This is a genomic window from Ralstonia sp. 110700041-2, from assembly GCF_056280165.1.
On record NZ_JBSFAI010000001.1, the window covers coordinates 112,225 to 338,808 of the forward strand.

The window sequence follows — 226,584 nt, forward strand, 5'->3', positions numbered from 1 at the left end:
CTTGCCCGGTGACGCAAACAAAAACGCCCGCAATGTGCGGGCGTTTTTGGGGCAGGAACCAGGCTCAGGCGACGGCGCCTTCGGTGTACGGATCGAACTTGCTGCCAGCCTTGGCGCCTTCGGTATAGGTGTCGAACTTGCCGGCACGTGCCAGGGCGCCTTCCGTGTACGGGTCAAACTTGCCGCCAGCCTTGGCACCTTCGGTATAGGTATCGAACTTGCCGGCACGGGCAAGAGCGCCTTCGGTGTACGGATCAAACTTGCTGCCAGCCTTGGCGCCTTGCGTGTACGGATCGAACCTGTCGCCAGCCTTGGCGCCCTCCGAGTACACATCGAAGCGTTGGCTGACTTGCGCAGCACCTTGCGTGTACACGTCAAACTTGGCTGCGGCCAGGGCCGGCACACTTGCCAAGGCGATCAGGGCAGCAATCAGGGTACGTTGGGCTTTCATGATGTCTTCTCCAGATGGGCGCAGCGCGTCAGGCAGGTGATCCGGACATTTCCAGGATCTTCTTTTTCGCTGCGGCGCCGCATTCGATGGAGTCATCGTAGGCGAGCCTGTTCAGACAATAAATGTCGCAACAGACAATTTATTGTTGCGATATGTGAAATTACGGGAAAACCCGCATCACCAGTGGTTTTGCGGCCTGCAACAAAGGCTTGCGGGTTAATTTGCGCAAACGCAGAATGTGACTTTTTCACCCAAAGTCAGCGTTGTACGGCTTTCGAACGGGTTTTAGTGTTGGGTTCTGACGCATCGCATCATGGTTGTGACGCGCACAGATTGTCATTTCCCGATACACACGCGCACAGGTTGGCGAATGACTCTGTGTCACACTGCCCGGCATTCGCTTTCAATCGCTCCCACGATGAAACGCCTTCTCCTCGCTGTGTCCCTGCTCGTTGCTGCACTCCTTTCCGGGTGCGGCGTGGTGGCCGCGCCGTGCCGCGTGGCATCGGCGGGCCTGAAGATGGTGCCGCTGGTGGGGCATGTGGCGGCCGCGCCCACCGACGCCTGCGCCGACATCATCGATTGAGCGTAGTAATCAAAGCGCTGTGAATTGAGCTTAGAAGTTTGAGCCACTCAGGAAAGTGTCTACCGTTCTTCACTGAACCTTAACCAGTGCCGCTGCCTCACAGGGCCCGCTGCATCAGCAGACAATCCAGCCAGCGCCCAAACTTGTAGCCCACCGCCTCCAGCACGCCCACCTCGCGAAACCCACAACGGGCGTGCAGCTTGGCTGACCCCGGGTTCTCGCGACCGCCCCCTACTACCGCCACCATCTGCTTGAAATCGCGCGCCTGGCATTCGCGGATGAGCGCCTCCAGCAGCAACGTCCCAACGCCCCGCCCCTGCGCGGCGCCGTCAAGATAAATGGAGTCTTCCACCGCATGGCGATACGCAGGCCGCGCACGATGCGGGCCGGCATACGCATAACCGAGCAGCGCACCGCCTGCTTCGGCCACCACGTAGGGCATGCCGGCATCCTGCAATGCGTGAAAGCGGCGCGTCATCTCGGCCAGATCGGGGGCATCGATCTCAAAGCTGGCGGTGCCGGTACGCACATGATGTGCATAGATGCCGACGATGGTCGGCAGATCCGCCTCGGTCACCGCACGAATGGTAACGGCGCCGGTTTCATGCACGGGAGCGGAAGCGTCGATGGGCATTGCGGAAGACATGGCTGTGGGAATGGGAAGCGATGTGAAGCGTTCATTGTCACGCCAATTCAACACGAACCGCGTATCGCCGAGCGCATTCCGGTGACATGGCTATCGGGCGGCGCCGGAATGCGGTAATTTGGCAGACGCATTTGCCCCCGCCGCGCCCTTCCTGCCATGCATGACCTGTTTCCCCTGATCGCCGAATACGGCGCGTTTGCCGTGTTCCTCAATGTGCTGCTGACGCAAGCTGGTGCACCGCTGCCGGCCGTGCCGACGCTGCTGGTGGCCGGCGCGCTCACATTCCAGGGGCCGCTCTACTTCATGGAGCTTGCGCCCGCTGCGGTGTCCGGCGCGCTGCTGGGCGACGGCCTGTGGTACTTCGCAGGCAAGCGCTACGGCAGGCACGTCATGGCACTGCTGTGCCGCGTGTCGTTGTCGCCCGATTCCTGCGTGCGGCGCACGCGCACGCAGTTCGAGCGCTGGGGCGCGCCGATGCTGCTGATCGCGAAGTTCATTCCGGGCTTGTCGACCGTGTCGTCGGCGTTGCTGGGCACCATGCGCACGCCGTTCAGCACGTTTGCGCTGTACAACCTGGTGGGCTCGGCGGTGTGGGCCACGCTCTGGCTGCTGCTGGGCCGCGTGGCGCATGACAGCATCGACCAGGCGCTGCGCCGGCTCGACATGCTGGGCACGCGTGCCGTGCTGCTGGTCGCGTTGCTGGCGGCGGTGTATGTGGCGGCGCGCTGGCTGCAGCGCTGGCGCTTTCGCAAGATGCTGGAGATGGCGCGCATCTCGCCCGATGAGCTGCACGCGCTGATCGAATCGGGCGCGGCACCCGTCATCATCGATGTGCGCGCCGACAGCTCGCGCATGCTGCAGCCGCAACGCATTCCGGGAGCCATGCTGTATGACATGTCCAGCAGCAAACGCGCGATCGAGATCGACGGCCCCGACCGAGAGATCATCATCTACTGCGCCTGTCCCAACGAGGCGTCTGCCGTCATGCTGGCGCGCACGCTGATGGGACGCGGCTTCAAGCGCGTGCGTCCGTTGCATGGCGGTATCGATGCATGGGTGGAGCGCGGCTATGGCGTGGAGCACGTGATATCGGTCACGCCCGCCACACTCGCAACGGCGGAAGCGGGCGCCTGAGACTCCGCACGCAGGTGCGCCGCAACCACGAAGCTGGCGCACAAAAACAAAAAGCGCACCTCGCGGTGCGCTCTCCCGTAAGTACGGCAAACATGCGGTGCGCCAGCCCCCCGGCTCGGACACCCCGCATCGGTCCGTGTGCATCCGCCCAAGGACGGATGTGGCGAAATGATCCCCGTTTGATCCCTTCTTCGCCAGTCGGACTTGACCCCCTTGTTATTCATTTGCAACGCTGCCGCATCAAACGTATGCGCGGCGAGCTCGCGTTGTGATTTCCCGTCCTTCTTTTGTGGCCTTGCGGCTGGCCATTTTTGCGTGGTACTCCTGCGTACTAACGGCAGCGTCGCGTCGAACTTTAGGCGCCGCCCCAATCGTCAGGCAAATGTATCGATCGCACCTTCGTGGCTGGAAACACGGCGCGGTGCCGCCGTCACCGTATCGGGGCGGTCTTGCGAGCCGCTGCTGCCATAACGACTGCCACTCCCCCCGTTGCCCGAACCGCTACCTTGGTTTTGCGCCGACGAGCCCTGCGATGCGTTCTGCTGCTGGCTGAAGTCGCCCGTGCTGACTGACGTTTGCGCAAGCTGCATCCCGCCTTGCTGCATGGCGTCGCGCAGGCGCGGCATGGCGTCCTGCACGAGTTCGGCCACGGCCTGGTGCTGGCAGACAAAGCTCGCGTTGACGGCGCCGTTGTCCACTTCCAGCTTGACGTGCATGCCGCCCAGTTCGGCCGGATTCAACTGCAGTTCGGCCGACGATTGGCGATGTACTTGCATGAAGGCGAGCTGGCTGGCCATGCTCTGCGGCCACGCGGCATCGCCAAAGGTGGGCAGCGTGTGGACTTGTTGCGGCGTGATCGATGCCCCAGCCGCTGCGCCTGCGTTGGCACCGCCCACCGCAAAGGTAGGCGCGGCCATGCCCGCGTCGCCAGTGGCGCGCGACAGCACGCCCTGGAACTGCATGCCGTTGCCCTGCGCGTTGGATTGCGTGCCAGCGTTATCGGTGTTGCCGGTGTTGCCACCATTGCTGGCGTGGCTGGTGGCATCGGTTACGGCGGCGGCGGCCGGTTGCGCGGGGGCGTTGTGTGCGCTCAGATCGCGGCGCGGCAGGCCGCGATCGGCATTGGCACCCTGCCCGGACGACGCGCTGCCGAGCTGGCGCACGGCAGCCGGCGTGTTGTCAGCAACGGCGCGTGTGCGAGCCATGGCCTGCGCCAGCGTGCCGCTGTCGGGCAACGCAGTGGCGGGCGACGTCGGCGTGTTTGCGGCGTTTGCCTTCGTGTCCTTCGCAGCAGGCAGTCCGGCCAGGCCTGCGTGTGCCGTCGTGGCCGGGTCAGCGGCACCCTGCGCCCCGTTGGCAGCTGCACTTGCGGCGGCCAGTGCGGCGGGGTCATTGGCGGACGGTCTGCCCGCAGCCGACGACGTCGCATCGGTATCGGTGTTGGTATTCGATCGGGCGGCGTGCAAGGCAACCGGCAGTTGCGCGGCTGCGGCCTGCTGCGCGGCCTGGCGTGCAGCCTCGATCTGGGCGGCCAGTTGTGCAGCCGGATCGACCGCGGCCTGTTTCGCGGCGGTATCGAGATCCTTGGCGCTGGCAGGCTGGGCCGGCTTAGCGCTGGCCGTATCGGCGGTGCTGCCAGCAGGCGTTGTGACGGCCTGCTCCCGAGTGTTGCCGTCTGCCGGTTGGGCGTCTTGGTCGTTGCGCGCGGCGTCGGTGCGTGCGACGTCCTTGCGGGCGATATCGGCGCGGCGGCTGGCATCGTCGGCGGCGGATTGTGCATCGGCGCGACGGCGTGCAGCGTCCTGGGCCATGCGGTCCGACAACAGGTTGCCGAAGGTATCGGTACCTGACGACGGGGCCTGCGCCTTGTCGGCTGCGGCAGCATTGCCGGCCGACAGCATGGCGCCCAGATCGTTGGCAGCGGGGTTGGGGGTGGCACTCAAGCCCACGTTGACTCCATCTTGCGACTGCGTGTTCGCGTTGGTCTTCAATTGCCGCCCTGGGCCGCACGCATGCGGATCACCTTGGCGGCGTGTTCGTCGTTGTCGCGCTGGGCTCGGCGTTCTTCGTCCAGGCGCTGCTCTTCAATGTGGCGCTGGCGCAGGATGTCGAACGACTGCTCGCGACGCTGTTTTTCCAGCCAGTTGGCACGGCTCATCGCGAGCTGCTGCTCCAACGCGTTGATGGTGCCCTTCTGCTGGTGCACGGCATTGCCCAGTCGGTCGATAAAGGCCGCGTAGTTGCGCAGGCGCGTGACATCCATGCCGCCTTCGGCCGTGCTCAGCATTTGCTGGTGGTAGTTGTTGCGGTAGTCGGACAGCAGTGCGAGCTTTTGCGTGGCGGCCTCGCGCGTGTTCATCAGGCGGCCGACTTCCTGCGTGGCTTTTTCTGTGTCCTTCTGAGCCAGTTCCAGCACGGTTTCGAGGCGGAACGGCTTGTTCATGGTGGTCATCGGTAGACCCTCCAGCTTCCCGTTACATCAACCCATCGGACGCAAACCCGGCGGCTTTAGCCTCCGGCTTGCGCAACGCTTGCGGCTTCACAGTGTCAAGCGGGCACATCACGCCAGCACTCCGTGCATCTTCTCCAGCGTGTGTTCGCGGCTTTCGTTTTCGAACATGCCCTGCTGCAGGAACGCTTCCATGTCGGGGTAGCGCGCGATGGCCTGGTCGGTCACCGGGTCGCTGCCACGCGCGTAGGCGCCCACGGCAATCAGGTCGCGGTTGCGCTGGTATCGGGCGTAGAGCTGCTTGAAGCGGCGGGCGGTGTCGAGCTGCTCGCGCGGCACGATGGCCGACATCACGCGGCTGATCGACTGTTCGATATCGATGGCCGGGTAGTGGCCCTGCTCCGCCAGCTTGCGCGAGAGCACGAAGTGGCCGTCCAGAATGGCGCGGGCCGCATCGGCAATCGGGTCCTGCTGGTCGTCGCCTTCAGCCAGCACGGTGTAGAACGCGGTGATGGAGCCGCCGCGGCCGTTGGCATCGACCATGCCGTTGCCGGCACGCTCAACCAGCGCCGGCAGCTTGGCAAACGCCGAGGGCGGATAGCCCTTGGTGGCCGGCGGCTCGCCGATGGCCAGGGCGATCTCGCGCTGCGCCATCGCATAACGCGTGAGCGAATCGACGATCAGCAGCACGTTGCAACCGCGATCGCGGAAGTATTCGGCAATCGTGTGGGCGTAAGCAGCGCCCTGCAGGCGCATCAGCGGCGAGGTATCAGCCGGCGCGGCCACCACGGCCGAGCGCGCCAGGCCTTCGTCGCCAAGAATCTCGTCGATGAATTCCTTCACTTCGCGGCCGCGCTCGCCGATCAGGCCCACCACCACCACGTCGGCTTGCGTGTAGCGGGCCATCATGCCCAGCAACACGCTCTTGCCCACGCCGGAGCCGGCGAACAGGCCCAGACGCTGGCCCTGGCCAACGGTCAGCAGACCATTGATGGCGCGCACGCCCACGTCGAGCACATGCTCGATCGGCTTGCGCTTGAGCGGGTTCAGCGGTGCCGGGTTCAACGTGCCCCAGGCGAGGTCTTCGTGCGCGCCCAGCGGCCCCTTGCCGTCGAGCGGCTCGCCGTTGGCATCGACCACGCGGCCCAGCAGGCGCGGACCCACGGGCAAGAATTTGCTGTGCGAAATCGTCGGGTCGGCGCCGTCTTCGCTCGACACCGGCAGGCGTGGCGGCTCCAGCGGGAACACGCGCGCACCGGGCACCACGCCCACCAGATCCGTTTGCGGCATCAGGAAGGCGCGCTCTTCGGCAAAGCCGACCACTTCGGCCAGCACGTGGCGCCCATGCGGCAGTTCCACGCGGCAGGCGCTGCCCACCGGCAGCTTCAGACCAACGGCTTCCATGACCAGGCCGGCCACACGCGTGAGCTTGCCGCACGTCACCACCGGGCGCGCCAGACGCGCACGCTGCGCGGTCTGCTGCAGGTGGGTTTGCCACATGCGCACGTTGGGGTTGTTGGCGGCAGCGTTGTGGCCAACCCCCGCGGCGAGCCGCACGGTCTCAGGCGACATGGAGTGCGCCTCCTGCCACGCGTTCGGCTTCCACGCGCTCGCTGGCAAGCCATGCGGTATCGCGGCCCAACGCACGGGTCAGTTCGGCCCAGCGGGTTTGCAGCGTGGCATCGGTTTCGCCAAAGCGGGTCTGCACGCGGCAGCCGCCGCGCTCGATGGCGGCATCGACGATGAGCGTCCAACCGGCAGCGGCCAGCTCCGTGCCCAGCGTCTGGCGAATCAGCTCTGCGTCATCGGCATGGACGCGCAGCATGGCAGGTGCCGGTGCGGTGGGCGCGTCGCCCAGCACTTCGCGAATCAGCGGCAGGATACGCTCGGGCTGCGCATGCAGCGCACCGTGCAGAAACTGCTGCGTCAGTTGCAGCGCCAGATCAACCAGCTCTTCGGCAACGCTGCCGTTCAACTGGTCGATCGCCTCGCGCACGGACTGCATGAGCGTGGCGATGTGCTTGGAATCTTCCTCGCCCTGGCGGCGGCCTTGTTCAAAGCCATCCTGAAAACCTTGCGCAAAACCATCGCGGCGACCTTCGTCACGGGCGGTGGCAAGCTCGGCGTCCAGCGCGGCCTGCCATTCCTCTTCGGAAATCGGCGGCTCTTCGGGCTCAGCCGGCGGAGGCGGCGGAGGCGGCGGCGCGGCTGCAGCAGCAGCCTCTGCGGCCTGCCGCCGGAAGTCGGTCGGCTCCCACGCCTGGTATTCGAGCAGTGTGTCGCGCGGGATGATCGGCGGACGCGGCATCTCAGCGCCCCGTCAAAACAAGGCGGCCAGCACGGTCAGACATAGGCGTCCTCCGCCTTGCGGCCGATGGTGATCTCGCCCTCGTCAGCCAGGCGGCGCGCAACGACCAGGATTTCCTTCTGCTGCGCTTCGACTTCCGACACCTTGACCGGGCCGAGCACTTCCAGCTCTTCCTTGAGCATCGTGCCGGCACGCTGCGACATGTTGGCGAATACCTTGTCGCGGAACTCCTGCTTGGCGCCCTTGAGCGCCACCACCAGAACGTCCTGACTGATCTCTCGCAGCAGCGTCTGCAGCGCACGGCCGTCCAGATCGATCAGGTTGTCGAACACGAACATCTTCTCGACGATGGCGTCGGCCAGTTCCGGATCGCGCGAACGCACGCCTTCGATGACCGCGCTCTCCACGGCGCTCGGCACCAGGTTGAGAATTTCCGCTGCCGTGAGCACGCCGCCCATCGCGTTCTTCTTGCGGTGGTCGTTGCCTTGCAGCAGCTTGGTCAGCACGTCGTTCAGCTCGCGCAGGGCGCTGGGCTGAATGCCGTCGAGCGTGGCGATACGCAGGATGGTGTCGTTGCGCAGGCGCTCGGTGAAATAGGTCAGGATTTCCGAAGCCTGGTCGCGGTCAAGGTGCACCAGGATCGTGGCGATGATCTGCGGGTGCTCGTTGCGGATCAGTTCCGCCACCGACGATGCATCCATCCACTTCAGGCCTTCGATGCCGCTTGTGTCACCGCCCGATAGGATGCGGTCGATGATGTTGGCGGCGCGGTCGTCGCCCAATGCCTTGCGGAAGACGGTGCGGATGTACTCGTTCGAATCCACGTCCAGCGGCAGGTCTTCGGCTTCGACAAAGAAGGCGTCAAAGGCGTCGAGCACACGCTCGCGCGAGACGTTCTTCAGCGCGGCCATGGTCGCGCCCAGCTTCTGCACTTCGCGCGGGCCCAGGTGCTTGAGCACTTCAGCTGCTTCGCTTTCGCCCAGCGACATCATGAGGATGGCGCTGCGTTGGAGTCCTTCGGCGCTCATTCGTTACTCACCCATTGTTTGATGACGGCCGCGACGGCGCGCGGGTTGCTCTGCGCCACGCGGCGCATGGTCTCGAGCTTCTTCTCGAAGTCGTTGTTCTTGAGTTGCGGCAGCGCGTCCGGCAGCTCTTCGGAATCGGCGCCCGCCGCCGGACCTTCCAGCTCCGGCCCGGCCGAAGCCGCAGCACCGGTGATGATCGGGGCGTTCGGATCTTCGCCTTCACGGCCGACGAAGGTGGGCGTGGCCGGCGCGTCCTTCTTGCCCATCGAGCGGATCGCCGGACGGATCACCGCAAACACCAGGATCAGGAAGCCGATTGCCAGCGCCAGGTACTTGGCGGCCTGAATGGCGTACTGGATCATGTCCGGCTGCTTCCACAGCGGCAGGTCGTCCTTGGACATCGGCAGCGTGCCCGAGAACTGGCTGTTGACCACGTTCACGGAGTCGCCGCGCTTGGCGTCAAAGCCCACGGCGTCCTTGACCAGCGCGTTGAGCTTGACCATCTCGGCTTCCGACAGCGGCTTCCAGGTCTTGCCGTCGCCACGGTAGTTGACCACCACGGCCACCGACAGGCGGCGCACGGTACCCACTGCGGCGCGGGTACGGCGCACGGTCTTGTCGACTTCGTAGTTGGTGGTGGTGTCGCGGGTGCTCGACGAATTGCCGTTGGCCGCGGTGCCGCTCGTGTTGGCAGCCGCCGCCTGTTGCGGTTGGCCATTCGGGCCGGTCGCAGCCGGTTGCGACGCCGAGGCCGGAGCCGGTGCGGTCGGCAGCATGCGCGGCGCGGTCGGCGGCTGGTTGGACAGCGCGCCCGGCACGCCACCCTGGGCGTCGGCCTTGTTCTGCGTGGCTTCAGCGGTGTGCGTGCTGCGCACGGCGGCGTTGGCCGGGTCCTGGTTCGGACGGTAGCTCTCGGCCATCTGCTCGGTGTTGTCCAGATCGACGTCGGCCGTCACCTGCGCACGCACGTTGTCTTCGCCCACCACGGGGCCGAGGATGGCTTCGATGCGCTTGATATAGCCCTGCTCGACGTCGCGCACGTAGCTCAGTTGCGTCGGGTCGAGGCCCGAGGCGTTGTCCTGGAACGACGACGACAGCAGGCGGCCGGATTGGTCGACCACCGTCACATTGGCCAGCGGCAGGTTCGGCACGCTGCTCGACACCAGGTGGCCAATGGCCTGCACCTGCGAGCGGTCGAGCATGCGGCCCGGATACAGCTTGAGCAGCACCGACGCGCTGGGCTTGGCCTGCTCGCGCACGAACACCGACGGCTTGGTCATTGCCAGATGCACGCGGGCGGACTGCACCTCTTGCATGGCCTGGATGGTGCGGGCGAGCTCGCCTTCCAGGGCGCGCTGGTAATTGACTTGCTCGGCAAACTGGCTGGTGCCGAATTTCTGGTTCTCCATCAGCTCGAAGCCGGCCTGGCCGCCCTTGGGCAGCCCTTGCGAAGCGAGCTTCAGACGGGCTTCATGCACGCTCGTCTCGGGCACCATGATGGCGGTGCCGCCTTCGGCGAAGCGGTACGGCACGTTCATCTGCTGCAGCGCAGCGATGATCGCCCCGCCGTCGCTGTCGGACACATTGCTGTACAGGACACGGTAGTCCGGAGCCCGGCTCCACAGCATCGCGGCGGCAATGACGGCCACCAGCGCGGCACCGCCGATCATCATCAGCAGACGCGGCGACAGACGGCCGAGCGGGCCCAGGGCGCCCAGCGCACCTGCTCCTCCCGCTTTCTGGCGCGTCATCGCGCCCTGGCCCACCGTCGGCATATCCACCGTACCGAGCGTGTCGGCGACAGCAACCGAATCGGCTGTCGTTGGCATCCAAAATCTCCTGACTGACTACGTTGCTTGAGCGCTCACCCAATGTCCGGGCATGGCTCCGTGGTTGCCATTATCGGCAGTGGGTGCGCAAGCAAATCGGCAAGAAGAGGGCCTTTTCCCGTTCTTTTGGGCGCTTGGGAACGGCGGGCGGGCGGCTACCTTTGCATCACCGTGGCGCCATAGCGACCAACCGGCCGGGGCGGAAAGCGCCCTGGAAACCCGGCCCAGGCAGCCAAGCAGCGGCGCCGCAAGCAGGACAGAGCAAAAGAGGAGTTTCCTTCACATGGATATTACGAACGCCCATTCAGTGGTCTCGCTGATGAACAGCGTGCTGTCGCCGTCCAGCACGGTGGGTGGCATTGGCTCGGGCGGCTCGACCTCGGGCGACGGCGCCAAGGTCAGCGTCGACTTTGGCGCGGTGCTCAAGTCGTCGCTGGACAGGGTCGATGCGTCGCAGCAGAAGGCCGAATCCATCTCGCGCAGCTTCGAAATGGGCAACAACGACGTGGATCTGCACGACGTGATGCTCTCGCTCCAGAAAGCCAACATCGACATGCAGACCGCCGTGCAGGTGCGCAACAAGTTCGTCTCGGCATACCAGAGCATCATGAGTATGTCGATCTGAAATCACTTTTTTCTACGCCTCTTTTTCTTCGCCGCATGTCCAAGCACGCCAAACATCACGCCAAGCCGGCCAAGGGCAGTCTGGCGCTGGTCGTCATTGCCCGCGACGAAGCCGCCTGCATCGAGCGCTGCCTGATGAGCGCCAAGCCGCACGTCGATCGCATGATCGTGCTGGACACCGGCTCGACTGACGACACCGTGGCGATCGCCAAGGCGTGCGGCGCGCAGGTGCACCATTTCACGTGGGTGGATGATTTTTCCGCCGCCCGCAATGCCGCGCTGGCCGCCGCCAATGCAGACTGGAACCTCGTGCTGGACGCCGACGAATGGATCGAAGCCGGCACGGAAGAGCTGCGCAACGCCTGCACGTTCGGCCCGTTGCTGGGTGTGGTGTGCATCCGCAGTGAATACGACATTTCCGGCCACGTAGAGCATTCCAACAGCTGGATCGCCCGCCTGTTGCCTCGCGGCGTGCGCTACAAGGGCCGTATCCACGAGCAGCCGGTGGCAACCGCGGCCAACCTGCAGCGTGTGCGTCTGCCACTCGTGATTGGTCACGACGGCTACATGAACGCCAAGCTGGACCGCAAGCGTGGGCGCAACCACACGCTATTGCAACTCGAGCTGGCAGCGCATCCGGATGACCCGTATGTGCTTTACCAGCTCGGCAAAGACTTCGAGATCAACCAGAAAGACCCGGCCGAGGCCGCAGCGCACTATCAGCGCGCGCTCGCAATGGCACCCAAGGTGGCGCCATATCGGCATGACCTGTGCATCTGCCTGCTGGCGTGTCTTTCCAAATCGAAGCAACTCGACGCGGCCATCACGCTGGCGGGTGAATGGATGGAGGAGTGGTCCGGCTCGCCAGACTACTTCTACATGCTCGGACACCTGATGTTCGAAGCCGCCGCGCAAGACCCTGCACAAGCCGAAAAGCAATGGCTGCCGATGGCAGAAAACGCCTTCCTGAAGTGCCTGGAAATTGGCGAGCAGCCCAAACTGGACGCCGCCGTATTCGGGCGCGGCAGCTTTGCCGCCGCAAAGTACCTGGCGCTGACCTACCGGGCCCTGGCCGACACGCTGGCCATCAAGTCGAACCAATATTCCGACATTGCGCGGCAGATGCAGGAGCGCAGCGCCGCCGTCGCCGCATGAGTACGCAATCATGAAGACAGTCATCCTGGCCGGGGGCCTCGGCACGCGCATCAGTGAGGAATCGCACCTGCGGCCCAAGCCGATGATCGAAATTGGTGGCCGCCCCATCCTGTGGCACATCATGAAGATCTATGCCGCGCACGGCATCAACGATTTCATCATCTGCCTCGGTTACAAGGGCTACGTCATCAAGGAGTACTTCGCCAACTACTTCCTGCACATGTCGGACGTGACGTTCGATATGTCGAAGAACGAAGTGACGGTGCATGAGCGCCATGCCGAGCCATGGCGCATCACGCTGGTGGATACCGGCGAGCAGTCCATGACCGGCGGGCGCCTGAAGCGTGTTGCCGCGTATCTCGATCCGAACGAGCCCTTCTGCTTTACCTACGGCGACGGTGTGTCCGACGTCGATATCACCCGCAAGATCGCCTTCCACCGCGCCCACGGCAAGATGGCCACGGTGACGGCCGTGCAGCCGCCGGGCCGCTACGGCATGCTCCAGCGCGATGGCAACCGTGTGACCGGTTTCACGGAGAAACCACCCGGCGACGGCGGCACCTGGATCAACGGCGGCTTCTTTGTGCTGAACCCGGCCGTCATCGAATACATCGCGGGTGAAGACACCCACTGGGAAGGCGAGCCGATGAATCGCCTGGCCGAGATGGGCGAGTTGAACACGTTCGAGCACCAGGGCTTCTGGCAGCCGATGGACACGCTGCGCGACAAGAACAGTCTCGAAGCCATGTGGCAATCGGGGAGTGCACCGTGGAAAAAGTGGTGACGCTCCACCCCGCTGCCTGGGCCGGCAAGCGCGTCTTCTTGACCGGGCACACGGGCTTCAAGGGAAGCTGGCTGGCGCTGTGGCTGCGCCAGCTTGGCGCCGATGTGTACGGCTACAGCCTGGCGCCCCAAACGAACCCGAATCTCTTTACGCTGGCCGAGGTGGAATCCGCCATGGCTGGCCACACGCTGGGCGATATCCGTGACGCGGATGGCCTGCGTGCCGCGATGACGGCGGCGCGGCCTGACGTGGTGTTTCACCTCGCGGCGCAACCGCTGGTGCGTGCGTCGTACCAGGACCCGGTCGGCACTTACGCCACCAACGTGATGGGCACCGTGAACGTGCTGGAAGCCGCGCGCGCGTGCGCCGGCCTGTCGGCGATCGTGGTCGCCACCACCGACAAGTGCTACGACAACCGCGAATGGGCGTGGGGCTACCGCGAGACGGATGCGCTCGGCGGCCATGATCCGTACAGCGCATCCAAGGCCTGCGCCGAACTGGTGGCCGCAAGCTACCGGCGCGCCTTCTTCGCCAACGGCCCGCTGCTGGCTACCGGCCGCGCCGGCAACGTGATCGGCGGCGGAGACTGGTCCGAAGATCGGCTCATTCCCGATGCCGAGCGCGCGATGCGTGCCGGTACCCCGCTGGTCATCCGTTCACCGCACGCCACGCGGCCGTGGCAGCACGTTCTGGATTGCCTGCATGGGTATCTGGTGCTCGCGCAACGGCTGCTGGCCGGTGACGCCTCGTGCGCAACCGCCTGGAACTTCGGCCCGGACAGCGCTGCCACGCGCACGGTCGAACAGGTCTTGCAAGGCTTGCAGCAACATTGGCCCACGCTGATCTGGCAACTGGACGCCAATGCGGCCGCCGGCCGCCATGAAGCGGGCATGTTGCATCTCGACGCGAGCCGCGCGCGCCAGCATCTAGGTTGGCAGACAGCGTGGCCGTTTGAAACCGCGCTGGAACAGACCGCCACGTGGTATCGGCATCTGCATGAGAAAACAGCGAGCGCGCGCTCTCTCTGTGACCAGCAGATCGACCGTTTCACCGCCGCCGCGTCTGCTGCCGCTTTCAGGAGCGCCGCATGAACCGCTTCACCATCCAACCGACACCCCTAGCCGGCTTGGTCGAGATCAGCCGCAAGGTCATCGGTGACCATCGCGGCTACTTCACGCGCTTCTTCTGCGCAGACGAACTTGCCGCCGCCGGCTTTGACAGCCCCATCGCGCAAATCAATCACTCCTATTCCGCCAAGCGCGGCACCGTGCGCGGGCTGCACTTTCAGTACCCGCCGCATGCCGAGATCAAGCTGGTGAGTTGCGTGCGCGGCCGTGTGTTCGACGTGGCCGTTGACCTGCGTGCGGGCTCGCCGACGTTCCTGCAATGGCATGCGTTGGAGTTGTCCGCCGAACGCCACAACAGCCTGCTGGTGCCGCGCGGGTTTGCCCACGGCTTCCAGGCGCTGGAAGACGATTGCGAGCTGCTGTATCTCACCTCCAAGCCATACGCGCAAGCCGCTGAAGACGGCCTCAACCCGACCGACGGCCGCATCGGCATCGCTTGGCCGCTCGCCATTTCCGAATGCTCCGACCGGGACCGCAACCATCCGCCGCTGACCGACGCGTTTGCAGGCATCACGTTGCGAGCCCTGAATCCTGAACTGCAGGAACAGCCATGACCCAAAAGATTCTGTACTCCAAGCCGTCGATCACCGAGCTGGAAGTCGAATACGCCACTGACGCCGCACGCAACGGCTGGGGCGACCAGTGCTACGCCTACATCAACCGCTTCGAAAAGCAGTTTGCCGAATTTGTCGGCACGCAGTACGCCATTGCCACGTCGAGCTGCACCGGTGCCATGCACATGGGGCTGGCCGCGCTCGGCATCGGCGCCGGCGATGAGGTGATCCTGGCCGACACGAACTGGATCGCCACGGCGTCGCCCATCACCTACGTGGGCGCTACGCCCGTGTTTGTCGACATTCTGCCGGACACGTGGTGCCTGGACCCGGCGCTCGTGGAAGCGGCCATCACCCCGCGCACGAAGGCGATCATCGCAACGCACCTCTACGGCAACCTATGCGAGATGGACCGCCTGCTGGACATCGGCAAGCGCCACGGCATTCCCGTCATCGAAGACGCAGCCGAGGCTGTTGGCTCGCGCTGGCACGGCCACGCAACCGGGGCGCAAGGCATCTTCGGCACGTTCTCGTTCCATGGCACCAAGACCATGACGACGGGCGAAGGCGGCATGTTTGTCACCAACGACCGCGCGCTGTACGACCGCGTGATGACGCTCAACAACCATGGCCGCGTGCCGGGCGGCAAGCAGTTCTGGTCCGATTTCATCGGCTTCAAATACCGCATTTCCAACGTGCAGGCCGCCATCGGCTGCGCGCAGCTTGAGCGCATCGACGCGCTGGTTGCACGCAAGCGCGAGATCTTCGCGGCATACCAGAAGCATCTGGGTGACGTTGGTGCCCTTGCGCTCAACCCGGAGTCACCTGGCACGCTCAACAGCTACTGGATGCCCACCGTCGTGTTTGACGAGGCACTGGGCATCACGCGCGATGGATTGCTGGCCGCGTTCTCGCGCCGCGGCATCGATGCACGCGTGTTCTTCTATCCCCTGAGCCAGATGGGCCTCTTTGGTGACGCACCAGGCAACACGCCCAACAGCTACGCAATTGCCGAGCGCGCCATCAACCTGCCGTCATATCACGACATGTCGAGCGCAGACATCGACACCGTGTCGCAAGTGGTGCTCGATCTCGTGCAAGAACATCAGGAGAAGCAGACGTGCCTGGCATCCTGACCCCCGATCAGATCGAGACCTTCCAGCGCGACGGCCTGCTGATCCTGCGTGACTTTTATGCGCCGGACCAGGTGGTGCCGATCCAACGTGCGATCTACAACATTATCGGTCTGGTCATCGACAAGTACCGGCTCGACATCGAGCGTGCGCCGTTTGCACCGGAACGCTTCGACGACGGCTACCAGGCGCTGATCAAAGCCAATCGCAAATATGGCGCCGAGGTGTATGACGCAGTCAAGCAGATCCCGGCGTTTGTCCGGCTCCTGGGCGATCCGCGCCATGAGCAGGTGGTGTCCGAGCTGCGCCCCGGCGCGCTGCCCGGTATTGCCGGCGCCGGTTATGGCATCCGCATCGACAACCCGCGTGAAGAGAAATTTCGCGCCAACTGGCATCAGGAATATCCGGCGCAGTTGCGCAGCCTGGACGGCGTGGTGTTCTGGAGCCCGCTCGTGGAGATCACGCCCGAGATCGGGCCCGTGGAGTTCTGCCCCGGTTCGCATCGGGAAGGGCCGCTGCCGGTCGTGAGCGCAGACCCGGACAACGCCGGCAAGCAAGGCGCTTACGCGCTCATGCTCAAGGATGAAGCCACCTATCTCGCGCGCTATCCACACGTGCAGCCGCTGACCCAACCCGGTGATCTGGTGCTGGTTGATTTTCTGGTGCTGCACGCATCGGGCCAAAACACCAGCGGCCGCTCGCGTTGGTCGATGCAGTTCCGCTACTTCAATTTCTGCGAGCCGACCGGGCGCTCGCACGGCTGGAAAGGTTCATACGCCAACGGCGTCGACTTCCGAACCGTCCATCCCGAACTTTCTGTGGAAGCCTGACCATGACGACAGGTGCACTGCCGTGCAATGTTTGCCAGCAACCGCTGCCAGAGCCGATCTACCGTGCCCCGCAAAGCGCGCTGTCATCACTGCGCCGCGCCATGGATGGCACGCTCGAGGTGTTCTGCTGCGCCGCGTGCGGCCACATCCAGACCGTCGAGCTGTGTGACAACGGCAGCTTCTACGACACCGAATACGACATCCTCGTAAACAGCGAGGAAGAAGACCAGATCTACGCGGTCGAGAATGGCCAGAAGATCTTCCGTGCCGATCACCAGGTCGCGCTCTTCCAGAAAAAGCTGCAACTGCTGGGGGGGCTACACGAGGGCGCCCGCGTGGTCGACTTCGGCTGCGCAAAAAGCGCGACCATGCGACTGCTCAAACAGCAGCGCCCGGACGTGAAGGTCCACCTGTTCGACATCAGCGACCGCTACGTCGGCTTCTGGGAGAAATTCCTCAGCGCCGGGCAATGGGCCACGTACACCATCCCGCCGGCATGGCAACGTTCATTCGATGTCGTCAGTTCGTTCTTCTCGCTTGAGCACATTCCAGACCTGAGCACCACGCTGCGTGCCATCCACGGGTTGCTGCGCGAGGGCGGCCGGCTGTATGCCATCGTGCCCAACACGTTCACCAATACGGCTGATTTTCTGGTGGCGGATCACGTGAACCATTTCACGCGCACGTCCCTGCAGGTACTGCTCGCCAGCCACGGTTTCGAGCTGCTCGAACTTGACGAACGCAGCCATCGCGGCGCATTCGTCGTCACCGCTGTACGCACGGCGCCGGACCATGCTGCGCCTGCCCTTGATCCGCGGCAACTGGCGGACACCGTGGGCGCCGCCAACCGCCTTGCGCGCTTCTGGCAGCAAGCGGCCAACCACCTGGGCGATTTTGAAACGCGCCACCAGGGCGCGCCTGCGGTGATCTACGGCGCGGGCTTCTATGGCACCTACACCGCCAGCAATCTGCGGCACCCGCACGCGCTGCGGGCCTTTGTGGACCAGAACCCGTATCTGCAAGGCTCATCCCTAGCGGGCAAGCCGGTGATTGCGCTGACCGAGATTCCGGCGGAAGTCGAATTGGTGTATCTGGCGGTCAATCCGGTCATTGCCGATGAGGTCAAACACACCGTGGAAGCCGCGTTCCCCAACCGTTTCCGCTACTTCCAGTTCGAGCCATGATCGCTACCGGCAATGTATGCCTGCGCGCATGGCGCGAAGACGACATCCCGCATCTGCTGCCACTGCGTAACGATGTACACACGCAACTGCAGTTGATGACGCGCCCCAGGCCCAACTCCGCGGCGAGTGTGCGCGACTGGCTGGTCGGCAGGTCAACGCAAAGCGACGCGGTGCTCTTCATCATTGCCGAGCAGGCCGGCGACCGCGTTCTGGGCTACCTCCAGTTGACGAAGATCGACCTGGTCAACCGGCACGCTGCGCTGGGCATCTGCCTGGCACCGGCCGATCAGGGACAAGGACACGGGCGAGCCGCCTGCGAGGCGCTGTTCTCGTACGCTCGCCAGACGCTGAACCTGCGCAAGATCACGCTGGAAGTGCTGGCTGACAATGAACGCGCGATCCAGCTGTATCAGAAGCTCGGCTTCCGCCAGATCGGCCAGTTGGCCGAGCACTATCTGCAGGATCAGCGCTGGCATGACGTCGTGCTGATGGAACGCATGCTGAGCCCATGAACATCGTCATTTCACAACCCATGTTGTTCCCCTGGGTCGGCATGCTTGAGCAGATCGTGCTGGCGGACGTCTTCGTCAACTATGCGGACGTGCAGTTCTCCAAAGGCAGCTTCACAAACCGGGTGCAGATCAAGGACCGCACCGGATCACGCTGGCTGACCGTTCCGCTGGAGAAGTTCCACCTGGGTGAGCGCATCGATCAGGTCCGCCCCTGCGCCAGCACCGACTGGCGCGGCCAGCACTTGCGCAAACTAGAGCAGGCCTACGAAGAAGCGCCCTATGCGCAGGACATGCTGGCACTCGTGCGCACGGTGTACGAGGCCGACTACGCCAACATGGGCGCGCTGGCGTTGGCGTCGATGCAGGCGGTCTGCAGCTATCTGGACATCCCGCTCAGTGCGAAGCTGCGCGACTCCGTGGAACTGGCCGTGCCCGGGCGCAACAGCGAGCGCGTACTGGCCATCGTGCGGCAACTGCACGGCAGCAAATACATCACCGGGCATGGCGCCAAGAACTATCTGGCGCATGCTGAATTCGAGCAGCACGGCATCACCGTCGAATACATGAACTACGCCATGCTGCCTTACCGGCAACTGCACGGCGCGTTCACCCCCTTTGTCAGCAGCCTGGACCTCATTGCCAATCACGGCCCGGCGAGCAAGCAGTACCTGAACCCACAAACCCTCAACTGGCGCCAATTCACCCATGAATGACATCGAACAGTTCCAAGGCGAAGTCCAGCAGAACATCCAATCCCTGGCGCAGGACAAAGACCTGCAATCGCTGTCACGCATCTGGCTGCGCGAAGTGACCGCGCACAAGTACCACTACAACTTCACCTGGATGGGCTTGCCCATCATCCAGTGCCCGCAAGACGTGCTGGCCATGCAGCAACTGATCTGGGAGGTCAAGCCGGACCTGATTATCGAGACCGGCATTGCGCGCGGCGGCTCGCTGATCTTCTATGCCTCGATGCTCGAGCTGCTGGCCCAGAGCGGTCATGGTGAAGGCAAGGTCCTAGGCATCGACATCGACATCCGCCAGCACAACCGCGAAGCGATCGAGGCGCACCCGATGGCGCGGCGCGTCCAGATGCTGCAGGGCTCCAGCATCGACCCGGACATCATCGAGCAGGTCAAGCGCATCGCCGCGGGCAAGCAGCGCGTGCTGGTGGCGCTGGACTCCAACCACACCCACGACCACGTGCTTGCCGAACTGGAAGCCTACGCGCCGCTGACCAGCGTGGGCAGCTACTGCGTGGTGTTCGACACCGCTGTCGAAGACATGCCGCAAGCGATGTTCAACGATCGTCCGTGGGGCGTCGGGAATAACCCGAAGACCGCTGTGCACGCCTACCTGCGTGACCACCCGGAATTCGTGATCGACGCCGATATTCACCACAAACTCCTCATTACCGTCGCACCGGACGGCTACCTGAAGCGCGTTGCCTGAGCGCTTGAACCGACCGCTTGATCCGAAAAATTGGCCGCTGAAATGGAACCCGCGAAGACGACGCCCCAAACCGATGCAGTCACGCTGAGCATCTGCATCCCGACCTACAACCGGGCGCGCTACCTGGACAACCTGCTCGGGGAACTGGCCGCGCAGATTGATGGACTACGATTCAGCTACGAGATCCTGATCGGCGACAACTGCTCGAGCGACACGACCGAACAGGTCGTGGCCCGCCATCAAGGCCGGCTGAACATCCGGTATTTCCGGCGCCCGTCCAACCTGGGTTCGGCCGAAAACCTGAACCAGCTCTACCGCAGCGCGCAGGGCAAATACGTGCTCTACCACGCCGACGACGACCTGCCCATCCTCGACGAGATCAACAAGAACCTCGAGATCTTCGAGCGCAATGCGGGCGTGGGCGTCATCTTCGCGCCCTGGTTCATCCACGACTTGCCAACCCGGCAGGACATCACGCCCTTCTACCGCCAGGACGACAATTACCTGATCGAGCAGCACGATTACGCCAAGCTGCTGGCGCTGATCCTGTCACACCACATCTTTCCGGAAATCTACCTGGCGCGCCGCGAAGTGCTCGACCGGCTGTACTTCGCCGCGCCCGAACATGTGTTCTGGGCATTCGCGCATGCCGCAGAAATGCTCGGGTCGTACGCGCTCTACTTCAGCAAGACACCGTTTTATCGCTCGGTTACGCGCTACTTTGACGACGAGACCCGCGCCCAGGCAGGCAGCGAGGAAGTGAAATACGCATGGGACCGGTATCGCGGCGGCCTGGAATACGTGTTGAGCAAGTTCTCACACACGTTGGCCCCGAACGAGCGGCAGGAATGGCTGAATGCCATCAACCAGTTCGTGCTCGCGCGTATGAAGGTGGCGCTGCGCCTGCGCACGCATGAAGGCGGCAGCTGGAGCGACAACTACTACATCGCCAACCGCATCAAGGCGCTCGGCGAGGTAGGCGACCTGGCCGCGCCCTATGACCTGTACCGCGTCAACGCCGCGTTCGAATACGTGACCAAGCTCGACCCGTTCAAGCCCGAGCCGCCCAGGTACGCCACCCTGCGCCGCGCACCGCTTCAGGTCTTGCACCACGCGCACGGCTTTGCCGACACCGAGTTTCTGGTGCTCGACGACGATGCCGCCATTCCGCATCACACCATCGTCGTCACGCCGATTCCGATGGACATTGCGGTGCCGGCCGGCCGCGAAGTCCGCTTCGTGTCGGAACTCGAAACACTCGCCAAATTTCCCTGAGTCACTGGTCACGCCCACATGGATCTTTCCAACGCCCATTCCGTGGTCTCGCTGATGAACAGCGTGCTGGCACCGTCAAGCGCCGTTGGTGGCAGTACCGCCAGCGGCGACACCGGCAAACCGAGTGTCGACTTCGGCTCGGTGCTCAAGTCATCGCTGGACCGCGTCGACGCCTCGCAGCAGAAGGCCGAAGCCGTTTCGCGCAGCTTTGAAATGGGCAATAACGACGTCGACCTGCACGACGTCATGCTCTCGCTGCAGAAGGCCAACATCGACATGCAGACTGCCGTACAGGTGCGCAACAAGCTGGTCTCGGCGTACCAAAGCATCATGAGCATGTCGATCTGAGATCACCCTGCCCGGCCCTTTTCCACACTATGAAGAAGGGCTTGTGGTCGCTCTTGTCATTTATATTGCGCTCAATATAATTGTGTCATCGATTTTTGATCGATCTCCCGGCCGACATGTCGCCGACCGGGTTTCCCACGCAAGAGGACCCGACCATGAAGACGCTCTACCAGACCCAGGTCACTGCTGAAGGCGGCCGTGCCGGCCATGTTCGCAGCACCGATGGCACGCTGGATCTGCCCCTTTCGCTACCGCGCGAACTCGGCGGCGCAGGCGGTGCAGCTACGAACCCCGAGCAACTGTTTGCCGCCGGTTATGCCGCCTGCTTTGAAAACGCTGTGCTGCATGTAGCACGTGGCAAGCAGATCAAGCTGGCGTCGACGTCGGTCACGGCCACGGTGGGCATTGGCCCGCGCGAAGATGGCGGCTTTGCATTGACGGTGTCGCTCGCGGCCACCCTGGGCGGCGTCGATCAGGCGACCGCTGAAGCGCTTGTGGCTGCGGCACATGGCGTATGTCCCTATTCGCATGCCGTCCGTGGCAATATTGACGTCCAATTGAACACGGTCACGCGCTGAGCCTCTTGCTCAGCCCTGTTGGGCCGATGCGGCACTCGCCGCTCGAGCGCCAGGCCGTTCCCCCCGGGAGTTTTCCGTGAACGACGTGCTGGCGCTCGATCAGCAGCTTTGCTTTCCTTTGTATGCCGCCGGCCACTTGCTGACGCGCCTCTACCGCCCGCTGCTCGATGAACTGGGCCTGACCTATCCCCAGTACCTCGTGATGCTGGCGTGCTGGCAGCAGGCGCCATGCGCAGTTGGCGACCTCGGTCGCACGCTGTACCTCGATACGGGCACGCTTACGCCGCTGCTCAAGCGACTCGAAGAACAGGGCCTCGTCACTCGTACGCGCGATCCCGATGACCAGCGCCGCGTCGTCATCGAGTTGACCAATGCCGGCCGCGCACTGCGCGAGCGCGCTGCCAAGGTGCCCGAAGCCCTCGCCTGCAAGATTCCGCTGGAATTGGACGAAATTGGCGCCACGCGCGACGTGCTGCGCAAGCTGCTCGACGCACTGGCCACAGCGGACGACCGCGAATGAGCGCACCCTCCGCTTGCGCCGATCTGGCGCTAGTTATCATCGCCCGCAATGAAGCCGCCAGCATTGCGCGTTGCCTGCTCAGTGCCAAACCGTTTGTCGATCGCATGGTGGTGCTCGACACAGGCTCCATCGACGACACCGTGGCCATTGCCCAGTCGTGCGGCGCCCTTGTCAGCCACATGGCCTGGACGAACGACTTCTCGGCCGCGCGCAACACCGCGCTGCAGGCAGCCAATGCCGACTGGAACCTCATCCTCGACGCTGACGAATGGCTGGAAAGCGGCGGTGAGCATCTGCGCACGCTCAGCGGTGCAGCACCGTCCGTTGGCGTGGTGTGCGTCAAGAACGATACCGACGCGGCCGAATCCGCCAGCCAGCTGATTGCGTGGATTCCCCGCCTGCTGCCGCGTGGCGTGCACTACACGGGGCGCATTCACGAGCAGCCGGTGTCTTCATTGCCTGCGGCGCGCGTGCCGATCGTAGTCCGCCACGATGGCTACACCGCCGCCAAGATGCAGAAGAAAGGCGAGCGCAACACGCAACTGCTGCTCGATGAACTCGCCCATCGGCCAGACGACCCGTACGTGCTGTATCAGCTCGGCAAGGAAACCGAGCTGCATCACGAAGACTACGCAAAGGCCGTGACCTACTACGCACGCGCCTTCAGCCTGGCACCTCCTGATGCGCCGTACCGCCGCAACCTGGCGCTGCGATATGTGTATAGCCTGGGCAAGGCCGATCGCGTTGAAGAAGCGCTGGCGCAAGGCGATGTCGGCATCCAGACGTGGCCGGACTTTCCTGATCTGTGCTTTGCGCTGGGATTGGTGTTGCTGGATGCGGCTGCCAAGCAGCCTGATGAGGCAGGCGCCCGGTGGCTACCGCTGGCAGAACAGGTCTTCAACCGCTGCCTTGAGATCGGCGATCAGCCAGAGATGGACGGCAGCGTCATCGGCCGGGGCAGCTTCCTCGCTGCCCAGCAACTGGCGATCGTGTACCAGATGCAGAGCCACGCGCTCGCACGCAAGTCCGAGCACTACCTGACGCTGTCAAAACAACTGCAGGACGCGTCGTCTCAATAACGCGCCATGCTGCCGTAAGCGTTGCTGGCGTTGGTGGCACGGCGTGCCGTGTCGATGCGCTTCTGCAGGCGGTCCAGGCGCGGGTACACCATGGCGCGCACGCGTGCATCATCTTCCAGAATGCGCACGAGCAGCGTGCGCTTGCGCTCCACATCGGCACGCGAGAGCTGCGGATGCGGCTCGGAACGGCGCAGCGCATCCACATAGGCGGCGCTTTCGCGTTCCAGCGTACTGACGACTTCCCAGTTACCCACTTCGGCCGCGCTGACCATTTCAGCGGTCAGACTTGCGATGGCTTCGTAGCAGGCGAACAGACTTTCGCTGTCCTTGATCGGGATGTTGCGGTGCATATTGGCTCCAGTTGGGCCGAATTCAGTCAAAGGTCGCTTTACTACAAACAGCGGGCCATCAGCTCACAACGCTCAGGTGGCTGTTTGCCGCAGCGGCAGCCGGTTGGCCGGCCTGGCCGATGGCGAGCCACGCATCCTGCAGCGGGACCAGCAAAGCATCCACCTCGGCGAGGATCGTCAGATCGTTGTTGGCGTTCGCCAACAGCAGGCGGCGCAGCATGTAGTCGTACAGATTGTTCAGTTGCACGGCAATCTCGCCGCCGCGCTGGTGATCCAGGCTGGCCTGCAGCCCCTGGCCGATGATCGAGATGGCTTTGTCGATCGCCCGCACCTTGGCCAGCACGTCGCCGCGCTGCATGGCGGCACTGGCCAGGTTGATGGCGGCCCGCGCGCCTTCAAACAACATGGCGATCAGGCGATGCGGATTGGCGTCTACCACGGACGTCTCGATGCCGACTTGCGCATAGGCACCGATGGCACGGCGTGCTGCGTACATGGAAAAGGTCCTCGCTGGTGTCTGTTTTGTTATGGGTTGTGCTCTAAACCTGAGCCCGGCTTAGTTGCTGCTCGAAGTTTGCTTGGTAATGGCCGCGAGCTGCGTCGTCAGGTAGTTGCTGGTGTTCGTCATGCTTGCCACCGCGGCCGACAGCGCGTTGAACTGCGTGTAGTACAGCGCCTGCTTGTTATCCAGGCGCGTCTGCATGGCGGTGATCTGGCTGGCAAGCGAGGTCAGCGAACTGTTGATCGAGTCGGTCTCGTTCTGCACCATGCCGCTGGACGACAGCAGGTTGGTCATCACCGTGTTGAGCTGCGCGGCGTAACCGCGCTGCACCGTGACCGTGCCACGGGCGCCCAGCGGGCCGCCGGCCACTTGCACGGTCAAGCCGTCGGTGGCGGAACCGGCAATCCCATACAGGTTCTGGCCCGAGCCGGTCGCTGCCGCACCGTTGATGGTGCCCTGCACATCCACACCATTGGCGGCCGTCGGGCTCGCCCCAAAGAGCGACGAAGCCCCCGCGCCTGATACCGACACCACCGACACCGAACCAAACTGGCTATCGGTAATGCTCAGCACGCCGCTGGCATTGGCCGACACCGATGCGTTGACCTTGGCGTTCTGTAGCGTGGCCGATGCGTTGATCTGGCTTTGAATCTGCGCGGCCAGGGTCGTCGCGGTGTAGCTGCCGGCCGCCAACGTCACGTTGACTGACATGCCGCTGATGCTGAACGCGAGCGTGTCGTTCACGCCCGCCGTAATGGTTGTGTTTGCGGCGGCCGAACCCGTGAGCGTGCCCTGCGTGGCCAACTGCGTCACGTTGACGGCGTAGCTGCCGGCCTGTGTGGAATCCGAGAACGTCGGCACGCTGACCAGCGAATCGGTGGCCGTGCCGGTACCGGCAAACAAACCGGTAACCTGGCTGGGCGACTTTGCAATGGCCGCCGACAGCTTCGTGTTGTCGACCGACAGCGTGCCGTCGGAGTTCATCGTCACGCCCACGCTGCCGAGCGACTGGTAGTTGCCGTTGCCGACCGCCTGGCCCAGCACGTCGGTAATCTGGTTGATGAGCGTCTTGGTACTCACGTCGCCAGCCAGCGGGCCGTTGTTGGCCTTGTTGGCGGTGTCGATGTTGGTGAGCCCGTTCAGTTGCGTACGCAGCGCGTTGTAGCCGTTCACGAAGTTGGTGACGGCGGTGGTGGTGGCGGTCGGGTCGTTGGCCACCGTCACGTTGGTGCTGCCCGTCTTGGACAGCGTGAACGACGTGCCATCCACCACGTTTGACAACGTGTTGGTCGGGCTTTGCACGGCAATGCCGTTGATGGTGGCCAGGGCATTCTGGCCCGTGGTCACCTCGGTCATGTTCTGCGTGCCGGCCGGATCCTGCGAGAGCAGCGATTGCAGCGTCGAGTCGCCCGACACCGAGATCTTCATCTCCGAGCTTGAGCCGCCCGCAGTGGACGTCAGCACCAGACGGTACGGGCTGCCGCTGCCGTCGTTCACGATGCTGGCCGAGACACCCAGGTTGGCCGAGTTGATGGCATCGCGAATGCCCGCCAGCGTGTTGTTGGACGAGTTGATCGTGATCGAGCCCCCCGCCAGGTTGCCGTTTTGCGTGAACGTCGAACCGGTGTACTTGCCGCCGGAAAGCGAGCCACCCGACACCGTGCCGAACGAGAACGAAATCGTGGTCGATGCGCCGCTGCCGATGGCGGTGGTGGTGGAAGCTTGCCCCTGCGCCGCCAGCACCTGCGATTGCGCAAGCTGCGTGACATTGACCGCGTAGGAACCTGCAGGCGCCGAGCCCGTCACCGACGCGCTCAGCATCGAGGTGTCGTAGCCGCTGGCCTTCATGGCGCTGTAGTTCGACGCGCTGGTCAGGCTCGACAGCGCGGTCTGGAAGGTCGACAGCGCACTCTTGAGCGACCCCACAGCCGACAACTGCGTCTGGTACGAGCTTTGCTGTGTCTGCAACTGTGTCAGCGGCTGGCTCTCCACCTTCATGAGGCTGGTCACCAGCGAATTGACGTCGATGCTCGTCCCGATACCGGGAATGGAGATCGGCGGTACGTAGTTGCTGGTCGAGGAGGAGGTAGTGGTAGTCGCCATGATCGGGTCCGATAAGCATCTGCGCCAGCGGAAGTCTCTCTACACAACGGCACGGGCCGCAGCTTCTTTAGGGCAGGTTATGCAGGCGCCACCCACGCAGAAGAGGGGTATCCGACAAAAGGAAAAAGGCCGACGCCCCCGAGGAGCGCCGGCCCTTGGCCCAGCCGCAAGACGGCTGGGTGGCATCCAGCTTACTGATTAGCCCTTCAGCAGGCTCAGGATGCTGTTCGGTGCCGAGTTGGCTTGCGCCAGCATCGCCGTACCCGCTTGCTGCAGGATGTTCTGACGGGTCATGTTCGAGGTTTCCGACGCATAGTCCGTATCGATCAAGGACGACTTGGCAGCCGACAGCGCGGTGTTGTTCGACGTCAGCGTGTTGATCGTCGAGTTCAGACCACTTTGCTGAGCACCCAGGTTGGCGCGAGCCGCCTTCAGGTTGGTCAGATCGGTGTCGATGGCCGCCTGTGCGGCGGTCGCGTTGGCAGTCGAGGTCACGCTCGTGCCGCTCAGCGTACCGAAGGTCGACAGGTTGGCGTTGGAGACCGAGGTCACATCGGTCGCGGCATTCTGGCCGTACTGGAACGTCGTGGCCGTAACCGAACCGTCGAACAGCTTGTTGCCGTTGTAGTTCGCGTTGGTCTCGATGTTCTTGTTGGCGGTGGCCAGCTTTTGGTATTCCTTGTCCAGGTTGGCCTGGTCGGTGGTCGACAGACCGCCGTTGTTGGCTTCCACGGCCAGTTGGCGCATACGTTGCAGGTTGTTTTCAACCTGGCCCAGGTACGAGTCGGCCGTTTGCAGATACGACATCGCCTGGTTGGAGTTCTGGATACCTTGCGTCTGCGAGTTCAGCGTGGTGGTCAGGCTGGAGGCCACAGCGTAGGCGGCGGCGTCATCCTTCGCGCTGTTCACGCGCAGGCCGGTCGACAGACGTTCCAGCGAGGTCTGCAGCGCATCCTTCGATGCCGACAGTGCTTGCTGCGTTTGCAGGGACGAGATATTGGTATTAAGGCTGAGGGACATGACGGCTCCTAAGTTTCCCGATGGTTTGTTGCCCGTGTTTGCTGATTCCGGCTAGGCCGGGCAACGTGACCTGCAACTTGAAGGGGATCAGGTCTGCGTTGTACTCAGGTTATCGGTGGCCTCGGAGGAAAGTTTAGGGTCGCCTTGACAAATTTGTGCGTCGGCGGCGGTTTGGGCTTGCGGGCGCCTGACTTTCGGCACCCCTCCAAAAGAGGCGGTGCGCCTGCTTCTTGGCCTTCGGGCCCTCGGCTATACTCGTTCGACCAGTTCATAGGCGCCTGCATCTTTCTATATAGAGCGCCACATACAGCACAGATGGGGAGTTGCAAGCCCGCCAGACGGCCCAAGGCCTGCCGGCGGAAAGAAGAGCTCGATGCGAGCCCGCGTTTGACCCGCAACACCCACCATGCTCAATGTCCTGATCGTCGAACCGCACGATATTGCCCGTGTCGGCCTGCGCCAGATCCTCAAGGATTCGCGCCTGGCCCGGCAGATCGAGGCCGTGCCGGACCTGCGCGATGCCAATAACGACCTGCTCGCACAGCGCGAGTGGGACGTCATGCTGTTCTCGGTGGAATCGGCCACCGGAGACGAATTCCAGACCATCAAGACCGTGCGCCAGCAGCATGCGCGTTTGGCCGTGCTGGCGCTGGGCCGCCACCCGGAAGCGCTGCTTGCCGTACGGGCGCTCAAGGCGGGCGCCGCCGGCTACCTGCCGATGGACGCCAGCCAGCCGCAACTGCTGGCAGCCATCAACGCCATCTCGAAAGGCAAGAAATACCTGCCTTCGGACCTCGTGGAAGTCCTGGCCGACAACCTGAATGTCGACTGGGACAAGCCCCGCCACGACATCCTCTCCGACCGTGAATTCCAGACGCTGCGCATGCTCGGCTCCGGCCGCACGCTGGGCGAGATTGCCGAGGCGCTGCAGATCAGCGTCAAGACGGTCAGCGTGTATCGGGGGCGCGTGCTCTCGAAGATGAAGCTGCGCAACAATGCCGAGCTCACCATGTACGTGGTCAGCAACAGCTTGCAGATCTGAGCGCGCTATGAGAACCGCGGGACACGCTCGCCGTAACGGCGGGCGTTCTCGCGCACGAGATCCTGTACCGCAGCCGGTTCCAACGGCCGCGTGAGCAAATAGCCCTGAAACTCGTCGCAGCCGACTTCGCGCAGGAATTCAAGCTGGCCGATGGTTTCCACGCCTTCGGCCACGGTCTTCATGCCCATGGCTTGCGCCATCATGATGATGGCCCGCGTGATGGCCGCGCGCTCGACCACGTGCGGCAGGTCTTGCACGAACGAACGGTCGATCTTCAACGTATCGATCGGGAAGCGGTGCAGATACGACAGCGATGAGTATCCGGTACCGAAATCGTCCAGCGCCAGCGATACGCCCATGGCGCGCAGCTCGGTCAGCAGGGCATGCAATGACGGATCGTCGCGAATCAGAATGCCTTCGGTCATCTCCAGTTCCACCGCGTTGCCGGGCAAGCCACTGGTCGACAGCGCGCCACGCACCATCCCGCTCAACTGCCCGGAGCTGAATGCCTGGCCCGAGAGGTTGATCGACATGCGCAAGTCCGGCAGCCCGATGCGGCGCCAGCGTGCAAGCTGGTCGCAGGCGGCGCGCAGAATCCAGCGGTCGATCTCGACAATAAGACCGGTTTCTTCGGCGTCCTGAATGAACTGGCCGGGCATCATGTGGCCGAAATCGGCCGAGTTCCAGCGGATGAGCGCTTCCACCCCGACAATGCGGCCGCTCCTGACGTCCACGCGCGGCTGGTAGTCCGCATAGAACTCGTTGCGGTCGCTCGCGCGGCGCAGGCCCGATTCAATGCGGAAGCGGCGCGAGACGCGGTCGTCAAGGTCGCTGGTAAAGGTCTGGAAGTTGTTGCGCCCGCGCTCCTTGGCCAGGTACATGGCGGCATCGGCCTTGCGCAGGAGCGTGTTCGGGTCGTCGCCGTCGTGGGGTGCCACGGCAATGCCGATCGACACGCCCAGATACAGCTCCTGCCCCTCGATATGGAAGGGCGCGCTGATGGCCGAGAGGATGCGCTCGGCCACGCGCCGCGTGCCCAGGCCATCGAGCGCTTCGAGCATGACGACAAATTCATCGCCGCCCAGGCGCGCAACGGTGTCGGCTTCGCGCGCGCAGGCCTGCAGGCGGGCCGCCACTTCGCGTAGCAGCATGTCGCCAAACTGGTGGCCCAGCGTGTCGTTGACGTTCTTGAAACGGTCCAGGTCGAGAAACATGACCGAGACGCGCGACTGGTTGCGGCGCGCAAGCGCCAGCGCGTGCTCCAGCCGGTCTTCCAGCGCGGAGCGGTTCAGCAGCCCCGTCAGCGTGTCGTGCGTAGCGAGATGCCGGATGCGCTGCTGCGCTTCGCGGATTTGCGTGATGTCGACCAGCGACACCAGCACCGAATAGGGCGTGGCGCCGGCTTCCGAGGCGCGCGCCGAGGCCGTCATGGAATGGCCGCCATCGGCAAACAGTGGCGTCCAGTTGCTGGAAACCCACACCGTGCGGCCATCCACGCAGTGCATTCCGAAAATCTGGTTCAACTGCGGCTGGCCCTCGGCGATCACGTCCTGATCGGGCCAGTCCGCCTCGTGGATGGAGGCGTCGAATTCGTCCACGGCAGAGGTGACCACCGTGGGCAGCAGGCGCCCCACCAGCGCATCCACCGGCAAACCCAGCAGCCGTGCGGCGCTCGGGTTGGCATAGGTGACGCGGCGATCCGCCCCGCACACGAGGATGCCCTCCGTCAGCGCATTGACCATCGACAGCAGGTCCAGCTTCGGGCAGAAGCTCGGCAGTGCGCCGCGTGCAGGACAGTCGGCCGACAAGCCATCGGCATCGACTAGCGCAAGGTCAATACGGGTGGAAAAGGGCAAGGAATTCAAGGCGGCTTCCGGCAAGGCAACGCAGGTATGCAAGGCCGGAACATGCCGGCGCGTTCTTTCATTACAACGGCAAGCGCGGGCAATTCTTTCGGGCCAACGCCACTTTTGCAGCGGAACCCGCCCGCCAGGCGACTGGTAAGGCGCCTAATGCGGTGCATCGGGACTATGTAGGTGGATCAAAAATCACTTATCGTGCGCGTACCGCCCCACCCTGCGCATCGCAAACGCCCGAGATAAGCCGGATTGACCACGTTTCTTCCTGGAATGAGCTGGACAGAGGTGGGGAAGAATGCCATCCGAGAACCCGACTCTGTGCTTTGCGTTGTTTTACGTTGTCTTGCGCGACGCGAGCCGGGAAAGCCCACCCCCCCTTTAGTCCCCGAGTGATCCCCATGGCCGAAGCCGCTGCCGCCACTACCGCGCCCGCCCCAGCAAAGGGCGGTTCCACCAAGCTGCTGCTGATCATCCTGATCGTGCTTTTGCTCGTCGGCATGGGCGGCGGCGCCGCCTGGTTCTTCCTTGGAGGCGGCAATCACGCCGCATCCGGCCCCGCCGCACCGCCCAAGCCGAAAGAGCCGGTGTTCGTGGCCATGGAAACCCTGACCGTCAACCTGCAGCCCGAAGAGGGCAACGACCGTTACCTGCAGATCGGCATCACGTTCAAGAGCTTCGATAAGCATGCCGAAGAAGAGATCAAGACCTACACGCCCGAACTGCGCAGCAAGGTCCTGATGCTGCTGGCCAGCAAGACGCCCACCGAGTTGTATCCGGCGGACGGCAAGGTCAAGCTGGCCAAGGAAATCGTTGAACTGTGCGAACACGTCTTCAAGGCTGTCGGCAAGGAATCGCCGGTGGCAGATGTCTTGTTCACCAACTTTGTGATCCAGTGACATGCTCAAGGAAGAGTTTCTTTCCCAGGAGGAAATCGACGCGCTCCTCAAGGGCGTGTCCGATGACGCGGACGACGACCCCGTCGAAGCCGCCGACCCCTCGGGCATACGCTCGTACAACCTGGGCTCGCAGGAGCGCATCGTCCGTGGGCGCATGCCCACGCTGGAAATCATCAACGAGCGGTTTGCGCGCAACTGGCGCATCGGCCTGTTCAACTTCATGCGGCGCAACGCGGAGATCTCCGTTGGGCCGGTGAAGGTGCAGAAGTACAGCGAGTTCATCCGCAACCTGGTGGTGCCGACCTCGCTCAACCTCGTGCACGTCAAGCCGCTGCGCGGCACGGCGCTGTTCGTGTTCGACCCCAACCTCATCTTCCTGGTGGTCGACAACCTGTTCGGCGGCGACGGGCGCTTCCACATGCGGGTGGAAGGGCGCGACTTTACCGACGTGGAGCAGCGCATCATCCAGCGCATGCTGCATCTCGTGTTCGAGCATTACGCCAAGGCGTGGCAGCCGGTCTACCCGATCGATTTCGAATTCCTGCGCATGGAAATGCACACCGAGTTCGCCAACGTGGCTACGCCCAATGAAGTGGTGATCACCACCAGCTTCAGCATCGAACTGGGCAGCAACGGCGGCGACGTGCACATCTGCATGCCCTACACCATGATCGAGCCGATCCGCGACCGGCTCACTTCCGCCATCCAGGGCGAAGCGCTGGAAGTGGACAAACGCTGGCTGCGGCTGCTGTCGCAACAGGTGCAGACCGCCGAGGTGGAGCTGATTGCCGACCTTGCCACGGCCAAGGTGCAGGTATCCGACATCCTGAACATGAAGGTGGGCGACGTCATTCCGCTGGAGCTGGATGACAGCGTGACCGCCAAGGTAGATGGCGTGCCCGTCATGGAATGCAACTACGGCACGTTCAACGGCCAATACGCGCTGCGGGTCAACCGCATGCTGAATATGAGCGGCAGCGAGTCTGCCACGGAGTCTGACGATGACAACTGAACCGACCATGAACCCCGAAGCCAACGCCGACGACATCGATGTCGAAATGACGATGGAAGAGGCCATGGCCCTGGAAGCCGCGCAGCGTGCCGCGGCCAACCCGCCGGCTGCCGCCGAATCCAGCCCGGTGTTCAAGCCCCTGACGGCCGACGGCCTGGGCGGCGCCCAGCGCAACGACATCGACATGATCCTGGACATCCCCGTGCAGTTGACGGTGGAGCTGGGCCGCACCAAGGTGCCCATCAAGAACCTGCTGCAGCTTGCACAAGGTTCGGTGGTGGAACTCGACGCGCTGGCCGGGGAGCCGATGGATGTCCTTGTCAACGGCTACCTGATCGCCCAAGGTGAAGTGGTGGTGGTCAACGAGAAGTTCGGTATCCGCCTGACCGACATCATCACGCCGTCGGAACGTATCCGTAAGTTGAACCGTTAATCCACACCAGTAAGTGCGCCGTCGAGCGGCACCCTGACAGCAACCAGTGCTCCCCCCGGGCAAGGTGTTGACATGAACCATGCAGTCGATTGGGCCCGCACCCTAGGCGGGCTGTTTGTAGTGTTGGCGATGATCGTGGCGGCCGGCTGGCTGCTGCGCCGTCTGCAGCAACGCGCGGGCATGGGCCCCGCAGGTTTGGGCCGGCGCCGCAGCCAGGTGATTACCGTGGTCGCGCAGCAGATGCTGGGCGCGCGCGAGAAGGTCGTCGTCGTGGATGTGGAAGGCACATGGCTCGTGCTGGGCGTCACGCAGCAGCACGTGCAGACCCTCCACACGCTCCCACGCCCCGCAGAAGCCGCTTCCACGCCGGACGACCCATCCGGCGACGGCACTTCCGGCTCCGGCAAGCCGCCCCGCTTTGCCGACGCGCTGTCCATCCAGCTCAAGCGTCACCTGACGGGAAAGTCGGAATGAACCTGCGCAACCTTCTCCGCTGCCTGATGGCACTGGCGCTGCTAGGTGCCGCGCCCGCCGTGTTTGCACAGGCGCAACCCGGTCTGCCGCTGCTCACAGGCACCGCCGGTGGCCAAAGCTATTCGCTGCCCGTGCAGACGCTGGTCTTCCTGACGTCGCTTGGGTTTCTGCCGGCCATCATCCTGATGATGAGCAGCTTCACGCGCATCATCATCGTGCTGTCGCTGCTGCGCCATGCGCTGGGCACGCAAACCACGCCGCCCAACCAGGTGCTGATCGGGCTGGCGCTGTTCCTCACGTTCTTCGTCATGTCGCCGGTGCTCGACAAGGTGTACACCGACGCCTACGTGCCGTTGCGTGACAGCAAGATCACCGTCGAGCAGGCCATGGACACGGCCGCCACGCCGCTGCGCCAGTTCATGCTCAAGCAGACGCGCGAGCCCGACCTCGCCCTGTTCGTCAAGATGGGCAACATGCCGGCCATTGCCGCGCCCGAGCAAACGCCCATGCGCGCGCTCATACCGGCCTTCGTCACGAGCGAGCTGAAAAGCGCGTTCCAGATCGGGTTTGCCATCTTCATCCCGTTCCTGGTGATCGACATCGTGGTGGCCGCCGTGCTGATGTCGATGGGGATGATGATGGTCACGCCGTCGATCTTCTCGCTGCCGTTCAAGATCATGCTGTTCGTGCTGGTGGATGGCTGGCACCTGCTGCTGGGCTCGCTTGCCCAGAGCTTTGTGCAATGAGCGTCAATAGGAAACCGACATGACACCCGAGTACGTTCTCGATATGGCCCGTCAGGCCATGCAGGTTGCCATGATGGTGGGCGCGCCGATGTTGCTGGTGTCGCTCGTCGTCGGCCTGCTGGTGGCGGTGTTCCAGGCCGCCACGCAACTCAACGAGCAGACGCTGTCGTTCATCCCCAAGCTGCTGGCCGTGGCTGCCACGATGGTGCTGGCCGGCCCGTGGATCGTCGCCGTGATCGTCGACTACACGCGCGGCGTGCTGACCAACATCCCCAACTACGTGAATTGACGTCACCCAGCTGACGCAGCCACGCAATCCACGATGATCCAATTCACCGCCACGCAGCTCAACGGCTGGATCGCCATGTACTGGTGGCCGCTGGTGCGCATGCTGGCATTCATCGCCATTGCGCCGCCGTTTGCCAATACCGAGATCCCGACGTCGATCAAGGTGGCATTCGGCGTGGTCATCACGGTGGCGCTCGCGCCCATGCTGCCGGTGCCCGCAGGCGTGTCGGTGGGCTCCTACGAAGGGCTGTGGATCACGCTGGTGCAGGTCTTGATCGGGCTGGCGCTGGGCTTTTGCGTGCAGCTCGTGTTTTCGGCCGTCAGCGGTGCCGGCGAGGTGATGTCGGTGCAGATGGGCCTGGGCTTCGCCTCGTTGCTCGACCCGACGCAGACCGAGAGCAGCATGCTGCTCGGCCGCTTCCTCAGCCTCACGGCCGTCACCGCGTTCATTGCCGGCGACGGCCATCTCGTGCTGGTGCATGCCTTGTTCGACAGCTTTACCGCCCTGCCCGTCTCGGCGGCGCCGCTGGGCAACCCGGGCTGGCAGACGCTGGCTGGCGGCGGCACGATCGTCTTTGCGCTCGCCCTGCGCATCGCCCTGCCCATCATCGCAATCATGATGATCGTCAACCTCGGCTTTGCCGTGCTCTCGCGCACGGCGCAGGCGCTCAACCCGTTTGCCGTGGGCATCGCCGCCACGCTGGTGGTGGGGCTGATGCTCGTCATGGTCATGATGACGTCGCTGGCGCCGGTGGTGGAGCGGTCTGTGATGGATGCGCTGGACCTCGGTGGGCGGGCGTTCAGCCAGTTCAGCACCCTGCCTCGATAGGCAGCGCGCAGCCGCAGCACTGCCCGCCGCGCGTGCGATGATCGCGGTATTCCGCCGACCGATCTTCAAGGGAGACTCACCACATGAGCCGCCGCGTTCTTGTGACGGGTGCCAGCCGCGGCATTGGCCGCGCCATCGCCTACCAACTGGCCTCCGACGGGTTTGACGTGTCCGTGCATTGCCGCAGCGGCCGTGCCGAGGCCGATGCCATCGTCGCAGACATCCACGCAAACCATGGCAGCGCCCGCGTGCTGCAGTTCGACGTGCGCGACCGCGCCGCCTGTCGCACCCAACTCGACGCCGACGTTGAAGCCCACGGCGCCTACTACGGCATCGTCCTGTGTGCAGGCGTCACGCGCGACGCTGCCTTCCCTGCCCTGACCGACGAAGACTGGGACATCGTCCTCGAGACCGGCCTGGATGGCTTCTACAACGTCGTCCACCCCCTCACCATGCCGATGGTGCGCGCGCGCAAGGGTGGGCGCATCGTCACCATCGCGTCTGTCTCTGGGGTGATGGGCAATCGCGGGCAGGTGAACTACAGCGCCGCCAAGGCCGGGCTGATCGGCGCAACCAAGGCGCTGGCCGTCGAGCTTGCGTCGCGCAAGATCACCGTCAACTGTGTAGCGCCGGGCCTGATTGAAACCGACATGCTCGCCCACATGGAACACGTGGACCAGGCCCTGCGGGCCGTGCCGATGCAGCGCGTCGGACAGCCTGCGGAGGTGGCTGCGGTGGTCGGTTTCCTGATGTCGGATGCGGCGTCGTACGTCACTCGGCAGGTGATCGGCGTGAATGGCGGAATGGTCTGATGCGCAAGGCCGCCCCACTGGGCGCCGAGCCCACGCTCAAGCACCATTTCGCGCGCCGACTGGCGAGCCGCTTCGCGCTGCGCATGCACGTCGTTCTGATCGTACTGGGGTCGCTGCGTGGGGTGTGGCGTGCAACAAGCTGCTGCGCTGCGCCCGTTCTCTACCGCCGGCGCGCCAGCAGATCATCCACCACAGGCACCACCGCCAGCAGCATCAGAATCGACGCGAGCGGAATCGTGGCCGTATAGCCCAGGTGCCTGAAACCCAACGCACCGACCACGCCGCCCACAAAGAACATCCCAAGCAGGGACGCCAGCAGCCGCAGCTTGGGCCGGTTGGCGACCACGGCCGGCAGATTGTGATGTCCATGGTTCCAATACAGCGCCTTGCCGATTTCGATACCAATGTCGGTGGCCAGGCCTGTCACGTGCGTGGTGCGGATTTCCGCCTTCGAGATCTTGGTGATGATGGCGTTCTGCAGCCCCATCAGGAAGCACAGCAGTGCCACGGTGGCCGGCACGAACACGACCCGGTATTGCCCGAGCGTTGTGCCCATCAGACCGAAGAGCAGCAGCAGCGCGGCCTCCAGCATGAGCGGCAGCGCGAATTCACTCTGCGTGCTGCGGCGGCGCCCCCAGTTGACGAGCACTGCCGTACACGCCGCGCCGCACAGAAACGCCAGCAGCGAAGCAAAGCCCGCAAACACAAGGACAACGTCGCCCAGCACGAGGTCGTCGGCGATCGCCGAGACGATGCCGGACATGTGCGAGGTGTATTGCTTGACGGCGAGAAATCCGCCCGCGTTGGCGGCGCCCGCCACGAAGGCCAGCGATTGACCGAGGCGCCGGTTGGCGTCTTCTGAGCGTTCCGGGCTGGTCAGGCGGCGAAGATACTGGATGGGCATGACCAGTCCTGACGGTAGGTGAGCCGACATGATACGCCGCGCCCTCCGACCGCCCGACCGCGCCGCATCAAGGATTGATGTACTGGAACAGCGACATGCCCTGCATGGCCGTGAAGGTCTTCTGTGCGGCCTGCAGCGACACCTGCTGCTGCGAGAACTGCGAGATGGCGGAGGTGTAGTCCACCGATTGCAGCTTCGAGATCTGCTCCTTCAACTGCTCGCCGTAGTTCGAGCCGCTGCTGTTGAGCGTGGTGAGCTGCGCCTGCTGCGTGCCCACCGTCACCTGCGCTTGCAGGGCGACCTGATAGGCATTGTCGAGATTGCCCTGCGCCGTCTGCACGGCCTTTTGCAGGTTGGCGACGTCGGTGGCCTGAGTGGCAGCGTTGATCGGGGTCGACAGCGCCGTGATCAGCTTCTCGTACGTCTTGAAGATGCTCTGATTGGCGTTCGGGTTGGACGCATCCGAGTTGGGGATGCGCACGAACACCGAATCGCCCGACACCGAATTCGGCATCGAGATGTTCTGCGAAACCTGCACCACCGGTGGCTGGCCGCTACCGACGTATTGCACGGAACCGCCGGTGTTGGTGAACGGATCGGTCGTGCCGTTGGCGCCGCCAAACAGGGCCACGCCCGAGGCATCGCGCTGATTGGCCGTCGACAGCAGCTGCTGGTACTGCTGCTTGACCTGCGCCAGCACACCAACGCGCTGTGACTCCGTCATCAGCGAGGTGTTGGCGCCCACCAATGTCTGCTTGCCCTGCTGCAGCGTGGTCACCAGATTGGTCAGCGCCGAAGACACGCTGGTCAGGCGCGCGTCGGTGGTGTCACGGTTGGACTGGTATTGGTCGTTGGTGTCCTGCGTTTGCTGCAATTGCGCCATCTGACCAAACGCGCTGGGGTTGTCGCCCGCACTGGTGAGCGCGATGCCGCTTGCAATCTGCTGCTGCAGCGTGAGCAGGTTCGATTGCGTGTTCTGCATCGAAGCGGAAGACGCTGCAAAGAATTGGGCGCTACTGACTCGCATGATCGGTCCGGACGAAGGGCTTTAGGACGTTATCGGCAGGCGGGGCGGTTTCTTCAGCCGCGCCGATCAGCCGCCGGCAATCGACAGCAGGCTGGCGAACAGCGAATTGGCCGTCTGCATCACCTTGGCGGAGGCCTGGTAGGCCTGCTGGTACTTCATCAGGTTCATCGCCTCCTCATCGAGGTTCACCCCCGACACCGACTGCTGCTGTTGCGTGGAGCTGGCCAGCAGCGCCTTCTGCGAGGTCAGGTTGGTGCTGGCGCGGTTGGCCTGCACACCCACCTGGGTGACGAGGTTGTTCCACGCCGAGCCGATCGAGGTCGTGCCGCCGTCCAGCAGGTTGCTGTTGCGCAGCTTGGCCAGCGCGCTGGCGTTGCCGTTGTCGGTGCTGTTGGCGGTGTTGGCCGAAATGGCGAACGTGTCACCGTTGCCGGGCGAACCCGAGAGCTTCATCTGTACGCCGTTGAACGCGTACGTCGCGCCCTGCGTGTACGGTGCCGTGCCGCCCGCGTACGTGGTCGACGTGCCGCCCACCGTGACGGTGACGCTGCCCGGGAATCCCGACAGGGAGCCGCCAACGGCCGAGCTGTACGTCAGGTTGATCGGCGAGGTGAGCGGCGAGCCGGCATACGTGCTGTCCACGCCCAGTGAAGACACCGTGGCGCTGCCCGTGTTGTTGCTGCCCTGGTTGAGCACCACGGGCGAGGCTGCGGCCACGTTGTGATAATCAGTGGTGAGCGTCTGCATGGTGGCGGCCGCGTTGGCGGTCGGGCGCACCAGGAAGGAGTCACCGCTGTTCATCGTGCCCGACAGGTTGAGCGTTACACCGTCGATCGTGGTCGGCCAGCTCGACACGGTTACGGAGGCGGAGCCGTCCGGATAGTGCGAAACGGTGTAGGCGCCGCCCTGGTACTTGACCTGGTAGTCGTAGCCCTGCCCCGCATTGGCGTTGGTGATGCTGGCAGTCAGCGAGCCGCTGCCGGTGTTGTTGGTGCTGGGCGCGACGCTCGGGTTGGCCACGGAGAAGAGGTCCGTGCCCATCTTGCCGTTGGCGTCCATGCCGAGTTTGTTCTGCGCGTTCACGTCGGCCGACACGGCCGTGGCCAGGCGGCCCAGGCTGTTCTGTGCCGGAATGAGCGTGTTGTTGCGAAAGTCCATCAGGCCGCCCAGCGCACCACCGCCGAGCTGGCTGTCGTCGATGTTGACCGTGCCGCCCGGGCTCTTGTAGCCCACCGACAGTTGCGTCGGGTCGTACTGCGACGGCACCGGCGTCAGCTGGTAGCTCTTGTTGCCCTGCACGAGCGCCTGGCCGTTACCCACGTAGATGTTGAACTGGCCGTCGCCGGTCTGCACCACGCTCGCCTTGATTGACTGATTGAGCGTCTGGACTAGCTGGTCGCGCTGGTCACGCAGGTCATTGGCCGGCTGGCCGGTTGAGGCTTCCGCCTTGGAAATCTGGTCGTTCAACGAGGCGATCTGCTGCGCGGTGCCGTTGACCGAGCTGATCTGCGTCTGCACCTGCGTATTGACCTGGTTGTTGAGCGAACTCAGTTGCCCGGCAATCGAATTGAAGCGGCTTTGCAGGCCCGCCGCGGCGTTCAGGAAGACCTGGCGCGCGGTGGTGTCCGAGGGCTTGGAGGCCAGGCCATCGGCAGCGTTGAAGAAGCTGGTGAGCGACGAAGTCAGGCCGCTGTTGCTGTCCGACATGTATTTGCTCAGGCCCGACACCAGGCTGTTGAGCTGATCGGCTGCGCTGGTCGAGGCCTGGCCGCTTTGCACCTGGGCCGTGAGGAACTGGTCGTAGATGCGCTTGACAGTCGTGACGTTGGCGCCCTGGCCGAGATAGCCCACGCCGGCGTACAGCGGAATGTTTTCCGTCTGCACGGCTTCCTGGCGCGAATAGCCGGGCGTGCTGGCGTTGGCAATATTGTTGCCGGTCACCTGCAGGTTGATATCGGCAACCCGCAGGCCAGACGCGCCAATATTCAGAAGGGAGCTGCTCATAGTTGTCTCGGTGCGGGCAGCACGAAGCCGCCGAAATAAGCTCTAGAAACAACATCGGCCGACTCAGGACAAACTTGAGCCGGCCGCCGTCGCCAAAATATGCTTCTTAAATCACTCAGACGATCTGCTTGAGCACCGCCATGATCTTGTGGGCGTAGTTCGGATCGGTGGCGTAGCCCGCGCGCTGCAAGCCCTTGGCGAACGACGCCGCATCGTTGCCGTTGCCGGCTGCCACGACGTTGCTGTAGCGCGGGTTGTTGGCCAGCAGGTTGGCGTAATCCTTGAACGCCTCGGCGTACGAGCTGTAGGCGCGGAATTTCTCCTGAACCTTGTGGGCAACACCGCCGATGTATTCGGTGGTGGTCACCGTGGCAGTCTTGCCGGCCCATGAGCCGCCGGCCTTGATGCCGAACAGGTTGTGCGTGTTCGTGCCGTCCTTTGCCTTGATCTCGCGGCGGCCCCAGCCGGACTCCAGCGCGGCGTGGCCGATCATGAAGTTGGCCGGAATGCCGGTTTCCTGTGCGGCCTGCGACGCGTGGCCGATCAGCTTGTTGTAGAAGCTGGTCATGCGCTCGCCGCGCGGCTCCGATGCCACCGTCGACAGATCCACCTCGGGCGGCGCGCTCGGAGTCTGCGCCTGCGCATCCGCCTGCTTGCGCAGGGCGGCCAGTGCACGCTGCACGCGCTCTTCCAGGCCCGGGCGCGGCACGGTGCTGATGCCCGAGCCGTCGTCTTCCGTGCCGGGCGCGACGGCTGCGGCCATGCTGTTGAGCGACGAACGGGCGATGGCCTTGGCGGCATCGCTGGTGGCACCGGCGGCCCCCGGCAGCGCGGTATTGGTCGCCGTCGTATTGGACAGCGCAGTATTCACCTTGCCGCCCGCATCCGGGTTCACATGGTTGGCCTGACGCAGCATCTGCTTCAAGAGCTGATCTGCCACGCCCACGCCGCGCGACGCCATGGTCTGCGACAGCTGCTGGTCGAGCATCGACGTGTACATCTTGCTCGAAGACGAATCGAGCGGCCCGTTCTGCGGCGATGCATCGCGCATCTGCTTGAGCATCATGTTCACGAAGATCGCGTCGAATTGCTTGGCGACGGTCTTGGCCGCGCCGTTCGGATCGGTACGCGCCGTTTGCTTGAGCGACTCGAACCCTCGGGAATCGAGCGCCAGGCGGCTGGTGAGGTCGGTTGGGTTCATCGTGGCCTCCCCTGCGTCAGATGATTTCCAGGTCGGCGCGCAGCGCGTTGGCCGCCTTCATCGCCTGCAGGATCGAGATCAGGTCTTGCGGGTTGGCGCCAATCGCGTTGATGGCCTTCACCACATCCGCCAGGTTGGTGCCGCCCTTCACGTTGATAAGGCTGCCGCCCTGCTGCTTGACCTCAATGTTCGAGCGCGCGCCCGCCACCGTCTGCCCTTGCGAGAAGGGCGCGGGCTGGCTCACCACCGGGTCCGTGCTGATGGTGACCGACAGGCTGCCGTGCGCCACCGCGCAGGGCTCGAGCTTGACGAGCTGGTTCATCACCACCGAGCCCGTGCGGGCGTTGACCACCACACGCGCGGCGGCCAGCGCCGGCGTCACGTCAATGTTCTGCAGCTTGGCCACGAAGCCGACGCGGTCCGACGCCAGGGCCGGTGCGCGCACGTTGATCGTGCGGCCGTCCGCGGCTTGCGCCGTATCGGTGCCGAATTGCTTGTTGATGGCGGTGACGATGTTCTGTACGGTGCCGAAATCCGTCGTGCCGGTATCGAGCTGGATGCTGCCGGCCTCGCCCACCGTGGCCTGCACAGCGCGCTCCACCGTGGCGCCATTGGCGATGCGGCCCGCGCCGAGCTGGTTGATCTGCACCTTGCTGCCATTGGCCGATGCGCCCGCACCGCCAATCACCACGTTGCCCTGTGCCAATGCGTAGAGCTGGCCGTCCACGCCCTTGAGCGGCGTGAGCAGCAGCGTGCCGCCCCGCAGGCTCTTGGCGTTACCGATGGACGACACCGTCACGTCGATGGTCTGGCCTGGCCGCACAAAGGCAGGCAGCGTGGCCGTCACCACCACGGCGGCGGTGTTCTTGAGCTGGATGCTCGCGCCGGCCGGTACGTTGATGCCGAACTGCGTGAGCATGTTGTTGAAGCTCTGGACCGTGAACGGGGTCTGCGTGGTCTGGTCGCCGCTGCCGTCCAGGCCGACGACAAGGCCGTAGCCGATCAGCGCGTTGTCTCGCACGCCGGCAACGGTGGTCAGATCCTTGATGCGGTCAGCGTGTGCCGTGGTCGGAACAACCGCTGAAATCGCGCTCAGTGCCACCAGGGCCGCGCCAAGGGTTCGATACAACCTCGTTCTAAGCAAAGTCATGGCAGATTCCTCAGAACGGCGACACGGTCAGGAAGAACCGCGACAGCCAGCCCATCTGCTGCGACTCGGCCACATAGCCCGTGCCGCGATATTCCATGCGTGCGTCCGCCACCTGGGTGGACAGCACGGTGTTTTGATTGTTGACGGTCGTGGGGTTGACCACGCCCGAGAACTTGATCGACTCGGTGCCCTGGCCCACGGCCATCTGCTTCTCGCCGCTCACGACCAGGTTGCCGTTGCCCAGCACCTCCACCACCGTGACGGTAATCGTGGCTGTGAAGTTGTTCTGCGCACCGTTGGCGCCCTTGCTGTCGAACTTGTTGGCGTCGCTGGCCGACACGCCCAGCAAAGACAGCACGCCCGCGTTCATGCCGGCGAAGGTCGGCACCGAGGCGCTCATGCTGCCGGTGCGGTTGACGCTGCCCGAAGTCTGCTTGCTGGCCGCTGTGTTCTCGGTGATCACGATCGTGATCGTGTCGCCCACCATGTGCGCGCGGCGGTCTTCGAACATGCCGCGAAAACCACCGCTGCCCGATGCCACTTCCTGGTAAATCGCCCCGTTCTGGCGCGGCGCCATCACCGGCATCGGCGGGCGCGCGGTTGTCGGACCCTGCACGATCGGGGCCGGCGGCGGCAGCAAGCCGCACGCCGTAGCGAGCAAGGCGGCCGTGCCGAGCACGGCCAATCGAACGACTCGAACAGCCGGCACAGCGCGGCCGCTGTGCTTGCCATTCTGGAGCGAATAAACCGGGGGGGTATGCATCGCACTACATCCTCAAAAACTGCGCCGTCAGCTCAAAGCTGCGACAGCTTCTCCAGCATCTGGTCCGAGGTCTGGACCGACTTGCTGTTGATCTCGTACGCACGCTGCGTCTGGATCATGTTGACCATTTCTTCCACCACGTTCACGTTGGACGTTTCAACGTAGTTCTGGCTGAGCGCGCCCACGCCGTTCGAGCCCGGGTTGGCCAGATTGGCCGTGCCCGACGCTTCGGTTTCGGCATACAGGTTTTCGCCCATGCTGCGCAGACCGGCCGGGTTGATGAAGTTGGCCAGCTGGAACGTGCCCACCTGCGTGTTGTTGACCGCGCCGGGCGTGGTGACCGTCACAACGCCATCCTTGCCGATGGTCAGGCTGGTGGCGTTCTGCGGGATCGTCACGGCCGGCTGGACCGGGTAACCGCTGGAGGTCACCAGCTGACCCTGCGCGTTGACCTGGAAGCTGCCGTCACGCGTATAGGCCAGCGTGCCGTCAGGCATCTGCACCTGGAAGAAGCCGTTGCCGTTGATGGCCACGTCGGTCGAGTTACCGGTCTGCTGCAGGTTGCCCTGCGTGTGCAGGCGCTCGGTGGCGACGATGCGCGCACCGGTACCGATCTGCATGCCCGAAGGCAGCGTGGTCTGTTGCGACGACTGTGCGCCCGGCTCGCGCACGTTCTGATACAGCAAGTCCTCGAACACGGCGCGCGAGCGCTTGAAGCCCGTCGTGTTGACGTTCGCCAGGTTGTTCGAGATGACATCCAGCTGCGATTGCTGGGCGTCCATCCCGGTCTTGGAAATCCACAGGGAGCGAATCATGTTCGAGTCCTTGGTTGATTCAATTCAATGCGCCGGCCGTTCAGGCGTGGCGCAGCAGTTCATTGGCCGACTGGGCATTCGTGTCGCTCGTGTGCAGCGATTTCATCTGCATTTCGAGCTGGCGCGAGATCGCAATCATGTTGACCAGCGAGTCGGTCAGGTTGACGTTGCTGCCTTCCAGCGCCCCGCCGGTCACGCGGACTTTCTCGTCCACGCTGGCGTCCTGGCCGTCGCGCTGGCGGAACAGGCCGTCGGCGCCGCGATCGATGTTCGACGGGTCGATGCTCACCAGCTTCAGACGGCCCAGCGACACGGGCGGCGTACGGCTGTCGGCGCTGATCGCGTTGACCGTACCGTCCTTGGCAAACTGCACCGTGGTGTCGGGCGGCAACGTGATCGGGCCGCCGTCGCCCAGCACGGGCTGGCCCGAGAGCGTCTGGATCGTGCCGTCGGCACCGAGCTGGAACGTACCGGCGCGGGTGTAAGCCTCACCGCCATCCGGCGTCTGCACGGCAAAGAAGCCTTGTCCGTCGATGGCCACGTCCAGGCTGCGGCCAGTGGTCTCGATCGGGCCGGGCGCGAGGTCCGTACCGATGGCCGAGGCCATGACGTAGCTGCGCGTGGGCGAGCCCTCGCCTTGCACACCCACCGTATGGAACGCGTCGATCTGCGCCTTGAACCCGGTGGTGCTGGCGTTGGCGAGGTTGTTGGCGCTGGCAGCCTGCTGGTCGAACAGGTGCTTCACGCCGGTCATCGACACGTAAATCGAGCGGTCCATGCTGGGCTCCTGCTACCCGTTAGCGCATGCTGACCAGCGTCTGGAGGATGGTGTCCTCCGTCTTGATGGTCTGCGCATTGGCCTGATACGAACGCTGGGCAACGATCATGTTGACCAGCTCTTGACTCAGATCCACGTTGGACTGCTCCACCGCCGACGACTGCAGCAGGCCGAACGAACCCATGCCCGGCGTGCCCAGGTTCGGAGCGCCCGAGTTGGACGTTTCCACCCACTGATTGCCGCCGATGTTCTGCAGGCCTGCCGGAGCCTTGAAGTTGGCCATGGCGATCTGGCCCAGCGTCGACGTGCGGCCATTGGAGTAGCGCGCGGTGACGGTGCCATCGGTACCGACCGCGTAGCTGGCCAGGCGGCCGGTGGCGTAACCGTCTTGCGTCACGCCCGGGGCTGTGTCGTTGTAGCCGCCGCCATACTGCGTGGTGCCCGTGAAATCCATGGTGGCGATGCTCATGCCGCCAAAGGCCACGTTGATCTTGCTCGGCGATGAGGTGAGTTGGCCGCTGCTGTTGAACGTGAGCGCCGTCACCGGGTTGCCGCCGGTCGGATTGTTGCCGTCCACTTGCGAGTACACATCCCAGCCTGCGGCGGTACGCACGTAGTAGTTGGTCAGCATGTGTGCCGTGCCCGTCCCGTCGTACACCTGCTCCGAAACGGAGTGGTTGAACGTGGCCGAGTTGGTGGCCGAGAACGGCGTGGTGGTCGGCACCGTGGCGGCGGCATCCAGGTTCACGCCGAACGCGGTGTTGGTGGTGGCAAGCGGCGCCAGGTCGTTGACGGGAATCTTCAGGTTGGTCAGCACGGCAGTGTTGACCTTGCCGGTCGAATCCACGCCGTAGCCGGTCAGGTTCTGGCCGGTAGCCGAGATGATGAAGCCGTTCTTGTCGGTCTGGAACTGGCCGTTACGCGTGTACGACACCTGGCCGCTCGACGGGTCGACCATGCGGTAGAAGCCCGTGCCGTTGATCGCGATGTCCAGCGGGTTGCCGGTGATGGTCACGTTGCCCTGCGTGAACGACTGCGACACCTTGGTCACGCTCACGCCCTGGCCGATCTGGTTGTCGGATGCACCCACCAGCGAGCGCGCGTACACGTCGCCAAACTCGGCGGTCGATTTCTTGTAGCCGACAGTGTTGGCGTTTGCCACGTTGCTGCCGATCACGTCCAGGTTTGCAGAGGCGGCGTCGAGACCGCTCAGGCCTTGCTGGAATCCCATAGTGTTCTCCCGTAGAAGATAGAAGCGCGGGGTCTGCCCGCAGTTGACCTGTGATTACTGAATCGATGCAACGTCGGACAGCTTGGCGGTTCCGCCAGACGCCAACACCAGCTGCATCGTGCCGTTGTTGATCGTGACGCCGGCCACCTTGTCGGTGCCCAGCGCATTGGCCGTAACGACCTTTCCACCCTGCGTGGCCGACACCTTGATGGAGTAGGCGCCGTCGGCAAGCTGATTGCCCTTGTCGTCCTTGCCGTTCCAGGTGTAGTTGCCGCTGCCGCCCCCCATCTGGCCGAGATCGACGGTGCGCACGGCCACGCCCGCAGCGTTCGTGATCGTGACGACGACGTCGTCGGCGCCGTTGGGCACCGAGACGCCGAAGTTGGCAGCCCCCGAGGCCAGCGTCAGGTTGTTGGTCGGCACCTGCACCGAGCGGCCGATCATCGACGACGCCTGCGTGGTCGCGTTCTGCGTGAGCATGCTCGACATCGTGGTGTTCAACTGCTGGATGCCGTTCACAGTGTTGATCTGCGCAAGCTGCGAGGTCATCTGCGAGTTGTCCATCGGGTTGAGCGGATCCTGGTTCTTCAACTGCGCCACGAGCAGTTTCATGAACGTGTTCTGCAGGTCGCTGCCGTTGGTGATGGCAAGCTGGTTGCCGGAGGTCGTGCTCGAGGTGCTGGTCGTGCTGCCGGTTGAGCTGACGGTCATGTTCGTGTCTCGCTGGGAATGTGCCGTTTACTGGCCCAGGGTCAGAGCCTTGGAGGCCATCGTCTTGGTGGTGTTGGCGACTTCCACGTTGGCCTGGTACGAGCGCGACGCAGAAATCATGTTGACCATTTCGTCCACCACATCGACGTTCGGCATGGTCACGTAGCCGTCGGCATCGGCCAGCGGGTTGCCCGGCTGGTGCATGCGCTTCATGGGGGTGACGGTGTCTTCCACCACGCGGTCGACCGACACGCCGGTGGCGTAGTCGTCAGACTCCTGCGCGGGCGAGAACACCACCTGCTTGGCGCGGTACGCCTTGCCGTCCGGGCCCGTCACGCTTTCGGCGTTGGCCAGGTTGGAGGCGACCACGTTCATGCGCTTGGACTGCGCGGTGAGCGCGCTGCCAGCTACATCCATCACCTTGAATAGCGACATGTTGATTCCGATGTCTTCAAACACTGTTGCCGGCGCGGCTGCCGGACCGATCCGGTGTTCTGCATGGCGGCTTGCTCCGGACCGATCTTTCCGGGCCCGGAGCGCCACACAGTTCCCGCCCCTCTTTCGCCGCGCGTGATTGCTGCGCGGTCGTCTTAATGCCTGTCTGCTGCTCTTGCTGCTCTTGCTACGTCGCGCTAGCTGTTCTGAATCGCCGCCAGCATCGACTTGATCTTCTGCGTCACGATGCTCAGATCGGCCTCGTAGCGCACGGTGTTGTCGGCAAAGCGCATGCGCTCGCCGTCCATGTCCACCGTGTTGCCATCGATGGACGGCTGCTGCGACGTGCGGTACTGCACCTCGCCCTGCAGCGCCTTGGTCTGCTGCGACAGCGACGCCTGCATTAGCGACACATCGCCGGCCGGTGCGCCATCCACGCTCAGGTGACCTGCAGCCGTTGCCGTCATCGGCAGGCTGTTACCGCTTTGCTGGCCGACCGCCTTCTGCAGCGCCGACTGAAAATCGAAGTCGCGCGCCTTGTAGTTGGGCGTATCGGCGTTGGCGATGTTCGAGGCCAGGATCTGGTGACGCTGCGAGCGCAAGTGCAGCGCCTGCTCCTGAAAACCGAACAACTGATCCAGCTTGTCGACCATGTCTGTCATTCCTCGCGCGTGGCGTCCTGGTGATTGCTGCCACCCGCCGGGGTTTGCGTTCTGTCTTGCGTTTGCGTGTTGCGCGTTCCCTTCGGCCGGAGAACTCGGCATCAGCGGCCCCTTCAAAAACCGCCGATGCCGTCTCCAAAACCGCTGAACCGCTTGTCTTGCTGAGTTGCCGTCATGCAGCCTCAGTGGAAAAGACCTGTCTGCGAATCCAGAGGTTGGCCGGGAAACCTTCCACCGGGGCAGGCTGTACGGCCAGGAACCGCACAACGCCAGGGACTTCACCACGTTGCAAAGTCTAGGGGCCGGTGTGCAAGACCATTCGTCCGAATAAGGGGGGGATTGGCCGACATTTCCGCATTTGGCGCTCGCGCACGCGTAGCTACACTTCACCGGACTTTTGATGAAGGGGCTCTCCATGTCCACGCGGTTTGCACGCAGCGCGCACCACCCGATCCGACCTGCCACCACGGCCATGCCGCTGGCGGGGCGCCAGCGCAAGCTGCTGCTGATCCTGGCGCTGGGCCTGCTGGCCAGCGTCGTGCACCCGATCCTGGCGCATGCACAGGGCATGGTGCGGGTGGGCTATCCGCCTGCCCAAGCCGTGCAACAGCCCGCGCAGCCCACCACCATTCAGGGGCCGAACGCCATCCAGATGCAGATCCAGCAACAACTGCAATCCCAACTGGACATCCTGGGCGGCACGAACGAGACGGGGGCGCCACGTGCGTCGGTGGAGGTCGGTCCGGTGGATGCACGTGTGGCCAACCAGCCCTGCGACCAGATCGACCTGATGCTGCCAGCGGCCAACCGCCTGCGCGGCCGTATACAAGTGGGAGTGCGCTGCCGCTCGCCGCACGCCTGGGCGGCCTGGGTGCCGGCCACAATCCAGATTACCGGGACGTATTACGTCGCCTCGCACCAGTTGCCGCCGGGCAAGACGCTCGATATGGGCGACCTGGAAGCCCGCACGGGCGATCTGTCGACGCTGCCGGCCTCGGTCGTGCAGCAGCCAGCCGATGTGGTGGGGCGTGTACTGCTCACGAGCGTGGCCGCCAACCAGCCGCTGCGCGCCGAAAGCCTGCGCCTGCCGGTTGCCGTGCAGGCCGGCCAGACCGTCAAGCTCATCGCCGAGGGCGGTGGCTTCCAGGTCAGCAGCGACGGCCGGGCCTTGAACCAGGCAGCCGTGGGCCAGGTGGCGCAGGTGCGCACCGCCAACGGCAATGTCGTCTCCGGCATTGCACAGTCCGTCGGTGTCGTAGCGATCCAGTTTTAAGTCCAAATTGATAACGGCGGATCACTTTTCTACTGTGATGCGTAATCGATACCTGCCGCTAAAGTTTGGGCCGGGGTTGGCCGATATGGGTGTTAGGATGAACGCGCTCTTCGGAGACACCCGTGAAAATCAACCATATCGTGAACAACACGCCGGCCGTTGCGCCGACCAAGGACGCTGCGTCCGGGTCGACGCGCGCGACCGGCTCGTCCCCGGCCGCTACGACGGCTTCGGGCACCCCGCGCCACACCGGCGATTCGCCGTCGCTGTCGGTCCAACAAGTCTCGCGCCAGGTGGGCAGCGGCGACTTCGACGCCGCACGCGTCGAGCAGATCCGCAGTGCCATTCAGAACGGCACGCTCAAGATGGACGCCGGCAAGATCGCCGATGCGGCGCTTTCCGACGCGCAATCGCTGCTCTCCACGCGCTCCAAGAAGGTCTGACGGGGGTTTCCCGTCGTCCGTCCCCCGTATTTTCTGACGCCGCCGGTCCGAGGGTTTCCGACTCTCGACCGCACGCGGCGGGGCGGCGTGCCGGCCGGCGGCTGCCCAAGCTTCCAAGCCTGAGGTAGTCACCATGGACAACACACTGCTGATCCGCACCCTTGCCGACGAGCAGGAACTGCTGCGCGCCGCCACCCTCACCCTGGATGCCGAAGCGCAGGCGTTGCGCGATGGCGACATGGTTGAACTCGAGCGCATCACACAGACCAAGCAGAAGCAGCTCGCCGCGCTGGGCGAAGCCGACCGTGACCGCCGCCTGTGGTGGGCGCAGCACGGCGGCGCCGATCCGTACGGGCTGGTCAAATATCTGCGCACCGACGAAACGGCCAGCCGCCTGTTCGACGAGAACCTGGCCCTGGCCCGCCTGCTGCGCCAGCGCAACATCGACAACGGCACCCTGATCGACCTGCGCCTGCGCGCCACGCAGAACGCGCTGTCCGTCCTGCATGCCGCCAACAACGGCGGCGGCACACCCTACGGCCGCGACGGCAAACAACCGCTGTCGATGCCGCGCTTCTCGGTCGTCGCGCAATAAGCCACCAGAACACGTTTTTTCGGTACAAAAGCCTTGCTTTACGCTCACGTCAATGGGCGTGAAGTGGGGCTAGCTGCTGCTGCCTGATCCTGCTATGTATAGGGGGTCTAGCGCACCACCGATCGGGGTAGACAAAAAGGTTTACATCCCATTGATGGGTGCAACAAGCATGCTGGGGATTTATTCTGCGATTTTGGCGGGGTTAATCCTCCGCGCCTGGCGACATAAACAAGAAAAACCGGAAGGAAGTTGCGCCTGAATGGCGTGCAAGGTTTCGGCCCGGTGGCACCGCATTGCGGTGACTGCCGGTTGAACGGGGAAATATACCGAGACCGCGCGCCAGAAGCATTTCCACAAGCACGGCCCCATTGATTTTGGACCGTCTGGTCCAAATAGACGCGGCAACAAGCTGATTCCGGAAATGGGCAAACAAACCATAACCAGACAGGCGGCGCAGTGAAATCAATTGTAGTGGAGGCACACCCTTTGGTGCGTGCCGGCGCGACCCATGTGTTGCAATCCTTGCCGGCCATTACCGAGGTGGTCAGCGTCGAGCCGGACGAAACCCTCTTTGAAAGTCTCGCGGCGCATGCGGACGCCGAACTGGCTTTGATCGGACTGCCCTTACCCGGCATCGACGATCTGCCGGCCCTCTCCCGGCTATTGCAACAGCCGCATCCCCGACATATCGCCATACTGGGCGAAACCGATTCCGCTGCGCACGTGCGTACGCTGATGCAATTGAATGTCTCGGCATATCTGCTGAAAAGCTATTCCGGCAAATTGATTGCAGCGGCATTGGAATTGGTGCTCGCCGGCGGCCGTTATGTGCCGGCCTCGATCGTGCTGGCGCGGTCTGAAGCCATTGCGGCAGGTTCGGCCAATGGCCATGACGATGGCGCGTTGCTCGGCCTGACGCAGCGTCAATATGAGATTCTCGTACTGCTCTCGCGCGGGCATCCGGTCAAAACCATCAGCCGCATGCTGAGTATTTCCGAGGCGACAACCAAGGCGCATATCAACGCGCTGTATCGCCGGCTGGAAGTGCGCAGCCGTACCGAGGCCGTCTTCGTTGCCACGCAGCGCGGCGCCATGCTGCTGAATCAGCCACACATTGGAGCGCAGCCCTCGTCGCTGCCCTCGCCACCGCTGCGCCTGGCGCGCACGGGCTGACGCTCCGCTCTTACCCATCTTCCACACAACAAAAAACGGCGCCCGGAATCCGGACGCCGTTGCAAATGCCCGCCCACGCTGTCGAGACGCGGGCGGCGACAAGGAAAGCAGAACGCGAAAGGCTTAGAACTTTGCGCGGATGCCTACGCCGAAGGTGTCGGCCGTCGAGAGGTCCGACACCTTGTCGCGGAAATACGCCGCATACACATCGGTGCGCTTGGACAGCGAATAGTCGTAACCGATCGCCCAGGTGTTGCGCTTCACGTCGGCTGCACCCGAGGTCTTGGTGTAGGCATACGACGCCAGAACGCTGCCCGGGCCCACCGGAATCGACACACCCAGCTGGCCGCCGTTGCTCTTGGCGTCGCCGGTGCTGATCGTGTTCTTGATGTACTGGTATTGGCCGTACAGCTTGACCACGCCAAAGTCATACGTCGCGCCCAGTTGCCCTGCCGTCTGGCGCGCAAAGCCCGCCACCAGGCTGTTCAGATCGCCCGGCGCGCCGTCGTAGCGCACCTGCTGGAACGCCGCCGTGGCCGCAAAATTGCCGCGGAAGAACAGCAGGCTGCCGCCCCACTTGTTCTGACCGTTGTGACCAGCCTGCTCGCCAGCGCCGTAGATCAGGGTACCTGTCAGGCCGCCCATGTCCGGCGTGGAATACATGATCGAGTTGTCCCAGCCCGAATCGCCCACCAGGCCCGAGATGCCCGCGACGCCCGAACGGCCGTTGCCGAGGTAGGTGTGGAACACCATCGGCGAGAAGGTGTACGAATCGATGAACGGGTTAAACAGGATCGTCGAAACGAAGTACGGCGGCGTGTTGCGGCCGAGCTTGATCGAGCCCCAGGTGTTCGACTGCAGGCCGACAAACGAATTACGTGCGAAGAAGTGGTCGCCATCAAAGCGGCCGGACTTGCCCGTATCAGGGCGGAAGAACGCTTCCAGCGTGAAGATCGCCTTCAGGCCGTTGCCCAGATCTTCACTGCCCTTCAGGCCCCAGTACGACGTCGACATGCCGCCCGAGTTGACACCCCATGCGCGGTCCTGGCCCAGGTTCTTGGTGGCGCCCGCCCAGGCATCCACCTGGCCGTACAGCGTCACAGACGATTGGGCCTGCGCTGCGCCTGCGGTCAAACCGGCGGCGGCAGCCAGCACGGCCAGCGAAAAACGTCGCTTGAGTTGCATTGTTGAGTTCTCCCTCTTGTGGTTCCGGTGTGTTGAATCGACTGAATCAGCTTCGAGGCGGCAGGTGGCTCAACCCGCCGCCGCTGAGATGGCGCCGTGAATGCAACTGCCGTGCCAATACGTTGTTGGCAAAGCGTCGCTTCACAAATGAATGCGTTTTCCTGGGAAGGGGCGCAGACTAGCTTGAATACCCTAGGGGGACAAGTCCCCATTGCGGGGTGTGTGGCGCCGTTTCTGCACCGGTGTGGCGCAGTGCGCTTTCAGTCGTTTTGAAGCACGCGGATATCGACTTCACGCGTATAGCGTTCAGGAGAAAAATCGCAGTACGTGATGGAGATCGGCACGTCGGCGAGGCTGTAGCCGATGCGGCGCACACGCACCAGCGGCACGCCCGCTTGCACGCCGAGCTGCGCGGCTTGGTGGGCATCGGCCACACAGGCCAGCGGCGCCTCGCGCGAGCGCGCGATGGTCAGGTTGGCGCGCTGGAAGACCTGCACGAACAGACGATCTTCGAAGTCGCGCGCCTCAAGCATCGCCGCGAGTCGGGACGTCAGCCACGTGCGCAGCAGCATGATGGGCTGGCCATCCACCTGAGCGCGGCGCTCGACAAACGCGACCTGCCCGCCCACCGCCAGGTCAAGCGCGGCGGCCACGGTTTCGTCGGCCTGCTCCAGTCGAAATGCACTGACCGTATAGACGGCGCCCGGCACGTATTCCAACGCAGCATCGGACTGGCCCGGCGCGTACAGCACCGGCCGATGTGGCCCCACGCGGTCGAGCACCACGCTGCGCTGCCCCCGCGAGCGCCTGAGCAGCCCGCGCGCCGCCAGTTCGTTCAGTGTCCGGCGCGCCGTCAAACGAGATACGCCGTAGCGCTGGGCGACTTCGTTCTCGCTGGGCGCGACACTGCCGGCCGGCAGCGTTCCATGCAGGATGTCGAGCCGAATGCAGTCGGCCAGTTCGAGGTATTTGGGCAGGCGGGGCGTCATGCCTTCCTTATACAGGAACGCTCATCACGCGCAGCAACGCAAATGGCCCACCGGGCAGGTGGGCCATTTGCATTGCTGCACTTGCGCGTCAGGCAGGGCCTGACGAATCAGGCGATCAGGAATTTATCGCGGTTCTTGCCGATCCAGGCCGGAGCACGGCCGCGGCCGGACCACGTTGCGCCTGTCTTCGGGTCACGATACTTCGCCGGCACCGGCGCCTTCGCACCGGCACGGCGACCGCGACGCTGAGCCAAGCCCAGGTCTTCAGCCGTCAGGCCATATTCGGCAACCGTCTGGCGCACTTGCTGGATAACCGCTTCCAGTTCCTTGGCACGCGCAGTTTCGATCTGCTCTTCCAGTTTGGCCTTTTGTGCAACCAATTCCTTGTATGTCGCCATATGCGCTCCCAATAAATTCCGGTGTGAAGTCTGGTGTGGATCAGATATTAGATCAATTGTATTCATAACTGAAATCAAATTTCAACGTTTTTGATCGTGGCCCTTCAAACCGCTCCACTAAGCCAGGAATCAACTCGTGGCACACCAGATGCTCAGTTTCAACCGGAAAGTCGAATTGACGCATCGGATTAGCGTACGCGATCATGCAAGGCAGCAAACTGGTATCGCGCTTCATTTCAGTGCCACCACCATAGCAAGCGCTGCCGGGTCCCGCAATTCCGGCTTTCGGCGCAAGCGGCAATCTGCAGCATCGCAGCAGTACAGCAAACGCAATATCAATTGATGCGCAAGCCTCCGGCCAGGCATGCCATTGCACCGCGATGGCCCCGTCATGGCATGCCCATTTGAGGGGGCGGTAAAACGATTCAAAGCACCACCCTCTTGGTTGCAGTTGGATGAGACAACGATGAATTCGCCCTTGCCGCGTCGTTTTTACTATCTGCTTTTGGTCTTTGGCGTACTGGCAGGCACCCTGTTTGTCGCCGCGACCGTTTTCTTTCCAGAACGTTCAGTCGAACGGATCAGCGCTTATTTCATCCTGACAATGGGAACATGCATGTTGATGTGTGCAATCGGGTTGACACTGACGCATCACTGGATCGATCAGCATTTCGCCGCGCAGGAGAGTGGACATGGCCCGCATGCCCAAATGGAACCGTCGCTCGCACCAGACCCGCAGCCAATCGTTTTGAAACCCGCGCGACAAACGAACAACTGCGCGTCTGACAAAACGCATTCAGAATGTGTTGTATCGACCACAAACTAGACTTTGCGCCGCGCACGACTTTTGCGCATCATGAATAGCATTGCCCCCGACTTCCGGTAGCCGGCGTTCTCGCGGCCAGTGTCGGCCGAAGTCCATGCTGAGTGAGATGCCGGGCAATGCCTCAGTTGGAGCGTGGGATGCCAGACGAAATTTCCTACCCGTTGTCGGCGCAAAGCCTTCCGGTTCCGCTCTATGTGGTGCTTGAAGGCCGCATCGTCTTTGCCAATGCAGCCGGTGTTTGCATGGTGCGGGCGCTGTCCTCCGACCAACTGCTCGGCGAGCCCTTCTCGCGCTTCTTCCAGGACATTCCCGCATGGCTGGAGGCCCGTACCGGAGAAGACGCCGATGCGACGCAGCCCGATGCTCGGGCCATTCCGGCAGCACAGCTCGTCTCCGCCCTTTCTGCCGGCGATTCCAACGAGGTGGTCAGCGTCAGGCTGACGGTGACGCCAACCCGCTTTGATGGGCTGCCAGCGCAGCAGGTGGTCGTGCACGGGTTGCCGCTGCCGCTCGATGCGCAATTGCCGGGCAAGGCCGGCGAGCGCGTGCTGAGCGCCGAAGCCATCGGTGCAGCGCTGCCGCACGAGCATCTTGATCATCTGCTTTCCACGCTGCCGTCCGCCGCCTCGCTCGGCGAGCGGCTGCATGCTGCGCTGCGGGCGCTGGAGGCTGCCTTGCCGTCGGCGCTGTGCGTCGTGGTGCGTGTCGTCTCCGGGCGGGCAAGGCTCTATGGCACACAGCGCGCCCGGGCGAAGCTGGCATTGCGCGACGACCACGCGGCGCACCTGCCCACCGCGGCACAGGGTGAGTTCGATATCGAACTGGCCCGCATCGCGCCGCTGCTCAATGAGCTAGCGCCCATCGAACTGGTTCACGAAGCCAATGCGCCCACGGCTCTGCACGAAGCACTTGTCCGCGTGTTAGACACCGCGCATCCGACATGGCTGTGCCGCATCCCGGCTCAACATGGCGGCATGGCCGTCGCCGATGATCTGCTCTGCCTCTTCTTCCCAACTGCCAACCCGCCCGACGACACAACGCTGCGCGCAGACTGCGGCCGCTACATCGCCGCCTTGGTCAAGCTGCTGCGCCTGGAGAATGAATATCGCCAGTCCCGCGAGCTGCGTGATCAGTACCGGCTGGTCGTCAATCATCTGAGCGAAGGCGTGCTGACGCTGTCCACCGACGGCCGCGTGCTTTCGTACAACCGCAGCGCGGCGGACATCTTGCGCATGTCGGGCGCGTCATGGAAAGGCCGCCCGCGTGTGGCATTGAACGACATGATGTTGGGTGAAGACGGCGCCATCCTGCCCCGCGCCGCATGGCCCTCCACCCTGGCGGCTCGCACGGGGCGAGCGATCAGCAACGTCGTCGTGGGCGTGCCGGCCGGCAATGGGCAGATCGTGTGGCTGCGTGAATCGGTGCTGCCGATGTTCTCGCCGGACAGCGCATCCCCGCACGCGGTGCTGGTCATCTTTACCGACATCACGGCCGAGCGTTCCGCCTACGAGCAGCTGCGCCTGCTGGAGACCAAGGATTCGCTCACCGGCCTGCCCAATCGCGCGGCGTTCATCGAGCGGCTCGACGCGCGGCTGGCGCTGCCGTCCACCGGGGAATCCGCACTGCTGTATATCGGGCTGGACCACTTCAAGACCGTGAACGAGGCGATGGGGCACCACATGGGCAACCAGGTGCTGAACATGGCGGCGCAGCGCATCCGCGGCCAGGCGGGCCAGCGCGCGCTGCTGGCCCGCCTCGGTGGCGACCAGTTCTGCGTGGCCATCGATGACCCGAACGCTGCCGACACGCTTGCACAACAGGTGCTCGACGCGCTGGCCCGCCCCTTTACCGGTGGCGAACGTGAAGTGCATCTGTCGGCCAGCATCGGTGTGGCGGCCTACCCGGAAGACGGCGGCGATGCGGCCACGCTGGTCAGCCATGCCGAAGCCGCCATGTACCGCGCCAAGGAAAACGGGCGCAACCGCATCACGCGGTATTCGCGCGCGCTGGAAACACAGATGCTGCGCCGCTTCACACTCAACGAGCGCATGCGGCGTGCGCTGGCGCGCGGTCAGGTGCGGCTGGTGTATCAGCCGAAGTACGCACTCGACTCAGGCGAACTGGTGGCGGTTGAAGCGCTGATGCGGTGGCCCGACCCCGAACTGGGCGCAGTGTCGCCCTCCGAGTTCATCGACGTGGCAGAAGAGTCGGGCTACATCCTCGAACTCGGCCGCTGGGCACTCATGCAAGCCTGCGCGCAGGGCGAGGCATGGGCACGAAAGTTCGGCTTCACGGGGCGCATGGCGGTGAATGTGTCCGCGCGGCAATGCGATGCGGGCGTGATCGAGCGCGACGTCGATGAAGCGCTCAAGGCTTCGGGCATGGCGCCCGGCCGGCTGGAACTGGAACTGACGGAAAGCGTGCTGCTGGCCGACCGGCAATCGACACAGCGCCTGCTCATGAGCCTGGCCGCGCGGGGCGTGCGCATCTCGCTCGATGATTTCGGCATCGGATTCTCGTCGCTGTCGTATCTGCGCAGCTTGCCGATCCACAACATCAAGATCGATCGTTCGTTCATCAGCGGCGTGCCTGGGGTGCCCGACTGCGTGGCGCTCACCAAGACCATCATCGCGATGGCCCGCGCGCTGAACATGACGGTCACGGCCGAAGGTGTGGAAACCCCGGAGCAAACGGCTTTCCTGACCGCACATGCGTGCGACGAAGTGCAGGGCTTCCTGTTTGGGCGGCCGCTGGAAGTGTCGGCACTGGAAGAATTGCTGCGCACCCGAAGCCGCGCACAGGTATAAAAAAACGGACCCGAAGGTTTAACCCCGGGTCCGTTTCTTTTTGAGTCGACGCGCAGGTCGAACCGAAATCAACGCGTCGATACGTTGCCCACCAGGCCGCCCAGTGCGGCACCGCCCAGCGTGGCACCCGGGCCGCCAATCAAAGCAGCGCCGGCCAACCCGCCCACACCCGCACCAATGGCGGTATTGCGTTGACGTGCCGTCATGTCGGCACAGCCGGTTGCGGTCAGCAACGTCGCACCGGCCAGCAGAATCGTCAGTACCCGAACCATGTTTTTCTCCTTGAATGCGTCGGTCGCGATCAAGCCATCGCGTATCGGAAGTTTGGCCAACGGGTGCCGGACTTGCTGTTTCAAGTTGTAATCAATCGTTGCAATGTGCAGGGCGGGCGCGTCTGAGAGGCCGTGCCGCATTCGCAAGCAGCGCCGACCAAAAGCCGTCGCCACGCCGCTCGGATGGTGTTTCCCACAGACTTATCCACATGTTCTGTGCATAACCGGCGCCGCCTGCCGAGACCCAAACCACAAAAGGGCTTGACGGGTTTGGGCAAACATGCAGCGCACGTAAAACCTGTGCACCCGCACAAAGTTATCCACATTCGGCAGCCCTGTTACATCGTGCAACAAACCCTTTTCCGTCAACTGCTTGCGGGGGGTTTTGCAAGCGGTGTGCGCGCTGCTGTGGACAAGTGGGATTGGCCGAAAACGCGGCTTTTGTTAGCCAATCTTCGCAGGACCGCCTGCATCAGCCCCGAACACCCCATGCCCACGGGCAAACGTTCGATCAGCGGGCCAGATCGGCCGGCGTGTCGACGTCGCGCAGGATGCCGGCGTCATCGGTCTCGATTCGGATGAGCTTGGCAGGATCGATCAGCCGCCGCGCGCCCTCGTCGCCGTCGAGCGCTGTCAGGCCCGCGAAGAAGTCGGCCCCGAAGCCGATCGGGTGGCCCCGCTGCCCGGCATGAAAGGGCGCAACGCAACCGTGTGGATCCACTGCGTTGGCGACTTGGGTGATGGTCTCGGGGGCAATCCACGGCATGTCGGCCAGGGCGATGATCCACCCGCCGGCTTGCGGGCGTTCGGCTACGCCGGCAGCCAGGCTGGCGCCCATACCGCGTGCAGCATCGGGACAGCGCAAGACTTCGCAGCCGGCCTCGGCCAACAGCGTTGCCAGTTGATCGACCTGCGCGCCATGCGTGGCGGCGGCGGGCACCACTGCCACCACATCGCCCAAGGCCTGCATCAGGTGCCGCGCGGCCTGCACCGCCACGGGGGTTCCATCGGGCAGCGGAGCAAGCAGCTTGTTGGCCACGCCCGCCGCATCAAACCGGCTGCCACGGCCTGCGGCCAGCAACACACCAACAACAGGCCGCTGCGGCATCAGACCACCTCGGTCTTGAGGGTGACTTCCACGTTGTTGCGCGTGGCGTTCGAATACGGGCACACCTGATGCGCCTGGGCCACCAGCTTCTCGGCATCAGCTTGCGAGAGCCCGCCGATCCGCGCGGTGAGCCCCACCTTCAGGCCAAAACCGCCTTCATCGCGCGTGCCGATGCCCACATCGCAATGGATTTCGATATTGCTCGGGTTGAGCTTGAGCATGCTCTTGGCGACAAAGTCGCACGCCGAACCGAAGCACGCGGCATAGCCGGCGGCAAATAGGTCTTCGGGCGTGGTGGTGTTGGGCTTGCCGGGGCCGCCCATGGCCTTGGGCACCGACAGGTCGTGCGAGACCTGGCCGTCTTCGGTTTGCGTGTGGCCGTTGCGGCCGCCTGTGGCCTTGGCGTGGGCGGTGTACAGGATATTCAATGCCATGACATGCTCCTCCGGTGGGTGAACGACGCAATCGCGGACGCAAGAATCGGTCCGCAAAACTGGGGGGATACGAGGCTGCAAGAACAAGAAAGCCGGCACACAGGACTGCATGCCGGCTTCCATCACATCACGCGATGATGACAACTAGAAACTAAACCGTGTCAAACGGCAGCTTGCGCTGACGCTTGCCGGTCAGGGTGAACAGCGCATTGGCTACCGCCGGTGCAATCGGCGGCGTGCCGGGCTCGCCCAGACCGGTCGGGTTGTCTTCCGACGGCACGAAGAACACGTTCACCGGCGGCGCGTCGGGCATGCGCACGGGTGGGAAATCGGTGAAGTTGCTGTTCTTGGTGGCGCCGTTTTCGATGTCGATGGCAAAGCCGGGTTGAATCATCGCCAGACCGAACACGCACGCACCCTGGATCTGCGCTTCCGCGCCCATCGGGTTGACCACGCGGTTGGCATGCACGCCGGCCGTGACGCGATGCACGCGCGGCTTGCCCTGGTCGACCGACACCTCAACCACGTACGCCACCACCGATTCGAACGACGCATGCACCGCCACGCCCCAGGCCTGACCCTTGGGTAGCTTGCGCTTGCCGTAGCCGGACTTGTCGACGGCGAGCTGCAGCGCCGAACGATGGCGTTCATGTTCCTTGCCCGTAAAGCGCGCGAGGCGGAAAGCGACGGGGTCTTGCTTGGCCGCGTGCGCAACCTCGTCAACCATCGTCTCCATCACGTAGGCCGTATGCGTGTGGCCCACGGAACGCCACCACAGCACCGGCACGTTCACGTCCGGATGGTGCACCGTCAACTGCATCGGGAAGCCGTAGTCGTTTTCGATCACGCCCTCGACCATGGTCTCGTCCACACCGTTCTTGACCATGAAGGCTTCGAACGGCGTGCCCTTGAGGATTGACTGACCGACGATCACGTGGTCCCAGCCGACGACCTTGCCGCTGTTGTCCACGCCCACGTTGACGCGGTGCAGGTGCATCGGGCGGTAGTAGCCGCCGCGGATGTCGTCTTCGCGGCTCCAGATCACCTTGACGGGGCCGTTGTGCCCAGCTGCCGCATAGGCCTTTGCCACGTTGGCCGCTTCAACCACGTAGTCCGACGTGACGATCGCGCGCCGGCCAAAACCGCCGCCCGCCATCATCGTGTTCAGCTCGATCTTCTCGGGCGATACGCCGAGCACCTTGGCGATGGCACCCTGGTCAATGGTCTGGAACTGCGAGCCGACCCACACCTTCGCGCCCGTAGTCTTGCCACCGTCTTTCTGCAAATCGATCGTGCAGTTCAGAGGCTCCATTGGCGCATGCGCGAGGTAAGGAAACTCGTAGTCGGCCTGGATGCGCGTCGCGGCAGATTGGATTGCGCTCATGTCGGCGGCCTTGGCCACAGTGCCGGGCTGGCCGGCGAGCTTCTTGTACTCCGCCATCAGCGCCGGCGTTGACACCGTCGAGCCGGTGTCTTCCCACGTGACCTGCAGCGCGTCGCGGCCCTGCTTGGCCGGCCAGTACCCGTCGGCAATCACGGCCACACCCGTGCCGCCACGATCGGTCGGGATCTGCAGCACATCGACCACGCCCTTCACCGCCTTGGCCGCAGCCACGTCGTACTTGGCCACCTTGCCGCCAAAGCGCGGCGGGCGGGCCAGCACGGCCACCTTCATGTTGGGCAGGCGCGTGTCGAGGCCAAACTTGAGCGAGCTGTCGAGCTTCGCGCGCGCATCGAGGCGCGGCGTCGGCTTGCCGACAATGCGGAACTGCGACGGGGTTTTCAGCGTGACCTGCGCCGGCACCGGCAGCGCCATCGCGGCCTGAGCAAGCTCGCCGTACGTGGCGCGGTGGCTGCCCGCCGTGACCACACCATTGGCGGTGCGGCATGTCGACGGATCGACCTTCCAGCGCTCGGCCGCCGCCGAGATCAACATGGCACGCGCGCGGCCGCCCAGTTCGCGGTATTGCTGGAACGAGTGATTGAGCGCCGTCGAGCCGCCCGTCATCTGGATACCGAAGCCCGGGTCCTTGTATGGGTCGCCCGCGGGCGCCAACATGCCGCGCACATTGCGCCAATCGACATCGAGTTCTTCAGCCAGCGCCATCGGCAATGCCGTGTGCACGCCCTGACCGAACTCCAGCCGGTTCACCGCCACGGTGACGGTGTTGTCCGGCGCGATGATGATGAACGCCTGCGGCGGCGATGGCGGCTTGGCCTTTGCGTCCTGCGCGCCAGCCAGCACCGGTGCCACGCCCAGGGCCAGGCCGCCGCCGGCCAGCGTCGTGAGCTTTAGAAAGCTGCGGCGATCAAGCGTTGCCGACCCGGCCTCCGCAGAGGCGGGTTGATGTTGCGCGCCGCCACCGGCCAGCGCTTCAAGATTTCGAATACGCATCGTGAATTCTCCGGTGGGCTCAGGCGAGCGATTTCGCTGCGTCGTGAATGGCCGCGCGAATGCGTTGGTACGTCGCGCAGCGGCACAGGTTGCCAGCCATCGCGCTGTCGATGTCGGCGTCGGTCGGCTTCTTCTTGGTGCGCAGCAAACCCACCGCGCTCATCATCTGGCCGCTTTGGCAGTAGCCGCATTGCGCCACGTCGTGCTTGACCCAGGCATCGAGCACGGCCTTGCCGACCTTGTCGTCGGCGATGTGTTCAGACGTGGTGATCTGCTGGCCGGCCACCGCAGAGATCGGCAGCACGCAGCTGCGCGTGGGCTGGCCGTTCAGGTGCACCGTGCAGGCGCCGCACGAGGCGACACCGCAACCGAACTTCGTGCCTGTCAGACCGAGGTTGTCGCGCAACGCCCAGAGCAGCGGCGTCGATGGATCAGCATCAACTTCCACCGGTTTGCCGTTGATGTTCAACGTGACCATTGGGGGATTCTCCTTGTGGGGCGTGAGGGGTCTTGCCGCTATAAACCCGCTGATATAGCGGGCGGGCGGCATGGACGGGGTGTATTAAAGCAGGTTCGGATGGGTTCTGCTGGCGCCCACGTCACATGGTTTCTGGCTGGCGGGCGGCCTTTTTTGCCGGGCCAGGATGGGGTGTCTCCTCTCCCGCCAACAACCTCCCCAAAATTCGCCCAAGCAACTTGACAGCCCCCGGCCTTCCCCATCACTATCGCCAAATGCATTCTCAGCAGACCACCCTCCGTACCGCTCCTGCCCGCACCCTCTCGTGCGTGCGCGGTCTGCTATCCGCTTCCCTACTACGCGTGTAAGCGCGTAGACCTCTCTTTCCCCTCGTTCCGGTGTTTGACCGGTCCGTGCCGTAAGCGGCGACGGGCCTTGAGTGTGGCGCAGTTTGTGCGCCGAATCGTTGGAGCCTCTCATGCACGCCTCGATCCCGCTTTCGCTACGACTACCGACCGGTTGCCAGACCACGCGCCCGTGGCTGTCTGGCCGCCACATCCCGAACCCGATTCCGGCCACCCTGGACGCCGCCCGCGCGGCCGTCCCCGTTGTACGAAACCGATCTCGATCTCACAGGACGCACACACCATGTTGAAGAACCCCGCCACCAAGTACCGCCCCTTCCCCGCCATCGCCCTCGCCGATCGCACCTGGCCCAACAAGACCATCACCCGTGCCCCGATCTGGATGAGCACGGATCTGCGTGACGGCAACCAGGCCCTGTTCGAGCCCATGAACGCCGAGCGCAAGATGCGCATGTTCAAGATGCTCGTGCAGATCGGCTTCAAGGAAATCGAAGCCGCTTTCCCCGCCGCCTCCCAAACCGATTTTGATTTTGTGCGCGAGCTGATCGAAGGCGGACACATCCCCGACGGCGTGGCCATCGAAGTCCTCACGCAGGCGCGCGAAGACCTGATTCGCCGCACGATGGAATCGCTGCGCGGCGCCAAACGCGCCATCATCCACGTCTACAACGCAACGGCGCCGGTGTTCCGCCGCACGGTGTTCAACACCGACCGCGACGGCGTCAAGCGCATTGCCGTGCAAAGCGCCAAGCTGATCCGCGAGATTGCGGAAACGATGCCCGAGACGCAGTGGACGTACCAATACAGCCCGGAAGTCTTCAGCGGCACGGAACTGGATTTCGCGCTGGAGGTTTGCAACGCGGTGACCGAAGTCTGGGAGCCGACGCCCGAGCACAAGATCATCTTCAATCTGCCGGCCACGGTGGAAATGGCCACGCCAAACATCTACGCCGACCAGATCGAATGGATGCATCGCAACCTCGCGCGCCGTGATTCGATCATCCTCTCCGTGCATCCGCACAACGACCGCGGCACGGCCGTGGCAGCCGCTGAGCTGGCCGTGATGGCCGGCGCCGATCGCGTGGAAGGTTGCCTGTTCGGCAATGGCGAGCGCACCGGCAACGTGGACCTCGTCACGCTTGCGTTGAACCTGTACTCACAGGGCGTGGATCCGGAACTGGATTTCTCGCACATCAATGACGTGGCACGGACCTGCGAAGACTGCACGCAACTGCCGGTGCATCCGCGCCATCCGTACGTCGGCGATCTGGTGTTCACGGCATTCTCGGGCTCGCACCAGGATGCGATCAAGAAAGGCTTTGCGGTGCAGAAGCCCGATGCGCTGTGGGAAATGCCTTACCTGCCGATCGACCCCGCCGACGTGGGCCGCACGTATGACTCGATCATTCGCGTGAACAGCCAGTCGGGCAAGGGCGGCATCGCCTATCTGCTGGAATCCGGCTATGGCGTGGCCATGCCGCGCCGCCTGCAGGTGGAGTTCAGCAGCACCGTTCAGCAGCTGACCGATGAGAGCGGCCGCGAAGCCACGGGCGCCGACATCTGGGCGCTCTTCCAGCAGACGTATCTGCGCGGCGATGGCGTGATCGGCTACGTATCGCACCGCCTGACCGAGCGGGACGACGGCAGTCAGCACATCCGCCTGGTGGTGAACATTGCTGACCGCGAGCACATCTGCGAAGGCGCCGGCAACGGGCCGCTGGATGCGCTGGTGCACGCGCTGTCGCACGTGCTGACGGCCCCCGTGTCGATCCATCACTACGAAGAGCGCGCGCTGGGCCAGGGCGCCAATGCCGATGCCATCGCGTTTGCAGAAATGGCCGCGCAGGGCGTGGCGGGCAGCGTCTTCGGCGTGGGCGTCGATGCCAACCTGACAACGGCGTCGATTCGCGCCGTGGTGGGCGGCGTCAATCGACTCATCGCACGTGCCGGCAACGGCATGCTGCGCAGCGGCAAGAGCGAGGCACAAGCGGTGTAACGCGCAAGTCGGGCTCACGCAGTGGAGCGCGAGTTGCTAAATTGGAGAGACGACGCCCGGGCCGCGCCCGGGCTCATCCCTTCCCAAGCGCGCCAGCGTGCACATCCACTGCCACAGGAGAACCGACATGACCACTCGTCCGACCGCGAAAGAGAATGCCAAGCGTTTTGCCAGTGTGATCCAGGCGCTGCAGGCATGCGAGGCCGCTTGCACTCATTGCGCGACGGAATCCGGCAAGAATGGCCACGCTGAAGCCATGGCGCGCTGCATCAGCGCGTGCACGGATTGCGCCGAGTACTGCGCCCTCACGCGCAAATTCCTGGAGCGCAACAGCGAATTCGCAGAATTGCTTCTGGAAGACTGCGCCGAGATCTGTTCCCAATGCGCGGAAGAATGCGATCATCACGGCCAAGGCCATTGCAGCGGCTGTGCAACGGCCTGCCGCGCCTGCCTGGACGCCTGCTTGAAAGTCGCCGGCGTCGAAGCCATCACCGCCGAGCCGACTGTCTTCTGATTGTTTTTTCAACGCGTATGAAAATTGGCGAACTCGCCCAGCGCACGGGCATCAGCATCGAGACCATCCGCTTCTATGAAGCGCAGGGCCTGCTGCCCCCGGCTGCACGCGCCGCCAACAACTATCGCGTCTACACCCCGGAGCATGTCGAGCAGTTGGCCTTCATTGCGAAGTGCCGGTCGCTCGACATGGCGCACACCGAAATCCGCCGTCTGCTCGAACTGCAGGCCAACCCGCAGGCCTCGTGCGAAGAGATCAACAACCTGCTGGACGAGCACCTGCGCCACGTTGAAGCGCGTATCGCCGAGCTGACCGATCTGAAGGGCCAGATCGAGGCGATCGGGCAACGCTGCACGACGGCCGCGTCCGTGGCTGAGTGCGGCGTGCTGCAATCGCTGCACGAAGAGCCCGTCGCCGCCCATCCTCAAGGCCACAGTCACGAACATGGCGAGGGCGAACACGCGCACCGGCATATTCGCGGCGTGCATCGCTGAGCGATGTGCAGATTCTGGACGCTCGCCGGTACCTGCCTAGCGCAATAGAGAACGCCACCCCGGCGTCATCGCATGGGAGCAGACGATTCCGGCCGGCGAAAGCGCGCGCTGCTCGGCTGACGACCTCATCGCCTGTCTGGGCTGATCGAGTGACCTCGCGCGCCGGCACATCACGCGCGCACGCGCATCACCCGCAGGCCGTTGAACACCACCAGCAGGCTCGCGCCCACATCGGCGAAGATGGCCATCCACAACGTCGCGTCGCCCATCACGGCCAGCGCCAGAAACACGGCCTTGATGCCGAGTGCCAGCACGATGTTCTGACGCAGCAAGGCTACCGTACGGCGGCTGATGCGGATGAAGCTCGCGAGCTTGCGCGGGTCGTCGTCCATGATGGCCACGTCGGCAGCTTCCAGCGCGGTGGCGGTACCGGCGGCGCCCATGGCGAAACCGATGTCGGCGCGCGCCAGCGCCGGCGCGTCGTTGATGCCGTCGCCGACCATGCCGACCAAGCCGTGTTGGGTAGCAAGCTCGCCCACCACGCGCTGCTTATCGGCGGGGAGCTGCTCTGCGTGCACGTTGTCGATGCCGACCGTCTTGGCGATGGCCTGTGCGGCGCGGCGGTCGTCGCCGGTGAGCATGACGGGCGTCACGTCCAGCGCGCGCAATGCGGCGATGGCCTCGGCGCTTTCCGCGCGCTCGCGGTCGCGCACGCCAAAGAGCGCCACGGCGCCGTTCGCATCGCATAGCGTGACGGCAGACATGCCTTCGGCTTGCAACGACTCTGCAGCGGCCCGCCAGACGGAGGTATCGAAGCCTCGCTCTGCAACAAGCGCCGCGTTGCCCAGATGCCAACGCACGCCGCCCAGCGTGCCCGCCACACCGCGGCCCGGCAGCACCGACAAGTTTTCCACTGAATTCGCATCGACCGCGCCGTGCGCCGCAGCGGCCTGCACGATGGCTACGGCAATCGGGTGCGTGGTGTTGGCATCGAGCGCCGCGGCCACTGCCAGCGCATGCAACTGTGTCGCGTCGGTCGCGGCGTTCAGATCCGCGACGGCGCGGCGTGCGCCGTCGGGCAACATCACCGCGTCGAGCAGCGGCCGGCCTGCGGTGAGCGTGCCGGTCTTGTCCAGCGCCAGCGCGCGCAGGCGCCGGCCGCTTTCCAGATACACGCCGCCCTTGACGACGATGCCACGGCGTGCGGCGGCAGCCAGGCCGCTGACCACCGTGACCGGCGTGGAGATCACCAACGCGCACGGGCAGGCAATCACCAGCAGCACGAGTGCGCGATAGGTCCACGCCAGCCAACCGTCGGCCGTGACCAGCGGGCCGATGACGGCCACCGCCAACGCCAGCAACATCATCGCGGGCGTGTAGATGGAAGAGAACTTGTCGACAAAGCGCTGCGTCGGCGCACGCTGCGATTGCGCTTGCTGGATGGCCCCGGCGATACGCGCCAGCGTACTATCCGCAGCCAGCGCCGTGGCTTGCGCCTCGACCAAGCCGTCGGTGACGATCGTGCCGGCAAGGATGGTGTCTCCAATGGCTTTTTCCACCGGCAGGCTTTCGCCCGTGACCGGCGATTCGTCCAGCGCGGCGCGGCCGCTCACGATGCGCGCGTCGACTGGCACGCGGCTGCCGGTGCGCACACGCAGGCGCGCGCCAACGAAAACGCTGTCGACCGCCACATCGCGCCAGCCGCCCGCGCCATCGGCCAACTCTGCGGTGTCCGGCGCGATGGCGGTCAGGGCGCGTACGGCATCGCGGGCACGCACCAGCGCGCGCGCTTCGATGGCTTCGGCCACGGCAAACAGAAAGATCACCATGGCGGCTTCGGCCCACTTGCCGATCAGCAGCGCGCCGATGACGGCCACCGCCATCAGGAAGTTGATATTGAACGTGAGCGCGCGCACGGCAATCCAGCCCTTGCGCAGCGTGGGACCGCCGGCCAATGCGATGGAAGCCAGTGCCAACGCCAACACCGGCCAGGCGTGATCGCCCAGCGACCAGGCGATGGCTTCCGCACCGAAGGCAGTCACGCCGCCGATACCGAGCAGCCACGTGCGGCGCGAGATCCGGGTGGGCTCCGCAGATGCTGCGGACAGGCGCTCGCGCTCGCGCTGTTCAAGCACCTCGCCATCCATGCCGATGGCCCGCAGCGCCTCCAGGAAGGGCGCCACATCGTCAACGGTGTGGTGGATGGTGAGATGGCGCTCGAGCAAATTGAAATCCAGCGCGACGACGCCATCCGCGCTACCCAGCCTGGCGCGGATCATGCGCTCTTCGGTGGGGCAATCCATCTGCTCGACGCGCACGACGGTGCGGCCGGTGGCGGCTGCGCGTGCCGCCGCATTGGCGGGCGCCGCAACTTCGGGCGCGTGGCCGTGATCATGAACGTGATGGTCGTGATCGTGATGGTCGTGATCGTGATGGTCGTGATCGTGATGATCATGCGCAGGTTGGGTGGTGTCCCTGGCGACCGGTTGTGCGTGACCGCAGCAACCCCCACAGCCGGAGGCTTCCGGCTTGGCGTGGTCGTGGACAGGCAGGCTGGAGGCGAGATCAGGTTTCATGCCTCCATTCAAAACCCTGAAGAAGCTTCAGGGTCAAGCCCCACGTTCCGGCATCGCTAGATAAGGTCTTTCGTCCACTTTGTGACGATGGCGCGGGCTTCCGGCCATTCACCCAAACCCGATTCGGCGTTGATATGGCCGCGCGCACCCATATCGACGGGCTCCGCTCCCCACACTTCGGCTTGGCCGTGGCTCCAGCCAGCGTCGCTGAACGGATCGTTGGTACTGAACACGAGCACAGCGGGAAACGGCAAACGCTGCTGCGGAATGGGCCGAAAATCCGCCAACTCCGACGGCATGTCAGCGCGATCGAGCTGCGGCGGCGCAACCAGCAAAGCGCCGCGCACGCGCACTGCACGGGCCGAGGTGGCCGCCCAATGCGCCGTCAGCACGCAACCGAGGCTGTGCGCCACCAATACGACGTCGCCAGGGGCTGCGCTCACTTCGGCCTCCAGCGCAGCCATCCAATCCGCACGCTTCGGCGCACACCAGTCGCGCTGTTCGACACGGCGATCACCATGCCGGCGTTCCCAACACGATTGCCAATGCTCGGGGCCGGAGTTCTGCCAGCCGGGCAGGATCAGGACGGTCGGGGTAGCGCTCACGGTGTCTCCGGCAGTGAATGGCGGATTGGAATGCGAGACATTCTGCCGGGATTTGGCGGGCGGCGTCGGCGCCACTCATCGGCGAATCCGCACAATCAATCCAAATATTCTGTTTCACAGGCAGATCACCAACTTCTACAGTCGCTCCTAAATCCCGCCAACAGGGGTTCCGAATCCAAAAAACTCGGAGGAGACCATGCTCGCAATGCTCGGGCTGCTGACCATCGTCGCGCTGTTTGTCGTCATCCTGACCAAACGCATGTCGCCGCTGGTCGCGCTCATCGCCATTCCCGTCATCGCCGCGCTCGTAGGCGGGTTTGGGCTCAACACCAGCAAGTTCATCATCGGCGGCATCAAGGACGTCGCGCCCGTGGCGGGGATGTTCATCTTCGCCATCCTGTACTTCGGCATCGTGACCGACGCCGGCATGCTGGACCCGATCATCGACCGCATCCTGCGCACCGTGGGCAGCCGTCCGCCGCGCATCGTGGTGGGTTCTGCCCTGCTGGCGCTGCTGATTCACCTGGACGGCTCGGGCGCGGTGGCGTTCCTCATCACCATTCCGGCCATGCTGCCGCTTTATGACCGCCTCGGCATGGACCGCCGCATCCTGGCGTGCGTGACGTCGATGGCGTGCGGCGTGAACTTCCTGCCGTGGACGGGGCCGATGATCCGCGCGTCCGCATCCCTGCATATGCCCGTCACGGACATCTTCAACCCGCTGATCCCGGTGCAGATTGCCGGGCTCGTTTTCGTGTTCGCGTGCGCATGGCTGCTCGGCAAGCGTGAAGAGAAGCGCCTGGGCCTGGCCAACCACGCCGGCGGCACGCAGGTCGTCGCGCGCCCCCTGACGGATGCAGAGCAGGCGTTGCGCCGCCCGCGCAATTTCTGGATCAACCTCATCCTCACCGTCGTGGTGATGGGCGTGATGGTGAGCGGCAAGGTGGACCCGGTGGTGATGTTCATGCTGGGCGTGGTGGCCGCGCTGCTGATCAACTACCCGAACGTCGATCAGCAACGCCAGCGCGTGGACGCCCACGCCAAGGCCGCGCTGATGATGGCGAGCATCCTGCTGGCGGCAGGCGTGTTCACCGGCATCATGAGCAAATCCGGCATGCTCACCGCCATGGCGAAGACGGCGGTCGATTTCATTCCGCCCGGCATGGCGCACCACATCCCGGTGGTGCTGGGCGTGCTGTCGATGCCGCTGTCTCTGCTGTTCGATCCGGATTCGTTCTACTTCGGTGTGCTGCCCGTCGTGGCCGAAGCGTCGAAGATGCTGGGCGTTGCGCCGGTGCATGTGGCACAGGCCGCCGTGCTCGGCCAGATGACCACCGGCTTTCCGGTCAGCCCGCTCACACCGGCGACCTTTCTCGTGGTGGGCCTGTGCGGCATCGATCTGGCCGACCACCAGAAATTCTCGATCCCCTTCCTGTTCGGTGCCTCGCTGCTGATGACCGCAGTGGCCGTGGTGCTGGGCGTGCTTCCGTGGTGATGGCATGAAGACCGCGTTGAAAACACTCCGCATCGGCGGCGGCGCCGGTTACTCAGGCGACCGCATCGAACCGGCGCTGGAATTGGCCGAGCACGGCGACATCGACGTGCTGATGTTCGAATGCCTGGCCGAGCGCACCATTGCGCTCGCACAGCAGGTGCGACGCAAAGATCCGTCGCATGGCTACGACCCGCTGCTCGAAGCGCGCATGCGGGCAGTACTGCCGGCCTGCGCGGCACGCGGCATCCGCATCGTCACCAACATGGGCGCGGCCAACCCGCAGGCGGCGGCGGAGCGCACGCGCGACATCGCCCGCGAGCTGGGCCCCAAGCTGCGCGTGGCGGCCGTGACGGGCGACGACGTGTTCGACCTGCTGCAAGCCCGCGGCCAGGACTTCACGCTGATGGATGGCGGCGCGCCAGTCGCATCGCTGCACACGCGCATGGTGTCGGCCAATGCGTACCTCGGCGCGCAGGGCATTGTCGATGCGCTGGCGCAGGGCGCGGACGTCGTCATCACCGGGCGCGTGGCCGATCCGGCGCTGGCGCTTGGGCCGCTCATCCATGCGTTTGGATGGCGCATGGACGACTGGCACCGCCTGGGCTGCGGCACGCTGGCCGGCCATCTGCTTGAATGCGCCGGACAAATCACCGGCGGCTACTTTGCCGACCCCGGCATCAAGGACGTACCTAACCTCGCACGCCTGGGCTTCCCCATTGGCGAGGTGGGTGAAGACGGCTCGGTGCGCATCACCAAAGTCGCCACGGCAGGCGGCCTTGTCACCGAAGCCACGTGCAAGGAGCAGTTGCTGTACGAGATCCACGACCCGGCGCGCTACCTCACGCCTGACGTGGTAGCGGACTTCTCCAACGTGCGCATGCACGCCGACGGCAAAGACCGCGTCGTCATTGAAGGGGCCACCGGCACACCGCGCACGGGCCAGTTGAAGGTTTCGATCGGCTATCTCGACAGCTATATCGGTGAAGGCCAGATCAGCTATGCCGGCCCCAACGCGGTGGCCCGCGGCAAGCTGGCGCTCGACATCGTGCGCGAGCGGCTTGCGCTCACCGGCGTACAGATGACGGAAACGCGCTTCGAGCTGATTGGCGTGGATGCGCTGCATGGCGCAGCCCTTTCCCGCACCGATGCCGAACCGTACGAAGTGCGCGTGCGCGTGGCCGCGCGCACTGAGTCGATGGCCGAAGCCGTGCGCATCGGCAACGAAGTGGAAACCCTGCTGACCTGCGGGCCGTCCGGCGGCGGCGGCGCGACCAAGAGCGCGCGCGAGATCATCGCCGTGGCCTCGACGTTGATTCCCGCTGAACTCGCCCCGCACGCCGTGCACATTCTGGAGAGCTGACATGCCCCGCACCCTCCGCGATCTCGCCCACACCCGCGCCGGCGACAAGGGCGACATCTCGTGCATCTCCGTCATCGCCCTTCGTCCGGAATGCGCCGAAGAATTTGCCATGCTCGAACAACACGTGACGGCCGAGCGCGTGCGTGCGCATTTCGCTGAACTCGTCCACGGCGAAGTCGAGCGCTACGTGCTCCCGCAACTGGGCGCGCTGAACTTCGTGCTGCACGGCGCGCTGGCCGGCGGCGTGACGCGATCGCTGGCGCTGGATGCGCATGGCAAATCGCTGTCCAGCGCGCTGCTCACGCTGGAGATTCCAGGCTAAGCTGGCGCATCACGCCCGGCATCGCCATGAACCTCTCCGTCAAACAGCTCCGCGCCTTTGCCGCGCTGCGCGCGCACAAGAACTTCACGCAGGCGGCACAGACATGCCACTTGTCGCAATCGGCTTTCAGCGCGCTGATCCAGAACCTGGAGGCCGATGCCGGCGTGCGCCTGTTCGACCGCAATACGCGCCATGTTGAACTGACCCCAGAGGGCGAAGCCTTTGCGGAATCGGCGCTGCGCCTGCTGGCCGATTTCGAGGCGACGTTTTCCGAGCTGCGCGATCGCGCCTCGACACGCACCGGACGCGTGACGGTGGCCGCGCTGCCGTCGATTGCCGCGGGCATCCTGCCGGGTGTGCTGGCCGCGTTCTCCGCGCAGCATCCGGGCATTCAGCTGGCGCTGCACGATCAACTGTCCGACCCCTGCATCGACATGGTCCGGCGCGGGGCGGCGGACTTCGCCATCGCGGCCATGGGCGCCGACATGGCGGGCCTAGCCGCCCAGCAGTTCTGCACCGACGACTTCCACCTCGTCTGCCATCAGGAGCACCCGCTTTCGCGCAAGCCGGCGCTGGCCGTGGGGGATCTTATCGATACGCCGTTCATCCACCTTGCGCGCAACACGAGCATCCGGCAGTACCTCGATGCGGCGCTGCACCCAACCAAGCTCCGCAGCGGCATGGAAGTCGAACATCTGGCCACGGCGGCCGCGCTCGTGGCGGCCAACCTCGGCATCACCGTCATTCCGGCGCTGGCGTTGTTCCAGTTCCGCCTGCCCGAGCTGGTGGTGCGGCAGCTGCCACTGCCGGGGCTGGTGCGCACGCTGTATGTCATCCGGCGCGACGGGCGCAGCCTGTCGGTCGCGGCCCAGGGGTTGCTGGACTTGCTGCTGGCGCACCCCGTGCGCACGACGGCGCCCGTTTGACGCTGCACAACCCGGGCACATCCGGGGTGCAGCATCGCCCACCTGCGCTGCTACAGTGTGGCATTCCCATTCCGATTCTGCGGAGCGCCCCATGCATCAACGCATTCTTGCCGCTTTCGACGGCACACATGAATCCCACTTGGCGGTCGAAGAAGCGGCCGCCCTCGCCCGCGCGTTCAACGGCCGGGTCCGGATCGTCTGGGCGATCGGCTCGCCGGCCATGCCGGAATCGCGCGAAATCTACAGCGTCGACACGTTGCGCGAAGAGGCCCACCGGACGGCCAGCGCATCGCTGGTCGAACTGCAGCGCCAGTTCGACGCAGACGGCACCGCTGCTGAAACCGGCGTGCTGATACTCGACGCCACCGACGACGACATCGGCAACGCGCTGGAGCACGAAGCCGAACGCTGGCAGGCCGACACCATCGTCGTGGGCTCGCAAGGCAAGCACGGACTCGCGCGCATTCTGCTGGGCAGCGTGGCCGAGCGCACGGCGCGCCTGTCGCACCGCACCGTCATCGTGGTACGTGCACAGCACCCACAAAGCGCTGTCGGCTGACCTCGGCTGAAGTCGAATGGCTCCACTATGCAACTTGTTGCATAGAGAAAGTTGGCTGTGCTATGTTGCATGCCACGTTGATGCAATCCGTTGCACTTTCTGCCCAGGAGCCAGCATGCCGCAGCCGATTCCCCAGACACTGAACGCCCCCGCGCAGGCCACGCTCGAGGCTTGGCACACCATGCTCGAGAGCGGCAACATGGACGATCTCGACCGGCTGTTCGCCGATGAAGTGGTCTTCCGCTCACCCGTGGCGCACACGCCTTACCCGGGCCGCACGGCGACCACGCTGGTGCTTCGCACCGTCAACACCGTCTTTGAAGACTTCAAATACCACCGCAGCTTCGTCACCGGCGACGGCGCCAGCGTGGTGCTGGAATTCAGTGCCAACGTGAGCGGCAAGGCCCTCAAGGGCATTGACATGGTGCGCTTCAACGCTGAAGGCAAGATCGTCGAGTTTGAAGTCATGGTGCGCCCGGCCAGCGGCCTGCAGGCTCTCGGCGCGGCCATGGGCGCCAAGCTGGGCGACAAGCTCGCGCTGCTCAAGGCCGAAGCCTGACACCCGCTCGCGCCCTTCCCCTCATTCCATAACGATTCCAACGGAGACTGCCATATGTCGCTGCCGCCAATTCTGCAAAACCGCCTGTCCGTGCCCGTAGTGGGCTCGCCGCTGTTCATCATTTCCAACCCCGACCTCGTGATCGCGCAGTGCAAGGCGGGCGTGGTTGGCTCGTTCCCGGCGCTCAACGCACGCCCGGCCGAGCTGCTGGAAACGTGGCTGCAGCGCATCACCAGGGAGCTGGCCGAATACGACGCCCAGCACCCTGACAAGCCGTCGGCGCCATTTGCCGTCAACCAGATCGTGCACAAGTCGAACGACCGCCTGGAGCACGACCTGGAGCTGTGCGTGAAGTACAAGGTGCCCATCGTCATCACGTCGCTGGGCGCGCGTGAAGACGTGAACCAGGCGGTGCACAGCTACGGCGGCATCGTGCTGCACGACGTCATCAACAATAAATTCGCCAAGAAGGCGATCGAGAAAGGCGCGGATGGCCTGATCGCCGTGGCGGCGGGCGCAGGCGGCCATGCCGGCACAACCTCGCCGTTTGCGCTGATCCACGAAATTCGCGAATGGTTCGATGGCCCGCTGCTGCTGTCGGGCGCCATCGCCAACGGCAACGCCATCCTGGCAGCGCTGGCGGCCGGCGCGGATCTGGCCTATGTCGGTTCGGCGTTCATCGCCACCGAAGAAGCGAATGCGATCGAGGGCTACAAGCAAGCGATCGTGGAAAGCACCGCCAGCGATATCGTCTACACGAACCTGTTCACTGGCGTGCACGGCAACTACCTGCGCAAGAGCATCGAAGGCGCCGGCCTGGACCCGGACGCTCTGCCGGAATCGGACCCGAGCAAGATGAACTTCGGCTCGGGCGGCGGCGCAAAGGCCAAGGCGTGGAAAGACATCTGGGGCGCCGGCCAGGGCGTGGGCGCGGTCAAGCGCGTGGTGCCGGCGGCGGAACTCGTCAAGCGCTTTGCCGAGGAGTTCGAGGTGGCACGCCGGCGCCTGAACAACATCGAAGCGCTGCGCACCGCGGCCGATAGTAAGGCGACGGCTTAAGGCTTACGCGGTCACTGAGGCTGGCTCCAGCAACGGCAGCACATCGTCTGCCCACGCGAGCCAGCCTTCTTCGTAAACGATGCCGCGCTGCAGCACCGCGTGCTGCAACTGCTGCGCACGCGTGAGATCGGGCCGCGCAAAATCGCGCTGCTCGATTTCGCGGAAGGTGTTCAGCCGCGTGCGGTGCTGCTCGATCAGGCGCTGCATCTCGTCGGCAAAACCGAGCGGGCCGATCACGGCGTCGGCACGCAGCTTCACCAGCACTTCTTCGCGGTTGTCCGACGACACGGTCGGCTCCAGCACCCAGCGCGCGAGTTCGTCCCGGCCCGGCGGCAGGACGGTATACGTCTTCTTGCGGCTGTCTTCCTCTTCTTCCATGCTCACCCAGCCGGCTTCGGCCATGCGCCCGAGTTCGCGGTAGATCTGCTGATGCGTGGCGCTCCAGAAATATCCCATCGACTTGTCAAAGCGTCGAGCAAGCTCGTAGCCCGACGAGGGCTTTTCCAGCAGGGATGTCAGCAGTGCGTGTTGGATGGACATGGGCAGAGATAACGTCAGTTTTGTTTGGCGTCGACCGGGTTTTGAGCACCGCTGACCCGATCCAACCGATTCGATCTGCGAACTCTACAGAAGCCCGGTGGATGCGTCATGCCCTGCTTGGCCACCGTTGGTTTGGTGCCGAACTCGCGCGTGCCTGTGCTGTGCGAAAGCGTTGCGTCTCACTCGGCTGCCTGCGTTGGCATGAAGTCTTGTGCCGCCTTTACAAGCCATGTCCGCAGCGCCTGGAGCGGCGGATAGTCAGCGCGGCTGGTGGGCCAGGCGAGGTAGTAGCGCTCGGCACTTTCCATCTCGGGCACATGCGGCAGCGCCTGCACCAGATCGCCCTGCTGCAGCTCGTGGGTAATCAGAAAACGCGGCAGTAACGCCACGCCCAGCCCCGCGACGGCCGCTTGTGCGGCGGTGGCAAATTGGTCGAACAGCATGCCTTGGGGTTCTGCACCCGCCACGTGATGGCTTGCCAGCCAGCGCGGCCAGGCATCGGGACGCGAGGCCAGATGCAATAGCGGCGCATGCAGCAGATCGCGCGGCTGCGCAAAGTCGTAGCGGGCCAGCAGCGCCGGGCTGCAGGCGGGGACGACGGTTTCGCTCATCAGCAGGGCGAGTTCCGCCCCCGGCCAGTGCGGCGTACCGAAATGGATCGCCGCATCCACCGCTTCAAGTTGAAAGTCGAACTGCGACAACCGCGTCGTCAGATTGATGGTGATGCCGGGGTGCTGGTCAAAAAACGCCGGCAGGCGCGGCGCCAGCCAACGGGTGCCGAAGGTCGGGAGGATGGCCAGATTCAGACTGCCGCCCTGCGGATTGGCTCGGAACCCCACCGTGGCGCTCGAGATGCGCATCAACGCGCCGCGGATTTCCTCCGCATACGCCTGGCCCGCTGCGCTCAGGCGCACGGTCTGGCGTTCACGCACGAACAGTTCTGCGCCAAGACGCTCTTCCAGCGCGCGAATCTGGCGACTGACGGCACTTTGCGTCAGGTGCAGCTCGGCGGCGGCGGCCGTGAAGCTCTGGTGGCGCGCGGCGGCCTCGAACGCGCATAGCAAGGACATCGGCGGCAGGAAGCGGCGGGACAGGAACATGGGAGCGTGTGAGCTGTGCGGTGCGGAAGTCGCAACGTTCATTCTGTTTTGGAATGACCTACGCCCGGATTATCGTTTGACCGGCCTTCATTCGCCACCCTAGTATCGCTCCCACCCCTGCCAAACCGCAATCCAATCATGAGCGCAGCGCATCAACCTTCGGCCTCCAAGTTCGTCCACGCAAACGAAATCCGCTCGCGCTTTTCGCGCGCCATGTCGGCCATGTACCGCGAGGAGGTGCCGCAATACGGCACGCTGGTCGAGTTGGTGGCAGACATCAACGCCAGCACGCTGGACGCTCAGCCCGCGCTGCGCGCGCAGATGGCGCAGTCCGGCGAACTGGAGCGGCTGGATATCGAGCGCCACGGCGCCATCCGTGTCGGCACGGCGGCCGAGCTGGCCACGCTGCGCCGGCTGTTTGCCGTCATGGGCATGGAACCGGTGGGTTACTACGATCTGTCGGTGGCCGGCGTGCCCGTGCATTCGACGGCGTTTCGCCCTGTAACCGATGCCGCGTTGCTGGCCAACCCGTTTCGCGTGTTCACCTCGCTGCTGCGGCTTGAGTTGATTGCCGACGCCACCCTGCGCGAGAAGGCCGCTGCCATCCTGGCGCGCCGCCAGATCTTTACCCCGCGCGTGCTCGAATTGATCGCCCAATGCGAAGCCGACGGCGGCCTGGCCGACGCAGATGCCGACGCGTTCGTACGCGAAGCGCTGGAGACCTTCCGCTGGCACATCACCGCCACGGTTGACGCCGAGACGTATCGCGCGCTGCAAGCCGCTCACCGCCTGGTGGCGGACGTGGTGTGCTTCCGCGGCCCCCACATCAACCACCTGACACCGCGCACGCTCGACATCGACGCCGCACAGGCCGCCATGCCCACACGCGGCATGGACGCCAAGGATGTGGTGGAAGGTCCGCCGCGCCGCGACTGCCCCATCCTGCTGCGCCAGACCAGCTTCAAGGCGCTGCAGGAAGCGGTGCTCTTTACCGACGATGCAGGCGCCCACACGGCACGCTTTGGCGAAATCGAGCAGCGCGGCGTGGCCCTCACGCGCAAGGGCCGCGCGCTCTACGACCAACTGCTGGCGGAGGTGCGCAACATGGGCAATGCCGGCAGTGCCGCACCCAACTACGGAAGCCGGTTGGCCCAGGCGTTCAGCGCCTTTCCCGATAGCCATGACGCGCTGCGTGCGCAAGGGCTGGCGTTCTATCGTTACACGCTCACGCCGTCGGGCCATGCACAGGCCGACGCAGCCGCGGCAGCTGATGCGTCGTTGGATGAACTTCTGGTCAAGGGCTGGGTGCAAGCGGACCCCATCACGTATGAAGATTTCTTGCCAGTGAGCGCGGCGGGCATCTTCCAATCCAACCTGGGCGGTGAGGAGCAGAAGCAGTATCAGGCCCACGCCGCGCAGCAGGCCTTTGAGACCGCGCTGGGCGCACGCGTGCATGACGAAATCGCGCTGTACGAGGCAGCGCAGCAGCGCTCCATCGATCAGGTGCGCGCCGTGCTGCGCGGCACGCCCGTGGTGGATGCCGAATGACCGGCCCGCACACGCCAGCCGCCATGCCGGGCTTTGCCGCCCCGTTCGCGAACCCTGCCGGCTCGCCCATCCGTGAACTGTTTCCGTACCTCAGCCAGCCGGGGATGATCTCGCTGGCGGGCGGCTATCCGTCGCCGAGCCTGTTCGACGCTGAAGGCCTGGCGCACGCCGCCGGCCAAGCCATGACGGGCGATACGCAGGCCTTGCAGTACGGCGCGACTGAAGGACTGCCCGTCCTCCGCACGGCGCTCGCCGCATTGATGGACGCACGCGGCATCCAGGCCAGCACCGAACAGATGATGGTCACCACCGGCTCGCAGCAAGCCTTCGACCTGCTGGTGCGGGCGTTGATCGAACCGGGGGATACGGTGCTGGTGGAAGTGCCGGCCTACCCTGCCACGCTGCAAGCCTTGCGCCTGGCGCAGGCCCGCATCGTTCCGATACCGATGGACGAACACGGCCTGCAGACCGATGCACTGGCCGACCTGCTGCATCAACTGCCTGCCACGCAGCGCCCCAAGCTGCTCTACACCGTCCCGAATTTTTCCAACCCGCGCGGCACGCTGCTCGCCGCCCAGCGGCGCGAAGCCCTGGTGCAGCTGGCCTGCGCGCACGGCTTCTGGGCGGTGGAAGACGATCCCTACGGCGAGCTGCGCTTTGATACGGCAGAGGGCGACGCCGCTGCCATGCCACCCACGCTGCGCGCGGTGGGCGATCGGCAGGCCGTGGGCGGCATGAACCCGGTGGTATATCTCTCCAGCCTTTCCAAGACCGTCGCACCTGCGCTGCGGATCGGCTGGATGCTGGCCGATGCCAGCCTGCTGCGCCGCTGCGCCATCGCCAAACAGACGGTGGATCTGTGTACGTCTCCGCTGGCGCAGATGGTGGCGGCCCACTATCTGGAAAGCGGCCGCTATCCGGCTACGGTGCAGCGCGCCCGCATCGAGTATCAGCGGCGCATGCTGGCCCTGGTGCAAGGTATCACCACGCAGCTGGATGGCCGTGTGCAGTGCGCCACGCCGGCGGGCGGCATGTTTGTCTGGGCCACCTTCGCGCCGTCGATCGACCCGCAGGCACTTTTTGATGCCGCCGTGTCGCAGCAGGTGCTCTATGTGCCCGGCAAGGCGTTCTACCCGGACAACGCGCAACTCAACACCATGCGCCTGTCGTTTGCCGCGCCCGAGGTGCCGCAGATGGAACAGGCCGTGCAGAGGCTGGCCGCAGCCGTGGCGCTAGTCATGCGTTGACGCCTCCTCAGACAGAGACAACCTTCATCGCATTGCCATGACACCCGACAACCTGATTCCGGCCTTGCGCGACATCGTGGGGGCCGCCAATGTTCTGACCGGCGACGACTGCGCCGAATACGAATCTGATTGGCGCCAGCGCGTGCGCGGCAAGGCGCTGTGCGTGGTGCGGCCCGGCTGCACGGCCGAAGTGGCCGCGGTCGTGCGCGCGTGCGCACAAGCCGGTGTGTCCATCGTGCCGCAGGGTGGCAATACAGGGCTGGTGGAAGGCTCGGTGCCCGACGCCAGCGGCGAGCAAATCATCCTGAGCCTGCGCCGCATGCAGACCGTGCGCGCCATCGACGCCGCCAACATGACGATAACGGTGGACGCCGGTTGCGTACTCCAGTCGCTGCAGGACGTGGCGAGCGAGGCCGGCATGCTGTTCCCGCTGAGCCTGGGTGCGGAAGGCAGCTGCACCATCGGCGGCAACCTGGCGACCAACGCGGGCGGCACGCAGGTGCTGCGCTATGGCAACGCGCGCGAGCTGTGCCTGGGGCTGGAAGTCGTGCTGCCCGACGGCCAAGTCTGGGAGAGCCTGCAAGGCCTGCGCAAGGACAACACCGGCTATGACCTGCGCAATCTGTTCATCGGCAGCGAGGGCACGCTGGGCATCATCACGGCGGCCACGCTGCGGCTGTATCCGCAACCGGCCGCGCAATTGACGGCGTGGGCCGCGGTGCCTTCGCTGCAAGCCGCCACGGCATTGCTGGCGTTGTCGCACCGGCATCTGTCTGCGGCGCTCACGGGTTTTGAGGTGATGAGCCAGGAAGGGCTCAGGTTGGTCAACACGCACTATCCGCATCTGCGCGTGCCGATGTGGCGCGAAACGATGTGGTGCGTGCTGCTGGAAGCGTCCGACAGTGAATCCGAGGCGCATGCCCGCGCGCAGTTCGAACACCTGCTGGAAACCGCGATGGAAGACGGCATCGTGACCGACGCGATCATTGCCGAAAACATCCGGCAAGCGCACGACCTGTGGCACATCCGCGAAAGCATCACCCTGGCCCAGGCCGCCGAAGGGCCCAACATCAAACACGATGTCTCGGTGCCGATCTCGCGCATCCCCGAGTTCGTGGCGCAGACCGATGCGCAACTGCAGGCGCTCGCGCCGGGGCTGCGGCTCATCAACTTCGGGCACCTGGGCGACGGCAACCTGCATTACAACGTACAGCCGCCGGCCGGTGCGGACGCTGCGGCGTTCGTTGCTGCGCATGAGGCTGCGATTGGCGATGCGGTGTACCAGTCCGTCCACCGCTTTGGCGGTTCGATCTCGGCCGAGCACGGCATCGGCGCGCTCAAGCGCGATCACCTTCCGCACTACAAGGCGCCTGTGGCCCTGCAGTTGATGCGGACGATCAAGCAGGCACTCGACCCGCAATGCCTGCTGAACCCGGGGCGCGTGCTCGAACGGCCGCCGGGTCAGATGGCGCGATAGGTATCGCTCACAGCCATTGATTGCATCGGGCGGCGCAGCGTCGGATCGAACGGATTGATCTGCGTGGTCAGCCGATTGGCCTCGCGCAGCAGCATGTCGTAGACGATGGGCAGGCGATCGGCGCTCAGGCGGTTGGCGAGCGTACCGACGGAAAGCGCGGCGACGACGTTGCCGTTGCGATCGAACACGGGCACGGCAATACCGGCCATGCCTTCGAGCAGCCCGTCTGTTTTGGCGCTGTAGCCGCGCTCGCGTGCCTTCCTGACCTCGGAGCGCAGATAGACCTCGTCGTAGACGCTGTAGTGCCGGATGCGCGGCAGGTTGTAGCGCAGCACTTCCTCCTGCTCGGCGTCGGGCAGGTGCGCAAGGATCACCAGCGCGCCCTGGCCGACGCCGAGTTCGATCCGGCCGCCCACATCGCCGGTGAAGGTGCGAATGGGGTACTGCCCTTCCACGCGATCCAGGCACACCGCATCGAAGCCCGAGCGCACCAGCAGCAGCACCGTGTCGCCCAGGCTGGCATTCAGCCGCAACAAGGCCGGCCGGGCGACGGAGCGCAAGTCGTTCACCGCGCCCGCCTGGGCCGCCAGGCAGAAGAGGTCCAGGCTCAGCCGGTACAGCTTGTTCTGCTGGTCCTGCTCGACCATGCCTTCCTGCGTGAGCCCCTGCAGCAGGCGGTGGGTGGTGGCGGGGGTCATTCCCAGGGTCTTGGCCAGGTAGGTGACGCGCACACCTTGGTGCTGCTGCTCCGCCATGGTGCGCAGGATCTGGAAGGTGCGGTGCATGGCGCTGCGCTGATGCGCGTCGTCTTCGGAATCGACAGACATAAAGCTGGAATGGACTGAATTTGGTGGATCGATTGTATTCCGATGAACGGAATAAATACGATAAAAATTCCAATTACAGCGTATACACCTAGGCTAAATCGATGTTTTGGCACACCTGTTGCAATAGCATATCCATATTGTTCAATTGGAAGAGTCTGGCGACGCCCCCAGTCGCAAAGGATCACCGATGAGTTTTCTGCGCCTGAACCATGTCTCCAAGCAGTACGGCGACCTCCGGGTCGTTCAGGACTTCAACCTGAACGTGCACAAGGGCGAATTCGTCTCGCTGCTGGGCCCGTCCGGCTGCGGCAAGACGACGACGCTGCAGATGATTGCGGGCTTCGCAGAGGTGACCGAGGGCTCGATCGAGCTGGACGGCAAGGACATCACCCGTGCGAAAGCCAACGCGCGCGGCCTGGGGATCGTGTTCCAGACCTACGCGCTGTTTCCGCACATGACGGTGCGCGAGAACGTGGAGTTCGGGCTGGAGATGCGCAAGTGCCCCGCAGCAGAGCGCCGCGAGCGCGCCATGCAGACGCTGGCGCTCGTGCATCTGGACAAACATATCGACCGCTACCCGCGTGAGCTGTCGGGCGGCCAGCGCCAGCGCGTGGCCCTGGCACGCGCGCTGGTCATCAAACCGCCGGTGCTGCTGCTGGACGAGCCGCTGTCGAACCTGGACGCCAAGCTGCGCGAAGAGATGCAGTTCGAGCTGCGTGAAATCCAGCGCAAGGTCGGCACGACCACCATCATGGTCACCCACGACCAGGCCGAAGCCATGTCGATCAGCGACCGCGTGGTCGTCATGGAGGCAGGCCGCATCACGCAGGTGGATACGCCGCTGGCGGTGTATGAGCATCCGAGCAATGCATTCATCTCCACCTTTGTCGGCAAGGCCAACCTGCTGCATGCAGCGGTGGAGTCGGGCGCCAATGGCGAACTTCGCGCATCGGTCGGTTCCGTGCACCTGACTCTGCCGCCGGGCACACCCGTGAGCAGCAAGGTCGTGCTGGCGCTGCGCCCCGAAAAAATGACGTGCAACGCCGACGGCAACGGCCGCTGCGAAGGCCGCGTGACCGAACGCTTCTTCCTCGGCAACCAGTGGATGTACACCGTCGACACGCCGCTGGGCGCGATGCTGGTATCCGCCGTGAACGATGGCGACGCCCCGCGCGAAGTGGGCCAGACCGTGGGCGTGGATTGGCAAGACCGCTATGTGCGCGTGATCGGCACCGAGGGTAACGCAGCATGAGCCGCAGACCGATCTGGGTGCCGTGGAGCATGACCGGCCCGGCGCTGGCGCTCTTCGGCGTGATGTTGTTCGTGCCGCTGGCGCTGAGCGTGATGCTGTCGTTCAACGCGTTCGACGCCGACAAAGGCCCCATTGCGGGCACCTTCACGTTTGCGCACTACCTGCACGTGGTGCAAGACCCGTACTACTACGAGATCTTCTGGCGCACGCTGCGCGTGTCGGCCTTCGTGACGCTGATCTGCATACTGATCGGCGCGCCCGAGGCCTACATCCTGAGCCGGATGCGCAAGCCCTGGCGCTCGATCTTTCTCCTCATCATCCTGGCGCCGCTGCTGATCTCCGTCGTGGTGCGCGCATTCGGCTGGAGCATGCTGCTCGGGCCCGAAGGCCTGATCAACGCCGCGTTCAAGGCCGTTGGCATCGGCTCGGTCAAGCTGCTGTACAACGAGACGGCCGTGGTGATTGCGCTGGTGCACGTGATGCTGCCGTTCATGGTGATTCCGGTGTGGACATCACTGCAAAAGCTCGACCCGTGGGTGGAAAACGCCGCGCTGTCGTTGTCCGCCTCGCACTTCACGACGTTGCGCCGCGTGGTGCTGCCGCAGGTCATGCCGGGCATTCTGTCGGGCAGCCTCATCGTGTTCGGCCTGGCGGCCAGCTCATTCGCCATTCCGGGGCTACTGGGCGGGCGCCGCGTGAAGATGGTCGCCACGCTCATCTACGACGAATACCTGAACGAACTGAACTGGCCGCTGGGCGCTGCCATCGCGCTGATCCTGCTGGCGGCCAACCTCGTCATCATGCTGGGCTGGAACCGCATGATCGAAGGCCGCTACAAGAAGACGTTGGGCTGAAGGAGCGCACATGCAAAAGAACGGACCGCTCGCGCTCATCTTCAATGCGCTCGTCATCACCTTCATGCTGGCACCGCTGGTGATCGTGTGCATCGTCGCCTTCACGCCCGAAGAAACGCTCACGCTGCCAACCAGTCATTTCTCGCTGCGCTGGTTCGACCAGGTGCTGCATCACCCCGACTTCGTGCAGTCGTTCTGGAACAGCCTGTGGCTGGGCTTGGCAGCGGCCACGCTGTCGACCGCGCTGGCCGTGCCGGCCGCCATGGCCATCGTCCGCTTCCGCGCGCCGGGGCTGCAGTATTTGCAGGGCGTGTTCCTGTCGCCGCTGATCATTCCGCACCTTGTGCTGGGCGTGGCGCTGCTGCGCATGTTCTCGCTGGTGGGCGGGCAAGGCAGCTTCGGCTGGCTGATCTTCGCGCATGCGCTGATCGTTACGCCGTACACCATGCGGCTGGTGATGGCTGCGCTGGTGGGCTTTGACCACTCGGTCGAGCACGCGGCCTATTCGCTGGGCGCAAGCAGCTTGACGGTGTTCCGCCGCATGACGCTGCCGATGATCCTGCCGGGCATCACGGGCGGCTGGCTGCTGGCCTTCATCAACAGCTTTGATGAACTGACCATGTCGATCTTCGTGGTGTCGCCCGCCACCGTCACGCTGCCGGTGCGCATGTACATGTACGCCACGGAATCGCTCGACCCGATGATGGCCGCCGTCTCGGCGCTGATCGTCTTCCTCACGCTCGCGCTGATGCTGCTGCTGGACAAGGTCTACGGCCTGGACCGGATTCTGATCGGCAAGCATTGAGATACAGATCACGATGAACGCTCCTGCAAACCGCTCTGCCCGCGCGCAGCTCCAGCGCCTCAAAGAGCGCAATCGCCCCACAGTGGCCTTCGTGCTCGACGGCCAGCCCGCTGAAGCCCTTGCCGGGGACACTGTCCTGACGGCCGTGCTCACGCACACACGCCAGTTGCGCATCAACGAATTCAGCCAGCAGCCGCGCGCCGGCTTCTGCCTGATGGGCGCCTGCCAGGATTGCTGGGTGCGTCTGGCCGACGGCAAATCGCTGCGTGCCTGCCAGACCATGATCGAACCAGGCATGCACATCTGCACGCAACCGACCGGCAACGAGGGAGCCGCGTGATGACGCAACCCGCCCCCACGCTGCAGCGCCAGTCGCAGGAGGATCTGCCGCCCGTCATCATCGGTGCCGGGCCGGCAGGTGTGCGTGCAGCGCAGACGCTGCTGGCACACGGCCTCAAGCCCATCGTGCTGGACGAAGCCCCGCGCGCCGGCGGCCAGATCTATCGCCGGCAGCCGGATGGCTTCGCCCGGAGTGCCGCAGATTTGTATGGCACCGAAGCCGCGCGAGCGCAGGCCGTACATGCCGCCTTTGACCAGCTCCAGCCACAGATCGACTACCACCCGCAGACCCTGGTCTGGAATGCCCAGCCCGATCTGCTCGACCTGCTGCACGTTCCAACGCGCGCAGTCAGCAGCCTGCCCTGGCGCGATGTGATCGTCGCCACGGGCGCCACAGACCGTGTGCTGCCGATCCCGGGTTGGACGCTGCCGGGCGTCTATACGCTCGGCGGCGCGCAAGTCGCGCTCAAGTACCAAGGCTGCGCGATTGGCGATGCCGTGGTGTTTGCCGGCACGGGCCCGCTGCTGTATCTGGTGGCCTGCCAGTACGCGAAGGCCGGCGCGAATGTCGTGGCGGTGCTCGACACTGCTCCGGCTTCCGCGCGCTACAAGGCGGCGCCGGCCATGTTGGGCCAGCCTGCCGTCATGGCCAAGGGCATGGCGCTGGTGGGCTGGCTCAAGCTGCACGGCATCCCCATGCATCACGGCGTGCGTTTGTTGCGCGCAGAGGGCGACGCCGGGGTCGAGCGACTCGTCTGGCAAGACAGCGCCGGCCGCGAACAACGCACGGCTTGTTCCGCGGTGGGCATGGGCTACGCGCTGCGGCCCGAAACACAACTCGCCGATCTGCTGGGCTGCGTGTTCGAGTTTTCTGCGCTGCACCGCTGCCATGTGCCGGGCATCGACGCCATGCGGCGCAGCTCCGTCGCGGGCGTCTATCTGGCGGGCGATGGCGCGGGCATCATGGGCGCCGACGCAGCCGAGTACTCCGGCGAATTGGCCGCGCTCGCCCTGTTGCAGGATCGGCAAATCACCGTCGACGCCGATCGCTTGGCCGCGCTGCGCCAGCGCCTGCAGAAGATCGAGCGGTTCCGCCACGCGCTGGAAATCGCCTTCCCGTTTCCCGATGACTGGGCCGCGCACGCCAGCGACGATCTGGTGGTGTGTCGCTGCGAAAACGTCACCGCCGGCACCCTTCGCCAGACGGCCGCCGAATGCGGCGTGCATGAACTGAACCGGCTGAAGGCGCTGTGCCGAATCGGCATGGGCCGCTGCCAGGGCCGGATGTGCGGCGCCGCGGCGGCGGAAATCCTGGCGCATGCGCAGTCCGTTCCGCCGGCACAGGTGGGCCGATTGCGCGGGCAGGCCCCGATCAAGCCGCTGCCGCTGGATGTGACCGAGGTGATCGAACCGGAGGACCACCATGCGTGAGCAGCTTGCATGCGACGTGGCCATCATCGGCGGCGGCATCATGGGCAGCGCCACGGCACTGTTCCTGCGGCGGCGCGGGCTGGCCGTCACCTTGCTCGAACGCGACCTGTGCGGCTCGCGCTCCAGCGGCGTCAATTTTGGCGGTGTACGGCGCCAGGGGCGCTCCATCGAGCAGCTGCCGCTGGCCCAGCGTTCGCACCATATCTGGGGGCGCCTGACCGAGCTGATCGGTACCGAGGCCGAGTACGAGCGCAGCGGGCACTTCAAGATCGCGCGCAGCGTGGCCGACATGGAATCGCTGGCCAGCTATGCAGCGCGCAGCGAGGGGTTTGGCCTGGGGCTGCAGCTCATCGAAGGCCGGGCTGCGCTGCAGAAAGTTTTTCCGATGGGCGGCGAGCAGATCGTCGGCGGCTCGCTGTGCCCGGAAGATGGACAAGCCAATCCGCGCCTGCTGTCGCCCGCGTTCGCTCGCGCCGCGCAGGCTGCCGGCGCCGATGTGCGCGAGCACGCGCCGGTGCAATCGGTCGAGCACGATGGCACACGCTTCGTCATCCATGCTCGTCAACATGACCGCGATCTGGAGGTCAAAGCCTCCGCGCTGGTCAACTGCGCCGGAGCCTGGGCAGCCCAGTTTGCCGCGCAATGGGGCGAGCCCGTGCCCATGTTCACCATCCCGCCCACCATGGGCGTGACCGAGCCGCTGCCGTTCTTCCTGCCCTGGAGCCTGGGCGTGGAAGGCGGCGGCATCTACTGCCGCCAGGTGCGGCGCGGCAATGTGGTGTTCGGCGGCGGGCGCGGCTACGTGCTGGACGACCAGCGAGCACGCTCGTCGCACGTGGCGATCCTGCGTCAGCTGCCGCAGTTGGCTGCCCTGCTGCCGCAACTCACGGGCGCCCACATCATCCGCACCTGGAGCGGCACGGAAGGCAATCTGCCCGACGACCAGCCCGTGATTGGCCCCAGTGCCCGCCGCCCCGGCCTGTTCCACGCGTTCGGCTTTGCCGGTGCGGGCTTCCAGCTCGGCCCCGGCGTGGGCGATGTCATGGCCGAACTGATTGCCGAGGGTCGCACTTCCACGCCGATCGAGCCCTTTTCCATCCAACGCTTTCTACCACCTGCAGCTTGATGCACTTGATGCCCCAGGAGACCACCATGCTTGTGAAACACGCGAAAACCTCGTTCACGTCCATCATTGCTGCGGCTGCCGGAACCGCGCTGCTCGCCGCCGGCGCCGCCCATGCGGAAACCAAGACGCTGTACATCGGCATGAACGGCGGCAACATGGAACGCACCTACACGCAGTTCGTGTTCCCGCCGTTCGAGAAGGCCAACAACGTCAAGGTCGTCGTCGTGCCGGGCACCTCGACCGACATCCTCGCCAAGGCGCAGGCGACCAAAGGCAAGGCACAGATGCACGTGATGACGCTGGACGACGGTGTCATGTTCCGCGCGATCGGCATGGGGCTGTGCGAAAAACTCAAGCCCTCGGCCAACCTGTCGGCCGTGCCCGCCATTGCGCACCTCAAGGGGGACTACGCGGTGGGCCTGTCGATGGGGCTGACCGGCCTCGCCTACAGCACCAAGATCTTCGCCGACAAGGGCTGGACGTCGCCCACCTCGTGGGGCGATCTGGCTGACCCGAAATACAAGGGCAAGGTGGTCGTGCAATCCATGCCGGCTTCGTCGTTCGGGCTGGACGCTTTCCTGATGTTCAACCGGCTGAAGGGCGGCACCGAAAAGAACGTCGACCCGGCTTTCAAGGCATGGCCCACGACCATCGGCCCGAACGTGGTCGAGTACATCCCCAACTCGTCGAAGGTGGTGGAGATGATGCAGGCGGGTGATGCGGCGCTGTTCCCCTACACGCTCACGCAGGTGGAGCTGATGAAATCGAAGGGCATCCCCATGGAATTTGTCGCACCCAAGGAAGGCGCTGTCGTTCTGCTGACGGCGCAGTGCGTGCTGGCCAACAACCCGGATGCCGAGCTGGCGCAGAAGCTCGCGGACTACCTGATCAGCCCCGAGGCGCAGGCACTCGCCATGGAAAACGGCTCCTACAATCCAGTTAACCCCAAGGCCCCGCTCAAGGGCAAGGCGGCGGAAGAGCAGAACAAGATGAACACCATCCTGAAGACGGCCGTTGCGCTGGACTGGGACGTGATCAACGCCGAGCGCCCGGAATGGAGCAAGCGCTGGAACCGCATCGTCGAGCGTTGAGCGTCAGCACCGCCGCACCGCAACAGTTTTTCGATTGAACACGAGAGAACAGCAAGGATTCGCGCCATGTCAGATTCCCGAACACGATTGCAGACCGTACTGAAGGCCCTCGGCCTGAACCTGAAGGCCTATGAAGGCACGGACTGGACGAGCCGCGCCCCGCGCGATGGCACGGTATTGGCGACCGTGAAATCGCATACCGCCAGCCAGGCCGAGGCGGCCATCCAGAGTGCGCATCAGGCGTATCTGGCGTGGCGCGTCGTGCCGGCACCCGTGCGCGGCGAACTCGTGCGCCGCCTGGGCGAGGTACTGCGCACGCACAAGGCGGCGCTGGGTGAAATGGTGTCGCTGGAGGCGGGCAAGATCACCTCCGAGGGCCTGGGCGAAGTGCAGGAGATGATCGACATCTGCGACTTCGCCGTCGGTCTGTCGCGGCAACTGCATGGCCTGACCATCGCCAGCGAGCGCCCTGGGCACCGGATGATGGAAACGTGGCATCCGATGGGCGTGGTGGGCATCATCTCGGCGTTCAATTTTCCGGTGGCGGTGTGGTCGTGGAACGCCGCGCTCGCCCTGGTGTGCGGCAACGCCATCGTGTGGAAGCCGTCGGAGAAGACGCCGCTCACCGCCATTGCATGCCAGCACCTGATGCAACAGGTGGTCGACGCGTTCAATGCAGAGAAGCCGGGCGCCATTCCTGCCGGACTGAGCCAACTGCTGATCGGCGGGCGCGACGTGGGCGAAGCGCTGGTGGCCAGCCACCTGGTGCCGGTGGTCAGCGCCACGGGCTCGACGCGCATGGGCCGCCAGGTGGGCGTGAAGGTGGCAGAGCGCTTCGGCCGCTCCATCCTGGAGCTGGGCGGCAACAACGCAATGATCGTCACGCCTTCGGCGGATCTGGAATTGGCCGCGCGCGCCATCACCTTTGCCGCCGTCGGCACGGCGGGCCAACGCTGCACGTCGTTGCGTCGCCTGATCGTGCACCGCTCGGTGGCCGACACGCTGCTGGCTCGCCTGGAAAAGATCTACCAGAGCATCGCCATTGGCGACCCGCTGGCTGACGGCACGCTGGTCGGCCCGTTGATCGACCAGGCTGCCTTCGACGGCATGCAACAGGCACTCGCGCAGGCTCGCGCTGAAGGCGGCGAAGTGCTGGGCGGCGAGCGCGTGCGTGAAGACCTCGGCGCCGACGCCTGGTACGTGCGTCCTGCGCTGGTCAAGATGCCGAAGCCGACCAAGGTGATGGAAAGCGAGACCTTCGCGCCCATCCTCTATGTCGTGACGTACGACGGCGACACCGAGCAGGCCATCGCGGTCCAGAACGGCGTGCCGCAAGGCCTGTCGTCCGCCATCTTCACGGCAAACCTGAGCGATGCCGAGCGCTTCATGTCGTCGGCGGGCAGCGACTGCGGCATCGCCAACGTCAACATCGGCACGTCGGGCGCCGAGATCGGCGGCGCATTCGGCGGCGAGAAGGAAACCGGCGGCGGGCGGGAATCCGGCTCGGACGCGTGGAAGGGCTACATGCGCCGCGCCACCAACACCGTCAACTACAGCGGCGCGCTGCCGCTGGCGCAGGGCGTCCGGTTCGACGTTTGATCAGCGCCCGATCGACGTGATGTTCGGGCGGCGGCGCAGAACGCTCCACCGCCCCGATGCTCATCGCGCCGCACCACCCACATCGGTGATCGCGCTGTAGACCAGCGTGCGCAATTGCCGGCGCACAGGGTAGGCGGACGAAGGCAGCACCTGTGTCAGGAACAGGCCGATCAGATCCTCCTGCGGATCCACCCAGAAGAAGGTGCCGGCCGCGCCGCCCCAGAAGAAATCGCCCGTGCTGCCTGGAATCAACGTGGCGGCCTGCGAGATCGTGGTCGCGAAGCCCAGTCCGAACCCGACGCCGTCATACGCGGCCTCGCTGAACATCGAAGGCGACGACAGGCTAGACATGTCGCGCCCGCCCGGCAGATGGTTGGCAGTCATCAGCGCCAGCGTTTTCGGCGCCAGCAGGCGAACGCCATCCAGCTCGCCGCCCTGCAGCAGCATGCGCGAAAAACGCAGGTAGTCCGCCGCCGTGGAAACCAGACCACCGCCGCCTGAGATGAAGCTGGGCGGCTTCAGGTAGGGGCTGGTGCGCGGATCGTCCTGCAAGACCGGTCCACGTTCAGACACCGCCTTCGAGCCCAGCGCGCCCACGGCATAGCACGCGCAGAAGCGCGATGCTTTCTCCTCCGGCACATGGAAGGCGGTATCGACCATGCCCAGCGGATCGAAAATCCGTTCCTTCAGGAAGGTCTCGAACGGCATGCCGCTGATCTTGCCGACGAGGTAGCCGAGCACGTCGGTGGAAACGGAGTAGTTCCAAGCCTCACCGGGCGAAAACTCCAGCGGCACGCCGGCCAGCTTTTCGATCATCTCGTCGAGCGTGCCATCGGTCGCGATGTCGCCCAGCTTCAGCCGGCGGTACGCGGCGTCGACATTCGTGTTCTGGTGGAAGCCATAGGTCAGGCCCGAGGTGTGCCGCAGCAGGTCGACCATGCGCATGGCACGTTTGACCGGCCGCGACTGGAAGCCTTCCATGAAGCCGCCGGCGTGCACGCCCAGGTTCGCCCATGCGGGGATGAATTTGCTGACCGGATCGTCCAGCGCGACCTTGCATTCTTCCACCAGCATCATGAACGCCACCGACGTGATCGGCTTGGTCATCGAGTAGATGCGGAAGATCGAATCCTCAGCCAGCGGCACCTGGCGCTCGCGGTCGGCCAGGCCCAGCACGGAGTTCAAGGCCAGCTCGCCACGCCGCCACACCTGGACCAGCGCGCCGGGCAGCTTGCCGGTGGCAATGTAGGCGTCATCGATGAAGCGCTCGACCCGTTCGAGCCGATCGCGGGACATCCCCTGCGTTTGCGTGCCTTGCCTGTCCATGCTTTCTCCTTGCATTGATCCCGACTCCGATCCAGCCTGCGCCGATTCTGACGCGCGCAGCCCGACCAGCGACACTGTACAGCGCCGAATCATTGGCCGCGAGAGCGCCCTGCCAGCGCCTATGCTTCAATGCAGTTCGACCGCAACCCCGTCCCAACATGAAGCGCTTCGACGACCTGTACCTCTTCACGCGCGTGGTGGAAGCCGGTGGCTTTTCCGCTGCCGAGCGCGCCACGGGCATTCCCAAGTCACGCCTGAGCCGTCGCATTGCCGAATTGGAGGTGCAGCTCGGCACGCGGCTGCTGCAGCGCTCAAGCCATCGCGTATCGGTCACGCCGGTGGGCGAGGCGATATATCGGCATGCGCGCGACATGGCCGATGCGTCGGCAGCCATTGAAGCGCTGGCCGGCGCGGCACGCAGTGAACCGGCTGGCGTCCTGCGCGTCGGCACGTCGACGCTACTGGCAGAAACGCTGGTGGCCGGCTGGCTGGCCGAATTTGCCGATGCACATCCGAAGCTGCGCATCGAACTGGACTTGTCGAACACGTACGTCGACCTGATCGAGCAGCGCATTGACGTGGCGATCCGCGCGGCCACGGGGCCACTGCCCTCGCGCGACGTGGTAGCGCGGCATCTCGCGGTCTCGCCGCGCGTGCTGGTGGCAAGTCCCGCGTTGCTTGCCCGCGTGGGTGAACCCGACACGCCGGCCGCGCTGGAAGACTTTTCCTGCCTGGGGCAAGGCTCGCTCACCCGCAGCCGCGATTGGGTACTGCACGATGCGCGCGGGCACCGGCGGTCGCTGCCGATTCGCCCGCGCTTTGCCAGCGACAACATCATCGCCCTGCGCGAAGCTGCCATCGCAGGGCTCGGGCTGGCCATCCTGCCGCAGCATTGCTGTCATGCCGCGCTCGGCAGCGGCAGCCTGCGTACGGTGCTGCGGGGTTGGACACCCGAGCCGGCCGACCTGCACGCACTCTATCCATCGCGTGCAGGCGTACCGCCGTCGGTGAAGGCGCTGGTGGCGTTCCTGCGCGAGCGCTTTGCCGCGGAAGCCACCATGCAACCGTTGACCTGAACCGCGCGTTACTTCACCACGCGGCCAAGAAAGTCGAGCATGCGCGCACCAATTTCCGCATGGTGCGTCTCCAGCGCAAAGTGGCCGCTATCGACAAAGTGGACCTCCGCATCGGGCAGGTCGCGCTTGAAGGCCTCCGCGCCGGGCGGAATGAAAATGGTGTCATTGCGACCCCATACCGCGAGCAGCGGCGGACGATGCGCGCGGAAGTACGCATGCAGCGCCGGATACAGCGCCACGTTGCTCGCGTAATCCAGGAACAGATCCATCTGGATGTCGAGCTGGCCCGGACGGCTCAGGAAATATTGATCGAGCAGATAGCCATCCGGCGCGACGCGCGTCGGGTCGGGCACACCATCCAGGTATTGCCACTGCGTCATCTCGTCTGAAACGATCGGATGCAGCTCACGGCGATGCGCTTCGTCCGGGTTGTCCCAATACGCCTTGACTGGCGCCCACGGACCTTCGCCCAGCCCTTCCTCATAGCCGTTGCCGTTTTGCGTGACGATGGCGCTGATGCGCTCCGGGTGCGCCATCGCCAGGCGCCAGCCGACCGGCGCGCCGTAGTCGAACACATAGATGGCGTAGCGCGACAGGCCGACCGCCTGCGTAAAGCCGTCCACCACATGCGCGAGGTTGTCGAACGTGTAGCGGAAATCGCTCGGCACCTGCGTCAGGCCAAAGCCGGGAAAGTCCGGCGCCACCACGTGATAGCGCCCGGCTAACTGCGGAATCAGGTTGCGGAACATATGCGATGCGCTCGGAAAGCCATGCAGCAACAGCACGGTCGGGGCATCGCTTGGGCCGGCCTCCCGATGGAACACGCGCACACCTTCGACATCCACCGTGCGATGACGCACAGCGGTGGGGGCATACGCATCGACAGCCAGATCAGCGGTTCGGGCAGGGGCGTTCATGGCAAGGCTCCGGATGGGTTTCGAGAAAGAGCAACGAAACCATCGTAACCATGTAAATACTATTTTTCAAGTTACATAAAATTTTCACATCGCTCGCATGACGATTTGAGATGCGAAACAAAACGGGCACGCCGTCTGGCGTGCCCGCGCGGGAAACAATGCAGCAGGAAAACTCAGGTGAGCCGCTCGAGCGCCTGGGCGGCAATGCGCCGCGTGATGGCTTCGGCCGAGTCTTCCGTGGCCAGCCGGCCCGCTTGGCCGGACCACAGGTTGATGAAATCGCCTGAGCCGGTCGGCTCCGTCTTGGCGCGCAGCGGCGCCAACGCGCCGCCGGCTGTCGGGAAGGCCGGCGCAAACGTGCTCATCGGGCCAATCTCACGCATCAGCCGGTTGACGATGCCGCGCGCCGGTCGGCCGGTAAACAGGTTGGTGAGCGCGGTGTCGGCGTCTGTAGCCTGCTTGAGCGCCGCGCGATGAATGGCCGATGTCTTGGCCTCCGGCGACAGCATGTAGGCCGTGCCGATCTGCACCGCCGATGCCCCCAGCGCCAACGCCGCCACCACACCGCGCGCATCGCCGATGCCGCCGGCCGCAATGACCGGCACCTTCACCGCATCGGCCACCTGCGGCACCAGCGCGAACGTGCCGACCTGCGATTCGATCGTCTTGGCGAGGAACATGCCGCGATGGCCGCCTGCCTCGTTGCCCATGGCGATGATGGCGTCTACGCCGCGCGCTTCCAGCCAGCGCGCCTCTTCCACCGTGGTGGCGGCGGAGATGATCTTCGCCCCCGTGGCCTTCACGCGGGCCTGCAACTCCGGCGCGGGCAACCCGAAGTGAAAGCTCACCACCTCCGGCCTCAGTTCCTCAACCAGCGCGCACGTTGTCTCGTCAAACGGCGCGCGGTTTGCGGCCGGCGCTTGCGCATTCAGGTCGATACCGAACTCGGCGTAGTACGGCGCCAGATGGGCTCGCCATCTGGCATCGCGCTCGGGATCCGGCTGCGGCGGCGTGTGGCAGAAGAAGTTCAGGTTGACGGGGCCACGCACGGCCGCCCGAAACTGCCCGACCTGCTGCCGGATCTGTTCGACGCTGAGCATCGCACACGGCAACGAACCAAGCCCGCCGCCACGCGCCACGGCAATCGCCAGCTCCACGCCCGCCACCCCCGCCATCGGCCCCAATACGATGGGCACTTCGATATTGAACAACGCCAGCACGCGTGCATCGGGCCATGCGCTCATGATCATCTCCGGCAAGTTACTTGGATCAGACATGGTAATGCGGCGGCTTTTCACCGGATTGATCCGTTGAAACACGCGTGCAACGCGTAACTGTCATAGCCTATTAAATTGGTTACAATTCAACCAACTGTCTTTTTGAAAATCGCCATGCCCGCACTCGCAGCTGCCACCGATGCTCCCCTGCTGATCGCCGACGATCCGGTGCTGGACATGCTCAATACCGTGGCCAACGTCAACGGCCAGCCCCACGATTTCTGGCAGAGCGACGTCGATGTCTCCGATTGGCTGGTGCGCGCCGGCTGGCTCGCGGAGCCTGTGGCAGGCCGTTATCCGCCTGGCGTGCTGCTGGCCGTGGCGCGGCACCTGCGCGAAGTGATTCGCACCTTGGTGGAGGCACGCAAGTCGGGCCGTGCGGCCAGCGCCGATGCGCTGAATGTGTTCCTGCGGCAGGCGCCAAGCCATCCCGTGCTGGTGTGGGAAAACGGCACCCCGCGCGTCGAACGCCTGCGCCCCAACGATTCGGTCGAGCAATGTCTGGCGCCGCTGGCCGAAGCCGCTGCGCATCTGCTCGCCGAGGGCGATTTCCAGCTCGTGCGCGTGTGCGAACACCCCGAATGCACGCTGTGGTTTTACGACCGCACCAAGTCGCACAAGCGCCGCTGGTGCAGCATGGCCGTCTGCGGCAACCGGCATAAGGTGGCCGAATACCGCAAACGCCAGCAGGGCTGATCGCGGCCCCGGTCGTTCCAATGCTGGAACGCCGCGTCGCGGCCGAACGGGCTGCGCACAAGCCCGCTCGTTCGTAACCTGTTCTCCGGAAACATCGCACCCATTCAGGAGAACAGCATGTCCGCAACTCAAACCACCCAGTCCACGCCCCAACGCCTGGCAGGCCGCACCGCCATCGTTACCGGAGGCTCGCGCGGCATCGGCGCCGCCGTGGCGCATCGACTGGTCGCCGACGGCGCCCGCGTGGCCGTGGTCTATCGCAGCAACGCCGCAGAAGCCGACGCCGTGGTCAACAGCATCCGCAGCACCGGCGGCCAAGCCATTGCCGTGCAGGCCGACGTGAGCGATGCCACTTCCGTCGACGCGATGGTGAGCACCGTGCGCGAGGCCTTCGGCGCCATCGACATCCTCGTCAACAATGCCGGCATTCTGGAAAACCAGCCGGTCGGCAGCATCGATCTCGCATCGTTCGACGCGCAGTTCCGCACCAATGCCTTCTCGACGATTCTCGTCACGCAAGCGGTGCTGCCGCATGTGCCGGCGCGCGGCGGGCATATCGTGAACGTGTCTTCCAGCCTGGTGTACCGGCCCCGCGCAGGGCTGGCGGTGTACGCGGCAAGCAAGGCCGCCGTCAGCGCCCTCACCCACGCGTTTGCCGTAGAACTGGGCCCGCGCAACATCACCGTCAACGCCGTGGCACCGGCGCTTACACGCACTGACACGACCGCCCCGATTCCCGATGAAGTCAAAGCGCGCATGCGCGAATCGACACCGATGGGACGCCTGGCCGAACCGGACGATATCGCCGACGCCATCGCCTTCCTGGCCTCGGACGACGGCCGCTGGATTACCGGCCGCACCTTGATGACCGACGGCGGCTTCATCTGAGAAGTACCCACCCAGAACACGCGCCGCGCCGCCAACTCCTGCACGCAGAGGGTGTGGCCGTACCCTGCCCTAGATGGCGCCTTGGATTTTTGTCACGGGGAGGCAAAAGAGGGGAGACTGTCTGAGCGCAGCGAGTTTGCCTCCCCTCCCTCCCGTGACACAAATCCAAGGGGAAGTCGCCATCTCGGGCGCGCCTTTCATTGCCTACCTTTCTTTGGCAAGACAAAGAAAGTAGGTCGTCCCCTGCAGGGGACGAAACCCAACACAAACCAGCACTAACAAGCCGCGCCCGAAGACAAACACGAGCGCAGCGCCCAACAATTTACTCGGCCGACCGCTTCACAAGCCGATAAAGAAACTCCCGCCCGTCATACAACCGTGCAATCTCGATACGCTCATCCAGACCATGCGTGCGCAGGTCAGCCGGCTCGGTAAACAACCCCGACACGCCATACATCGGAATGCCCGCATTGCGCATGAACCGGCTGTCGGTCGCGCCCGTGCTCATCGCCGGAATCACCGGCACATTCCACATCTGCTGCGTCAGCGCTTCCACCGTCTTCATCAAGTCGCCGTTGAGCGGCGACGCGGGACTCGCCAGCGGCTTGTTGACGTAACGCACGCTGATCTTCTCGTTGCTGATCACCTGCTTCAGCTGACGATCGATATCCGCCAGATCATCGTGCGGCAGGATGCGGCAATTGACGGTCGCCTTGGCCGATTGCGGCAGCGCGTTCTCGGCGTGGCCGGCGTTGACCATGGTCGCCACGCACGTCGTGCGCAACTGTGCGTTGTAGAACGGAATGGCCGAGAGCCGATCGATCGCGGCCTGGTCCGGCTTGCCGGTGCCCACCGAACGCATATCGTCCGCCAGTTGCCCCGTGGCCAGAGGCGCGCTGCGGGCAAAGTAAGTCTGCGTGACGTCGACCAGCTTGACGGGAAACTGATACGCCCCCAGCCGATCCAGCGCGGCTGACAACGCATAGATCGGGTTTGTCTTCGTGGGCACCGCGCTGTGGCCGCCCACGTCACGCACTTCCAGCTCGTACGTCGAGTACATCTTCTCGGCCACCTGAATGCGGTGGAGCACCGGCTTGCCGTTGCGCAACTCGCCACCGCCGCCTTCGTTGATGCCGAACTCGGCCTTCACCAGCTCGGGCTTGTTGCTGACGATCTTTAACTCCATTCCGAGGGTTTCCCCGAAGAACAAAGCCTCGTGCCACTCTTGGCTCACGCCTGCATGCGCACCATCAACGCGTTATCGAGCAAGACACCGCGCACCGTCACTGCCTGGCGTGCGATCACTTCAAACCCATTGCAGGCAAAGAAGGGCTCGGCGCTCAAGCTCACGTGCGCTTGCACACGCGGCATGTCGCGCTGCGCTGCCAACCCGAAGATGTGGCTCATGAGTTGTTGCCCGATGCCTTGTCGCGCATGGTCGCCGGATACGAAGAAGTGATCGATCTATCCATTCGCCTGCAAATCGGCATAAGCGACGGGCTGCGCGTCGAGTTCCGCCACGAACGGCTGGATGCGGCGGATGCGCTCATGCCACTGGGCGACGTCGTAGTCGGTAGGTGCCCAGGCTTCGCATTGCTCGGGGGCGTACCGGCGAGCGGCGATGCCGTGCACAGCGCAATGGAAGACGGCGTGCAAGAGCGGCTCGTCGCCAGGTCTGAAGGCGCGGATGACAACGGGCGAGTGCTGAAGCGGTGCGTTCATGATCATTGCCCCGCATGCGGCAGATCCATCGACGCCAGCACATCCTTGATGTGCTGCGCTGCCTGCTGGGCATTCTGTGCGGCGGGCACGGGCGGCTGTTGATCGGTCGACAAGTTGCGCACGTGGTCATCAATGCTGATACCGGTACCCAGCGGCGCCAGCATCGCCGCCGATTCGTGCATTGCCCATTGGAAGTCGTTGAGCGGTGCGTTGCGTGCCGCCTGCAAACCGGCCGGGTTCGCTGCCATGGTACGGGCGACGACGGGCTCGCGGTTGTCGTCGGGCACGCTCAGCTCCAACACGTGGCCAAGGTCGGGCGCGCTGGCATCGCGCGCGGTAAGCGGCGTCTGGATGTTGTAGCGCACGCGCAGCGTCTTGATGATGGCGGTGTGATCGTACGGCTGCGCCACGGTCGAGCGGAAGATCGTGCCCTTGGCAATCCACGGCGACACCACTACCGCCGGCACGCGCACGCCCAGCCGGTCGAACGCGAAGAGTTGCCCCGGTTGCGGCGGGCTGGGCGGCACCACGGCAGGCGGCGGCACGTGGTCGAAGCAGCCACCGTGCTCGTCAAAGGTGATGACGAGCAGGGTCTGATGCCACTGCGGCGAACTGCGCAGCGCGTTGTACACCTGCGCGACCAGCGCATCGCCGTAGCCGACATCGTGCGGCGGATGCATATCGTTGGGCCAGTCGAGATCCGCAAAGTAACGTGGCTCGATAAAGCTGTACGAGGGCAGCTTTCCGCTGGACGCATCGTCGAGAAAATCGTCGAACAGGTGAAAGTGATCCAGGTGCAGCCATAGCCGCGTCAGCGTGAGCGACTGCGCGAAGTCGTGGTAATAGACAGCCCAATCGTCGGGCACCACGCCGTCAAGCGCATTGAACAGCGTCGGCATCAAGTACGGAAAGTGCACCGGCGAGTTGTTCGGATAACCGTGCGCGGTGCCGGTGTGCACAAAGAACCGGTTGGGCCACGTCTGGCACGGCGCCGAGGCAAACCACGCATCGCACACGGCGTAGTTGCGCGCCAGCGTGCTCAGTGCTGGCACTTGGTCCGCCGTGAAGAAATGCATGATGTCGCGCGGGTCGCCACCGTTCTTGGCGTAGTTGGTGGTGAAACCCTGCATGGTGGGCGTCTGCCCCAGCGGCATCTGCTGGCCGAAGAGCTGCTGGTTGATGTCGGTGAAGAGTTCGCCCGGGTCGGGGTTGGGCAGCGTCATCACGTTGGGCGGTGCGGGCGTCGTCCACACGCGGATGGCCTGGCCGCCGCCATCCGGGTTGGTCTCTTCGCCCGACAGCCCGTCGAACTCCGCGCTCTTTGAATACAGCGTGCCGAACAGGTTGTCGAACGACCGGTTCTCCAACATCAGCACGACCACGTGCTCGATTGCATTCAAGCCTGCCATGGTGGCCCCCTCGTTTCGTTGCGTTGTTCTGCGGGGCACTATAGGAAGAAACGAGGGGATTGGCGTTGCGCGCGTCTACTGACGTACCGCCGGCAGCACTCGCCATGCAATCAGCGCGCTGCCGGCCGCCACCAGCCACACCACCGGCCACGACGACCACGCCAACACCTGCGGCAGGCACAGCGACGTCAGCCCGAGTGCCGCAAACGCGCCCGTGTTGCCGAGCCCCAGCGCCGTGCCGGCGCGCTGCGCACCGGCCAGCGTGGCCAATTCGGTATAGCCCACGCCATGCCACGCTGATACGCAGATGCCGCCCGCCACCACGGCCGCCACCAGCGCAACGCGCATGACCGACAGATCGATCGACAGCGCCGACGTCATCCACGCCACGCCGGCCAGCCCAACGAACAGCGCAACGCTCAACCGCGCACACGCGAGCAGATAGGCGCGGCGATTGCCGTGGCGGTCGGTCCAGCGCCCGCTCCATACGCGCATGACGGCCGCCCCGCCCTGCACCGCTGCCATGGTCAGGCTGAGTGTGAGCACATTGGCGTGTGCGAAGTCGCGCAGGAACACCGTGGCAAAAGCAACCACCGCGCCTTGCGGCACGCACAGCAGCCCAATGGCCAGGGCCATGCGCAACAGCGTTGGATCGCGCAGCGGGCCAGTGCCCCCGGGCGGGGCTGCTTGCGCAACCGCATTCACCGTGTCCGGCGCGTCATGCACCCACAGCCACGTCAGTACCGCAGTCAACGCACATGCCGCCGCCAGCACGCCATAGACGGCGGCAAACCCGGCGTGCGCGGCGATAGTCGGCAGCACGAGCGCGCCAATGCCGCCGCCCAGCGGTACGGCGGTCTGGCGGATGCTCATGGCCAGCCCGCGCTCGCCTTCGCGAAACCAGCCCATGACGGCGCGGCCGCTCGATCCGTTCACGCTGCCGCCCAGCAGGCCGACGCTGAGCATGCCGCCCACCAGCCACGCAAGCGGCGGCACGTTGCCATGCAGCGGCACCACGCAACATGCCATCACGAACAGTGCCATCGCGGTCAGCCCAAGCCCCGTCAGCAGCACCGTGCGATCGCCCCAGCGGTCGGTCAGCAAACCCCAGGGCAACTCGCTGATGGCGATGCCGAGCCCCAGCGCGCCCAACGCCACGCCCAGCTCCGCATTGCCTAGGTGATACGCCGAGCGGATGAACACGGCAGTCGTCGGGATGCCCGAAAACGCGGCCGAAAAACTTGCATTGGCCGCCACACCCACGCCCAGCACCTTCCAGCGGTGATGGCGCGACATGGGCGTCGACGTGGCCGGCAAGCCCATCGCGGTTGTCATGATCGTCTCTCCAGAAATGCGTTTGACAGCAGCAGTCTGGCGGAGCAACATCAGGCCTAAATGACTTTAATCCCTCATTTCAAGACATCATGCGCAGAATTGGCTTTTTGGTGTTTCCGGGCTGCAGCCTGCTCGATTTCACCGGCCCGCTGACAGCCTTTGACGTGGCGAACCGGCTCGCGGCCCAGCCGGAGTACCGGATCGACGTGCTGTCCGAAGGCGGCGCGCAGGTGCAGAGCGCGCCCGGCCTCGTCATGCAGACGCAGGGCCTGGACGATCCGGCCTTCGATACGTTGGTCATCTCGGGCGGCAACGGCCCGCGCGAAGATGCGTTCTCGCCGCGGCTGATCGCCTTCGTGCGGGAAGCGGCAGACCACTCGCGGCGCATGACGAGCGTGTGTTCCGGCGCGTTTGCGCTGGCGGCGGCAGGCCTGCTCGATGGCCGCCGCGCCACCACACATTGGCGCATGGCAGCGCTGCTGCAGCGGCGCTATCCGCGCGTGCAGGTGCAGAGCGACCACATCTTCACCCACGACGGGCCGGTGTGGACGTCGGCCGGCATCTCGTCGGGCATCGACCTGGCGCTGGCGCTCATCGAAGAAGACCTGGGCGTCGACTTGTCACGCGCCGTGGCCCGCGAGCTGGTGGTCTATCACCGGCGCCCCGGCGGGCAGTCGCAATTCTCCACCTTGCTGGAGCTGGACCCGGCATCGAGCCGCATCGCGCGCGCGCTGGGCTATGCGCGCGAGCACCTTCACGAAGCCCTGGACGTCGACCGGCTGGCCGAAGTTGCCCATCTGAGCCGCCGCCAGTTCGACCGCGCCTTTGTGGCCGAAACCGGCCAGACGCCCGCCAAGGCCATCGAAAAGCTCCGTGCCGAAATCGCGCGGCCGCGCGTGGAAGCGGGTGACGAATCGCTGGAACAAGTCGCGCGCGCCGTGGGCTTTGCCGACCCCGAACGCATGCGGCGGGCGTTCATCCGCGTGTTCGGCCAGCCGCCGCAATCGGTGCGGCGCTCGGGGCGGTCAGGACGACCGGGGCACACACGCCTGGTGGCCTAGCGCGCCGCGCCATGCATCCGCTACCCTGGCGCGCCTGAAATCCGTAGCCTCGCATTCGCACCGATGTCCGACAATCCAGTCTTGCCCCTGCTCTACAGCTATCGCCGATGCCCCTACGCCATGCGTGCGCGCCTGGCTATGCTGCAAGCCAATCGACGCTTCCAGACGTTCGAGATCGTCATGCGCGACAAGCCTGCCGAACTGCTGGCGCTGTCTCCCAAAGGCACCGTTCCCGTCTTGCGTTTGACCGATGGCAGCGTGCTGGAAGAAAGCCTCGACATCATGCGCTGGGCCTTCGAAGCACGCGACCCGGAAGGCTGGTGGAGCCGCGCGCAATCCGACGACAACCTCGCCCTGCTGCGCACCAACGACGGCGAATTCAAACGCCAGCTCGATCGCTACAAGTACCCCGATCGCTATCCGCAAGAGGCAACGCCGCGCGAGACGGCGCGTGCCCGGGCAACAGAAACGCTGCTGATGCCGCTGGAATCGCGCTTGCTAGATCAACGCTATCTTGGCGGCCCAACGCCGTGCGCGACGGATCTGGCGATCTTTCCGTTCGTGCGGCAGTTTGCGGCGGTGGAGCCGGACTGGTTTGCCCGCCAGCCGCTGCCCGCAGTACAGGCCTGGCTGGCCGGGTGGCTCACCAGCCACCTGTTCGAGGTCTGCATGACGAAGCAACCCGTGCAGGCCATTGCCGTGTTTCCCGAGTATCAGCATCTGGATTGATCCAGTGACCGACTGACCGACTGATCCACCGATGGAGGCGTGTAAGCAATGGACGAACCACAGACAGCATCCCCCGACAGCACCGCAGCACGCGTCGCGTTGTGGCGCGCCTTGCACATGCACAGCGATGCACCGCCGCACGTGCTGGAAGACGCAGTAGGCTTGAAGCTGCTCGCCCCGGAGCCCGGCTGGCAACGACGCGGCGACATGGACCCGCAGTTCACGCGTCCGTTTCGCGCGTCCATTGTGGCGCGCGCACGTTTTATCGAAGACCTCGTCATCGAACAAGCGGGCCGTGGCTTGAGCCAGTACGTGATTCTCGGGGCGGGGCTGGACAGCTTTGCGCAACGCCGACCCGATGTGGCATCGCGCATGACGGTGTTTGAAGTCGATCAGCCCGGCCCGCAGGCCTGGAAGCGCCAGCGTCTGCAAGCGCTGGGCTTCGGCATTCCGCGTTGGCTGCGCTTCGTGCCGGTGGATTTCGAGGCGCGCGAATCCTGGCAGGATGCGCTGGGCGCAGCCGGGTTTGATACGCGCAGGCCGGCCATCGTGGTCTCCACGGGTGTGAGCATGTATCTGTCGAAGGAAGCCAATGCGGCGACGCTGCGGCAGGTGGCGTCGATGGCGCCGGGATCGATGCTGGCGATGACATTCCTGCTGCCGCTGGAGATGGCGGACCCGGACGTCCGCCCCGGCCTTGAGATGGCGGAGAAAGGTGCACGCGCGAGCGGCACACCATTCATCAGCTTCTTCACGCCGCCAGAGATGCTCGCGCTGGCCCGCGAAAACGGCTTTCGCGATGCCCAGCACATTTCGGCTGACACATTGACGGAACGCTATTTCTCCGGCCGGACCGATGGCCTGCGCCCGCCGCGCAACGCAGAAGAATTGCTGCTGGCGACGGTTTAGCCGCGCACGCGCCTACCGCTCGCGCAGCGGCCCGGGCAGCGCTTTCAGGCCGATCCACAGCACCCCGATGACTACGTTGACTGGCACGCTCAACGCGCTGGGCACATAGAACAGCACCGACAGCCCCGGCGTGTTGAGCCCCAGCTCCAGTACGCCGCCCAGCGTGTAGCAGAGCAATCCGCACCACAGCCAGCGTCGCATATAGGCCAGCAGCCAGTGCGCGTGCGCCTGGTTGAAACGCCAAGCGGCCGACCGTTCGAACAGGTTGCCGCGGCTGGCATCCTTGAACAGCCAGCCGAAGAAGAAGTAGCGGTACAGCAGCGTGCGAAAGGCGAGCTCTTGCATGATGGCTCCCTCGGCCAAACGAGCTTCAGGCAAGCAAGTTTGGCTCCAAAATCGCGCGGGCGCCATGCCCTGCAGCGCCGGGTTGAGCATGGCGCACCCGGCTGCATTGCCTCGCCTCTCAGCTTGCCAGCTTCTTGAACGTCTCAAGCACCGCGTCGCCCTTGAACGGCTTGACGATCCAGCCCTTCACGCCGGCGGCCTTGCCACGGTCTTTCATGGCAGGGCTGCTTTCGGTGGTGAGCATGATGACGTTGACCGTCTTGTTGCCCAGCTCGCCGCGCACCTTCTCAACCATGGTCAAACCGTCCATGTTGGGCATGTTCACGTCACTGATGACGAGCTTGACGCCGGGGTTGGCCTTGATCTTGGCCAGGCCGTCCTTGCCGTCCACGGCGGTATCCACCGCCAGACCGTGCTTCTTCAGAAAGCCGGCCACCTCATCACGGACGGTGCTCGAATCGTCGACAACCAGAATCTTGCTCATGACGCTTTCCTCGTTCTCAAACTTCCAAATCAAAACAATTCCAGCTCGCCACCGGATTCCACTTCGTCGCTCACATCGGCCACGAAATCCAGGGGAGCATGGGCACACACGCACACGGTGGCGTCCACGCGCACCGTGTCGTTGATGGTGACCGCGTAGGTGGCCACGTAGCCTGGCTTGAGCACATCCAGATACGGCAGGCAGCGCGCGCTCACCACATAGGGCGTGGACATGCCAAGGTCGGGAAACACCTGCAGCAGTTCCTGGTTCAGTGCGCCGCAGCACAGGTTGCCGATTTCCAGACGCGCTTCTTCAAAAGAACGCCCGGCGCCTTCGCCCGTGAAGTACGTGCGCGTGGCGTCGGATTCATCAAATCGCAGCACCAACAGAAGACGGAAGGCGATGGACGAGATGGTGAGGATCAGCGCCTCTTCGCCGTTGATGGAGTCGCCTTCGGCTGCGGTGCCGATCTGGCACATGTCTTCGGCCTGCCGCACAAGCCGCGTACGCGCGGCCTTGCGGAAGATGCGATCGAAACTCTCTTGTGCGTTGCTGCGGATCACGTCAGACCTGCCTAGTGAAGCTGGTGTTGAAACTGGCTGGCCAGCGCCTCGACGCTCGACAGCGATGCAGTGATCATCTTGCCGCCGGCCTGGATGTCCTGAAACGTGGCGGTGGTGGTCAGATCATTCAGGTGCAAGCTGTTGCGATAGCTCTTTGACAATTCTTCCGAACGCGCAGCCAGCGAACGCACCTCACTGGCCACCACCGCAAAACCGCGGCCCGCCGTCCCCGCACGCGCCGCCTCGATGGACGCGTTGAGCGAGACGATCACCACATGCCGGACGATGGACTGCAGTTCCTCGTTCTTCGCGTGCATGTCGTGGTTCTGCTCCATGAGCGAGATCATCTGCTCGTGCCAGCGCTCAAACGTCAGCGCCAGGCCGCGCAGGCGCACCGCTTCTTCGGCAATCTGCCCCGCGCGGCTCGCCCAGTGCTCCTTGGCAGCCGTGGCCGACTGCAGCTCGGTACGCAGTTGCTCGATGACCTCCAGCTGATCGGCAGCGGCATCGCGCATCTGGCCGACCGTGGTTTCCAGTGCAGCAACTTCCTGCATGCCCGTTTCGACCAGCGCGGCGTGCTTCGAAAGATCCGCTGACAGATCAGCAATGCGGCGATCGGCATCGCCCAAGGTGCGCACGAGCGCATTCACCTTCCGCTGCCGGATCACCCACATCAGCACACCGGCAACCAAGCCGCCAGCGATGACGGCCATAACAATCGTCCCCATCACGATGCTTCCTTATCAAGATCCACGCGTACTGCCGGTGCCACGCCGAGCGTCGCGTTCACGCTGTCAACGGCAAAGCGTTCGGGCAGGCACACCACCGTCTGGAACTGGCGGAACGCTGCGCCCTTGTGCTCGTCGGTGAAGCGCAGCTCAATGCGGCCATGCTCGCGCTTGAGGAACTCCAGCACGGCATCCATGCCAACGCCGCGCCCTGACACTTCCGTCACCTTGTCGGCAGTCGAGAAACCCGGGCGGAAGATGCACTGCGCGATGTCTTCGTCGGTGGCGTGCTGGTCTGCGCCGAGCCAGCCGCGCTCCACGGCGATACTGCGGATGCGCTCGAGCGCCAGGCCGCGGCCGTCATCGCACAGGGTGATCTGCAGCATGCCCTGGTCAACACCAACTTCGATGTCGACCTTGCCTGCGGCCGGCTTGCCGTGGGCGATACGCTCTTCGGCCGGTTCGATGCCGTGGTCGATGGAGTTGCGAAGCAGGTGCATGAACACGTTCTGCAGGATGCCGCGCGCCTCGGCGCGTACACGGTAGCCGTTGTCGTCGATGCGCACAGCCACCGGCTCCTTGCCCAGCTCCTGCGCCAGCGACGGTAGCGATTGCAGCGCGCCGGACAACAGCGTGTCCACCGTCTCGCTGCCCAGCAGGCGCAGCAGTTGATGGACGGAATCGCGCATCGCCAGGAGTTCGTTCAGGCTACCCGGGTTGGCCGATTCCACCAGGCGCAGACTTTCCTGAATGCGTGCCATCACATCGGGCGCGGCATGCGTGGCATTGCCCTGCGCCGCGTCCCCCTTGCGGCCCAGCTTCACCTCGTTGATGCGGGCGTAGTTCTCGATGGCCTCGCGCACGCGCGACAGCTCTTGCATCAGCCAGTCCTGATCCCAAGCGTGCTCGCTGTCGGGTTCGCGCAGCGCGTGGTAGGTCTGCTCGGTCTCGTGCACCACGTTGGTCAGGTGCTGCAGGTTGTATGTGCGCGCGTTGCCCTTGATGGTGTGCATGTTGCGGAACAGTGCCGCAATGGCTGCGCTGTCCGCCTGCGAATACTGGCGGATGATCCGTTCGTTCTCGTGCACGAAGGTCGTAGAGCTGTCGATGAAGTGCTGGAACTTCTCCTGGCTCACCGCCAGTATCTCGCCAATCATCTCGAGGTTGCGGCGCTGCTCGCTGGCCTCGGCGGCCAGCTTGCGCAGTTCGGTCACATCGCGCACGCACAGCATCAGGCGCAGGATCGTGTCGCTCTCATCGGTGATCGCCGACCACGACAGGTCGAGCGTCTTCACGCGCCCATCCGGCATGCGCTTTTCCACCTCGCTCGCCAGCAGATGCTGGTTGAACGCGAAGTTGATGATGTCCTGCCCGAGGCAGGCATCGACCGCCGCTTCCACCTGCGACAGCGTATCGGCGCCCAGGCTGGTATCGGCAAAGATCAGCTCCATCAACTTGCGGCCCGCGATCTCCTGCGTCTCAAAGATCGATTCGAGGTAGACCGAGTATTCCTCGTGCACCACACCGCCATCCACCACGGTCAGGATGCCCTGCTGCATGTTCTGCAGCATCGCCTGGATGTCGGCCGTCTTCTGCTTGAGCAGCGCGGCGTTCTCCTGGATCTTCTCGATCATCTGGTTGAACGCGACGACCGAGTGGCCGATCTCGTCCATGCGTCCCACCGGCACACGGCGCGTGAAATCCTGGCTGCTGGCGATCTCGCTCATTTCGGCCTGCATGCGCGTGAGCGGTCGGGTGATCTGGCGATACAGCAGCATGCCGATGGCGGTGAGCAGCACAATGGCCACGCCGCTCACCACGCCAATGGTGGTGGCCGTGCTCGCAAGCTTGCCGTTCAGGCCGGCAATGGCTTCATCCTTCTCGCGGTTCTTCTCGATGCGCAGCGTCTCGACAATCTTTTCCAGCACGTCGCGGTAGCTGGCCACGTTGGCAAACAGGAAGGCCTGTGCCAACTCGTCCTTGCCCGCGAGCTTCATGTCGGTGGTCTGCTGGATGGCGTCGACGTAGCTGTCGACGGCCTCTTTGGCCTGGGCAACCAGACCTTCCTGCGCGTGGCTGTTGGCGCGTTTGGCCTGTACATCCAATGCCGCACGCAGGGCGGCTTCTTTCGCCTTCAGGTCGTCCTTGGCCTGCGCGACGATGTTGGCGTCCGGTGCATACACCAACACCATCGTCGCCAACTGCACGTCCTTGACGAGCGATACCAGGTCGGCCGACGCCAGCGCGCTCGGCACCACACCTTCGGTCACCTGGCGGACCTCTGCAGCGCTGCTGCGGGTCTGGTAGACCGCGTATCCGCCGATGGCCGCCAGCGCGACAAACATCAACACCACCAGCAATGTAATGCGATGACGAATGGTCATTTGAAATTCTCTCGATTCAACCGCTCCCCCTGAAAGAAGGGGGCGGTCCAATATGCTTTCCTAAACATCGGAGACGTAATTATTGAAGTCGGAAGATGACCACTCGATGACTGCCACATCAACCATCCGGGCATTTCGGCATTGCGTTTCCGATGATGATGGGGTTGCGGCGCGTATCCGCTCGCCACTTCGTTACCAGCGAAATCGTTTGGCACCCCTACTCAAGTGGGGAATTGTGCGAAAGCGCTAAAGTTATTTTCCCAGTCGCCGTTAATTAATTGCCTTTTTATTTTTCTTTTTTATTTCGCGAATGATTCTTTCGCGTTGATTCCAAAAATAGAAAAAAGGTATTTCTCAGTTTCCCGGCATGCAGCCTGATGGGGCGTCTCGCCCACTGTTGCGAATTGGCTACCGGCCCATGTTCCTGCCAGAATGTTCTGCTTGGCCCCTCCACCGAGGCAGACACATGAAGAAAAGCACGCAGGACACCGCCACACCCGCATCCGAGCTGATCGACGCACGCATTGCAGAGCTGGACGACTGGCGCGGCGAGATGCTCGCCCGCCTGCGCGCCGTCATCCGCGCGGCCGACCCCGACGTGGTGGAAGAATGGAAATGGAGCGTGCCCGTGTGGTCGCACGATGGCCTGATCTGCACCGGCGAGGCCTATAAGCAGACGGTCAAGATGACGTTCGCCAAGGGCGCCTCCGTGCCTGACCCGTCTGGCCTCTTCAATTCCAGCCTGGACGGCAACACGCGCCGCGCCATCGACTTACGCGAGGGCGACAAGGTGAACGAAAAAGCGTTGAAAGCGCTCATCCAGGCGGCCATTGCCGTGAACCAGGCCGGCGCCAAGCGTTGAAGAACGTGCAAGCTCGCGCGGGTCGGGCCGGAGCCGTTAACATACGGCCCGCCTGATCAACCAACGGAGCAACCGCAGTGATTCAACCGACCAGCGTATTCAAGGACAACCTCGCCCAACTGCCCGCCATTGACGGCATCGAGCGCATCGATCTGGTCGACGGCCAGGGCGCCGTGGTCGCCGACATCGAAAACAAGCCGGGCAAACAAGGTTCGGTGGCGGTGTACCACTACCTGCAGCAGGCGTTCGGCCAGCTTGATGCCAAGGCCGCCGAGCACGGCCTCGCCGTGTTTGCCGAGCACACCATCGACGCGCGCAACCGCCCCGGCGCCCACCCGAATGTGGACCGCCTGCTGTCCATCGCGGCCGGTGAACCCGCACTGCGCATCAACGTCGTGAAGGCCTGACGACGCATCGCTGATGCCCGCTACAAGTAGCGAGTGAACCACCCGTTTTCTCGCTGCACTGCACACAGCCGCATCAACAAAGTGGAGCGCCGCCGACGCTGATTGCCAGCCATGGGCACGCGGCGTAGCATGAGGCAGCCCTTCTTCGGGAGCCGCCTCATGTCTGCCCAGCACGAAGACAAGGTCCGCCAGCACATGGCGGATGCCGTGGCCCTGGCGCGCGAACGTGCGCCCGATATTGCCGACCTGTTCGAGCCGTTCCTGCGGCACTACTACGGTCTGGCAGACCCCGAAGACGTGATCTCGCGCAGCGTGGCCGACCTCTACGGCGCAGCGATGGCGCACTGGCAGCTGGGTCAGAAATTCGTGTCGGGGCAACCGCGCGTACGCGTCTACAACCCGAGCCTCGAACAGCACGGCTGGTACTGCAGCCACACGGTCGTTGAAATCGTCAACGACGACATGCCGTTCCTGTTCGACTCCGTGACAATGGAGATCAACCGGCAGGGGCTGGCGCTGCATTCCGCCTTCCACCCGGTCTACCGCGTACAGCGCGATGGCGCAGGCATGCGCGTGGCGGTCGAGGCCGGCGGCGGCGTACAGCGCCCGGCGGCACTCGCGGGCGACATGCCCGACACGCCCGCCGATGCGGACAAAGAAGCTCACGGCGTTGCTCGCTTCGAGTCGGCCATCCACATCGAGGTCGACCGGTTCTCCGAGGCGGACCGCCTGCAGGCTTTGCACGACGGCCTGATGCGTGTGCTGGGCGACGTGCGCGCCGCGGTGGAAGACTGGAATCCCATGCAGGCTGCCGCCCAGACCGCCATCGACGCGCTGGCCGCACGTGCCGCACAGCCCTCGACCGGCGACGTGGAACGCGCCGAGATTGCCGAAACACAGGCCTTCCTCAGTTGGATGCTCGAGCGGCACTTCACCTTCCTTGGCTACCGTGACTACGAACTGATTACGCAAGACGATGGCCATTACCTGCGCGGCATACCCGGCACAGGCCTGGGCGTGCTGCGTGAAGCGCTGCGCGACACCTCCACGCCGGACACGACGCGCCTGGCACCGGGGGCCGCAAAATTCATCGACGCGCCCGAGCCCATCTTCCTCACCAAGGCCAATTCGCGGGCGACCGTGCACCGGCCCGGGTATCTCGACTACATCGGCATCAAGCTGTTCGACGCGCAGGGGCGTGTCTGTGGGCAGCGGCGTTTCCTGGGCATGTACACGTCGAACGTCTACATGGTCCCGGCCGAGGACATTCCGCTGGTGCGCCGCAAGGTGGCCGACGTCATCCGACGCACGGGCTTCCTTCCCGACGGACATCTGGCCAAGACACTGGTCACGATCCTGGAGCAATACCCCCGCGACGAACTGTTTCAGATAGACGCCGAAGCGCTGCACGACATCGCACTGGGCATCCTGCGGTTGCAGGAGCGCCAGCGCACGCGCCTTTTCGTGCGGCGCGATCCGTTTGACCGCTTCGTGTCGTGCCTCGTGTTTGTGCCGCGCGAGAAGTTCAACACCGACCTGCGCGTGCGCATCCAGGGCCTGCTGCAGGCGGCGTATCGCGGCACCGCCGTGGAGTTCACGCCGCAGCTGTCGGAGTCGATGCTGGCGCGCATCCATATCACCGTGCGCACCCAGCCGGGCAACGTGCCCGAGGTGGACGTGGCCGAGTTGGAAGACCGCATCGTGCAGGCCGCCCGGCGCTGGCAGGACGACCTGGCCGACGCGCTGCTCGAACGCGGCGGTGAAGAGCGGGGCAACCGCCTGTTGCGCCGCTATGCCAGCGCGTTTCCCGCCGGTTTCCGCGAGGACTATGCCGCACGCCTGGCCGTGCGCGACATCGAACTGATGGAGCCGCTGCTCGCCGCCAATGCGGCGGATAACCTGCTGACCATGCAGCTCTACCGGCCGCTCGAAGCGCCGCCCGGTGCACTGCGTTTCAAGATCTACCGCGCCGGCCAGCCGACTTCGCTGTCGCACAGCCTGCCGATGCTTGAACACCTGGGCGTGCGCGTCAACGAAGAGCGGCCCTACTGCATCGAACCCGCCGACGCCGCCCCCATCTGGATGCACGACTTCGGCATGGAGACCATCGACGGCAGCGAAGTCGATCTGGACGAAGCCCGTGCACGCTTTGAAGACGCATTCGCGCGCATCTGGAGCGGCGAGCTGGAGAACGACGATCTCAACCGCCTCGTGCTGCAGGCTGGTCTGACCTGGCGCGAGGTGCGCATCCTGCGCGCGTATGCGCGCTACATCCGCCAGATCGGTTCGACCTTCAGCAACGCGTATATGGAAAGCGCGCTGAACGGCAATCCTTCGATTGCGCGGGCGCTGGTGCGGCTGTTCCTGGTGCGCTTCGACCCCACGCTTGCCGAGGCCGAGCGCTCGCGTGCGAGCGAAACGCTGCGCAAGCAGATCGACGAGGCGCTCGAAGACGTACCCAACCTGGATGAAGACCGCATCCTGCGGCAGTTCCTGGGCGTGCTGGAAGCCACGCTGCGCACGAACTACTTCCAGAGCCCGCCGGACACGGCACACGGCCAGGGACAGGGGCAGCCCAAGCCGTATCTCTCGTTCAAATTCGACCCGGCGCGCGTGCCCGGCCTGCCCGAGCCCAAGCCGATGTTCGAAATCTGGGTGTATTCACCGCGCGTGGAAGGCGTGCACCTGCGCGGCGGCAAGGTCGCGCGCGGCGGCTTGCGCTGGTCTGACCGGCGCGAGGATTTCCGCACCGAGGTGCTGGGCCTGGTCAAGGCCCAGATGGTCAAGAACACGGTGATTGTGCCGGTGGGTTCCAAGGGCGGCTTTGTCGTCAAGCAACCGCCGCCGGCCGCCGACCGCGATGCGTATCTGGCCGAGGGCGTGGCGTGCTACCAGACCTTCCTGCGCGGGCTGCTCGACCTGACCGACAACTACGTCGACGGCCGCGTCGTGCCGCCGCGCGATGTCGTGCGCTATGACGAAGACGACCCCTACCTGGTCGTTGCCGCCGACAAGGGCACGGCCACCTTCTCCGACTACGCCAACGCCATCTCGGCCGAATACGGCTTCTGGCTGGGCGATGCGTTCGCCTCCGGCGGCTCGGTGGGCTACGACCACAAGAAAATGGCCATCACCGCGCGTGGCGCATGGGAATCGGTCAAGCGCCACTTCAGCGAGATGGGCGTCGATACGCAGACGCAGGACTTCACCGTCGTGGGCGTGGGCGACATGTCGGGCGATGTGTTCGGCAACGGCATGCTGCTCTCGCGCCATATCCGCCTGCTCGCGGCGTTCGACCATCGCCACATCTTTCTCGACCCGTCGCCCGATGCCGCCACGAGCTTTGCAGAGCGCGAGCGCCTGTTCAACCTGCCGCGTTCAAGCTGGGCCGATTACGAGCGGGCGCTGATCAGCCCCGGCGGCGGCATCTTCCCGCGCACGGTCAAGTCGATTGCGCTCACCCCAGAAGTGCGCGCCATGCTGGACGTAACGGCGACCGAGATGGCACCGAACGACCTGCTGCACGCCATCCTCAAGGCGCCCGCCGATCTGCTCTACAACGGCGGCATCGGCACGTACATCAAGGCCAGCACCGAAACGCATGCCCAGGTGGGCGACCGCGCCAACGATGGCCTGCGTGTGAACGGCGCCGAGCTGCGCTGCAAGGTCGTGGCCGAGGGCGGCAACCTGGGCTGCACGCAACTCGGCCGCATCGAGTACGCGCAGCATGGCGGGCGCATCAACACCGATGCCATCGACAACTCGGCCGGGGTGGACTGCTCCGATCACGAAGTCAACATCAAGATCCTGCTGGGCCTGGTCGTGGCCGACGGCGAGATGACGCTCAAGCAACGCAACACGCTGCTGGCCGAGATGACCGACGAGGTGGGCGAACTGGTGCTGCGCGACAACTACTTCCAGACGCAAGCGCTGTCACTGGCGCGTACGCGCACGGCGCTGTGGCTCGACCCGGAAGCACGGCTGATGCGGCATCTGGAACGCAGCGGTCGCCTGAACCGTGCGATCGAATTCCTGCCCGCCGATGAAGAGATCGACGCCCGCCGGGCCAGCGGCGGTGGTTTGACCACGCCCGAACGCGCGGTGCTGATGGCCTACAGCAAGATGTGGCTGTACGACGTGCTGCTAGGCAGCGATCTGCCCGATCAACCGTTCGTGGCCGATGGTTTGCCGGCGTACTTTCCACGGCCCCTGCACACGCGCTGCGCCACGTCGATCCCCCGGCACACGCTGCGGCGCGAGATCCTGGCGACGATGCATGCGAACGCGCTCGTCAACCGAGCCGGCGTGACGTTCGTGCACCGGATGGCCGAAGAAACCGGCGCGGAACCGCTTGCAGTGGTGTGGGCAAGCCTTGTTGCGCGCGCTGTCTACCGGCTCGACGGGCTCTGGGAAGAAGTCGATGCCCTCGATGCGCAGGTGCCGCACGAGACGCAAACCGCCCTGTTCACCTCACTCGCGCAACTGCACGAGCGCGCCACCCTGTGGTTCCTGCGGCGGCGCGTGTCGGACGTGCCGACCGCGGTGGAACGGTTCCGGGCTGCGGTGGATGCGCTCGCTCCCGAAATCAGCGCGCTGCAAACGGAGGAATCCGCGCAGGCCGCCGCGCAACAGCAGCAGGTGTTCAGCGAAGCCGGTGTGCCGGAAACGCTGGCGCGTGTGGCGACCGGTGTGCCGGCGCGCGTGTCGTTGCTCGACATTGCCGAAGTTGCAACCACCCGCGGCTGCGATGCACGGCTCGCCGCCCGCGTGTACTTTGCCCTCGACCAGCCGCTGGGTTACGGATGGCTGCAAGGCGGCATCCTCGGCCTGCCGACGCAAACGCATTGGCAGATGCTGGCGCGTGCAACGCTGCTCGAAGAACTGGGGCAACTGCGACGGCGGCTTACGCAGTCGGTGTTGCAAGATGCGGCGCCCGGCGCAAGCGCCGACGCCCTCATCGAGACCTGGCGGGCAACACGGCAGGAAGCGCTGGCGCGCTATAACCGCGTCATCGCCGACCAGGTGGCTACCGGCTCGCCTGACCTGGCGATGCTGTCGGTGGGGCTCCGGGCACTGGCCGAGGTCGATGCCTGATGCAGTCCGCTATCGGGCGCGTGCCAGTGCCGCATTGACGCGCACCGGCGGCGTGTCGTGCGAAAACGGCGGCTGCACAACGAAGGCATCCACCACGCCGGGCTCGAAGAACAGGCAGTACGTCGAGCCGCCGTACTGGAAGAAGCCAAGCTCCTCGCCCTTGCGTACATGCTGGCCCGGCGTCACGTCGACCATGCACGACGACACCTCGGCCATGCCGATGAACACGCAACCCACGGTGCCCATGTCCGGGTCGTCGCAGGCGATGGTGATGATGGCGCGGGCGGCCATGGCCGCGCTGTAGCCTTGCGAATCGTTCAGCCCTTCCGGGTCGGCGCCCTCGGATTCCACGCACGAGTAGTACGTGCCGTCCACATGATAGGTATCAACGATGGTACCGGCGACGGGCGCGTGCCAGCGGTGGTAGTTGTAGGCGCTCAGGAACGCCTGATACACGCTGCCGCCGGCGTAGCGTTCCGCCAACTGCGCCTTGTCCGGCCCGAAGATGTCGCGCAATGAGTACGGTTGCGCCTTGATCCAGAACGCATCTTCATAGCGTGTGTCGTGGCTGATGTTGTAGGGCGCTGCCTCGCAGGCGCTGACGATCAGCTTGTTGTCGTCCTCGCCCGCGACCGGCCGCACGCCGGCACGAAAGCGGCGCGTGAAGAAGTCGTTCCACGAGGTGAAGCCCCAATACGGCAGCGACGGATCACACAGAAACTGCTCCATGCCGATACGCCGTGTCGCTTCGGGGCTGAACCAGCCGTCCGGCTCGTGCGTGTTCAGGTACGCACGCGAATGCGGGCCGCCGAGGAAAGCGCTCCAGCCATTGAGCACCGCCTTGAGCGCATCGTTGAAGCGTCGATCACGGAACAGCGCATAACCGGAAGGCATGCACATCGGCCAGTCGAGCAACGCGTTGAGCGGACAGATCACCAGGGCTTTTTGGCTGAAGCGCGGCGCGCACGTGACGATGTGGTCGATGGCAAGCAGCAATTCTGAGCTGTCCTTGTAGCCAAGTTCGTATCCGAGGTCCGTCGCTTCGTCGATGGCCCGAGCAAGGTGCATGCGCAATGCGGGCTCGCCATCGATCAGGCTGGCGAGTACGCGCACGGCAGCCACCGAGGGTGTCTTTGACGGACGTGACAGTGCTTGTGCGACAAGCTCGGTGCGAAACGCCGCCAGCTGCGCCTCGCCTTCGGGCAACCAGTGGCCGAGCCGGCGGCGCCGGTCCAACAGAACATTCGATACTGCTTTCAAAGAAGAGGCCTCCTTAAACCCGCCGCTGCCCCGCAAGCAGAGGCCGAGCGCGCCGTTGCCGCAGGCAACGCACCAGCTCTTCCGCATACGGCAACAACTCAAGCACCACGAAAACCGACACGACGGCCGCCACGTAGCCCCACGGCAGGGGCGGATCTTTCCAGCGCAGCGAAAAATCGGGCGATACAGACCCCATACCGAACAAGCCGAGCACCTCATCCCAATGCAACAGCACGACAACGGACAGGGCCATGAGCGGGATCATCTCCAGAAAGCTGTGCACGTGCTGCTCGAACGGCTTCACGGTGCGATGCGCCACGGCATAGCTGACGTCCCACATTGCAGTGGCCTGATGCACGACATAGGCAACGGTCATTGCCACCAGCACCAGGGCATTGATCCGCAGGAACAAGGCCGCCAGCACAGGCACGCCCATCTCGGCGAGCATCAGCAGGTGCAGCATCGATTCCTTGGCGCCGGAGGTTCTTTCAATGCGCGTGGCCCGGTGGCAGCACCAGTCGGCCACCCCGGCCGCCACCCATAACGGGATCAGGAAGTACATCAGGTACGACTCAAATGGCTCGCGCATGGGCCGGCTCCACGGAGATTGCGATACACATGTGCAGGCCGAGACCCCACGCAACCCGCGTTCCAGCAGCGGCGGTGGCATTGACGTTGCTGAGAATTCCTCCCGCAGGATTCCCGCCGATGAAAGCGCCGCCGCCCACCTCCCCGAGTCCGATGAGACCGACCCGCACCAGCCGGCGTCGCTTGGCGATGCACGCGCACGCCTGCAAGACCACTTCAACAGGCCGGTGCGACATGAAGGGCGTACGGTGTTGGCAACTTGGCATCCTTCCTACGCACTTCGCGCCCCGGACCCGGCCGCGCGCGCCTATCTCGACATCGTGACTGCCCTCAAAGATGCGCGGCGGCTGGCCGCCGGCAAGTAGCCGCACGGGCCCGCGAGTTGCGTCGGTGGCACCGACACTGACACTTCACGAGAGGACGATGATGCATCGCACCACCTATCCGGCACGTGCATTGTGCGCGGCGGCCGCAATGTTCATGTCACTGGGCGGCGGCGCGGTATTCGCACAAGCAACGGGCGGCCAATCCGGCAGCAGCGACAACGCACGCGCAGCCCGCGCAGACAGCACCACCGCGACTGGCACCACGAGCCGTACCGACAGTCTCACGGGGCGTGATGCCACACGCAACCACACCCGCAACGACCGCGCCAATCCTTCCGGCGAATACGTACCGCGCACGGGTTCCACTTCGCATCAAGACAGGAATGGCAACGTGGTCAAGGACAGATCAACCGGCGGCAGCCCACAGGGGCGGGAGCGGCCGCCGGCCAGCCCGGCGAACACGCCTGCAACGCAGCCTTGAAGCGACACGTACCGCGCCACGCAGGAGCACTTCATGAACAATGAAAATCCCATCCCTGGCACGCCGCCCGCGCCCGCCGCACCCGGCGACGAAGCGGCGCCCGGAGCGCCCGGCAGCGGCGAAGCGATCTGCCCGGAGTGCAACGGGACGGGCCAACGCGACGACGGCAGCCCGTGCCCGTCTTGCGAGGGCAGCGGCAAGATCATTCAGGGGATTGGCGGAGGGTGAGCACCAACCTCCTCGGCGTGTGCGCGCGATGCGCGACAGACTCGGGATACTGCGTTACTTGATGAAGCTGAGCTGCTTGTTGATGCGTTCAAGCACGGGGGCGCTTCCAATTGGCGTGTGGGAAAGAGCTGAGGTGAAGGCCGGTTTAGTGAGCCACGGCCTGCGCTGCAGCCGCCTTCGACTTCTGCGTGCATGACATCACCAGCGTGAGCACAGCCGAGAGCATGAGCAGGCCGGCGACGAAATAGAGTCCGCCTGCGAAGCTACCGGTTCGGTCTTTGATCCAGCCGATCATCGCGGGGCCAAAGAAACCGCCAAGGTTGCCGATTGAGTTGATGGTGGCGATGCCAGTGGCGGCGGCCGCCCCGGACAGGAACATCGTGGGCATGCTCCAGAGCGGCGGCTTGGCGCAGCTAATCCCGACGTTCACAAGCGTGAGTGCCGCAATGAGGCCAATCACACCGCTGGCACTGCCGGCCACCACCAGACCCACGGCGGCAGCCACGCACGCAATCACGACGTGCCACGTACGTTCCCCACTCCGATCGGAATGGCGAGACCAGAAGACCATCGCGACCACCGAGACAATTGGCGGAATGGCGTTCAGCAGACCAACCCTCATGGACGACATGCCCAACTGCTTGATGATCTGGGGCGCCCAGATGCCGAGCGTGTAGAGGCCGGCGGAGGTGCCGAAATAGATCAGCGCCAACGCGATCACCCGCAGATCAGCCAGGCCACGGAGAATGCTGTGATTGGCGCTCGCTGTGTTGCTGCTGGATTCCTCGTGCATGACTTTGACCAGCCAGGCGCGTTCGTCTTCTTTCAGCCAGGACGCCTGTTCCGGGCGATCCGTCATGTAGAAGAACACCACCACGCCGAGAATGAATGCCGGAATGGCTTCGAGAATGAACATCCACTGCCAGCCGGCCAGCCCCATCACACCTTGCATTTCCAGCAATGCGGCAGATATCGGCGAGCCCAGTGCGGTGGACAGTGGCGCGGCAGCCATGAAGAATGCGGTGACCCCTGCCCGGTGACGCGCCGGAAACCAATAGCTGAGATACAGGATGATGCCGGGGAAGAATCCAGCCTCTGCGGCGCCAAGCAGGAACCGGATGATGTAGAAGCTGGTTGCCCCCTGGACAAAGGCCATCGCTGCCGAGATGATCCCCCACGTGACCATGACGCGGGCAATCCAAATGCGCGCCCCGATCTTGTGCAGCACGATGTTGGAGGGCACTTCAAACAGGAAATAGCCCCAGAAGAAAATGCCCGCTCCAAAGCCAAGAATCGACGCCGTAAAGCCGAGGTCCGCCTTCATCGTCAGGGCTGCAAAGCCGATGTTCACCCGGTCGATGTAGGCGATGAAGTACAGCAGCATGATGAACGGCACGATGCGCCAACTGATCTTGCGCAGCGTACGCTTTTCGATATCTAGTTCCATTTTTGTCTCCTTGGTGCTCCATACAATCCCAAGCTCGGTGCGGGCTCTTTCTTTATCGAGTTCTCATCGCACTTCGCTGGTCACGTTCCTGCATGCTTCATCACTGAACCTGCGCGATGCGCAGTAGGTTGGTCGTGCCGGCGACCGTGAAGGGCAGCCCCGCAGAGATCACGATGGACTGGCCACGCTCGCCGAAGTGCTCGTCGAGGACGGTCCGGCTGGCCAGCTCTGTCATCTCCAGCACGTCGACCACTTCGTGGCACAACACCGCATGCACGCCCCAGGCAAGCGCCAGCCGGCGCGCAGTGGCCATGCGTGGCGTCATGCCGAGGATCGGCACTTCGGGGCGCTCCCGCGCCATGCGCAGCGCGGAGTATCCGGAGCTGGTGTAGGCGACGGTGGCGGGCACCTTGAGCAGCCCCGCCACATGCCGCACCGCATAGCCGATGGCATCAGCGGCGTCTGCGCGCGGAGGCGTATGGTAGGCCTGGATGGCGTCGTGATAGAGCGGATCGGATTCGGTCCGTCGGATGATGCTGTCCATCATCGTCACGGCTTCAATCGGATAGCGGCCGGATGCCGATTCCGCCGACAACATGACCGCATCAGCGCCATCGTAGACAGCGGTAGCAACGTCGGATGCCTCGGCGCGCGTGGGCACCGGAGCCGTGATCATCGACTCGAGCATCTGCGTGGCAACGATCACCGGTTTGCCCGCCTTGCGGCAAACACGCACGATCTGCTTCTGGATGGAAGGCACCTGCTCGGCAGGCATCTCCACGCCAAGGTCACCGCGGGCCACCATCACGGCATCCGCTTCGTCAATGATCGCTTCCAGGCTTTGAATGGCGGCAGGCTTCTCGAGCTTGGCGACGATGCTGGCGCGCCCTTGGACGATCGCCTTGAGCTCCCGGATGTCTTCGGGCCGCTGGACGAACGACAGCGCAATCCAGTCGATGCCGAGTGTCAGACCGAAATCGAGGTCGCGGCGGTCCTTCTCGGTCAACGCCGACAGAGGCAGCACGACGCCCGGCACGTTCACACCTTTGCGATCCGACAACGTGCCGCCGTTGACAACGGTGGTGTCTGCAAAATCAGCGCCGCAGGTGTCTACGCGCAACCGGATCTTGCCGTCGTCGAGTAGCAGCTCCGTGCCCTTGTGCAGAGCGGCGAAGATCTCCGGGTGCGGCATGCCGACACGCTGGTGCGAGCCGGGTGCATCGCGGTCGAGATCGAGTCGGAATGCATCGCCGGAAGTCAGTTTGACGGGACCATTCTCGAAGGTACCGATGCGCAGCTTCGGACCCTGCAGGTCCAGCAGGACACCGATGGGCCGGCCGCGCTCGCGCTCGATCACGCGGATCGTATCCAGGCGCCGCCGGTGGTCGTCGTGTGTGCCATGGCTGAAGTTCAGCCGGAAGACATCGGCCCCCGCCTCGAACAGGGCGTCAATAACCTCCGGGGTGGTACTCGCCGGGCCCAGGGTGGCGACGATCTTCGCGTTGCGCAGGCGTCTCATGGGAGTTGCTCCAGATCAGGCGCGATCAGGATCGCGCGGAAGTCGTTCACGTTGGTCATCGTGGGGCCGGTCACAACCGCGTCGCCCAGCGCCTCGAAGAAGCCGTGTCCATCGTTGCAAGCCAGCGCGTCCTGCGCACGGAGGCCGAGCTGCCAGGCGCGCTGCAATGTGTCCGGTGTGACGATGGCGCCGGCGATCTCCTCCAACCCATCGACGCCATCGGTATCGCCCGCAATCGCGTGAACCCCAGGCTGCCCGCGCAATGCGAGCGCGAGTGACAAGAGGAATTCAACATTGCGCCCGCCCCTGCCCTTGCCGCGAACGGTGACCGTTGTCTCGCCGCCCGAGAGCAACACGCACGGGACCGGGAACGGTTCAGCGTGGCGCGCCACCTCCAGTGCCATGCTGCCTAACACCTTGCCGACGTCGCGCGCTTCACCTTCGATGGCGTCACCCAGAACGTATGCGGCGAAGCCGGCTTCGCGGGCCACACGCGCGGCAGCCTGTAACGCCATGCGTGGTGTAGCGATCAACCGGGTTTCGATGCGCGGCAGGCGTGTGTCGCCCGGCTTGATGGTCTCCGCGTCTTTAGAGGTGAGGACATTGCGCACCGGCGGAGGGATCGCAATGTCGTAACGGCGGATGATGTCGAGCGCATCGGTCAGCGTGGACGTATCGGGAACGGTAGGCCCGGACGCGATATCGACCGGATCATCGCCTGGCACGTCGGACAGCAGCAGATTGCAGACGCGCGCCGGATAACAGGCCGCAGCCAGGCGTCCGCCCTTGATGGCAGAAAGATGGCGCCGCACGCAGTTCATTTCGGTGATGGTCGCGCCGGAGGCCAGCAGCGCACGGTTCACGGCCTGCTTGTCGGCAAGCGAAATACCCGGCAGGGGTAGCGGCAGGAGTGATGAGCCGCCGCCCGAGATCAGGCAGACCACCAGGTCATCCTCCGTGAGCCCCGACACCAGGTCGAGCATCTCGCGGGCGGCCAGAAGGCCAGCGGCGTCCGGCACGGGATGTGCCGCTTCGACAATGCGAATCTGTTTGCACGGGACGGCATATCCGTAACGCGTCACGACAAGCCCGTTCACCGATGTGCCCCACGCCTGTTCGAAAACGTGCGCCATCGCGGCCGACGCCTTCCCCGCTCCAATCACGATCGTGCGGCCTTTCGGGCGTTCCGGCAGATACGTGGGCAACGTCAGTGCCGGCTGCGCGGCGGCGATAGCAGCGTCAAACATATCGCGCAGCAGCTTGCGGGCGGTGTCGTCGCGCATGTCATGTCTCATCGGGTTAGCCAGCAGCGCGCTGGCGCAGAGATGGCACTGCGGGATGCCGAGCTTGCCGGGTGCGCTTTACCACCGAGCAGGCACAAGGCTCGCCGAACACGCGTCGAGTCATTGCTGTCTCCTATCTGCCTTGTAGTTGACACACGCCTGCAGCTCTTTTTCGTCTGCTTCAGTGATTACGTGCTTTTCGTGCGGGGACGGTCTCATGGGCGAGCCTCCTGGCCCGCCCCGCTGTCATGCGGCTTTGGCTGTTCGGTTCGTAGCGAGGTATTGGCAGACGGCCTGGGTCACCTGCGCAGTGGTCGCCTTGCCCCCCAAATCGCCGGTGTGCAGTGCCGGGTTGCCGGTCACCGCTTCAATGGCAGCCATGACCTGACGCGCGGCCTCGGTCTCGCCGAGGTGTTCAAGCAGCATCACGACCGACCAGAAGGTGCCGACTGGATTGGCCAGCCCCTTGCCCATGATGTCGAAGGCCGAACCGTGGATCGGCTCGAACATGGACGGGTACCGGCGCTCCGGATCGATGTTTCCGGTGGGCGCGATACCCAGGCTGCCGGCCAGCGCGGCGGCCAGATCACTCAGGATGTCGGCGTGCAGGTTGGTTGCAACGATGGTGTCGAGCGTGGCCGGGCGGTTGACCATGCGCGCGGTGGCGGCGTCCACGAGTTCCTTGTCCCACTTCACGTCTGGGAATTCCTTGGCAATCTGCACGGCGATTTCGTCCCACATCACCATGGCATGGCGCTGGGCGTTGGACTTGGTGATGACAGTCAGGAGCTTGCGCGGACGCGACTGCGCCAGCTTGAAGGCGAAGCGCATGATCCGTTCGACACCGGCTCGGGTCATCATCGACACGTCGGTGGCAGCCTCGATCGGGTGGCCCTGGTGCACACGACCGCCCACGCCGGCGTATTCGCCTTCGGAGTTTTCACGAACGATCACCCAGTCGAGATCCTTCGGGCCGCAGCGCTTTAGCGGCGCGTCGATGCCGGGCAGGATCCGTGTCGGGCGCACGTTGGCGTACTGATCGAAACCCTGGCAGATCTTCAGGCGCAGCCCCCACAGCGTGATGTGGTCGGGAATCTGCGCGTCACCGGCCGAGCCGAACAGGATGGCGTCCTTGTCGCGCAGGGCGTCCAGGCCGTCCTCCGGCATCATCGCGCCATGCTGGCGGTAATAGTCACCGCCCCACTCGAAGTTCTCGAACTCGAAGCCGAAGCCGGCGCCCGCGGCAGCCAGCGCTTCCATGACTTCCCGACCGGCCGGCACGACCTCCTTCCCAATGCCGTCGCCTGGGATGGTTGCAATACGGTATGTCTTCATGGGGTGTCTCCTGAATGGAACCGGCGGTGCGTCGCCGTGGGGTGTGCAGCGATTCTCAGGCGTGGACACGGTTGCTGATCGGCTCTAAAGTTAATCCATTCTTAACTATGAGTTAAAGGTAAAACGGTGTCGGCTCCTGGCGTCCAACCTGCAGAACTCGGCTTTTTCGTAGCGCTGGCGACCGCCGGCAGCCTGAGCGCGGCGGCGCGTAATCTGGGCATCACCACGCCCGCAGTCAGCAAGCGCCTGGCGCAGATGGAAGCGCGCATCGGCATGCCCCTCGTGACGCGCACGACCCGGCGCATGAGCCTCACCCCGGAAGGCGAGGTCCTCCTGGAACGTGCGCGTCGCATCCTGGGCGAGATCGACGACCTGGACCAACTGCTCACACAGGCCAAGGGCCGCCCCAGCGGCCTGCTCCGCGTCAACGCCACGCTCGGCTTCGGGCGCATGCACATCGCGCCGGCCATCTCGGAGTATGTAAAGGCGTATCCAGACGTGGACGTGCAACTGCAACTCTCTGCCGACCCGCCCCCACTGAATGAGGACCTGTTTGATGTGTGTGTGCGCTTTGGCGAGCCACCCGATGCACGCATCGTCGCGCGCAAGGTGGCATCCAACCGGCGCCTGCTCTGCGCGTCGCCCGCCTACCTGCGCGAGCGCGGAACGCCCACAACGCCGGCCGAGCTGGCGCGCCATAACTGCATCGGTATCCGCCAGGGCAGCGATGCCTATGGTGTGTGGAGGCTGGCATCCGGCAAAGGTGCCAAGCGCCGGACCGAAACCGTGCACGTGCGCGGCAATCTCACCACCAATGACGGCGAGATCGCGGTGAACTGGGCGCTGGAGGGGCACGGCATTGTCATGCGCGCCGAATGGGATATCGAGCGCTATCTCAAGAGCGGCCGGCTCGTGCAGGTGTTGCCGCAATACGCAACGCCCGAGGCGGACGTCTATGCGGTGTACCACCAACGCCATCAGCTTTCATCTCGCATCCGGCTGTTCGTGGATTTTCTGATGGGCAGGTTCGAAAAGACCCGTATGGGATGACGCTCGATCACCGATGTTCCATATCTTCGTGGACGTCGTGCGCACGCTCGCGTGCCTCGTTCTCACGGAGCTTCAGGGCTTCGCGGTCACGCCGGATGTTGCGATGCTCGGCACGGAGTTCACGGTGCGCCTCGCGGCGCTCCATGCGTTCGGCACGTTCATGACCATGGTCTTCCGGATGTGTTGGCGGCATGGGCTGCGCAAGGGCAGCAGTACCGGCGACTGCAAACAACGCAGCGAGCAAGGTGTGTTTGGTTTTCATGGGGTGGCTCCTCTTGAGTTGTCATGCGTGCCTACCCCCGACGGCTGGTGCGTCGAAATTTCAGGATAGGCCTCTGCAATTCAGCAAGAAGCCGGCCCCGTGGCGCGCAGGCGCGCGCATAAGCTGCGCCCGGGCCACCGACGGTGTGTTTCTGTTTGTATCGACCGCAGGCACGTCACTTGACGCCTGGACTTTGCGCCCAGGCGGCGACTGGCTGCACTGCCATGAGGAGGATGGCCTAGTGAGACACGCCGACCGTTCGGCGGCCGCTGGTGCGAACGTGTCCGGATGCCTTGAGTAGCGCGTAGCCCTGGAGAGTCACCCGGGCATAGCAATGATCCGGGCCACGGCGCTCCAGCGTCACGAGCTGACGTTCGATGAGCGCTTCGACGTCGGCGCGGTCGAGGTCGTCGGATTCGGCACCATCGTTGACGAGAAGCAAGACAGCAAATTCATGGGGACTCAGCACAGTCGGCTCCAGCTTGTCTGTTGGCCGTCGCACGCAATCGGTGCGGGTGGGCGGGCGTGGTTTTCACTGACACCATGAGCACTGCAAGAGCCGCCGAGAACACCGGGAGAGAGCAGCTGGGTTTGCAGGAGAAGCCAGCATAGGCACGTGCGCAGCCGCATTCAAGAGGGCAAATCCCGTGCGTCGTGCGAGGAGATCTGCGACCCCTTGGTCGATGGTGGTCCGCCAACCGTTTGCCGTGCCGTACAGCGCACAGGCGGCAACGATTGCGCATTGCAGAAAAGTCCGCCCTCCTCCGTTTGCGCTAAGTCAATTGCACAAAAGAATGCGCCCCGGTGACTCGCATCACCGGGGCGCTGAGCACTGCGCTCTGGGTTGACCTTACACGTCGTCGGCGACGACGTTGGCGCGGCGGCCAAAGCCATGCAGCGGGTCAACGCGTTCGACGCGCTGGAGTCGCGCGTAGGGGTCGTCCAATTGTGCATGCGCACCAAATGCATGGAGTGCGCGATGGCGTTCCGTGGCACGGTCCGCTGCCTGCACTGCAGCACGGCCATGCACCACGGCGGTCACGCTGCCGTAATGGCGGGCCATGCCGGGCCGAATCGCGTACGTCTGCGCCGGCGAGTCGGGCGATTGCGGCTCGACCCAATCGCTGCGGCCCAGGCGGCCGCGATAGCCAAACCGGTGGAAGCCCGCGGCATCGGCTGTCACCGCATCCACAGCCTTCACGACGTCGCGCGGTTGCTGTGCAGGCGCATCAACGCGTGCCAGCGAGGGCTCTTCGCGGTCGAGGTTCTTCAGAACGATCGCCTCGCCGACAGGGCGGGAGCCGAGCACCGGCTCGTCCGGGTTGTATTCCGGGCTGCGGGTAAACGGCGTGGGCGGTGTGGCGGTGCCGGCAGGTGCGGGGCGGCCCGCCCACTCCTGCCACGAGCGCACGTGGGTGATATCGCCGTCATCGTCGTGGTCGACCACCAGCAGGCGCGTATTGCGCGGACGCTGCCAGGCGGGTTGCTGCTGCCCATGCAGCCCCCCACGCGACGCGCGAGCGGCAGCACCGGCGGAGGCAGCCGGCGCTGCCGGCGCACGGGCGATCTTGCGGCGAATGGCGCGGTCCAGCCGCGACAGCACCATCCACACCACGAGCACCTCGCCCATGCCGGCGATGATGTTGCCGTACATGCGCAGTTGCTCGAACGGCAGGCCGCTCGGGCCCACGCTGCTGATGGAGTAGCCCACGTACAGGCCCAGCAGGCCCCAGATCGAGATCACGAGCACCGGCCGGAAGATGCGGAACCACAGCACGTGGTGCAAGGTACCGACGACACCCTTGTCCGAAAACGACTGTCGGATCGAGTTTCGCGAAACATCAATGACGAGCATGGTCATGGCGAATTCCCCTGTTGTTGTTGGATGCCCCGGTCAGGGCTGGTCCAGCGGGCACGGGCACGCGTACGCTGGAAGGCGACGGCCGGAAAGCCGACCACCGTGGTGACAAGGTTCAGGATCCAGAACGCAACCGGATACCAGACCGTGTCGATGAAATAGCGCAGGATGTTGTCGTCGTAGCGGCGATCGATAAAGCAACCAACCAGCAACTGCAGCACACAGGTGATGAAGAGCAGCGTGCCGTGCCAGCGCGGGAGCGCTTCCATACGCCATTCGGGCGGCAGGGTAATGAAGAAACCGAGCACCGACCACGTGATAACGATCAGCATGTTGTACGCCCACACCACCGACAGTGCGTACTCGAAGAAGATCGGCCACATCATCGACTGCCGCAGGCTCGCCATCGCCGGCGCGTACTTGATCAGCGCCTGGATACCGCCCTTGGCCCAGCGCAGGCGCTGCTTGTACAGGCCGCGGAAGGTCTCGGGCATCAGGATCCACGACAGCGCGCGCGGCTCGTAACGGATCATCCAGCCACCCACCTGCAGCTTCCAGCTGATGTCGATGTCTTCGGTGAGCATGTCGTTGCTCCAGTAGCCGACATCCTCGATGGCGTGCTTGCGGAACATCACGACCACGCCCGACACCGTCAGCAGCCGCCCATAGATCTGCTGCGTCCGCTTGATGAGCCCCACGATCGACGAGAATTCGCCCACCTGCATGCGCCCGAGCAAGGTGGAACGCGTGCGGATGCGCGGGTTGCCGGTCACCGCACCAATGGTCGGGTTCTCCATCAGGTGGCGGATCATCCAGGCAATCGCATCCACATCCAGGATCGAATCGCCATCAATGCACATCAGGTACTCGGCGTCGGTCACCTGCGCGGCGGTGGTGAGGCCGATCGCCTTGCCCTGGTTTGACGACTGGTGGATCACCACCAGCTGCGGGTATTCCGCAGCGAGTTCGTTCAGGCGTTCACCAGTGCGGTCGGAACTGCCGTCGTTCACGGCGATGATGTCGTAGTTCGGATACCGCATGCGCACGAGGTGGCTGATCACCTCGCGCACGTTCGCCTCCTCGTTGTAGCAAGGCACGATGATCGACACCTTGGGGTAGCTCTTAACCCCCAGCAGCGCCAGCGGATGCCGCACATTCTGCGTGCCCCGTTCGAGCAGGAAGTAATGCAGCAGCCCGCCGATCATCCAGAAATACGACATGAAGAACGGGTAGTAGAAGACAAAGCCGGAGATCCAGCGCTTGGCGGCGAGTGCGTCCACCATCTCAGCCTCCCGCCTTGTTGGTGTGGGACGGCGCGGCCGCTTCCGTCGTCGCGGGCTTCTTGTCTGCAGCCGCCTCGCCGGCCTTTGGCGGCTGGCTCTGCGGCGCAGCGCTGCTGTTGAGCTTCTCGACGCTTGCCGCATTGCCGCCCGGCGGCTTGCGCGTCTCGATATACGTCTTGAGCGACATCACATCGCGCAGCACCTCGGTATCGGGCCGACCGGCAATGAAGTCATCCGGGTAGTAGCCGTAGTTGAGCGCACCGGCCGCACGCAGCGCGCGCATCTGGTCACGCAGTTCGGTCGTCGGGATCGGCTTGTCCTGGTTGCGCCAGTCCACCGCCTGCAGCTCGAAGATGGTCTTCTTCAAGCCATCCTTGTGCTTGGCCACGGCGGCGGTCAGCTTCTTCATCCAGTCCTTCGGGTCCTTGGCCTCTTCCATATACGGCATGGCTTCGAGCGCCACGTAGTCGTACGCTTCCAGGAAGTCGTCATAGTTTTGCGCCGTCCACGTTTCAGCCTTCGGATCGAGCACCGGGCCCGAAAAGATGTTGCGCGCAGTCAGCATGTCGCGGCCGTTCTGATAGCCCTGCGCCACCGCGATCAACTCTTTCGAGAACGAGATCAGCGCAGCGGTCTTGGCCCGCGACCACTTGCGCATCAGCTCGGGCGACTGGCGGATCTGGTTGATGTCACCGGGCAGGCCCATGGCCTCGTAGGCCTTGAGCGCAGCGGGGCTGGCATCTTCGTAGTCATCGAGCACGCCATCGTCGTGGAACAGCACACCGTCGATGATCGAGTTCTTGGCCAGATCCTCATAGATGTCGCGGATCATCTGGCGCGCCTGCGGATCGAACGGTGACAGCCGTGGCGGCTTGACCGTGCCCGGCTTCTGCGGCGCACCCGGCAACGACTGCACGAGGTGCGTGGCGGCCGGGTTGTTGGCCGGCAGCTTGTACGACAGCATCGGCAGCCAGGCGTACACCTCCACCTTGGCCCGCGTCTTCAGCTGCCACGACACGCGCGAGAACAGGTCCGCACGCACCGGCATGTGCCGGTTCGGGAAGTACACCGCGTCCACGGCGCCGTTGCCCTTCGGATCGGCGAAGGCCTGCAGGTAGACCACGCGCGGCGCGAGGTCCTTGATGCGGTCGATCAGCTTGCCGAGGTTGGCTTCCTGCTGCTTCGGGTCCGGGTCATAGATGTAATCCATGTCGACCTGCACCACCCGCTGCACAGGGTTGATCTCGCCGTGGTGGGTCACGGGCTCGCGCAGCGAACGCTCAAGATCGCCGGTGTTGGTGTCGTAGCCCATCAGGCTTCGGCGGATGGCGGTCAGCGGCACGTCGGGCGTGTTTGGGCCCGGCTCCAGCGTGAGCATGTACTTCAGGCCCACGTTGGCGGCCTCCTGGTCAAGCATCAGGTTGTGCGCGCCATACGGCCACACCACGGTCTGCACCTTGGTGCCCACGTTCTTCTGGATGATGTCAACGCTGCGCTGCAGGTCGTCGCGCACGCGCTTGCGGTACTCATCATCGGTTTCGTACCGACCCAGGTTGCGCAGGTATTCGTGCGTGCTGGCCGCCGGCATCTCGTTGCCCTGCGGGTTACCCAGCGCGCCGTGGTGCATGTCCTGCGTGTGGGTGGCGAACTCGGCCAGGCCCGAGGCCTGCATCTCGCGGATCTGGTTCCAGTTCATGAAGAAGTCCCGCGGCACGATCTGCTTGTCCGACAGCTTGATCTTCGCGCCGGGTGGGGCGTTGGTCCACTCCGTCACCAGACCGAACACTGCGGGGAACCGGAACTGCTTGAGCAGCGGGAAGACCTTCGTGTAGTGGCTTTCATAGCCGTCATCGAACGTCAGCAGGATCGGGCGCTTGGGCAGCGGCTTGCCGCCACGGCGCGCCGCATCGATCTGCGCGAGCGTGACCGGGTGGTACCCGTTGGCCTGGATCCAGCTGAACATGTTCGTCAGCATCTTGGTATCGACGGCAAACCCGTCGGGCAGCGTCTCGAAGCTGGCGCGCAGGTTGTCGCGGATGTCGTGAAAGCACAGCACGCGGAAGGTCTTGCCGTCGTCCGGATCGGGCTTGGGCAGAAAGTCGACCTGGACGGCGGCAGCAGGGCGAACGGCGGCCACGAGTGCCAGCACCACGGCCAGGGCCATCCAGGCGATGAATCGTCGCAATGACGGTTGTCGGAGAGCTTGCATGGGCATCACAGCGGAATGTTGAGGTTCAGGTACAGGAACTTGCGGTTCTCGGGCTGGCCGTCGTAACGATGGCGGCCAAAGCCGATGCCGTAGGAAACCTGCGTCTTGCGATTGATCTGCCAGACATGTTCCAGCCGCGCTTCGACCATCGGGCTGTTGCCGAACGACTGCTGGTTGTACACGCCGCCAGTCAGGTACAGGCGCTGCGTGAACGACTTGTCGGCATAGCGCCAGGGCGTCCACGACCAGATGGCGGTGGCCGTTCCGCTGTAGTCGCGCGACGGCGTGAAGTAGTTCAGGCCGGTCATGGTGTTGGTGCTGGTATCGGCCCCCAGCAGCACGCCGACGGTGTGGCGCGGCGAGGTGAACACCTGCTGGTAGAAGTTCGCCGCCCAGCGCTTGCGAAGGTTGTTGTCGGTGTAACGCGACACGCCGTACGTCAACGACGCGTAGCGCGTTTCATCCCAGGTGTAGCGCACGTTCCCGCTGAGGGTCTTGCCGGTCACGCCCACCTGGTACGCCTTGTAGGGCACCTCCAGGTCATCGTTGGTGACCATGCCCGACACCTTCCAGTGATCGCTCGGGATCCACGCGGCATCAAGCGTGCCGCCGGTCTTGCCCGCCGCACCCACCGACTGGTGCACCTCGCCATTCACTTCGACGCCGGTGTCGAACCACTGCAGGCCAGCGCCGTTGCGCACGCGGCTTTGCGATGCGCCGTCAAACTGCGCACGGCCGGCAAAATTGTGGAAGAACAGGCGGTAGTGATCGGCAAACGGGCCGCTGTAAGCCTTGGTGCTGATGCCGAATTCGTTGTTGGCGAACACTGAATTGCCCTTGTCCGCCGTGGATTCGATGATGAGCTGTGGGCTCTGATAGACGTCCAGATCCTTGCGCAGCGCGTGCACGGAGCCGTTCTCCGGAAAGCGCTCGTCCAGTCCGTTGGCGACATCCTTGGCCGTCTTCAGGTCGTCCACCGCCAGCGACGCGCGGCCATAGCCAGCCACCACGCTCAGGTCATCCGGGTGCTCGGCAAGCGCCGTCTTGTACATGTCGCGCGAGCGGTACGGCTCGGTCTGCACCATCGCGCCGTCGGCACGAGCGCTGACGAGCGAGGCGGCGAACGGCGCTTCGTGGCGCCACTTGTCCAGCTCGGCAATGCCCTGGTGCGTGCGGCCCGTCAGGATCAGGTACTGCGCTTCCAGCCGCTTGATGCGCGAGTAATCGGGGTTGGGCGTGCCGGCTTCCGGCGCCAGGCGCACGTATTCCGGGTTGTCCGCCTTCATCTTGTCGAGCAGCGCGCGGGCGTCTTCAAAGCGGCCCGTATCCAGCATGGCGTAGAACAGGCCTTCCTGAACGTCACCGGTTTCGATTTCGCCGGGGCTCGCATCCTTGAGCGCACGGGCGTAGGCATCGGCAGCCTTGTCGGGCGTATCGAGATACGCATACGCATCACCTGCGGCCACACGCGTGTACGCTGGCACCTTGCCCGCCTGCGACATGGACTGGTAGCGCTTGACGGCGTCTTTCATGCGCCCGCGCGAGGCCAGAGCCACCACTTCATCGGCCACAATCTCCTGGCGGAACTCTGCGTTCTCTGGCGTATCGGGCACCTTCTTGAGCAGCACCTCGATCTCGGCCACGGCCTGATCGATGATGACGAAGCGTTCCGGCCCGTTGATGACCTTCAACTGCTGGCGCCCCCAGCGGATGCGCTGTGCGGCGGCCGCATGGTCGACGTGCCACGATTCGCTCTCCTTGAACCAGTCCGGGTGCTCGCGCAGATGCTCTTGCGCCAGCGTGGCTGCGCCCTCGCGCGACTCCCGCATGACCTCATCGTGAAAGGCCTGGCGGTCGGTCGGCATCGGGCCGACAGGCGCGTTGTCGGGGGCATTGCCGGCGGCATGTGTGGCGGCGGCATTGGCGGCTTCCGGCGACACCTGTAGCGGTTCCAGGGCACCCGGACCCTGAGCGCTCGGGCCCGACGGCATGGCCGGCGCCCGTGCCGCCGGTTCCGGTGTCGGAGCGCCCGGCGGCAGGATCACCGTAGGCGACGGCGGTGCAGACGGAGGCGCCGGGGGGGCTGCCTGGCCAGCAGGCATCGACGATGCGGGGGCCTGCGTGGTTGCCGCGGGCGATGTCGTGACGGACGACTCTGCGGGCGGCACCGCCTGTTGTGCAACCAGCAGCGTGCTGGCCGGAGACACCGGCAGATCGTCACCGCCGACGATGACGGTGGTAGATGCAGAGGTGGCCGGGCCCTTGCCCGCCGCGTCGGCCAACTGCGTGTCGATCAGGCGACGCGTGGCCGCGCTGGAAGCAGCGTCGGTCGCGGCGTGCGCGATCATGGGCACCGTACCGACCACCACAACGGTGGCGGCAGCAATTGCGCAGCGGCGGGGATGCCATGCCACAGCCGCGCGGGTGCGCTCGGCTGGCAGGCTCCAGGAGAGTGGCTCGTGGGGTGTCATTGTTGTCATGTCCAGTGGGCGGCCCGTGCAGGCGCACGTCATCCGCATTGCATGAAGAGGTGCCTGGGCTGCGTCAGCCGAGGCGGGCCGTACCGTTGGCGGTGCGCACCGGGGCGCGCATCGGCTTGGCAGGAGCTACACCGCCGGTCACGCCGCCAAAGGCCCGCGTCATGGCGGCCCAGCGGGATTCGGCGCCCAGTTCAGTGACCGATGCGTTCACCGATGCATTCGTCCGCTCGGGCGCCCCCATCTGGGGGGAGGAAGACGCCATCACCGCGTCTCGGGCCGGTGCGCTGGCCTGGAGCGGAGTCGGTGTGCGTGCAGCGGTTTGCACGAACAGGTCTGCGTCTTGTGCATCGCCAGACACCTGGACCGATGTCTGTGCAGATGCAGCGCCGATGGTGGCGGCAGCCCCGCCCTGCAGTTCCAGCGGAATCCCCAGGCGCATGGCGGCGTACACGGCCTCGCTCTTGTTGCGCACGTTCAGGCGTCGATACAGCGTGCACGCGTGCGTCTTGACGGTGGCTTCCGAAATGCCCAGCAGGCGACCGACACCCTTGACGGAGTGGCCGCGCGACAGCAACACGAGCACTTCGTACTGTCGCAGCGAAACATTCAGCCGCTGCGCCGCTTCGGACGCCTCCATCGAGAGCATCGGCAAGGCCGCGCTGGCCGCACGTGGCATCAGCGCCGGATACGACTGGCCGCCGGCCAGCACGAGCCGCAGCATGGCCAGCAAGACTTCCTGCGGTTGCGATTTGGCGCAGTAAGCGTCCACACCGCACGTCATGGCAACGTGCGCCTCGTCGGCAGACAGGCTGGCCGCGAGCAGCACCACCCGGCTGGCCTCGCTGCTGTCGATGGCCTCGCGCAATTGGGCAGCGAGTTGGCCGGCGTCAGTCGGGCCATCGGCCTCGTCCAAACCGATGACGAGCAGGTCGGCGCGTTCATCGCAAGCATGCAGTTCGCCAGGGACGCCAGCGGGCAATGCCGGGGCGATGACCTCCAGGCCGAGGGTGGGATGCGCGAGCAACTGCGCAAGTCCGGCTCGTAGCAACGGATGATTCTCCAGCAGGACTGCTTTCATGGTTTCCTCGTTTTCTTGTGAAGCGATTCCGGTCAAGCGCGCACACGCCTGCAGCTGCGAGCGAGCACGCATATGACCGTCGAAACCCCGGGACCGTCCAAAAGAAGCGCCCTGCCGCCGGCGATGTGCCGGCTCTGGAGAAGCGAAGTGCGAATGCCGTGGGGACCGTGGGGACCAATCCGGTTCCGGATTCGCTTATTGGAAAAACCTGTCTGCATGTGGCGGAACTGCCTTGCACATACAGAGTGACCGCAGGACATAGAGCAAGCATCGGGCCACCTACGTGCAGCGCAACATCTGCTTACACTTGGAGCACAAATGACGTCGTGCAGAGGGCGGTGGAAACCCACTGTGGCAAAGGATTGGCGGCCAGCAGCAGCGATTGGTGCGACGCCGCAAATCCACTCCATTTCTGTAACGATTTGGTTACGAATCGGAGGCGTGTGACGACAGGCCGGATCATCCCGCCGGTTGTCCACTGAACGTTTTTACAACCTGTTTTAAAACTTACCGAGTGAGCGCCGCATTCGCCACATCATTGGCGGGACCGCAGGCGGATAGATGACCGATGCGCCTCTTCAGGGCTTATGGCGCATGGCAAAGAGGAAGAGGCTGTCGATGGCGCCCACCACGAAGATGAGGCCAGCAGCCGTATGCAGCATCCAGGCCCCGTCGGCGAACGGCAGTTGGATCGAAGTGTGCGGAATCGCCGCCACCACGCCCGCGGCCACCGACATGCGCAGCACCGGCACCCACCATGTGCGCTTGGCGGGCGGATCGTCGCGATGGCGCGGCGCGGGGTCGGGCGTCGAACGGGGCATGCGGCAGGGACGAGAAGTGATGGCCATGCTGCATTGTTGAACACAACCGATCGAAGCGAAACAGAAAACAGCGCCGTGCAATGCCCGCAATTCCGCTGACTGAAACTGGCTAGGCGGGGTGCGCAGCCAAGTGCCCCAGGTTCTGCAGCATGTCGGCCGTCATCTCTGCCACACCGTATTCGGGCTTCCAGCCCCAATCGCGCCGGGCAACCGAGTCGTCGATGGAATTGGGCCAGCTGGCCGCAATCGCCTGGCGGAAATCCGGCGCGTAAGCCACCTCGAACGACGGACGGTGCCGGCGGATCTCCGCAGCCAGCTGCGCCGGCGTAAAGCTCACGCCTGCCAGGTTGTAGCTACCGCGCTCGCTGATGCGTTCGGCGGGCGCCTCCATCAACTCGATCGTGGCGCGCACGGCGTCGGGCATGTACATCATGGGGAGCGCCTCGTCGTGCTCAAGGAAGCACGTATAACGCTCGCCCTTGACGGCCGAGTGGAAGATGTCGATGGCGTAGTCCGTCGTGCCGCCGCCCGGCGCGGTCTTGTACGAGATCAGGCCCGGATAACGCAGGCTGCGCACGTCCACGCCGTGGTGCTCGAAATACCAGCGGCACCAGCCTTCTCCCGCCAGCTTCGAAATGCCGTAGACGGTCCTGGGCTCCATGATCGTGCTCTGCGGCGTGTTGTCCGCAGGGGTGGTGGGCCCGAACGCGGCGATCGAGCTGGGCCAGAAGATCCGCTCAAGCTGATGATTGCGCGCCGCTTCCAGCACGTTCAGCAAGCCATTCATATTGAGCGCCCAGCCCCACGTGGGCGATTGCTCTGCCGCGGCCGACAGCGCCGCCGCCAGGTGATAGATCTGCGTGATGCCGTGGCGCTCGATGATCTCGCGCAGCTGGCCGCGATCGGTCACATCCAGCGTTTCGTGGCGGATCTGCGGGTGGCGGCCCCGGGGCACCATGTCGCTGGTCACCACGTTGCCGTTGCCGTAGCGCTCGGCCAACGCAGCGGCCAGCTCCGTCCCCAATTGCCCGTTGGCGCCGATGATGAGGATGCGCGGCGCCGTTCCAACATTCGCGCTGATACCGGTGCTCATCAGATAATCCCCAGTTCCTTGCCGGCGGTTTCAAACGCCTTGAGCGCCGCATCGAGTTGCACGCGCTCGTGCACTGCGCTGATCTGCACGCGGATGCGCGCCTGCCCCTTGGGCACCACCGGGTAGAAGAAGCCGACCACGTAGACGCCCAACTCGAGCAGGCGTTTGGACAATGCCTGCGCCTTCTGTGCGTCGTACACCATGATCGGCACGATGGGATGGTCGCCCGGCTTGATATCGAAGCCTAGTTCGACGATCTTGCGGCGGAAATACAGCGCGCTGTCTTCCAGCTTGTCGCGCAGCGCGGTGTCGGCTTCCAGCAGATCGAGCACCTTGATGGTGGCCCCGACAATGCACGGCGCCACCGTGTTCGAGAACAGATACGGCCGCGAACGCTGGCGCAGCAGTGCCACCACTTCCTTGCGCGCACTCGTGAAGCCGCCCGATGCACCGCCCAGGCCCTTGCCCAGCGTGCCGGTGATGATGTCGATCTTGCCAAACACGCCGCGGTGTTCGTGCGAGCCGCGCCCCCGCTTGCCGAGAAAGCCCGTGGCATGGCATTCATCAATGCCCAGCAGCGCACCGAATTCATCGCAGATGGCGCGGATCTCATCCAGCCGGGCGATGGTGCCGTCCATCGAGAACACGCCGTCGGTAAACACAAGCTTGAAGCGCGCGCCCGCCGCGTCAGCGGCCTGCAATTGCGAGCGCAGGTCGTCCAGATCGTTGTGCTTGTAGCGATAGCGCTGCGCCTTGCACAGGCGGATGCCATCGATGATGGACGCGTGGTTCAGCTCGTCGCTGATGACCGCGTCTTCAGCGCCGAGCAGCGTTTCGAACAGCCCGCCGTTGGCGTCGAACGCCGAGCCGTAGAGGATCGTGTCTTCGGTGCCGAGAAACTTCGCCAGCCGCGCTTCCAGCGTCTTGTGCAGGTCTTGCGTGCCGCAAATGAAGCGCACCGAGCTGAGGCCAAAGCCGTGCGTGTCGAGCGCCTCGTGCGCCGCCTTGAGCACCTCCGGGTGCGACGACAAGCCGAGGTAGTTGTTGGCGCAGAGGTTGATGACCTCCTTGCCGTCCGCCGTGCGGATCACAGCGCCCTGCGGCGAGGTGATGATGCGCTCGGTCTTGTAGAGACCGGCTTCCTCGATGGCGTCCAGTTCACGGCGGATGTGCGCGTAGAAGGCGTCGGTCGTAGCGCTGGCCTGCGTTGTCCCCATGGTGCTGCTCCTGTAGACTGCGTTGATCGATAAATCGAACATGTTCGATATATCGAATAATTTGTTCAATTTACAAGATACCACCCGATGGCACAAGCCCCCGCCACCGAAGTCCTTGCCAACGGCCCGCCCGCCGTTGGCGCCAAGCTGCAGGCGCTGCGTCAGGCACGCAAGCTGTCGCTCGATGAACTGTCGCGGCGCGCAGGTGTGTCCAAATCCATGCTCTCGCAGGTGGAGCGCAACCTGGCCAACCCGACTGTCGCCGTGCTGTGGCGCCTGGCCACCGCGCTTGGCGTGGGGCTGGCCGATTTTCTGTCGCCCGAAGGCACGGCCGATGCGGCGCCCGCGGTAACGGTCATCCCCGCTCACTCCATCCCAGTCATCAAAAGCCCGGATGGCAAGTGCGAATTGAAGATTCTTGGCCCCGTCGACCTGGCAGCGCGCTTTGAATGGTATGAACTGGCGATCCAGCCCGGCGGCGTGCTGGCGTCAGAGCCGCACGAGCTGGGCTCGAAGGAGCACATCTCGGTGCTGAGCGGCACGGTGACGGTGCAATCCGGCCCGAGCGAGAAGAAGGTGCGGCATGGGGAATCGGCGCGCTATCCGGGGGATGTGCAGCACGCCATCTCAAACGCCGGCAAGACGGTGGCGACGGCGTTGCTGGTGGTGGAATACGCGCAGTAAGCGCTGCAGATCGGCTGCTGCCTAGGCTGCCTGCAGTTCAGGCGCGCGCCACACGCGCGGCAGCAGCACCCCGAGCATCAGCCCGCGCAGCGCCATGAACCCCAGCATCGACAACCACAGCCCGTGGTTGCCCCACAGCGGCTGCAGCGTGACTGACAAGCCCAAGAACGCGGCAGCCGCCACGGCCATCGTCACCAACAGTTCACGCGTGCGCGTCGCGCCGATGAACACCCCGTCAAACTGGAAGCCCCATACCGACACGATCGGCAGCAACGCTGCCCACACCAAATAGTGGCGCGCGGCTTCACGCACGGCGGCCTGATCGGTCAGCACGCCGATGATGCCGGCGCCCGCCAGCGCGTACACGGCGGCAAAGAGCGCCGCGCCCAGCAATGACCAGAACGTCGACACCTGAACCGCCATGCGCAGCGCAGCACGGTCCCGCGCGCCTATGGCGGCGCCCACCAGGGCTTCGGCCGCGTGCGCAAAGCCGTCCAGCCCGTAAGCCATGAAGGTCAGGAAGTTGAGCAGCAGCGCGTTGGCGGCCAGCACGACATCGCCCTGCTTGGCCCCTGCGTGGGCAAACCAGCCGAAGGCAGCCAAAAGGCAAAGCGTGCGCAGGAAAATGTCGGTGTTCAGCCCCATCAGGCGGCGCCAAGCGTTGCGGGCAAGCAGTTCGGCGCGCGTGAGCGGCGGCAGACCAGTGGGCCGTTGCAGCCAGAGCAGCAGCATGCCGAGCCCAAACCCTGCGATATCAGCCAGCGCCGTTGCGGCGCCAATACCGCCGACGCCCATGCGGGCACCCAGCACGAGGGTCAGCACGGCCAACATGTTGACGGTGTTGATGAACACCTGCAGCAGCAACGCCCGCCGCACCTGCTGTCGCCCGAGCAGCGTACCGAGCACCACGTAGTTGGCCAGTGCAAACGGCGCCGACCAGATGCGTGTGTGGCAATACACCTCGGCCATGCGGGTGACGGATTCGCTCGCACCGAGCAGCGCCAGCGTGATCCGGATCGCCGGCACCTGCAGCACCAGCAATACCGCTCCAATGGCAAAGGCCAGTAGCAGCGCGCGCACCACGCTCGCCCGCAACGCCTGTGTGTCGCCCGCGCCGTGTGCCTGCGACACCAGCCCCGTGGTGCCCATGCGCAAGAAGCCAAACCCCCAGAACACGAAGTTGAAGAAGACCCCGTCCAGCGCCACGCCGCCGATGTATTCCGGCCCCGGCAAGTGCCCCGCCACGGCGGTATCCACGGCCGACAGGATCGGCTGCGTCAGATTGGCCAGCACGATGGGAAACGCCAGCGTCAGCACGCGCCGGTGCCACCGCGCGGGTGACGCAGGTGCAACCGAAGGGGCGAAAGAGGACTCCATAGGGAGGAAAAACTGCGAGGAACGATGAAAAAGGCGGTGCAACCGCTCACGATTTCGCTATCATTGCGCCCCATTGCGGGCTCCGGAATCGGGCGGCAAGTGTGGTACCCCGCACAACGTCGCCGATGACTATACGCGAATCCCCCCGGAAGGCAGACACCGTGTTTTGCCTTTCATCGCGGCCGGACAGGTGCGGTTGATGCTACGCGTCACCCAGCACACGCATGTCCTGGGCTGGTGAGACCCACCACATGGGACGGCGGGCGGCGCCCAAACAGCGTCGCCTCGGTAGAACTAAGCGGACTGGTAAGCAAACCGCGGTGCCCTGTCGAACTTCCGACTCGCCGGGGCGGAGACTCCTCTTGGAAAAAAACGTACAACGCAATCTCGGCGCCTGGGCATTGATGTTGACCGGGTTGGGCTCGATCATCGGCTCCGGCTGGCTGTTCGGCGCCGGCCACGCTGCAAAGGTCGCGGGCCCCGCAGCCATCTTTACCTGGATCATCGGCGCCATCGTCATCCTGGCCATTGCCCTGACGTATTCCGAACTGGGCGCAATGTTTCCGGAATCGGGCGGCATGGTGCGCTATGCACGCTACTCGCATGGCTCGCTGGTAGGCTTCGTGGCGGCCTGGGCCAACTGGATCGCCATCGTCACCGTCATCCCCATCGAAGCCGAGGCGTCCATCCAGTACATGAGCAGCTGGCCGTGGCCCTGGGCGCAGTCGCTGTTCCAGCACGGTGAGCTGACGCCGCCTGGGCTAGTGCTGTCGGCAGTGCTCGTCGTCGTGTACTTCCTGCTCAACTACTGGGGCGTGAAGGTATTTGCCAAGGCGAACAACGCCATCACGATCTTCAAGTTCATCATTCCGGCCGCGACGGCGGTGGCGCTGGTTGCCGCGGGCTTCCACCCAGGCAACTTTGGCATGAGCACGGGCGCGAATGTGGCAGGACAGGGCTTTGCGCCGTACGGCTGGTCTGCCGTGCTGACCGCCATTGCCACCAGCGGCATCGTGTTTGCGTTCAACGGTTTCCAGAGCCCGATCAACCTGGCGGGCGAGGCACGCAACCCGGGCCGCAACGTGCCCATCGCGGTGATCGGGTCGATCCTGCTGGCCGCAGTGATTTACGTGGCGCTGCAGGTGGCCTTCCTGGGTGCGGTGCCGCCTGAGGCGCTGGTGGGCGGCTGGCACGGCATTGACTACCACTCGCCGTTCGCACAGTTGGCGATTGCGCTGAACCTGAACTGGCTGGCCATCGTGCTGTATATCGATGCCTTCGTCAGCCCGTCGGGCACCGGCAGCACGTACATGGCCACCACCACGCGCATGATCTACGCGATGGAGCGCAACAACACCATGCCGGCCGTCTTCGGCCGCGTGCATCCGCTGTTTGGCGTGTCGCGTCCGGCCATGTGGTTCAACCTGGCGGTGTCGTTCATCTTCCTGTTTTTCTTCCGCGGCTGGGGCGCGCTGGCTGCTGTCATCTCGGTGGCGACGGTCATCTCGTACCTGACCGGCCCGATCAGCGTGATGTCACTGCGCCGCACTTCGCCGCAGCTGCATCGTCCGCTGCGTCTGCCGGGGCTGTCGCTCATCGCGCCGTTTGCGTTTGTGTGCGCATCGCTCATCCTGTACTGGGCCAAGTGGCCGCTGACCGGAGAGATCATCGTGCTGATGCTGGTGGCCCTGCCCGTGTACTTCTATTACCAGGCCAAGGCCGGCTGGCCCGACTTCAAGACCGAACTCAAGGGCGCGTGGTGGATGATCGCCTACCTGCCGACCATCGCCGCGCTGTCGTACTGCGGCAGCACGGAGTTCGGCGGCCACGGCTACATCCCGTACGGCTGGGACATGGGCATCGTGGCGGTGCTCTCGTTGTTCTTCTACCACTGGGGCGTGGCCAGCGGCTGGCACACGCGCTACCTGGATGAGGTGGACAGCGTGCACGAAGAGCAGACCGAGGTGCGCAGCCGCAAGCGTGCACCGCGCGAAGTCCCGCAAGGCGTCTGACACCGTTGTTGCACGCTGGAGAAAAACGCCCGACCGGTTCTGCCGGCGGGCGTTTTTTCTTGCACTGTTGCGGTGATGCCGCAGCGAGAGCCACGGCCGCTAAAGCTGGGATCGCGTCCTAGTCCGAACCGGCCTTGACGAAATCAATGAACGCCCTGAGCGGAGCCGGCACAAGCCGCCGCCCCGGATAGTAGAGATACGGCCCTGGGAACGGACGCCACCATGCCTCGAGCACTGGCTCGAGCGCCCCGCTGGCCAAATGTGGACGCAGCCAGTCTTCGTAGAGATGCACGACGCCGACGCCGGCAACAGCGGCGTCCACGACAAGATCGATCGCGCCCCCAATACGGACGAGCAGCGGGCCCGATGGGTCAACATTGACCACTTCACCGTCGCGCTCGAACTCCCACGGCGGCATGGCGCCGCTCGCAAATCGCCCACGCAGGCAAGCGTGGTCCAGCGGGTCGCGCGGATGGTTTGGGCGGCCGCGTCGATCGAGATAGCCGGGTGCCGCTGCCGTTGCGAAGCGCTGCGATCGCGGGCCGATCGGAACGGCGATCATGTCCTGTTCGAGCCGCTCGTCATAACGGATGCCTGCGTCGAAACCCGCAGCCAGGATGTCAACAAAGCTCTCTTCCGCCACGACCTCCAGCTGTATCTCGGGATAGGCGTCGAGAAAGCCCGGGATGATGGCGGGCAACACGAGCCGCGCGGCGCTCATCGGCACATTGAGCTTTAGCGTGCCGGCCGGCCTTTCGCGGAAACTGTTGACGACATCGAGCGCGGCTTCCACCTCGCTCAAGGCCGGCCGCAGGCGGCTCAGCAGACGCTGCCCCGCTTCGGTGGGTGAGACGCTGCGCGTGGTGCGGTTCAGCAGGCGCACACCGAGCTGCGTCTCCAGCCGCCGCACCGCCTCGCTGAGCCCGGATGCGCTCGCGCCCATCAGTCTTGCACCTTCGCGGAAGCCCTTGGCCTGCGCCACCGCCGCGAAGGCATTCAGATCACCCAGATCGATTTTCATTGTTCGCCTTTTCGCACAACCCGTGCGGATTATGTCCCCTTATCGCGCACCGCGCTTGCACCTAATCTGCTGTCACCCTTTCTTCTTCGATCTTCGACACAGGAGTGTGACCATGTCTCTCATCGTTCAGTCCGGCACGTTTTCCATCGGCGGCCACCAGGTGCGCCGCCTCGGCTATGGCGCCATGCAGCTCGCCGGCCCCGGCGTCTTCGGCCCACCCAAGGACCGCGACGCCGCGCTGGCCGTATTGCGTGAAGCCGTTGCCTCGGGCATCAACCACATCGACACGAGCGATTTCTACGGCCCGCACATCACGAATCAATTGATCCGCGAAGCGTTGCATCCGTATCGCGACGACCTGCTCATCGTCACCAAGATCGGTGCCCGGCGTGACTCGAAGGGTGCGTGGCTGCCGGCGTTTTCTGCGCAGGCGCTGACCGAAGCGGTGCACGACAACCTGCGCAACCTCGGCGTGGAGGTGCTGGACGTGGTGAACCTGCGAATCATGTTCGACACGCACGGCCCCGCCGAAGGGTCGATCGAGGCGCCCCTCACGGCCCTGGCCGAACTGCAACGGCAGGGGCTGGTGCGGCATATCGGGCTGAGCAACGTCACGGCCAACCAGATCGCAGAAGGACGGCGGATCTGCGAGATCGTCTGCGTGCAGAACCACTACAACCTCGCCCACAGAAACGACGACGCGCTGATCGATGCACTGGCCCGCGACGGCATTGCGTATGTCCCGTACTTCCCGCTGGGTGGGTTCAGCCCGCTGCAGTCGTCCACGCTCAACGATGTCGCGGCGCGGCTGGGTGCAACACCCATGCAGACCGCACTCGCCTGGCTGCTGCACCGGTCGCCGAACATCCTGGTGATCCCGGGCACCTCGTCGGTCGCCCACCTGCGCGAGAACCTGGGCGCAGCGGCGATGACGTTGCCGGAAGACGTGATGCGCGAACTCGACGCCGTCGCACATGCCTCGCACCAGGCGGCGTGATACTGCGCATGACGGCGCCGCGCCATGCCAGCAGCACCCCGTCGATTTGGCTCAGGTGCTGCACTATCATTGCCGACGACCTGACTGCGCGGGACCATCATGGAGCTTCGGCATCTTCGGTATTTCATCGCTGTGGCCGAGCTGCGCAGCGTGCGGGCCGCTTCAGAGCAGTTGCACGTCACGCAGCCGGCCATCTCGCGCCAGATCCAGGACCTTGAAGACGCCATCGGCGCAGCGCTGTTCGAGCGCACGCCACGCGGCCTGAAGCTGACGGCGGCAGGCACTGCATACCTTGATGAAGCGCGCGACATTCTCACGCGCGTCGATGCGGCAAACCGTCTGGCGCGGCGCATTGCAGACGGTGTGCATGGCCAGCTGCGGCTCGGCTTTGTCGAGAACGCCGCGTGGATCGGCATCGTCTCGCAGGCATTCAGCGCCTTCCAGCAGACCGCGCCCGACGTCGCGCTCGAACTCACGCCGATGAATACGCCGGAGCAATTTGAGGCGATTGCAGCGGGCCAGCTCGACGGCGGCTTCTGTTACCGCCTCGGCACGTTGCCGCAGAGCATCGCCGGCGTGCCCGTGCTGGAACAGAACGTCGTGCTGGCGGTGCCGCAGTCGTGGTCTCTTGGCAGCGAGCACGCGGTCCTCGCCAGCGAGCTTGTCGGTACGCCCTTCATCGCGTTTCCGCGCCGCATTTATCCCGCCTACTACGACCGGCTCCTGTCAGCCTGTGCCGAACGCGGGCTCACGCTCGATATCCGGCAGGAAGCATCGACGGAAACCGCCATCCTGTCGCTCGTATCTGCCGGCATGGGTGCGGCCATCGTCAACGCCGCCAATCGCCATCGGCCACCCGCCCGCGTGCGCTTTGTCGAACTGCGCGATCTGTCGGTACCGCTGCCGCTGGAATTCTGTTTCCTTTCGGCGCACACCAACGCGGCACTCCAGCGTTTTATCGCGCAGTTGCAGTAGACCCGGGCGCGTTCCGAGCGCGATGCCTGCAAGGCATCGGCCGCCGCAGAAATCGGCATTGGCCGCGCTTTTTGGCGTCGGCGATAGTGAAGACACCTCGTCTTCACGCTTGCCGCCATGACAACGTCTGCCTCGCTCATCGCCACTGACATCGACTTCGAACGCGTCGGCTTCCAGACCGGGACGCTGCGCCTGCCGTGGTCACATGACCGCTCCGCCTACGGGCATATTCCGATCCCCATTGCGGTGTGCAATGCCGGCGCAGGGACCGGCCCGACTGTGCTGCTGACCGGCGGAAATCATGGAGACGAATACGAAGGCCCCGTCGCCCTGATGAAGCTGCTCCAGCGGCTGCCGTCCATGGCGACGCGCGGCCGACTGATCGTGATCCCGGGGCTGAATTTCCCGGCTTTCCTCAATGGCTCGCGCACGTCCCCCATCGACCGAGGCAACCTGAACCGCATGTTTCCCGGTGTACGCAACGGGCAGCCGACCGAAATGATTGCGCACTATGTCGAGACCGAACTGCTGCCGCGGGCAGATGTCGTGATCGACCTTCATGCGGGCGGCGCATCGTTCGATCACCTGCCAACGCTGCTGGCGTCCCCACCGGCGCACGGTGAACAACGCGCGCTGTACCTGGAACTGGTGCGCGACTTTGGCGCACCGCACACCACGATCATGGATCTGCTTGGCGAAGACCGGACCTTCGCGGCTGCCGCCGAGCGTCACGGCAAGTTGTTCTTCTGCGGAGAGTTTGGCGGCCATGCCGGCTGCGACGCCGACAACCTCGCGATTGTCGAAGCCGGCCTGCAGCGCGTGCTGCATCGGCTTGGCGTGATGCCGGAGCCGGCAGTGCCAGCGCCAAAACAGACGCGCTTTCTGCGCGTGGAAGGCGCGCGCCATTACGTGTACGCAGCGCATGCGGGCGTCTTCGAGCCGACCTTCGCCCTGGGCGACCAAGTCCGCGCCGGTCAACTCGCCGGGCGGCTTTTCGACCCGCACCGCCCCTGGGCAGCCCCCGAGAACATCCCGTTCCGCGGCGACGGCACGGTCATGTGCATGCGTACGTTTGCACGTGTGGAGCCGGGTGACTGCATCGCCCTGCTCGCCTCGGAAGCCCATCTCGACTGAGCGGGCAGCCATTCGGTTGACCTCGCCACATAACAATACGGAGACCACGATGCGTACCCAAACCCTTTCAACGGAGCCGCCCGATGACGTTGCGCCGCTGCCTGTTACCGGCAATGTCGGCCACCCCGTCTACATCGTCCTGCTGTTCTTTGTGTGCTTTGCGTTCTCTTACCTGGACCGGCAGGTCGTCAGCATCCTCGTGCAGCCGATCAAACAGTCGCTTGCGCTGAGCGACACGCAGATCGGTTTGCTGCAAGGCTTCTCTTTCACGATGTGCTATGCGACGGCGGGCGTGTTTGTCGCGCGGCTCGTCGATCGGGCCAATCGCGTCAAGTTGATCGCAGCGTGCATCGCCATCTGGGCGATCTCGACTACCGCGTGCGGATTCGCGACGAACTTTCCGGAGCTGCTCGTGGCGCGTGCCGGCACTGCCATTGCCGAAGCGGCGTTAAGCCCCGCTGCACTGTCGATCTTCAGCGACATCTTTGCGCCGCGCCGGGTCGCGCGTGCAAGCAGCGTCTTCATGCTCGGGCCGTACGTAGGCGGGGGCCTGGCGCTGTTCGGTGGCGGCATGTTGTTGTCTGCGGCGGCGGCGGGCGGCGCAAATGCCTGGCTTGCCGCGCACCACATCGCACCTTGGCAAGCGGTGTTCATTGCGGTGGGCCTGCCCGGACTGGTGCTGGCCGCGCTCGTTGCCCTGACCGTGCGCGAGCCGCAGCGGCGTGAAGTGCTCGCCCACGCGGCGCGCGCCGAAGACGATGTGCCACCGCTCAAAGACGTGCTGAGTGAGCTGTTCGTGCGCAACCGCTTTTGCCTCGCGTACTTTGCAGCGTATGTCGCGCTCATCACGCTGTTCTACTCACACGCGGCGTGGTTTCCGACGCTGTTAATGCGCCGGTTTGATCTTGCACCGAATGTGGTCGGCCAAATGGCAGCACCCGCTTACATGATTGGCGGCATGCTCGGCGTCGCATGCGCCGGCATACTGGCCGCACGCGTCACCGACGAGACGGCATTACGGCGCGTGTTGGGCTTCTCGGCGTGCGCTGCCGCCGTGTTGGTGCCCGCAGCCATTGCGATGCCGCTGGTGGTGCAAAGCGGCGTTGCGGTGCTGCTCTACGGCGTCTGCGCATTTGCCGCCAGCATTGCGATGGGCCTGGCACCCGTGCCGCTGCAGATCGCCATGCCAAATCGCATGCGCGGCCGGTCGCTCGCCTTGCTGGTGTTCATGACCAATGCAATCAGCGGCGGTGTCGGCCCGCTGTCTGTCGGCTACCTGAACGAGCGCATGGGGCAAACTGGCACCAGCCTGGGAATGGCACTTGCAGTGGTGGGCGGTGTGTCTGCGCTGGTCAGCGCGGTGCTTTACACAATTGCGACACGGCGGGTGCCCGCTGCCAACGCCCGATGACTTTTGGAGAACCGTCATGCTGGTGAAATCTGCTTCCCCCGTCCATCACGTTGGCGCGGCAACCATCACACGCGTTGACGAGACCGATTTTGCGCTGCCGCCGGAACGCCTGTTCCCGCTCTGGAACGAAGAAGCGGGCCACGCGCTCGACGAGCGCTTTGCCACCGCGAGCCTTGATCTGACCAACCGCCGCGTGCCACTGAAAACGCATCTGTGGGTGGTGCAGGCCGACGGGCTCACCGTCGTCGTCGATACCGGCATCGGCAACGGCAAATCGCGTCCGTTCAGCGCGTTGTTCGACCGGCTCGACAATCCTGTGCTCGAGCGTTTTGGGGCCGCCGGCTTTCGGCCGGAACAGGTCGATTACGTCCTGCTGACGCACCTGCACGTGGACCATGTCGGCTGGAACACGCATTGGCAGAACGGGCGGTGGACGCCGGTCTTTCCCAACGCGACGTATGTGTTCGGACAGCGCGAGCGGGACTTCTTCGCGATGCCTGAAGGCGAACCGCGGCGCATGGTCTTCGAAGACAGCGTGCTGCCGCTGATTGAAGCGGGGCAGGCCCGCGCAGTGAGCAACGCGGGGGAAGAGATCGTTGACGACATTCGCTTCGTGCCCACGTTTGGGCACAGCTTCGGCCATATGGCGATCGAGATGCGCTCACGCGGCGAAACGGCGCTGTTCTCTGGCGACGTCATGCACAGCGCGATCCAGGTGCACCAGCCGGAATGGAACTCGGTGTTCTGCCTGGATCAGGCGCAGGCGCGTGATTCGCGGCGCTGGCTGTTGGACCGGGCGGCCGAAACGGATGCAATCGTCTTCGCCGCCCATTTTCCGGAAACATCGGCGGGCAAGGTGCAGCGTTCAAGAAACGGTTTCGAATGGAGCTACGCGCAGGCGCAGGTGTAGCACTGGCAGCCGCACGCCACAGGCCGGCGGCATGCTATGTGGATTGTGCAAACGACTGACGGGCCCCTCTGTCATCACGGAAACGCGATGGAACCCGCCCCGCCGTCTGCAGCGGCGCCACTATGCCGCCTTCATCAGTCCCTCCATCGCCTCACGCACATAGGCAATCAGGTCCGGCCCCATCCACGGGCTGGCGGAAAGCTCCGGCTCCCGCTCCATCGCCAGGCGCACCTTGGCCTGCGTCTGCGGATCGTTCCCTGCATACGAGCGGAACAACGCGATCCAATGCCGCGCAAGCTCCTGCATGGCAGGTGCATGCGCCGGCGTGCCCTTGGCCAGATGCTGCCGCACCTCGGCAATGAGGGTCGGCCACTCATTGGCACGCTTGCCGAAGTTCTCACGCATGAACTGCAACTCTTGCGCCGACAGATACTTCGCGTAGATCGCCAGCTTGGTCTCGTTGGCCGCCTCCATGATGAAGTCGAGCATCGCCAGGCTGATACCGGTGCGCGCCTGCAACGCCGGCTCGTTGATGTGCATCGTGTGCAGCTTGGCCGTGAGGATTGGGTCCAGCGCCGCATCCTGCGCGAGCAGCGCCATCCATTGTTTGGCGAGCGCCTGCGCCTCGCTGCTGCGTGAGGCCACCTGGCGCTTCATCGCATCCTGCACGGTCGACACCAGCGCCGCCCACCGCTCATGACGGGCCATATCGGCGTCCATGCGTTCGGCGCGGGCACGTTCTTCCTGCGAAAGATATTTGTCGTACATGGTCATCCATTCCAAGGTCGTGAGCCACTCGGTCAATTCGGGCTCCTCCTCGCGCACGAGCTGGCCGTGCAGGCGCAACAGCCGATCGCGCAGCACGCTGGCTTGCGTGATCTGCTGATCGAGCATCGCGATCTGCCGTTCCACGATCGTGGTGAAGGGGATGTCCGGATTGGCCAGAAAAGCCCCGACATCGGCCAGCGACATGCCGAAGCGCCGCAACGCCTGGATCTGGAGCAGGCGCGCGACGTCAGCCTTGTCGTACAGCCGGTAACCGCTGTCGGAGCGGGCCGAAGGCGTGAGCAGGCCGATGGTGTCGTAGTGATGCAGCATGCGCACCGAGAGGCCGCAGCGTTTGGCGAGATCGCCCACTTTCAACAACATGGTGGCTCCTGTCTTCTGGCTTGGACACAGGCTAGGACCTCACACAATGTGAGGGTCAAGCCCGGTGTGGATGGATCGCAATGGACAGTGCCCCGTGAAGACGCAGGCGCTTCCGGCATTCTGAACCGGGCCCCTCTGTGGTGGGGACCATGTCCCGCGAACCCGCGCCGCTGCGTGCGTCACAAAAAGTTCATTCAACTCTGTGTTCAGCGGGTCGTTTAGCAGAATGTCCGATCTAGCGTCTGCTGCCAACGTCATGACTTTCTCACCGACTCCCTTGCCCGCGGGCATTGCGCCCGAGATGCTGCGCACGGTGTTTCAACCGATCTTCCGCCTGTCGACCACCGAGGTGCTCGGCTACGAAGCACTGCTGCGCGGGCCGGCAGGCTCCGCCATGGAGTCGCCCGCTGCGCTGTTTGCCGCGGCATCGGACACCGCGGGCACGATTGCGCTGGAGACGACCGCCGCGCGTCTGGCCATCGCCAATTTCTCGGCCATGCGTCTGCCGGGCAAGCTGTTCCTGAACTTCAGTGCGCAAGGCGTGCGGCAGTTGCTGCAAGACCATGCGCGCCTGCTACACGCTATTGCCGATCACGATCTGCATCCGTCGCGGATCGTCATCGAACTGACCGAGCAGACGCCCATTGATGATCTGGCCAGCTTTGCCGAGGCGCTGTCGGTGGGACGCGATTTTGGCCTGCAGTGCGCGCTGGACGATTTCGGCACCGGCAATGCCAATCTGAACCTGCTGATCGAACTCACGCCCGACTTCATCAAGCTCGACAAATATTTCCTGCGTGACATTGCCAAGCATCCAGCCAAGCTGGACATCGCGCGCACGCTGCAGCAGACGCTCAAGGGCGGCGCCACCAGCATCATTGCCGAAGGGCTGGAAACCGAGGACGAACTGGGCGTGGTGCGCGACCTGGGCATCCGCTTCGGACAGGGTTTCTTCCTTGCACGCCCCCAGGACAAGCCCACGAGCGACATGTCGAGCCAGGCGGCGCGCGTGCTGCAGTCTTCGCAGATTGCGGTGTTTCCGCAGGCCGTGCGCGTTGGCTGGCGCGCCATCACGGCCAGCAAGCTCTTGCGAATGGCACCCACCCTGCCCCTGCGCAGCAGCAACGACGACGTGCTGCACCTGTTCAACCGCCACCCCGATCTGCACACCGTGGCGCTGCTCGATGAAGACAAACGCCCGCTCGCGCTTATCGCGCGCCGTGCATTCATCGACCGCTATGCGATGCCGTACCACCGCGAGCTGTACGGCAAGAAGCCGGCGCTGGCATTTGCCAACCGGCAGCCGGTTCTGGTGGAAAAATCCGCATCGCTGGAAGACATGTCGGCGCTGCTGATGAGCGAAGACCAGCGCTACCTGACCGACGGCTTCATCATCACCGAGCATGGCCGCTACCTGGGCCTGGGCACCGGCGAAGAACTGGTGCGCACCGTGACCGAAATCCGCATCGAGGCCGCGCGCTACGCCAACCCGCTTACGTTCCTGCCGGGCAATATTCCGTTGAACCTGCATATTGAACGTTTGCTGGAAGCGCGGGCGGAGTTCTATGCCTGCTATGTGGATCTGAACCACTTCAAACCCTTCAACGACCAGTACGGCTATTGGCAGGGCGACGAGATGCTGAAGATGGCCGCCGCCGTGCTGGCCAACGCATGCGAACCCACGCGGGATTTTCTCGGCCACGTGGGCGGGGACGATTTCCTGATCCTGTTCCAGAGCGCCGACTGGCAGGCGCGCATCACGCAGGCCATGGCGGCATTCAACACCAACGCGCTCGCCATGTACACGCCGGCTGACCGCGCCGCGGGCGGCATGCATGCAGAAGACCGCAAGGGGCTGCCGGCGTTCTTCCGCTTCGTGACCATGGCGGTGGGCGCGCTGCACGTGCTGCCCGGCGCCGCACATAACAGCGACGACATCGGCACCGCCGCCGCCCTCGCCAAGCGGCGCGCCAAGCAAAGCGACAGCGGTTTCCATCTGGAAGCCATGCGCCCCACGCAACCCGTGCGGGCCATGGGCTGACACATCTCGGACAACGCTACAGCGTCGCTGGAATCAGCCCGAGTAGCGCGGCCTTCACCACGGCATGCGTCTTGTTGGCGGCATTGAGCTTGGTGACGGCATTGCGGATGTGGAAGTTCACGTTGCGCTCGGTCATCTCCAGGATGGCCGCAACTTCCGCCGCCGTCTTGCCTTCGGCCGTCCAGTGCAGCGTCTGGCGTTCAACCTCTTTCAGGCGCGTGGCGGCATCGGGCAAGACCTTCTCGGCCATGAGCGTGCCGATGCTGGCGTGTGCGCGCTGGCTCAGCCAGATCATTTCGGGCTCGCTGGCGGCCAGTTCGTCTTCGGTGATGGGCGTGGCGCGGCGCACCAGGCTGAAGGTGCCGAAGATGCCGGTGTGGTCGCGAATGGTGTGTGACCACCCGTGGTTAAGCCCGTGCTGGCGCGCGTCCGCCCAGAACGGCGCGTCTGCCGTGGCGATGCCGGACCACAGCACGGGCTTGACGCAGCGCTGCCCAAACTGCAACACCGGGTCGATGGCCAAATAGCGGTTCACACGGTAGTGCTCGCGCCAGGGCTCCGGGTAAGTGCTCCAGCAGAGGGTGTTGAAGCGCGTGATCGGAATCGCTGCACGCAGGGCATAGGCGCAATAGTCGAAACCGAGTAGTGCCACCGCCGGTTGCAGACAGCGGATGACTGCATCGGCATCGCGCAGGCCGTTCAACTGATGCAGCAATGCTGCACGCCAGGCTGTTGCGCGGTCATGCGGCAATTGATCGTGAGCGCCCATCCCATCGGCCTCCAGAACACACACTGAATCGCCATGCGCATCCCGCTAACCGGCCTTCCTCATTTCAAACGGACGGAAAGCGTGATCGGCCTTGTGTTTTGCTGAGCGCAATCGCTGGCGTTTTTAAACTATACATAATCCGAAACGAATTGCGCGCCGTGCATAACCGATGCAATTAGTAGAATTTCTCGAATATTGGAATAGCGCAATACAGAGATAAATACATGGATAGCCAAACGGCTTTGCGCAAAAACACGCCCATTATTTGAATCTGACTTTTAGCCGCGGCATGCCCACATTCCCCCACCACTGTTTGCGCGGGTGTGTTTCTTACAAGCTACCGGTAGGCGAAATTCGTATCATCGGCTTCCATCATTGCCAGCCCCCTGGCACCCCAGGTGCGCCTCTGGGCGCGTTGGCGCATCGCGCTGTCGAAAACGCCGCAAAGCGTGCGCCAGCGCCACATTGGGGTGGTGCGATAACGCGACACCCAGCAAGGAGCGCACCCCTCTTCCGCGACAAAACGCCGCAGTAAAAATAACAATCTCGACGTCGTACGTGCAGGTTAATCAACGTTCGGGAAAATTGACGTGTCAGATTTACACACACGTGTGGCGATTTGCTCCCACAGCGGAGAATTAAGGCAAGAACGGCTTTCTTATTGGGGTTTCGCTCTGTCAGCGAAACCCTTACAGTCTGGTCCGCGACTCGCCCTCTCGATGTAGTCGAGACCCCGACAAAAACACGACGGTACGAAGCAACAGGGTTTTTGGCGCGTCTTCATCCTCGTCACTTCCCCGGTTTGTGGCGCTTTTTCAAATCCGGATTGCCCGGAATTGGCGGAGCTTTGCCCAAATCCAGAAATGTGGCGCGGACTTAATGCGGCGGTTGCCCGCTCCACTCACCCACTTGTTTAGGAAGTTCCGTTTCATGCGCTCCACTCTGATTTCACTTGGTCTTGTCGCCAGCGCCGCTCTCGGCCTGTTCTCTGCCGGCGCCCAGGCCAACTGCGTTGCCAATCCGCCCACGCAATCCAACACGACCTTCCCCGCCAGCCTGACCGGCAAGCTCGCGTATCACAGCTACGTCAGCTACGGCGACGGCACCAGCCAGATCTTCATCTACGACTTTTCGGCCCGCACGCTGCAACAGGTGTCGAAGGCGGCCTGGGGCATCCAGGACCCGATGAATGCCGTGTTCAGCCCTGACGGCAAGTGGATCGCCTTCATGGGCATCACCAATAACGCGTGGAATGTGTTCTTCTGGCAAGTCGGCTCGACTAGCATGCCGATCAACCTCACCAATAGCACCGGCCAGACGCGCAATGAAGACCCGAAGTTCAGCACCGATGGAAAATCGCTGTTCTTCAAGCAGAACGGCGATGTGATGCAAGCCGCGCTGTCGTACACCAGCTCGGGCCCGGTCTTCACCTCGACTGTGAACCTGACGCGCACGGCACCGACGCTGGAAAACTCGATGCCGTTTGCAACGCCGGACGGCACGGCCATCTACTACACCACCGGGACGGGCTCGGACATGGGGCTGTACAAGCAGACCGTGGGCAGCACCGCCAAGGTGGCGTTCGACACGCCCGCCGGCCTGGCGACGTACTACCCGATCGTGCGCGGCGACGGCACCGTCTTCTACGCCCGCTGGCTCGACGCCACCAGCCAGGCTGACCAGATCTACACCAAGGTCAACCCGAGCGACACGCCAAACCAGCTCACGCTCAACGATTGCAACAGCAACAACTCCGACCCATCGCCCGTGAACAACACGAACTACGTGTTCTTCTCGTCGACCAGCGCCGGTGGCTATCAGCTCTACCTGGGCGATGCGAGCACCGGTCAGCGCTGGAGCCTGTCGCAGTTTGGTGTGAACTCGGACACGACCAAGGCGAAGCTCGGTTCGAACTACTACGCTGGCACGCCGACGGTCGCCGCGCAGGCGGTGACGCTGCTCTCGCAGGGCAAGCCGGCCAGGGCGTCGTCCAGCTACAGCGCCAGCCTCGGCCCGGCCTACGCGTTCGACGGCGACACGACCAACACGCGCTGGGATTCGGTGGAAGGCGTTGCCGGCGCACAATGGCTGATGGTCGATCTGGGTTCGACCCGCACCATCACCGGTGTCGACCTGTACTGGGACGCGGGCGCCAAGGTGTACTACATCCAGACCTCGAACGACGGCTTGACCTGGACGAACATCTACTCGACCTCGAGCGGCGCTTCGTGGGGTCACACAGCGCTGGCCAACCTCAAGGGCAGCGGTCGCTATGTGCGCATGTACGGCACGCAGCGCGCCACGCAGTGGGGTTACTCGCTGGATGAAATGCAGGTGTGGGGCTACTAAGCCGCGGTATCCGCATCAGCATCGTCTGACATGACAAACGCCCCGGTGGCTTCGGCCATCGGGGCGTTTGTCATTGGTCATGGGGTCGATGAGCGACCCGCATTGGGACCTACCCCTAGATTGTCAAAAGCTGAACATTCAGCCTGGGCACGACTCGGCACGATGGCGTCTCCGCACCACGCCAGAGGATCGACGATGCCCACCCACAAATCGCCGCACCCCCCTGCGCACGGCATGAGCCGGCGCGATTTCCTGACGCTCAGCACTGCCGCCGCCGGCCTTGGCGCGCTGGGCCTGACCCTGCCGGAAGGCGCGCATGCCGCCGACGCCAACTGGCATGCGGGCCAGCTCGCGCACCTGATCCCGGCAGCCAGCCACGAACGCTTTCTCATCAAGGCATCGTTCCACGCACCGCTTGCACGTGCGCCGTGGCTGATGGTCAACGGCACGCGCGTCGCCGGCGAGCAAACCGATGCCGCCGGCCGCTTCTGGCGCTTCGATGCGCGCGGTCTGCAGCCTGCCACGCAATACACGCTGCGCATTGTCGATGCCGGCGGCAAGCCGCTGGCCGACGCGTGGCCGCTGCGCACCTTTCCGGCGCCCGATGCCGCCCCCGCGCGCCTGCGCATCCTGGCCTACACCTGCGCTGGCGGTTATGACGGCCCCCCGGTGGCCGGCAAGACCGCGTGGCTCGACATGAACGCACGCCGCCGGCTGCTGGCACGCGGTATGTCGTTCGCGCCCGACACCGTCATCGCCAACGGCGACCACATCTATTGGGATCTGCAGACCTCGCAGAACAAGCCCTTCGCACGCCAGGTGCGCGAACTGATGTGGGCGAAGTTTGGCGGCGCGATCGACACATCGGTGCCGATGTCGCACCCGAAGAACGAAGCCATCTTTACGCGCGTGTGCGACTACCAGATCCGCGGGCTGTACGGCACCACACTGCGCTCCACACCCGCGTATTTCCTGACCGACGACCACGACACCTTCGAGAACGACGAGTTCGACGACAAGGTCGCCACCCTGCCGCCGGAGCCTTACGGGCTGGTCGGCGCAGAGCTGACGCAGCGCCGCTACTACCCCGAGTTTCTGCCCGACGCCAACCGCCCCGTGTGGCTGCCCGGTGGAGACAAGGCCGGCATGCCCACCGACACCAACAGCGCCTTCGGCACGCTGCGCTACGGCGCGCTGCTCGAAGCTGTGCTGTACGACTGCCGGCGCTTTCTCGACAACAAGGGCATCCACGCACGCGTCGTGCCGCAGTGGGTGGAAGATTGGCTCGTGGCGCGCACACGCGCTGAAGACACCGCGCACTTCTTCCACGTGCCCTCGCTGCCGTTTGCGTATTCGTCGGGCAAGCTGGGCGACTGGTATCCGGACCTGCTCGATCGGAAGACCGGCCGCCTCGTGGCCAACCAGCCCAAAGCTGGCTGGCAGAGCGGTTGGCATGCACAGCATCAACGCTTGGTGGCTGCGCTAGCCCAGCAGACACAACGCGCAGCCGTCATCGTGCAGGGCGACTTCCATGCATCGGCGGCCGGGTCGATGTCGCGTTCGGGTGATCTGGCGCTCGCGCAACCGGTGCATACGGTCATGACTGGCACGCTTGGCACTGGCGACCTCGCCTTCCCTTCAGCATTCCGCAGCATCGAGACCACGCCGGCACTATCCGTCGCCATGCAGGAGGCGCTACGCCCGACGGAGAAAAACGGCTTTACCATCATCGACGTGACGCCCGAGAAGATGACCTTCTCGCTGTTCATGTGGCGCCCGCCCGAGCCGGTGGACGCCATCGATACGCTGCAGCCGGCCCTGGTGTACGAGGTGCCGCGCCTGGCTTGAGATGCCAGCACACAACAACAAGGAGACGCATGGCGAAGATCTGCATCGTGGGGGCCGGCTCGATCGGCTGTTATCTGGGTGGCCGTCTGCTGGCGGCCGGCGCCGATGTCTCGCTCGTGGGCCGCGCACGCATCGGCAACGAACTGAGCGCGCACAGCCTCACCTTGACGGACTACCGCAATGGGCGCTGGCACGTGCCGCCGGCTGAGGTGCGCTACATGGCCGATCCCAGCGCGGCCGCCGATGCCGATCTCGTGCTGGTGACCGTGAAGTCCGCTGCCACGCAATCCGTGGCCGATGAACTGAAGCCCGTGCTGCGCGCGGGCGCCATTGTCGTCAGCTTCCAGAACGGTCTGCGCAATGCCGACGTCCTGCGCGCCGCCCTGCCGCAGCAGATCGTGCTGGCCGGCATGGTGCCCTTCAACGTGATGCAGCCTGGCCCGGGCGCCTTTCATCAGGGCACGGCCGGTGACTTGGAAGTGGCGGCGTCCCCCGCGCTGCAACCGTTTGTTGATGACTTCCGCCGCGCGGGTCTGCCGCTCACGGAACGCACCGACATGGCGGCCGTGCAATGGGCCAAGCTGCTGCTCAACCTGAACAACGCCATCAATGCGCTGGCCAACCGGCCGCTGAAGGAAGAGCTGTCCCAGCGTGCGTACCGGCGTTGCTTGGCACTGGCACAAACGGAGGCACTCCGGCTGCTGTCGCGTGCGGGCATCCGGCCCGCCAAGCTGACGCCGATACCGCCGACGTGGATTCCACGCCTGCTTGCCACGCCCGATGCGGTGTTTGCGCGACTGGGCGGCAAGATGCTCGCCATGGACCCGCTCGCACGTTCGTCCATGTCTGACGATCTGGCCGCCGGGCGCACGACTGAAGTCGACTGGATCAACGGCGAAGTGGTTCACCTGGCGGAGCGCCTCGGGCAACGCGCCCCCATCAATGCGCAGCTGTGTGCGATGGTGCATGCCGCCGAATCTGCCGCCGCGCGCCCGAGCTGGTCGGGCAACGATCTGCTGGCGGCCTTGGGGGCGCCGAGCTAGGCGCGGCGGGTTAGTCGGCGCCAGCTTCGCTCGCGCCAAGCAACAGCGCCATATCCTGAATCTCGATATGGCCATAGCGCAGGCGGATCGCACCGAGCTTGACCAGCGCTTGCAGCTCCTTGCTGAGCGTCTGCCGGCTGATGCCGAGCATCATCGCCAACGCGTCTTGCGAGGTGGATATGCTCGCACGCCCCTCTGCCGATTGAGACACATCGCCGTGCGCCAGCGAGGCAATGCGCCGCGCCACACGCGCCCGCGTACCGTGCAGTGCCGCACTCGCCAGCGAGCCATACGCCAGGCGCAGGCGCGTCGCCACCAGCCGCGCAATCGCCCCGGCAAATGCGGCATCACGCATCAATGCTTCAAAGCGCGCCACGCTCACCGCCAGCACTTCCGAATCTTCCAGTGCGATGGCGCAATGGCCGCGCGGTTGTTGATCGAGCGTCGAGACCCCGCCAAACCAGTTGCCTGGCTCCACCAACGTGAGGATGGCTTCATCTCCGTCGGCATTGAAGATGGAGAGCTTGAGCGCGCCGCTGGCCACGCCAAAGAACGCATGCGAACCGGCATCCATCGGATCGCCCTGACGAAAGAGAAATGCGCCGGCGGCGATTTGCACGGGCACCGTGGCTTCGAACAGCGCGTCGGCAACGTGCGGCGCGAGGCTCCGGAACCAGGGGTTGGCGGCAAATGCGTTCATCACGATTCAGTTTCCGGCACTGAGCCTCGGCGCCCTAACACCCATCCGACCGACAGCACGTACCGGCTGCCGGCTACCACGCGCGTCACGCTGTGCTCGCACGCGTCGGGGCGGAACAGCTTGATACGCCGTGTCTGGAAGATCGGTTTCGCGCAGACAAACTCGCCGCCCGCGCGTGGCGACTTCAGCACGATGTTCAGCCGATAGTGCCGGCCGTTGGTGACGGGGTCGGTATGCGGTGGAATTTCCGAGCCGTCCGGATAGCGGATCAGGTAGCTGTCGAACGGGATGGGCCACGGCGCGGTGGCCAGCAGCATCTTGTCGTAGCCCGTGCCCTGGCGGCCGCGCTGCCAGCGAAAGGCGGTGCCGAAGAATGCGCGCAAGGAAGACATGGAAACGAAGCGGCCGGGATGGAATCCGGGCATGTTAGCCGGGAACTATCGGCGCTTGTCGAATTTCTTCCAGTACTGGAACGGCTCCCGGTGGCACTCATAGTCCAGCTCGGCTACGCGCGTCTACAGACGTTCCTGCGCCTCCTGCACGGCGAGGTTGTAGACCGTGGGGCCGATCTCTTCAAGAAAGAAACCGAGCAGCGCGCCGGCCTGGATGTTGCCGATGCGCTCGTCCAACTGCTCGGTGAAGTAGCGCTGGATGGATTGGACGGCTTCTTCGCGGACGTCGCGGAAAGCCAGTGCAGAAAAGGAGACGCCGACAGCGTTGTCAAATCGACAGGCTTTGCGCAAAACGCCGGCGTGCCGAAGCGGCTGAAATGGCGCCATATCGGGCTCTGCGGGCAAGGAACTTGCTGATGCGCGGCGCGGTTGCGCATGCGGGCATGCGTCGCCTATCGTGTCATCAGCACGATTGCATCGCACGCCACGCCTGGGAACCCGCATGCGTATCGAACTGAACCACACCATCGTCTGGTGCCGCGACAAGCAGAAGTCCACGCGCTTTCTGCGCGACATCCTCGACCTGCCCGAGCCAATCCCGTTCGGGCAGATGCTGGTCGTGCCGCTATCGAACGGCGTATCGCTCGACTTTTTCGACAGCGATGCGCCCATCGCCATGCAGCACTACGCCTTTCTCGTCAGCGATGCCGAATTCGAGCAGGCGTTCGCACGCATCCAGGCGAAGGGACTGGCGTACTGGGCAGACCCCGCGAAGAAGCGCCTGGGTGAAACCTACGAACACAACGGCGGGCGCGGCCTGTACTTCGACGATCCGGATGGGCATTTTCTGGAGATCATGACGCGGCCGTATGACCTGGGATCGTAGCTCGCATACCTTGCGCCTCTCGGGCAGCGCGACCAAGGCACACATCCGCCGGACTTCGTAAGGCATCGGCACGATCTTGTACGGCACCGCGACAGGCAGCCGCGCGGATTGCCGTTGCCTTGCGCGCGACGCTACGCCACCGCACCCACGTTGACCACATCGGCCACGCAGATGCGATCGCGCCCCTGATGCTTGGCGTCGTACAGCGCGCGGTCTGCGCGTGCGCTCAGCCGATCGAACGATTCGCCGGGCTGCCACGCCGCCACGCCACCGCTGATGCTGTAGCTGCAAGACTGCGCTCCGGCCGTGACAACGTGCGCGGCAGCGGCCTTGCGCAAGCGTTCTGCCAGGTGCATGGCGCTGCTGCTGTCCGTGTCGGGCAGCAGCAACGCAAACTCTTCGCCGCCAATGCGCCCGAGTACGTCGGTGGGCCGCAACTGTGCTTGCGCCATCTGCACGAACGCGCGCAACACGGCATCGCCAGCAGCATGGCCGAGGGTGTCGTTGATGCGCTTGAAATGATCCAGATCGAGAATCAGCAATGCCAGCGGCCTCGCGTCCCTCAGCACACGGCCAACATGACGGCGCGCCAGCGCCTCGAAGCCCTGGCGCGACAGCGCACCGGTCAGGAAATCGCGGTTGGCCGCATCGCGCGCGTCGGCCAGCAGGGCGTCATGCACCATCAGCATGGCCGACATCGACAGGATGGGCATGATGGCCGCTGCCACCACGAGCAACAGCACGCTGCCGGCGGTGGCAAACATGCTCGGACTGGACGCCGCGTGCAGCGTCAGGAAGTAGACGCCGCGTACGAGCTGACAAATGCCGAACACGAAGGCAATGATGGCCGTGACCCGATACGGATACGTCGATCGACCGGCGGGCGAATGGCGCAACAGCATCCACACCAGTGCCGTACAGAAGGCGGCTGAAAACAGCGTGGTCGAAAACACCCGCATGGGGATGCTGTCGACAGCGTAGCGCCAGTAGATGACCGCCACCCCCACCGCCGTCACACCTGCCAGCAGGGTGGGCCACTGCGGCCGGCGGCCGAGAAAACGCGCACAGCCTGCGTAGTACGCAGCCCCACCCAAGGCCAACAGGACATTGGCCACGACAACCGACAGGCCATCGGGAATCTTCCCGCGCAGCAGGATCAACGGCAGTGCCACCACCACGGCCAAGTTGGCGCCAAACCATTCGGCGATGCCTGCCTTGCCGGCGCGCAGCAACGAACCGAGCAACCCCAGCAGCACGAAGCTCATCAGCGCCGACGTGGCAATGGCGACGCCTGGATCCAGCATGAGCACTCCCGCAAGGTCTTTTGTGGCGGGGATTCTACGAAAAGCCGCGCGTTGCGAACATCACCGGGTGGTGGGGCACACCGCAGCCGCTACCGCGGCCAAACTCAACGCTTAGGTCCGAGGTCGTCTACGGCATATCCGCCGGCGGGTTGCAACGCGGCTTCGGCGGCGTCCACCTGGGCAGGCTCGGCGTCAACGGTCAGCACAAAGCGCCCCCCGATCACGACGTTCTGGAATTTGCGCTCGTAGGTCCCGGCGCTTTCGCCGCCGGGCTCGTAGTCGCCGCACAGGAAGTTGCCGCACAAGGCACCTGCCTCGTCACCCTGGTGCGACAGCGCGACGTGCTCTCGGGTAAGGCCGGTGTTCAACACGGCTTGGCGAGCTGCTTCAGCAGCAGCATGGTCTGTGAAGATGCGGACGATGGTCGGCATGGGGGTTCTCCTCGTCGTGGTGAACCCAAGGTTGACGCATCGGCCGTGCCCAGCAACACGCCGGGCCGCCCGCTCAGAACAGCGCCATCTGCCGCATCCCAAACCCGATTGCCTCCTCCACCCGCATGCGTGCGTGCGTGAGCGACCCCTCGATGCCCGAGAGCGTGCCGGCCAGCCAGCGGTAAAGCAGCGGCGCCTGACCGCGGGGGCTCAGGTGGATTTCACCGAGCTTCTTGCCACGCTTGTCGCGGTAGTAGTGGGAGCGGTAGCCGCGTTCCCAATGCGTGATTGGGCCGCGCCATCGGCGCAAGCGGCGGGGTTTGGTCGGGAAGTTTTCGGCGGACAATGCCGACGCCGGTTCCTCCCAGCCGAAAGCGGGTTTGGCAAACAGCGGCAAACCTTCCAGATCGGGGTAGAAATCCATCGTCGTATGCTCAGCTAGCCGCGCCGCCGCAGGCTTTGCAGACAAAAACGGCGCGCAGCCCGCATGATACCTGGGTTTATGGCAGACAGCACGTGCAAATGGCCTAGCGGCGCGCATCGGAACAACGCTGCGCACGCCGGACACTTCTCGCTTCGGTATGATGGCCGCTCCCAACCTCATGACACGCGGCAATCAGCCGGTACCGAGCATGAAGAACGCCTTTAACACGTTGATGACACCCCGAATTGCTTGCGCCCTGTTGTTGGCGGCAAGCTGCGTCGCCCCGGCTCACGCGCAGGAAAGCGCCGTCGCGCCATTGCTCCGCCATCTGGCCGATCGCCTCGTTACCGCGGATCAGGTCGCACTGAGCAAATGGGACAGCGGCCAGCCGGTCTACGACCCCGCGCGCGAAGCCAAGGTCATCGCCAACGCCTCGTCGCAGGCGACCGCCTACGGCCTGGCGGCGGCGGACGTGAGCGACGTCTTCACAGACCAGATCGAGGCGAACAAGGAAGTGCAGTACGCCCTGCTGAACGACTGGCGCCGGACTGGAGCCGCGCCCACCGCGCAGCGGCAGAGCCTGCCGGAGGTGATTCGCCCCAAGCTGGACGAACTGCAGAAATCCATCCTGCAAGCCTTGCGCGAGGCTGCCACGGCACGCGGCCAGGCGGACTGCCCCGTGCAGGTGGCGAACGAAACCGGCCGTGTGGCGCAGGAGAAATCGCTCGATTCCCTGCATCGCATTGCACTGGACCGTGCAACGGCACGGCTCTGCTCCACCCGCTGATCCCATGAAAAAACGGCGCGGTCCTCAACGGGCACGCGCCGCAGACGAGAACAAAAAAGCCGGCCCAAGAAGACCGGCTATGCGAGAAGAGGCGATGTTCTCAGCGCCGCGACTATCGGCCAAAAATAGGGTTCTCATTTCCGGCGCTTGCAACGCCTTGATTGACAAACGTGCCCCCTGGGCCTGCCGGGTCAAACTTCTCATCCGGTAGGCCTGCGCTGCAGCTAGAAATCCGCCTCCCCCGCCAAAGTTTTCATTCGCGGTTCCAAAACAAAGAACGAAAATGCCGAAATCGCTCGCAGCGTCTCAAACGTAGCGCATTCGTGGGATGAGCCATTCTTCAATCGCTGCACCCCGCCAGCAAGGCCTGGTGGTCAACTTCTGCTGAGCGAATTCAAGGTCTCGAGCAACACTTCCATGGCCGCGTTGCAATCGGTAGAGTCCTGAGGGTCGGCTAGCAGCGCCGCCAATGCGCGGTCAATGGCTTTGTCCAGAAGTTGCCAATCGTCCGGTGCTCTGGGCCTCAAGCTGGCTTCAGCCGAGTCCCAGGCGACCTCGAGATCCTTGATTCGCGTTTTCGCGGCTGCCAGGTTTCCCTCATCCACGAAGTTGGCCGCGTCGGCGACGATGATTCGGAACGAGGTCAGGTCTCCGAGTTTGGACGCCGAGCGCGCTGCGAAAGCGCTATCCGTGCCCGCAGAGTTTGCATCTGTCGGTTTGGAACAGCCTGCCCCAAGCGACACGAAGACAGCGGCAGCCGCAACGGCGACAGAGCGAGCGATTGAGCAATGAGAATGGCGCATGGGTGTTCCCTCGAGGCTGGCGGTGCGGATGAGTCGGAGGGCCGTCGGTCAATAGATCCGTGCTCTGGGTACCGATCGCGCTCACTAGGACAGCGGACAATCAGTAGATCCATGGGATGCAGCGCTTCGTGCGCTACTGCACTATCAGGGCAACAGCCGGTAGTGACGCCATTGCCAAACGGGTTACACCTGGCCAAGGCCAGCGCAAACCGCGAGGAAGACGGCGGTAGTTTCTCCGACGGTGGGGGACAGGCTCTTGGGCACGCAGAATGAGAAAGTCACATTAGGAACATTGCTAAGCCATCGCTTGAATCGGGACGATCTGAGCGCATTCACGAGACATGCCTCCTGTTGGGTGCCTCCATCGAGGGTAGTCTGAGTGGCAAAACATAGATGAGGCATAGGGCGTTCTTTCCCGCTCACATGGAACTGCCGTTGCTTCACGCCTGTTGAATGCCGGTTATGCCGGTGTCGTATCCCTAAGCCACCCGCGAACCATCGATACGCTCGGCGCCGCCATCAGCGCGAACATAGCGCCGAGCAGTCAATCCCGCTGCGTGCCCGCTGCCGCTCGTGCAGCCGGCGCCAGCAACTGAGTCCTGCCCCGCCTTTCCGCCGGCAACTGGCTTCAGCGGACGCCCGTGCCGAGCACAAACAGGATGCCGGCCCGAGCAACCCGATGCGGACGCGGTTTGCGCCCCGGATAGCGCAAGCGCCATGGCTTCGCCGGCGGGGCAGCAAATCGATCGATGCCCACCGGTCGTCGATCGGAGGGCGATCCATGCCGTGCTCCTCCGTCTCACCACATGCGGGTTGCGCGCACACCATCGACCACGTTATCGGGTGATCTGCAGGCCCAGATAGACCAGCAGTTGCTGCCCATCTTCGGCGGGCGCTCCGAACTCGCGGCCGACCGCGCCCAGCAGCGTGTAGGTGTCATTGATCTTCCAGTGCATGCCGAGGTTCAGCAACGTGTGGTGTACGCCGGGGGCCTGCGTCCTGCGCACCTCGGCAATGCACTCGCGCCCTTCACCGCAGGCGTGGCCAGCAACGATGCCCGCAATCCATTGGCTATCGCCGCCGCCCGAAACGAAGTTGCGGCCAACCTCGGTCGAGACCCCGAAACCTCCGACATCGGTTGCCAACTCAAGCGGCAGGAAGAACTCGTGCCCGTCGCTCGCAATGCCGCGCCGCGTGGATCCATCGAGCATGCTGTGGCTGTACTGCGGATAGGTCGACACCGAGAACCCCGCCTGCTCCTGATCAATGAAGCGCCATTTCACGCCGAAGTTGCCAGTTCCCAGCCCCGACTTCCACCGCTGGCCATCGTCACGGACAAACGTCCAGGGAATGTCGGCCTTGAGCTGGATGTGATCGCCCCAGCCGTAGTTGATGTCGGCGTCGGGTGCGGCCACCTCCAGGCGCCCGTGCGTACGGGTTGCGATCGAGCCGAGGTTGACCTCCCAATGGCCATCGCCGGGCGTTTCGGGGTCGTCTGTCACCATAGGCGGGCCGCCTTGCGCCAGAGCGGGCCCGGCGATTGCGGCACTCGCAATGAGTGCCAACCAGCGCGCTGTGCGGCGCAGACGTGCTCTCACGCTGCTCGAAAATGGCTGATGCATAAGCGTCTCTTGATGGGTGAAGTAGGAAATGAATGCGTCCGCTCAGGATTGGGAGGAGATGGCGGACATGGGCTCCGGACGCGCGCGCGACGCGCCAAGCGAGTCAAACCCGAGGTAAAGCACCGGCGCGATGAACAGCGTGATCAGCTGCGAGAGCAGCAGGCCGCCCACGATCGAAACGCCGAGCGGCTGGCGCAGCTCAGCGCCGGCGCCAATGCAGGCGCTCGCGGGCGAAGTTCGCACTTGCGTCATACAGCGGCTTGCTCCAGACAACGCTCGTGCCGTACGCAGCAGCATTGCCCAGGGTTAGAGAGCGTGCGAGAAGGGCGCGGCAGGCGCAGCGCGCCCCGGCGACACGCAGGTCGCACAGGGATGCGCCCGACGCTGCAGCGCTACTTCGCGTTGCCGGGCAGCACGTCGTAACGCAGCAGTCCGGCCTTGGTGTCCGCCGAACCGCCAACGGCCACGTACAGCCGGTGGAGTTCGGGTACCAGGAACGCCGTCTTTGCGCCCTTTTCCGAAGGCACCCGCGCGATCTCGTCATAGTGGTCGGCATCGCGCTGACGGAACACGGCAATGTAGTCGTCGCCGGCTGCGTAGATGCGGCGGTTCTTTGCGTCGAACATCATGCCGTTGGTGCGGCCCGGCGCATCGAAGCTCGCCACCGATTGCCCGGTCTCCGTATTGATGACCACGAGCTTGAACGGCTTGCGGGTGATCACGAACAAGCGCTTGTTCGTCTCGTCCAGATCGATCTGCGAGTTGTCCTTCCCTTCCTTGATCTGCCAAGTGTTCAGCAGTTGCCCCGTTCTCTTGTCGAGCACGGCAATCTCGCCCTTGCCGGCAACATTGACGAACACGCGCGATCCGGCCTGCTCGGCCACGATGCCTTCCGTAAAGTCGGTATCAAACGTGGTTTCGCCCAGTGTCTTGCCCGAGTCAACATCCACCCGCGTCACCAGGGTCTTGGCCATCTTGGTAGGCGCGTTCTTCCCACCGGTGACAAACCACAGCCGGCGCAACGAACGGTCGTAGCTCATCACGTCAGCGCCCGGCGTCAGCTGGATCGTGCCGATCACCGAGTAGCTCTTGCCGTCGAGCACCTTGCTCAGGGTGGCGCCGCTGTTGCTGACAAACAGCCGATTGGTCTTCGGCTCATAGTGGATGGCGTGCGGCGTCTCCATGCCTTTGACGGTCTTTAGGTGTGCGCCGCTGCGCAGATCGAAGACCTCCAAGGTTCCGCCGTCTTCGCCGGCCAGAAACAGCCGGTTGCCTTTGATGTCCGCACCGAAATGATCGAAATCACCGTCGTACCCGGGCAGATCCGTGCGGCTGAGCAGGTGCAAAGGCTCGCCCGCCAAGGCAACGTTGGACAGCAGCGTCGATGCTGCGAGCGCCACGGCGGTGGCGACCGTGCGAATGTTCACTTTCATGGGAGTCTTCACCCTTCACATATGCGGCGCACCGCTTCAGTTGGCCTGCTCGAACAAGGCGTCGTAGCTTGGGATCTTCCTGGCCAGTGCATCCCGCAGCGCGTTCGACTTCTTCAGGTACGCCATTTCCTGGCTGCTGGTGTTCGGGTTGGCCGGCGGATTCTTGAACGCGTAGACCACCAGGCCGATGTTGTTGCCTTTGGCATCGCGCATGGGCATCAGCACGACGAACTTCTTCGGGTTGTCCTTGGTGCGGTTCCAGCGCGGGTCGACAATGGTGATGCCCTTCTTGATCACGTCGATGTCATCGGGGTCGTCCGCGTTGCCGATACGCTCCGGGTAGGAACCCGCAAACATCGTGAAGATGTCGGTCTGGCCCGGCGGCGTGCCATGCAGCGTGATGCTCAGCAGTTCCGGATGCTTGGACATCGTCTCGTCAGACAGCTTCTGGCCGTAGATCTTGTGGGACGGCGGTGTCCAGTTCTTGTCCGCCCAGGAGGGCGCACTGCTCAAAGCGGCCATGCCGGTCAGTGCTGTTGCCAGTGCCAGCTTGAAGAACTTGTTCATGGGTGTCTCCGTTCTTGAGATGTCGTTGGTCGCATCCGATCTGTGGAAGCGTGAGCCCAGTCTAGTGGGGGACTCTGTACGCTTCCTGTAGTGATCCTTAAAATTCATTCAGCCAGGCTGGCGCCGGATCGAATAGCATCAACGGGACGCGATCACGCACCCTGATCACGCACCGCACGAGAACCACCCTCGCCGCGCTATGAGACTGGAGCACCCCGCATGAAGTCGATCGGCAGCCGCATCACCCTTTGGTATGCCATTACCGTCACGGCAACGCTGGCTTGCCTCTTCATCGCGGGCCATTTCCTGCTCGACCGCTATCTCGTCCGGCAACTCGATGAACTCAACGAGGCGCAGTTCAAGCACCTCAAGGCCACCCTCGGCCGGGACTACGCCAAGCTGACGCCGCCGGAGATCGACGATCGCATCCGCCAGGCCACGGAGTCAGCGTCGTCGCTGTTCTATATCGACATGCATGCGTCGATGGCGAACCGGTTCTTCAAGTCGCGCAACCTGCATGGGCAGTCGATTCCCGACATTGCGGGGGAGCGTGCGTATTCGATCAACATGAGCACGATTGGCGAGGTGCGGGTCAGTGAGTTCCAGCTCGCGCCGTTCGATGTCATCGTGGCCACGCCGCTGGCCCCGGTGAAGGATCTGATGGCCGGATACCGGCTGGTCTTCTTTGGCTTGCTCGGCACCGCGCTGGTGATCAGCGTTGCGGTGGGCTACGGCCTGAGCCGGCTGATCCTCCACCCCGTGCGCGTGATCCAGGCCACCGCCAACCGCATCCGCTCCGACGACCTCAGCCAACGCATCCCGGTTGGTGATGTGAAAGACGAGATCGCACAGCTGTCGGCGTTCCTGAACCAGATGTTCGACCGGCTGGAGATGTCGTTTGCCGAGATTCGGCGCTTCGCGGCGGAGGCATCGCATGAACTCAAGACGCCGATGTCGCTGGTGGCGCTGCATGCCGAGCGACTGCTCGTCAGTGAGGGCCTGACGCAGCAGCAGATGGATTCGGTGGCCGTCATCCTGGAGGAGCTCGGCCGCGTAAACCGGATCATCGATGAGCTGCTGTTCCTCTCGCGCGCGGATGCCGGCGCCGTGCTCCTCGAACTGCGCCCGCAGTCTCCGGTCGCGCTCCTGAGCACCTTCGGCCAGGATGCCTCGGCCCTGGCCGAGCATGGCGGCAAGGTCTTCGACTGGTCACACCGCGGCGAAGGTGAGGTCAACATCGATGGCCCCCGCATCCGGCAAGTCCTGCTGAACCTGCTGACCAACGCCTTGCGGGTGAGCCCCCAGGGCGGTGTGGTGTACCTCGATTCGACATTGGCGGCCGGCATTTGGCGCATCAGCCTGGTGGACGAAGGCCCCGGCCTGACACCCGAGGAATGCGAACGCATCTTTGAACGGTTCGTACGCCTTCCCTCGCCCGGACAGGATCAGCGCGGCAGCGGCTTGGGCCTGGCCATCTGCCGCAGCATTGTCGCAATGCACAAGGGAAAGATCTGGGCCACCAGCCGCGACGTCGGGCGCGGGCTGCGTGTGGTGATCGAGATTCCCGCCGCACCCGCGGCGTAATACCTGCGGCAGGACCAGGATCGACACTTCGGCCTGCCGTTGCGTCGCAAAGGTTTGCCGCGAGCAGTGATCGATCCCGCTGGAGTGATACCGCGCCATCCGTGTCCTTGCGCGCGGCCGCGCCGTGACGGGTCCCAGCGCGGCACTCGCTCCAAAACCACCGAGCCCGCTGCTAGCGCCTGGTCATCTCCACGGTTGCTCGGGCACACCCCTCACAGAGCACCGGCATCTAGGGAAAACCCACCCCGAAATCCGGCGTGACCTGAACGCGCTTTCAGAAACAGTTCACGTTCGAGACAGGCTGGCTGTCTAGTGTATGGGCACGGTTGGAACGACCCAACTACCACGTGATCCCTCGCAACCTAGGACGCATAACGATGAAAACCCGAGACAAACTCCTGCTGTGTTCCGCCGTCGCCGGCATGATGGCCGCAGCTCCTGCCGCACAGGCGGCCGACAAGATCACCCTGATGGTTGGGGGCTACGAGAAGATCATCTATCTGCCCGCCAAGCTGGCCGAAGGCCTGGGCTACTTCAAGGAAGAAGGCCTGAACGTTGAGCTGCTCAACGAAGGCGCCGGCGTGGATGCAGAGAATGAGATGCTGGCCGGTGCTGTGCAGGGCGTGGTGGGTTTCTACGACCACTGCGTCGACCTGCAGTCAAAGGGCAAGTACATCGAGTCGGTCGTGCAGCTTGCCCATGCACCGGGCGAGGTCGAGCTGGTGTCGAGCAAGCTGCCGCAGGTCAAGAGCATGGCCGACCTCAAAGGCAAGACGATGGGCGTGACCGGCCTGGGTTCGTCGACCAATTTCCTGACGCAGTACCTGATGGTCAAGGCCGGTGTGCCGATCGGACAGTTCACCTCGCTGCCGGTGGGCGCAGGCACGACGTTCATCATGGCCATGCAGCAGGACAAGATTCAGGCCGGCATGACAACCGAGCCCACGATCACGCGTCTGCTCAAGACCGGCGAAGCACGCGTCCTGGTCGACCTGCGTACGGCAGAGAAGACCAAGGAAGCACTCGGCGGCACCTATCCGGCCGCCTCGCTCTATATGCCGACGGACTGGGTCGAGAAGAACAAGCCCACCGTGCAGAAACTCACCAACGCCTTCGTGAAAACGCTGCGCTACATCAACACGCACAGCGCGGCAGAGATTGCCGAAAAGATGCCCAAGGATTTCTACGTGGGTGACAAGGACGGTTACGTCAAGGCGCTGGAAAGCGGCAAGGCCATGTTCACGGCAGACGGCGTGATGCCCAAGGGCGGGCCGGAAACCGTGCTGTCGGTGCTGAGCGCGTTCTCGCCGAACGTGAAGGGCAAGAAGATCGACCTTGCAAAGACGTACACGACCGAGTTCGTAACCAAGGTGAAGTGATCATGGGCGCAGCAATGGCACCAACGGCAGCAACCTCCAATCCGGCCATCGAGCTGATCAACGTCAGTCGCCGTTTCCTGACACCGGACGGCAAATCGATGACGGCGATCCGGGATTTCACGATGACCGTCGAGCGCGGCGAGTTCGTTGCCGTTGTCGGCCCGACCGGCTGCGGCAAGTCCACCACGCTCAACCTCATCACCGGCCTGGCAAAACCCTCCGCGGGCGAGGTGCGGCTGTTCGGCAACCCGATCGACGGCATCGACAGCCGCATCGGCTTCGCCTTCCAGACCGATGCGCTCTTTCCGTGGCGCAGCGTGATCGACAACGTCGTCGCAGGCCCGCTGTTCCGCGGCGTTGCGCGCGATGAGGCCTACGCCAGCGCGCGCCAATGGCTGGCGCGCGTCAATCTGTCCGGGCACGAAAGCAAGTTCCCGCACCAGCTCTCGGGCGGCATGCGCAAGCGTGTTTCGCTGGCGCAGACCTTCATCAACGGTCCGCAGATCCTGCTGATGGATGAGCCATTCTCGGCGCTCGACGTACAAACCCGTGTGCTGATGCACGACGAGCTGCTGCGCTTGTGGTCGCAATCGAAGGCGTCGGTGGTGTTCGTCACGCACGATCTGGAAGAGGCCATCACGCTGGCCGACAAGGTCTACGTACTGACCTCCGGCCCGGCAACCGTCAAATCGGTTTACACGATCGATATCCCGCGCCCCCGCGTGGCGAGCGAGATCCGGTACGACCAGCAGTTCATCGATATCTCGCGCACGATCTGGAGCGATCTGCGCGAAGAAGTGCAGCGCGGGGCCTCGCAAGAGGAAGCGCGCGTGGCAAAGGAGGCCGCGTGAACAATCAAGCCACCCTCAAACCCCCGGTCGGCGTCTCCGTTCCATCGGCGGCAGAGATTGAAGCCGCCGCCGCGCGCAGTGCAAAGCGTCGCCGGCAGACCGTCTACTTCTGGCGCTACTTCATTCTCATCGTCTTTCTGGGCGGGTGGGAAGTGCTGGTCCGGATGAAGCTGATCGATGAGTTCTTCTTCTCCAAGCCGTCGGAGATCGTCGCGCGCCTCTACACCTGGTTGACCGAAGGCACGTCCGACGGCCCGCTGTGGTACCACCTGTGGGTGACCATGGAGGAGTCCATGCTGGGCTTCATCACGGGGGCGGTCGCCGGCATCATCGCGGGCATCGCGCTGGGACGAAATCGGATGCTGTCCGATGTCTTCTCGGTCTACATCAAGGTGATCAACTCAGTGCCACGCGTGGTGCTGGCGCCAATCTTCATCATGATCTTCGGCTTGGGCCTGACCTCCAAGGTGGCACTGTCGTTCGTGATGGTGTTCTTCGTAGTGTTCGCCAACGCATTCCAGGGCGTGCGTGAGGCCGACCGCAACCTGCTGGCCAATGCGCAGATCCTGGGTGCGCGCGGCTGGCAACTGACGCGCTCGGTGGTCATCCCGTCGGCTATGAGCTGGATCTTCGCCTCGCTGCACGTCAGCTTCGGCTTTGCCATCGTGGGTGCCATCGTCGGCGAGTTCGTGGGCGCGCGATACGGCATCGGCCTGCTGATCAACATCGCCAAGGGCTCGTTCGATGCAGCCGGGATGTATGCGGCGATCGTCATCATCATGGTGGTGGCGCTCGCGGCCGAATACCTGATGACGCTGGTAGAAATGCGCCTGGCCAAATGGCGTCCGGCACCGCTGCAGGACACGCACTGAGTCGGCACGGGTTCGCTGGAAACCGGCGAACCCTTTCCCTCTCGTTCCCGGTCGGTGCCCCACCCGAACACTTCATCATGATGACCCACAAGACAAGCGCCCAGGCATTGGCCAAGCGGGTACCAAAATGCGCCATCGCCGCCGTGGCACTCGTTGCCGCATCGGTTGTGCAAGCCCAGGTTCCGGCAGCGTTTCCCGTCAAGAGTTACGCCCAGGAACTCGTTGACCGCACCGTCGCACAGCATCCCGACCTCCGGGCCGTCGTGATGCACGTGACCCCGCCCAACGCGGCGGACAACGTCATCATTGCCTCTAACATCGGCCGCATCGGCAAGGCCGCCGATGCCGATGATCTCGACGTGATCGCCACCGGCAAGAACCGCATAGCCATGGACCAGGGCAACAAGCGCATCGAGATCGAACTGCCGCTGCACGACGTGGGCGGGCAGACCATCGGCAGCCTGGGCCTGGTCTGGCGGTATCCGGTCGGCGGCAACCACGCGGAGTTCGAGCGCATCGCCGGCGTTATCCGCGATGCGCTGTCTCGACGCATCCTCAGCCTGCCGAACCTGATGGACCCCTACCCGTTCGCGCCGCTGGTGACCACGAAATCCAGGGCGCAGACGCTGGTGGAGGAAGCCCTCCAGCGCCACCCGGAAGTGACGGTGCTGGCCCTGCGTGCAAAGGTGCAGCCCAAAGGCGAGCTTGTCCTGCTGGGCTCTACCTTCGGGCGCCATGGCAAGAAAGCCGATGCAGACGACTTGAAGGTGCTCGACACCACCGCTCCCATCACCGGCGTGTATTCCAACGGCAAGCGCTTCGGCGTCGACCTCCCGATCCGCAACCGCAGCGGCATCGCCGTCGGGACACTCAACGTCGGTTACGCCTTTGGCAGCGGTCAGGACACGAAAACCCTCACAACCCATGCCCTTGCGCTGCGCGACGAACTGCAGACGCGCATTGCGGCAACACCGGCGCTAGAGGAGATCGACCCGTGATGCTCAAGCTCAGGAAGGCGTTCGCCCCGCTGCTGGCGGCCACGCTGCTGACCGGTGCGGCCTGCGCGACCGCTGCTGTGCCCGCACAACCGGGCACCGGCACCACGGCGCTGTCCAGCATCGGCAGCCGGGAGATGGGCCCGCTGATGGACGCGTGGCTGCAGGCATTGCACCAGCGGCAGCCCGGCTTCAACCGGGGCCCGCGCTGGCAGCATGTGGGCGATGCCGCGGCAATCGGCGCGCTGATGTTTGAACTCGCGGACGTCGCCCCGATGACGCGCCCGCCGCTACCGGCCGAGCTCGCGCCCTACGCGCACCAGTTCGCCGGCGACATGATGAAGACGCCGATGCTCGTGCAGGTGGCCCAACGCAACGGCAAACCCGTCTACCTGGCGTTCAACAAGCGGCCCGACGCGCCGCTGCCACCGGCGGTGAAGGATTTCGCTACGTTTGCGTTGAGCCCCGAGGGGCAGCAGATCGCCGCACACCAGCCCGGCTTTGCACCGTTGCCCGCCAACCAGATCGCGCAAGAACTGCCCAGGCTCGATGGCTATCGCGCCACGCTCGACCCCGCGCTGCCCCGCTACGTTGCGGGTGCGCCGGTCAAGGGCGAGATCCGCAGCGTCGGCAGCGACGGCATGAAATCGTTGATGGAGCGCTGGATGCACGACTTTCACGCGCTGCAGCCCGGCGTTCGCAAAGGTGACCGCTGGGAGCACCTCGGCACACTGAACGGCTTCCATGCGCTGATGGCCGGCGAAACCGATCTGGCCCCCATGGGGCGCGAACTCTGGCCCGACGAGGCGGCATCGTTCGCCCAACTGAATGCCGGGCGCGAACCCTTCGAGATCCGCGTCGCGCGGGGTGGGTTCGACACCCAGCAGCGCACCACGGCGCAGGCGGTGTTCGTCAATGCGGTCAACCCGATCGAGCGGCTCACGCTGCAGCAGCTGGCCGCGATTTTCGGCCAATCGCCCACCATCACGCGCTGGGGCCAGCTCGGCCTGACGGGCGAATGGGCCGATCGCCCGATCACGCTCGACGTACCGCCCCTCGTCACGCCAAACGCCATGTCGATGCAGATCATGGCGCTCAAGGGTGGCGCGTGGAGCAACACCGTGCACGAGGCGTCCGTGGTCGACACCGCAAAAACCATCGCGGCCGACACGGGAGCAATGGGCTTCGGCGGTTTCGAAGACGGCGGGCCGGGGGTGAAGCCCGTTCCGATAGCCCGGGACGCCGACAGCCCCGCCATCAACGGAACGCACGAGACTGCATCGAATGGCCGCTACCCGCTGACGCGCTACATGTACGTCCGGCTGCGACGCAACCCGGGCGAGCCGGTGCCTGCGGCGATCAAGGAGTTCCTGCGCTACGTGCTCAGTCGCCAAGGTCAGGAGCCCATCCTGTACTCCGGCTACTACCCCCTGACCGCGCAAGAGGTGAAGGAAGAGCTTGCCAAGCTCGAATAGGCTGGAAGGCGAAAACGAACCGGCATAGAACGACAACACGAGAGGAGATAACCGCCATGCACCGATCCATCACGCTAGCCGCCACGGCGCTGGCTGCCGCCGCATCGCTGGCGATGCTGGCGCCGGCCCACGCGCAGGCACAGCCGAGCGCGACGCCCATGCTGATGTGGGTCACGCCGACGACCCCGACGAACACGCCGCAGACCGAAGCACAGGCCAAGGCCGGCGTGGAGCACGGCCGAGACCTGCCGGCGCCGGAAGTCCTGCAGCCCACGCTGGATACGCAGCTCCCGCCCTATCAGCCGCGGCGCGACATCAAGATCAGCGGCACCTTCAAGGGCGCGGCGTCCGACGTGCTGGTGGTCCTCGCTCAGAAGTGGATGGAGAAGTTCAAGGCCTACTACCCAGACGTCAATCTGTCGATCTCGCCGCCGTATGCGGGCAGCCTGGGGGCCATCGAGCTGATCAAGGGCGACCTGGATTTCGTCTTCGTCTCGCGCGAGTTGAAGCCCGATGACATCAGCAAGTTCAAGGCCAAGTTCGGCTACGACCCGTTGAGCGTGCCAATCTCGGGCGGTTCGTACCGGCACTTCGGCGCACTCGACACCGTCGCCTTCTTCGTCAACAAGGACAATCCGATCGAGCAGATCACCTTCCAGCAGCTCGACCAGATGTACTCGTCCACGCATGCCCGTGGGGGTGCCGCCATTACCAAGTGGGGCGACCTGGGCCTGACCGGCGAGTGGGCCGACAAGCCGATCAACCTGTACGGCATCCGCCCCTGGAACGGCTTTGAGGAGTTCGTGCGCCAGCGGGTGCTGAGCGCGGACGGCAAGCGCGGCGAATGGCGCGATGGCATCAAGTTCGAGAAGCTCGTGTTCCCGATGGCCAAGGACGTCGCTACCGACCGGTACGCCATTGGGTATTCGGGCATGGCCTACATGGATGCGCCCGTCAAGCTCGTGCCACTGGTCGAGAAGGCTGGCGACACACCGCAGGCCCCGACTTATGAGAACGTTGCCCTGGCCACGTATCCGTTGAGCCGCCTGACCTACTTCAACACCAACAAGACCCCGGGCAAGCCGCTGCCCCCGGCACTGGAGGAGTTCCTGAAGTTCGTACTCAGCCGCGAGGGGCAGCAGGTGGTACTCGACCATGCACGCTATGTGCCGCTACGAGCATCGCAGGCGAGCACCGCGCGCGCATTGGTGGAGGGCCGCGCCAACTGACAACGCCACGGACCTGCTGACACAGGCCGATGCCCGCGACGGCATCTGTCGGGCAGTACCAACACGCACCAGGCCGACATGACAGGCCGGGCAACAATAAAGGTGGAGACAATATGAAACTGGCCAAGACAACCCTGGCCCTGGCGATCCTGTTGGCGATCCCGCAAATGCGGGCGCTGGCTGCAGATGCACAAACGCCGAGTGCGCGGGACAGCCAGGTCGATCGCAAGGGCGGGGTGCAATCCTATGCGCAGTATCTCGTCGACAGTTACGCACGACGGCATGCGGAACTGGTCGGCATCGAGTTGCACGCCGCACTGCCAGGCGGGCAGAGCACGATCGTGGCTTCGAGAACGCCCGAACTTGTGGGCACCCCCTCCAGCCCGGAAGACGTGGCCGTGTTCCGCACTGGACGGGCAATGGTCGAGATCAACCGCAAGGGCGACCAAAACGTCGAGGTGACCCTGCCGCTGTTCGACATCGCCCGGCGGCCCATTGGCATTGCGGAGCTGACCTTCCCTTATGTGCCCGGTACCGATGAAGACGCCCTGCTGCATCAGGCCGCGCAATACCGCAATGACCTTAGCCGCCGCATTCTCGATCCGGAGAGCCTGACGGCGCCGATGCAGCTCGACGAACGCATCCCCACCGAGTCCTATGCGCAGTTCCTGATCGACGACGCGCTTGAGCAGTATCCCGGCGTGGAGGTTCTGGCGCTGCACGCGCGTACGGCGAAGGTTGCGGGCTATCCCATCATCGCGTCCAACATTGGCCGATACGGCAAAGCAGCAGAGCCCGGTGATCTGGCCGTCATTGAAAGCGGAACACCCCACGGGGCCGTCGATGCACGTGGCGCCCGCTATGAATGGAAGGTGCCGGTCAAGGACGCGGTGGGCACCACGATCGGTGTCCTGGCTGTGGTGTTTCCGTATTCCTCCCGCACGGATCCGGAGGCGTTACGCACGCAGGCCGAGCGCATCGCCGACCGTTTGCGCAGCCGCATTTCGATCGCGTCCGGGCTGGATGCGCCGTACGCGGCCGCGGGCGTGGCGCCGCGCAGCGACGCCATCAAGGAATACAACAAGCCCGAGCTGGCCAACGAACAAAGCCTGCCGATGACCAAGGAGGTGTCTTCCGGCCACGCACTGAGCCAGACGCAGGAAGGCTATACGGAGGCGATCAAGAACGTGGCCGGCGTGGTGTCCACCAACTCGGCGGGCAGCGCCAATGATGCCTTCGCCATTCGCGGCATCAAGCTCAACCTGTTCTCTAATTACCGCCTGGACGGCGGCCTGCCGATCACAGGCGTCATCACCAACCCGATCGAGAACAAGGAGCGCGTTGAAACGCTCAAGGGCGCCAACGCGCTGATGTTCGGGATCGCCAGCCCGGCCGGCATCATCAACTTCGTCACCAAGCGCGCGGGCGAGCAAGATGTCACCACGTTCGGCCTGGCGGGCAACACGTTCGGGCAGTACGGCGGCAGCGTCGACATTGGTCGGCGCTACGGCCCACAGAAGCAGCTTGGCGTGCGGCTGAACGCCTCAGCCACGCACTACGAGAACGGCGTCCACGATCTGGGCGGCAACGGCGAATTCGTCAGCCTCGGCCTGGATCTGAAGGCCACCTCGCGGCTCACCTTCCAGAGCGACTTCGAGTACTACCGCCGCGAGGTACCTGAGCAGGCCGGCATCTCGCTCAAGCCAGCCGTCAATGGCGTCATACCGATCACGCGCGTGCCGGACCCGCGCAACCTGCTCTCTGGCCGGTGGGACTTGTACACCCCTGAAACCTTCAACTGGCAGGGCCGCGCCGACTACCAGATCAGCGACGACTGGAAGGTCTTCACCCAACTCGGCTATTCGGGCTCGCACCGCCACCGCACCACCGTGCGCATCTCCGGCTACGATCTGAACACCGGCGCCAACGGCCTGGTGAACGTGCAGCCGGTCACCAACGAATATCGCAATACCTTCATCCGCACCGAAGTGCTGGGCCATTTTGCGACCGGGCCCATCACGCACGATCTCACCCTGGGCGTCTCGCGCACGTCGCGCTATTCGCTGGCCGCCGACGTGCAGAACATGACGCTGCCACAGCGCCAGAACATCTTCGACCCGATCGTCCTGAACCCACCGGTCTACACCAAGCCCGGGGTGACCAGCCCGTCGCAGACGAGCACCGACGCAGCGGTGTACGCCTATGACACGATCGCACTCACCAAGCGCCTGAAGCTGCTGGTGGGGGCGCGGCAGGTGCTCGACACGGAGGAATCCGGCTCCGTCACGTCGCAGAACCATGTGTTCTCGCCGGCGTATGGGGTGCTGTTCGACGTGCTGCCCACCACCACGCTGTTCGCCAGCTACATGCAGGGGCTCGAAGCTGGCGGCACAGCGCCCGCGAATGCTGCAAACGCGAACGTGATCCTGGCACCGGCCATCTCGAAGCAGAAGGAATTCGGCATCCGCGATTCGTTCTTTAAGGGGCTGTCGGTTAGTGCGTCGTATTTCGAGATCACGCGCGGTAATGCGGTGACCGACCCGGTCACCAACATTTTTGGCTACAGCGGCGACCTGTCTTACAAGGGTGTCGAGGCCACGGCAACCTATGAGATCAACCGCGCCTGGCGCATCCACGCTGCGGTGCTGCGTCTGAAAGCTCGACAGGAGGCCCCGAACCAGCCCCTGATCAACGGCATGACACCGGAGAACACACCGGACTGGACCGGCAACCTTGGCGTGTCGTACAGCCCTGCTGCGGTGCCTGGGCTGACGTTGCGCGGCGGCGTTGCATTGATCTCCAAGCGGCCCGTCAACGCGCAGGACCAGGGCTATATCCCGGGCTACAGCCTCTACAACATCGGTGCCAGCTACACCACCCGCATTCAGGGGCGCCGCACCACATTCCAGCTCGCGATCGACAACCTCGCCAACAAGCGTTACTGGAACTCCGTGACGACCGGCACCTACGGCATCGGCATGGACCGCACCATCAAGTTCAACGTCAAGTTCGACATGTAATCGGGGCCCCGTGGCAGACGTGCGCACGTTTCACGTTTGCCAGAGCCAATCCTGAACGAACTTTCAGGTCACATTCATCCTGCATTCGGGTGCGGCACCTAAGGTAGAGACGATCACGCCCAACCGAGCGTCGACACCCAAACTAGGAGACATCCATGACAAGGACAGCCACCCTGGCCGTCAGTATCGCAGCCGCAATCTGCGCGCTGAGTGCCGTACCCGCCCATGCACTGAAGTACGCAGCGCCGGAGCATTCGCTGAAGGCCGACCCGTCGATTCCGAAATGGAATCCGGGCCCGGTCGAGAGCAAACCCGAAGAGGAGCTGAATATCGTCGGCGCCGACATCATGGACGAGATGGTGATGGAGTGGACCAAGATCTATCGCAAGCAGTATCCGCGCCTGTCGCTCACGATGGACCTGCGTGCTTCCGGAGCCGGCGCACCAGGCCTGGTTTCGGGCAAGGGAGACCTTGCGCCAGTCGGCCGCGAAATGTTTCCGGCCGAGCGCAAGGCCTTCGTCGACAAGTTCGGCTATGAGCCGCTCGAGATCAAAGTCGCCACGGGCAGCGTCGGCTCGCTGGGCAAGACCGCGGCCAGCATCATCCTCGTCGACAAGGACAACCCGATCGATTGCCTGAGCCTGCCGCAACTCGATGCCATCTACTCGAAGACGCGCAAGCTCGGCTACAAGGAAGTCAATACCTGGGGCGACCTCGGCGCTACGGGGGATTGGGCTTCACGCCCGATTCATCTCTACGGCCTGAAGCCCGTCAACGGCATCGAGCAGTACTTCAAAGAAGTCGCGATGCACGGCGGCGAATACAAGGACAACATCCAGTTCGTCAAAGGCAAGGGCTTCACGCACGCGTTCACCGTCGCGGCTGAGGATATGGCCACGCACCCGGGGGGCCTGACCTACGCGCTGATGGCAAACGTCACGCCCAACGTGAAGGTCCTGAAGCTCTCTTCCACGCAAGGCGGCACCTGCTATGCGCCGACGGTGGAGAGCGTCTATGCGCACAAGTATCCGTTCAGCCGCTACGTCTACATCTACGTCAACAAGGCCCCCGGCAAGCCGCTTGAACCGAAGGTCAAGGAGTTCCTCAAGCTCGTGCTGAGCGAGGAAGGCCAGCAGGCGGTGGCCAACGAACGCGTCTTCATTCCGCTTCAGCCGGAAGTGGTGAAGGAGGAATTGAAGAAGCTCGACTAAGAAGACACGACCGTATTCGCCCGGCGCAGCCGTTAACCACAACGGATGCGCCGCGAGCGCACGGACGGGGTGGAAGACAACCCCATGCATGCAGTCCCCGTCCGGAAGAGGAACCGCCAAGTGGGATGCATCATCGCTGTGGTGCGACTTTCGCGGTCTCCGCAACCGCGGCTGCAAGCAATGCCCGCGAGCGTGCCGAAGAACTGCGGCAGCTGTCTGCGCCGGACTGATTTCATGCAATCGGCGCCGCCGGCGCGCCCCCCAGGGCAGGGTCAAAGGAGCTGGTATCCGACTCCGCGCACGGTCTTGAAAAGCGGCTTGCCCGGTACTTCGAGCTTGGCACGCAGCCGGCTCATGTAGACATCCAGCAGATTGGTATCAACGTCGTAGTGCGCCGACCAGATCTTTTCTGAGATCAGCGTGCGAGGCAGGATCCGCCCCTGGTTCTGCATGAAGACTTCGAGCAGCGCGTACTCCCGGCTGGTCAGGTCGACCGCCTTGCCGTTGAGGGTAACGGTATGGCTGAGCAGATCAAGGCAGATGCCGGCATGTTCGAGCACCACCTGCTTGACGGCGGCATGGCGGCGGACCAGCGATCGCACGCGCGCAAGCAGTTCTTCCAGACTGAATGGCTTGGCGAGGTAATCGTCGGCACCGATATCCAGCCCTTTCACGCGGTCCTGTACGCCATCACGTGCGCTCAGGATCAGCACCGGCTCTTGGAACCCGCCCTTGCGCCAAGTACGGAGCAGATCAAGACCATCGCCGTCCGGCAACCCCAGATCGAGGATCACGACATCGTAAGCAGACTCAACGATGGCATCGGTCGCGGCTGCGCAGGTCCGGGCCAGCGTGACGGTGTATGAGCACTCCGTCAGCCCCTGCTGAAGGAACCGGCCTAACCGATCTTGATCTTCAACAATCAGTGCCTTCATACACATCCTCGGCTAGTTCCATCTGGCATTTCGCGCACCACAAGCGGACGCAGCGCCTCAACTCCAGATGATGCTTGCTTATCAGCTGATTGCAATCAGGACTGGTACGTAGAGAACGATTTCCCACGACGATTCCGACGACACCAAACACGCGCAGGGCACGAAAACTGCCCATCCATGCGTGACATAAGTCTGCAGGAAGAAACTTGCGCACCAGAATTCGACATACCGTCACTCGCATGCGTCCCAGATGTGGCCCTGCTCAATGAAACGGAATCTCGAAAATCCACTTGATCGTCCAGCGGTCCGTAGCACGCGTCAGGCCGCGGCCGATGCCGAGGTTGAAAACGAACGGTTTGCGATCCACGTCGAATACAAGGAAGACGGTGTGCTGCTGCTCGCGCAACGGCGCAAGATGGTTAATGCGTCCCAAGCCCGCGTAGTACTCCAGCCCGGTGCGCACACCGGGCGCCACCGTACGGGTAACCTTGAAGGCCGGCACCGCTTCGGGAACACCGCTGCGATCTGGCCCGCTCAGGTTCCAATCGAGTACGGGGTTGAGTCCCACAAACATTGTTCGTTCTGATAACCGTAGATGGGGCGTAACTCCCCCGCCTGCTGAGACTGTTCGAGCCGGGATGCGACGTGGGCCAGCTCAACGTTGATACCAGCGAAGCGGCCAACGCCGTCCTCCGTCCGCACTGGCATCCACTTCATGCGCACCTTGGGGCCGGTGACGTAGAAGGTGCTGTCCCGCGTGAGTGCGGTCGGAACGTACAGCCCAAGCTCGATTGACGGCGTCAAGCCATAGGAGAACTCGGCGGTCGCGCGCCAGCCATGCGGCGTCGTGACCTCGCCCTGATACGACCGTTCCCCGATACCGCTGGGGGTGGTGTTGAGGTGCAACTCCAAGCCCAATTCGCCCGGCGCATTGATGTCGCCGGTGTAGACCTGGATTTCATCGGGGAGTACGGCATGGGCCGACCCAGCGGACAAGCCAAGCACGGCAGCAAGCCCGGCGGCACGCACAGCGCGCGATAACGGCATCGATCACTTCCTCGCAGTGTTCGCGGAGCGCAGCACGCATCAGCGCAGGGTCTTGAGCGCTTCGTCAACGAATGCGTTGGTATAGGTCCGGTCGATCTTCACCGATCCGTAGCTCGGGTTGGCTGCCGCCAGGGTGCGCCATTCCTTCTCGGCACCGTCTTCCGGCATGCGTCCATCGTTGGCGAACATCGGAATCTCTTGCTTGAGCACCGTCAGATAGGCGGCACGATCCTTCCCGCTGATCTCCTTCGGGATGACCGCCAGGATCTCTTCAGGCGTATGGGTGTTGATGTAGCGCAGCGTACGAACAAATGCCCGCGCCAGATGGCGAGCGATTTCCGGATGCGCCTGCACGCGCGCGCTCGACATGTACACCGTGCTCGACGGGAACAGCGCGCCCAGATTCCGGCGCGTGCCGTCAACCGTGGTCAGGTCGGCAAACACGGTGGCAACGCCTTTCGACTCATAGGCATCTCCGTCGGGGGTAGGGGCGACAACGAACTCTGCCCGCCCGTCGCGCAGCGCTTCGATGTTCCTCTCCTTCCCGTCCGTCCCGAGACGCGTGTAATCGCCGATGCCGTGTCCGCCTGCCAGCACCAGTGCGTTGGCCAGCGTGCTCTTCGACGAGCCAGCCCCGCCGGCAATAAAGCGCGCGCCCTTGAGGTCGGCTACGCTGCGGTACTTCTCTTTTGCTTGGTTGGCCACCAGCACCTTGGCGCCAGGCGTGACACCCAGCGTGACCACCGCCTCGGTAGCGATGCCGCGCGACTGGTTGACCACGTTGTGGTGGTAGTACGCCATCACGGCGTCAACGCGGCCATCGTTAAGCATCTCGGCGGTCGATACGTCGTCACGGATGTTCATGACGGTCACGGTGGTCCGTCCATCGTTCAGATAGCCGAGGCGTTCGGCCAGAACCACGGGGAAATTGCGGATCGCCTTGATCTCGTCAACCAGCAGGACAATGCGCTCCGGCACAGCAACGGCATCAGAAAAAGCCGGCTCGGCAGCCAGCGCGCGGCCCGCAAGCAGGCCAAGGAACGTCAGGGCAACGATTCTGGTTTTCATTGGAGAATCCTCAACAGCGCGTTATTCATGGCTCACGGCGAGACGATCGGCGACCACCACCTGCAACTCCGTACGCACGTCTTTCTTGCCGTCGCTGATCGCCTTCCATTCCGGGTTGGCCTTCAGCCGCGCGCGCACTTTCGCGACGACCGCCTCACGCGCGCTCAACGCGGCTTCGTCCTTGTATTGCAGCACCACCATCGCGTTCCACGGGCGTCCGGCCGGGAACCGGCTCGTATAGAGCGAATACCCCTGCAGCACGCCCTCTTCCATCCATCCCTTGAACTGCGGAATGACATAGCCGTCTGCGTACTTCTCATAGTCGGGCTCCGACACCAGCGTCTTGTAGGGGATGACCACGTACACCGCATGCGCAGACTTGCCATCCAACGATGCCAGCCGCTTCATATCGACCGGTGTTGTGTGGATCGAGGTCGTGACCGTCGCCGCCTCCTTCGGAAGGCCCGCTGGTCGTGTCCGCTCGATGTCTCGCCAGCGATACAGGTCGTCCGGTGTAGCGAATGTCAGCACGGCCAAGGCATCCCAGTTGTCCGAATCGGCGTAGCGATTGAAGAGCAGGTTGTACTGCTTGATCCGTCCGTCCCGCTTCCAGCGCGCAAGCTCGAGCGCGGTCGACTGCTCCATCGCCCGACGAAGCGCCGGCCGGTTCGCGGGAGTGGTCTGGTAGGTGATGATCAGTGACTGCGCCTCGCTGGCGGCAGGCTCCGCCGCACCGGAAACGCCGGCATGAAGTGCCCCCATCAGCGCGGCGACAGCTCCGACGGTGCGCGCGATTGCTCGAATCGAGTTGAGTGCCATGAGTATTCCGTCAGGACGACATCGTAAGAAAACAAGAAACTGCGGCCCGCGTGGTGCGGGCATCCCCGAGGCGGTCAGATGTCCAGCACAAGAAGCTCGCCCTTGGCGCGCGAGCAGCACGGCGTGAAGTGCCCGCTCCTCTGCCGCTGCGCGTCCGTGAGCACGCAATCGAGATGTTCCACCTCTCCGGCAATCACCCGCGTGACACACGTGCCGCAGACGCCCGCCTCGCAAGAGGTCGGAATCTTCACGCCGTGCTCGGCCAGTAACGCGGTGACCGTCATGTGCTGGGGCACCCGGTAGACCTTGCCGGTGCTGGCGAGCTGCACATCAAAGGCATGCGTGGTGGAGGGCTTGCCCAGAATGGGCCCGAAGCGTTCGCAGTGCAGTTGCCGCTCCGGCCAGCCACGTTGCCGTGCGGCGGTCAGTACCGCATGGACGAAACCCGACGGTCCGCACACATACACGTGCGTACCGGCCGGCTGCCTGTCGAGCACCTGTTCGACATTGATCCGGGGCAGCGGACCAGCATCGCTGAAGTAATACGTCACCCGGCGTGCAAACGGTGCCTGCGCAAGCCGCTGCAGAAAGGCTGCCCGGGGCCGCGAGCGCGCGCAGTAGTGCATTTCGAACTCCGCCGCGCGGCGCGACAGCCGCTCCGCCATGCTCACGATGGGCGTGATACCGATGCCACCCGCAAGCAGCAGCGAATGCGGCGCGGACTCGTCCAGCGCAAAGCGGTTGCTGGGCTTGCCGATCTCCAGCAAGTCCCCTTCGCGAATGTGCTCGTGCATCGCAATCGATCCGCCGCGCGAAGGATCGGTCCGCAGTACTGCAATCACATAACGGTGCTGCTCCTGCGGGTCATTGCACAGCGAGTACTGGCGCACCATACCGTTGCTCAAGTGCACATCGATATGCGCACCTGCAGTGAACTGCGGCAGCTTTTTCCCGGCCGGGTGCACCAGCTCGAATGCGCAGACGGCATCCGCTTCCTTCATCTTCTTCGCAACACGCACCACCAGGCGTGAGCGGTTCGACGTACTGCGCCGCATCCGACGCAGGGTGTTGCAGATACCGGTGTAAGCCAGCACGGGCACGCAAAGCGCACCGAACATGAGGAGCAATTTACCGAACACGCCGCCGACCAGGCCGGTGTGCCACGACAGCAGCCAAAAGTAGAGCTTGTGCCCCAGACTGCTTTGCGCGTAAGGAACGTACTTCAGCACCTTCCCCGTATACGCATCCAGGTACAGCATCGTGCGTGCGTTTGCGTGCGGCGCATCGCGGTCGATCAGGTACATCTCGACCGGCGCACGCGGCTTTTCCGGAATGTGCATCAGCGCATCGCGCGGCTGGGGCGAAAGCGACAGCGCTGTCTGCCAGAACCGCTCAAGCGGCAGGTGCGTTGCGCCGGTCGCGGGCACCTCCGACTTTGGCGGCTTGGCGGGTGTAGGTGAACCAACGAGCGTGTACAGACCATGCGCATACCAGTCGAACGCCTGCGGCAGGCCGCTCAGCACCATCGACAGCAGGATCAGACTGCCATAGATGCCCGCCGTCCGATGCAGGCGATATGTCGACACCGCGCGCGTCGTTCCGGATCTGAGCGAGAACGCATCCCGCCAGCCACTGCGCGGCCACCACAACATCGCGCCACCACAGACCAGCAGCACGCCAAACACCATCGCGCTTGTCCCGGTGATGAGGCTGCCGTTCTTCATGAAGCGGAAGCGGTGAATCTTTTCAATGGTGCCGAGCAGACCGCCATAGCGAGCCCGCTCGCCCAGCACAGCGCCGGTACATGGATTGAGGTAGACGAAATGCTGATCAGTGAACCGGACCATCGCAGACGGCATGCGCGGTGCATTGGGCTCGCCAGCAACCAGCCGGACGTAGTCGAGCGTTGCGATGGGCCGCAGCGCGGCTGCATTGGCTGTGAGCGTGTCGACCGGCACGCGGCCCGTGCAGGTCGGCACCGTCAGCAGTTCGCGATTGAACACCGGCTCCAGTTCTGGACGGAATGCGATCGATGCCCCTGTCACGGCCATCAGCAGGATCACGAGCCCAACCGTCAAGCCGGAATAGCGATGCATCTGAAGGAGGCGGGACCGGAAAGCGGGTGTCATGCGCGGCTCGGTTGATGACTGTTCATGCCGCCATTCTTGGTTCACGAACCTGAACGGAAACTGAATCCTGGGAGAAAGTCAGGGTAAGTCCTAAGGGGACTTCAAAACACACGCGATCCGGCCCTAAAGTGGCCACAGGATGTCTGGGATTGGGGTGAGGACCTGTCTGGTTCGCCCACAATGCAGCGAGGGGTCATCAGCGCGTCAAGCCTGCTTGACCTTGGAGCTTCGCATCGTCTCAGTGCCGACCAAGTTATCGGAATCAAACACGACAGGTAGCCTCTTTCGAGCCAGAATCGGATGAGGAGGATGGCTCTCGACTCAGTTCAAACCTCACGATATCCGCCTGCATCGATCATGTTGGTGAGAACGTAGTGACGCTTCAACTGGTCGCGCGCACCCTGTACCTGTTTCGACGGGACATCGATCGCTTGCCGCAGCGGCATCTTCGGACGGAAACCAGACGAAGCACGAGTCAAGATGCTGGCCGCAAAATTCGGTGGACGGCTCTTGGAGCGCGTTCATACATGCTCCCTGCTTCCTGGAGCAAAACCATTCCTTGCAAATCGGCATGGTCATCAATCGCTGCATCTGATCTGCGGCACCCGCCAGAGGGACCTGGACACGATCGTCGCACGGCTAGGATTGACGCACGACTTTGACAGCATCGTCGGCGCCCCCACCGGAAAGCGAGATGCCTTCTTGTCCATCCTCGTGGGAGATCAAATGCTTCCGCATCAAGCGTTAGCCATCGGCGATTCGATGACTGAACTACGGGCAGCACAAGCACTTCGCATCCCGTTCATTGGAATCGCTAGTCCAGATGCGCCGGACACGTTTCCTGCCGAAACGGTCGTCCTACCCAACCTTGCGGCGGCCGACGCTATGTGGAACTGCGGCCGGTAAGTAGCAGAAAATCAGCACGTGTGCCTCGGTGGTGAGCCGTCGACATCGATCCCAGACACATGGTGCCAACAGCGCAAGATCTCCCAATGGTGTGCGCCAGTCTCACGCGCTGGCGATAAAAATAGCCGGTCCAAAAGACCGGCCATCCTGAAGACACTACTTCCAGAACTTCAAAAATTCCACATGAATTCTATATTTTACGAATGAAAACCCTTTTTTAACTATGAGGACTATTTTTTAATCCGATAACGGCGCCAGGATTTGCGTCAGCCCAGATCCACAGGCACAAAAATCTTCGTATCGTCACGCTGCACCAGCAGGGCGACATGCTTGCCGGCGCGGTCCACCAGCGTGCGCAGCTCCTGCACCGACGACACTGGCGTGCCGTTGAGCGACAGGATCACGTCGCCCGGTTGGATGCCGACCTTGGCCGACGGGCCGGTCACGTCCATCACCACCAGGCCGCCGGGCAGGCCGTTCTGGCGCTTCTCTTCCGGTTGCAGCGGCCGCACCGCCAGGCCCAGGCGGCCTTGGTCCGGCGCCGCCTTTTCACTGGACGCCACTTTGGCATCCTTGGCGGCGCCCACGGTCACAGTCAGTGTGGTCGGCTTGCCCTGGCGGATGATCTGCAGCGGCACAGTAGAGCCCGGCTTGATGTCGGCCACCTGTTCGGGCAGATCGCCCGACCGGTCGATACGTGCATCGCCAATCTGCAGGATCACGTCGCCAGGTTGCAGGCCGGCCTTGGCTGCGGGGCCGCCGTCTTCCACCGAGTTCACCAATGCGCCTTCCGGCTTGGGCAGCTTGAAGGAATCGGCAAGCGACTGGTCGACCTCCTGCACCGCAATGCCCAGGCGGCCACGCGTGACCTTGCCGGTGGACACAAGCTGCTGCTCCACCTTCATCGCCACATCGATCGGCACGGCAAACGACAGGCCCTGGTAGCCGCCGGTCTGGCTGTAGATCTGCGAGTTGATGCCGATCACCTCGCCGCGCTGGTTGAACAGCGGGCCGCCCGAGTTGCCGGGGTTCACGGCCACATCGGTCTGGATGAAGGGCACATAGGTGTCGTCCGGCAGCGAGCGCGACTTGGCACTCACGATGCCCGCCGTGACGGTGTTCTCGAAACCGTACGGCGAACCGATGGCCAGCACGGGCTCGCCCACCTTGGTGTTGGCGGGGCTGCCGATCTGCACCACCGGCAGGTTCTTGGCCGAGATGCGCAGCACTGCCACGTCGGATTGCTTATCGACCCCCAGCACCTTGGCCTTGAACTCGCGGCGGTCGGTCAGCTTGACGTTGACCTCCTGCGCGCCATCCACCACGTGGGCGTTGGTGAGGATCAGCCCATCTGCCGAGACGATGAAACCCGAGCCCAGACCGCGCACGATCTGGTCGCCACGCTGCTGCGGCATCTGCGGCATGAACCGCTTGAAGAATTCGGAGAACGGATCATCCGGGCTCATGCCGGGCGGCAGGCCCTGCATGCTGGTGCGCTGGGCATGCGCGGTGGTGCTGATGTTAACCACGGCCGGGCCGTAACGGTCGACGATGCCGGAGAAGTCCATGGGCGCTGCCACGGCCACCGGCGCCACGCCGGAAGCGGGCGCGGTCGTTGCCGTTGCGGTGGCAACGGGTGCCGCCACCGCACGTGAAATCATGTCTTTCTGAAGATAGGCATAGCCGCCTGCAACGGCGACCACAGCGGCCAGGCCAGCCGCACTGCGTGCCAGGGTTTGACGCGTCATTGTCGTGTCCTCTCTTGCTGAGCACGAGGGTCACGGCCTGCGGAGTCGCCGGCCGTGCCCATCGGTTGAAGGCATCGTAGGCGGGCAAACTTAAACGAGACTTAAACGTGGACGGCGTACGCGGACATCACACGAAACAAAATGTTTCTACGTGTTGGCCTTGAAGGGGAAACGCAGCACCACGCGCAAGCCGCCGCCTTCGCGCGCTTCCAGCGCCAGGGTAGCGTCATGCGCCTGCGCGATCTCCCGAACGATGGCGAGCCCCAGGCCGCTGCCTCCGGTGGGCGCCTGCGCGGGACGATAGAACCGATCGAGCACGCGCTCGCGTTCCTCCGCGGGGATGCCCGGGCCGTTGTCCTCGACCACGAGCTGCGCGCCGCCGTCGGGCGTGTGTGCGGTCGACACATCGACGCGCGCACCGCGCGGGCAGTAGTTCAGCGCGTTGTCGACAAGGTTCACCAGCAGCACGCGCAGCGCATCGGCATTACCGATGACGGATGCGGGCTGCGACTCCACCGCGATCCCCAGGTCAATGCCCTTGAGCACTGCCGCCGGTGAAAGTTCGGCAACCACATCGGCCGCCACGGCGTCGAGCGCAACCGTTGCGCGCTGCGTATCGGCAGCGCCCGGCTCCTGCCGCGCGAGCGTCAGCAACTGGCCAACGAGGCGAATCATGCGTTCCACACCACGATGCAGATCGGCGTGCGCGGCGCGGCGTTCGTCTTCGTTCTCGGCACGGTCGGCCACCTGCAGCTGCAGCTTGAGCGCAGCCAGAGGCGTACGCAGCGCGTGGGCGGCGTCGGCGACGAACGCGCGCTGGTGCGCAAGTGCGGTGCCGAGTCGCGCCAGCAGATCGTTCAACGCATTCGTCAGCGGGCGGATCTCGTCAGGCAACCCCTGCGTGGGCAACGGCGAGAGCGCTGCCGCATCGCGCGCCTGCACCTGCCTGGCCACCGAGCCCAGCGGCGCCAGCCCGCGCCCGACCGCCAGCCAGACGATCCAGCCCAGCAGCGGCAGCAGGATCAGCAACGGGGCCACCGTGCGCAACGCCATGCGCGCCGCCACCTCGTGCCGCGCGCTATAAGGCTGGGCGATCTGCACTACGGCAGGCCCGAAGGCGACGCTGTAGATGCGCCACGGGCCTTCCGGCGTATTTGCGTCGGAAAAGCCCAGCTCCGCCTGGTCCGGCAGATTGGGTCGCGCGTGAGAGAGATACAGGCTGCGGCCGGTGCCGTCCCAGATGCGGATCACCACATCGTCGTCACGCGCAATGCCGGCCAGCGCTGGCGGCGGCGGGTCGATCCACTGGCTCGGCAGCGCGGCGGCCACCTGCTGCATCTGGTAGTCGAACAGCGCGTTGGCTTCCTGGCGCGCCTGCGCGTAGATCAGGCCGGTGGCGATGACGATGCCCGCCAGCAGGCCGCCGGCCAGCCACCACAGCAGGGTTTTACGGATCGATTGCATGGCTTATTGGTGCGCGTCGCCGTCGGCAGGTTCCGCAGGCGACGTTGACGCCTCACGTGGAATCACATACCCCACGCCGCGGATGTTCTGGATGAAATGGCTACCGAGCTTCTTGCGCAGCGCGTGGATGTAGACCTCGACCGTGTTGCTGCCGACCTCTTCATCCCAGCCGTAGAGGTTGTCCTGCAACTGGGCGATCGACCAGACCTTGCCCGGCCGCGCCAGCAGCGCGTGCAGCACCGCAAACTCACGGCCCGACAGCTTGACCGGCACACCGGCGCGCAGCACCTCGCGGGTGACGGGGTTGAGCAGCAGCTCGCCGTGGCGCATGAGCGGATCGGCACGGCCGCCCTGTCTGCGCAGCAGCGCGTGCATGCGCGCAGCCAGTTCCTGCAGGTCGAAGGGCTTGACGAGGTAGTCGTCTGCGCCGGCATTGAGGCCGGCCACCCGGTCGGCCACAGCATCGCGCGCGGTGAGGATCAGGATGGGGATGGCGATGCCGCGCTGGCGCAGCTCGCGCACCACGTCGAGTCCGTCGCGCTTGGGCAGGCCGAGGTCGAGCAGCATGAGGTCGAACATGGTGGTGCCGGATTCCGCACCGGCGGCACCGGCGGCGCCGGGCGCGGTCACGGCGTGCACGGCAGCCTCGCCGTCACGCACCCAATCGATGGCGAAACCGTCGTGGCGCAAACCCTTGCGCACGCTATCGCCGATCATGTCGTCGTCTTCTACGAGCAGTACGCGCATGGACGCATCAAAAATAGGCCGGGGAAGACCCATTGTAGAACTGCCGCGCGGGCGGCCCACACTTTGTACAGAGCCGCCCCCAAACTCACCTCCGCATCAGAACCCGCCCGATTTGATCAACTGATTCAGCGCGCCAATGTTCAGGCTGCCCCAACCCGTCGGATAGTCCCAACCCTTGGCGGCGTTGTAACCGTAGCCCTGGTAGCCGTTGTTGCCCGAGACCACGTCATAGCGCAGCAGCGACGCGTTGGCCGGAATGCCGCTGTACAGGCGCGCCGCCGGAAAGCCCAGGTTGCCGTTCGCCGCCAGCAACCGTGCCCAGAAGCCGACAAAGATGGGCGATGCCAGGCTCGTGCCGCCAATCTGCTGCAGTTGCCCGTAGTTGTAGATGTAGGCACCGGTGCTTTGCGCTGCGTCAAACGACACATCGGGCAACAGCCGCGCATTCCCGCCCTGCCAGCTCGGCGCCGGCAGGATCTGGCTGATGCCGCCGCCCGTGGCCCAGAGCTTGCCGTTGCCGTCGAGGCCTTCGTTCCACACGGTCTCGCTGGCGAAGCTCGATCCGCTCGTATAGAGCGTGGTGCCGCCAATGGCCAGCACGTGCGGCGATGATGCCGGCCACGACACGCTGTAGTTGCCGCCGTCCCGATAGCCGCGGTTGTTGCACTCGTAGACGCCCTCGTCGCCGGAAGACACGGAGAACGTCTGCCCCTGCGCGGCGGCCGTGGTGAAGATGGCCTCTTCGGCATCGAGCGTGCCGTCGGCGCTGGCGTCGTTCTCGCACCAGCCGAGCGACACGTTGATGATCTTGGCCGTGTTGTCGGTCACCGCCTTGTTGAAAGCCTTGGTCAGGCCCGTGTTGCCCGGCGCATTCAGATCCGCCATGTAAAAGGCCAGCTTGCCGACCGCGCCGCCGGCCGCGCCCACGATGGATTGGCTGTCGAGGTTCCACTCGCCCTGGCCTTCCTGGTCATCGGTGTAGTTGCCGCTCGTGCCGTTGGTCTTGATCGTGTTGGTGGACACCGCGGCGTAGCCGTTGTTGCTCGTGAACGTGCGCAGGTCACGCAACGTTTGCGATACACCGCCGATGGTGATGACGCCCACGGTGGTGCCCGCCGCCGTCGGCACGCCGGTCGCGCCATACAGCGCTGGGAATTCCTTCGGGTAGTGGCCCGTCGCGGTGCCGGCCGCCAGCGTGCGCGCTTCGGCCACATCGCCCATACGCAGCAGCGGACGCGCACGCGCCACGTTCTGCAGGCCCAGTACCGAGCCCACGATACCGCCCAGCGCGCGAGGCACCTGCGCCTTGCCGCTGTTCGCAAACCCGCTGCGGCCGGCCAGCTGGTAATGCACCAGCGGCGTGTTGAACGCCGCCTTGACCGTGCCTGCCGTACCGCGCGCCGACACCAGCAGCCGGTTGGGCGCCACATCGATATCGATAAAGCCGTTCTGCCGCAGATAGCCCACCACGGCGTCCACCTGCGCCTGCGTGGGCGCGTGGTCGGCGAGGAACTGCTCGCTGGTCAGGTACCTGCGGTAGTGCGGGCTGCGCGGATCGTTCACATCGTGCGCGAGCGCCTTGAGCTGAGCCTCGTTGCGCAGCTTCAGGCTGATCAGCACGTCGGCGGTCTGACCGGGAGCGACCTCGTTGGCGGCGCCGCGCGCCATGAGTTGCGGGCCGGTCACGAAAGCCTTGGTGTGGGTGTCGACCCAATCGGTGGCGGCATGCAGCGGCCCGGCCGCGAGCACCAGCGGCCATGCATACGCCAGATGGCGGCACAGGATGGAGACGCGCTGCATGGGGAGAGCAGTACGGAGCATCGGATGTCCCTTTGAGGAGTACGACGTTGCAGAACCACGCCGCTTGTGACGACGTGGGCGTCGTTCACCGTAGCCAAGGCGCTCGCCTCTCAACAGTGCAAAAACAGTCAGTTGCACTTGGGGCGCGCTGCGTCTAACAACCCCTCGCCAAGCGGTTGCGCACGGCTGCGCTTGCCTTTATCGTGATGCGATCCGCCATTCGAACCCGCGCGCAGATGAGCGCCCAGCAAGCCACTTCCCCCGCCACCCCCGATACACCCACCGACCTGCGCGAACGCATTCGCGCGGCGCGTCCGTCGCTCTCTCCGGCTGAACGCCAGGTGGCCGACTGGGTGCTGCGCCAGCCCGGTACGGTGCTCAGCCTGCCGGTAGCGGCCATCGCGCGTGAGGCCGGCGTCAGCCAACCTACGGTGATCCGCTTCTGCCGCTCGATGGGCTGCCACGGCCTGTCGGATTTCAAGCTGCGGCTGGCGCAAGGCAACGTCGCCCGCGATACCGCGCCGGCCCGCGTCGCTCCCCCCTCGGGCATGCGCGTCCTGCAGAACGCCATCGATTCGCTCACCACGCTGCAGGGCCGCTTCGACCCGCACACGCTCGATGCGGCGGTGGCGCTGGTCGACAGCGCACATCGCATCGACCTATACGGCTTCGGCAGCTCGGGCGTGGTGGCGCTCGACGCGCAAACGAAATTCTTCCGCTACGGCATTCCCGCGAATGCGTATAGCGATCCGTATCTGGTGTCGATGTCGTTGAACGTGCTGCAGGCGGGCGACGTGGTGATCGCCATTTCCAAATCGGGCGCGTTGCCCGAACTGCAGACAGCGGTGGAGCGCGTGCGCGAACTCGGCGTGCGCGTGATTGCCGTGACAACGCCTGGCAGCCCGCTCGCGGCACTCGCCGATGTCGTGCTGCCCGCGGGCGTGGACGATGCCGTGGCCGACCGTTCGATGGTCGCGCGCCTGTTGCACCTGGCGCTACTCGATGCGCTGGTGCTGGAAGTGGCGCTGCGCAAGGGCAGCGCCCTCCAGCACGCGGATCAACCCGAGTAGCGCTGAAGCGGCGTCAGTGTCCCTGGGCCACGGCGTGGTCCATGGCAGCACAGAGGCCGATCAACCCCGGGTACGGTGAATGAATCACATACACCGGCATTGATGCCACATAGGCCGAGAAGCGGCCCTTGTCTTCAAAGCGCCGCCGGAACGGTGAGTTGGCAAACGCAGGCCCCAGACGCGGCACGATGCCGCCGCCGATGTACACGCCGCCGCGCGCGCCCAGCGTAACCGCCAGGTTGGCCGCGATGGTGCCGAGGAACGCGCAGAACGTATCGACGGCATAGCGGCAGCGTGCGTGGTCGCCGGCGTCGTCTTCCATCTCGCCGAGTGCGATGGCGGTGATGTCGGCGGCGCGGCGCAAGGTGGGGCCTTGCTGCCAGAGGTCGAAGCACGCACCCAGGGCCTCGTAGATCAGTTCCAGACCCATGCCGGAAATCAGCCGCTCGGCTGACACATGACCGAAGCGCTCACGTGCGAAGCGCCAGATCGCGGCTTCCTCGTCGTTCATCGGCGGAAAGGCGACATGACCGCCCTCGCCGGCCACGGCAATGTAGCGGCCTTCCGGCGTCGGCAGCAGCGATGCGACGCCCAACCCCGTGCCGGCGCCGAGCAGCGCACGCGGTGCATCGGCCAGGCTGGCACCCCCGCCCACCTGCTCCAGTTCGTCCGCAGGCAGATACGGCAACGCGTGCGCCAGCGCCGCGAAGTCGTTGAGCACGACGAAGGTGTCGAAGCCCAGCGACTGGCGCATCGCCTCGATCGAGAACGCCCAATCGCGATTGGTCATGCGGATCTGGTCGCCCAGCACCGGGTTGGCGATGCCGATCGCGGCATGGCGCACCCCAGCGGCTGCGATTTCCGGCGGCAACGATGCGAGGTACGCGCGCATGGCCGCTTCGAGCGACGGATAGTCGTCGCCAGCCAGCACGCCAATGTGGGCCAGGCGCATGGGCGCCATCTCGAGCGCAAAGCGCACGTTGGTGCCGCCCACGTCGGCCACCAGCCGCGGGTAGGCCAGCGTGTCGGCCACGGTGCCCGCGTTCACCTCATGTAGACCAATAGACATCGAGCGGCACCTCCCGCTGATGAATGACATAGCTCACCGGCAGCGCGCGCTGAGCCCCGCCTTGCGCGGCCTCGTCGAACACGCCGCGCTTGACCGGCCCCGAGATCGAGAGGAACAACCGCCGCGCCGCACACAGCGCAGACAGATTCAGGCTGATACGCCGATGCGGCGCAGCGCCCGGGCGCACCGGCAGATACGCCGGCGCCTGCGTGCGGTCGATGCCATCGTTCAATTCAGGCGCGTCGGGAAACAACGATGCCGTATGCCCATCGTCGCCCATGCCGAGAATCACTACGTCGGGTTGCTGAAACGGATCATTGGCAGTCGCCACACATGCATCCACGTCAACCGATTCGCCATGCACATGCGGTGACAACACGAGAGGAAAGAAACGCGCCGCCGCCGCCGCATCCTGCAACAGGTGCTCGCGAACGAGGCGCGCGTTGCTGTCGGCATGCCCGGGCGGCACGGCACGCTCGTCGACCAGCGTGATCGACACATCGGCCCAGCGCAGCGGCAACACGCGCAGCGCGGCAAACAGCGCGATGGGCGAACGCCCGCCCGAGACGGCCAGGCACACGCTGCCCTGTTCCTCGATCACATGCGTGAGCGTGTTGGCAATGGACGCGGCCAACGCCTGCACCTGCGCGGCGGCGTCCGGAACTGCGTGCCAGCGCATTGCCATTACATCTCCTCGTGCCAGGCGGCGTTGTCGCGCGAGAGCAGCGCGCTCGATGCCGCCGGCCCCCAGCTGCCCGCGGTGTAGCCCTTGGGCGGGATGCGTGCTTCGTTCCACGCTTCAATGATCGGTTCGACCCAGCGCCAGGCTTCGGCCTGTTCATCGCGGCGCACGAACAGACCCAGCTTGCCGTTGACAGCGTCCATCAGCAGACGCTCATACGCGCCAGCATGGCGCACTCCGCCGTGGTTGGTGAAGTCCAGGTCCAGCGTGGAGGGCTGCAAGCCCAGCGCCGCGCCCGGCGTCTTGGTCAGGAACTGCAGGCGGATGCTTTCTTCCGGCTGCAGACGGATGACGAGGCGATTCTCCGGAAACTGGATCAACGGCTTCGGAAACAGCGCATGCGGCACGTCATGAAAGCGCACCACGATCTCCGCCAGCCGCTGCGGCATGCGCTTGCCGGTGCGCAGGTAGAACGGCACGCCAGCCCAGCGCCAGTTGGCAATCTCGGCCTTGATGGCGACAAACGTTTCGGTACGGCTGTCGGGCGGAATACCCTGCTCATGCAGATAGCCCTGCACCGGCTGCCCCGCGATGGCACCTTCCTGGTACTGGCCGCGCACGGTCTTCTCGGGCACCTCTTGCAGCGGGATCGGCTTGAGCGCCTTGAGGATCTTCAGCTTTTCGTCGCGGATGGCATCTTGCGACAGGCTCGACGGTGGCTCCATGGCGACGATGCACAGCAGTTGCAGCAGGTGGTTCTGCACCATGTCGCGCAGCGCGCCGACGCCGTCGTAGAAATCGCCGCGCTTTTCCACGCCGAGCTGCTCGGCAATGGTGATCTGCACGTCCTTGATCCACTCGCGGCGCCACAGCGGCTCGAACAGCGCGTTGCCGAAGCGGATTGCCATCAGGTTCTGGACGGACTCTTTCCCGAGGTAGTGATCGATCCGGTAGATCTGGTCTTCGGCAAAGAACTCGGCCACGGCCGAGTTGATGCGCTCGTTCGACGCGAGATCAGTGCCCAGCGGCTTTTCCAGCACCAGCCGCACATTCGGCGTATTCAGCCCGACACGGGCAAGCTGCTTGCAGATATCGATGAAGAAGCCCGGCGCCGTGGCCAGGTAGCAGACCGTGACCGGGGCGCGGTCCTCGCCCAGCGCGGCGGCCAGTCCATCGAACTGCTCGGGTTTGCGGGCGTCCACCTGCTGATAAACGATGCGCTCAGCAAACGAGGCCCAGGCGTCGTCGGAGACGGGTGCACCGGAATACAGGCGCATGGTCGGGCGCGTTTCGCGCTCCAGCAGGGCGAGGTAGCCGGCTGTCTCCAGCGGCTGCGTGCCGATGGCGAAGATCCGCCCGCGCGGGTGCAGTTCGCCGCCCTGATGCGCATCGAACAAGGCAGGAATCAGCTTGCGGCGGGCAAGATCGCCCGTACCGCCGAACAACACCATGTCGAATGCGGGCACCGACATCGTCATCTCCTGTGTATGAGCCATTGATTAGGCTAGCCTAGCTGACTAGCGGGACAACACGTGCTTTAAGCTCATTTTGTAGTATTACTACATCGCGAGCAAGGCGTTCTTGAAACTGCCCGGGCAAGCGTTTCCCGCGAATCTTTTGCCCGGAAGCGTGGCCTTCCGCGTGGTTTCTGGCACGCAATTCGCGTGCTCGCCGGTATGACTGGCGCTGATCGGATACGGTACCTGTGGAAAACCCTGCACCACATTCGGCGCATTTGTAGGAAAATTACAGCATTCCGTCCCGCCCGGACCTACCCCCCAGGAGAACCCGCATGGCCCTGCACCGCACATTGGCCGCCGTCACCCAGCGCATCATCGACCGCAGCCGCGGCCCCCGCCAGGCCTATCTGGACGTCACCCGCAAGAATGCCGGCCGCAGGGTCGAGCGTACGCTGCTCTCGTGCACGAACCTCGCCCACGGTTTTGCGGCCATGCCAGGCGAAGCGAAGATCCGCCTGAAAGCGCTGGAGCGGCCGAACCTCGGCATCGTCTCGGCGTACAACGACATGCTGTCGGCGCATCAGCCGCTGGAGGCATTCCCTGCATGGCTCAAGCAGGCGGCGCTGGACGCCGGCGGCACCGCGCAGTTTGCCGGCGGCGTGCCGGCCATGTGTGATGGCGTCACGCAGGGGCAGGACGGGATGGAGCTGTCGCTGTTCTCGCGCGACACGATTGCCCTGTCGACGGCCGTGGCGCTGTCGCACCAGATGTTCGACGCGGCGCTGTACCTGGGCGTGTGCGACAAGATCGTGCCGGGGCTGGTGATCGGCGCGCTGTCGTTCGGCCACCTGCCCGCCGTGTTCGTGCCGGCCGGCCCCATGACCACCGGCATCAGCAACGATGAAAAAGCCCGTACGCGCCAGCTGTACGCAGAAGGCAAACTCTCGCGCGCCGACCTGCTGGAAGCCGAGTCCAAGTCGTACCACGGGGCCGGCACCTGCACGTTCTACGGCACGGCCAACTCCAATCAGATGCTGATGGAGGTGATGGGCCTGCACCTGCCGGGCACCGCGTTCATCAACCCGAACACGCCGCTGCGCGAGGCGCTCACGCGGGAATCGGCTCGCCAGGCGCTCAAGCTCGTCTTCAGCGGCGACCAATACACCCCCATTGCCGACGTGCTGGATGAGCGCGCCTTCGTCAACGGCATCGTCGGCCTGCTGGCCACCGGCGGCTCGACCAACCACACGCTGCACCTGGTTGCGATGGCGCGTGCGGCCGGCATCCTGCTCACGTGGGACGACTTCAACGATCTGTCGGGCGTGATTCCGCTGCTGGCACGGGTGTATCCGAACGGCAAGGCCGACGTGAACGAGTTCCAGGCCGCGGGGGGCCTCTCCATCGTCATTCGCGAACTGATCGACGCCGGCCTGCTGCACGACGACGTGACAACGATCATGGGCAAGGGCCTGCGCCGCCATGCGCAGGAGCCGTTCCTGGACGGTGAGAAACTCGTCTGGCGCGATGGCGCAGCTGCCTCGCTCGATACCAACATCGTGCGCGGCGTGGCCGAGCCGTTCTCGCCGGACGGCGGCCTGCGCGTGCTCGACGGCAACATCGGGCGCTCGGTCATCAAGGTGTCGGCGGTCAAGCCGGAGCATCGCTTTGTGGAAGCGCCGGCGCGCGTGTTCCTTGCCCAGGACGATCTGATCAACGCCTTCAAGGCCGGTGAACTCGAGCGCGATTTTGTGGCTGTGCTGCCGTACCAGGGCCCGGCCGCCAATGGCATGCCCGAACTGCACAAGCTCACGCCGACGCTGTCGGTGCTGCAGGAGCGCGGATTCAAGGTGGCGCTGGTGACGGACGGCCGCATGTCGGGCGCGTCGGGCAAGGTGCCGGCCGCCATTCACATCACGCCCGAAGCGCTCAACGGTGGGCCGCTGGCGCGCGTGCGCGATGGCGACATCGTCGTGCTGGATGCGGAAGCGGGCACGCTGCAAGTGCGCGTGCCGGAGGCTGAGTGGAATGCCCGCCAGGTCACCGCGCCGGATCTGTCGCACTACCACGCAGGCGTCGGGCGGGATTTGTTCTCGGGTTTCCGCCGCAATGTGTCGCCGGCGGAAGAAGGCGCCTGCACGTTGTTCGTCTCGGCGGGCGCATAAGCTGAAGCCAGACCGACCGGTCCAGGCCCATGCCTGGGCCGGTTGCCTCTACAGCATCGACTTGTCGATCGAGATGCCCAGCTCACCGGCCATCTGCTCGACAAGCGCCTGCAGCCGGGCCACCTTGTCGGCCAACTGCTTCTGCTCCGCTTTCAGCGCCTCGAACTCGGACGGCACGATCGACTCGTCAACGCCGCCGGCCTGCCGCATGTCGGCTTGCGCAACGTCGCCGCACAGCAGGTGCATCCAACGGCTTTCACGCTCCCCGGGCATACGCGACAGCTTCACGACGTAGGGCGGATCGTTCTCAGCCAGTTCCTCCAAAAATGCTTCAACGGATGAGATGTCGGCAAAGGCGTGGAACCGCGCCGCGTTCAGTCGCAGCTCGGCCGCGGTCTGCGGGCCGCGCAGCAGCAGCACGGTGAGCAGCGCGATGGACTGGCTCGGCACACCGAGCACGCGATTCATGTTGTGCTCGAAGCGCGGTACGCGGCTGCTGCTGCCCTCCATGACCAGGCTGAGCGATTTCAGCCCATCAATGGCCGTGAGGATCTCGGCTTCGGTGACGGACATGACAGGCGCACGTGCGGTTTTCTGATTGCAGCCGGCCGCCAGCGCGTTCAGCGTGAGCGGGTAGGTGTCGGGCACGGTGTGCTGCTTCTCGACCAGAACGCCCAGCACGCGTCCTTCAAGCGCGGTCAGGGTACGGATGGCGCGACGCTGTGGAGCCTCGGAATGGATGTTCATGATGGGACGGCGACGGATACGCTGCAGGTTGGAGCCAATCGGACCCCAGCATCATATCCGCCGCGCGCAGGCAGGCGGCCCTGCCAGCGTAACAACAACCGAAGCTCAGCCCTTGGCCGGACCGCGCACCAGCAACACCGGCGTGGTTGCCTGACGGATGAACTTCTCAGCCACGCTACCCAACATTACATGGGCCAACCCACGGCGGCCGTGCGTGCCGATCACCACCACATCGGCGCCGCTGCGCACCGCTTCGCCCTGCAGGGCGCCCGCCACATCCTCGCCCACGCTCTGCGTTTCCACCAGCACCGTTTCCTGCTGCAAACCGGCAGAGGTGAGCGTGGCGGCGGTGTCGGCCAGCAGCGCGGTGCCGGCCTGGATAAACGACTTGCGCAGCTCGGTCGGATCGTAATAGCCGACATCGAACAGCATGGCGGGGCTGTCGACGATATAGACGGCGCGGACGGTGCTCTGGAATGCCTTGGCCAGGCGCACGGCCTCGGCCAGGGCCAGCTTGCTGGTTTCGCTGCCATCAATGGCGACCAGGATCTTCTTGTACATGGTTCAAGCCTCGCAGGGGAGTGGTTGTCGGAATACTGTGCCGGGGCAGCAACATGGCCGCCCACGCACTATTCTGTGACATCCACGGCCCTTTTGCGTTGCGCCAGATCAGATGGCCGCGACCATGCGACGCAACAATGCACCACCTTCCACCCGCCCCTACGCCTGAGTTGATTGCCGCTTACCGCAGCGCGCGGTATCGCGTCAGCACGCCGGAAGGCGACGTGCTGCTGCGCGTCGACGCCATCAACCCATGCGTGGCGGCCTTGCTCGCGCAAGCCGACGCACCGTGGGCCGTCTTCGTGACGGCGCATCAGCCTTTCTCCCGCGCGGTATCTGCCGATGAAAACGCTGCGCGGCAGGCCGAGCTGCTTGCCTGGGCCATCGCGCGCGGCATGGCATGGCTGCCTGGCGAAGGCGGCCCGCCGGGGGATGCGCCTTCGAACACGTGGCCGCCCGAGCCGAGCCTGCTGCTGTTCATCGAAGACGAGGCCATCGCCGACACGCTGATGCTCACGTTCGAGCAGAACGCCGTCGTGCTGTGCGATGCGCATGGATTTTGTACCTTGCGTTGGCACCCGTATCTGCCAGACTGATTCTGCACAGGGCACTTGGCGCACAGCGCTTTGCGGCACCGCAAGTGGCGCTTCCGATTCCTAAGTGCTTGCGTAGATACATCAGCAGGAGGTTTGTATGGAACTGCACATGCAATCGCATCATTGGGAGCGCCGCATGCCAGACTGGCTCGCCGCCAGCGTGGCAGGCCTCGTGGGCGGGGCACTGGTCATCGTGCTCGAGTTCTTCTGGTCGACCATGGTGCTCAATGAAAGCCCCTGGCGCCCGACCCACAAGATCGCCGCCATGATCATGGGCCGGGGCGCACTGGAAGAGATGTCGTTGTTCAGCTACAGCATCGTGGGCACGGCGCTCGTGCTGCACTTCGTGCTGGGCGCCATCATGGGGATGATCCTCGGGGCCATCATCGCGCCGTTCCACTTCGATTCGAGCCCCGGCATGCTCGCGGCCGTCGGCGTGGCCTTCGGCATCGTGGCGTACGTGGTCAACTTCTACGGCATGACGGCGGTGTTTCCGTGGTTTGTTTCGGAGCGCGGCTCGGGGCCACTCCTGGCGAACCTGCTGTTTGGGGTGGTGACGGCCATCACCTACGGCATGCTGGAGCGGCGCGTGCGCGAACCCATGCACTGAACCATCGACCTTTTTCCTGCGGCGCCGCAAGCTGAGCGGGGCCATCAGGAAGCGGCCGCCTCTGGCAACACACGCCAGAGGCGGCCGTTTTACATTGCGGCGCAGCACACAGATGCCACATCGGCGCTATCCGTACGCGGGATGCGCCTCGTCCTTACGTTGCCTTGCACGATCCGGGTGCGCGACCTAGCCTGTCTTTAGCGTGTTGAGGGAGTCCCTCGCCGGAGGTGCCCATGGCCCTTGCGATTGCGCTCGTGCTGATCGTCGTGCTGGCGGTGGGGTTTCACTTTGCCAGCCCGTGGTGGATCACCCCCATCGCCTCCAACTGGGTGCGCATGGACGACACGCTGACGATCACCATCGTCATCACCGGCGTGCTGTTTGTCGCCATCAACCTCTTCGTCGTCGCGGCGCTTCTGCGCTATCGCCATCGCGATGGCCAGCCCAACCGGCGCGCCGCCTACGAGCCGCACAACAAGCGCCTGGAATGGTGGCTGATCGGCATCACCACCGTGGGTGTGGCAGCGCTGCTCGCGCCCGGCCTGTTCGTCTATGCCGATTATGTACGCCCCCCGCCAAACGCCCTGCAGATGGAAGTGCTCGGCCAGCAATGGCAATGGCGCTTCCGCTTTGCCGGCCCCGGCGGCAAACTCGGCACGACCGACGTGCGCTACATGAGCAACGACAACCCGTTCGGCATGAACCCGGCTGACCCGAACGGGCGCGACAACTACCTGATCGAAACACCCGAACTGCACCTGCCGATCAACCGCCCGATCCAAGTGCTGGCGCGCTCGCGCGATGTGCTGCACGACTTTTATGTGCCGCCGTTCCGCGCGCGCATGAACATGGTGCCGGGCATGATCACCACGTTCTGGTTCACACCCACCAAGGCAGGCCGCTACGACATCCTGTGCGCGCAGCTCTGCGGCATCGGGCATTCGAACATGCGCGGCGTGGTGGTCGTGGAAGACGAGGCATCGTTTGCACGCTGGCTGGCACAGCAGACCACCTTCGAGCAGAGCCAGAAAGCGAAAGTGCAGGCCGCCTCAGGTGTTGCCGGCGGCAGCGGCCAGGCATTGGCCGAGCAAGGCCAGACGCTCGCCCAGGCCAAGGGCTGCGTCGCCTGCCACTCGGTGAATGGCGGCCCTGGCGTCGGCCCGACATGGAAGGGTTTGTACGGCTCCACGCAGATCATGGCCGACGGCTCGACCGCCGTGGCCGATGAAGCCTATCTGCGTGCCTTCATCCGCGATCCGAAAGCGCGCGTGGTCAAGGGCTTCGCGCCGATCATGCCGATATTCGACCTGAGCGAGCAGGAAGTCTCGGCGCTCGTGGCCTACATCAAGGCGCAAGGTGGGCCGGCACCCGCCACAGCCGCAAAACCGTAGCGAGGAGGCACGATGTCCTACGGCAAGAATGACCACGGCGACCACAGCCACGCACCGCAGAGCTTCTGGACGCGCTATGTCTGGAGCCAGGACCACAAGGTCATCGCGGTGCAGTACTCGCTCACGGCCATCGCCATCGGGCTGGTCGGGCTTGTGCTGTCGAACCTGATGCGGCTGCAGCTGGGCTTTCCGGGCAAGTTCGACTTTATCGACGCCAACCACTACTACCAGTTCGTCACCATGCACGGAATGATCATGGTGATCTACCTGCTCACGGCGCTGTTCCTGGGCGGCTTCGGCAACTACCTGATCCCGCTGATGCTGGGCGCGCGCGACATGGTGTTTCCGTTTCTGAACATGCTCAGCTACTGGGTGTATCTGCTGGCCGTGCTGGTGCTGGTGGCGAGCTTTTTCGTACCAGGCGGGCCCACCGGTGCGGGCTGGACGTTGTATCCGCCGCAGGCGATCCTGCCGGGCACGCCGGGCACCGAATGGGGCATCGTGCTGATGCTGGTGTCGCTCGCGATCTTCATCGTGGCGGCCACCATGGGCGGGCTGAACTACGTGACCACCACGCTGCAGGCGCGCACGCGGGGCATGACGCTCATGCGCATGCCGCTCACGGTGTGGGGCATCTTTACGGCAACAGTGCTCGCGCTGCTGGCGTTTCCAGCGCTGTTCGTGTCGGCCATCATGATGCTGCTCGACAAGACGCTGGGCACCAGCTTCTTCGTGCCGGCGGTGGTGTCGATGGGGCAGCAGCTCAAGCACAGCGGCGGCAGCCCGCTGCTGTTCCAGCACCTGTTCTGGTTCTTCGGCCACCCCGAGGTCTACATCGTCGCGCTGCCCGCCTTCGGCATCGTGTCGGACCTCATCAGCACGCATGCGCGCAAGAACATCTTCGGCTACCGGATGATGGTGTGGGCCATCCTCATCATCGGTGTGCTGTCCTTTGTCGTCTGGGCTCACCACATGTTCGTGGCGGGCATGAACCCGTACTTCGGCTTCTTCTTTGCCACCACCACGCTGATCATCGCCATCCCGACCGCGCTCAAGGTCTACAACTGGGTGCTGACACTGTGGCGGGGCGACATCCACCTGACCGTACCGATGCTGTTCGCCATCGGCTTCATCAGCACGTTCGTGATCGGTGGGTTGACGGGGCTGTTCCTCGGCAACGTCAGCGTAGACATTCCGCTGTCCAACACGTACTTCGTGGTTGCGCATTTCCACATGGTGATGGGCGTCTCGCCGATCCTGGTGGTGTTTGGCGGGCTCTATCACTGGTATCCGAAGGTGACGGGCCGCATGCTGAACGACACGCTGGGGCGCGCGCATTTCTGGATCACCTTCATCGGCACGTACCTGATCTACTTCCCGATGCACTACCTGGGCGTGCTGGGCATGCCGCGCCGGTACTACGCGTATGAGGGTTACAGCTTCATCCCACCCTCCGCGCAGACGCTGAACACGTTCATCACCGTCATCGCCATCATCGTGGGGCTGGCGCAGCTGCTGTTCCTCTTCAACCTGGCGTGGAGCCTCGTGCGCGGCAGGAAGGCCGAGGCCAACCCGTGGCGGGCGACCACGCTCGAATGGCAGACGCCGCAGACACCGCCCGTGCACGGCAACTGGGGCCCGACGCTGCCCGTGGTTTATCGCTGGGCATACGAGTACAGCCCGCCCGGCCGTGCGGATGACTTCGTGCCGCAGAACGAACCGCCCACCGGCGCTCCCGACATGGGAGCGGAAACGGAAACGGCGCCGGCAACCTCCATCCTCCCCGCCAGCGGGGTGCGCACATGACGACCCTGCCCCGCCACTTCGCGCCCGATGCATCTCCTGCATTGCCGCACGCCGGGCGCATGGGCTTGCGCGTCTTCATGGCCGTGGTGACGGCGCTGTTCGCGCTGCTGATCCTGGCCTACGCCATGCGCATGCGCGAGCCGGACTGGATGCCCGTCCCGCACCCGGCACTGCTGTGGTGGAACACCGGCATGCTGGCGCTGGCCAGCGTGGCCATGGAACTGGCACGGCGCGCGATCGCCCGCCGCGCAATCTGGCTGCTGGCGGGTGGCGCGCTTGCCGCGCTGTTCGTGTTCGGCCAATGGGCAGCATGGCAGCAGCTGTCTGCCACCGGGCAAGGCGTGGCAGTCAACCCATCCAACAGTTTTCTGTATGTGTTCACCGGCCTGCATGCTGCGCATGTCATCGGTGGCCTTGTCGTCTGGGCGGTGACGGTCGCGCGCCTGCGCAAGAACGCCGATCGCACCCAACGTGCCGTTGCCCTCTGCGCGACGTACTGGCACTTCCTGCTGGCCGTGTGGCTCGTGCTGCTGGCCGCAATGTGGTGGATCACGCCCGCCTTCGTCAGCGCCATCTGCGGGCCGCTGTATGGAGCCACGCCATGAACAACTCCGCGCTTCCCACCGAACCGGCCACCTCTGCCGAAGGCTGGCCCGGCGTCGTCAACGACTGGTCGGGCGACCGCGAAACCTTCAGGGTGCCGTGGGGCAAGGCCATGATGTGGATCTTCCTGCTGTCGGACACCTTCGTCTTCAGCAGCTTCCTGATCGGCTACATGACGGTGCGCATGTCGACCACCGCGCCATGGCCCGACCCGTCCAAGGTGTTCGGGCTCTCGGTGGGCGGAGTGGAAGTGCCGCTCCTGCTGATCGCCATCATGACGTTCGTACTCATCAGCAGCAGCGGCACGATGGCCATGGCGGTGAACTTCGGCTACCGGCGTGAGGCAAAGCGGGCGGCGCTGCTCATGCTGGCGACCGCCATCCTGGGCGCGGCGTTCGTGTCGATGCAGGCGTTCGAGTGGACCAAGCTGATCGTGCACGAGGGCATCCGCCCGTGGGGCAACCCGCTGGGCGCAGCGCAGTTTGGCGCGTGCTTTTTCATGATCACCGGCTTCCACGGCTTTCACGTGACCTGCGGCGTGATCTACCTGTTGCTGGTTGCCCGCAAGATCCTGCAGCCGGGCTTTGCCGAACACGGCAACTTCCAGATCGTGGAGATCGCGGGCCTGTACTGGCACTTCGTCGATCTCGTCTGGGTGTTCATCTTTGCGTTGTTCTACCTGTGGTGAGGCCTGTCATGGACCACACGGAACCCTCTGCCCACGGGCAACAACACCCCATCGGCATCTACCTGAAGATCTGGGGCCTGTTGTTCGTGCTGAGCACGATGTCGTACCTGGTCGATTATTTCCACGTGCAGGGGCTGATGCGCTGGACGCTGATCATCGTGTTCATGATCGCCAAGGCCGGGCTGATCGTCTCCGTGTTCATGCACATGATGTGGGAGCGGCTGGCCCTGGTGTACGCGATCCTGCTGCCGCCGCTGGCGTTGCTGGTGCTGATGGTGTTGATGGCGGCGGAAGCGCATCACACCTTTGGGATGCGCGCCCTCTTTTTCCATTGAGCGCCGTTCAGCTCGCCATCAAGCAACGGCCGTCGCGTCCAGCGCCTGCGTGAAATCCGCCACCAGATCGGCCTCATCCTCAATGCCGACCGACACACGCACCAGCGAATCGGCGATACCCATCGACGCGCGGCGCTCGGCACCCATTTCCCAGTAGATGGTGGGGGCGACCGGAATCACCAGCGTGCGCGTGTCCCCCAGGTGCGTGGCGCGCACGGCGTAGCGCAGGTGGTCGAGCATGTCGACGTAGTCGGCGCCGTCCACCAGTTCGAAGCTCAGCAGGCCGCCGTAGTGGCGGAACAGCTCGGTGGCGCGGGCGTGCTGGGGGTGCTCCGGCAGGCCGGGGTAGTACACACGTGCCACCTTCGGGTGCGCGGCCAGCGTGCGGGCCAGCGCCAGCGCATTGCTGCAGGTGCGGTCGACGCGCAGGGCCATCGTTTCGGCACCCACGGCAATGCGATGCGCGGCATCGGCAATCAACGTCGCGCCCTGATCGCGCAGGCCCTTCTTGCGGATCTGCTGGATGCCCTGCATTTCCGGCTTGGCCTTGCGGTAGGCCGGATAGATGTTCGGATACGTCGCCCAGTCAAACAGGCCGGTATCCACCACCGCGCCGCCCAGCGCATTGCCGTGCCCGCCGATGTACTTGGACAGCGAATGCACCACCAGGCTCGCCTGCGCGTCGCGCGCGCGGAACAGCCACGGCGAGGTCATCGTGCTGTCGACCACGTAGATCAGGCCGCGTGCCTTGCAAACGTCGCCAATGCCCTTCAGATCCGCCACTTGCGTGCGGGGGTTGGCAATGGTTTCCACAAAGACGAGGCGCGTATTGGGCTGCACCGCGTCGGCCACCGCCTGGGCCGACGTGGCATCGACGAACGTCACCTCTAGGCCCAGGTTGCGCAGCGTTTCGAACACGCTGTTGGTGTTGCCGAACAGAAAGGCGCTGGAGACCACGTGGTCCCCCGCGCGCAGCATGGTCGAGAACACCGCCATGATGGCTGCCATGCCGGTGGCGAAGCACGCGGTGGCCACACCGGCTTCCATCATCGTGATCTTGGCTTCGAGTGCGGCCGTGGTCGGGTTGCCCTGGCGCGCGTAGGTGTAGCCGGGCTTGCCCTGGAACACGTCGATCAGCTCGCGCGTATCGGTATAACCGTACGTGGTGGACGTGTGCAGCGGCTTGTGGATGGCGTAGTGCTCGACGCCGGCTTCGCGGTCGGCGTGCAGAAGGGCGGTGGTCAGTCCGGTCATGGCAGGGGCAGCGGAAAGGCGGGAAAAGCTAGGAGGCGCTGGAAACAGCAGGAAAGTCACGCATTATCGCGCGATTCCGGGGCCACCTGGGGGCCAGAGCGCGGGCGGGCGTGGAACGTGGCTTGCGTCGCACCTCGCGTTGCAAGACCGACCGGATCCCAAGCCTGGTGACGAGCCCATCTCCTGCATCTTCCCCTCCTTCCCATCCTGCTGAGGCATCGAGCCTGCAGCAGCGGATCGTGGGCGCGTTGTGGCGCGCCATCTGGCGCTACCGCAAGCGCGTGCTGGTGGCCGTGGGGCTGCTGGTGCTGGCCAAGCTGTGTGCGGTGGGCGTGCCGATCGTGCTCAAGTGGATCGTCGACGGCTTTGGCGGTGCCACCCGGGCGCGCGTGTTTCCGGCCTTCCTGCTGCTGGCCTATGCCGTCCTGCGCTTTGGGGGCACGCTGTTCGGCGAGCTGCGCGACATGGTGTTCTCGCGCGTGTCGCAGCCCACGGTGGCGGGCTTCATGGCACAGGCGTTCGAACACCTGCACCAGCTCGGGCCGCGCTTTCATGCGAGCCGGCAGACGGGCGGGCTGATCCGCGATGTGGAGCGCGGCACCACCGGCATCGAGTTCCTGCTGGGTGTGGCGCTGTTCACGATCCTGCCGACCATGGTGGAGATCGGCTCCGTGCTGATCATCATGATGAGCCGCTACAGCGGGTGGTATCTCGTCACCATCCTGCTGACGTTTGCGGCCTACTGCACCGCCACCGTGCTGCTCACGCGCCGCCGCGTGCGCCTGCAGCGGCAGATGAACGAGTTCGACTCGCTGGCCGGCAGCCGGCTGCTCGACAGCATGCTCAACCACGATGCCGTGAAGGTGTACACCAGCGAGCGCTTCGAGGCCCACCGCTACCGCGACATCCTGCGCCAGCGCATCGAGACGGCGGTGGCCAACCAGCGCGCGTTGTCATTGCTGCACGTGTCGCAAAGCGGCGTCATTGCCGGCGGTGTAGCGACCGTCATGCTGCTGGCCGGGCAGGACGTGACGCGCGGCGTGCTGTCGGTGGGCGATCTCGTGCTGATCAACGCGTACATCATCCAGGTGTGCCTGCCGCTCAACGCGCTGGGCTTCATGTTCCGCGAGGCCAAAGACGCCGCCATCAATGCAGAGCGCCTGTTCCAACTGCTTGAGCAGCGCGCCGATGTCGTGGACCTGCCCAACGGCGCACCGCTGCGCGTGACGCAGGGCGAGGTGCAGTTCGACCACGTGGATTTCGGCTACGAGAACACGCGGCCCATCCTGCACGAGCTGTCGCTGCACATTCCTGCGGGCCACACGGTGGCGGTGGTGGGCGGCAGCGGCTCGGGCAAGTCGACGCTGGCGCGGCTGCTGCTGCGCTTCTACGACCCGTGGGCGGGGCGCGTGTCCATCGACGGGCAAGACCTGCGCGTGGTCACGCAGGACAGCGTGCGGCGCGCGATCGGCATCGTCCCGCAAGACACGATCCTCTTCAACGACACCATCGCCTACAACATCGCCTACGGGCGCGAAGGCGCGACGATGGCCGAGGTGATCGAGGCGGCGCGCGCGGCCTATGTGCACGACTTCATCGCCGCGTTGCCCGAGGGCTACCAGACCATGGTGGGCGAGCGCGGGCTCAAACTGTCGGGCGGTGAAAAGCAGCGCATTGCCATTGCGCGGGCGCTGCTGAAGAACCCGTCGATCCTGATCTTTGACGAGGCGACCTCCGCCCTGGATACACGCTCCGAACGCGCCATCCAGCGCGAGCTGGATCGGCTCTCGGCACATCGCACGACGCTGGTGATTGCGCACCGGCTCTCCACGGTGGTGGACGCGCACGAAATCGTCGTGCTGGAAAAGGGCCGCATTGTCGAGCGCGGCCGCCATACCGACCTGCTGGCCACCAACGGTGTCTACGCCCAACTCTGGACGCTGCAGCGTCAGCAGTCCGACCTGGAACAGGCCCAGCACCGGCTTGCACAGCAGCCGATCAACCTGGTGGCGCTGGTGGTGAGCGTGCTCGACGGCCTGCGCGAGGGCATCGATGCACGCCGCATCACCGTGTATTCCGTCATCCGCTCGGAAACGCCGAGCATTACGGGCGACCCGAGCCGCCTGCAGGGCATCGTGGGTGACGTGCTGAGCCACGCCGTGCTGGCCAGCCACCCGGGCAGCCGCATCGAGATCGTGCTGGAGCGCGTGGAAGGCATGGCGCAATTGCGCGTGACCGACACGATTGCCATACCGGCTGCGGCAGCTGCTGCCATTCCCACCGCCTCGCACACACCCGCCGAGATGGAGCCCGACGCCGCCCTGTCGGCTTTTGGGCCGTCGGCAACCCCGCCGGCGCCCGCACCGTTCGACGTGCTGGACCCGGTGGAACCGCTCGCGCCGCTGCGGCAAGAGCCGCGCGCGTTCGACCCTGTGCTGGCGGCGACCGCACAGGACACGGCCGCCACGCCTGCAGCCACGCTTGACCCGTTGTGGATTCGCTCGGTTGTGGAGCAGCACGGCGGGCGCTTTGCCGTCGTGCCGCTGCCCCACGGTGAGGGCACCACGTATGTGATGGACTTCCCGATCCGCGCCGTGGCGCCGCTTGCGGCCGCGCCGGGCGAGGCCATGCCCATCGCCGCGCCGCTGGCGCCACGGGGCGAGCGCACCGCGCTGCCGCCGCCGGATGCGCTGTCCGGTGCGCACGTGCTCATCGTCGATGACCAGGAAGACGCCTGCGAGATGCTCCAGTTGCTGCTTGAAGACTACGGCGCCACCGTCACCGCCTACGGCACGGCGAAGGCCACGCTGGCGGCGTTACGCGCGGCGCCCGGCAACTCGTGGCCCGATGTGCTCGTCTCCGACATTGCGCTGGGCGACGACGAAGACGGCTACGCGCTGCTGCGCAACGTGCGCCTGCTGGAGAGCGAACGCGACATGCCGCTCGATGCCCGCCTGCCTGCGGTTGCGCTCTCCGGCTATGACCGCCCGGAAGACCGCACGCGCGCCCTGCTGGCAGGCTTCCAGCTGCACCTGGCCAAGCCGACCGAGCACGGCGAGCTGGTCACCGCCATCCTCAGCGTCATTCGTGCACGGCGTGCGCCGGCGCATGAATCCCACGCATCCGTGTCCTTCCAATCAGCCCAGGAGTCTCCATAAGCATGCTGGCCGATTTCGATCCTTCCGCCTCAACCCAGCAACTGCAGGAACCGCAGACACCGCAGAAACAACCGCAGCAGACCACGTCGTACTTTGCCGGCGCCGACGCTGTGCGCCGCGCGGTGGAAATGGCACTGCCGCTCATCACGCAGGCGATGACGCGTCCACAGGAAGTGGGCGACAGCGGCTTCCTGCACATCGTGGTGATGGACCCGGCACGCTCGCCTGCGGAGTGTGCCTTCGACGAGGCCATCCTCTACGAATACTCGGTGGGCGACCGCGCGCAATGGGATGCGGACTACGCCGCCTATGCGCGCGCCAAGGCACGGCTGGCCTGGCGGCACGGCATGAGCACACATGCGCTGCACGCGTTGCGCCCGCACGTGCTGCGTGCAGGCGACACCAACCTGTGGGGCAGCGCCGTGCTCGACGGCATCGTGGTAGGCGTGAGCGGCGCGCTGCCGTTCTATGACGAAGCCTTTGCACATGTGGTGGCGGCATGCCTGCGCGCCATCGCCAAACAGGCCGCTGTCGCCACGGGCGGCACGCTGCGGCTCGCCTGACCTGCCCCACTCTTCATGCGCGGCGCGTCAGGCGTGATGCCGTCGCCGCGCCGTTTCTCCTTGCGCTCCACGTAAAAATTGCGCGGTCGCTTCGGCTGCGGCCTGCACCTGTCGCGTGACGCCATGGCGGCCCGCCGCGTGCACGGGTCACGCGCGACGTTCGCATCAACCTCCCGCAAACGCTTGTCCGGACAAGCGAGAGACGCTTCCCCGCATCGGCTCCGCACGCACCAGCGCGAAGCCCCGCCGCACAAGGTTGCACGCCATGGCACGCCGGCTGCTGTAGGTCTTCGCACGTGGCTTCCGAACACCTCACCACACAGGCCGCGGCCATAAGAGGAGAAACGACATGCGCATCGCCATGGTCAGTGAACACGCATCGCCACTTGCCGACCTGGGCGGTGTCGACTGCGGCGGACAGAACGTCTACGTGCGCCATGTCGCGCGCCAGCTTGCACGGCTGGGCCATCGTGTCGATGTCTTCACGCGCCGCGAGCGTCCGTGGGACCCGGAGGTGGTGCCGTTCGATAGCGGCTGCCGTGTCGTCCACGTGCCGGCCGGGCCGGCTGCCGTGCTGCCCAAGGAAGCGCTGCTGCCCCACATGCATGCCTTTGGCCGCCACCTGCTGAACCACTGCGCGCGCGCCCAGGCCAGCGGTGACGCCTACAACGTCATCCATGCCAACTTCTTCATGTCGGGCCTGGCATCGCTGGCGGCGTCCACGCGGTTGAACCTGCCGCTGGTCATGACCTTCCACGCGCTGGGCCGCGTGCGCCGGTTGCATCAGGGCAGCGCCGATGGTTTTCCCGATGCGCGATTCGCGATCGAAGAGACGCTGGTACAGCGTGCCGACCGCGTCATCGCGGAATGCCAGAAGGATCAGGCCGACCTGGAAACGCTCTACCGCGCCCGCCCTGAGCAGATCGACGTGGTGCCGTGCGGCTTTGACGCCGGAGAATTTGCGCCCATCGACCGCGCGCAAGCGCGACGCCGCCTGGGCGTGCCAGCCGATGCGTTTGTCGTGCTGCAACTGGGCCGCATGGTGGCGCGCAAGGGCGTGGACAACGTCATCGAGGCCATCGGTGAGCTGCCGGCCGACGCGCGCAAGCGCGTGCGCCTGTACGTGGTGGGCGGCAACACCGTCGTGCCGGACGTGGCCGCCACACCTGAGCTCGGCCGCCTGCAAGCCATTGCCGAGCGCGCCGGGGTGCACGCGCAGACGACCTTTGTCGGCAAGCGCGGCCGCGCCGATCTGCGCACCTGGTACAGCGCCTGTGATGTGTTCGTCAGCACGCCGTGGTACGAGCCGTTCGGCATCACGCCGGTGGAGGCCATGGCGTGCGGGCGCGCGGTGATCGGTGCGGACGTGGGCGGGATCCGCTCGACCGTGCGGCATGAGCGCACCGGCTTCCTCGTCCCGCCAAAAGACCCGCAAGCGCTGGCCGCACGGCTGCTGCAACTGATCCAGCAGCCCGAGCTGTGCCGCGAGCTGGGGCAGGCCGGGCTGGTGCGCGCCCGCATGCTCTACACGTGGCTGGGCGTGGCGGGGCAACTCGAGCGTGCGTACCTCAAGGCCATCGACAGCCACGCGCGCGCCGTGGGCCGCATGACCGATGCCGCGCCCAGCGCCAACGCTGCGGCGCTGGCGGGGCTCGCAGCCTGACCGGATTTCTTCCCACCCTTCCCTCTTCACGCCGCCATGACCCAGACCGATTTGAACTCGAACCCCAACACCACACCCACGCTGCGCGACCAGGTCATCATCGTGACCGGCGCGGGGCGTGGGCTGGGCGCCGCCATCAGCCGCGTGCTCTCTGCCGAAGGGGCCACGGTGGTCGCCACCGACTACGATGCCGGCACCGCCGATCGCACCGCCGCCGAGCTGATCGCCGAGGGCAGCCAGTCGCACGCCATTGCGCTGGACGTGGGCGATGAAGCCGCCGTACGCAGCGCGCTCGATGAAGTGGTCGACCGCTTTGGCCGCGTGGATGCCGTCATCAACAACGCGGCCATCGATATCACGCTGCCCATCGACGAACTGAACGTCGAAGACTGGGACCGCGTGGTGCGCACCAACCTGCGCGGCCCATTCCTGCTGGCCAAGCACGCCAGCGTGCAAATGCGCAAGCGCGCGAGCGGCGCCATCGTCAACATCGCGTCCACCGCATCGCGCCGCGCGTGGCCGAATGCGTCGGTCTACCACGCCACCAAGTGGGGGCTGCTGGGGCTGTCGCATGCGCTGCATGCCGAGCTGCGCCCGCACGGCATCAAGGTCTCTGCGGTGATTGCCGGCGGCATGCGCACGCCGTTCCTGCTCGACCGCTTTCCCGATATCGATGTGAGCAACCTGCAGGACCCGGCCAACGTGGCCGCCGCCGTGCGCTTCGTGCTGCTGCAACCACCCGAGACGGTCATCCCGGAAGTGATGGTGCTGCCGATGCGGGAGACGTCATGGCCGTGATGTGCGGGCCCTTGCAGGCGCGGCCGAGCCCGGCCGTCTTTCTCGACAAGGACGGCACGCTGCTGGAAGACGTGCCCTACAACGTCGACCCCGCGCGCATTGCCTTGGCCCCCGGCGCCGGCGACGGCTTGCGGCTGCTGGCCGCCACCGGCTTGCCGCTCATCGTGGTGAGCAATCAACCGGGTGTCGCGCTGGGCTACTTTCCCGAGCATGCGCTGGACGGCGTGGCGCAGCGGCTCGGCGAGCTGTTTGCGCTGCACGGCGCCACGCTGGGCGGCTTCTACTTCTGCCCGCATGCGCCGGCCGCTGACGGCAGCCTCCATTGCGCCTGCCGCAAGCCCGGCGATGGCATGTTGCGCCAAGCCGCCGCCGCGCACGGCCTCGCGCTGGAAGGTTCGTGGATGATCGGCGACATCCTCAACGATGTCGAAGCGGGCCGCCGCGCGGGCTGCCAGACCATCCTCATCGCCAACGGCAACGAAACCCGGTGGCAGCCGGGGCCCCTGCGCGTGCCGGACTATATCGTCGGCCGCTTTGACGAGGCTGCCGCCATCGTGATTGCGCAGCAGGCGCGGCACCTTACGCACGTTTCGTACGTATCGCCAGCGTCGCCCGCACCGGCCGCTTCGTCCGCAGCGTCCGCGCAGCACCTGAGGGCGGTTGCATGATCGCAGCTGGCATTCCCGAGCGCCGCGCGGTGTGGGCCAACGCGAGCCGCATTCTGTGCGTGCGGCCGGACAACCTGGGTGACGTGGTGATGACCACGCCGGCCTTTCACGCGCTCAAGGCCGACGAGCGCGCCCGCAGCGCGAGTCGTCATCTCACGTTGCTGACCTCGCGCTCGGGGGCCACGGCGGCGCCACACCTGTCCGACATCGACGACGTGATCGTCTGCGATGTGCCATGGGCCAAGCACGCCAACACGGCAGACGCCGAGCAGACCCGCGCGCTGGTCGACACCCTGCGCGACGGCGCATTCGACGCGGCGGTCATCTTTACCGTACACACGCAGAACCCGTTGCCGGCCGCCATGCTGTGCTTCCTGGCGGCCATTCCGCTGCGCCTTGCGCACTGCCGAGAGAACCCGTACGCGCTGTTGTCCGACTGGATTGCCGACCCCGATGCACGTATTGCCGCCACTGCGCCCGGCGACGTACGCCACGAGGTGCGCCGCCAGCTGGACCTCGTGCAGCACGTGACCGACGAGGCCGCACATCTGCCGCATCGGCTGCGCTTCGACGTCCGCCCGGCTGACCGCGACGCCGTGCGCGCCAAGCTGGCCGAGCGAGGCGTCACTACGGATACCCCGTGGATCGTGCTGCATCCGGGCGCGACCGCCGCGTCGCGGCGCTATCCGCCCGATCGCTTCGCGCACATCGCGTGCACGCTCGCAAACCGCTATGGGTGTCCGGTGCTGGTGACCGGCGCGCCGGCCGAAGCGGAACTGGTGCAGCAAGTGTGCCTGCCCGGACTGATCGCGGGGCAGCGCGTGCTGAACCTGGCCGGAGCGCTCACGCTGGGGGAACTGGCGGCGCTCATTGAAGGTGCGGCGCTGCTGGTGTCCAACAACAGCGGCCCTGTGCATCTGGCGGCGGCCACGCAAACACCGGTGGTCGATCTCTACGCGCTGACGAATCCCCAGCACACGCCGTGGGCCGTGCCGCACGCGGTGCTCTCGCATCAGGTGCCGTGTCGCTATTGCTACCGCAGCGTGTGCCCGCTCGGCCATCAGGCGTGTCTGACCGGCGTGACGGAAGAGGAAGTCGTCGCGGCGGCGCACCCGTTATGGCAGTCGTCGCGCGTGGCGCGGGCGTTGTGGCCCGCACCCGCTGCCGCTGCGCTAGCGGCGTCGAACGCGCCGACGCCGGTCGCTTGAGTTTGCCCATGACCCTGACCTGTATTGCCTAACGCGATTGATGGAGCCCCCGCATGGAAGCCAAACCGCTCTACACCCTCGGCATCAACGCGGCGTATCACGATTCTTCCGCCACGCTGGTGCGTGACGGTGTGGTGATTGCCGCCGCTGAAGACGAACGCTTCACGCACGTCAAGCACGCCAAGCGGCCGGTGCCGTTTTCCACCTGGCAGTTGCCGTATCACGCCATCGATTACTGCCTGGCCGAGGCCGGCATCGACCTGGCGCGCGTGGACCAGGTCGCCTACTCGCTCGACCCGGCCTTGCTGACCGACCTGCAGGCGCAGACGCATATCGCGCTGCCACTGCAGCCGTCGGCGCAAATGGATCTGCCGCCCGGCGCCGCGCCGTGGGATCCGCTGTTTCTGTCGTACGTGCTGAACGCCCCGCGCCAGCTGGCCGACGGCGCGCCGCATCATCTGCGGGCGCGCTTCGCCAACGTGAAGCACACCGGGCCGTTCCGCTGGTCTTTTGTCGAGCACCACCTGGCGCACGAGGCCAGCGCATTCTTGGCGGCGCCCTACGACGACTGTGCCGTGCTCACGATGGACGGACGCGGCGAGCGCGCGACCACGTCCTACGGCCTCTTCCGCAACGGCGAATACACACGCCTGCAGCAGGTGGACCTGCCACACTCCCTCGGCCTGCTCTATGAAGAGGTGACGGACTACCTGGGCTTTCTGCGTTCGTCGGACGAATACAAGGTGATGGCGCTGGCGTCGTACGGAGCGCCCCGCTATGTCGACGCATTCCACGAGATGGTGCGGGTCGAGACCGACGGCCGCTACACCGTGGCCCCTTTGCGGCTGGAAGAACGTTTCGGCCCGCCGCGACAGCGTGGCGGCCCGATGGAACCGCGCCACTTTGACATTGCGCGTTCGCTCCAGCAGGTACTGGAAGAGACGGTGCTGACGATGAGCCAGTGGCTGCATCAGGCCACCGGCGCAAGCAATCTGGCCATGGCCGGCGGCGTGGCGCTCAACTGCGTAATGAACGCGCGCATCCGCGACCGCGGCCCGTTCGAAAACGTCTGGGTGCAGCCGGCAGCCGGCGATGCCGGCACGTCGCTCGGTGCCGCGCTGTGGACGGATTACCAAACGCGCGGCAACAAACAGCGCCTGTGGAAAATGGACCACGCCTATCTCGGCCCGTCGTATGCCGATGAAGAGATCGAGCAGTTCCTCGCGTGGTCAAAGCTGCCGTTCGAGCGCCTGGACAACATCGCCGAGCAGACCGCCGAGCTGCTGGCGCAGGGCCAGGTGATCGGCTGGTTCCAGGGGCGCATGGAGTTCGGCCCGCGCGCGCTGGGTGCGCGGTCCATCCTCGCCTCGCCCATCCCCGCCGACATGCAGGCGCGGCTGAACGAGATCAAGGACCGCGAGGACTTCCGCCCCGTCGCTCCGGTGGTGATGGAAGAACGCGCCGCCGACTGGTTTGTCGGTGCGCAAACCGCACCGTTCATGCTGTTCATCTTCGATGTGCGGGAAGACCGCGCCACGCAGATCCCGGCCGTGCGCCACGTTGATGGCACCGCGCGCGTGCAGACCGTCAACCGGCGCCAGCATCCGCTGTACTACGACCTGCTGGCGGCGTTCGAGCGGCGCACCGGCGTGCCGATCCTGGTGAACACGTCGTTCAATACGCGCGGCGAGCCCATGGTCTGCAGCCCCCGCGATGCGGTGGAATCGTTCTGGACCTCGCCGCTCGACGCGCTGGTGATCGGGCCGTTCCTGCTGCGCAAGACGGCCCTGCGCCCGGAGCAATCGCAGACCCAGGAAGACGGCGCCGTACGCAATGTCGACGGGCTGCGGCGCGTCCCAGGCCTGGCGGGGGTCGCATGAACCAGCCGATGCCGTTTGACGTGTCGTCGGTGACCCCCGTGCAAGGGGCGCCAGCCATGTCCGTCGTGATTGCGACATGGCGACGGCCGCAGATGCTGCAACGCTGCCTGGACGGCCTGCGCGCGCAGACGTTCGACGCGCGCCGCGTGGAACTGGTCGTCGCCGACGACGGCCCGGACGACGCCACCCGCGCGGTCGTGGACGGCTTTGCCGCAGCGTCCCCCGGCTGGCGCGTGCAGTACGTGCCTGTGCGCGAAACGCAGGGCCCCGCCGCCGCACGCAACCGCGGCTGGCGCGCCGCCACCGGTCACATCGTCGCCTTCACCGACGACGACACCATTCCGGCGCCCACGTGGCTCGCGGAAGGCTGGCGCATCATGACCACTGCCGAGGGCGCCAGTGGCCCTGAGAGCGACCAGCCGCCCGACGCCGCCACCGGCGCAGTCCGCATGCCGTTGCCCGAGCGTCCGACGGACTACGAGCGCGATGCCAGCGGCCTCACCCGGGCCGAATTCGTCACCGCCAACTGCTTTGTACGGCGCGCGATGCTGGAGCGTGTCGGCGGCTTTGACGAGCGCTTCCGGCTCGCGTGGCGGGAAGATTCCGACCTGCAGTTCCGCATTCTCGATGCAGGGGGGCGCATCGTGCAGGCGCCGCGCGCCTTGATGCACCACCCCGTGCGGCCGGCGCCGTGGGGCGTGAGCGTGTCGCAGCAGCGCAAGGTGTTTTACGACGCGCTGCTTTACAAGAAGCACTCCCGGCTCTACCGCACGCGCATCCGGCCGGTGCCGCCGTGGCATTACTACGGCGTGGGGGCTGCCGTGGTGGTTGCAGTGGCCGCGCTGGCCGCGCACCTGCCCTGGGTGGCCGCTGCGGCCGCTGTGGTGTGGCTGGCACTCACGCTGCGCTTCACCGCCATGCGGCTGCGGGGCACCGCACACACCGCGCGGCATGTGCTGGAAATGTTTTGGACGTCCATCGCCATCCCGCCGCTCGCGCTGTACTGGCGCTTGCGCGGTGCGTGGCATTTCCGGGTCTGGTTCCTATGACGCCCGCTGCTGAACTTTTGCGCGGCGCGCGCCGCATTGCCGTCTTTCGCGCCTTGCAACTCGGCGACATGCTGTGCGCCGTGCCCGCCCTCCACGCCTTGCGGGCCGCCGCGCCCCAGGCGCACATCACGCTCGTGGGCCTGCCGTGGGCGCGCCAGTTCCAAGAGCGCTATGCCGATCTGCTCGACGACTTTGTCGCGTTCCCGGGCGGCGACGGCTTTCCGGAAGCCGGGCCTGGCGATGCAGAGGCGACACACGCGTTCTATGCCGGCATGCGGGCACGCTGCCTGGATGTCGCCATCCAGCTGCACGGCAGCGGACCGCAATCGACGGAAGTGGTCCGGCAGTTTGGTGCGCACCATGTGTTCGGATTCCAACCCAATGGCGTGATCCCGCGGCAGCCGGATCCGGGGTTGCTCCCGTGGCCGACGCAGTTGCCTGAGGCGCAGCGCCTGCTGGCGTTGCTTAATCACCTGGGGGCGCCGGCCGTGCCGGCCACGCCCGACTTTCCGCTCATGCGCGACGACTATGCCGAAGCGCTTGCCCTGCTGCGCCACCACGCGCTGGACCGCGACCGCCTCGTCTGCCTGCACCCCGGCGCCCGCATGCCCACGCGGCGCTGGTGGCCGGAGCGCTTTGCTGCGGTGGCCGACACGCTCATCGTCAGCGGTTTTCATGTGGTGATCACGGGTGCGCCTTCGGAGGCGGCGCTCGTTGAAGAGGTCCGCAGCCACATGCGCCAGCGTGCGGCCTCGGTGGTCGGGCAAACCTCGCTTGGCGGGCTTGCTGCGCTGCTGCGGCTGGCGCGCCTGCTGATCTGCAACGACACCGGCGTGTCGCACGTGGCGGCGGCGGTGCGGGCGCCGAGCCTGGTCATTGCCTGCGGCAGCGACGTGGAGCGCTGGGCGCCGGCAGACCGCACGCTGCACCGCGTGCTGGCCGCGCATCCGCCATGCCGGCCCTGCATGCACTGGACGTGCCCCACCGGGCACGAATGCGCGCGCGATGTGACGGTGCACGAACTGCTCGACGCCGCGTATGCCGCGCTGTTCGACCCCGATCTGCACCTGCGCGCATCGCATGCACCGCAAGCCGCCGACGCTCCCACCGCATCGCACACGATCGAGAATTCGACCTCATGACCCACCCCACGCGACAACGCCTGCGCATCCTGACGTGGCACGTGCACGGCAACTACCTGTACTACCTGTCGCAGGTGCCGCACGACTTCTATCTCGTGACGCGGCCGCCCGATGCCTCAGGCCGCGTGCCGCCGGGTTATGCGGGCAAGGTCGGCGTGTTGCCCTGGGGTGACAACGTGCACGAAGTACCGTTCGATGCCGTTGCCGGGCAGCACTTCGATGCGGTGCTGTATCAGTCCCGCGCGCAGTGGGAAGACGATCGCCTGTCGGTGCTCAGTGCCGCGCAGCGGGCGCTGCCGACGATCTATCTCGAACACGATCCGCCGCAGGAACACCCCACCAATACACGGCACTGGGTGCAAGACCCGAACGTGCTGCTGGTGCATGTAACGCCGTTCAATGCGTTGATGTGGGACAGCGGCATCACCCCGGCACGCGTGATCGAGCACGGTGTGCACTTGCCCGTGCCGGCCAGCTACACCGGCGAGCTGGAGCGCGGCATCGTGGTCGTGAACCACCTGCACAAGCGGGGGCGCCGGCTGGGTGCGGACGTGGTCCAGTCGCTGCGCCAACACGTGCCGCTTGACCTGGTCGGTATGGGCGCGGAAGCGGCGGGCGGGATCGGCGAAGTGGGCAACCTCGACCTGCCCACCTTCTGCGCGCGCTACCGCTTCTTCTTCAACCCCATCCGCTACACCAGCCTGGGCCTGGCGGTGGTGGAAGCCATGACCGTCGGCATGCCGATTGTCGGCCTGGCCACCACGGAGATGAGCACGGTCATTCGCAACGGCCACAACGGCTACGTCGATACCAGCCCCGAAGCGCTGGCCGGTGTCATGCAGACGCTGCTGCGCGATCCGGCCCTGGCCCGCCGCTGGGGCGACGCAGCACGCGAGACGGCCCGCACGCGTTTCGGCATCGACCGCTTCGTCGCCGATTGGCTGGACGCGTTTGCCACCGTCATGGAAAACAAGAAGGAGGCGGCATGAGACACCACGGAGACGCACACCACCCCGGCCACCCCGAGCCGCACCACCACTGGCGCGACCAGCGCCGCGTGCTGGTCACCGGCGGCGCGGGCTTTCTCGGCTCGCACCTGTGCGACCGCCTGCTGCGCGACGGGCACGATGTGCTGTGCGTCGACAACTTCTACACCGGCACCAAGCGCAACATCGCCCACCTGCTTGGCCATCCGCGCTTCGAGGTGCTGCGCCACGACGTGACCTTTCCGCTGTATGTGGAAGTGGACGACATCTACAACCTGGCCTGCCCGGCCTCACCGATCCACTACCAGCACGACCCCGTGCAGACCACCAAGACGAGCGTGCACGGTGCGATCAACATGCTGGGGCTGGCCAAGCGGGTAGGCGCACACATTCTGCAGGCCTCCACCAGCGAGGTGTACGGCGACCCGCATGAACATCCGCAAACCGAACGCTACTGGGGCAACGTCAACCCGATCGGCGTGCGCTCGTGCTACGACGAAGGCAAGCGCTGCGCTGAGACACTGTTCATGGACTACCGCCGCCAGCATGGCCTGGACGTCAAGGTGGCGCGCATCTTCAACACCTACGGCCCGCGCATGCACCCGAACGACGGGCGCGTCGTCTCCAACTTCATCATGCAAGCCTTGGCCGGCGACCCGATCACGCTCTACGGCGATGGCCGCCAGACACGCGCCTTCTGCTACGTGGACGATCTGATCGACGCGCTGGTGCGCTTGATGAACACGCCGGCGGATTTTTCGGGACCGGTCAACGTGGGCAACCCGGTAGAAATGAGCATGCTCGACATCGCGCGGCAGATTGTGGCTTGCACGCGCTCGACGTCGGAACTCGTCTTCCACCCGCTGCCGCAAGACGACCCGACGCAGCGCTGCCCCGACATCACCCTCGCCCGCGAGGCGCTTGGCTGGGAGCCCCGCACGGCGCTTGAAGTCGGGCTGGCGCGTACGGTGGAGTATTTCCGGCAGCAGTTCTTCCTGGCGCCGATGCCCGCGCTGGCCTGACCTCGGCCTTCGCGGGCGCTCTTCTGAAATCGGGTTAGCCGATCGACAGTGTGGGGATGGCGCGGCGGCGCTGGCGGTCAGCATCCATCTGCCGCCACAGCGCCACGGTCGTCGGCTGCACGGTATGCCGATGCAGCAAGGTGCGCGGCAGCCGCATCAGCGCGGCGGGCAACGCCTCCGCCAGCACGCCCTGTTCGGCCATCGCGCGGATGGCGCGGCCCGTCACTCGCCAGGCGAGATCCCGCGGCAACCGCAGCCAGGCGCTCAGCAACTCGTTGCGCGCCAGCAGTGCACGCCGCTGTGTCACATCACGCACCGGCGATGGGTTGTGGTGCGTGACCACCTCCCTGCAGTAGACGATGCGCCAGCCCGCGTCGACCAAGTCGAGCGCGAGCACGCTTTCTTCACCGCCGATAAAAAGGTCGCGCCGGTAGCCGCCGGCCTCGGTAAAGGCGCGTGTGCGGACCACGCAGGCGCCGGCCATGAAGCCCAGCAGTGCGGGACCCGGCAAGCCGTCGGAAGGCAGCGTGCTGGTGGCCATGGGCTCGCACGCCGTGTCGTCGCGCCGCGTGGGCCCGACCACGACATGCGCCGCTACCACGCCCACCGACGGATACCGCTGCAGCACATCCACCGCGCGTGCCACCGAACCGGGCAACCACGCGGTGTCGTCATCGCAGAAAGCCACGTAAGGCGTATCGATGCTCGCTACGCCAAAGTTGCGACCCGCCGCACCGTAGTTGCGCGGCACCCGGACGAGTGTGATGTCGGGAAAGCGCGCGGCGATCTGATCGGCGGTGCCGTCGGTCGAGCCGTTGTCCACCACCACGATGGGCCACGGTTCATCGAGCGCGGCGAGGTTGCCAAGCGTTTCAAGCACGGTGGCTGCACGGTTGTACGTCAGCACGACGACGGAACACGGTGCCTGCGCACTGCGGGCGTCATCCAGCGGTTGCATGATCGGGTTCTCCTTGCTTGGGTTCCAGTAGCCAGAAACGTTCGGGCTGGTGCAGGTCCTCCACGCCGCCGGGGCCGAACGCGCGCAGCTGACTGGCGTAACAGGCCACGGCGCGACGCTTCTGACGGCCATCGACGGCTGTGAGGGGCGATACCGGCGTGGCCACGATGTCCTGCGCGGCCAGCGCAACGATGCGGTCCTGCACGGCACCGCGCCCACGCCGGTACAGCGCGTCCTCATAGCCGATCCAGAGCCGCTGCGGCAGCTTGCGCAGCAGCATCAGCGCCGCTTCGTGCACAAGTACGTGGTCGCTGTGGAACAGCCCCAGCGGTACGAACACCGCATCTGCCGTGCGTCTTTCCACCAGCCGGTATAAGGCACGCTCCAGTTCGGCCACGGTGGGCGTTTGCCCGTACTGGCTGTCGCAAAAACCGAGGTGATGCACCGTGGCGCTGACCTGCGCGTGGGCCTGCGCATCTTCCAGCCGGCGAGCGGCCACCGCCTGGTTGGAATCGGCAAAGCCCGCTTCTTGGTCCCAGGTCGTTGAGACCGGAGTTTCGGGCGCGCCACCAAACACCGTGACCGTGCGGCTGCCGTGATGCGCCGCCAGCAACGCACCGCACGAGAAGATCGCGTCGTCAAAGTGCGGCGAGATCACCAGCACCGGGCCGAGGCTCGCGACGCGATCGTGCAGCGCCCGGCTCATGCGCGGGAGGCGCGGGGCGTGCGAGCGCCGTCAGTCGCGTGCGGGTCAAGCTTGACCTTCAACCGGCCTGGCTCGCGCGTATCGAAGGCGAGGCAGGCATCGAGCGCTCCCGCCATCGGCGCGCCCACCGCCAGACCGTCGCCGAGCGCCTCCACTACCCTCCCCACGCCTTCGTGGCCGAGGATGCGGCCCACGGTGCCGCATACGAAGTGCAGATCCGTCCCGCAGATGGCGCTGGCCCTCAGGCGCACGGTGGCGTCGGTGGGCTCGCGCAGTGTCGGCTCGGGCACGTCTCTCAGACGAATGTCGCCGATGCCGTGGAATACAACCGCTTTCATGATTGACCCCTGGTTGGTGAACTGGACACCGCGCCGGAAGCGCGGTTTCGCCCAAGACACGCAACCGCGGTGCCTGCGCCGCAGCCGGTTGTTTTTTCAGGAACCTCGCGCGGCCAGCACGAAGAACAGCAGCGTGCTGGCGCACATGCACAGCGTCGCCACCCAGGCGGTGCCATGCAGCAGCGGCGAGCTGCGAAACGGCCCCATCACCGCCTTGCGGCGCGACATCAACTGCAGCATCACCATGACCGGCGTGGCGGCCACGCCGTTGAGCACGGCGGCCCAATACAGCAACTTGAAGGGCTCGATGGGCAGGAACACCATCACCATGGCTGCGGCCATCACCAGTGTCAGGAAGAGGTAGAACTTGGGCGCGTGGTGCACCTTGGCTTCCAGGCTGCTATGCCACTTGAAGGCCTCCGCTGCGGCATAGGCGGCAGACCCCGCCAGCACCGGCACCGCCAGCAGCCCCGTGCCGATCACCCCCACCGCAAACAACATCTGCGCAAAGCGGCCGGCCACCGGCTTGAGCGCTTCGGCGGCCTGCGCACAGGTTTCGATTTGCGTGATGCCGTGTGTGTGCAGCGCATAGGCGGCCGTCAGCATGATGCAGAAGGCGATAAGCGCCGACACCGCCATCCCGACCGTGGTGTCGATGCGGATGCGTGCGAGCTGGTCCTTCGCCTGCCACGGCGCTTTCTTGAGGGGTGCTTCGTCTTCGGCCAGCCGTGTTTCTTCGACCTCGCCCGCGGCTTGCCAGACAAACAGATACGGGCTGATGGTGGTGCCGAACACCGCGATAAGCGTCATTGCATAGTCCTTGGACCACCGCATCCGCGGCACCACGGTGTCGTGCAGTGCACGCGCCCAGTCGACCTGCACGACAAACGCCGTGGCAACGTACGCGAGCAGCGACAACGCAATCCATTGCAGATAGCGCGCATACCGCCGATACGGCATCCAGATTTGCAGCACGAGCGTCACCACCGCAAACAGGCAGGCGTACCACGCCGTGGCGCCGCCCACGAGCAGCCGCACGCTGTCGCCCATGGCCGCAATGTCCGCACCCACGTTGATGACGTTGGCCACCGTGACGAGCGCCACGAACGCATACGCCAGCCACGGCGAATGATGCCGCCGAATGTTGGCGACCACGCCCTGCCCAGACACCCGCCCCAGCCGAGCACTGACGAGCTGGATGGCGATCATCAGGGGCAGCGTGAGCAACAGCGTCCAGAGCATGGCCGTGCCGACCTGTGCCCCGGCCTGTGCATACGTGGCGATGCCGCTCGGGTCGTCATCCGCCGCACCGGTGATGAAGCCGGGCCCCAGCCGGCGGTACCACGGGGTGTCGTTTGCAGCGGGCACGCTGGGCTTAGCTGCGGTTGTCGGTGGGCGGTGCGTCTGGCATCTGCTCGCCGGGGTCGAGCAGCCTGTCTCGCGTGATGCCCGGCGGCCCCCCCCTCTGACGCATGCGGCGCAGCGTGTCGTGCCGGCTCTGCGGTTTGGGTGCGGTGCTGCCGGTGCGGCCCACTTCCGCATTGGCCGGCCGGTCGCCCGGTTTGCGGTGCGAATCGGCCTGTTCCCAATCGGCCTGACGTTGTTCTGCGTCTCGGTTTTCCTTGTGTTGCTTGTCTCGCATGGTCGGCTCCGGTGTGCGTGTGCGGGTGTGCAAAATCAGCGGCGCTTGCGGATCAGGCTGACCTGTCCGTTGCGCTCCAGGATGGCGGCCTCCACATCGTCCAGCGTGCGTGAGCCCAAGGTCTGGCGCACGCTCTCTTGCACATCACCTACGGTGATGAGCGCCGCATCCATCTGGCCCTGGTTGAAGCGGCCTTCGCGATAGACCTCGCGTTCGCGGCCAGCAATGAGCCTATCGAGCTTGGGCAGCCGCACGCACGCCCAACCCAGCAGACGGTGCACCGCTACCAGGGCGAGCGACGCCGACACCGTGGCCACGAACGGCGACGCCCCGACGATCGCGCGGCTCAGCGTTGCCCCAAGCAACACGGCGACAACGAAATCGAACGGCGCGCGCTGCCCAAACGAGCGCCGGCCGGATAAGCGCACCAGCGCCAGGCCGATGGCGAACACCACCACCGCGCGCATCGCGGTTTGCAGCGGGTTGAGATCCTTGCCTTCGCCAAACAGGAACAGCAGCGTGTCCATGGCGCCTCCCGTCGTCGATGTGGAGTCTGTTCAACCAGGAGAGCAAGCGGCGTGCCGCAGTGCATGCGGCCAAGACTCCACCTCACGCTACGTCCGAGCGCAATGGCATACCGCGTGCTGAAAGCCGGGGTATCCACTCTTTTTTATAGGGAGCCCGCCATGCCCGACCAACCCCAACAGCAACCGCCACAGCATCAGCACCGCCAGCCCGGCACGGAGAGCGAGATGACGCCGCGCCCGCAAGCCGAGATGGAAAATTACATCGGCGGCAGCAAGCTCACAGACAAGGTGGCCATCGTCACCGGCGGCGACAGCGGCATCGGCCGTGCCGTCGCCATCGGCTTCGCCAAGGAAGGCGCCGACGTGCTGATCGCCTACCTGGACGAACACGACGACGCCAACCAGACCTGCCGCCTCGTACGCGCGACCGGCCGCCGCTGCGAAGCCATTGCCGGCGACCTGGGCGACGAAGCACACGCCCGCGCGGTCGTCACGCAGGCGGTCGCCACCTTTGGAAAGATCGACATCGTGGTGAGCAATGCGGCGGAACAGCACCCGCGGCAAAGCCTGGCCGACATCGATGCGGCGCAACTGGAACGTACGTTCCGCACCAACGTCTTTGCGATGTTCTATTTGATCCGTGCCGCGCTGCCGCACCTGCATGCAGGCGCACGCATTATCACGACCACGTCGGTCACGGCGTTTCGCGGCAGCGGGCACCTGGTGGACTACGCCGCCACCAAGGGCGCTATCGTGGCGTTCACGCGCTCGCTCGCGCAGCAACTGGCGGAGAAAGGCATCCTGGTGAACGCCGTGGCGCCCGGGCCGATCTGGACGCCGCTGATTCCGTCCACCTTCGACGCCGAGCACGTCGCCAAATTCGGCAGCAAGGAGCCTCTGGGCCGGGCCGGCCAGCCGGATGAAGTGGCACCGTGCTACATCTTTCTCGCGTCGGCCGATGCGAGCTACATGACGGGGCAGACGCTGCATCCGAACGGGGGCGAAATCGTCAACGGGTGAGGGAACACATCCCGCCGCATAACGCCAAATCAATCCGCCACCTCCGGGGCCGCCCAGTGTCCATGGTCTTGACCCGCGGTTCCGCCCCCGTCGCTGAATCGCGCCCCCCCGTCGGGCGCCTCCGACTGCGCCCCGCCTTCTCGTAAGCCACTTTCGGCGTCGATTGGCGCCGCCCTTCAGTTGCCCTGGCAGCCGCCGTTATGCAATGTAATAAAGTCTGATCATAGGAACATTCTGATCGGCACCCCTCGGCGATAGAATGACTGGTCACCGCCGTTCGAGCGGTCTTCGTCCCCCAATCAACGCACCGCGGTTCTGAAACGCCTCCATGTGGATTGTCCAACTCGCGCTGCGAAGGCCGCTGACGTTCATCGTCCTCGCCTTGCTGATCCTGCTGGCGACGCCGTTTACGCTCATGCGTACGCCAACGGACATCTTTCCGGAAATCGACATTCCGGTCGCCAGCATCATCTGGAACTACAACGGCCTGCCCGCCAAGGAGATGGCCGACCGCATCGTGTCTGTCACGGAGCGCAGCCTGACCACCACCGTCAACGACATCGAGCATATCGAGTCGCAATCGTTGGGCGGCGTGTCGATCATCAAGGTCTTCTTCCAGCCCAACGCCAACATCCAGACCGCACTCGCGCAGATCGTGGCGAGCACGCAGGCGCAGGTGCGGCAGTTGCCGCCGGGCACGACGCCGCCGCTGGTGATCAAGTATTCAGCGTCGAGCATTCCGATCCTGCAACTGGGGCTGTCGAGCAACACGCTATCGGAGCAGGAACTCAATGATGCGGCGGTGAACTTCCTGCGCCCGCGCCTGATCACGGTGCCCGGCATCGCCGTGCCGTTCCCGTATGGCGGCAAGAGCCGGCAGATCACGGTCGATCTCGATACGCAGAAACTGTTGGCGCAGGGCCTGACGCCCGTGGACATCGTCAACGCGGTGGGCGCGCAGAACCTGATCCTGCCCGCCGGCACGCAAAAGATCGATGCCACCGAATACGGCGTCACGCTCAACGGCACGCCGGGCAGCATTGCCGCGCTCAACGCGATTCCGGTCAAGACCAGCAACGGCGCCACGCTCTACCTGGGCGATGTGGCCCATGTGCGCGACGGCTTCTCGCCGCAGACCAACGTGGTGCGCCAGGACGGCCAGCGCGGTGTGCTGCTGTCCATCCTGAAGAATGGCGGCGCGTCGACGCTCGATATTGTCAACAACATCCACAAGCTCCTGCCGGCCGCGGCCGCTGCCCTGCCGCAAGACTTGAAGATCACGCCGCTGTTCGACCAGTCGCTGTTCGTGAAAGCGGCCATTGAAGGCGTGATCCGCGAGGCGATCATCGCCGCGTGCCTGACCGCCGCCATGATCCTGCTGTTCCTCGGCAACTGGCGCAGCACGGCCATCATTGCGGTGTCGATTCCGCTGTCGATCCTCTCGTCGATCATCGTGCTGCATCTGCTGGGCGAGACCATCAACCTGATGACGCTCGGTGGGCTGGCGCTCGCGGTCGGGATTCTGGTGGACGACGCCACCGTCACCATCGAGAACATCGAGCGCCATCTGCACGAAGGCAAGGCGCCCGTCACCGCCATCCTGGACGGCGCGGCCGAGATTGCCGTGCCGGCCTTCGTGTCGACCCTCTGCATCTGCATCGTGTTCGTGCCGATGTTCTTCCTCACGGGCGTGGCGCGTTATTTGTTCGTGCCGATGGCCGAAGCGGTGATCTTCGCCATGCTGGCGTCGTATGTGCTCTCGCGCACGCTCGTGCCGACGCTGGTGATGA

213 protein-coding genes and 4 pseudogenes (1 of these 217 only partly in view) are annotated in these 226,584 nt (G+C 64.8%); 114 read left to right on the forward strand and 103 right to left on the reverse strand.

Translation table 11 applies throughout. The features are described 5' to 3' along the window. Positions 1-64: 64 nt before the first annotated feature. On the reverse strand, positions 65-451 hold the full coding sequence (locus ACUXH0_RS00505) for a hypothetical protein (RefSeq protein ID WP_182593623.1): 387 nt from the start codon (positions 449-451) through the stop codon (positions 65-67). A gap of 418 nt (positions 452-869) precedes the next feature. Between ACUXH0_RS00505 and ACUXH0_RS00510 the strand changes: the two genes are divergently transcribed. Next, complete coding sequence (locus ACUXH0_RS00510; RefSeq protein WP_009277085.1) at positions 870-1,037, forward strand: DUF6726 family protein; 168 nt, start codon at positions 870-872, stop codon at positions 1,035-1,037. Between the two features lie 97 nt (positions 1,038-1,134). Here ACUXH0_RS00510 and ACUXH0_RS00515 read toward each other — a convergent pair whose 3' ends face one another. Continuing rightward, complete coding sequence (locus ACUXH0_RS00515) at positions 1,135-1,683, reverse strand: GNAT family N-acetyltransferase (RefSeq protein ID WP_220485352.1); 549 nt, start codon at positions 1,681-1,683, stop codon at positions 1,135-1,137. A gap of 156 nt (positions 1,684-1,839) precedes the next feature. Between ACUXH0_RS00515 and ACUXH0_RS00520 the strand changes: the two genes are divergently transcribed. Next, on the forward strand, positions 1,840-2,817 hold the full coding sequence (locus tag ACUXH0_RS00520) for a DedA family protein/thiosulfate sulfurtransferase GlpE (RefSeq protein ID WP_004631469.1): 978 nt from the start codon (positions 1,840-1,842) through the stop codon (positions 2,815-2,817). Between the two features lie 374 nt (positions 2,818-3,191). On the opposite strand, the gene ACUXH0_RS00525 is transcribed toward ACUXH0_RS00520, so the two are convergent. The 6 genes from ACUXH0_RS00525 to fliF form a co-directional block, all read right to left on the reverse strand. Beyond that, a complete protein-coding gene (locus ACUXH0_RS00525; protein ID WP_182593660.1) occupies positions 3,192-4,766 on the reverse strand; it encodes a flagellar hook-length control protein FliK in 1,575 nt (524 codons plus the stop codon). 38 nt (positions 4,767-4,804) lie between these two features. Further along, positions 4,805-5,269, reverse strand: coding sequence for a flagellar export protein FliJ (gene fliJ, locus ACUXH0_RS00530; protein WP_004631467.1), 465 nt, complete (start codon positions 5,267-5,269; stop codon positions 4,805-4,807). Between the two features lie 108 nt (positions 5,270-5,377). Next, positions 5,378-6,838, reverse strand: coding sequence for a flagellar protein export ATPase FliI (gene fliI, locus ACUXH0_RS00535; protein WP_004631466.1), 1,461 nt, complete (start codon positions 6,836-6,838; stop codon positions 5,378-5,380). Continuing rightward, the gene (fliH, locus tag ACUXH0_RS00540; RefSeq protein WP_004631465.1) at positions 6,828-7,574 is read right to left on the reverse strand and encodes a flagellar assembly protein FliH; all 747 of its coding nucleotides are present in this window, start codon (positions 7,572-7,574) and stop codon (positions 6,828-6,830) included. Before fliH ends, fliI begins: the two co-directional genes overlap by 11 nt. Before the next feature lie 35 nt (positions 7,575-7,609). Next, positions 7,610-8,602, reverse strand: a complete 993-nt coding sequence (fliG, locus tag ACUXH0_RS00545; protein ID WP_004631464.1) for a flagellar motor switch protein FliG — start codon at positions 8,600-8,602, stop codon at positions 7,610-7,612. Beyond that, complete coding sequence (gene fliF / locus ACUXH0_RS00550) at positions 8,599-10,431, reverse strand: flagellar basal-body MS-ring/collar protein FliF (RefSeq protein ID WP_024542087.1); 1,833 nt, start codon at positions 10,429-10,431, stop codon at positions 8,599-8,601. Before fliF ends, fliG begins: the two co-directional genes overlap by 4 nt. Before the next feature lie 283 nt (positions 10,432-10,714). On the opposite strand from fliF, the gene fliE (ACUXH0_RS00555) reads away from it, so the two are divergent. The 16 genes from fliE (ACUXH0_RS00555) to ACUXH0_RS00630 all read left to right on the forward strand — a co-directional run bounded on the left by fliE (ACUXH0_RS00555) (position 10,715) and on the right by ACUXH0_RS00630 (position 23,586). Further along, positions 10,715-11,056: a flagellar hook-basal body complex protein FliE gene (gene fliE / locus ACUXH0_RS00555; protein WP_004631462.1), complete on the forward strand. Its 342-nt coding sequence runs from the start codon at positions 10,715-10,717 to the stop codon at positions 11,054-11,056. A gap of 35 nt (positions 11,057-11,091) precedes the next feature. After that, on the forward strand, positions 11,092-12,210 hold the full coding sequence (locus ACUXH0_RS00560; protein WP_004631461.1) for a glycosyltransferase family 2 protein: 1,119 nt from the start codon (positions 11,092-11,094) through the stop codon (positions 12,208-12,210). A 10-nt stretch (positions 12,211-12,220) separates the two neighbouring features. Further along, complete coding sequence (gene rfbF / locus ACUXH0_RS00565) at positions 12,221-12,994, forward strand: glucose-1-phosphate cytidylyltransferase (RefSeq protein WP_004631460.1); 774 nt, start codon at positions 12,221-12,223, stop codon at positions 12,992-12,994. Further along, the gene (gene rfbG / locus ACUXH0_RS00570; RefSeq protein WP_024542088.1) at positions 12,979-14,085 is read left to right on the forward strand and encodes a CDP-glucose 4,6-dehydratase; all 1,107 of its coding nucleotides are present in this window, start codon (positions 12,979-12,981) and stop codon (positions 14,083-14,085) included. The genes rfbF and rfbG overlap by 16 nt, the downstream gene beginning before the upstream one ends. Continuing rightward, on the forward strand, positions 14,082-14,675 hold the full coding sequence (rfbC, locus tag ACUXH0_RS00575) for a dTDP-4-dehydrorhamnose 3,5-epimerase (RefSeq protein ID WP_024542089.1): 594 nt from the start codon (positions 14,082-14,084) through the stop codon (positions 14,673-14,675). The genes rfbG and rfbC overlap by 4 nt, the downstream gene beginning before the upstream one ends. After that, complete coding sequence (locus tag ACUXH0_RS00580; RefSeq protein ID WP_004631457.1) at positions 14,672-15,811, forward strand: DegT/DnrJ/EryC1/StrS family aminotransferase; 1,140 nt, start codon at positions 14,672-14,674, stop codon at positions 15,809-15,811. Before rfbC ends, ACUXH0_RS00580 begins: the two co-directional genes overlap by 4 nt. Continuing rightward, complete coding sequence (locus ACUXH0_RS00585) at positions 15,796-16,638, forward strand: phytanoyl-CoA dioxygenase family protein (protein WP_182593622.1); 843 nt, start codon at positions 15,796-15,798, stop codon at positions 16,636-16,638. Before ACUXH0_RS00580 ends, ACUXH0_RS00585 begins: the two co-directional genes overlap by 16 nt. A gap of 2 nt (positions 16,639-16,640) precedes the next feature. Further along, positions 16,641-17,822 (forward strand): class I SAM-dependent methyltransferase, encoded by a 1,182-nt coding sequence (locus tag ACUXH0_RS00590; protein ID WP_024542091.1) that lies wholly within the window; start codon positions 16,641-16,643, stop codon positions 17,820-17,822. Continuing rightward, positions 17,819-18,334, forward strand: a complete 516-nt coding sequence (locus tag ACUXH0_RS00595) for a GNAT family N-acetyltransferase (RefSeq protein WP_024542092.1) — start codon at positions 17,819-17,821, stop codon at positions 18,332-18,334. The genes ACUXH0_RS00590 and ACUXH0_RS00595 overlap by 4 nt, the downstream gene beginning before the upstream one ends. After that, positions 18,331-19,047, forward strand: coding sequence for a WbqC family protein (locus tag ACUXH0_RS00600; protein WP_024542093.1), 717 nt, complete (start codon positions 18,331-18,333; stop codon positions 19,045-19,047). The genes ACUXH0_RS00595 and ACUXH0_RS00600 overlap by 4 nt, the downstream gene beginning before the upstream one ends. Then, positions 19,040-19,786, forward strand: coding sequence for a cephalosporin hydroxylase family protein (locus tag ACUXH0_RS00605; RefSeq protein ID WP_004631452.1), 747 nt, complete (start codon positions 19,040-19,042; stop codon positions 19,784-19,786). The genes ACUXH0_RS00600 and ACUXH0_RS00605 overlap by 8 nt, the downstream gene beginning before the upstream one ends. A 42-nt stretch (positions 19,787-19,828) precedes the next feature. Further along, complete coding sequence (locus tag ACUXH0_RS00610) at positions 19,829-21,061, forward strand: glycosyltransferase family 2 protein (protein ID WP_182593621.1); 1,233 nt, start codon at positions 19,829-19,831, stop codon at positions 21,059-21,061. An 18-nt stretch (positions 21,062-21,079) separates the two neighbouring features. Continuing rightward, positions 21,080-21,409 (forward strand): flagellar hook-basal body complex protein FliE, encoded by a 330-nt coding sequence (fliE, locus tag ACUXH0_RS00615; RefSeq protein ID WP_024542094.1) that lies wholly within the window; start codon positions 21,080-21,082, stop codon positions 21,407-21,409. A 155-nt stretch (positions 21,410-21,564) separates the two neighbouring features. Next, a complete protein-coding gene (locus ACUXH0_RS00620; protein WP_004631449.1) occupies positions 21,565-21,987 on the forward strand; it encodes an organic hydroperoxide resistance protein in 423 nt (140 codons plus the stop codon). Between the two features lie 76 nt (positions 21,988-22,063). Continuing rightward, the gene (locus ACUXH0_RS00625) at positions 22,064-22,507 is read left to right on the forward strand and encodes a MarR family winged helix-turn-helix transcriptional regulator (protein WP_024542095.1); all 444 of its coding nucleotides are present in this window, start codon (positions 22,064-22,066) and stop codon (positions 22,505-22,507) included. Then, complete coding sequence (locus ACUXH0_RS00630) at positions 22,504-23,586, forward strand: glycosyltransferase family 2 protein (RefSeq protein ID WP_024542096.1); 1,083 nt, start codon at positions 22,504-22,506, stop codon at positions 23,584-23,586. Before ACUXH0_RS00625 ends, ACUXH0_RS00630 begins: the two co-directional genes overlap by 4 nt. On the opposite strand, the gene ACUXH0_RS00635 is transcribed toward ACUXH0_RS00630, so the two are convergent. The 4 genes from ACUXH0_RS00635 to ACUXH0_RS00650 all read right to left on the reverse strand — a co-directional run bounded on the left by ACUXH0_RS00635 (position 23,580) and on the right by ACUXH0_RS00650 (position 27,561). Beyond that, positions 23,580-23,936, reverse strand: a complete 357-nt coding sequence (locus ACUXH0_RS00635) for a flagellar protein FliT (protein ID WP_009239993.1) — start codon at positions 23,934-23,936, stop codon at positions 23,580-23,582. The genes ACUXH0_RS00630 and ACUXH0_RS00635 overlap by 7 nt on opposite strands. 58 nt (positions 23,937-23,994) lie before the next feature. Beyond that, positions 23,995-24,432 (reverse strand): flagellar export chaperone FliS, encoded by a 438-nt coding sequence (gene fliS / locus ACUXH0_RS00640; RefSeq protein WP_004631445.1) that lies wholly within the window; start codon positions 24,430-24,432, stop codon positions 23,995-23,997. Between the two features lie 60 nt (positions 24,433-24,492). Further along, positions 24,493-26,541 (reverse strand): flagellar filament capping protein FliD, encoded by a 2,049-nt coding sequence (gene fliD, locus ACUXH0_RS00645; protein ID WP_024542097.1) that lies wholly within the window; start codon positions 26,539-26,541, stop codon positions 24,493-24,495. A 198-nt stretch (positions 26,542-26,739) separates the two neighbouring features. Beyond that, the gene (locus ACUXH0_RS00650) at positions 26,740-27,561 is read right to left on the reverse strand and encodes a flagellin N-terminal helical domain-containing protein (protein WP_004631443.1); all 822 of its coding nucleotides are present in this window, start codon (positions 27,559-27,561) and stop codon (positions 26,740-26,742) included. Between the two features lie 406 nt (positions 27,562-27,967). Here ACUXH0_RS00650 and ACUXH0_RS00655 point away from each other — a divergent pair, with 406 nt between their 5' ends. Beyond that, positions 27,968-28,603: a LuxR C-terminal-related transcriptional regulator gene (locus tag ACUXH0_RS00655; protein WP_004631442.1), complete on the forward strand. Its 636-nt coding sequence runs from the start codon at positions 27,968-27,970 to the stop codon at positions 28,601-28,603. 5 nt (positions 28,604-28,608) lie between these two features. Here ACUXH0_RS00655 and ACUXH0_RS00660 read toward each other — a convergent pair whose 3' ends face one another. Continuing rightward, positions 28,609-30,345, reverse strand: a complete 1,737-nt coding sequence (locus ACUXH0_RS00660; protein WP_004631441.1) for a putative bifunctional diguanylate cyclase/phosphodiesterase — start codon at positions 30,343-30,345, stop codon at positions 28,609-28,611. A 515-nt stretch (positions 30,346-30,860) separates the two neighbouring features. Between ACUXH0_RS00660 and fliL the strand changes: the two genes are divergently transcribed. The 8 genes from fliL (at position 30,861) to ACUXH0_RS00700 (ending at position 35,952) form a co-directional block, all read left to right on the forward strand. Beyond that, complete coding sequence (gene fliL, locus ACUXH0_RS00665) at positions 30,861-31,358, forward strand: flagellar basal body-associated protein FliL (protein WP_024542098.1); 498 nt, start codon at positions 30,861-30,863, stop codon at positions 31,356-31,358. Between the two features lies 1 nt (position 31,359). Further along, entirely contained in the window at positions 31,360-32,370 is a 1,011-nt protein-coding gene (fliM, locus tag ACUXH0_RS00670) for a flagellar motor switch protein FliM (RefSeq protein WP_004631439.1), read from the forward strand. Then, a complete protein-coding gene (gene fliN / locus ACUXH0_RS00675) occupies positions 32,360-32,803 on the forward strand; it encodes a flagellar motor switch protein FliN (RefSeq protein ID WP_024542099.1) in 444 nt (147 codons plus the stop codon). Before fliM ends, fliN begins: the two co-directional genes overlap by 11 nt. Positions 32,804-32,875: 72 nt before the next feature. After that, entirely contained in the window at positions 32,876-33,277 is a 402-nt protein-coding gene (gene fliO / locus ACUXH0_RS00680; RefSeq protein WP_004631437.1) for a flagellar biosynthetic protein FliO, read from the forward strand. After that, positions 33,274-34,023 carry a flagellar type III secretion system pore protein FliP gene (fliP, locus tag ACUXH0_RS00685; protein WP_024542100.1) on the forward strand — a complete coding sequence of 250 codons (750 nt, stop codon included), beginning with the start codon at positions 33,274-33,276 and terminating at the stop codon, positions 34,021-34,023. Before fliO ends, fliP begins: the two co-directional genes overlap by 4 nt. Before the next feature lie 19 nt (positions 34,024-34,042). Continuing rightward, positions 34,043-34,312 carry a flagellar biosynthesis protein FliQ gene (fliQ, locus tag ACUXH0_RS00690; protein WP_004631435.1) on the forward strand — a complete coding sequence of 90 codons (270 nt, stop codon included), beginning with the start codon at positions 34,043-34,045 and terminating at the stop codon, positions 34,310-34,312. 33 nt (positions 34,313-34,345) lie between these two features. After that, entirely contained in the window at positions 34,346-35,140 is a 795-nt protein-coding gene (gene fliR, locus ACUXH0_RS00695) for a flagellar biosynthetic protein FliR (RefSeq protein WP_182593620.1), read from the forward strand. Between the two features lie 83 nt (positions 35,141-35,223). Further along, positions 35,224-35,952 carry a 3-ketoacyl-ACP reductase FabG2 gene (locus ACUXH0_RS00700; RefSeq protein WP_024542102.1) on the forward strand — a complete coding sequence of 243 codons (729 nt, stop codon included), beginning with the start codon at positions 35,224-35,226 and terminating at the stop codon, positions 35,950-35,952. A gap of 160 nt (positions 35,953-36,112) precedes the next feature. Here ACUXH0_RS00700 and ACUXH0_RS00705 read toward each other — a convergent pair whose 3' ends face one another. The 12 genes from ACUXH0_RS00705 to flgB form a co-directional block, all read right to left on the reverse strand. After that, positions 36,113-36,856, reverse strand: coding sequence for a YoaK family protein (locus tag ACUXH0_RS00705; protein WP_004631413.1), 744 nt, complete (start codon positions 36,854-36,856; stop codon positions 36,113-36,115). Positions 36,857-36,923: 67 nt separating this feature from the next. Continuing rightward, the gene (flgL, locus tag ACUXH0_RS00710; RefSeq protein ID WP_024542103.1) at positions 36,924-37,883 is read right to left on the reverse strand and encodes a flagellar hook-associated protein FlgL; all 960 of its coding nucleotides are present in this window, start codon (positions 37,881-37,883) and stop codon (positions 36,924-36,926) included. Between the two features lie 66 nt (positions 37,884-37,949). Continuing rightward, positions 37,950-39,887, reverse strand: a complete 1,938-nt coding sequence (gene flgK, locus ACUXH0_RS00715) for a flagellar hook-associated protein FlgK (RefSeq protein WP_024542104.1) — start codon at positions 39,885-39,887, stop codon at positions 37,950-37,952. Between the two features lie 115 nt (positions 39,888-40,002). Further along, positions 40,003-41,088, reverse strand: a complete 1,086-nt coding sequence (gene flgJ, locus ACUXH0_RS00720) for a flagellar assembly peptidoglycan hydrolase FlgJ (protein WP_024542105.1) — start codon at positions 41,086-41,088, stop codon at positions 40,003-40,005. A gap of 16 nt (positions 41,089-41,104) precedes the next feature. Then, positions 41,105-42,238 (reverse strand): flagellar basal body P-ring protein FlgI, encoded by a 1,134-nt coding sequence (locus ACUXH0_RS00725; RefSeq protein WP_004631409.1) that lies wholly within the window; start codon positions 42,236-42,238, stop codon positions 41,105-41,107. Positions 42,239-42,248: 10 nt separating this feature from the next. After that, a complete protein-coding gene (locus ACUXH0_RS00730; protein WP_024542107.1) occupies positions 42,249-43,001 on the reverse strand; it encodes a flagellar basal body L-ring protein FlgH in 753 nt (250 codons plus the stop codon). A gap of 32 nt (positions 43,002-43,033) precedes the next feature. Further along, positions 43,034-43,816: a flagellar basal-body rod protein FlgG gene (flgG, locus tag ACUXH0_RS00735; protein ID WP_004631407.1), complete on the reverse strand. Its 783-nt coding sequence runs from the start codon at positions 43,814-43,816 to the stop codon at positions 43,034-43,036. A 40-nt stretch (positions 43,817-43,856) separates the two neighbouring features. After that, positions 43,857-44,594: a flagellar basal-body rod protein FlgF gene (gene flgF, locus ACUXH0_RS00740; RefSeq protein ID WP_004631406.1), complete on the reverse strand. Its 738-nt coding sequence runs from the start codon at positions 44,592-44,594 to the stop codon at positions 43,857-43,859. A gap of 19 nt (positions 44,595-44,613) precedes the next feature. Continuing rightward, complete coding sequence (gene flgE / locus ACUXH0_RS00745; RefSeq protein ID WP_004631405.1) at positions 44,614-45,825, reverse strand: flagellar hook protein FlgE; 1,212 nt, start codon at positions 45,823-45,825, stop codon at positions 44,614-44,616. Between the two features lie 54 nt (positions 45,826-45,879). Beyond that, positions 45,880-46,536 (reverse strand): flagellar hook assembly protein FlgD, encoded by a 657-nt coding sequence (locus tag ACUXH0_RS00750; protein WP_004631404.1) that lies wholly within the window; start codon positions 46,534-46,536, stop codon positions 45,880-45,882. Positions 46,537-46,563: 27 nt separating this feature from the next. Next, positions 46,564-46,971: a flagellar basal body rod protein FlgC gene (gene flgC / locus ACUXH0_RS00755; protein ID WP_004631403.1), complete on the reverse strand. Its 408-nt coding sequence runs from the start codon at positions 46,969-46,971 to the stop codon at positions 46,564-46,566. A gap of 197 nt (positions 46,972-47,168) precedes the next feature. After that, positions 47,169-47,624: a flagellar basal body rod protein FlgB gene (gene flgB / locus ACUXH0_RS00760; RefSeq protein WP_024542108.1), complete on the reverse strand. Its 456-nt coding sequence runs from the start codon at positions 47,622-47,624 to the stop codon at positions 47,169-47,171. Between the two features lie 424 nt (positions 47,625-48,048). Here flgB and flgA point away from each other — a divergent pair, with 424 nt between their 5' ends. From flgA to ACUXH0_RS00780, 4 genes are all read left to right on the forward strand, one after another. Further along, a complete protein-coding gene (gene flgA, locus ACUXH0_RS00765; RefSeq protein ID WP_024542109.1) occupies positions 48,049-48,906 on the forward strand; it encodes a flagellar basal body P-ring formation chaperone FlgA in 858 nt (285 codons plus the stop codon). A 122-nt stretch (positions 48,907-49,028) separates the two neighbouring features. Continuing rightward, positions 49,029-49,349 carry a flagellar biosynthesis anti-sigma factor FlgM gene (gene flgM / locus ACUXH0_RS00770; RefSeq protein ID WP_004631400.1) on the forward strand — a complete coding sequence of 107 codons (321 nt, stop codon included), beginning with the start codon at positions 49,029-49,031 and terminating at the stop codon, positions 49,347-49,349. A gap of 133 nt (positions 49,350-49,482) precedes the next feature. After that, positions 49,483-49,944, forward strand: coding sequence for a flagella synthesis protein FlgN (locus ACUXH0_RS00775; protein WP_004631399.1), 462 nt, complete (start codon positions 49,483-49,485; stop codon positions 49,942-49,944). A 456-nt stretch (positions 49,945-50,400) separates the two neighbouring features. Beyond that, the gene (locus ACUXH0_RS00780) at positions 50,401-51,117 is read left to right on the forward strand and encodes a LuxR C-terminal-related transcriptional regulator (protein WP_027692990.1); all 717 of its coding nucleotides are present in this window, start codon (positions 50,401-50,403) and stop codon (positions 51,115-51,117) included. A 123-nt stretch (positions 51,118-51,240) separates the two neighbouring features. Here ACUXH0_RS00780 and ACUXH0_RS00785 read toward each other — a convergent pair whose 3' ends face one another. From ACUXH0_RS00785 to ACUXH0_RS00800, 4 genes are all read right to left on the reverse strand, one after another. Further along, positions 51,241-52,302, reverse strand: a complete 1,062-nt coding sequence (locus tag ACUXH0_RS00785; protein WP_024542110.1) for a porin — start codon at positions 52,300-52,302, stop codon at positions 51,241-51,243. 260 nt (positions 52,303-52,562) lie between these two features. Further along, a complete protein-coding gene (locus tag ACUXH0_RS00790) occupies positions 52,563-53,291 on the reverse strand; it encodes a GntR family transcriptional regulator (protein WP_024542111.1) in 729 nt (242 codons plus the stop codon). 107 nt (positions 53,292-53,398) lie between these two features. After that, positions 53,399-53,689 (reverse strand): H-NS histone family protein, encoded by a 291-nt coding sequence (locus tag ACUXH0_RS00795; protein ID WP_004631395.1) that lies wholly within the window; start codon positions 53,687-53,689, stop codon positions 53,399-53,401. A 52-nt stretch (positions 53,690-53,741) separates the two neighbouring features. Beyond that, positions 53,742-54,065: a hypothetical protein gene (locus ACUXH0_RS00800; RefSeq protein WP_137911023.1), complete on the reverse strand. Its 324-nt coding sequence runs from the start codon at positions 54,063-54,065 to the stop codon at positions 53,742-53,744. 90 nt (positions 54,066-54,155) lie between these two features. Here ACUXH0_RS00800 and ACUXH0_RS00805 point away from each other — a divergent pair, with 90 nt between their 5' ends. Further along, complete coding sequence (locus tag ACUXH0_RS00805; RefSeq protein WP_024974276.1) at positions 54,156-54,515, forward strand: hypothetical protein; 360 nt, start codon at positions 54,156-54,158, stop codon at positions 54,513-54,515. 137 nt (positions 54,516-54,652) lie between these two features. Beyond that, positions 54,653-57,322: a putative bifunctional diguanylate cyclase/phosphodiesterase gene (locus ACUXH0_RS00810; protein WP_182593619.1), complete on the forward strand. Its 2,670-nt coding sequence runs from the start codon at positions 54,653-54,655 to the stop codon at positions 57,320-57,322. 68 nt (positions 57,323-57,390) lie between these two features. Here the strand turns inward: ACUXH0_RS00810 and ACUXH0_RS00815 are convergent, their stop codons facing one another. The 5 genes from ACUXH0_RS00815 to ACUXH0_RS00835 form a co-directional block, all read right to left on the reverse strand. Further along, entirely contained in the window at positions 57,391-57,594 is a 204-nt protein-coding gene (locus ACUXH0_RS00815) for a hypothetical protein (protein WP_009277078.1), read from the reverse strand. A gap of 511 nt (positions 57,595-58,105) precedes the next feature. Continuing rightward, the gene (locus ACUXH0_RS00820) at positions 58,106-58,702 is read right to left on the reverse strand and encodes a nucleotidyltransferase family protein (RefSeq protein ID WP_024542113.1); all 597 of its coding nucleotides are present in this window, start codon (positions 58,700-58,702) and stop codon (positions 58,106-58,108) included. Then, entirely contained in the window at positions 58,702-59,136 is a 435-nt protein-coding gene (locus tag ACUXH0_RS00825; RefSeq protein WP_004631390.1) for an organic hydroperoxide resistance protein, read from the reverse strand. The genes ACUXH0_RS00820 and ACUXH0_RS00825 overlap by 1 nt, the downstream gene beginning before the upstream one ends. A gap of 151 nt (positions 59,137-59,287) precedes the next feature. Then, positions 59,288-61,531: a xanthine dehydrogenase family protein molybdopterin-binding subunit gene (locus ACUXH0_RS00830; protein WP_182593618.1), complete on the reverse strand. Its 2,244-nt coding sequence runs from the start codon at positions 61,529-61,531 to the stop codon at positions 59,288-59,290. Between the two features lie 19 nt (positions 61,532-61,550). Next, entirely contained in the window at positions 61,551-62,009 is a 459-nt protein-coding gene (locus ACUXH0_RS00835) for a (2Fe-2S)-binding protein (RefSeq protein ID WP_004631388.1), read from the reverse strand. Between the two features lie 627 nt (positions 62,010-62,636). Here ACUXH0_RS00835 and leuA point away from each other — a divergent pair. From leuA to cadR, 3 genes are all read left to right on the forward strand, one after another. Then, a complete protein-coding gene (gene leuA, locus ACUXH0_RS00840; protein ID WP_182593617.1) occupies positions 62,637-64,349 on the forward strand; it encodes a 2-isopropylmalate synthase in 1,713 nt (570 codons plus the stop codon). 127 nt (positions 64,350-64,476) lie between these two features. Then, the gene (locus ACUXH0_RS00845; RefSeq protein WP_004631386.1) at positions 64,477-64,863 is read left to right on the forward strand and encodes a four-helix bundle copper-binding protein; all 387 of its coding nucleotides are present in this window, start codon (positions 64,477-64,479) and stop codon (positions 64,861-64,863) included. Between the two features lie 17 nt (positions 64,864-64,880). Beyond that, positions 64,881-65,357: a Cd(II)/Pb(II)-responsive transcriptional regulator gene (gene cadR / locus ACUXH0_RS00850; protein ID WP_004631385.1), complete on the forward strand. Its 477-nt coding sequence runs from the start codon at positions 64,881-64,883 to the stop codon at positions 65,355-65,357. 170 nt (positions 65,358-65,527) lie between these two features. Here cadR and ACUXH0_RS00855 read toward each other — a convergent pair whose 3' ends face one another. Next, positions 65,528-67,660: a heavy metal translocating P-type ATPase gene (locus ACUXH0_RS00855; protein ID WP_259393658.1), complete on the reverse strand. Its 2,133-nt coding sequence runs from the start codon at positions 67,658-67,660 to the stop codon at positions 65,528-65,530. On the opposite strand from ACUXH0_RS00855, the gene ACUXH0_RS00860 reads away from it, so the two are divergent. Then, positions 67,568-67,993 carry a hypothetical protein gene (locus tag ACUXH0_RS00860; RefSeq protein WP_259393659.1) on the forward strand — a complete coding sequence of 142 codons (426 nt, stop codon included), beginning with the start codon at positions 67,568-67,570 and terminating at the stop codon, positions 67,991-67,993. The genes ACUXH0_RS00855 and ACUXH0_RS00860 overlap by 93 nt on opposite strands. Here ACUXH0_RS00860 and ACUXH0_RS00865 read toward each other — a convergent pair. Beyond that, positions 67,990-68,538: an RBBP9/YdeN family alpha/beta hydrolase gene (locus ACUXH0_RS00865; RefSeq protein WP_024542116.1), complete on the reverse strand. Its 549-nt coding sequence runs from the start codon at positions 68,536-68,538 to the stop codon at positions 67,990-67,992. The two genes, ACUXH0_RS00860 and ACUXH0_RS00865, sit on opposite strands and share 4 nt — an antisense overlap. 196 nt (positions 68,539-68,734) lie before the next feature. Here ACUXH0_RS00865 and ACUXH0_RS00870 point away from each other — a divergent pair, with 196 nt between their 5' ends. The 7 genes from ACUXH0_RS00870 to ACUXH0_RS00900 all read left to right on the forward strand — a co-directional run bounded on the left by ACUXH0_RS00870 (position 68,735) and on the right by ACUXH0_RS00900 (position 74,818). Beyond that, a complete protein-coding gene (locus ACUXH0_RS00870; protein ID WP_182593615.1) occupies positions 68,735-70,033 on the forward strand; it encodes a CitMHS family transporter in 1,299 nt (432 codons plus the stop codon). Between the two features lie 4 nt (positions 70,034-70,037). Then, positions 70,038-71,393: an acyclic terpene utilization AtuA family protein gene (locus ACUXH0_RS00875; RefSeq protein ID WP_182593614.1), complete on the forward strand. Its 1,356-nt coding sequence runs from the start codon at positions 70,038-70,040 to the stop codon at positions 71,391-71,393. Between the two features lies 1 nt (position 71,394). Then, positions 71,395-71,715 carry an AtuA-related protein gene (locus tag ACUXH0_RS00880; RefSeq protein WP_182593613.1) on the forward strand — a complete coding sequence of 107 codons (321 nt, stop codon included), beginning with the start codon at positions 71,395-71,397 and terminating at the stop codon, positions 71,713-71,715. 26 nt (positions 71,716-71,741) lie between these two features. After that, positions 71,742-72,641 carry a LysR family transcriptional regulator gene (locus ACUXH0_RS00885; protein WP_182593612.1) on the forward strand — a complete coding sequence of 300 codons (900 nt, stop codon included), beginning with the start codon at positions 71,742-71,744 and terminating at the stop codon, positions 72,639-72,641. Between the two features lie 91 nt (positions 72,642-72,732). Continuing rightward, positions 72,733-73,200, forward strand: a complete 468-nt coding sequence (locus tag ACUXH0_RS00890; protein WP_004631378.1) for a universal stress protein — start codon at positions 72,733-72,735, stop codon at positions 73,198-73,200. 115 nt (positions 73,201-73,315) lie between these two features. Then, positions 73,316-73,759, forward strand: a complete 444-nt coding sequence (locus tag ACUXH0_RS00895; protein WP_004631377.1) for a nuclear transport factor 2 family protein — start codon at positions 73,316-73,318, stop codon at positions 73,757-73,759. 54 nt (positions 73,760-73,813) lie between these two features. Further along, positions 73,814-74,818, forward strand: a complete 1,005-nt coding sequence (locus tag ACUXH0_RS00900; protein ID WP_182593611.1) for an NAD(P)H-dependent flavin oxidoreductase — start codon at positions 73,814-73,816, stop codon at positions 74,816-74,818. Between the two features lie 3 nt (positions 74,819-74,821). Here ACUXH0_RS00900 and ACUXH0_RS00905 read toward each other — a convergent pair whose 3' ends face one another. Further along, positions 74,822-75,358, reverse strand: coding sequence for a PadR family transcriptional regulator (locus ACUXH0_RS00905; protein WP_004631375.1), 537 nt, complete (start codon positions 75,356-75,358; stop codon positions 74,822-74,824). A gap of 179 nt (positions 75,359-75,537) precedes the next feature. Next, on the reverse strand, positions 75,538-76,458 hold the full coding sequence (locus ACUXH0_RS00910) for a LysR family transcriptional regulator (RefSeq protein WP_024542122.1): 921 nt from the start codon (positions 76,456-76,458) through the stop codon (positions 75,538-75,540). A gap of 138 nt (positions 76,459-76,596) precedes the next feature. Here ACUXH0_RS00910 and hglS point away from each other — a divergent pair, with 138 nt between their 5' ends. From hglS to ACUXH0_RS00925, 3 genes are read left to right on the forward strand one after another with little or no spacing between them, the layout of a single operon-like run. Next, on the forward strand, positions 76,597-78,006 hold the full coding sequence (gene hglS / locus ACUXH0_RS00915; protein WP_182593610.1) for a 2-oxoadipate dioxygenase/decarboxylase HglS: 1,410 nt from the start codon (positions 76,597-76,599) through the stop codon (positions 78,004-78,006). Continuing rightward, positions 78,003-79,253, forward strand: a complete 1,251-nt coding sequence (locus ACUXH0_RS00920) for an aminotransferase-like domain-containing protein (protein ID WP_182593609.1) — start codon at positions 78,003-78,005, stop codon at positions 79,251-79,253. The genes hglS and ACUXH0_RS00920 overlap by 4 nt, the downstream gene beginning before the upstream one ends. 37 nt (positions 79,254-79,290) lie before the next feature. Beyond that, complete coding sequence (locus ACUXH0_RS00925) at positions 79,291-80,730, forward strand: FAD-binding oxidoreductase (protein ID WP_182593608.1); 1,440 nt, start codon at positions 79,291-79,293, stop codon at positions 80,728-80,730. Here the strand turns inward: ACUXH0_RS00925 and ACUXH0_RS00930 are convergent. Further along, entirely contained in the window at positions 80,715-81,557 is an 843-nt protein-coding gene (locus tag ACUXH0_RS00930; protein ID WP_024542125.1) for an IclR family transcriptional regulator, read from the reverse strand. The two genes, ACUXH0_RS00925 and ACUXH0_RS00930, sit on opposite strands and share 16 nt — an antisense overlap. A gap of 187 nt (positions 81,558-81,744) precedes the next feature. On the opposite strand from ACUXH0_RS00930, the gene ACUXH0_RS00935 reads away from it, so the two are divergent. The 8 genes from ACUXH0_RS00935 (at position 81,745) to amaB (ending at position 90,054) form a co-directional block, all read left to right on the forward strand. Beyond that, on the forward strand, positions 81,745-82,809 hold the full coding sequence (locus ACUXH0_RS00935) for an ABC transporter ATP-binding protein (RefSeq protein ID WP_182593607.1): 1,065 nt from the start codon (positions 81,745-81,747) through the stop codon (positions 82,807-82,809). Continuing rightward, positions 82,806-83,663: an ABC transporter permease gene (locus ACUXH0_RS00940; RefSeq protein ID WP_182593606.1), complete on the forward strand. Its 858-nt coding sequence runs from the start codon at positions 82,806-82,808 to the stop codon at positions 83,661-83,663. The genes ACUXH0_RS00935 and ACUXH0_RS00940 overlap by 4 nt, the downstream gene beginning before the upstream one ends. Before the next feature lie 10 nt (positions 83,664-83,673). After that, entirely contained in the window at positions 83,674-84,468 is a 795-nt protein-coding gene (locus ACUXH0_RS00945) for an ABC transporter permease (RefSeq protein WP_102065478.1), read from the forward strand. A 13-nt stretch (positions 84,469-84,481) separates the two neighbouring features. Continuing rightward, complete coding sequence (locus ACUXH0_RS00950; RefSeq protein WP_182593605.1) at positions 84,482-84,808, forward strand: (2Fe-2S)-binding protein; 327 nt, start codon at positions 84,482-84,484, stop codon at positions 84,806-84,808. After that, the gene (locus tag ACUXH0_RS00955) at positions 84,808-86,238 is read left to right on the forward strand and encodes an FAD/NAD(P)-dependent oxidoreductase (RefSeq protein ID WP_182593604.1); all 1,431 of its coding nucleotides are present in this window, start codon (positions 84,808-84,810) and stop codon (positions 86,236-86,238) included. Before ACUXH0_RS00950 ends, ACUXH0_RS00955 begins: the two co-directional genes overlap by 1 nt. Continuing rightward, positions 86,231-87,364: an NAD(P)/FAD-dependent oxidoreductase gene (locus ACUXH0_RS00960; RefSeq protein WP_182593603.1), complete on the forward strand. Its 1,134-nt coding sequence runs from the start codon at positions 86,231-86,233 to the stop codon at positions 87,362-87,364. Before ACUXH0_RS00955 ends, ACUXH0_RS00960 begins: the two co-directional genes overlap by 8 nt. Positions 87,365-87,390: 26 nt before the next feature. Beyond that, positions 87,391-88,455, forward strand: coding sequence for an ABC transporter substrate-binding protein (locus ACUXH0_RS00965; protein WP_182593602.1), 1,065 nt, complete (start codon positions 87,391-87,393; stop codon positions 88,453-88,455). A gap of 66 nt (positions 88,456-88,521) precedes the next feature. Then, a complete protein-coding gene (gene amaB, locus ACUXH0_RS00970) occupies positions 88,522-90,054 on the forward strand; it encodes an L-piperidine-6-carboxylate dehydrogenase (protein WP_182593601.1) in 1,533 nt (510 codons plus the stop codon). Positions 90,055-90,114: 60 nt separating this feature from the next. Here amaB and ACUXH0_RS00975 read toward each other — a convergent pair whose 3' ends face one another. Continuing rightward, positions 90,115-91,380, reverse strand: coding sequence for a serine hydrolase domain-containing protein (locus ACUXH0_RS00975; RefSeq protein ID WP_182593600.1), 1,266 nt, complete (start codon positions 91,378-91,380; stop codon positions 90,115-90,117). A 158-nt stretch (positions 91,381-91,538) separates the two neighbouring features. Here ACUXH0_RS00975 and ACUXH0_RS00980 point away from each other — a divergent pair, with 158 nt between their 5' ends. Further along, entirely contained in the window at positions 91,539-92,456 is a 918-nt protein-coding gene (locus ACUXH0_RS00980; RefSeq protein WP_024542135.1) for a LysR family transcriptional regulator, read from the forward strand. A gap of 8 nt (positions 92,457-92,464) precedes the next feature. On the opposite strand, the gene ACUXH0_RS00985 is transcribed toward ACUXH0_RS00980, so the two are convergent. Together ACUXH0_RS00985 and ACUXH0_RS00990 are read right to left on the reverse strand one after the other, a co-directional pair. Next, positions 92,465-93,373 carry an alpha/beta fold hydrolase gene (locus tag ACUXH0_RS00985; RefSeq protein WP_024542136.1) on the reverse strand — a complete coding sequence of 303 codons (909 nt, stop codon included), beginning with the start codon at positions 93,371-93,373 and terminating at the stop codon, positions 92,465-92,467. Between the two features lie 173 nt (positions 93,374-93,546). After that, complete coding sequence (locus ACUXH0_RS00990; RefSeq protein ID WP_024542137.1) at positions 93,547-94,617, reverse strand: NAD(P)H-dependent flavin oxidoreductase; 1,071 nt, start codon at positions 94,615-94,617, stop codon at positions 93,547-93,549. A 147-nt stretch (positions 94,618-94,764) separates the two neighbouring features. Between ACUXH0_RS00990 and ACUXH0_RS00995 the strand changes: the two genes are divergently transcribed. Next, positions 94,765-95,346: a CGNR zinc finger domain-containing protein gene (locus ACUXH0_RS00995; RefSeq protein ID WP_024542138.1), complete on the forward strand. Its 582-nt coding sequence runs from the start codon at positions 94,765-94,767 to the stop codon at positions 95,344-95,346. A gap of 117 nt (positions 95,347-95,463) precedes the next feature. Next, positions 95,464-96,234, forward strand: a complete 771-nt coding sequence (locus ACUXH0_RS01000) for an SDR family NAD(P)-dependent oxidoreductase (RefSeq protein WP_182593599.1) — start codon at positions 95,464-95,466, stop codon at positions 96,232-96,234. 322 nt (positions 96,235-96,556) lie between these two features. On the opposite strand, the pseudogene ACUXH0_RS01005 reads toward ACUXH0_RS01000, so the two are convergent. The 5 genes and pseudogenes from ACUXH0_RS01005 to ACUXH0_RS01025 form a co-directional block, all read right to left on the reverse strand. Further along, a pseudogene (locus ACUXH0_RS01005) lies at positions 96,557-97,408 on the reverse strand (M20/M25/M40 family metallo-hydrolase); the annotation flags it as partial. Positions 97,409-97,464: 56 nt separating this feature from the next. Beyond that, the gene (locus ACUXH0_RS01010; protein ID WP_310735948.1) at positions 97,465-97,641 is read right to left on the reverse strand and encodes a GNAT family protein; all 177 of its coding nucleotides are present in this window, start codon (positions 97,639-97,641) and stop codon (positions 97,465-97,467) included. Positions 97,642-97,698: 57 nt separating this feature from the next. Further along, positions 97,699-97,956, reverse strand: coding sequence for a GNAT family protein (locus tag ACUXH0_RS01015; RefSeq protein ID WP_156506995.1), 258 nt, complete (start codon positions 97,954-97,956; stop codon positions 97,699-97,701). A gap of 2 nt (positions 97,957-97,958) precedes the next feature. Further along, positions 97,959-99,365, reverse strand: coding sequence for an alkaline phosphatase family protein (locus ACUXH0_RS01020; protein WP_024542141.1), 1,407 nt, complete (start codon positions 99,363-99,365; stop codon positions 97,959-97,961). Positions 99,366-99,440: 75 nt separating this feature from the next. After that, complete coding sequence (locus ACUXH0_RS01025) at positions 99,441-100,700, reverse strand: MFS transporter (protein ID WP_065851846.1); 1,260 nt, start codon at positions 100,698-100,700, stop codon at positions 99,441-99,443. Positions 100,701-100,789: 89 nt separating this feature from the next. Between ACUXH0_RS01025 and ACUXH0_RS01030 the strand changes: the two genes are divergently transcribed. The 3 genes from ACUXH0_RS01030 to ACUXH0_RS01040 all read left to right on the forward strand — a co-directional run bounded on the left by ACUXH0_RS01030 (position 100,790) and on the right by ACUXH0_RS01040 (position 103,399). Further along, complete coding sequence (locus ACUXH0_RS01030; RefSeq protein ID WP_024542143.1) at positions 100,790-101,761, forward strand: GlxA family transcriptional regulator; 972 nt, start codon at positions 100,790-100,792, stop codon at positions 101,759-101,761. 63 nt (positions 101,762-101,824) lie between these two features. Next, complete coding sequence (locus ACUXH0_RS01035) at positions 101,825-102,490, forward strand: glutathione S-transferase (protein WP_027693107.1); 666 nt, start codon at positions 101,825-101,827, stop codon at positions 102,488-102,490. 48 nt (positions 102,491-102,538) lie between these two features. Further along, positions 102,539-103,399, forward strand: a complete 861-nt coding sequence (locus ACUXH0_RS01040) for a class I SAM-dependent methyltransferase (RefSeq protein WP_004631348.1) — start codon at positions 102,539-102,541, stop codon at positions 103,397-103,399. 12 nt (positions 103,400-103,411) lie between these two features. Here ACUXH0_RS01040 and ACUXH0_RS01045 read toward each other — a convergent pair whose 3' ends face one another. The 5 genes from ACUXH0_RS01045 to ACUXH0_RS01065 all read right to left on the reverse strand — a co-directional run bounded on the left by ACUXH0_RS01045 (position 103,412) and on the right by ACUXH0_RS01065 (position 107,903). Beyond that, complete coding sequence (locus ACUXH0_RS01045) at positions 103,412-103,744, reverse strand: hypothetical protein (RefSeq protein WP_004631347.1); 333 nt, start codon at positions 103,742-103,744, stop codon at positions 103,412-103,414. A 118-nt stretch (positions 103,745-103,862) separates the two neighbouring features. Beyond that, positions 103,863-104,228 carry a response regulator gene (locus ACUXH0_RS01050; RefSeq protein WP_004631346.1) on the reverse strand — a complete coding sequence of 122 codons (366 nt, stop codon included), beginning with the start codon at positions 104,226-104,228 and terminating at the stop codon, positions 103,863-103,865. Positions 104,229-104,257: 29 nt separating this feature from the next. Continuing rightward, positions 104,258-104,791, reverse strand: coding sequence for a hypothetical protein (locus ACUXH0_RS01055; protein WP_024542145.1), 534 nt, complete (start codon positions 104,789-104,791; stop codon positions 104,258-104,260). Between the two features lie 11 nt (positions 104,792-104,802). Then, positions 104,803-105,519, reverse strand: a complete 717-nt coding sequence (locus ACUXH0_RS01060; RefSeq protein WP_004631344.1) for a methyl-accepting chemotaxis protein — start codon at positions 105,517-105,519, stop codon at positions 104,803-104,805. Next, positions 105,519-107,903, reverse strand: a complete 2,385-nt coding sequence (locus ACUXH0_RS01065) for a HAMP domain-containing protein (RefSeq protein ID WP_182593598.1) — start codon at positions 107,901-107,903, stop codon at positions 105,519-105,521. Before ACUXH0_RS01065 ends, ACUXH0_RS01060 begins: the two co-directional genes overlap by 1 nt. A 466-nt stretch (positions 107,904-108,369) precedes the next feature. Between ACUXH0_RS01065 and ACUXH0_RS01070 the strand changes: the two genes are divergently transcribed. From ACUXH0_RS01070 to ACUXH0_RS01080, 3 genes are all read left to right on the forward strand, one after another. After that, a complete protein-coding gene (locus ACUXH0_RS01070; protein ID WP_182593597.1) occupies positions 108,370-108,765 on the forward strand; it encodes a DUF1801 domain-containing protein in 396 nt (131 codons plus the stop codon). 77 nt (positions 108,766-108,842) lie between these two features. Then, entirely contained in the window at positions 108,843-109,172 is a 330-nt protein-coding gene (locus ACUXH0_RS01075) for a DUF2322 family protein (RefSeq protein ID WP_182593596.1), read from the forward strand. Between the two features lie 159 nt (positions 109,173-109,331). Then, on the forward strand, positions 109,332-114,266 hold the full coding sequence (locus ACUXH0_RS01080) for an NAD-glutamate dehydrogenase (protein ID WP_024542150.1): 4,935 nt from the start codon (positions 109,332-109,334) through the stop codon (positions 114,264-114,266). Positions 114,267-114,275: 9 nt separating this feature from the next. On the opposite strand, the gene ACUXH0_RS01085 is transcribed toward ACUXH0_RS01080, so the two are convergent. Together ACUXH0_RS01085 and ACUXH0_RS01090 are read right to left on the reverse strand one after the other, a co-directional pair. Further along, positions 114,276-115,613, reverse strand: a complete 1,338-nt coding sequence (locus ACUXH0_RS01085; RefSeq protein WP_080693858.1) for a phosphatidylserine decarboxylase family protein — start codon at positions 115,611-115,613, stop codon at positions 114,276-114,278. Then, complete coding sequence (locus ACUXH0_RS01090) at positions 115,540-116,115, reverse strand: hypothetical protein (protein ID WP_024542152.1); 576 nt, start codon at positions 116,113-116,115, stop codon at positions 115,540-115,542. Before ACUXH0_RS01090 ends, ACUXH0_RS01085 begins: the two co-directional genes overlap by 74 nt. Here ACUXH0_RS01090 and ACUXH0_RS01095 point away from each other — a divergent pair. Genes ACUXH0_RS01095 through ACUXH0_RS01105 form a run of 3 tightly spaced genes read left to right on the forward strand, consistent with a single transcriptional unit; the run spans position 116,114 to position 117,149 of the window. Then, positions 116,114-116,479, forward strand: coding sequence for a hypothetical protein (locus tag ACUXH0_RS01095; RefSeq protein WP_182593595.1), 366 nt, complete (start codon positions 116,114-116,116; stop codon positions 116,477-116,479). The genes ACUXH0_RS01090 and ACUXH0_RS01095 overlap by 2 nt on opposite strands. A 58-nt stretch (positions 116,480-116,537) precedes the next feature. Continuing rightward, positions 116,538-116,921 carry a hypothetical protein gene (locus ACUXH0_RS01100; protein WP_024542154.1) on the forward strand — a complete coding sequence of 128 codons (384 nt, stop codon included), beginning with the start codon at positions 116,538-116,540 and terminating at the stop codon, positions 116,919-116,921. A 33-nt stretch (positions 116,922-116,954) separates the two neighbouring features. After that, positions 116,955-117,149, forward strand: a complete 195-nt coding sequence (locus ACUXH0_RS01105; protein WP_024542155.1) for a hypothetical protein — start codon at positions 116,955-116,957, stop codon at positions 117,147-117,149. 145 nt (positions 117,150-117,294) lie between these two features. Here ACUXH0_RS01105 and ACUXH0_RS01110 read toward each other — a convergent pair whose 3' ends face one another. From ACUXH0_RS01110 to ACUXH0_RS01125, 4 genes are all read right to left on the reverse strand, one after another. Further along, positions 117,295-118,596 carry an MFS transporter gene (locus tag ACUXH0_RS01110; protein WP_024974317.1) on the reverse strand — a complete coding sequence of 434 codons (1,302 nt, stop codon included), beginning with the start codon at positions 118,594-118,596 and terminating at the stop codon, positions 117,295-117,297. Positions 118,597-118,696: 100 nt separating this feature from the next. Then, positions 118,697-120,115 (reverse strand): pyruvate kinase, encoded by a 1,419-nt coding sequence (pyk, locus tag ACUXH0_RS01115; protein ID WP_024542359.1) that lies wholly within the window; start codon positions 120,113-120,115, stop codon positions 118,697-118,699. Then, positions 120,112-121,398, reverse strand: a complete 1,287-nt coding sequence (locus ACUXH0_RS01120; RefSeq protein ID WP_024542358.1) for a glycerate kinase type-2 family protein — start codon at positions 121,396-121,398, stop codon at positions 120,112-120,114. Before ACUXH0_RS01120 ends, pyk begins: the two co-directional genes overlap by 4 nt. 246 nt (positions 121,399-121,644) lie before the next feature. After that, on the reverse strand, positions 121,645-122,733 hold the full coding sequence (locus ACUXH0_RS01125; RefSeq protein WP_004631332.1) for a tartrate dehydrogenase: 1,089 nt from the start codon (positions 122,731-122,733) through the stop codon (positions 121,645-121,647). A 126-nt stretch (positions 122,734-122,859) separates the two neighbouring features. Here ACUXH0_RS01125 and ACUXH0_RS01130 point away from each other — a divergent pair, with 126 nt between their 5' ends. Next, on the forward strand, positions 122,860-123,783 hold the full coding sequence (locus ACUXH0_RS01130; RefSeq protein ID WP_004631331.1) for a LysR family transcriptional regulator: 924 nt from the start codon (positions 122,860-122,862) through the stop codon (positions 123,781-123,783). Between the two features lie 13 nt (positions 123,784-123,796). Beyond that, positions 123,797-124,114, forward strand: a complete 318-nt coding sequence (locus ACUXH0_RS01135; protein ID WP_170816398.1) for a hypothetical protein — start codon at positions 123,797-123,799, stop codon at positions 124,112-124,114. Between the two features lie 169 nt (positions 124,115-124,283). On the opposite strand, the gene ACUXH0_RS01140 is transcribed toward ACUXH0_RS01135, so the two are convergent. The 9 genes from ACUXH0_RS01140 to kbl form a co-directional block, all read right to left on the reverse strand. Further along, positions 124,284-124,514, reverse strand: a complete 231-nt coding sequence (locus ACUXH0_RS01140; RefSeq protein WP_182593594.1) for a hypothetical protein — start codon at positions 124,512-124,514, stop codon at positions 124,284-124,286. 381 nt (positions 124,515-124,895) lie between these two features. Beyond that, positions 124,896-125,906, reverse strand: a complete 1,011-nt coding sequence (locus tag ACUXH0_RS01145; protein WP_182593593.1) for a poly-beta-1,6-N-acetyl-D-glucosamine biosynthesis protein PgaD — start codon at positions 125,904-125,906, stop codon at positions 124,896-124,898. Continuing rightward, a complete protein-coding gene (pgaC, locus tag ACUXH0_RS01150) occupies positions 125,903-127,186 on the reverse strand; it encodes a poly-beta-1,6-N-acetyl-D-glucosamine synthase (protein ID WP_004631327.1) in 1,284 nt (427 codons plus the stop codon). Before pgaC ends, ACUXH0_RS01145 begins: the two co-directional genes overlap by 4 nt. A 1-nt stretch (position 127,187) precedes the next feature. Next, positions 127,188-129,395: a poly-beta-1,6-N-acetyl-D-glucosamine N-deacetylase PgaB gene (gene pgaB, locus ACUXH0_RS01155; RefSeq protein WP_404944686.1), complete on the reverse strand. Its 2,208-nt coding sequence runs from the start codon at positions 129,393-129,395 to the stop codon at positions 127,188-127,190. 5 nt (positions 129,396-129,400) lie between these two features. Then, on the reverse strand, positions 129,401-131,866 hold the full coding sequence (pgaA, locus tag ACUXH0_RS01160) for a poly-beta-1,6 N-acetyl-D-glucosamine export porin PgaA (RefSeq protein ID WP_024542353.1): 2,466 nt from the start codon (positions 131,864-131,866) through the stop codon (positions 129,401-129,403). 73 nt (positions 131,867-131,939) lie between these two features. Continuing rightward, positions 131,940-132,953: a LuxR C-terminal-related transcriptional regulator gene (locus ACUXH0_RS01165; RefSeq protein WP_024542352.1), complete on the reverse strand. Its 1,014-nt coding sequence runs from the start codon at positions 132,951-132,953 to the stop codon at positions 131,940-131,942. 578 nt (positions 132,954-133,531) lie between these two features. Beyond that, positions 133,532-133,774 carry a hypothetical protein gene (locus ACUXH0_RS01170; protein WP_009240075.1) on the reverse strand — a complete coding sequence of 81 codons (243 nt, stop codon included), beginning with the start codon at positions 133,772-133,774 and terminating at the stop codon, positions 133,532-133,534. A gap of 109 nt (positions 133,775-133,883) precedes the next feature. After that, positions 133,884-134,867 carry an NAD-dependent epimerase/dehydratase family protein gene (locus ACUXH0_RS01175; protein ID WP_024542351.1) on the reverse strand — a complete coding sequence of 328 codons (984 nt, stop codon included), beginning with the start codon at positions 134,865-134,867 and terminating at the stop codon, positions 133,884-133,886. Further along, a complete protein-coding gene (gene kbl / locus ACUXH0_RS01180) occupies positions 134,867-136,084 on the reverse strand; it encodes a glycine C-acetyltransferase (protein WP_024542350.1) in 1,218 nt (405 codons plus the stop codon). Before kbl ends, ACUXH0_RS01175 begins: the two co-directional genes overlap by 1 nt. Before the next feature lie 87 nt (positions 136,085-136,171). On the opposite strand from kbl, the gene ACUXH0_RS01185 reads away from it, so the two are divergent. Next, positions 136,172-136,768: a helix-turn-helix domain-containing protein gene (locus tag ACUXH0_RS01185; protein WP_024542349.1), complete on the forward strand. Its 597-nt coding sequence runs from the start codon at positions 136,172-136,174 to the stop codon at positions 136,766-136,768. A gap of 21 nt (positions 136,769-136,789) precedes the next feature. Here the strand turns inward: ACUXH0_RS01185 and ACUXH0_RS01190 are convergent, their stop codons facing one another. After that, a complete protein-coding gene (locus ACUXH0_RS01190; protein WP_182593592.1) occupies positions 136,790-138,145 on the reverse strand; it encodes an MATE family efflux transporter in 1,356 nt (451 codons plus the stop codon). Positions 138,146-138,507: 362 nt separating this feature from the next. On the opposite strand from ACUXH0_RS01190, the gene ACUXH0_RS01195 reads away from it, so the two are divergent. After that, complete coding sequence (locus tag ACUXH0_RS01195) at positions 138,508-140,157, forward strand: APC family permease (protein WP_182593591.1); 1,650 nt, start codon at positions 138,508-138,510, stop codon at positions 140,155-140,157. Between the two features lie 118 nt (positions 140,158-140,275). On the opposite strand, the gene ACUXH0_RS01200 is transcribed toward ACUXH0_RS01195, so the two are convergent. Then, positions 140,276-141,178, reverse strand: a complete 903-nt coding sequence (locus ACUXH0_RS01200) for a LysR family transcriptional regulator (protein WP_182593590.1) — start codon at positions 141,176-141,178, stop codon at positions 140,276-140,278. Between the two features lie 112 nt (positions 141,179-141,290). Here ACUXH0_RS01200 and ACUXH0_RS01205 point away from each other — a divergent pair, with 112 nt between their 5' ends. The 5 genes from ACUXH0_RS01205 (at position 141,291) to ACUXH0_RS01225 (ending at position 146,605) form a co-directional block, all read left to right on the forward strand. Beyond that, positions 141,291-142,175 (forward strand): aldo/keto reductase family oxidoreductase, encoded by an 885-nt coding sequence (locus tag ACUXH0_RS01205; RefSeq protein WP_024542346.1) that lies wholly within the window; start codon positions 141,291-141,293, stop codon positions 142,173-142,175. 99 nt (positions 142,176-142,274) lie between these two features. Beyond that, on the forward strand, positions 142,275-143,150 hold the full coding sequence (locus tag ACUXH0_RS01210; RefSeq protein ID WP_024542345.1) for a LysR family transcriptional regulator: 876 nt from the start codon (positions 142,275-142,277) through the stop codon (positions 143,148-143,150). A gap of 117 nt (positions 143,151-143,267) precedes the next feature. Next, the gene (locus tag ACUXH0_RS01215; RefSeq protein ID WP_024542344.1) at positions 143,268-144,284 is read left to right on the forward strand and encodes a succinylglutamate desuccinylase/aspartoacylase family protein; all 1,017 of its coding nucleotides are present in this window, start codon (positions 143,268-143,270) and stop codon (positions 144,282-144,284) included. A gap of 49 nt (positions 144,285-144,333) precedes the next feature. After that, positions 144,334-145,695: an MFS transporter gene (locus tag ACUXH0_RS01220; protein WP_024542343.1), complete on the forward strand. Its 1,362-nt coding sequence runs from the start codon at positions 144,334-144,336 to the stop codon at positions 145,693-145,695. A gap of 16 nt (positions 145,696-145,711) precedes the next feature. After that, positions 145,712-146,605: an MBL fold metallo-hydrolase gene (locus ACUXH0_RS01225; RefSeq protein WP_027693601.1), complete on the forward strand. Its 894-nt coding sequence runs from the start codon at positions 145,712-145,714 to the stop codon at positions 146,603-146,605. Between the two features lie 120 nt (positions 146,606-146,725). Here ACUXH0_RS01225 and ACUXH0_RS01230 read toward each other — a convergent pair whose 3' ends face one another. Next, the gene (locus ACUXH0_RS01230; protein ID WP_024542341.1) at positions 146,726-147,754 is read right to left on the reverse strand and encodes a MerR family transcriptional regulator; all 1,029 of its coding nucleotides are present in this window, start codon (positions 147,752-147,754) and stop codon (positions 146,726-146,728) included. A 256-nt stretch (positions 147,755-148,010) separates the two neighbouring features. Between ACUXH0_RS01230 and ACUXH0_RS01235 the strand changes: the two genes are divergently transcribed. Continuing rightward, on the forward strand, positions 148,011-149,795 hold the full coding sequence (locus ACUXH0_RS01235; protein ID WP_024542340.1) for a phosphodiesterase: 1,785 nt from the start codon (positions 148,011-148,013) through the stop codon (positions 149,793-149,795). A 16-nt stretch (positions 149,796-149,811) separates the two neighbouring features. On the opposite strand, the gene ACUXH0_RS01240 is transcribed toward ACUXH0_RS01235, so the two are convergent. Then, the gene (locus ACUXH0_RS01240) at positions 149,812-150,564 is read right to left on the reverse strand and encodes an autoinducer binding domain-containing protein (protein ID WP_182593589.1); all 753 of its coding nucleotides are present in this window, start codon (positions 150,562-150,564) and stop codon (positions 149,812-149,814) included. A gap of 930 nt (positions 150,565-151,494) precedes the next feature. On the opposite strand from ACUXH0_RS01240, the gene ACUXH0_RS01245 reads away from it, so the two are divergent. The 3 genes from ACUXH0_RS01245 (at position 151,495) to ACUXH0_RS01255 (ending at position 155,804) form a co-directional block, all read left to right on the forward strand. After that, positions 151,495-152,913: a discoidin domain-containing protein gene (locus ACUXH0_RS01245; RefSeq protein WP_024542338.1), complete on the forward strand. Its 1,419-nt coding sequence runs from the start codon at positions 151,495-151,497 to the stop codon at positions 152,911-152,913. 195 nt (positions 152,914-153,108) lie between these two features. After that, positions 153,109-154,761 carry an alkaline phosphatase D family protein gene (locus ACUXH0_RS01250; RefSeq protein ID WP_024542337.1) on the forward strand — a complete coding sequence of 551 codons (1,653 nt, stop codon included), beginning with the start codon at positions 153,109-153,111 and terminating at the stop codon, positions 154,759-154,761. A gap of 29 nt (positions 154,762-154,790) precedes the next feature. Beyond that, positions 154,791-155,804: a 2-dehydropantoate 2-reductase gene (locus ACUXH0_RS01255; protein WP_024542336.1), complete on the forward strand. Its 1,014-nt coding sequence runs from the start codon at positions 154,791-154,793 to the stop codon at positions 155,802-155,804. A gap of 10 nt (positions 155,805-155,814) precedes the next feature. Here ACUXH0_RS01255 and ACUXH0_RS01260 read toward each other — a convergent pair whose 3' ends face one another. The 3 genes and pseudogenes from ACUXH0_RS01260 to ACUXH0_RS01270 form a co-directional block, all read right to left on the reverse strand. After that, a complete protein-coding gene (locus ACUXH0_RS01260; RefSeq protein ID WP_065851847.1) occupies positions 155,815-156,504 on the reverse strand; it encodes a Crp/Fnr family transcriptional regulator in 690 nt (229 codons plus the stop codon). After that, complete coding sequence (locus ACUXH0_RS01265) at positions 156,504-156,896, reverse strand: 2OG-Fe(II) oxygenase family protein (RefSeq protein ID WP_024542334.1); 393 nt, start codon at positions 156,894-156,896, stop codon at positions 156,504-156,506. Before ACUXH0_RS01265 ends, ACUXH0_RS01260 begins: the two co-directional genes overlap by 1 nt. Positions 156,897-156,941: 45 nt before the next feature. After that, positions 156,942-157,247 (reverse strand): annotated as a pseudogene (locus ACUXH0_RS01270) (DUF2164 domain-containing protein). 151 nt (positions 157,248-157,398) lie between these two features. Between ACUXH0_RS01270 and ACUXH0_RS01275 the strand changes: the two are divergent. Continuing rightward, positions 157,399-157,782, forward strand: coding sequence for a VOC family protein (locus ACUXH0_RS01275; RefSeq protein ID WP_024542333.1), 384 nt, complete (start codon positions 157,399-157,401; stop codon positions 157,780-157,782). Between the two features lie 131 nt (positions 157,783-157,913). Here ACUXH0_RS01275 and ACUXH0_RS01280 read toward each other — a convergent pair whose 3' ends face one another. From ACUXH0_RS01280 to ACUXH0_RS01290, 3 genes are all read right to left on the reverse strand, one after another. Then, positions 157,914-159,086 carry a GGDEF domain-containing protein gene (locus ACUXH0_RS01280; protein WP_024542332.1) on the reverse strand — a complete coding sequence of 391 codons (1,173 nt, stop codon included), beginning with the start codon at positions 159,084-159,086 and terminating at the stop codon, positions 157,914-157,916. A 104-nt stretch (positions 159,087-159,190) separates the two neighbouring features. Beyond that, positions 159,191-159,517: a hypothetical protein gene (locus ACUXH0_RS01285; protein WP_004632709.1), complete on the reverse strand. Its 327-nt coding sequence runs from the start codon at positions 159,515-159,517 to the stop codon at positions 159,191-159,193. Positions 159,518-159,590: 73 nt separating this feature from the next. Further along, the gene (locus ACUXH0_RS01290) at positions 159,591-159,941 is read right to left on the reverse strand and encodes a hypothetical protein (RefSeq protein ID WP_024542331.1); all 351 of its coding nucleotides are present in this window, start codon (positions 159,939-159,941) and stop codon (positions 159,591-159,593) included. 208 nt (positions 159,942-160,149) lie between these two features. On the opposite strand from ACUXH0_RS01290, the gene ACUXH0_RS01295 reads away from it, so the two are divergent. Beyond that, entirely contained in the window at positions 160,150-160,728 is a 579-nt protein-coding gene (locus tag ACUXH0_RS01295; protein ID WP_404944685.1) for a chorismate mutase, read from the forward strand. A gap of 374 nt (positions 160,729-161,102) precedes the next feature. Here ACUXH0_RS01295 and ACUXH0_RS01300 read toward each other — a convergent pair whose 3' ends face one another. From ACUXH0_RS01300 to ACUXH0_RS01320, 5 genes are all read right to left on the reverse strand, one after another. After that, positions 161,103-161,531 carry a hypothetical protein gene (locus ACUXH0_RS01300; RefSeq protein ID WP_004632703.1) on the reverse strand — a complete coding sequence of 143 codons (429 nt, stop codon included), beginning with the start codon at positions 161,529-161,531 and terminating at the stop codon, positions 161,103-161,105. An 836-nt stretch (positions 161,532-162,367) separates the two neighbouring features. Further along, positions 162,368-163,036 carry a hypothetical protein gene (locus ACUXH0_RS01305; RefSeq protein WP_024542329.1) on the reverse strand — a complete coding sequence of 223 codons (669 nt, stop codon included), beginning with the start codon at positions 163,034-163,036 and terminating at the stop codon, positions 162,368-162,370. Between the two features lie 159 nt (positions 163,037-163,195). Next, entirely contained in the window at positions 163,196-163,405 is a 210-nt protein-coding gene (locus ACUXH0_RS01310; protein WP_024542328.1) for an efflux RND transporter permease subunit, read from the reverse strand. Between the two features lie 140 nt (positions 163,406-163,545). Further along, complete coding sequence (locus ACUXH0_RS01315; protein WP_024542327.1) at positions 163,546-164,586, reverse strand: YncE family protein; 1,041 nt, start codon at positions 164,584-164,586, stop codon at positions 163,546-163,548. A gap of 36 nt (positions 164,587-164,622) precedes the next feature. After that, positions 164,623-165,153, reverse strand: a complete 531-nt coding sequence (locus ACUXH0_RS01320; protein ID WP_024542326.1) for a hypothetical protein — start codon at positions 165,151-165,153, stop codon at positions 164,623-164,625. 219 nt (positions 165,154-165,372) lie between these two features. On the opposite strand from ACUXH0_RS01320, the gene ACUXH0_RS01325 reads away from it, so the two are divergent. From ACUXH0_RS01325 to ACUXH0_RS01365, 9 genes are all read left to right on the forward strand, one after another. Next, positions 165,373-166,737 (forward strand): HAMP domain-containing sensor histidine kinase, encoded by a 1,365-nt coding sequence (locus ACUXH0_RS01325; protein WP_004632694.1) that lies wholly within the window; start codon positions 165,373-165,375, stop codon positions 166,735-166,737. A gap of 377 nt (positions 166,738-167,114) precedes the next feature. Next, positions 167,115-168,116, forward strand: a complete 1,002-nt coding sequence (locus ACUXH0_RS01330; protein WP_004632691.1) for an ABC transporter substrate-binding protein — start codon at positions 167,115-167,117, stop codon at positions 168,114-168,116. A 2-nt stretch (positions 168,117-168,118) separates the two neighbouring features. Then, on the forward strand, positions 168,119-168,967 hold the full coding sequence (locus ACUXH0_RS01335) for an ABC transporter ATP-binding protein (RefSeq protein ID WP_027693600.1): 849 nt from the start codon (positions 168,119-168,121) through the stop codon (positions 168,965-168,967). Continuing rightward, positions 168,964-169,839, forward strand: a complete 876-nt coding sequence (locus tag ACUXH0_RS01340; protein WP_004632687.1) for an ABC transporter permease — start codon at positions 168,964-168,966, stop codon at positions 169,837-169,839. The genes ACUXH0_RS01335 and ACUXH0_RS01340 overlap by 4 nt, the downstream gene beginning before the upstream one ends. A gap of 77 nt (positions 169,840-169,916) precedes the next feature. Continuing rightward, on the forward strand, positions 169,917-170,837 hold the full coding sequence (locus ACUXH0_RS01345; RefSeq protein ID WP_024542324.1) for a hypothetical protein: 921 nt from the start codon (positions 169,917-169,919) through the stop codon (positions 170,835-170,837). Continuing rightward, positions 170,837-172,309, forward strand: a complete 1,473-nt coding sequence (locus ACUXH0_RS01350; protein WP_024542323.1) for a PstS family phosphate ABC transporter substrate-binding protein — start codon at positions 170,837-170,839, stop codon at positions 172,307-172,309. The genes ACUXH0_RS01345 and ACUXH0_RS01350 overlap by 1 nt, the downstream gene beginning before the upstream one ends. A gap of 56 nt (positions 172,310-172,365) precedes the next feature. After that, on the forward strand, positions 172,366-173,538 hold the full coding sequence (locus ACUXH0_RS01355) for a PstS family phosphate ABC transporter substrate-binding protein (RefSeq protein WP_024542322.1): 1,173 nt from the start codon (positions 172,366-172,368) through the stop codon (positions 173,536-173,538). A gap of 113 nt (positions 173,539-173,651) precedes the next feature. Next, positions 173,652-176,558 carry a TonB-dependent receptor gene (locus ACUXH0_RS01360; protein WP_182593588.1) on the forward strand — a complete coding sequence of 969 codons (2,907 nt, stop codon included), beginning with the start codon at positions 173,652-173,654 and terminating at the stop codon, positions 176,556-176,558. A gap of 155 nt (positions 176,559-176,713) precedes the next feature. After that, the gene (locus ACUXH0_RS01365; protein ID WP_024542320.1) at positions 176,714-177,769 is read left to right on the forward strand and encodes a PstS family phosphate ABC transporter substrate-binding protein; all 1,056 of its coding nucleotides are present in this window, start codon (positions 176,714-176,716) and stop codon (positions 177,767-177,769) included. Positions 177,770-178,041: 272 nt separating this feature from the next. Here ACUXH0_RS01365 and ACUXH0_RS01370 read toward each other — a convergent pair whose 3' ends face one another. The 5 genes and pseudogenes from ACUXH0_RS01370 to ACUXH0_RS01390 form a co-directional block, all read right to left on the reverse strand. After that, positions 178,042-178,704: a winged helix-turn-helix domain-containing protein gene (locus ACUXH0_RS01370; protein WP_004632676.1), complete on the reverse strand. Its 663-nt coding sequence runs from the start codon at positions 178,702-178,704 to the stop codon at positions 178,042-178,044. A gap of 262 nt (positions 178,705-178,966) precedes the next feature. Further along, positions 178,967-179,751, reverse strand: a pseudogene (locus ACUXH0_RS01375) (hypothetical protein). 39 nt (positions 179,752-179,790) lie between these two features. Then, entirely contained in the window at positions 179,791-180,819 is a 1,029-nt protein-coding gene (locus tag ACUXH0_RS01380) for an ABC transporter substrate-binding protein (protein ID WP_182593587.1), read from the reverse strand. A gap of 21 nt (positions 180,820-180,840) precedes the next feature. Next, on the reverse strand, positions 180,841-181,638 hold the full coding sequence (locus ACUXH0_RS01385) for a hypothetical protein (protein ID WP_182593586.1): 798 nt from the start codon (positions 181,636-181,638) through the stop codon (positions 180,841-180,843). 74 nt (positions 181,639-181,712) lie between these two features. Then, the gene (locus ACUXH0_RS01390) at positions 181,713-183,767 is read right to left on the reverse strand and encodes a PepSY domain-containing protein (RefSeq protein ID WP_024542317.1); all 2,055 of its coding nucleotides are present in this window, start codon (positions 183,765-183,767) and stop codon (positions 181,713-181,715) included. A gap of 480 nt (positions 183,768-184,247) precedes the next feature. Between ACUXH0_RS01390 and ACUXH0_RS01395 the strand changes: the two genes are divergently transcribed. Further along, positions 184,248-184,673 (forward strand): HAD family hydrolase, encoded by a 426-nt coding sequence (locus tag ACUXH0_RS01395; RefSeq protein WP_024542316.1) that lies wholly within the window; start codon positions 184,248-184,250, stop codon positions 184,671-184,673. A gap of 266 nt (positions 184,674-184,939) precedes the next feature. Here ACUXH0_RS01395 and ACUXH0_RS01400 read toward each other — a convergent pair whose 3' ends face one another. The 4 genes from ACUXH0_RS01400 to ACUXH0_RS01415 all read right to left on the reverse strand — a co-directional run bounded on the left by ACUXH0_RS01400 (position 184,940) and on the right by ACUXH0_RS01415 (position 190,453). Continuing rightward, on the reverse strand, positions 184,940-186,421 hold the full coding sequence (locus ACUXH0_RS01400; protein WP_004632664.1) for a DegQ family serine endoprotease: 1,482 nt from the start codon (positions 186,419-186,421) through the stop codon (positions 184,940-184,942). A 147-nt stretch (positions 186,422-186,568) separates the two neighbouring features. Beyond that, positions 186,569-187,885: an ATP-binding protein gene (locus ACUXH0_RS01405; protein ID WP_024542315.1), complete on the reverse strand. Its 1,317-nt coding sequence runs from the start codon at positions 187,883-187,885 to the stop codon at positions 186,569-186,571. 3 nt (positions 187,886-187,888) lie between these two features. Beyond that, positions 187,889-188,632, reverse strand: coding sequence for a response regulator transcription factor (locus ACUXH0_RS01410; protein WP_182593585.1), 744 nt, complete (start codon positions 188,630-188,632; stop codon positions 187,889-187,891). Positions 188,633-188,728: 96 nt separating this feature from the next. After that, positions 188,729-190,453 carry a S53 family peptidase gene (locus tag ACUXH0_RS01415; RefSeq protein WP_259393649.1) on the reverse strand — a complete coding sequence of 575 codons (1,725 nt, stop codon included), beginning with the start codon at positions 190,451-190,453 and terminating at the stop codon, positions 188,729-188,731. 215 nt (positions 190,454-190,668) lie between these two features. Between ACUXH0_RS01415 and ACUXH0_RS01420 the strand changes: the two genes are divergently transcribed. Next, positions 190,669-191,502 (forward strand): MurR/RpiR family transcriptional regulator, encoded by an 834-nt coding sequence (locus ACUXH0_RS01420; protein WP_004632656.1) that lies wholly within the window; start codon positions 190,669-190,671, stop codon positions 191,500-191,502. Positions 191,503-191,515: 13 nt separating this feature from the next. On the opposite strand, the gene ACUXH0_RS01425 is transcribed toward ACUXH0_RS01420, so the two are convergent. The 3 genes from ACUXH0_RS01425 to zwf are packed head-to-tail and all read right to left on the reverse strand — an operon-like array spanning position 191,516 to position 194,725. Continuing rightward, positions 191,516-192,571 carry a glucokinase gene (locus tag ACUXH0_RS01425; protein ID WP_024974348.1) on the reverse strand — a complete coding sequence of 352 codons (1,056 nt, stop codon included), beginning with the start codon at positions 192,569-192,571 and terminating at the stop codon, positions 191,516-191,518. Continuing rightward, a complete protein-coding gene (gene pgl, locus ACUXH0_RS01430; protein WP_004632653.1) occupies positions 192,552-193,256 on the reverse strand; it encodes a 6-phosphogluconolactonase in 705 nt (234 codons plus the stop codon). The genes ACUXH0_RS01425 and pgl overlap by 20 nt, the downstream gene beginning before the upstream one ends. Next, a complete protein-coding gene (gene zwf / locus ACUXH0_RS01435) occupies positions 193,256-194,725 on the reverse strand; it encodes a glucose-6-phosphate dehydrogenase (protein ID WP_004632651.1) in 1,470 nt (489 codons plus the stop codon). The genes pgl and zwf overlap by 1 nt, the downstream gene beginning before the upstream one ends. A gap of 320 nt (positions 194,726-195,045) precedes the next feature. On the opposite strand from zwf, the gene edd reads away from it, so the two are divergent. Further along, positions 195,046-196,875, forward strand: a complete 1,830-nt coding sequence (edd, locus tag ACUXH0_RS01440) for a phosphogluconate dehydratase (RefSeq protein WP_004632649.1) — start codon at positions 195,046-195,048, stop codon at positions 196,873-196,875. Positions 196,876-196,923: 48 nt separating this feature from the next. Here the strand turns inward: edd and ACUXH0_RS01445 are convergent, their stop codons facing one another. Both ACUXH0_RS01445 and ACUXH0_RS01450 read right to left on the reverse strand, forming a co-directional pair. After that, positions 196,924-197,622 carry a YceH family protein gene (locus ACUXH0_RS01445; RefSeq protein ID WP_024542632.1) on the reverse strand — a complete coding sequence of 233 codons (699 nt, stop codon included), beginning with the start codon at positions 197,620-197,622 and terminating at the stop codon, positions 196,924-196,926. Positions 197,623-197,727: 105 nt separating this feature from the next. After that, positions 197,728-198,183, reverse strand: a complete 456-nt coding sequence (locus ACUXH0_RS01450; protein ID WP_004632644.1) for a universal stress protein — start codon at positions 198,181-198,183, stop codon at positions 197,728-197,730. 137 nt (positions 198,184-198,320) lie between these two features. On the opposite strand from ACUXH0_RS01450, the gene ACUXH0_RS01455 reads away from it, so the two are divergent. From ACUXH0_RS01455 to ACUXH0_RS01485, 7 genes are all read left to right on the forward strand, one after another. After that, positions 198,321-198,779 (forward strand): DUF3293 domain-containing protein, encoded by a 459-nt coding sequence (locus tag ACUXH0_RS01455; RefSeq protein WP_024542631.1) that lies wholly within the window; start codon positions 198,321-198,323, stop codon positions 198,777-198,779. Between the two features lie 97 nt (positions 198,780-198,876). Continuing rightward, entirely contained in the window at positions 198,877-199,389 is a 513-nt protein-coding gene (locus ACUXH0_RS01460; RefSeq protein ID WP_004632638.1) for a hypothetical protein, read from the forward strand. Positions 199,390-199,622: 233 nt separating this feature from the next. Then, complete coding sequence (locus ACUXH0_RS01465) at positions 199,623-200,780, forward strand: cytochrome c oxidase subunit II (protein WP_028866784.1); 1,158 nt, start codon at positions 199,623-199,625, stop codon at positions 200,778-200,780. A gap of 12 nt (positions 200,781-200,792) precedes the next feature. Continuing rightward, positions 200,793-202,586 carry a cytochrome c oxidase subunit I gene (ctaD, locus tag ACUXH0_RS01470; protein ID WP_028866783.1) on the forward strand — a complete coding sequence of 598 codons (1,794 nt, stop codon included), beginning with the start codon at positions 200,793-200,795 and terminating at the stop codon, positions 202,584-202,586. After that, positions 202,583-203,191, forward strand: a complete 609-nt coding sequence (locus ACUXH0_RS01475) for a cytochrome c oxidase subunit 3 (RefSeq protein WP_028866782.1) — start codon at positions 202,583-202,585, stop codon at positions 203,189-203,191. Before ctaD ends, ACUXH0_RS01475 begins: the two co-directional genes overlap by 4 nt. Continuing rightward, complete coding sequence (locus ACUXH0_RS01480; protein WP_028866781.1) at positions 203,188-203,877, forward strand: heme-copper oxidase subunit III family protein; 690 nt, start codon at positions 203,188-203,190, stop codon at positions 203,875-203,877. The genes ACUXH0_RS01475 and ACUXH0_RS01480 overlap by 4 nt, the downstream gene beginning before the upstream one ends. Before the next feature lie 8 nt (positions 203,878-203,885). Further along, positions 203,886-204,212: a cytochrome C oxidase subunit IV family protein gene (locus ACUXH0_RS01485; protein ID WP_024974354.1), complete on the forward strand. Its 327-nt coding sequence runs from the start codon at positions 203,886-203,888 to the stop codon at positions 204,210-204,212. A gap of 18 nt (positions 204,213-204,230) precedes the next feature. Here ACUXH0_RS01485 and ACUXH0_RS01490 read toward each other — a convergent pair whose 3' ends face one another. Further along, complete coding sequence (locus tag ACUXH0_RS01490) at positions 204,231-205,466, reverse strand: cystathionine gamma-synthase family protein (RefSeq protein WP_182593584.1); 1,236 nt, start codon at positions 205,464-205,466, stop codon at positions 204,231-204,233. Between the two features lie 239 nt (positions 205,467-205,705). Between ACUXH0_RS01490 and ACUXH0_RS01495 the strand changes: the two genes are divergently transcribed. The 11 genes from ACUXH0_RS01495 (at position 205,706) to ACUXH0_RS01545 (ending at position 219,603) form a co-directional block, all read left to right on the forward strand. Further along, positions 205,706-208,624, forward strand: coding sequence for an ATP-binding cassette domain-containing protein (locus ACUXH0_RS01495; RefSeq protein ID WP_182593583.1), 2,919 nt, complete (start codon positions 205,706-205,708; stop codon positions 208,622-208,624). Positions 208,625-208,626: 2 nt separating this feature from the next. Then, positions 208,627-209,187 (forward strand): hypothetical protein, encoded by a 561-nt coding sequence (locus ACUXH0_RS01500; protein ID WP_220485353.1) that lies wholly within the window; start codon positions 208,627-208,629, stop codon positions 209,185-209,187. A gap of 349 nt (positions 209,188-209,536) precedes the next feature. After that, positions 209,537-210,850 carry a glycosyltransferase gene (locus tag ACUXH0_RS01505; protein ID WP_182593582.1) on the forward strand — a complete coding sequence of 438 codons (1,314 nt, stop codon included), beginning with the start codon at positions 209,537-209,539 and terminating at the stop codon, positions 210,848-210,850. Positions 210,851-210,886: 36 nt separating this feature from the next. Continuing rightward, entirely contained in the window at positions 210,887-211,648 is a 762-nt protein-coding gene (locus ACUXH0_RS01510) for an SDR family oxidoreductase (RefSeq protein WP_182593581.1), read from the forward strand. Beyond that, positions 211,639-212,316 carry a D-glycero-alpha-D-manno-heptose-1,7-bisphosphate 7-phosphatase gene (locus ACUXH0_RS01515; RefSeq protein WP_024974360.1) on the forward strand — a complete coding sequence of 226 codons (678 nt, stop codon included), beginning with the start codon at positions 211,639-211,641 and terminating at the stop codon, positions 212,314-212,316. The genes ACUXH0_RS01510 and ACUXH0_RS01515 overlap by 10 nt, the downstream gene beginning before the upstream one ends. Next, the gene (gene waaF, locus ACUXH0_RS01520) at positions 212,313-213,524 is read left to right on the forward strand and encodes a lipopolysaccharide heptosyltransferase II (RefSeq protein WP_182593580.1); all 1,212 of its coding nucleotides are present in this window, start codon (positions 212,313-212,315) and stop codon (positions 213,522-213,524) included. The genes ACUXH0_RS01515 and waaF overlap by 4 nt, the downstream gene beginning before the upstream one ends. A 53-nt stretch (positions 213,525-213,577) precedes the next feature. Next, positions 213,578-215,404 (forward strand): carbamoyltransferase family protein, encoded by a 1,827-nt coding sequence (locus tag ACUXH0_RS01525; protein WP_182593579.1) that lies wholly within the window; start codon positions 213,578-213,580, stop codon positions 215,402-215,404. Next, positions 215,401-216,453 carry a glycosyltransferase family 2 protein gene (locus ACUXH0_RS01530; protein WP_024974363.1) on the forward strand — a complete coding sequence of 351 codons (1,053 nt, stop codon included), beginning with the start codon at positions 215,401-215,403 and terminating at the stop codon, positions 216,451-216,453. The genes ACUXH0_RS01525 and ACUXH0_RS01530 overlap by 4 nt, the downstream gene beginning before the upstream one ends. After that, positions 216,450-217,595: a glycosyltransferase family 9 protein gene (locus ACUXH0_RS01535; RefSeq protein WP_004632606.1), complete on the forward strand. Its 1,146-nt coding sequence runs from the start codon at positions 216,450-216,452 to the stop codon at positions 217,593-217,595. The genes ACUXH0_RS01530 and ACUXH0_RS01535 overlap by 4 nt, the downstream gene beginning before the upstream one ends. Then, the gene (locus ACUXH0_RS01540) at positions 217,592-218,584 is read left to right on the forward strand and encodes a glycosyltransferase (protein ID WP_182593578.1); all 993 of its coding nucleotides are present in this window, start codon (positions 217,592-217,594) and stop codon (positions 218,582-218,584) included. The genes ACUXH0_RS01535 and ACUXH0_RS01540 overlap by 4 nt, the downstream gene beginning before the upstream one ends. Next, positions 218,581-219,603, forward strand: coding sequence for a UDP-glucuronic acid decarboxylase family protein (locus ACUXH0_RS01545; protein WP_182593577.1), 1,023 nt, complete (start codon positions 218,581-218,583; stop codon positions 219,601-219,603). The genes ACUXH0_RS01540 and ACUXH0_RS01545 overlap by 4 nt, the downstream gene beginning before the upstream one ends. A 34-nt stretch (positions 219,604-219,637) precedes the next feature. On the opposite strand, the gene ACUXH0_RS01550 is transcribed toward ACUXH0_RS01545, so the two are convergent. The 6 genes and pseudogenes from ACUXH0_RS01550 to ACUXH0_RS01575 form a co-directional block, all read right to left on the reverse strand. After that, a complete protein-coding gene (locus ACUXH0_RS01550; protein WP_182593576.1) occupies positions 219,638-220,561 on the reverse strand; it encodes a glycosyltransferase family 2 protein in 924 nt (307 codons plus the stop codon). Next, positions 220,545-221,267, reverse strand: coding sequence for a PIG-L deacetylase family protein (locus ACUXH0_RS01555; protein ID WP_004632598.1), 723 nt, complete (start codon positions 221,265-221,267; stop codon positions 220,545-220,547). Before ACUXH0_RS01555 ends, ACUXH0_RS01550 begins: the two co-directional genes overlap by 17 nt. 149 nt (positions 221,268-221,416) lie before the next feature. Further along, positions 221,417-221,605, reverse strand: a pseudogene (locus ACUXH0_RS01560) (alcohol dehydrogenase catalytic domain-containing protein); the annotation flags it as partial. A 96-nt stretch (positions 221,606-221,701) separates the two neighbouring features. Next, positions 221,702-222,973: an Nramp family divalent metal transporter gene (locus tag ACUXH0_RS01565; protein WP_182593575.1), complete on the reverse strand. Its 1,272-nt coding sequence runs from the start codon at positions 222,971-222,973 to the stop codon at positions 221,702-221,704. Between the two features lie 7 nt (positions 222,974-222,980). Next, complete coding sequence (locus ACUXH0_RS01570) at positions 222,981-223,247, reverse strand: hypothetical protein (protein WP_065851621.1); 267 nt, start codon at positions 223,245-223,247, stop codon at positions 222,981-222,983. Positions 223,248-223,282: 35 nt separating this feature from the next. Further along, positions 223,283-223,774: a DUF421 domain-containing protein gene (locus tag ACUXH0_RS01575; protein WP_182593574.1), complete on the reverse strand. Its 492-nt coding sequence runs from the start codon at positions 223,772-223,774 to the stop codon at positions 223,283-223,285. Between the two features lie 159 nt (positions 223,775-223,933). Here ACUXH0_RS01575 and ACUXH0_RS01580 point away from each other — a divergent pair, with 159 nt between their 5' ends. Both ACUXH0_RS01580 and ACUXH0_RS01585 read left to right on the forward strand, forming a co-directional pair. Next, entirely contained in the window at positions 223,934-224,794 is an 861-nt protein-coding gene (locus ACUXH0_RS01580; RefSeq protein ID WP_182593573.1) for an SDR family oxidoreductase, read from the forward strand. Between the two features lie 328 nt (positions 224,795-225,122). Continuing rightward, positions 225,123-226,584: the 5' portion of an efflux RND transporter permease subunit gene (locus tag ACUXH0_RS01585; protein WP_182593572.1), read on the forward strand. It continues 1,745 nt past the right edge of the window; only the first 1,462 of its 3,207 coding nucleotides appear in the window; the start codon lies at positions 225,123-225,125; its stop codon lies beyond the right edge, outside the window.

Bases quoted from the DNA above. Each gene is read 5' to 3' on its own strand.
- ACUXH0_RS00505 (WP_182593623.1), bottom strand. From the start codon at position 451: ATGAAAGCCCAACGTACCCTGATTGCTGCCCTGATCGCCTTGGCAAGT.
- ACUXH0_RS00510 (WP_009277085.1), top strand. From the start codon at position 870: ATGAAACGCCTTCTCCTCGCTGTGTCCCTGCTCGTTGCTGCACTCCTT.
- ACUXH0_RS00515 (WP_220485352.1), bottom strand. From the start codon at position 1,683: ATGTCTTCCGCAATGCCCATCGACGCTTCCGCTCCCGTGCATGAAACC.
- ACUXH0_RS00520 (WP_004631469.1), top strand. From the start codon at position 1,840: ATGCATGACCTGTTTCCCCTGATCGCCGAATACGGCGCGTTTGCCGTG.
- fliJ (WP_004631467.1), bottom strand. From the start codon at position 5,269: ATGACCACCATGAACAAGCCGTTCCGCCTCGAAACCGTGCTGGAACTG.
- fliI (WP_004631466.1), bottom strand. From the start codon at position 6,838: ATGTCGCCTGAGACCGTGCGGCTCGCCGCGGGGGTTGGCCACAACGCT.
- fliH (WP_004631465.1), bottom strand. From the start codon at position 7,574: ATGCCGCGTCCGCCGATCATCCCGCGCGACACACTGCTCGAATACCAG.
- fliG (WP_004631464.1), bottom strand. From the start codon at position 8,602: ATGAGCGCCGAAGGACTCCAACGCAGCGCCATCCTCATGATGTCGCTG.
- fliF (WP_024542087.1), bottom strand. From the start codon at position 10,431: ATGCCAACGACAGCCGATTCGGTTGCTGTCGCCGACACGCTCGGTACG.
- fliE (WP_004631462.1), top strand. From the start codon at position 10,715: ATGGATATTACGAACGCCCATTCAGTGGTCTCGCTGATGAACAGCGTG.
- ACUXH0_RS00560 (WP_004631461.1), top strand. From the start codon at position 11,092: ATGTCCAAGCACGCCAAACATCACGCCAAGCCGGCCAAGGGCAGTCTG.
- rfbF (WP_004631460.1), top strand. From the start codon at position 12,221: ATGAAGACAGTCATCCTGGCCGGGGGCCTCGGCACGCGCATCAGTGAG.
- rfbC (WP_024542089.1), top strand. From the start codon at position 14,082: ATGAACCGCTTCACCATCCAACCGACACCCCTAGCCGGCTTGGTCGAG.
- ACUXH0_RS00580 (WP_004631457.1), top strand. From the start codon at position 14,672: ATGACCCAAAAGATTCTGTACTCCAAGCCGTCGATCACCGAGCTGGAA.
- ACUXH0_RS00590 (WP_024542091.1), top strand. From the start codon at position 16,641: ATGACGACAGGTGCACTGCCGTGCAATGTTTGCCAGCAACCGCTGCCA.
- ACUXH0_RS00595 (WP_024542092.1), top strand. From the start codon at position 17,819: ATGATCGCTACCGGCAATGTATGCCTGCGCGCATGGCGCGAAGACGAC.
- ACUXH0_RS00600 (WP_024542093.1), top strand. From the start codon at position 18,331: ATGAACATCGTCATTTCACAACCCATGTTGTTCCCCTGGGTCGGCATG.
- ACUXH0_RS00605 (WP_004631452.1), top strand. From the start codon at position 19,040: ATGAATGACATCGAACAGTTCCAAGGCGAAGTCCAGCAGAACATCCAA.
- ACUXH0_RS00610 (WP_182593621.1), top strand. From the start codon at position 19,829: ATGGAACCCGCGAAGACGACGCCCCAAACCGATGCAGTCACGCTGAGC.
- fliE (WP_024542094.1), top strand. From the start codon at position 21,080: ATGGATCTTTCCAACGCCCATTCCGTGGTCTCGCTGATGAACAGCGTG.
- ACUXH0_RS00620 (WP_004631449.1), top strand. From the start codon at position 21,565: ATGAAGACGCTCTACCAGACCCAGGTCACTGCTGAAGGCGGCCGTGCC.
- ACUXH0_RS00630 (WP_024542096.1), top strand. From the start codon at position 22,504: ATGAGCGCACCCTCCGCTTGCGCCGATCTGGCGCTAGTTATCATCGCC.
- ACUXH0_RS00635 (WP_009239993.1), bottom strand. From the start codon at position 23,936: ATGCACCGCAACATCCCGATCAAGGACAGCGAAAGTCTGTTCGCCTGC.
- fliS (WP_004631445.1), bottom strand. From the start codon at position 24,432: ATGTACGCAGCACGCCGTGCCATCGGTGCCTATGCGCAAGTCGGCATC.
- fliD (WP_024542097.1), bottom strand. From the start codon at position 26,541: ATGGCGACTACCACTACCTCCTCCTCGACCAGCAACTACGTACCGCCG.
- ACUXH0_RS00650 (WP_004631443.1), bottom strand. From the start codon at position 27,561: ATGTCCCTCAGCCTTAATACCAATATCTCGTCCCTGCAAACGCAGCAA.
- ACUXH0_RS00655 (WP_004631442.1), top strand. From the start codon at position 27,968: ATGCTCAATGTCCTGATCGTCGAACCGCACGATATTGCCCGTGTCGGC.
- ACUXH0_RS00660 (WP_004631441.1), bottom strand. From the start codon at position 30,345: ATGGTCAATGCGCTGACGGAGGGCATCCTCGTGTGCGGGGCGGATCGC.
- fliL (WP_024542098.1), top strand. From the start codon at position 30,861: ATGGCCGAAGCCGCTGCCGCCACTACCGCGCCCGCCCCAGCAAAGGGC.
- fliM (WP_004631439.1), top strand. From the start codon at position 31,360: ATGCTCAAGGAAGAGTTTCTTTCCCAGGAGGAAATCGACGCGCTCCTC.
- fliN (WP_024542099.1), top strand. From the start codon at position 32,360: ATGACAACTGAACCGACCATGAACCCCGAAGCCAACGCCGACGACATC.
- fliO (WP_004631437.1), top strand. From the start codon at position 32,876: ATGAACCATGCAGTCGATTGGGCCCGCACCCTAGGCGGGCTGTTTGTA.
- fliP (WP_024542100.1), top strand. From the start codon at position 33,274: ATGAACCTGCGCAACCTTCTCCGCTGCCTGATGGCACTGGCGCTGCTA.
- fliQ (WP_004631435.1), top strand. From the start codon at position 34,043: ATGACACCCGAGTACGTTCTCGATATGGCCCGTCAGGCCATGCAGGTT.
- fliR (WP_182593620.1), top strand. From the start codon at position 34,346: ATGATCCAATTCACCGCCACGCAGCTCAACGGCTGGATCGCCATGTAC.
- ACUXH0_RS00700 (WP_024542102.1), top strand. From the start codon at position 35,224: ATGAGCCGCCGCGTTCTTGTGACGGGTGCCAGCCGCGGCATTGGCCGC.
- ACUXH0_RS00705 (WP_004631413.1), bottom strand. From the start codon at position 36,856: ATGCCCATCCAGTATCTTCGCCGCCTGACCAGCCCGGAACGCTCAGAA.
- flgL (WP_024542103.1), bottom strand. From the start codon at position 37,883: ATGCGAGTCAGTAGCGCCCAATTCTTTGCAGCGTCTTCCGCTTCGATG.
- flgK (WP_024542104.1), bottom strand. From the start codon at position 39,887: ATGAGCAGCTCCCTTCTGAATATTGGCGCGTCTGGCCTGCGGGTTGCC.
- flgJ (WP_024542105.1), bottom strand. From the start codon at position 41,088: ATGAACCCAACCGACCTCACCAGCCGCCTGGCGCTCGATTCCCGAGGG.
- ACUXH0_RS00725 (WP_004631409.1), bottom strand. From the start codon at position 42,238: ATGACTTTGCTTAGAACGAGGTTGTATCGAACCCTTGGCGCGGCCCTG.
- ACUXH0_RS00730 (WP_024542107.1), bottom strand. From the start codon at position 43,001: ATGCATACCCCCCCGGTTTATTCGCTCCAGAATGGCAAGCACAGCGGC.
- flgG (WP_004631407.1), bottom strand. From the start codon at position 43,816: ATGATTCGCTCCCTGTGGATTTCCAAGACCGGGATGGACGCCCAGCAA.
- flgF (WP_004631406.1), bottom strand. From the start codon at position 44,594: ATGGACCGCTCGATTTACGTGTCGATGACCGGCGTGAAGCACCTGTTC.
- flgE (WP_004631405.1), bottom strand. From the start codon at position 45,825: ATGGGATTCCAGCAAGGCCTGAGCGGTCTCGACGCCGCCTCTGCAAAC.
- ACUXH0_RS00750 (WP_004631404.1), bottom strand. From the start codon at position 46,536: ATGACCGTCAGCTCAACCGGCAGCACGACCAGCACCTCGAGCACGACC.
- flgC (WP_004631403.1), bottom strand. From the start codon at position 46,971: ATGTCGCTATTCAAGGTGATGGATGTAGCTGGCAGCGCGCTCACCGCG.
- flgB (WP_024542108.1), bottom strand. From the start codon at position 47,624: ATGGTCGACAAGCTGGATCAGTTGTTCGGTTTTCAGGAGCAGGCGCTG.
- flgA (WP_024542109.1), top strand. From the start codon at position 48,049: ATGTCCACGCGGTTTGCACGCAGCGCGCACCACCCGATCCGACCTGCC.
- ACUXH0_RS00775 (WP_004631399.1), top strand. From the start codon at position 49,483: ATGGACAACACACTGCTGATCCGCACCCTTGCCGACGAGCAGGAACTG.
- ACUXH0_RS00785 (WP_024542110.1), bottom strand. From the start codon at position 52,302: ATGCAACTCAAGCGACGTTTTTCGCTGGCCGTGCTGGCTGCCGCCGCC.
- ACUXH0_RS00790 (WP_024542111.1), bottom strand. From the start codon at position 53,291: ATGACGCCCCGCCTGCCCAAATACCTCGAACTGGCCGACTGCATTCGG.
- ACUXH0_RS00795 (WP_004631395.1), bottom strand. From the start codon at position 53,689: ATGGCGACATACAAGGAATTGGTTGCACAAAAGGCCAAACTGGAAGAG.
- ACUXH0_RS00805 (WP_024974276.1), top strand. From the start codon at position 54,156: ATGAATTCGCCCTTGCCGCGTCGTTTTTACTATCTGCTTTTGGTCTTT.
- ACUXH0_RS00810 (WP_182593619.1), top strand. From the start codon at position 54,653: ATGCCAGACGAAATTTCCTACCCGTTGTCGGCGCAAAGCCTTCCGGTT.
- ACUXH0_RS00815 (WP_009277078.1), bottom strand. From the start codon at position 57,594: ATGGTTCGGGTACTGACGATTCTGCTGGCCGGTGCGACGTTGCTGACC.
- ACUXH0_RS00820 (WP_024542113.1), bottom strand. From the start codon at position 58,702: ATGCCGCAGCGGCCTGTTGTTGGTGTGTTGCTGGCCGCAGGCCGTGGC.
- ACUXH0_RS00825 (WP_004631390.1), bottom strand. From the start codon at position 59,136: ATGGCATTGAATATCCTGTACACCGCCCACGCCAAGGCCACAGGCGGC.
- ACUXH0_RS00830 (WP_182593618.1), bottom strand. From the start codon at position 61,531: ATGCGTATTCGAAATCTTGAAGCGCTGGCCGGTGGCGGCGCGCAACAT.
- ACUXH0_RS00835 (WP_004631388.1), bottom strand. From the start codon at position 62,009: ATGGTCACGTTGAACATCAACGGCAAACCGGTGGAAGTTGATGCTGAT.
- leuA (WP_182593617.1), top strand. From the start codon at position 62,637: ATGTTGAAGAACCCCGCCACCAAGTACCGCCCCTTCCCCGCCATCGCC.
- ACUXH0_RS00845 (WP_004631386.1), top strand. From the start codon at position 64,477: ATGACCACTCGTCCGACCGCGAAAGAGAATGCCAAGCGTTTTGCCAGT.
- cadR (WP_004631385.1), top strand. From the start codon at position 64,881: ATGAAAATTGGCGAACTCGCCCAGCGCACGGGCATCAGCATCGAGACC.
- ACUXH0_RS00860 (WP_259393659.1), top strand. From the start codon at position 67,568: ATGGCGCTCGAGCAAATTGAAATCCAGCGCGACGACGCCATCCGCGCT.
- ACUXH0_RS00855 (WP_259393658.1), bottom strand. From the start codon at position 67,660: ATGGATTGCCCCACCGAAGAGCGCATGATCCGCGCCAGGCTGGGTAGC.
- ACUXH0_RS00870 (WP_182593615.1), top strand. From the start codon at position 68,735: ATGCTCGCAATGCTCGGGCTGCTGACCATCGTCGCGCTGTTTGTCGTC.
- ACUXH0_RS00875 (WP_182593614.1), top strand. From the start codon at position 70,038: ATGAAGACCGCGTTGAAAACACTCCGCATCGGCGGCGGCGCCGGTTAC.
- ACUXH0_RS00880 (WP_182593613.1), top strand. From the start codon at position 71,395: ATGCCCCGCACCCTCCGCGATCTCGCCCACACCCGCGCCGGCGACAAG.
- ACUXH0_RS00885 (WP_182593612.1), top strand. From the start codon at position 71,742: ATGAACCTCTCCGTCAAACAGCTCCGCGCCTTTGCCGCGCTGCGCGCG.
- ACUXH0_RS00890 (WP_004631378.1), top strand. From the start codon at position 72,733: ATGCATCAACGCATTCTTGCCGCTTTCGACGGCACACATGAATCCCAC.
- ACUXH0_RS00895 (WP_004631377.1), top strand. From the start codon at position 73,316: ATGCCGCAGCCGATTCCCCAGACACTGAACGCCCCCGCGCAGGCCACG.
- ACUXH0_RS00900 (WP_182593611.1), top strand. From the start codon at position 73,814: ATGTCGCTGCCGCCAATTCTGCAAAACCGCCTGTCCGTGCCCGTAGTG.
- ACUXH0_RS00905 (WP_004631375.1), bottom strand. From the start codon at position 75,358: ATGTCCATCCAACACGCACTGCTGACATCCCTGCTGGAAAAGCCCTCG.
- ACUXH0_RS00910 (WP_024542122.1), bottom strand. From the start codon at position 76,458: ATGTTCCTGTCCCGCCGCTTCCTGCCGCCGATGTCCTTGCTATGCGCG.
- hglS (WP_182593610.1), top strand. From the start codon at position 76,597: ATGAGCGCAGCGCATCAACCTTCGGCCTCCAAGTTCGTCCACGCAAAC.
- ACUXH0_RS00920 (WP_182593609.1), top strand. From the start codon at position 78,003: ATGACCGGCCCGCACACGCCAGCCGCCATGCCGGGCTTTGCCGCCCCG.
- ACUXH0_RS00925 (WP_182593608.1), top strand. From the start codon at position 79,291: ATGACACCCGACAACCTGATTCCGGCCTTGCGCGACATCGTGGGGGCC.
- ACUXH0_RS00930 (WP_024542125.1), bottom strand. From the start codon at position 81,557: ATGTCTGTCGATTCCGAAGACGACGCGCATCAGCGCAGCGCCATGCAC.
- ACUXH0_RS00935 (WP_182593607.1), top strand. From the start codon at position 81,745: ATGAGTTTTCTGCGCCTGAACCATGTCTCCAAGCAGTACGGCGACCTC.
- ACUXH0_RS00940 (WP_182593606.1), top strand. From the start codon at position 82,806: ATGAGCCGCAGACCGATCTGGGTGCCGTGGAGCATGACCGGCCCGGCG.
- ACUXH0_RS00945 (WP_102065478.1), top strand. From the start codon at position 83,674: ATGCAAAAGAACGGACCGCTCGCGCTCATCTTCAATGCGCTCGTCATC.
- ACUXH0_RS00950 (WP_182593605.1), top strand. From the start codon at position 84,482: ATGAACGCTCCTGCAAACCGCTCTGCCCGCGCGCAGCTCCAGCGCCTC.
- ACUXH0_RS00955 (WP_182593604.1), top strand. From the start codon at position 84,808: ATGACGCAACCCGCCCCCACGCTGCAGCGCCAGTCGCAGGAGGATCTG.
- ACUXH0_RS00960 (WP_182593603.1), top strand. From the start codon at position 86,231: ATGCGTGAGCAGCTTGCATGCGACGTGGCCATCATCGGCGGCGGCATC.
- ACUXH0_RS00965 (WP_182593602.1), top strand. From the start codon at position 87,391: ATGCTTGTGAAACACGCGAAAACCTCGTTCACGTCCATCATTGCTGCG.
- amaB (WP_182593601.1), top strand. From the start codon at position 88,522: ATGTCAGATTCCCGAACACGATTGCAGACCGTACTGAAGGCCCTCGGC.
- ACUXH0_RS00975 (WP_182593600.1), bottom strand. From the start codon at position 91,380: ATGGACAGGCAAGGCACGCAAACGCAGGGGATGTCCCGCGATCGGCTC.
- ACUXH0_RS00980 (WP_024542135.1), top strand. From the start codon at position 91,539: ATGAAGCGCTTCGACGACCTGTACCTCTTCACGCGCGTGGTGGAAGCC.
- ACUXH0_RS00985 (WP_024542136.1), bottom strand. From the start codon at position 93,373: ATGAACGCCCCTGCCCGAACCGCTGATCTGGCTGTCGATGCGTATGCC.
- ACUXH0_RS00990 (WP_024542137.1), bottom strand. From the start codon at position 94,617: ATGAGCGCATGGCCCGATGCACGCGTGCTGGCGTTGTTCAATATCGAA.
- ACUXH0_RS00995 (WP_024542138.1), top strand. From the start codon at position 94,765: ATGCCCGCACTCGCAGCTGCCACCGATGCTCCCCTGCTGATCGCCGAC.
- ACUXH0_RS01000 (WP_182593599.1), top strand. From the start codon at position 95,464: ATGTCCGCAACTCAAACCACCCAGTCCACGCCCCAACGCCTGGCAGGC.
- ACUXH0_RS01010 (WP_310735948.1), bottom strand. From the start codon at position 97,641: ATGAGCCACATCTTCGGGTTGGCAGCGCAGCGCGACATGCCGCGTGTG.
- ACUXH0_RS01015 (WP_156506995.1), bottom strand. From the start codon at position 97,956: ATGAACGCACCGCTTCAGCACTCGCCCGTTGTCATCCGCGCCTTCAGA.
- ACUXH0_RS01020 (WP_024542141.1), bottom strand. From the start codon at position 99,365: ATGGCAGGCTTGAATGCAATCGAGCACGTGGTCGTGCTGATGTTGGAG.
- ACUXH0_RS01025 (WP_065851846.1), bottom strand. From the start codon at position 100,700: ATGACAACCGCGATGGGCTTGCCGGCCACGTCGACGCCCATGTCGCGC.
- ACUXH0_RS01030 (WP_024542143.1), top strand. From the start codon at position 100,790: ATGCGCAGAATTGGCTTTTTGGTGTTTCCGGGCTGCAGCCTGCTCGAT.
- ACUXH0_RS01035 (WP_027693107.1), top strand. From the start codon at position 101,825: ATGTCCGACAATCCAGTCTTGCCCCTGCTCTACAGCTATCGCCGATGC.
- ACUXH0_RS01040 (WP_004631348.1), top strand. From the start codon at position 102,539: ATGGACGAACCACAGACAGCATCCCCCGACAGCACCGCAGCACGCGTC.
- ACUXH0_RS01045 (WP_004631347.1), bottom strand. From the start codon at position 103,744: ATGCAAGAGCTCGCCTTTCGCACGCTGCTGTACCGCTACTTCTTCTTC.
- ACUXH0_RS01050 (WP_004631346.1), bottom strand. From the start codon at position 104,228: ATGAGCAAGATTCTGGTTGTCGACGATTCGAGCACCGTCCGTGATGAG.
- ACUXH0_RS01060 (WP_004631344.1), bottom strand. From the start codon at position 105,519: ATGGGGACGATTGTTATGGCCGTCATCGCTGGCGGCTTGGTTGCCGGT.
- ACUXH0_RS01065 (WP_182593598.1), bottom strand. From the start codon at position 107,903: ATGACCATTCGTCATCGCATTACATTGCTGGTGGTGTTGATGTTTGTC.
- ACUXH0_RS01070 (WP_182593597.1), top strand. From the start codon at position 108,370: ATGAAGAAAAGCACGCAGGACACCGCCACACCCGCATCCGAGCTGATC.
- ACUXH0_RS01080 (WP_024542150.1), top strand. From the start codon at position 109,332: ATGTCTGCCCAGCACGAAGACAAGGTCCGCCAGCACATGGCGGATGCC.
- ACUXH0_RS01085 (WP_080693858.1), bottom strand. From the start codon at position 115,613: ATGCGGAAGAGCTGGTGCGTTGCCTGCGGCAACGGCGCGCTCGGCCTC.
- ACUXH0_RS01095 (WP_182593595.1), top strand. From the start codon at position 116,114: ATGGGCCGGCTCCACGGAGATTGCGATACACATGTGCAGGCCGAGACC.
- ACUXH0_RS01090 (WP_024542152.1), bottom strand. From the start codon at position 116,115: ATGCGCGAGCCATTTGAGTCGTACCTGATGTACTTCCTGATCCCGTTA.
- ACUXH0_RS01100 (WP_024542154.1), top strand. From the start codon at position 116,538: ATGATGCATCGCACCACCTATCCGGCACGTGCATTGTGCGCGGCGGCC.
- ACUXH0_RS01105 (WP_024542155.1), top strand. From the start codon at position 116,955: ATGAACAATGAAAATCCCATCCCTGGCACGCCGCCCGCGCCCGCCGCA.
- ACUXH0_RS01110 (WP_024974317.1), bottom strand. From the start codon at position 118,596: ATGGAACTAGATATCGAAAAGCGTACGCTGCGCAAGATCAGTTGGCGC.
- pyk (WP_024542359.1), bottom strand. From the start codon at position 120,115: ATGAGACGCCTGCGCAACGCGAAGATCGTCGCCACCCTGGGCCCGGCG.
- ACUXH0_RS01120 (WP_024542358.1), bottom strand. From the start codon at position 121,398: ATGCGCGACGACACCGCCCGCAAGCTGCTGCGCGATATGTTTGACGCT.
- ACUXH0_RS01125 (WP_004631332.1), bottom strand. From the start codon at position 122,733: ATGAAGACATACCGTATTGCAACCATCCCAGGCGACGGCATTGGGAAG.
- ACUXH0_RS01135 (WP_170816398.1), top strand. From the start codon at position 123,797: ATGTTCCATATCTTCGTGGACGTCGTGCGCACGCTCGCGTGCCTCGTT.
- ACUXH0_RS01145 (WP_182593593.1), bottom strand. From the start codon at position 125,906: ATGACCATGCTCGTCATTGATGTTTCGCGAAACTCGATCCGACAGTCG.
- pgaC (WP_004631327.1), bottom strand. From the start codon at position 127,186: ATGGTGGACGCACTCGCCGCCAAGCGCTGGATCTCCGGCTTTGTCTTC.
- pgaB (WP_404944686.1), bottom strand. From the start codon at position 129,395: ATGCAAGCTCTCCGACAACCGTCATTGCGACGATTCATCGCCTGGATG.
- pgaA (WP_024542353.1), bottom strand. From the start codon at position 131,866: ATGACACCCCACGAGCCACTCTCCTGGAGCCTGCCAGCCGAGCGCACC.
- ACUXH0_RS01165 (WP_024542352.1), bottom strand. From the start codon at position 132,953: ATGAAAGCAGTCCTGCTGGAGAATCATCCGTTGCTACGAGCCGGACTT.
- ACUXH0_RS01170 (WP_009240075.1), bottom strand. From the start codon at position 133,774: ATGCCCCGTTCGACGCCCGACCCCGCGCCGCGCCATCGCGACGATCCG.
- ACUXH0_RS01175 (WP_024542351.1), bottom strand. From the start codon at position 134,867: ATGAGCACCGGTATCAGCGCGAATGTTGGAACGGCGCCGCGCATCCTC.
- kbl (WP_024542350.1), bottom strand. From the start codon at position 136,084: ATGGGGACAACGCAGGCCAGCGCTACGACCGACGCCTTCTACGCGCAC.
- ACUXH0_RS01185 (WP_024542349.1), top strand. From the start codon at position 136,172: ATGGCACAAGCCCCCGCCACCGAAGTCCTTGCCAACGGCCCGCCCGCC.
- ACUXH0_RS01190 (WP_182593592.1), bottom strand. From the start codon at position 138,145: ATGGAGTCCTCTTTCGCCCCTTCGGTTGCACCTGCGTCACCCGCGCGG.
- ACUXH0_RS01200 (WP_182593590.1), bottom strand. From the start codon at position 141,178: ATGAAAATCGATCTGGGTGATCTGAATGCCTTCGCGGCGGTGGCGCAG.
- ACUXH0_RS01205 (WP_024542346.1), top strand. From the start codon at position 141,291: ATGTCTCTCATCGTTCAGTCCGGCACGTTTTCCATCGGCGGCCACCAG.
- ACUXH0_RS01210 (WP_024542345.1), top strand. From the start codon at position 142,275: ATGGAGCTTCGGCATCTTCGGTATTTCATCGCTGTGGCCGAGCTGCGC.
- ACUXH0_RS01215 (WP_024542344.1), top strand. From the start codon at position 143,268: ATGACAACGTCTGCCTCGCTCATCGCCACTGACATCGACTTCGAACGC.
- ACUXH0_RS01220 (WP_024542343.1), top strand. From the start codon at position 144,334: ATGCGTACCCAAACCCTTTCAACGGAGCCGCCCGATGACGTTGCGCCG.
- ACUXH0_RS01225 (WP_027693601.1), top strand. From the start codon at position 145,712: ATGCTGGTGAAATCTGCTTCCCCCGTCCATCACGTTGGCGCGGCAACC.
- ACUXH0_RS01230 (WP_024542341.1), bottom strand. From the start codon at position 147,754: ATGTTGTTGAAAGTGGGCGATCTCGCCAAACGCTGCGGCCTCTCGGTG.
- ACUXH0_RS01235 (WP_024542340.1), top strand. From the start codon at position 148,011: ATGACTTTCTCACCGACTCCCTTGCCCGCGGGCATTGCGCCCGAGATG.
- ACUXH0_RS01240 (WP_182593589.1), bottom strand. From the start codon at position 150,564: ATGGGCGCTCACGATCAATTGCCGCATGACCGCGCAACAGCCTGGCGT.
- ACUXH0_RS01245 (WP_024542338.1), top strand. From the start codon at position 151,495: ATGCGCTCCACTCTGATTTCACTTGGTCTTGTCGCCAGCGCCGCTCTC.
- ACUXH0_RS01250 (WP_024542337.1), top strand. From the start codon at position 153,109: ATGCCCACCCACAAATCGCCGCACCCCCCTGCGCACGGCATGAGCCGG.
- ACUXH0_RS01255 (WP_024542336.1), top strand. From the start codon at position 154,791: ATGGCGAAGATCTGCATCGTGGGGGCCGGCTCGATCGGCTGTTATCTG.
- ACUXH0_RS01260 (WP_065851847.1), bottom strand. From the start codon at position 156,504: ATGAACGCATTTGCCGCCAACCCCTGGTTCCGGAGCCTCGCGCCGCAC.
- ACUXH0_RS01265 (WP_024542334.1), bottom strand. From the start codon at position 156,896: ATGTCTTCCTTGCGCGCATTCTTCGGCACCGCCTTTCGCTGGCAGCGC.
- ACUXH0_RS01275 (WP_024542333.1), top strand. From the start codon at position 157,399: ATGCGTATCGAACTGAACCACACCATCGTCTGGTGCCGCGACAAGCAG.
- ACUXH0_RS01280 (WP_024542332.1), bottom strand. From the start codon at position 159,086: ATGCTGGATCCAGGCGTCGCCATTGCCACGTCGGCGCTGATGAGCTTC.
- ACUXH0_RS01285 (WP_004632709.1), bottom strand. From the start codon at position 159,517: ATGCCGACCATCGTCCGCATCTTCACAGACCATGCTGCTGCTGAAGCA.
- ACUXH0_RS01290 (WP_024542331.1), bottom strand. From the start codon at position 159,941: ATGGATTTCTACCCCGATCTGGAAGGTTTGCCGCTGTTTGCCAAACCC.
- ACUXH0_RS01295 (WP_404944685.1), top strand. From the start codon at position 160,150: ATGAAGAACGCCTTTAACACGTTGATGACACCCCGAATTGCTTGCGCC.
- ACUXH0_RS01300 (WP_004632703.1), bottom strand. From the start codon at position 161,531: ATGCGCCATTCTCATTGCTCAATCGCTCGCTCTGTCGCCGTTGCGGCT.
- ACUXH0_RS01305 (WP_024542329.1), bottom strand. From the start codon at position 163,036: ATGGTGACAGACGACCCCGAAACGCCCGGCGATGGCCATTGGGAGGTC.
- ACUXH0_RS01310 (WP_024542328.1), bottom strand. From the start codon at position 163,405: ATGACGCAAGTGCGAACTTCGCCCGCGAGCGCCTGCATTGGCGCCGGC.
- ACUXH0_RS01315 (WP_024542327.1), bottom strand. From the start codon at position 164,586: ATGAAAGTGAACATTCGCACGGTCGCCACCGCCGTGGCGCTCGCAGCA.
- ACUXH0_RS01320 (WP_024542326.1), bottom strand. From the start codon at position 165,153: ATGAACAAGTTCTTCAAGCTGGCACTGGCAACAGCACTGACCGGCATG.
- ACUXH0_RS01325 (WP_004632694.1), top strand. From the start codon at position 165,373: ATGAAGTCGATCGGCAGCCGCATCACCCTTTGGTATGCCATTACCGTC.
- ACUXH0_RS01330 (WP_004632691.1), top strand. From the start codon at position 167,115: ATGAAAACCCGAGACAAACTCCTGCTGTGTTCCGCCGTCGCCGGCATG.
- ACUXH0_RS01335 (WP_027693600.1), top strand. From the start codon at position 168,119: ATGGGCGCAGCAATGGCACCAACGGCAGCAACCTCCAATCCGGCCATC.
- ACUXH0_RS01345 (WP_024542324.1), top strand. From the start codon at position 169,917: ATGATGACCCACAAGACAAGCGCCCAGGCATTGGCCAAGCGGGTACCA.
- ACUXH0_RS01350 (WP_024542323.1), top strand. From the start codon at position 170,837: ATGCTCAAGCTCAGGAAGGCGTTCGCCCCGCTGCTGGCGGCCACGCTG.
- ACUXH0_RS01355 (WP_024542322.1), top strand. From the start codon at position 172,366: ATGCACCGATCCATCACGCTAGCCGCCACGGCGCTGGCTGCCGCCGCA.
- ACUXH0_RS01360 (WP_182593588.1), top strand. From the start codon at position 173,652: ATGAAACTGGCCAAGACAACCCTGGCCCTGGCGATCCTGTTGGCGATC.
- ACUXH0_RS01365 (WP_024542320.1), top strand. From the start codon at position 176,714: ATGACAAGGACAGCCACCCTGGCCGTCAGTATCGCAGCCGCAATCTGC.
- ACUXH0_RS01370 (WP_004632676.1), bottom strand. From the start codon at position 178,704: ATGAAGGCACTGATTGTTGAAGATCAAGATCGGTTAGGCCGGTTCCTT.
- ACUXH0_RS01380 (WP_182593587.1), bottom strand. From the start codon at position 180,819: ATGAAAACCAGAATCGTTGCCCTGACGTTCCTTGGCCTGCTTGCGGGC.
- ACUXH0_RS01385 (WP_182593586.1), bottom strand. From the start codon at position 181,638: ATGGCACTCAACTCGATTCGAGCAATCGCGCGCACCGTCGGAGCTGTC.
- ACUXH0_RS01390 (WP_024542317.1), bottom strand. From the start codon at position 183,767: ATGACACCCGCTTTCCGGTCCCGCCTCCTTCAGATGCATCGCTATTCC.
- ACUXH0_RS01395 (WP_024542316.1), top strand. From the start codon at position 184,248: ATGCTGGCCGCAAAATTCGGTGGACGGCTCTTGGAGCGCGTTCATACA.
- ACUXH0_RS01400 (WP_004632664.1), bottom strand. From the start codon at position 186,421: ATGACGCGTCAAACCCTGGCACGCAGTGCGGCTGGCCTGGCCGCTGTG.
- ACUXH0_RS01405 (WP_024542315.1), bottom strand. From the start codon at position 187,885: ATGCAATCGATCCGTAAAACCCTGCTGTGGTGGCTGGCCGGCGGCCTG.
- ACUXH0_RS01410 (WP_182593585.1), bottom strand. From the start codon at position 188,632: ATGCGCGTACTGCTCGTAGAAGACGACGACATGATCGGCGATAGCGTG.
- ACUXH0_RS01415 (WP_259393649.1), bottom strand. From the start codon at position 190,453: ATGCTCCGTACTGCTCTCCCCATGCAGCGCGTCTCCATCCTGTGCCGC.
- ACUXH0_RS01420 (WP_004632656.1), top strand. From the start codon at position 190,669: ATGAGCGCCCAGCAAGCCACTTCCCCCGCCACCCCCGATACACCCACC.
- ACUXH0_RS01425 (WP_024974348.1), bottom strand. From the start codon at position 192,571: ATGTCTATTGGTCTACATGAGGTGAACGCGGGCACCGTGGCCGACACG.
- pgl (WP_004632653.1), bottom strand. From the start codon at position 193,256: ATGGCAATGCGCTGGCACGCAGTTCCGGACGCCGCCGCGCAGGTGCAG.
- zwf (WP_004632651.1), bottom strand. From the start codon at position 194,725: ATGTCGGTGCCCGCATTCGACATGGTGTTGTTCGGCGGTACGGGCGAT.
- edd (WP_004632649.1), top strand. From the start codon at position 195,046: ATGGCCCTGCACCGCACATTGGCCGCCGTCACCCAGCGCATCATCGAC.
- ACUXH0_RS01445 (WP_024542632.1), bottom strand. From the start codon at position 197,622: ATGAACATCCATTCCGAGGCTCCACAGCGTCGCGCCATCCGTACCCTG.
- ACUXH0_RS01450 (WP_004632644.1), bottom strand. From the start codon at position 198,183: ATGTACAAGAAGATCCTGGTCGCCATTGATGGCAGCGAAACCAGCAAG.
- ACUXH0_RS01455 (WP_024542631.1), top strand. From the start codon at position 198,321: ATGCACCACCTTCCACCCGCCCCTACGCCTGAGTTGATTGCCGCTTAC.
- ACUXH0_RS01460 (WP_004632638.1), top strand. From the start codon at position 198,877: ATGGAACTGCACATGCAATCGCATCATTGGGAGCGCCGCATGCCAGAC.
- ACUXH0_RS01465 (WP_028866784.1), top strand. From the start codon at position 199,623: ATGGCCCTTGCGATTGCGCTCGTGCTGATCGTCGTGCTGGCGGTGGGG.
- ctaD (WP_028866783.1), top strand. From the start codon at position 200,793: ATGTCCTACGGCAAGAATGACCACGGCGACCACAGCCACGCACCGCAG.
- ACUXH0_RS01475 (WP_028866782.1), top strand. From the start codon at position 202,583: ATGACGACCCTGCCCCGCCACTTCGCGCCCGATGCATCTCCTGCATTG.
- ACUXH0_RS01480 (WP_028866781.1), top strand. From the start codon at position 203,188: ATGAACAACTCCGCGCTTCCCACCGAACCGGCCACCTCTGCCGAAGGC.
- ACUXH0_RS01485 (WP_024974354.1), top strand. From the start codon at position 203,886: ATGGACCACACGGAACCCTCTGCCCACGGGCAACAACACCCCATCGGC.
- ACUXH0_RS01490 (WP_182593584.1), bottom strand. From the start codon at position 205,466: ATGACCGGACTGACCACCGCCCTTCTGCACGCCGACCGCGAAGCCGGC.
- ACUXH0_RS01500 (WP_220485353.1), top strand. From the start codon at position 208,627: ATGCTGGCCGATTTCGATCCTTCCGCCTCAACCCAGCAACTGCAGGAA.
- ACUXH0_RS01505 (WP_182593582.1), top strand. From the start codon at position 209,537: ATGCGCATCGCCATGGTCAGTGAACACGCATCGCCACTTGCCGACCTG.
- ACUXH0_RS01510 (WP_182593581.1), top strand. From the start codon at position 210,887: ATGACCCAGACCGATTTGAACTCGAACCCCAACACCACACCCACGCTG.
- ACUXH0_RS01515 (WP_024974360.1), top strand. From the start codon at position 211,639: ATGGCCGTGATGTGCGGGCCCTTGCAGGCGCGGCCGAGCCCGGCCGTC.
- waaF (WP_182593580.1), top strand. From the start codon at position 212,313: ATGATCGCAGCTGGCATTCCCGAGCGCCGCGCGGTGTGGGCCAACGCG.
- ACUXH0_RS01525 (WP_182593579.1), top strand. From the start codon at position 213,578: ATGGAAGCCAAACCGCTCTACACCCTCGGCATCAACGCGGCGTATCAC.
- ACUXH0_RS01530 (WP_024974363.1), top strand. From the start codon at position 215,401: ATGAACCAGCCGATGCCGTTTGACGTGTCGTCGGTGACCCCCGTGCAA.
- ACUXH0_RS01535 (WP_004632606.1), top strand. From the start codon at position 216,450: ATGACGCCCGCTGCTGAACTTTTGCGCGGCGCGCGCCGCATTGCCGTC.
- ACUXH0_RS01540 (WP_182593578.1), top strand. From the start codon at position 217,592: ATGACCCACCCCACGCGACAACGCCTGCGCATCCTGACGTGGCACGTG.
- ACUXH0_RS01545 (WP_182593577.1), top strand. From the start codon at position 218,581: ATGAGACACCACGGAGACGCACACCACCCCGGCCACCCCGAGCCGCAC.
- ACUXH0_RS01550 (WP_182593576.1), bottom strand. From the start codon at position 220,561: ATGCAACCGCTGGATGACGCCCGCAGTGCGCAGGCACCGTGTTCCGTC.
- ACUXH0_RS01555 (WP_004632598.1), bottom strand. From the start codon at position 221,267: ATGAGCCGGGCGCTGCACGATCGCGTCGCGAGCCTCGGCCCGGTGCTG.
- ACUXH0_RS01570 (WP_065851621.1), bottom strand. From the start codon at position 223,247: ATGCGAGACAAGCAACACAAGGAAAACCGAGACGCAGAACAACGTCAG.
- ACUXH0_RS01575 (WP_182593574.1), bottom strand. From the start codon at position 223,774: ATGGACACGCTGCTGTTCCTGTTTGGCGAAGGCAAGGATCTCAACCCG.
- ACUXH0_RS01580 (WP_182593573.1), top strand. From the start codon at position 223,934: ATGCCCGACCAACCCCAACAGCAACCGCCACAGCATCAGCACCGCCAG.